Origin of the sequence: Desulfitobacterium metallireducens DSM 15288 (genome assembly GCF_000231405.2) — a bacterium.
Classification (GTDB): Bacteria; Bacillota; Desulfitobacteriia; order Desulfitobacteriales; family Desulfitobacteriaceae; genus Desulfitobacterium_A; species Desulfitobacterium_A metallireducens.
Window position 1 is genome coordinate 1208538 of the sequence record NZ_CP007032.1, and the last position, 230686, is coordinate 1439223.

A 230686-nucleotide genomic window follows, 5' to 3' on the forward strand; every position below is an offset into this window, starting at 1 on the left:
GTTCGGTGACTGCATCCCTCATTTGGCGTAAGAGGTCGATTGTCCGGCGAAATACGGAGATAATATCGCCTTCATCGAGATTGCAAAGCTGTTGAATCTCAATGAAGGAAAGCCCCTTGCTCCAAGAGTAGGTAATGATGGAAACACGAGGATCATAGCGCACAGTATCAACGCCACAGACCGATTGTATATAGTGCTCTAATTCCTGAATAGGGGTCCAGTCGAGAATAGGTAACTTCTGGAAAAAGTCATTTTTCCTCGATTCGAAGTCAATTGCGGATAACAAAGCATTGAGCTGGTTATCATCAAGAGTATCAAAGATATCGGAATAAATAAGTTCTGTAACCAGAAGTTCTTGAACATAGATATGTCGTGCACATTCTCCACGTGGGAGAAGCTCTTCTCCGCGAATATATCCCATTTGACGGAGATGGTTTAACTTAAACTGAAACTCAGAAAGGAAAGAGTGCTGATCAGGGAGGGATGACAGTTCCTTCTTAATTTCAGCTTCTCGTTGTTGAAGTTTTGTTAGGTTCTTGGTTTCTTGTTCACAGATGGAGAGCTTGGAAGTGGGACAATTTGGAGGTTTTACCTTAAGGAGTTTTTGCCATGTCCTAATCTTCCGTGCCATTTCTCGACCGTAAGCACGATTTTGACGACGGGGTCCAAGAGCTTGATAAGAGCGATTCAAACGTTCAAGTTCCTTCTTCTTAGGGTAATATTTCAGACAACAGGAGAACGTTCCAGCATGCTCACAGACGATTTTCTGAATATCTGTCAGTTGTTGTTTGATTTGCTCAAGTTCCGAAGTGAGATCATCGTTGGCCTGAACATAACTAAAAGCGGCAAAACTTTTGTGAAAATATAATCCGATTTGTTCTGGAGTTAATGTGGCTTGGAGATTTAAGACGGTATTGTAAGAGAGCTTAAACTGACTGGTCAAAGGTTCTAAACGTTTGATGTTGAATCGTGGCGGCGGACTTTTCTCCATATAGTTTAAATCGACCAAAGCAAAAGAATAGCCTCGCTCATCGATTCCACGGCGGCCAGCCCTTCCAGACATTTGAAAAAATTCGTGATTTGCCAATGCTCGGAAGTTGCGTCCATCAAATTTATTAAGAGAGTCAAAACAAACGGCTTTAACGGGATAATTAATGCCGACACTAAAGGTTTCTGTACAGTAAAGAACATGGATGAGGCGTTTTAAAAATAGCTCCTCAACAATTGCTTTTTGGGCAGGCAGAAGACCCGCATGATGAAAGGCAATTCCTTTACTGCATAAGCGTTTAAGTTGTCGGGTTGAGGCTGACCACTCTTCTTCAGGTCCAAATTGATGAAGAAATGAGGCTTCAACTTGAGCGCTCTCACTCGGTTTAAGATAATTAGCAATAGCGGCAAGCTCTCTTGCTTTGTCCGCACATTGTTTACGGCTAAATACAAAATAAAGGGTTGGCAGATATTTACGGTGAATCGTTCGGATTAAGTCCAAATGAGTGGTGGGCGAAAAAGGTGAACTTGCGGGATTCTTGCGTTCTTTCATCTTTTGACGGTAATAGCGCCATAATTGTTCATAAGTTACAAGCCCCGTATCCTTCGTATAGAAAAAGTAATCTAAAGGGACGATGCGATGTTGCTCTTCAATGAGCGAGACCTTTTCTTCTCGGATGGATTCAATCCACTGCACCAGTTGTTTGGCATTCGCAATTGTAGCACTCAGTCCGAGAATTTTCATATGTGCAGGGGCTAAGATAATCGATTCTTCCCAAACAGTTCCCCGCTCCTCATCATTAAGCCAATGAATTTCATCAAAGATAATATGAGTGACACGTTGCAGAGCAGGATCTTCAGTGATGACTTGATTACGAAAGATTTCTGTTGTCATAATAAGTAAAGGGGCATCAGGATTCATCACGACGTCACCGGTCATAATACCCACTTTTTCAGGCCCGAATAACTCTTTATAGTCCTTGAATTTTTGATTACTCAAGGCCTTAATTGGCGCAGTATAAATGACTTGTTGTTTCGCTTCGATGGCCTTATCGACGAGATAATCGGCAACCAACGTTTTTCCGGTTCCGGTTGGGGCAGCAACGATAACTGAGCGCCCTTCATCAATAGCGTCTAAAGCTTCAGCTTGAAAGCGATCTAAAGTTAAACCCCGGTAATTCCGATCTGACATAGGATCACTCATTTCTGTAGTTTTGAAATTGTGATTGTCTAATTTTAGCAAACTCCAATGGAAGACGCAAATGAGTGGTCTGAACTTTCGTTTTTAACCATATGATTTAATCAAGTAATATGCCCTAAAGGGGGAATTCGGGTGTGCTCCTTGCGCCTTGAGGTCGAACAAGCTATTGGACTTAAGTTTCAAATAATAAACGGGGAAGCGATGATTCGATTTGAAGAATCTATGGAAATTCCCCGCAGTGCAGATCTTTTAATGAAAGGGATGTATCAGAATCCGGATGAAGTTAAGCATGGGTTTCAAACTTTACAACAGGAGACGGCCAATCTACTAGAGATTCTTTTACCGCGGCGATCACGTTTTAGAGAATGGGTTGAGCAACTCCCTGATCACCCACGAGAAGCAGAAAATTTTCTCAAGGATACCTCTGAACAGTTGAAACGGCAAGACCAACGAATGTTACAAGTCGAAAAGGAACTACTCATAAAACTAGAAGATAGTGGTATGCAGGACCTGTTTCCCATTCCTGTGGGGGCATTTGCACTGATAGATACAAGTGAGCCTGCGGTTAAGCTTTACCTTCGTCCCTTAGGGCGTTTAGCAGAAATTCTCCAACTCAATCCAGAGCAACTTCGATATGTTGTTCGTCTCCACTATTTGGTTCTGTTACTTTTGATTGAGGGACTCGATCTGGATGGCCAAGTCTGCAAACGTAAAAATGATGAAAAAGTCCTTGTAAAATTGGCTTGCTTTTTTACGCTTAGACAGATTCAAGGTCAATCAGAGGCTGCTCATTGCTATAGTGAATGGGTAAAGTCTTGGGGAGGTATTGGCCTCGTGGAAGCTTTCCCTCAGCAGGACAGTATTGAAAAAATACGCGCCGCCATGATTTTTTGGCGGCGTCGAACAAGCTTAACGTGGGATGAAGCCTGGGAAAAAGTTAAGTCACTGGATTCCGAAGGATTCGCGGATTGTCGATTCTCTGAAGGGTTGCGTGAGCATAAATTCTACAACTAATAATTTATGGCCAGTCTGCGAGTTCTTGTGGCCTCAGAATTTCCAGACGCCCCTCTTTAATTTGCAGAATATCGAGCCTCTTCCAATTATTGATGGACCGATTAACCAGTTCCCGAGAGGTACCTATCATACTTGCCAAATCTTTATGTGTAAGTGTTCCGTCAACATAAATATGTTCTCCTGGATTTGGAGCAGGTCGTGCTAAGCGAAGAAGAAGTGCGGCAAGCATCCCTGCAGTTGAGCGACTGGTTAAAATTCGAATAAACTCTTGATTGAGGCGAAGCCTTTTACTTAACGTGCGAACAAGGGAAATCCCAAGTTGGGGATGCTTAACTAATAGGTCAGGGATCCCTTGATTCGAAAGAACAAGGACCTGACTTTCTTGAATTGCTTCAGCTGTCACGGGGTAAGGACCGGATTCTATCAATAAGATTTCGGCTAAACTATCATAGGGTCCACACCAGTCGAGAATTTGTTCAGTACCATCAGGTAAGGTTTTACTAAGCTTGATTTGCCCTGATACCACAAAATAAACGTGAGAACCGATTTCACCTTCCGCAAAAAGTATTTGACCTTTGCGATAACGTCTTACTTTAAATTGAGAATGCAGGGAGTTGAGGTCATCCTCGGTTAGAGTAGAAAAAAGAGAAAATTGCTTTAAACCTTGAGGGTCAAACACTTTGAAAAACCTCACTTTATATGGGGAAGATATCGATGATACAAAAAGAATCAAGATAACATATATTAAATATGGAAGATCAAAGATTTTATTGCGAAAATTTAAAGTTAGGGTGATCCGTTGTGCAAAACCTTGAAATCGAACTCATCTCAATCACTTCAGCGATTACCTCTTCGTTTCGGGTACTTTGCCTCGTGATAATCACTTTGCTAACCATGCTTATCGCTTTAAATGCAGATTAGGGTTGCGACTTAGGAATGTGAAGGGGTAATCTCTACTTGTTTGGCTGCCCTGGCCACAGCTGCAATAACCTTAGCTTGGTCAGGGCGTGATTGACTTTCCCATTGGGTTAGAATTTCTCCTTTTAAGGACACATAGTATTTGGCTGGAAGTTGATTTAATGTGAGTGCTAGAATATCGGCAAGGCAACGTTCACATGTACAGGGCAGGGAAACTTTGGTCATATATTCTTTAAGAGCTTGTTGGGCAACCGATTCCATGTGATTTTTTAATTCATACATAATTTTACCTCCACGTATATTCTTCCTAACTGTATAATAATTGTTAATGATTGTATGTACAAGGCCTTGAAAAATTTTAGCATTAAGCTTATCTTAATAAAGAGGATATGCTAAATTAAAAATTATCCCCAAAAGGAGGTTTTAAGTTGAGTCTACTTTCAGAAAAAGATGCTGCTGACATCCGAAAACTCTTTAACGAACAACTTGCTGAGCCTGTTATTTTACGTTTATTTGTTCAGGATAATACTAAACCCGGGGAATGTATGTATTGTAAAGAGACGGAGCAGTTGGCTCAGGAAATTACTAACTTAAGCGATAAAATTCGTTTCGAATTGCATCAATATCCTACTGAAGAAAATTATGTTAAGCAGTATGATGTTGAGCGAGTTCCCGCGCTTATCCTTGAAAGTTCAGCTGGACAGGACACGGGTGTACGCTTTTATGGTATTCCCTCAGGATATGAATTTGGAACATTGATTGAAGATATCGTAGACATTTCTACGGGCAAGACAAAGCTATCTCCTGATCTCATCAGTCAGGTGGAAAATGTGCAGAAAGATGTTACCATTAAAGTCTTTACAACCCCCACTTGACCGCATTGTCCCCGTGCCGTGCGCACGGCTCACCAATTGGCAATGATCAATCCTCATATTAAAGCCGAATGTATTGAGGCGACGGAGTTCCCCGACTTATCACAGAAATATAATGTTTATGGAGTGCCTAAGAGCATTATTGATGAAGACGTTCAATTCGAAGGTGCAGTGCCAGAAGCACTCTTCGTCCGTAATCTGATGAAAGCTGTTCAGTAAGAACAATCGAGTAGAAATTTTAACAAAAGTGAAATATAGGGCTGTCCTGATCATAAATTTTCAGGACAGCTCTCTTCATTTAAAGATCAAGCTCAGAAAAATCATCACTTCAATTTACTACTTACAGCTTGCCAAAAACGACGTGACTCATACCCCAAACGCCAAATTGCAATTCCGCGGAGACGATAATTTTTGACGAAGCTAAGGCGGATTTTTGCTGCTAATTCACTTTCAAACCAAACCGTATGACGAGTGCGTCCCTGCCAATAATAAAAGTAGGGCTCGACCGCCGGGTCATCCCATAGAATACGAGCATTGGTTTGCTGGACGAGTGTAGGTATGTCATTCATCGGAATCATTTTAGTGGGACCGTTGGACCAATCATAACCATAAGCCGGTATTCCGATGAGAATTTTATCATGAGGTATAAATTGAATCGCATAATCCAAAGCTTGAGTCATCCAAGGTAGGGAAGCAATCGAGCCTGCTTCACCTCCGGAATAATGTTCATCATAAGTCATAAGGGTTAGAACATCACAGGTCCGACCAATGGTAGCAAAATCATACCCAGGAGCCTCCCATTCCGAGCGTTTGGCTGGAATAGAAATGGTTAGTAGAAATCCTCTAGCATGGAGAGTCTCACGCAGAGATTCGAGAAACGTGTTATAGGCCACTCGATAAGCAGCTTCTATTCCTTCAAAGTCAATATGCACACCAGCTACGCCATTAGGGAGTAGATTAAGAAGGTTTTGCATACACCGTTCCTGAAGTGTTGAAGAAGATAGGACAGAACGCAAGGGTTGGGGATCGAAAATTTGCCCGTTAAAATTGTGAATGAGAACTAACGGTGAAACTCCGTAAGATGAACATTCTTGGATTAGAGTAGAGTTAAACTCGCCTTGTAATGAAGCATCCTCTCCTAATCGATAAGCAAAGTGGGCAATCGTATCAAGATGTGTATGGTAGCGACGAATCGATTCTAACGAACGCCGATCCTCAGGATAGTCTTCTGCCGTATACCCGAGAACCCAAAGACGTCTTTCTATTAATCGTTGTGCAGATGGGACCCAAACGGGTGGAGCCATGCAAATTCCTCCCCTTCAATGAAATAACCCTTTGCTATAAGATATGAAAGGAAAGAGCAGACCTTCCTTTTTTAAAATGGTAAAATTTACATAAAAGTATGTTGAATTTCACAAAATTAAAAGAATAATAGTTTGCTTTATAGAATTAGATTTGTTATACTAATATTAACTCATGAGGTTCCTTTGCAAAAATCTTGAAATCCTTAGTTTACCCTTATTTGGGTTGTCATGGATCGGGAGTTTGCGCAGAGATCAAACTGAGAAAAAACTACCCATAATAAGGAGGAAACCTTAAGTGTTTCAAGACAAAATTTTAACCTGCCGCGATTGTGGCCAAGAATTTACCTTTTCTGCAAGCGAACAAGAATTCTATGCTGAAAAAGGATTTGAGAATGAACCTGGTCGTTGCCCTTCATGCCGCCAAGCTCGTAAAGCTGCTAACAATGGTGGAAGAAGAAGCGGAGGCTTTGGAGCTCGTCCTCAACGTCAAATGTATCCAGCTACTTGCTCCAATTGTGGAGTTGAAACGGAAGTTCCGTTCCAACCTTCTGGCGAAAAACCAGTATATTGCCGCGATTGCTATCAATCAATGCGCCGTTATTAATTTTCAGCTTTGATGAAATATGTGAAAGAAAGATTAGAGAGTTCTCTGATCTTTCTTTTTTATATTGTTGAAAGAATATGATTTATTAGTTGGTATACGTACAACCAGCCGCTTTTACATTCGTTAAACAGGGTGTAAGCTGGGTTTTCTTTATATTGGGATTGACAGATTGTAAGGTAAACGATAAAGTATAGCTGAGAAGAATTATCAGTTAAATTTTACCCATGTAATGAGAATGATTATCAATAAGGAGGCGTCTTTATGGACTATTCACTAAACCTGCTCCAACCTGGGGAAAAGGCACATATCCGGTCTGTTCTGGATAAGGGAGCGTTGCGACGCCGCATGATGGATATGGGGTTAGTACCTGGAGCTGAAGTAGAAGTGATCCGATTGGCTCCTTGGGGTGGGCCCATGCAAATTCGTGTAAAGGGATATTATTTAGCAATGCGTCTTTCAGAGTGTGCTAAGATTCTCATCGATCATAATTGAGAATAATTTGCAGAATTTGACAAAGCAGATTGTGCGTTTTGAGAAACATTCAAAATATTATGCTAAAGTAGGGAAGGGGAAAATCCGATGGAAAGTCTGAAAATCGCCCTTGTCGGTAATCCAAATGTCGGCAAAAGTACGGTTTTCAATTATTTGACGGGCTTAAATCAACAGGTGGGTAATTGGACAGGTAAAACGGTTGAACGTAAAGCAGGCTATTTTAAGGTGAAGGACCAGACCGTTGAATTAGTGGACCTTCCAGGGACGTATAGCTTGACAGCATATTCTCAAGAGGAAATCGTAACGCGTGAATATATCCTCAATGAAAAACCGGATGTCGTTGTGGCAATGCTCGATGCCTCAAATATTGAACGAAACCTATACTTACTTTTACAAATTCTCGAATTAACGACTAATGTTGTAATTGGTCTTAATATGATGGACTTAGCTGTAACATCAGGGATTACCATTTCAGCCCCCAAATTGAGCCAGACTCTTAATCTTCCCGTGATTGAGGTTATAGCGACTAAAGGCAAGGGAATTAAGGAGCTCTTACAGGAGGCTATCAACCTAAGCCATCTGCCTGAAGCTCCTCAACCTGTGGTCATGAAATATCCAGAGGAGCTGGAAGCGAAGATAAAGGCGATAGAAGCTGAACTGCCGGAGAGTGGAGAATTCCCTCGACGCTGGCTTGCTCTTAAATTTATGGAGGATGATCAGGCGCTTAAGAAAACACCTCCTGAATCGGTAAGAAAATTGTTAACAGAGTGGAATATTTCGGGATGGAATGAGGCCAAACTGGAAATGGCGATCACGGATGCAAAATATCAATTCATTGGTTCGCTTATGCCAGACTTTGTTAGGTATAATCAAGATAAGGGTGAAAATTGGACTCAAAGGTTAGATCGCTGGGCTTTGTCACCTATCTGGGGGTATCCGATCCTTCTCGCAATTTTGGTTATCGTATTTTGGTTCTCTTTTGTAGCAAGTGCTCCTTTTGGTGACCTTATCTCGCGTTTTATGGGTTGGGTAGCGGGAGCTCTTGTTGCTCTATTGCAAATGGTTGGAGCACCCCAATCTCTTCAAAGTTTAATTCGGGATGGGATATTTGCAGGGGTAGGCGCGGTGTTCGCTTTTGTTCCGCAAATTGGGATGTTTTTTATCTTTTACTCTATTTTGCAGGATAGTGGCTACTTAGCAAGAGCGGCTTTTCTCGGGGACCGATTTATGCAAGCAATGGGGCTTCATGGAAAATCCTTTTTCTCTTTCGTATCGAGTTATGGATGTAATGTTCCGGGAATCATGGCGACGCGGACGTTGGAAAATCCAAAGGATCGACTAATAACGATCCTTCTTAATCCTTTAATTCCATGTGTTCCTCGCTTAGGAGTTATGAGCGCGGTCGTAGCAGCATTTTTCCCCGGAGGAAGGGGAGCCTTAGTGATGGTGAGCCTTTTAGGATTAAGTCTCCTTTTAATCATTTTTTCATCTTTTCTCTTTCGAAAGACAGTTATCCAAATAGAAAAATCTGCCTTTGTTATGGAATTACCCCTTTATCACCGGCCAACGATTCGCAATGTGTTGCTTCCAGCCTGGCAGAAAACCTTTAACTTTATGAAGAGAGCATGGACTTTTATCTTAGTCGCTTCCATTATTATTTGGTTTTTAAGTTCTTTTCCTACGGGTGTCTCTATGGAACAAACTTGGGCAGGAAAACTTGGAAGTGCCTTGGCTGTTATAGGCAGTCCGCTGGGATTTGATTGGCGGATTATGGTTGCGATATTGTTTGGTTTTACAGCGAAGGAAACAACGTTGTCCACGTTGGGAATTTTATATGGTGTTACAGCGGATTCTCCTCAATCAATCGCTCAGGCCATGACGGGGGCCATGACCCCGTTAGTTGCTTTTACGTTTTTAGTGGTTTATATGATTTATATTCCTTGTTTAGCTACTGTTGTAACAATGCATAAAGAAATCGGGAGTTTGCGATGGACAGGTTTCGGAGTCGTTTATAATCTGCTTTTGAGCTTTGGGGCAGGTTGGCTGGTTTTACAATTGGGACATGTTTTAGGGTTTTAAAATATGTGTATTTAACGTCCGGAGGTAAAATAATATGTTGAGTGAAGTTTTAAAGATAATGGACCAAGAACGCTCAATCGCTGTTACGGAAATCGCTGAGAAGTTGGGTTGGACGCTCCAACGCGTTGATAATACAATAGCTCAACTGGAAAACATGGGATATATTCAAAAAAGAGAAATCATATCTTCCTCGTGCGGAATGGGAGGCTGTTCGGGCTGTTCCTGTTATAAGGGAACAGATTGTCAGAGGTGTCAATTGATATCTGAGGATCTCTATTCCTGGGTAATTACGGACAGGGGAAAAAGCGCGCTTCACTAATTCCTGAGATACCATGGACAATAAATCACTAATCCTTTACAATCAACTCTAGGTGACAAGTGAAAGCGAGGATCAAATAAATGGATTTTTCCGGAAAAGATAAAGCGACCTATGTACAAGAAACGTTTAATTCGATCGCCAAACGCTACGATTTGATGAACACACTGATGAGTTTTGGATTAGATAAGGGGTGGCGGCGGAAGGCAGTACGTACTGTTGAAGCCAAATCTGGCATGCATATGCTAGATGTCTGCTGTGGAACGGGACAGCTATCGATAGAAATTGCTGGAGCGATAGGAGCGTCAGGTAAGGTAACAGGCTTGGATTTTTCTGAAAACATGTTAGAAAGAGCCCAAGAAAATATATATTCCTCACCCTTTCAATCCGTAATTACGTTGATGCAGGGAGATGCTATGCAACTGCCATTTCCTGATAATACGTTTGATGGAGCAACGGTTGGCTGGGGACTCAGAAATTTGCCAAACCTTGAACAAGGAGTTAAAGAAATGTACCGCGTGGTTAAGCCCGGTTCTATGGTTGTCTCGTTAGATATGGCCAAACCGACGCTACCCGTCTTTAAGCAGGGATATTGGTTTTACTTTGATAAGCTTGTACCGTGGATGGGGAAAATATGGGCTGGTAAAGCAAGGGCCTATCAATACCTTCACGATTCAGCTGTGGAATTTCCTCCTCAACAAGAGTTAGCACAAATTTTTACGCGTTGCGGTTTAGTGGAGACACGTTATCAAAATTTGTTGGGTGGCGTTGTCGCGATAGTAAGTGGAAGAAAAGCTTAAAGTACGAAATAAGATTTACAAAAATCAAAGGGGACCCAATAGTCCTCTTTTTTTGCGTTGTAGTGGATACTAAAAATTGTCGCTTATGAAACGAGGCTTTTTTCGATTAAACGAGTTTTCAATAAAATGCGGGTATATGTTAAAATATATTATCTAAGAAAGTGAAGGGAGACAAGTATATGTTTATAGATCTTAAAGTTGGATTAAAGGGTCGAGCCGAAAATGTGGTATATGAAGCAAATACGGCTAAAAGTATGAGAAGCGGGTCCTTAGACGTTTTTGCAACTCCCGCTCTAGTTGCCCTCATGGAAGCTGCAGCAGTTAATGCGTTACAATTTGAGGCTGGGGAATCTAGCGTGGGGACAGCTCTAGAGATTATCCATTCTGCAGCTACGCCTATCGGTATGAAGGTGTGGGCTGAGGCTGTTTTAGTTGAAGTGGATCGTCGGCGCTTGGTTTTTGAGATAGACGCATATGATGAAGTTGAAAAAATTGGATCAGGACGGCACGAAAGGTTTATCATTCAAGAAGACCGATTCCTTAGTAAGGCCAATCAGAAATCAGGGAACTTAAAAAATCAGTAAATGGTAAATTAGGAGTAATAAAATAGTGAGTTATTTAACGATTTTAGAGAAGGGGAATTGGGAACAGACGATTGATAAATCACGGTTTATCTCACTCGTGTTCCCTGTAAAAACTGTCGAAGAGGTCAATCTGGGCTTAGAGAAGGCTCGACAACTTTATCCTAATGCTCGACATTATGTTTATGCTTATCGCCTTTATGAAGGTAAGCTTGAAAAATCAACCGATGATGGTGAGCCACAAGGCACGGGTGGAAGACCTGTTTTAGATGTTTTGCAGTTTCGCGAGTTATGGGATGTATTAGTGGTTGTCATCCGCTACTTTGGAGGAATTCTTTTAGGGACAGGAGGGCTAACGCGAGCCTATGGTGGAACTGCACGGCAACTCTTAGACCAACTTGAGGTGAGTCGTTTAGTTTCACATACGATTTATGAAGTGGAAGCAGGGTATAATTGGTATGAGACTTTAAAATACCAGTATCGACTCAACAACTGGGTGACGGGAAGTGAGGATTTTTCTGCTACGGTTAAGGTTGAAGTATTCGTCCGTGATGAAGAAAGACAAAAATTCGAAGAGCGGTTAGCAGAATTTACAGAACGCGAAGTCGTTTGTCGTGAAAAAGGAAGCATATTACGTGCAGAGTCAGTTGGGTCTCGTTGTTAACGAGGCTCTTTTCTGTCTAGAGGTTAATTTCCAAAAGTTTAATGAAATTAGATTGCAGAACTTAAAGAAAATGAATACTTGCATTACCAATGGGTGGTGCTTTTTTGTTGGGCTAAGTTTTTTCTAGAGCATAGACTGAGTCTGGAATTGAGAAACTAGACCAATGGAAGGTGATAATTAGCGTGATAACTCTAGCACATTGGGTATTTCTCATTTTTGTTGTTTTTATCATATTGACACTATTTTGGAAAAATCCTCCTGTCTTATCGGCTGCTATTGGGTTATTTGTGGTCGGTTTTGCTTATTCTAGAAATCCTCTTGAATCTATTCAAATCTCTTTTCGAGCATTGAGTTTGGCGACGACTAATTTATTGTCAGTTATCCTGTTAATTGGGATTGTCGTAGCCTTAACACGTCTTCTAAAGGATACAGGGGCAGACCAAAGAATTGTGCAACCCTTATTACGTTTGAATCGACTGAGTACTGCTTACTGGTTAATCGGAATTGCAATGTGGATTTTAACCTTAATGATTTGGCCCACTCCGGCAATTACTTTATTAGGGGCAGTTGTTGTTCCCGCACTTAAGAAAGTTGGACTTAACCCGTTGGGGCTTGCTTTGAGTTTAACCCTTTTTGGAGAAGGATTGGGTTTATCCGGCGATTTTATTATTCAAGGAGCGCCGTCTTTATTGAGTAAATCGACAGGTATTCCTGTACCTGTTCTGATCAATGAATCTTTGCTCATTGTTTTAAGCAGTGGTTTACTGGCTGTCCTTACTGGGAGCTTACTCTTAAAATTCAAGTTGAAAGACGATAGCAGTCCATGTACTTTGAAAGATAAGAATCTAGAGCCCACGAAGGTCTTGGTAAAGGCGCGTATACGGCATTCTCCAAATATCATAAAGGGCTTAAATAGGGTAACGGAAGAGATAGACTTGAAAAAGTCTAGAATTCTAGGGCTAATCGCTATTTTTTGTTATGGCTTAACTGTCCTTTTTATGTTCTTCTTCAAAATCCGGGGGGATGCTGCAAGTGCATTAGTCGGGGGTACGACTCTACTAATTCTTTGTATAGGGGTTTTTATTCAGGAGCGCCGGAAAGCATTTACAAGCTTTGTAGGATATTTGAAAGATGGACTGCGCTTTTCAATTGGGATTTTTGTTCCGATTGTGGTCATGTCCAGTTTCTTTTTTTTAGGAACTAAAACAGGGTTTCAACAAATATTTCATAATGATGGACAGGGCTTTTTTAGCGATTTTGCTTATCGATTATCCGAATTTATCCCCTTAAATTCATGGTCGGTGGGTGGAATTATTGTGTTGGTGGCTATTCTGGGATCGATGGATGGATCCGGATTTTCCTCCTTACCTCTTGTGGGAGGAATTGCTATTGCCTTATCACAGGCTGCTCAGTTACCAGCAGTTCCTTTTGCAATTCTTGGTCAGATTATTGGAATTTGGACTGGAGCAGCGCTTATTCCTTGGGGCTTTAGCTCGGTAACATCGGCAATAACTGAAGTAGATTCAAGAACGTTATTCCGTTTGACGTTACCTTGTTATCTTGTGGCTATAATTACTGCATTTTTTTTGACAATGTTGAGGATTTAATGATGTTTGCTGACTTTTAGAAGGAATAATCAAAAGTCCTGTCGAATACATGAAAAGTTAATCAGAACAAGGAGGCGAGCAGGATTTTCCTGTATGGGTTAGTTGTTACGATTGTCAGCCTTCCATTTATCTTGGTATTTAGTTTTAAATCCTCAGTTTTTGGATTTAAGGCTTTTGAAGGGTTTATTGTTTCTTTATTAGTATGCTTAGATGCCCTAAGTTTTCCCTTCTTCTTAAGAGCAGGTCTCTTGATAGGTTGGATGATTATGACGGGAATTTGTCTATTGGTTCCGTTCTTGATCATGATCTTATATAAGCGGAAGAGAATTCAACGCACTCAAAAAATGCATATAAAAGATAAACCTTTGCCATCTTTAGCACTTGAACAATCGCCAGAAAAGAAAAACGAAATACCGTTTAAAAATGAAGAGCCCGAAAACGAGCCAGAGCCCGAAAACGAGCCAGAGCCCGAAAACGAGCCAGAGCCCGAAAACGAGCCAGAGCCCGAAAACGAGCCAGAGCCCGAAAACGAGCCAGAGCCCGAAAACGAGCCAGAGCCCGAAAACGAGCCAGAGCCCGAAAACGAGCCAGAGCCCGAAAACGAGCCAGAGCCCGAAAACGAGCCAGAGCCCGAAAACGAGCCAGAGCCCGAAAACGAGCCAGAGCCCGAAAACGAGCCAGAGCCCGAAAACGAGCCAGAGCCCGAAAACGAGCTAGAGCCTGAAATCGAACTAAAGACCGAAAAGATGTCTATGCTTTTAGTAGAGCCTTATCCACTTGAACCAATAGGTATCGATTATGCAACGTGTGAAATATTGGTGTCAAGTTTCGAAGAGCTCTTGGAAGAAGGGTTTAAGGCAAAAGAACGTGGAGCATCTCAGCAAGCAGCTCAATACTTCTATCTAGCCTTAAAAACTAAGCCTGAACCTGACCTTGCCTATTACTTGATTACGGATAGCTATGACCTATGGAAATCCGTAAATTTAGTTGATTTGGCAATCTTAAAGCTTGAACCTTTTATAAGGGACTTTCAAGATGGAGCCACAGAAGTGTGGCAAAAGCGTCTCGATACATGGCTTCTTGAAAATCAGATACAACTTAAAAAACGGATAGGAAAGGAATGATTTAATGAAAGCAAGTAAAGAAATTAAAGGATTGCGAATCATTAGCATAGCAGATGGAACACAAGTTGGAGTTATCAAAGATTTGATTTTAAATCCTAAAACGGGGAGTCTAGACTTTTTTATCATTGATCAGCCAGCTGACTATTTTGGAGCCAAGGTAATCCCTTTTAATGATATCGTCGGATTAGGTGAATTTGCTGTGACGATTCCAGACCCTCAGGTCATTCAAGATGTTTCTCAAAATCTTGAGGCACAAGAACTTTTGAAACAAGATGTAAATGTTATTGGAACAAAAGTTTTAACCAAAAAAGGAAGTTTAATCGGAGAAGTACAAGAATACCTTGTTGATGAAGAAAAGGGTAAAATTTCAGCTTGTATTTTCGTAACTCCTGATGGTAATACCAGAGAAGTCGCTGCGCAAGATATTATTACCTTCGGCAAAGAACTACTGATCATTGATGTTGTTTATACAGAAACTCTTGTAGGTGAGGCGGGGGTAGTTACAGATGGAGCTCAATCGATTACACAATCAATTGAAACCGTACCTTTCCTAACAGAGGAGATTCTTACAGAAACTCATCAAGAGAGCAGTACGGAGTTTAATCTTTTTGAACAGCGTCAGTTGCAGTACTTTATTGGAAAAACTGTAGATAAGAATATCGTTTTGGATAATGGAGAAACCCTTAATACTGGCGAACCAATGAGCGATGAGATTATACGCAAAATTACTTCACGCAACAAACTCATGGAAATCACGTCATACCTCCATAAAAATTAAGGCTTATGAAGAAACGAAAGTTTTATGTGGTTTTTGGGGTCTTATTTTTGCAAATTGTGACTTCAATTACATTGGCCACCTCAGTCACCTATGGCATGGACTATGCTAAAGCTCCTCAAGGTTTTCAAGTTTGGGGGATCGACTTATCAGGCCTAAATCAGGAAGAAGCGTATCAACGCCTCGAAGGAGAAATGCCCAGTGAGGTTTCTTATCAAGATTCGATGTATCCTCTCACGGTTACTCAGTCTCAAGAGGGTTTACGGGATTGGTTAAATAGTCAATTTGCCCCTGAAAGTAACTCTTGGTGGGTTAATGCTTTAAACAATCTGAAACGAATGGGGCCCAAACAATTATCTCCAGAGTTCCTAGATAGGAATGAAATATACCCTCAATTGGAGAATATGGCCCAGCAAATTAATCAGCAAGGAATGCCTGCAAGTATTCAGATGCAGACTGGACACTTTACGATTCAGAAAGGCTCACCTACAATTGTGATGGATGTTCCTGCTTCCTGGGAGAAACTTAACCAAAGCGGGGGTTCAAAGTCTGTACCGCTGGTTGTAAATTCCCAAGAGATTGCACCCAATGAAAAAGACTTGCAGAAAATTAAAGATAAAATAGGAGATTATACGACTTTTTTTGATTCAACAAATGGGCCGAGGACTAATAACGTTTTTTTAGCGGCTAAAGCATTAGACGGTCAGCTAATTAAGCCAGGTGGGGAGTTCTCCTTTAATCAGATTGTGGGGAAGCGGGATAAAGAAAAAGGCTACTTGCCAGCCTACACTTTTGTGGATCAAAAGGTTGTTTTGGATGATGGGGGCGGAATCTGTCAGGATTCTAGTACTCTTTATCATGCGGTGCGACAAGCTCAACTTCAAGTTTTGGAAAGAAATACTCATTCCTTACCGGTGACATATGTTCCAAAAGGACAGGATGCCACTGTGGCCTATGGGTTATTAGATTTTCGTTTTCGTAATACGACTCGAGGTTATGTTTACCTTGATGTACGCATGGGAAGCAATTGGCTTCGTATTCAGATTTATGGAGTTGCTGATGCGGAACACCCCGTTCTTGCTGAACCTGATGGCTATCCGATAAAACCAGAGTTTGATATGAAATGAGCCGCCTGTAGGCGGCTCATTTCATATCTGGTTAAAATTAACTTAAGATTTTAAGCTTATAGTAAGGAAAGAAACGTTTAAATTCTAAGGTAAATGATGTACCATTAGAAGTAATGGGAAGACATTAGGAAGGGGCTAACCGAGTGAGACAAGTCAGCGTAAATTCACTAAAAATCGGCGACGTCTTAGGAAAAACAATTTACTCAAGCAAAGGGAGAGTTCTTCTCGGTAAAGATGTCAAACTAACCCCCTTATACATTGGTAAATTAAAGGATATGGGAATATCTATTGTATATATTGAAGATGAACGCTTCGATGATGTTGTGCCAGAAGATGTGATTACGGAGCAACAACGATGGGAAGCTATGGAGCTTATCGAGAAAAGTTCTCAAGCGGTTCGACTTGGGAAAGACATGAATGGTTTTGAATTAAAAAGTATTGTTAGTAAGATTGTTGAAGAAATTATGTTTAAAAAAGATATTCTAGTGAGTCTCATGGACATTCGGAGTCGGGATAACCAAATGTTTGCTCATGCAGTCAATGTTTGTGTCCTTTCTACTGTCCTGGGTAAGGCGATGCTTTTAGATAAGGAGAAGTTGGAAACACTAGCGATTGGAGCTTTGCTTCACGATGTTGGCAAAATGCAACTTGAGCCAGAATTAGTCTGTAAAAATGAAGACTTAACTTCTAAGGAACTTGAACGCCTCAAAATGCATACAAGTTTAGGCTTTGACGATTTAAGAAAACGTAAAGAATTTAGCATAGTTGTAGCACATATTGCTTTTCAGCATCATGAAAATCTCAATGGCACGGGTTATCCGAGGCAACTCAAAGATGCAGAAATTCATCCTTTAGCTCAAATTGTAGGGCTAACCAATCTGTTTGATAAGCTAACAACGGATAATAGTGGTTTAAAAAGGGTGATGCCCCATGAAGCGTGTGAAATTTTAATGGGGCTCGCCGGCAAAGTTTTCCCTCTAGAGTTGGTGCGCGTATTTTTAAAAAATATAGCGGTTTATCCAACAGGTGTTATGGTTCGCCTTAACACAGGAGAGATTGGTGTGGTAGTTGATCAGAATCTCAGTATGCCAGCTCGCCCGGTGGTTCGTGTCTTTGAAGATATGGAGCGTAATTCGAGTAAGGGAAAAGAATATAACATGATTGAGCATCGCACGATCTTTATTGATGAGGTGCTGAGCTAGCTTTGGATTGAGCTTCTGAACAAAAGGGTTGAAGTGGACAAAGCAGGCACTCAGGACGTTTAGCATGGCACATTCTTCGTCCGTGCCAAATCAGAAGATGATGCGCAAGACTCCACTTTTTCCGAGAAATCAAGCTTTTTAATTGGTCCTCGACGAGATCGGGATTCTTTCCTGTGGCAAGACCCAAACGGTTTGAGACACGTAATACATGCGTATCTACGGCTAAAGCGGGGATACCAAAGGCATTGCTGAGGACTACATTTGCCGTCTTTCGGCCCACACCAGGGAGCTCCGTTAATTCCTCAAAGTTTCTCGGTACATCTCCCTGATGTTTTTCGACTAAGATTCTGCAGGTGGCTAAGATATTTTTGGCTTTATTATGATAGAGCCCAATTTCTTTGATGCTCTGTTCGAGTTCCTCTTGGGTGAGTCGAAGAAGTTTTTGCGGGGTTGTGTATTGTTGAAAAAGACGTTCTGTAATTTGGTTCACTTTTCGATCGGTGGCCTGGGCACTCAAAATCGTAGCTATGAGTAGTTGAAATGGATTAGAAAAATTGAGCTCGCAGTGAGCATCTGGATACATTTCTTCTAATAACTTAAAGATAGTTTGGGATGGGGCTTGCTGATTATTTTTCAAAGGAAGGCTCCTCCTTTTTTACTCTATTTTTGGATGTGGAATCAAATGAATCAAACGCTTTAATTATATCACAGACTCATGGGTACAATTGTTATAGGTGTTAAGAGGAATTGGTTCAAGAAAGGCGAATAAGAATTTAATTTGCCTTGTGTTGTTAGAGACCGAAAGGAGTGAAATTATGAAATATGTACGATTCTTTTATGAGGAAAAAATTCAGTTCGGCATATTGGATGAGGGGATAATAACTGTTATAGACCGCTCATTCCTTGAAAAAGGGAATCTTCCTACAGGCACCACGTTGAGTTTAAAGGAAGTTCAATTATTAGCTCCGGTTCAACCGAGCAAAGTAATCTGTATCGGGTTAAACTACGCCAAGCACATTGCAGAATTTGGAGGGAGTAAGCCTGAAGACCCTATTATTTTTATTAAACCAAGCACATCGGTGATTGGGCCGGAGGAAGAAATTGTTGCGCCAGCGATGAGTCAGCAAGTCGATCATGAAGCGGAATTAGCTGTGGTTATCGGTAAAACGGCAAAAGATATCAAGGAAGACCAGGCTTATGATTACATTTTTGGGTATACTTGTGGGAATGATGTTACAGCTCGTGATCTACAGCGGATTGACGGACAATGGACAAGAGGGAAGGGTTTCGATACGTTCTGCCCACTTGGGCCATGGATCGTAACCGATCTTGATCCCAGTCATTTGGATATCCGTGCTATCCTCAATGGCAAAGTGAAGCAATCTTCAAATACACAATATTTTCTTAACCCTATTGCTAAGCTGGTGAGTTTTATCTCCCAAGTGATGACGCTGCTACCAGGAGATGTCATAATGACGGGTACTCCAGAAGGGGTGAGCCCGATGAAACCAGGAGACGAAATTGTGGTTCGGGTTGAAGGCATTGGAGAATTGCGAAATCGTATTCGGTAAAGTAGGAGGATGATTTCCCGCGAGGGAATTAAAGATGGGTTACTGGGTATATATTGTTAGATGTGCAGATCAGACGCTTTATTCAGGTTCGACGACTGACCTAAAACGAAGGCTACATGAGCATAATATGGGTAAGGGCGCCAAATACACCCGAAGCCGTACGCCGGTCCAATTAATGCGAGCCTGGCTGGTTGATTCATGGAGTCAAGCGCTTCGTCTTGAGGCGGGGGTAAAAAAGTGCCCTCGAACGTTTAAAGAAGAGCTTATACGAGATCCTCAAACGGTTAAAGTGTGGGCGGAACAAATGGGTTATGATTTTTCAATTGAAGTCGCTAAAACGGAAGATTGAAGGGAGGTTTTAAGATGCCGATAGTACAAATTGATCTTTTAGAAGGGCGTACTTATGAACAAAAAAAGGCTATGGTTGAAAAAATTACGGAAGTTCTCATGGAAACAGCAGAAGCAAAGCGGGAAAGTATTTCAATTATTATTCGAGATATGCCGAGAGAAAATTATGCTCATGCCGGTCAGCTCGCGAGTGAGAAGAAATAAGCAAGCGTCATATTAAAAAATACTAGAGGTTGTTACACTGTGAAATAAGCGTTCATTGTGCAACAACCTCTTCATTTAGTAGTTTATGACTTAATAGGAATAGATTCCCCCACCAATAAATTCGCGTAGAAGAGAGTTAAAGGGGACCTTGGAAATATCTAATGGATTAAAATGAGAGAGTAACCTCAGTAAATGGACGGCAGTCGAGTAATGAGGATGTTCTTGGGGAACGGTAATAAGTAAAGGTTCAGCATAGGGGCGAAGGGCATTTAACTCAAAAAGTAGGCTAGAATCAAACATGACATCCGCTTCCTCCTGATAAGGAAAAATATTTGTGTTTTCGCCGCGTCGGACGCTTGCCCATTGGAGAAGCGTGTTTTCGGGAGAAATTCCTCGAAATTTATCATCGCGGACCAGTCTTCGAATTAAGCGGACCTCGGTTGTTGGGATTCGATTGTAGGAATCAATATTAAGTTGAAAAAGTGCGCTCACGTAGATGCGAAAAAGATGGTTACGATCAAGTGAAGAGAGGAGTCGCGGGTTGAGGCCGTGAATCCCTTCCATAACAAGAATTTCATCAGCTGAGAGTTTCATTTTTTGGACATATGGCTTTCTCCTTCCGCTTTCAAAGTCGTAAATTGGACATTCGATATCTCCTCCTTGAATTAAAGCCTGAAGATGACGATTAAGCAAGGGGAGATCAAGCGCTTCTAATGCTTCGAAATCAGGGTGTCCGTCTGCATCCTTAGGCGTATCTTCGCGATCACAAAAATAGTTATCAAGGGATAAGGCAACAGGACGTAAGCCGTTGACTCTGAGTTGAGTTGAAAGTCGTTGGGCAAAGGTCGTTTTTCCAGACGAAGAAGGACCTGAGATAAGGATAATTCTGACATTCTTGCGTTGCTCTAAAATACGGTCGGCAATGAGGGAAACTTTCTTTTCATGAAGAGCTTCCGCAAGACAAATTAATTCTTGAGAGTGGTGTTCTTGAATGATTCGGTTAACATCTTCAACTTCAGCAAGATGAAGATTCTCACCCCAACGTTGAGTTTCACGGAAGGTCGCTGTTAATTTTTCAGGAGGAATGAAGGGGGAGAGAGTTTCGGGTTGGTTCGGGTTTGAAAAGAGAAGAATAAATCCCGGAGGATAATGGATAAGACGGAAAGGATAGATTGGACCGCTCCGGGGGAGGGGAGGAAAAAGGGATTTTATCTTTTTCTCATTGACTTTACAATGGAAAAAACTATCTCCTTCTAATTGGAATGCTAAGGATTGATCTGATTTGACCCAGGTCTTAAGATGTTCTTCAATGTGATTGACCTCACGAACCGATACAAGAGAATTTTCAAATTCACAATAGATGCCATCTGAAATCGAGTAAGCAATTTTTAACTGTTCTTGAGGAAATAGTTCTTCGCAGCTATAGATAAGCCCCAAAATCAGGGTCTGACGGTACTGACGATGAGAACTTTCAAGAAGGTTCATGAATAACTCCTCCTTAGATAAGAAATGATTAACGAATAAGTGAGTTATACTGTATAATTGTATCTTATAGAAGGATAAGTGTCTCTTGGGGGCGAATAACATTAAATTATTATGGCTAGGAGGGAAACGCGTGTATATAAGTACGAGAGGAAATTCACCGGAACGATCCGGAAAAGAAGTCATTGCCCTAGGAATGGTTCCAAACGGAGGGTTATTCGTTCCGAAACATATTCCTGAAATTGATTGGAGAGAGCTCGAAACTTTAAACTACCCAGATTTAGCCCGAAGTATACTTAAACTTTATCTTCCTGAATTTTCAGATCGTACTTTAGATCAAGCCGTCAATGTCTATCGTTCTGAGCTTTTCAGTTCCGAAAATCCAGCCCCTTTGGTGCAAGTTGGGAATATGGGTGTTTTGGAATTATGGCATGGCCCAACTTCGGCCTTTAAGGATATGGCTTTACAAGTTCTTCCCCATTTATTGAAAGAGAGTATCCAGTCTATTGCTCAATTTAATAAGGTCTTGATTTTAGTGGCGACCTCAGGAGATACAGGTAAAGCGGCTTTAGAAGGCTTTCGGAATGTTCCAGGGATTGAGATTGCGGTTTTCTATCCTGAGAATGGAGTAAGCGCTGTTCAAGAGCGTCAGATGACGACGACTGAAGGTGAAAACACCTACATTATCGCTGTTAAAGGGAACTTTGATGAGTGTCAGTCGAAAGTGAAGGAAATCTTCGGCTCAAAAGAGATTAAAGGTGATTTTCTAAAAGGAAAATATACTTTTTCTTCAGCAAACTCCATTAATTGGGGACGACTTTTGCCGCAAATCGTATATTATTTTTGGGCTTATGCTCAGGCCGTCGCTAAGGCGCAAATAAAAGCTGGAGAATTTATAAATGTCGTTGTACCTACCGGAAATTTCGGTAACATCTTAGCTGCCTATTATGCTAAAGAGATGGGGTTACCGATTAAGGAATTAATTTGCGCTTCGAATCAGAATAACGTTCTTACGGAGTTTTTCCAAACTGGAGTCTATGACCGGCAACGGCCGTTCTATTTAACATCCTCCCCTTCGATGGATATTCTCATTTCCAGTAATTTTGAACGTTTTCTTTATGAAATGAGTAATCGGGATGAAGAAAAAGTAAAAACTTGGTTTGGAGAACTTCAATCTAAAGGAAAATTTGGAGTCGATCTTCAGACCTTAGCTAAGGCCAGAGATTATGTTAAAGCTGGTTGGGCGAGCGAAGCTGAGGTAAAAGACATGATTCAGAAGGTTTATACTGAACAGTCTTATGTCTTGGATCCACATACAGCTGTTGCAGTAAGAGTTTATCAAAAGTATATGGAGTGTACGGGAGATTCTACTTATACGATTATTGCTTCAACAGCCAGCCCCTTTAAATTTGCGGGGACCGTTCTCCAAAGTATCATATCAGAACAAATCACCGAAAATGAGTGGGAAAACCTGGCACAACTCAGTGCTCTAACGGGTTGGACTATTCCGATGGGGCTTCAAGGGTTGGAAAAAAAGACAGTTCGAAAAGTGGAGAAAACAACTCCCTCAGAGATTCCTCATTTGCTGAGACAACTTTTTCTCTAAAATCAACTGATGAATTTCATATTTATTAAACAAGGAAGTGATGTTCACTTCCTTGTTTTTACTCAGCTCTATAAATGCTTTGTCAAACATCAAGAGCATGGGGAAGTTAGTGCGGGAGGAAGTGCCTTTGGGTAGGAGCCTAAAAGCTTAGTCGAGACATTTTTTTCACGGAGTGACCATAGGGCTTCTTGAATGATGGGGGAAAAAACGTAACCATCAATATCAATGAAAAAAACGTATTCTCCTAATTTCTTTTTAGAGGGACGAGACTCAATTCGGCTCATGTTGATGTTGCGAGTTGCAAATTCCAAAAGAATCTGGGATAGAGAGCCGGCGACGTTGGGGGCGATAATGAGTAAGGAAGTCTTATCTTCTGCACTCATTTCAGGACTCATTTCTGCTAAAGAATGGGTAACGAAGATAAACCGGGTTGCATTAAGCATGGCATCCTGGATTCGCTCTTCTTGACAATGAAGCGAATATAGTTCGGCAGCTCGGTGAGTTCCAATAGCCGCCCAGTTTTCTTGAGTAGAAGAGACTTTCTGAGCAGCTTGGGCAGTACTGAGAGAAACGATTTGTTCGGCCTGAGGAAGATGCGTTTCTAAGAAATCTCGACATTGCCCGAGAGCTTGTTCATGGGAATACACCCGTTCAATTTGGCTCAACTCCAAGGGCTTGGGAGTTAATAAACATTGCTCAATGGGGTGAATGAACTCCTTAAATATATAAATATTTTCAGTTTGCCCTAACGTATCCATTGTGGCTCCCACTTGCCCTTCCGTCGAGTTTTCAAGCGGAACAAAGCCATAATCAATTTCGTGGCGATCACAAGCGGAAAGAAGTTTGGGGATTGTACTGAAGGGGATGGGATCAGGACGATTTTCCTTCCAGTCTTCCTGTTGAGACATAAAAAGTTGAAGGGCCTCTTCTGAAAAACTTCCCTTGGGACCAAGAAAACCAATGCTGCTCATATTTAAACCTCCTAAGCTGACTATATATGATAAGATAATAGAAAAAGGCTTAGCGCCCTAAAGGGACGAGCTAAGCCTCGTGGTACCACCCTCATTGCCAGTTCAATATAATGAACCGACCACTTGAATCTCCTGACTAATTAGGAATACCTGATAACGGGGGTATCCGGCGTTCCCTACTACACGTTCAAGAACGCAACTCCTGAGTGAATTTCCGTTCCAGTAAGCACCAAGGCTTTCAGTCTATGGCCTAGGTTCCCTGAGGGTCTGGGTTACGTATACTCTCATTCATCGTTATTAACACGCAAGATTTTAAATGATTATATCAGGAAAATTTTGAATAGGGAAGGAATTTTTATAATTTTCTTCGAACAATAAGAATGAACTTGCAGAATTAGGATCGACACGCTAAAATAATGATTGGAAGGTTGGGGAACCTTCCTGGGAGATAGGTGGACGAGGTGGCAGAAACAGGCAGTGGTACGTACGCTGCCTGTTTCACTTTATATATTTATATATATTTATATATTTTTTTCTATAAAAGGAGTGAACGTATGGCGATTGAGATAGAACGCAAATATTTAGTGCACCAGGAGTTACTTCCTCGCTTAGAAGATGGAACGAGAATGATTCAGGGATATATATCTATGCAGCCGTCTATCCGCTTTCGTGTTATCGAGCAGGATGTGATTATTACTATTAAAAATTTACAGAAGGATGGAAGTCGCTTCGAATTTGAAACGATTAAACGTGAAGTGAGCTTGGCTGAGCAGGAACAGCTGTTTGAGTTAGCCCTTTTCCCAAGCATTGAAAAGGTTCGCTATCGTCATCCTTACCTAGGACTAGTGTGGGAAATTGATGTCTATCAAAGAGAAAATTTAGGGCTAATTACTGCAGATGTGGAATTGCCGAGTTTTGATTATAATATAAAATTTCCACGCTGGATCAATGCTCAACGAGAAATTACGCAGGATTCGCAATATTTCAATGTCAATCTTGGACAAAAACCTTATACGAAATGGAGGAGTACAGACGAATAAATTGCTAAATTTTCCTGCTCCTGTGTATAATAATTCAGAAAACATTTTAAGGAGGGTTATCTGTGGAACATGCAAAATTGAAATCCAGATCGGAAATTCCTGATGAATACAAATGGCGTCTTGAAGATATTTTTCCTAGTGATCAAGCGTGGGAAGAGGAATTCGTGAAAGTGGAAAAAAGCCTGGAACAAGCCTCTCAATTTCAGGGTAAATTAGGAGGGAGTGCGGACCAGTTAATCGCTTGTTTTGAATGGATGGATGGAGTTGGATCAGATCTAGAAGAAATCTATACATATGCCCGCATGAGACGAGATGAGGATAACCGAGAAGCTCTCTATCAGGGAATGACCGACCGGGCAGGAGCACTCTCAGTTAAGTTGGGTAGTGCATTAGCCTTCGTGGTTCCTGAACTATTGGCGATTCCGGAGAAAAGGCTAGCGGAATTTAGCAAGACTAACCCTAAGTTAGAAATTTACGATCATGCTTTAGAAGACATTTTGCGCAAACGGCAACATGTTTTAAGTACAGCTGAAGAAAAGATATTAGCAGAAGCAGGCGAAATGGCAGAAGCGCCGAGTATGATTTTTGGAATGGCTAATAATGCCGATCTCAAATTCCCATCAATTAAGGATGAGAAAGGGCAAGAAGTCGAGCTAACTAAAGGAAATTACTCGCAATTTATGGAAAGCTCTGACCGCATCGTTCGAAAAGAGGCTTTTGAAACGCTGTATCACACCTATCAAAAGCAAATCAATACGTGGGCGGCGACCACAAATGCCAATGTCAAAGCAGATGCTTTTTTTGCTAAAGTTCGAAAGTATCCCTCGGCAATTGAATCATCTTTGGATGATGATCGGGTTCCGCTCACTGTGTATGATGCTTTAATTAAGACGGTTCGTGAATATCTACCGGAAATGTATCGTTATATGCGTCTCCGTAAAAAAATGCTGGGACTTGATGAACTTCATATGTACGATATATACGTTCCGATCGTCCCAGAGGTAAAAATGGAGATTCCTTATCCAGAAGCACTGAAAATGGTTCGTGAAGGCCTTAAACCCTTGGGAGAAATCTATCTCAAGATATTGAATGAAGGGTTTGATTCGCATTGGGTCGATATTTATGAGAATCAGGGTAAAACGAGTGGAGCCTATTCTTGGGGAACGTATCGCTCTCATCCCTATGTTTTACTAAACCATCAGGATACATTAGATTCCATGTTTACCATCGCTCATGAGATGGGACATTCCCTGCATACCTATTTATCAAATCAAACTCAACCGCATCTTTATGCCGGTTATAAAATATTTGTCGCTGAGGTTGCTTCAACTTTAAATGAAGCTCTTGTTATGGAACATCTCCTAAAGACGACAGAAGATCCTAAGGTGCTCGCTTATCTGCTCAATCATTACTTAGAACAATTCAGGGGGACGATCTTTAGGCAAACGATGTTTGCTGAGTTTGAACAGAATACCCATGCTTGGGTAGAGCATGGCGAAGCGTTGACGGCAGATCTCTTGTCGCAACAATACCTGAAATTGAATCAGGAGTATTACGGTCCAGACGTGGTTTCTGATTCGGAGATTGCTTTAGAATGGACAAGAATCCCGCATTTCTATAATTCGTTCTATGTTTATAAATATGCAACAGGTTTCTCTGCAGCAACTGCCCTTGCTCGTAAAATTCTTCAAGAAGGTGAACCGGCAGTAAAACGTTATCTATCTTTTCTCTCGAGTGGAAGCTCAGATTATCCGATTGAACTTTTGCGCAAAGCAGGGGTAGATATGGAAACGCCGGGTCCCGTGAAAGAGGCCTTGGAAGTCTTTAAGGGGTTGGTAGATCGTTTGGAAAAAGTTCTTGAGGAATAATTTCAGGAAAGTTTGAGAGAACCTTGACAAACGATATAAGATGGACGAATATTAATGTGCAGATACCCCTTGGGGGAATATGTGCCTGGAAGAAAGGATGGATGAACAATGAGTGAAGCGTGTAGTTCATGTTCAGCTGCTGGAAGCTGTACAACCGGTAGTTGTTCCACTGAACCTCAATTAACTGAAGCGCAAAAAGCCAGCAAGATTGGTAAAATAATTGCGGTTATGAGTGGTAAAGGTGGAGTCGGAAAATCGTCGGTGACGAGTATGTTAGCCGTAAGTTTAATGCGGCAAGGTTATAAAGTCGGCATCTTGGATGCGGATATAACCGGACCGAGCATTCCTAAAATCTTTGGAATTACGGAAAAGGCCAATGTTAATAAAATTGGCGTGACTGCCCCTGTAAGTAAGGGCGGGATTAAAGTGATGTCCTTGAACTTAATGCTTGAGAATGAGGACGATCCAGTTATCTGGAGAGGTTCAATTATTACTCAATTAGTTCAACAATTTTGGACGGATGTGGTGTGGGGAGAACTTGATTATTTATTAATTGACCTGCCCCCAGGGACAGGAGATGTCCCGATTACAATCTTCCAAAGTCTTCCTGTTAATGGGGTAGTTATGGTTACAAGTCCTCAGCAATTGGCGGGTATGATCGTTCGGAAAGCGATTAAAATGGCTAAAAAGTATGAGACAACTTTCTACGGATTAGTTGAAAATATGGCTTACGTCTCTTGCCCAGACTGTAATACGAAAATTGAGATTTTCGGTGCACCTAAGGGTGAAGAAGAAGCGAGTAAGAATGAAATCCCGTATTTAGGACAGTTGCCTATTGATCCTGTACTCTCCAGCATGTCTGATCTTGGTAAAATTGAAGATTATCAAACCGATAACTTTGATAAGATTGTCAAGAAAATGCTTGAAGAAGTGGCTAAAGATAATACTCATGCTAAGTCTGAGGATGCAGCTCAGTAAGGAGAAACGGAAAATTGAACAGTTAGGGCTTGCGTTTTGACGCAGGTCCTTTTTTCCCAAAGCGGAGAAATAAGAAGTGAGGTGAAATGGCTTTGTCAGTAGTGTTAGAATCAACCATACGAAATATCGATTTAGCGCCTCAAGGTCAACTTAAAATTGAATGGGTTCAAGGGCATATGCCGGTTTTAAATCAATTACGTAAAGAATTTGAACAGGAACTTCCCTTTAAAGGAAAAAGAGTCGTTGTTTGCTTACATTTAGAGGCTAAAACAGCTTACTTAGCTAAAGTCATTCAAGCCGGGGGTGCAGAAGTTACGGTAGTTGCCAGTAACCCTCTATCTACTCAGGATGATGTTGTTGCTGCCTTAGTTAAGGGAGGAATTGGGGCTCATGCATGGCATGGAGCAACGGCGGAGGAATACCATCAACATATTCATCAAGCGCTAGATTTTAAACCGGATTACATCATTGATGATGGCGGAGATCTTGTTTCAACTATCCATCGGGAAAGAAGAGAACTCATTTCTCAGGTCAAAGGTGGAGCTGAGGAAACCACGACGGGTATTCTTCGACTCAAAGCGATGGAACAAAATGGAGAACTTGGATTCCCAATGATTGCAGTCAATGATGCTCAAATGAAATATTTGTTTGATAATCGTTATGGCACGGGTCAGTCAGTTTGGGATGGCATTATGAGAACTACCAATCTCGTCGTTGCGGGTAAAACTGTCGTCGTAGCGGGGTATGGCTGGTGCGGTAAAGGTGTAGCTATGCGGGCCAAAGGTCTTGGCGCTCGTGTTATTGTTTGCGAAGTGGACGCTATTAAGGCTAATGAGGCTTGGATGGATGGCTTTCAAGTTATGCCAATGATCGAAGCCGCAACTCGAGGAGATTTCTTTGTCACAGTGACTGGAGATAAAGATGTTATTCGCGGTGAGCACTTTGAGGTCATGAAGAATGGCGCGATCCTTGCTAATGCTGGTCATTTTGATGTTGAAGTTAACAAAGATGATTTGAAGGCGTTAGCTAGCGAGACCCGTATTGTTCGCCCAAATATTGAGGAGTTTAAACTCGCTGATGGGAGAAAGCTTTTCTTGCTTGCTGAAGGACGGCTTGTGAACCTGGCGGCTGGGGATGGTCATCCTGCAGAAGTTATGGACATGACATTTGCTCTCCAGGCTCTGTCTTTGTATGCTTTAGCAACACAAGCTGAACCCTTGCCCGTAAAAGTGTATCCCGTCCCTCATGAAGCAGATCTACGTGTTGCTTGTCTTAAACTTGAAGCATTAGGTCTCCAAATTGATGATTTAAGTGAGGAACAGAAATCTTATTTATCCAACTGGGTTCATGGTTAAGCTTAAACGTCATGCTGGCGGGTTATACTAGGATTATCTTGAAGAGAAAGGTCGGATAATCCATTGTTTAAAACCTTATGGCGTTTATTGGTTGTTGTTGTTTTTATCTTACTTATAAAAAATACATTTACTTCTCAAACTCAAGCGTATATTATTTGGCCGGAAAATTCGAATTTCGTCGAACAAGTAAAATTTCAAATGAATCGACTTCAAGAAAATGCCCAAGATTTACCGGCCAATGTTGAAATGGAAATTAAACGCTTGTGGAAGGATCTAAAACCAGGTAATGACGCTAAACTTGTTTAAAATGTCATCTTATACTAAAGAATCAGTTTGACATTGTGCAAAATTCCATGTATCATAAGTTCATATCCAAACTAATTAAAATGATTCTAAAAAAGGAGCGCGATTGAGTTATGGTTGGTATTACAGAAATCGCAGCCCAGAAGGTGAAAGAGGTTATTGCAAGTCAGAATAAAGATAATTCCTACTTGCGTCTCTATGTCGCTGGCTTTGGCTGAGGAGGGCCGAATTTCGGCATGACTCTGGATGAGTCAAAGAATGAAAATGATATTGTAGATGAAGGTTTTGGAGTCACGATCCTTACTGAGGATAAACTGACAGAATATCTTGAAGGTGCAGTTATCGATTATGTAGAGTCTCAGTATGGTGGTGGGTTCGAAATCAAAACGAATAATCCTGGTGGTGGCTGTGATTCGGGTTGCAGCAGTTGCGGGAGTTAATTCATTAAATAAAGAGCTTTTTAAGCTCTTTATTTATTTTGCTTATATGGTGTTTATATTAATCTTTTAGGGTATATCCGCAAATTTGGGGAATATTAGAGATTAGCAGATATTTAATCTTAGGTTAATATTTCTAAACGTATCGTCATGATTGCATTCATTTTTAGAGATTCTCTTGAGTATGAATAGATAGAGGCCAGTTTTAAAGTTTCATATAACCATGTAAAATAGATATAGTATTTATTATTCCTTTGGGCAATGGTGCGTTATTCTAGTGCACGAAATGGCAATCGAAGGCGGGCCTAAGAATCCGCCGAGGGCATACCGATGAAGTTCCTGGTGGTGGCTTACGACGCCCAGTCGAGGGTTGCTGCTGGGAGTTAAGGTTCAGGGGGATCCGCAATGGCATGCGGGCGCTACCCTTAACCGTGGAGGCCTAAGTACGTGGTTCCTTTAGGGGTTACGGCTTGGGGTATGAACCTGCATTAGGAAGGAACTTAGTGCAGCGTAGCCTGCCTTGAGGTGGAAAAGTTGGGAAGGTGAGAGGGACTTGGACTATGTTGGCCGATATAGTTCAGTCTGCCGGAAATTCTTTTCTGCAAAAGAGGCTAGATTGTTAAGGAGTGTCAAGGAAAACTTCTAGAACGATAATCAGTGAGGATTGAAGTGCGGTCTCAGTGGCGATCAAGTTCTGAGTGCTGGTAACACCTCAGGTTAAGAGAAAAGGGAAACCGCCTCAAGGGAAACCTGGGGATCTTAGCGGGAAAACCTACTTGACCTAAGCCGTAATATTTTTTCACTGATGTCCTAAAGCCCAAAGGCACACCTCTCTTATGAGAGGTGTTTTTGGTTTTTAACTTTAAATTACCATAAATTAGATGGAGGAATTTAAGGCTCTTTATCGAATAATAATAAAATAATCAGTTCTGCTGAATTCTGTAGGGTTAGATCACTTGTGAGCTGAGACTACAGAGCGGGGGATTTCCTATGGGGTGAATCGCAAGTGATTGCGTAGGGCTTTACACCTTGATGCCCGAATCCGTCAACTAACCTCGTAAGCAAAGAAAGGTGGATTCCGTTTAATGATTTCATCCTCACGTAAAGTGTGGGTGGGCAGTATGACTTTGTCCAGCGTACTGCTATTCAGTAGTTTAATGGGTGCACATTACCCTGCCCAGGCTGCTGAACCTACGACTAGTTTGAAGACAATAGTATTATCATCAAACTCTGTGTCTGGATATTCAGCTTCAGCAACACGCAACAAAATAATTGCTTCAGCGGGAAAAACTCAGACTAAACAGGCTGAGCCTACTCCAAAAGTCCAAGTTGCCGTAGCTGAAGACAGGAAGGCAGAAGTTGCAAAGACTGAAACGAAGAAAGAAACTGCAAGTAAGCCAAAGCAAGTTGCAAGTGCAACTAAACAACAAACACAAGTATCTCGGAGTAGCAGTACTGATTCTTCCAAATTGGTAAGTAACGCAATGAGCCTTATTGGTACCTCTTATGTATTTGGAGGAACAAGCCGGAGCGGTTTTGATTGTTCTGGTTATACCCAATATGTGTTTAAAGGGTCAGGAATAAGTTTGCCACGTACTTCTTACGCTCAATTTGGAGTAGGGTCTGCAGTTTCTCGCAATCAATTACAACCTGGAGACTTGGTGTTTTTCTCGACTTATGATCAGGGAGCTTCCCATGTTGGAATCTATGTCGGTGGAGGAAGTTTCGTTCATGCCTCAAACAGTGGAGTTAGAACCACAAGTTTATCGGAGAGTTACTATGCTTCCCGTTATATGGGAGCAAGAAGAGTCACAAACTAGTACAGAGGGCATAAAAAGAGAGTAGCAATTTTGCTACTCTCTTTTTATGCCTTTCTCAAAGCTGACTGGGAAGCCAGGGAACTGGTTTATAGCCAGAGCACTCCCCACCGGGCTCGGCAGATGTTAAATTATGAATATAAAAGTCGGTTTTAGTGCACTGCTGGGTTCGCTTAAAATAGCACTCACGGCACAGTTCCACACGATAATTAAGAATCACGTTTCTTTTCCTCCTGAAAGTGCTGATAGATGATTTCGGCAATCTGAGCGGGTAAGCCTGCTTTCTGGAGCTCTTCTAAACTGGCTGTACGAACCTTAGCCGTTGATTTAAAGTAGCGGAGAAGGGTTTGACGACGTTTGGGACCTACTCCAGGGATTCCATCTAATTCGGATAGGATCATATTTTTGGCGCGCTGTTGGCGATGGAAGGTAATCGCGAAACGGTGAACTTCATTTTGGATGCGCTCTAATAAATGAAAGGTAGGCGAATTCTTTTCAACTATAACAGGAAGTCCTTTTTCATTGAGCAAACCTGCTGTTTGGTGATGATCATTTTTTACCATACCCGCAATGGGGATATTTAACTGGAGGGAATGGAGAGCATCAAGAGCAGCACTAATTTGTCCTTTACCTCCATCGAGTAGTATCAGGTCCGGGAGGTGTGAGTTTTCTTGTTTAAGGCGGTTATAGCGGCGGGTTATAACTTGGCGCATTGCTGCGGTATCGTCCATATTGGCCATCGGATAAATTTTAAACTTACGGTAGTTATGGCGATTGGGCTTACCGTCCAAAAACTGAACCATGCCAGCAACGGTGTTTGTACCCGCAGTATTTGAAATATCGAAGGATTCAATGATACGGGGAGCAGAAAGATTTAACGATTTCCCCAAATCATCTAAAGCTTGCAGGTTCTCTTCGATATGTCGCACCTCAAGTGTAATTTGGTCATGCAACGTTTTTTTAGCATTTTCCATCGCCATATGCACTAAGTCGCGTTTCTGTCCTTTTTGGGGAGCTAGGATCGGAAAGAGCCGAGATAAGAGCGTAATATCAATTGGCGGAACAAGGATTTCCTGAGGAAGGGTGATCTTGTCTGTGTAAAATTGAGCTACGAAGGAAATGAAAGCTTCTTCTGGGTTTTCAAAGAAAGGAAAAATAAAGTTGTCTCGGGATAACAACTTGCCTTGACGGAGGTAGAAGACTTGAATACAGATTTGATCTTTAGTGACAGAATAACCTAAGACATCCCGATCCACAAAATCGTTGAGGGTAATATTTTGTTTTTCACCGACTTTTCGCAAATCGGCGATTAAATCGCGATATTCTTTAGCCCTTTCAAATTCTAAGGCCTCTGCAGCATCCTGCATCTTCTGTTCGAGTTGAGTAATTATTTTATGCTGATCTCCTTTTAAAAAAGAGGTTACTTCTTTACGCATTTGTTCATAAGCACTAGATTGAATGTCTTCAATACACGGACCAAGACATTGATGAAGATGATAATAAAGACAAGGCTTGGACGGAACATGACGACATTTGCGGAAGGGAAATAGTCGGTTTAGCAGACGAGAAGCTTCTTTAGCTGCAGTTGCATTGGGGTACGGCCCAAAGTATTTCCCGGATCCTTTTTTTACTTTTCGTGTCACCATAATTCGAGGGTGTAACTCTTCGGTTATAGCGATAAAGGGGTAAGATTTATCATCTCTTAAGAGAATATTATATTTCGGATTATATTTTTTGATAAGATTACATTCAAGGACAAGGGCTTCAACTTCAGATTCCGTGAGAATTGTTTCAAAATCAGCGATTTGGCTGATCATGAGTTGAGTTTTGCCATTATGAGAACCTGTAAAGTAGGAACGAACTCGATTTCGAAGAATTTTAGCTTTACCGACATAAATGATTTGTTCGGTTGCGTCTTTCATCAAATAGACTCCAGGTTTCTCAGGTAATAAACTTAATTTTTGGCGTAAAATCTCCATTATCTCCACACACCTCTCTATCATTCTAGTGGGTGAAGTGAACGGATGCAAGTTTTAGCCTCCCCCATATCATAACGGCGGAGGTTTATTCGTATATTATTAAGAGGACACTCTAAATTGATGGGGAGGGATGATTATGCCGAATTCCTGGGGACGTCCCCCGCGTAACGATATGTGGCAGGACATGCAGGCTTTGGCATTTTGGGTATTGATCATAGGTGTTGTGGGATTATTTATCTTTCCTAATTTTTTTAAAGATGTTTATTCTCGTATAACCGATCCAACCAAAGCAGTTACCACAGATACGGGTAATTTGACAAGTGATTTGAATAGTTACGGCTTAGAGCTAGATTCGAGCAATCTTACCCAGGATACCTCAAGCATACTTAATTCAGGATATTCTTCTAATGTGCTCACAGGACTATATGGGAATAAGAACGAGGTTTCGACGGGTTATTGGGTTATCTTTGTGTCTGATGGAGAATTCAACCAGCTTTCAGTAACGAATGAAACCTATACTTTTCTGACCAATTTGATTAGCAGAGATACCAAGGCTGACCTTAAAAATACAGTAATTCTTGCCGCGAATGGGCAAATACTTAAATTTACGGTGAGTGAGGAAGTTTATTCAATCATAACCAATATGGCCGTGATTGATACTCGAACAAAAACATGATGAGATGTAGATTTAGTCAAAGAGCAATTTTGCACCGGCAGCAAAGAGAATTAAGCCTAGAATTTGCCAAGGATTCCAGGGTAAGCGTTCAACTCCGAGCCAACCAAAATGGTCGATGATGATGGCCGCACCAACTTGTCCAATAATTATAGCTGTGGTCGCATTACACACGCCGATTTTAGGAATACTGAAAGCCACTAAGCCAATAATTAGAACACTGAGAACTCCGCCAAGATAAAGATACCATGGGATTGAAACCCAGTTATATTGAATGATAGGTACGCGAAAGACGAGAACAGTGATGAAGGCCACGATAACACCGATGAGATGAACTGCAAAAGTTGCGGCTAAGAGATGCGTTTTTTGCTGAAGCACGGAATTTAAGGAACCTTGAATGGCCATCGCTATTCCCGATACAGCTGCAATAAGAAAGGGAAATGATAAAAATTTTGCCATAAAAAACCTCCTGCTTAATTATTTGAATGGATGGACAAGTTCTCCAACTTCGACAAGAACTAGCTTGTATTCGTTTTCATCGGAAGGGGGAAAATGAAGATGTAAAACAATTAAAAAAAGAGGTGGCGTCTCGTGGATATTGATTATAATCTTGTGCAACGGGCCCAGATGCTACTCACTCTTGATCACCCTCTGAGTCAAGTTAAAGATATCCTGCTTCGTGAAGGATATCCTCAAGACCAAGTTACCGAACTTATTGAAGCCACAGAAGAGGTGCTCAATTACTTAGTTCCACCTGAATATGATGAAAATAAAGTGGGAATTGACATTCTACACCCTGGTGAAAAGGCTCAGGACAGGAAACCTTCTGTTGACATTCTGATTGATAAGACAAATGGGAGACTGAGCTTGTTGACTCCGCAGTATCAGGAAACGTGGCGAGTTGCCAATGAAGTAAGAAAGGCAATCAAAACACAAAGAGCAATTTATGGTAGTTATCTTCAGTAGAAGTGTAACGTTCATTCTCTGAAACTCGGCGGAAGCCGAGTTTTCTTTTATGGTTCTACTTTGTCACTAAGGTATATTATTTTCGTCTATGTTATAAATTATGTTATAATTTTGAGAGATTAGAGGTTTAAATGCACTGCGTGGATGCGGTGCATTTTTTCAAAGAAAGGGTGGATCCCGTGGAGTTCAAGTATTCCGTTTGCCCTCATGATTGTCCAGATACTTGTGCTTGGAAAATAGAACTCAGTCAAGGTCGAATTCAAAGAATTATGGGAGATCCTTTACACCCTGTGACGCAAGGGGTGATTTGTGAAAAGGCAAAATATTATGTAGAACGGATTTATGGATCTGATCGTGTTCTTTTTCCGATGAGGAGAAGTGGACCCAAAGGAAGTGGACAATTTGAGCGAATCTCGTGGGAAGAGGCTATGAATGAGATTACGCAGAGATGGCAAACCTTGATTGATAAACACGGAGCAGAGTGCATTTTGCCCTATTCATATGCTGGGACAGAAGGAATCATTAATAAAGCCAGCATGGACCGTCGATTTTTTAATCGGCTGGCTTCAACTCAGCTTGAAAGAACGATTTGCTCAGCGGCAGGTAGCGCCGGGTACCAAATGGCCTATGGTGCGTCTCGAGGAGTTAACCCGCTTGAAACGGTAAAAGCACGCTTTCTGCTTTTTTGGGGGATCAATGTCCTGGAAACAAATTTGCACCAAGCCATGCTGGCGAATCGAGCCCGTCAAAACGGAGCGAAGATCGTAGTTATCGATATTCACCTAAATAAAACAGCCAAATGGGCGGACGAGTTCTATCAAATCCTTCCTGGATCAGATGGGGCCTTGGCACTGGGGTTAGCCCACGTAATCGTGCGCGATGGGGTACACGATTTAGCATGGATCGAGAAGTATATCCAAGGCTTTAAGGAATTCAATGAGGAAATTAAGAATTATCCACCTGAGCGTGTGGCGAAAATTACGGGTTTAACCGAGGTGGAGGTTGTTAAGTTAGCGCATGAATATGGTGAGGCGCATCCCAGTTTTATTCGAATCGGCAATGGCTTTCAGCATCATGAGAACGGGGGAATGTCGACTTGGGCGATTGCTTGTTTGCCTGCTCTTACAGGAGCCTGGAAGGATCAGGGAGGCGGTCTGCTTAAATTTAATTCGGGTTATTTTCCCTTGAACAAGGATGCGGTTGAACGTCCTGATCTCTTAAAATCCTCTCCTCGAGTCGTGAACATGAACCAATTAGGAAGGGCTTTGACGAACCTGAAGCCTTCAATTTATGCTCTTTATGTTTATAATAGTAATCCGGCTGCAGTAGCCCCTGAACAAAAATTAGTTTTGGAGGGACTAGCACGGGAAGACCTCTTTACGGTGGTTCATGAGCAAGTATGGACGGATACTGCCCGTTGGGCGGATCTCGTTTTACCTGCAACAACTCATGTTGAGCATGCAGATCTTTATGTAAGTTATTGGCATGGTATTTTACAATGGGCTGATCCAATTATTCCTCGTCAAGGGGAAAGTAAACCCAATATTGAAGTATTTCAAGAACTGGCTCAACGAATGGGATTTCAGGAGGCGTGTTTTCAGGAGACGACAGAGGATATCGCCCGCAGTGCCTTAATGACATCAGCTTTGCAGAAGCAAGGCATCGATTTAGAACGTTTAAAAGCTGAACGGTATATTCCGCTTGAAATGGAAGAACTTCCTTTTATCGACCATAAGCCAGGTACACCGAGTGGTAAGATTGAGTTATATTCTGAACGCGCTCAGGTGTTGGGACTGTCGCCGGTTCCTACCTATATTCCCCTTGTGGAAGGCCTAGAAACAGAAGACCTCGAACATCCTTTAATGTTAATTTCTCCGCCTCACCATCTTATTCTTAATTCGACCTTCGCCCAAATCGAGAGTGTTCAAAGTCGCTGGAGAGGCCCAGAACTGGAGATTCACCCTGAAGATGCGCTTGTTCGTGGTATTCATGAAGGAGACGAGGTTGAGGTATATAACGATCGCGGAAGTTGTCAACTCAAGGCAGTTGTTCGTAAAAGTGTTTTACGTGGTGTTGTTGTTACCCTCGGAGTATGGTGGCCACGGGATTACGAAAAAGGCATTGGAATCAATGCCTTAACGCCTAGCCGTCTGGCAGATATGGGAAATGGCGCAACCTTTTTCTCGAATAGAGTAGAAGTAAGGAAAGTATATGAATGATTTAACTCTTAAAAGCCAATTTTTTAAGGCCTTTCCGGCACTGGCCCATGCACCGTTTCGGTGGTTTTGGTGCGGACAAATTATATCGGTGATCGGAACGTGGACTCAAAATATTGGGCAAGCCTGGTTGGTTCTTGAATTGACCAATTCACCCTTTTTGCTCGGATTGGTATCAGCGATGCAATTTCTCCCCATGCTTTTATTGTCCTTACATGCAGGGGCTTGGATAGATCGAATCTCGAAACGTCACATCATTATCTTGACGCAAACCATCTTAATGATTTTGGCTTTTGCCTTAGCGCTATTGGTAGGTACAGGGCTGATTCGGTACTGGATGTTACTCATTTTAGCTTTGATCCTAGGGGTAGCGAATACGGTAGATGTCCCAGCTCGTCAATCCTTTGTCATTGAACTTGCGGGTAGAGAAGATCTAACGAATGCCATTGCTTTGAATTCGGCTATTTTTAACGGTGGCAGGATAGTTGGTCCAGCCATTGCAGGAATCATCATGGGGGCTTGGGGGCCAATGTGGTGTTTTATTATTAATGGGATAAGTTTCATTGGAGTTATTGGCATTTTGAGATTTCTTCCCTCCATTCCCCAGAAAACTAAATCTGTTTCCAAACAGGGGAAAGTTTGGCCGGAAATTAAAGAAGGGTTGTCTTATATCCATAAGACGCCTACGATTTTGCTATGTATTGCGCTTTTGGGCTTTATGAGCGCAATAGCGATGAATACAAATGTACTCGTTCCTATTTTAGCTAAAATGAAGCTAAATCAGCAGGCGTTAGGGTATGGGTTGTTAATGAGTGCAATGGGATTTGGAGCACTTGTTGGCGCGTTAACAGTTGCAGTTAGAAGCGGGAGTAAGCCAAGGTGGGGAACTCTATATACAGGGGCAACTGGATTAGCCGTTTCTTCCATTTTACTCGGACTTCAGTCCAACTATGGGGCGGCAGTGATCATGCTGGTTTTCATGGGCTGGTCGATGATTACGTTCTCGGCCTCAGTCAATTCGATGATCCAATTAACCGTCGCGGATGAATTTCGAGGTAGGGTGATGAGTGTTTATTCTCTTGTCTTCGGAGGAATGACCCCTTTTGGAAGTTTATATGCAGGGACTCTAGCTCATATCTGGGGAGCGGGAGTTACATTTATCGTTAGTGGAATTCTATCGTTGTTATTTCTGGTCGGAATCGGCTTCCAATTAAAACGCCATAAGGGGGAATTAAGGTGATTATTGGAGTGCTCTCGGACACTCATCTTAGGACAGGACAGACTCTTCCTACGCGAGTATGGGAGGAATTATCTAAAGTCGATCTTATAATTCACGCGGGTGATATACTAAATTCAGAAGTACTAATGGATCTTTCAAGTCTTGCCCCCGTTGAGGCTGTGCGCGGGAATTGCGATGGCTGTGAGTTGGCTAAGCTACCTGAACAAAGAATTCTGATTTGTGAGGGGAAAAGGATAGGTTTGACTCACGGTGCATTTGGCCCAGGAAAAACAACGCCAGAACGCGCTTTTAGAGCGTTTGATAAGAGTGAAGTTGATATAATTGTCTTTGGACATAGTCATACTCCATATTTGCAGTGGCAAGAAGGAATCTTGCTATTTAACCCAGGCTCGGCGACAGATAAGCGCCGAGAACTTAAATATTCCATGGGGTTATTGAAAATCGAGAGCATCGGAATTGAGGCTAAGCATCTCTATTTTTAACATATAAACATTGAGGGTGGCTAAGATGAAATATCGCAGAAACAAAGTAAAAAGGGAACATGGAATCATCCAAGATGCGCTTAATTGGTTGGAGGAGCTAGGGCAATGTCCTGAAGTCACGGATATTATTCCTGGGGTAATCGAGGTAAGTCGTTCACCTGAACGGTGTATCGTCTATAAATATCCGACTCAGACGGGATGTAAATTACTTTTGAAGAGTAATGGCTCAATTCAGGAAGCCTTCGTCGTTACAAAAGAGCCAGAGATCGTCAGGGAGTGGGTCGAGCGTCATTTTCCTCCTACGATTGAGAAAGTCGAACAAGTAAGACCGGAGCATCACGCTCAAAGTGAAATTAAATCATCGGGGAACCCGCTGAAGGACAAGTTGAACACGAGGAGACCTTATTCAGATAAAGCAACTAAATCTTCAAAAAACCGTCGCCCAGGTAATGCAGAAACCTTAAAGCTTGGAAATGTTGATCCACTGAACTTGGGGCAACTTCTTAATTCAAACACACGTCAAGCTTTACGCGCGTTACAAAAGGATTTATGTGATTCCTCAAAATTTCAACGCAAAAAGACATAAGCAAAATCGCTTATGTCTCTTTTATTTAAGTAGATTGTATTTTAGTTATTGCGCTTAGGACTCTGCAATTTTCTGGATTTTAAGTGAAAGTTGTCTACGTGCTAAAGTTTCAGCCACTAGTTCGCTGTTACCGAGCGTAACCCCATTGAGTCGCCACTCGCGAAAAGTTTGCCAATATTGTTGCTCAGAAATGCGCCGGGTTAATCGTTCGGATTCTTCATCATAAGGCCAGAAAACATCAACCCACATTGTGCCTTTATTACTGAGTACGAGAACAAAATGGACAAGTTCAGGACTGGGAGAGTCAACATCTCGCATGAGAATATGAGAACGGCCACTTGGGAAATCCGTTCGATTGTAAATCAGCTTCATCACGATCCTCCTTTTAGCGTGCTCGTGAGTCTCTTACCATTCTAGTATAGCATGTGGGGAATTAAAAGACGATTCCAGAAAATAGGGTAAGATCTTCTTTGCCTATCTTATGCTTATGATTTCAAAAGGTTAAAAAAGAGTATGGAAGATTAAAAGCTGGGATAAAATAAAGGAAACGTACAACTGATGAACAAGGGGGTTTAAGAATGCTTTCAGTCGTTCATACATTTAATGGCCCAGATCATGACCGACTTCTAGCCGATATCCGAGTAGGCCTAAATACAATTGAAGGTGTTGAGGGATTCAAATTTGCTTCCATCAACGAACAAACCAATACCGATGATATTTTAGTTTTTTCAAAGTGGGAAGACAGAAGTTCTTTTGAAAACTGGGCAAATACAATAGGAGAAAATAAAGCCTTTAAGCAAGCAACCCCTCAAATGTTCGAAGTGATTGAAGAGAAGTATTAGAATCTAAGGGAGAATTCGCAGTCAGCGAATCTCCCTTTTAATGTACTATCTTAATAAGGAGCGAAAAGAAACGAAAAAGATCGAAAAGAGTAAAGCAATTTATTAGAAAATTAAAAAAATAAAGGGGATTTCTCTAACAATATCATTTATAATATAAGTAGACGGAAGTTGATTATAGGGGGGCCAGCATCATGAGATTTCCATTACCGATCTACAATCCTGTGAAGGAATGCAATTCCTGTATTCAGCAGGAGGAAAAAGAGGTCTCGGCACATATTTTAGCCTATCAAGTTGCAAATCAACTTATCAAAAACCATTCAGGTACGATGACTATGGATTCTAACACATTAGTAATAAACTTAAGGTCCTTGGAGGAACCACTCACGATTAATTTACACTCAGGCCAACTTAGTTATCAATCCTTAGGTGTTCCTTTGCAGCAACATTATGCTTCAGGAAAGAGGTTAACTCAAATCGTGAGTGAGATTCAGGACTATCTTGCCATACCTGAAGCAAACCAGACTTCGGATTATGAACTTTATAGTTTATTGACAAAACTGGTTGAAATCTACCACGCCCGGTGTGGGCTGCAGATTATTACGCTGGATAATTCTGAAGAGAAGACCACTTGGGAATTGCGCTTAACAGATCAGGGCCCCGCAGGGTGGATTTACAGCGATGGAACCGCGAAAAATCGTTTTGGAGAGGTCCTTGAACTAAAGAATTGGGAACACCTACGGCCTGAGAAGATGGCCGCCTATGTATTCGGGTTTAATCGTTATTGTTCGAACTATCCTAGTCCACTCAAGGAATCTTTATCAAATTAATAATTCTATCCTTTAAAGGCATAATGGATTAAAAATAAATTCAGCTGGAGGTTTAATCGTTCCAGCTGAATTTTAGTTTCTAAACTGTAATTATTTACTTTTGAAATTAGAAATCCTCAGAAGTTGAAGTACGGAGCATGTTCATGAATTCATCAAAAGTAGGCTTTAGATTTGAGTCAGGTATCCCCTGTAAAGTTTGAGTTTCGTTAAGAATAACGCGTCCTTGATGAGGGCCTTCTACTTCTATTTCGATGGAATCCAGATTAAAATCTTGAACTCGCCCGTCGATGTTTAGATTAAAAACGCGACTTTGGGGAAATTGAGCTTTGAGTAATACCGTACTGTTAGCAAGGGCAGATTCATTTGGAGGATTTTCTGATGTTCTTAAATCACTAAGAATAAAGGTGGTTTCCATAAGAAGATTTTGTACGACGACTTTATTCGAATTCCATTTCAGTTGAACTGGAATGTTTTGTACTTGACCTTTGGGCGAGATTACGACGATCGAATAATTATCATCTTGAGTTAAGCCTGGTTTACTTGCACATCCAGAAATAAAGAGGAGAAGAAGTAGCAAGAGAGCAAACCAACGATAAAATTTATGAGTTCGACTCAAAGGAGTTACCTTCTTCCTTAGAAGTATAAATTTACACAGTTCGTCCTATTAATTCGTGATAAATTTGCGGATTCCTCTTTCAATAATTTATTTTCTCTCTTGAGTTGCAAGTTTTCAGGACGGGAACAAGTCTTGCGTTGATTCTGAAAGGGAAACTGTGTACAATGACAAGAGGAAAGGGGAAGGAATATGCACACGGGAAAAATTGTCGCCTTAGACCTCGTAACGACCGGGTTAAATATAGAACAGGATGAAATCATTGAATATGCTGCCTGGTGTATTGAAGATGGCAAAGATCCTGTGCTTCAACATTTCTTAATTAAACCCTCTCATACTGTGCCTGATAAAATTTTAAAATTTACTGGAATTTCTGATCTTGAGCTTCAGCAGGGCTTAAATTTGCAAGAGCAGAGGGAGGAAATTCTTCAATTTTTACAAGGTGCGACCCTTGTAGGACATAATGTTCGTTTTGACCTTGATTTTTTGGAGCGTCAGCTTGGAATATCGTTAAATCAAACGGTTTGGGATACTTATATAATTGCCCAAATTTTCTTCCCTAGCATGCACTACTATCGACTCGCCGATCTAGTGAAGAAGCTTAACCTGGAAATCGATGATTCGTTTCATCGAGCCCAAACGGATGCTTGGGCTAGTTGGAAGCTACTTGAAGCATGTTGGAAGAAAGGGATGAAATTTGATCTTGGTTTTTATACGCGGTCACTTCCGGTATTAGAAGGGCTCAATGAGCACAGCTTTTTTAAAGCATTGGAACAAGAAATCGGACGTAAATTTCCGAGCCGGTTTATTCGGAATGGTTTGGCTTTAGCAGTATCTTTGGAGGGAGAGGGCCTTTTTTTCGAAGAACAGTCTTCAGACGGTGTACCTGATTCAGGGGACTGGATTAAATCCTGTTTTGCACCTAAAGGTCTATTAGAAAAGAAGCTTCCGGGCTATGAGAGTCGTCACGGTCAAATTAAGATGGCTCAGGCTGCCACAGAGGCCCTACAAGGAGCACATCATCTCGTTGTTGAAGCTGGAACGGGGACGGGTAAATCCTATGCCTATCTGATTCCCGCTTTGTGGTGGGCTCGGAAAACAGGTAAAAAAGTTGTTGTAGCAACCCATACCATCCCCTTACAGGAGCAACTTTATCAAAAAGATTTGCCCGTTTTAACAGATATCTTACCCTTCAAATTTCGGGGCGCTTTGCTTAAAGGGAAGGGAAACTATCTCTGCTTGAAAAAGTGGCTAACTTTTCAATCCTATCCTGCAGAATTGTCAAATCAGGAACGTTTTGTGTTAGCCAGTATTTTAGTTTGGTTAAGTGAGACACAAACGGGAGATTGGCAGGAAATTGCGCAGGTTTACGGAGTTTCCCGTGTCTGGTCTTATATTAGTGCCGAGAATGAAAGTTGTGTTCCCCAAAAATGTCCGGAATCGGGGAATTGTTTCATGCTGAGAGCACGTAGGAAGGCTGAAGAGGCAAATGTAGTTGTTATTAATCATTCTTTGTTACTTGCTGATGTCAAAGCAGATCATAATGTTCTCCCCGAATATCACGAGTTAGTTATCGATGAAGCTCACCATCTTCATCAAGCCGCTTTAGAACAACTGGGACAAGAAGTGAGTCGTGAAAAGTTGCTGAGGATCTTGGAACAAGTTTTTCGTTCAGTGGGTTCAAGCCTTTATGGTGGGATAAAATCGAAACAGGGGTTCTGGATCCAGATTATGCCGATGGATGTTTGGGAAAATTTTCAGAAGAAGTGGTCAGAATTACCTGAGGCCTGCGCTTCAATTTCGGAACAGGCGGAAGAACTCTTTGTATGGCTTGGACAAGTTCTTGGACAGGGACAACTGTCCCAGCGTTTGACACCCAAATCTCGTCAAGAAGCGTGGTGGAGTTACTTTTCGACCCAGATTGAAAATATGATAGGACGGTTGAATAGGCTAAGACAAGTTCTCAATTCAATGTCGCAAGTGCTAAGTGGTTTGGATATTGATGAATTAACTGAACTTGGTTATGAAATTTCAACACGTATCCGAGCTATCGAAGATCTTCAACAGTGCTTTGAACTTCTTCTTCAAATTGATGACCCTGCACGAGTAAGTTGGATAGAGGCCAATGGACAGAGAGTGTACCTCAAAACTTCTCCCGTCGATGTCAGTGATCTGCTTCATGAAAAGCTCTTTGAACAATTGGATTCAGCAATATTAACCTCTGCAACGATTAGTATTGCTGGCTCTTTTACTCACTATCTTGCTGAGGTGGGCTTGCCCCAGAAAACTATTGCTTTGGATGTTCATTCTCCTTTTAATTATGATCAGCAAATGCAATTTCTAATTGTTAAAGATCTCGTAAATAGTAGCGTTCCAGGATTGTTCAAAATAGATGAAGTAATTCAGTTCATAGCTGATGTAGGCCTTCGGATGAAGGGACGAACATTAGTTTTGTTAACGTCTCATCAATTATTACATCAAATCGAGGTTCCTTTAAAAACTATTTTGGAGCCAGCAGGGATTGAGGTCTTAGCTCAAGGCAAGAATAGAAGCAGAGCTTCAATTCTTGCTGAATTTATGGAGAATCCCAAGTCAATCTTGCTCGGTGCTAATAGCTTTTGGGAGGGAATTGATATCCCGGGTGAAGGCTTATCATGTGTCTTGTTGCTAAAACTTCCTTTCTGGGCTCCAAGTATGCCACTCATTGCTGCTCGGTCTGAATATTTAGAGCAAAAAGGAAAAAATTCATTTCAAGATTTTTTACTTCCTGAAGCAGTTTTGCGATTTAAACAAGGTTTTGGACGTCTCATTCGTTCAAAAACAGATCGGGGATTTGTTATTCTTTTAGATTCAAGGATAATAGAGAAGAGATATGGCAAAGTATTTCTCACTTCGTTACCGCTGCAGACTCATATTCGGGATGACCATGAACAAATACTAACCCGAATCGAACAGTGGATCAAATCTGAATAACCGATCAAAGAGCTTTTATAAATCTCAGAAAGGTGATAAACTAGAGGAAATATAAAGAGGGAGGTCATATTTTAGGTGAAACAGTATCCCGTTTCGCGTGATGGGTGGTCATATATTGCGGTCCTCGCTCTACTAACGATTTTAGCTTATTGGCTTAAGCCAGGATTAGCAATTTTATCGGGGATATTGCTCTTATTTGTATTATATTTTTTTAGAAATCCGGAACGAAAGATTTCTAGCGATCCATTGACTTTAGTTTCTCCAGCGGACGGGGCTGTAATGGATGTTGAGCGCGTTTTTGAAGAACGTGTTCTTAAAGGTGAGAGCATCCGCATCCGTATTTTTCTGAGTCTTTTAAATGTTCATGTTAACCGGTCGCCGATGGAGGGAAAAGTTGTTTATCGTGCTTATCGAGAAGGAAAAATGCTCCCTGCTTTCAAAAGCCATGCCTCAGAGTTGAATGAGAAGAGCTTTATCGGAATTAAAAATGAACATCTGCATATTTTAGTCACGCAGGTTACCGGGTTTATGGCTCGACGAATTGTGTGTTGGGCAAAAGAGGGAGATACGTTACAAAAGGGTGAACGTTTTGGACTAATCAAGTTTGGGTCTTGTACAGAAATCTTTCTTCCACCGGATGTAGAGGTTCTTGTAAGTACGGGGGATAAAGTCCGGGGCGGAGAGACCATTATTGGGAGAGTGATTTCTGATGAATAATAACCCTATTAATATTCGAGTAATACCTAGTCTATTTACTTTAGCTAACCTTCTTTTTGGTTTTCTGGCTTTAGCATTAACTATGGATGGTAAATTTAAGCTGGCTGCAGGACTAATCATTCTTTCCACTTTAATGGATAGTATGGATGGAAAAGTAGCCCGTAAACTGTCGGTGAGCTCTGATTTCGGTTATGAACTTGATTCTTTAAGTGATCTTGTTTCCTTTGGGGTAGCACCTGCTATTTTAACCTATAGAGCGTTATTACAAGACCAACTTGGATACTGGGGATTGGCACTTGCGGCAATTTTTGCGCTTTGTGGAGCAGTACGCTTAGCCCGTTTTAACGTTCTTCATATTAGTAATTATTTTGTAGGTGTGCCCATCACGTTTGCAGGAGGGTTTATGGCCTTAATTCTCTTGTTCCATAGCATGCTGCCATGGCCTATTTATGCCATCTGCCTAGCTATTCTTGCTTTCTTAATGGTATCTACTTTTAAGGTTCCTAAGCCTGGAGTATAGAATTAAATTTAAATTGTTATATGTCTCTTCTAGCAAGCTCCGGATCACTTTATTGGTTTGGAGCTTGCTATTTTAGAGAGAATCTTTTCACCCCTTAACTTCTTAGGGCATATAGTAAGGCACAAAGGAGTTGCAAGCATAGGGGGATTGTTCAATGGAAAATAATCAACAGGTGAATTGGGCGAACATTGGATTACGTATGGTACAGGGTTTAACAACAACGATTGATGCAGTCCGTCAGTTAGATGCTCAGGAAGCATCCTTAGTCATGCGGCTACTGGGTAAAACTTGTTCCAAAATGATGAAAGAGGGAGTAGGACATCAATTCGGAATTGCCTTGATTGAAACAAGTGCTCAATTGGCGATGAAGGAAGTACTTGTGGTTGAGGATGTTTTGAAAATTATTAGTTCAATTATTGGTCGACTCTATTTTATGGCGAGTACAGAGGAAGAAAAACAATTGGTTGCCCAACTTGAAGAAGCAGTTAAGAATTACCAAATTATATAATAACGCATAGTAACTTTGTTCAGCATAAACTAGGATGACAGGGTTAGAAAAGAGGTGAGCGCTATGAAGGTTTATTATGTAAGATTACCCGAATTCGTTCTGAATTTCCTGCGTAAAGTTTTTAATTAAATTTCTCTTTATAATTTAAATTTTTTACTTACGAGATAGCATGAAATCAACTTTCCCTCCTATAAATATAATAAAGACAAGCAAGGAGGGTGAGTATGCGTCATAGTCGTTATCTCTGGTTGTTGATGATTATCATGAGTTGTTTGGTAGTTATGATTGCTTGGAAGACTCCACAAGCGGTGGTTAGTGCAATGGCCCAACCTCAATTTGCGGATACTCCACGTGTTGCAGTTCAGCGGTTTTGGGATTGCCTGGATACCCGACAATTGGAGATGGCTGATCAGTTATTGCTTAGTCAAGATCTATCACCACTTGGAGAGTATGAGGTTGAGAAATGGAAGGAGCTCGTTGAAAGGGATCCTTTCCTATCTATGAAAAAACTTGAGTTTCTAAGTTCTTCATCTCAAGAAGACATAATAATTCGGGTTTCCTGGGCTTCTCCTTTGCGTGAAAATTTATCAGCAACTTATGCAATCAAAACTCAATCCACGCCTGAAGGGTGGAAAATCACTCAAATTAAAAAGATTACGCCGCAATCCATGGCAATCCAATTTAACTAAGTTATTTTATGTCATTAAACGCGCAGGGCGCGTTATTTTTTTATAAAATGCTACAACGAATTTAGCGAGTTAATCTAGGTTATATAAGCTTTTCTTTGTTGCGGTGTATATTTGATTTGCGAATAGCTCACAATGAACACAGGTTCGATAAGAACCGGAGAAATAGTGTTCAGAAAAACACACAAGAATGTGTTACATGTCACATCTCTAGCTGATAATGTATGTTACACTTAGCTCGAATTAGAAAAGGGGGTCATCCTAATGGCTGAAAACAAGCAAGATAATCTTGAATTAGAATGTGAACATTGTGGGACGACGAGTGAGCTTACTCCAGTAGTAACCTATGTGTACCAAGGTGAAGAAAAACATATCTGCACACATTGTCTGCCGATGCTTATTCATGGTTGAGAGGTGTAACGAATGAAATTTACTTTAGATATGAAACTTAAAGATATTATGGCAGCAAACCCTAAAACAGTAGATGCAATGCAAGAAATGGGGCTTCACTGTCTCGGTTGTCCATTTTCTGTTAATGAAAGTCTTCAAAATGCGGCCCAAATGCACAATCTGGATCCAGAGAATCTTCTTGAAAAAATTAATTCAGTTGAACAAGGTGAAATGTCTGCTCAAGCGGTAGCTAATGCTCAGCCTGTAGGGGCAATATTGCAAGCCGATAAACAAACGTATGCAATAGCACCTCATATCCCCGCGGGGGTTGCTTCACCAGATGTTTTACGCAAAATAGCGGATGTTGCAGAAAAATATAATGCGCCAGCAATTAAGGTAACTTCTGCACAGAGAATTGCTATTGTAGGCTTAAAGCCTGAAGATGTACCCAAAGCTTGGGAGGACTTGGGGATGGACCCTGGTCATGCCGTAGGACTTTGCGTACGTAGTGTCAAAGTTTGTCCAGGATCAGTTTTTTGCAAGCGCGGTCTACAGGAGACGTTAGGAATTGGGATGGAGTTGGATAAACGTTACCATGGAATGGTATTGCCTTCTAAATTTAAGATTGGGGTAGCCGGTTGTCCTAATAAGTGCACAGATTCAGCCAATGTTGACCTTGGATTAATGGGGACGAGCAAAGGATATCATTTATATGTTGGTGGCAATGGTGGGGTAAAACCGCGTCAAGGGAATCTTCTGCTCGAAAATCTCCAACCGGATCAATTAATTCCTGTAGTAGATTCTGTTATCAATTATTACAAGGAAACAGCGAAACAAAATGAAAGATTAGGACGACTTATTGATCGTATCGGAATTGATGAACTACGAGAAAGAGTTAATCAAACGCTAAGTGCATAGAGCAAATGAATAAAAAATAAGCAGATGGATTATCCATCTGCTTATTTTTTTCTGGCTTTGGGGTAAATGAAGAAACTTATTCGACATGAATAGCATCGACAGGACAGCCTTCGGCTGCTTCTTGTGCAGAAGCTTCAACCTCACTGGGGACAGGGGTTACATAAGCAGTCGCCAATCCATCGTCTTCCATTTTAAAAACCTCTGGGCAAATTGAGGGACAAGCGCCGCAACCAATACAGGTATCTTTATCCACTGAAGCATTCATTGAGTAAACCTCCTTATTTCATAATCATGATTATTCTATCCGAGCCTAGAAAGGTTATACCTAATCAGCATAAATATGTTAGGATGAGATGAAGAGAGTCAATTACGGAGTTAAAGGGGAAAGAGAATTATGCAAGATTTAGGAATTACGATTCGTATAGCCAATAATTTGGACTTAAAACAAATAACAGAAATTTATAATTGGGCTGTTGAAAATACAGTGGCGACCTTTGATTTGGAGAACCGCACGGAAGAAAAAGCAAATGAATGGTTCCTTGTTCATCAGAACTCTTATTATCCGCTCGTGGTCGCGGAAAAAGAGGGAAAAATCTTAGGATGGGCCAGCATCTCTCCCTTTCATCCCCGTCCGGCTTATAAGGCGAGCGGAGAATTCTCAATCTATATTGCACCAAGATCTCAGGGTTTGGGAATAGGGAAAAGACTCCTCGAGGCCCTATGCCAAATGGCGGAACAATTGGGTTATCATACACTTTTAGGGTTGATTACGGGGACCAATGAGGTGAGTCTGGCACTTGCTGGTAAACTCGGGTTCGAGGAGACGGGTCGTTATCGAGAAGTTGGACAGAAGTTCGGACAAGTTCTTGACGTGGTTGTGGTTCAAAAAGTTTTTTAAAAGCTTTCTTCATAATCCTGCTTTAATTCATGGTTATTCTTAAAAAAAATAGTGCTCTTGAAATATATGGATAAAAATGAAATAAAATAACGATCGAAATAAATTACAGAAAATACCAAAAATACGCATTTCCCTAGAGAAATTCATTATACGTCACTAGACTTAAGTTTTACTTATTTTTTACGATTTCGACATTTCTGATAACGTATAATAAAGTCGCCGGGTAGATAAAAAGACATGACGATTATTTAGACAATAGTGTCCGGTAAAAAAAATAAGGCGGGATGATGACTAAATGGGGAATAAGACTAAAATCGTTGTCGCGGATGATAATCGTAATTTATGTCAAATGCTACAAGACTATCTCCAGAGCCAAGAAGATCTTCAAGTTGTTGGGCTTGCATATAATGGAGTCGAGGCTTGGGACATGATCCAAGCTCAGGAGCCTGACTTAGTGATTCTGGATCTTGTCATGCCGAGTTTAGATGGGTTGGGTGTCCTTGAACGAATTAATGCGAGAAGTGCTACGCCAAGACCGAAAGTAATCATGTTGACTGCTTTTGGACAAGAATCATTGACTCATCAAGCAATGATGTTAGGCGTTGACTATTTCATCCTGAAACCGTTTGATTTAGAAATCTTGGGTAAGCGTATTCGGAGCTTAACGCAAGATGGAGCTGTAAACCAGGCCTCTATTCCTTCGTCCGTATCTTCGGTTACAAATGCAGGCAGTCGTGTGAATCTTGGTGCTGAAGTAACTTCTATGATGCATCAAATTGGAATTCCAGCTCATGTTAAAGGATATCAATATATACGAGATGCGATTCTGATGGTAGTAGAAGATGTTTCTTTGTTGGGAGCAGTCACAAAAGAACTTTATCCGGCGATTGCTAAAAAATATGATACGGCTCCAAGCAGGGTGGAACGCGGAATTCGACATGCAATTGAGCTTGCGTGGGAACGGGGCCATACTGAAACACTGAAACGAATTTTCGGATATTCCATGAATATCGAACGCCAAAAACCCACCAACTCTGAATTTGTTGCCTTGCTTGCCGATAAGTTAAGAGTAATGACGAAAGTTAGCTAAACCTCTCATACTCATCGTTTAATTGTTAGCATAGTGAAAAAAACTACATAGTGCTACCAATTTATGTTCTCTAAATCCTTTCTATCAGATCTATATAGGTCTGATAGAAAGGATTTTTTTTTAAAAGAATGTCCTACTCGATTTTATTGATCAAAAAAATTTGTTTGAGTAAAAGGGTTTCAAAAAGATCTATCGAATAAGAAAAAAGTATAAAATCCGAGATGAGAATTTAAATAAATTTGAAACAGGAGTAATCGTTGGACGATGAGGGATATCTGTATTTTAAGTAGTCTAGAAAAAGTAAAATCGATCTGTGACCCATTACGGATTGAAATCTTGAAACTGTTAATCAAAAAGAGCATGACCTCAAAACAAATTGCCGACCACGTTAAACAATCTGCTTCGAAAATTCATTATCATGTCAAAGAATTGGAAAAACACGAGATAATCATGCTTGACTATACTTTAGAGAAGAGCGGAATCCTGGAGAAATATTATCGAGCAGTTGCAAACAATTATTATATTGATCAATCCCTAGGAGATTATTTCGAGAAGAATGAAACAAAGTCGGTCAAATTTGTTACCCAGGATATTCTTTCTTGGCGGAGAATTCATCGGCTTAAGGTTGATACAGAAGCATTAGCTCGTAAAATAGTGAAAGATTGCTTAAAAATACAGTCTAAGGAAGTTGTTGGATTACTGGGCGGAATCAATCAAATGGATTTGGTTGAACCACTAGCAATTGAAATTCAAAGAGCTGGAGCTTACCCTTTATTATGTGTAGAGACGACAAAAATGAAGGCTAAAATGCTTGAGGAAATGGAACCTTTACTTATTCAAGAACATTTTCAGCATCTCGGAGAAACTTTACGCCCTGTAACGACATTAATCATGCTTGAGCATATTGTGAATCCTGCTTTGGCTAAGGGCATATCGCGTGAACGCGTTGAAGTTTATCGTAAGGCCTGGGTCAATGTACGAAATGAACTTTTTGACCGAAAAGTAAAATGGGCGTTTTTTGGATATCCGACCCAAGCACTTGCTGAAGAAATGAACATTGATTTTATCCAACTTCATGACATGTTTTGGAAGGGAATTGATGTTAACTATAATGAGCTTGAATACTCGGCTCAGTATGTAGCAAGAGTCCTTGCTGAGGGAAAGAAAATTAGGATTCAATCGGAACAAGGGACTGATTTGGAAATCTCTATAGTAGGACGACTCCCGCTAATTGATGATGGGCTTATTTCAGATGATGATATCAAAAATGGAGATACTGTTATTAATTTACCTAGCGGCGAAGTTTATATTGCTCCAGTGGAGGAATCTGTTAACGGTTTAGCCTTCTTTAATCTTGTTCATTATCAAGGAGAAGCGATTGAGGGAGTACGGCTTGAGTTCAAAAAAGGCAAAGTGATAAGGTTTTCTGCAGAAAAGAACGAATCTAAACTAAGAGAATTTTTTGACTCAGAAGATGAAGGCCGTCGCTGTCTGGGAGTGTTGGGAATTGGTCTAAATCCTTGGATCAAGGATATCGTTGGCTATCCGGTATATGATACGAAACAATTTGGAAGTATTAATTTGGCGCTCGGTGAAAATAAGATATTTGGTGGACAAAATAGTGCTTCAATTATGTGGCCAATGGTTATGAATCAGGTCAGTTTATGGGTTGATGAGATTCCTTTGATAGAAAACGAAGAGATCATTCAAAAAGACAAAATAAATTGTAAGCAAAAAATTGATCAGTAAAATAAATTTTAATGGACAAATGTTTTTTTTACGTGTACACTTAAAGCTATAATTTTACATAAAATAGGTAATGCTGAGATTTAGTCAACATTACTTGAAACGAGCTTAGAGGAGGTGAGAAGATAAAGCGAAAGGGACAAGTATTATCAACTACAATAAAAACAAATTGGGGAGGAAAGAAAGGAATGTTCAAAAGCAAAAAGTTAGCAACCCTAACATCGGTACTACTCGTAATAGGTTTACTTGTAACGGGATGTGGTACGAGCAATAATCAAGCGGCTGCCCCGCAAGAGATGAAAATGAGTTGGAATCCTGGTGCTGAACCCAAAACATTGGATCCTCAAATGTCCAACGGTATACCTGAGGCCATCATGGAAATGGCACTTTTCGAAGGAATAACTCGATTAGATCAAAACAATCAACCTCAAAACGCCTTAGCAGAAGATATTAAGGTTTCTGATGATGGACTGAAGTATACCATTAAACTTAAAGATAGCAAATTTAGTAACGGAGATCCTGTAACAGCAAATGATTTCAAGGCATCATGGATGCATGCCTTGAATCCTGAGGCAGCTGCAGAGTATGCTTATCAATTGTTCTACATTAAAAACGGTGAGGCTTATAATGCTAAAAAAGTCAAGGCTGAAGATGTAGGAATCAAGGTTGTGGATGATAAAAATCTCGAAATTACCCTTGAAAATCCGACTCCTTACTTTAAGGCTCTTCTCGCTTTCCCAACTTATTACCCGGTTGATGAAAAAGTTGTTAAAGCAACCAAGGATTGGAATACCAAAGCTGAAACCTTTGTAGGTAATGGACCTTATAAGATGCAATCTTGGAGCCATAATGATAAAATGGTTCTTGTGAAAAATGATAATTATTGGGATATCAAAAGTGTAAAAATCACAGAGCTGACCTTTAACCTAGTTGAAGATGCAAAAGCAGCCTTAACTGCTTTTGAAGCTGGGCAACTCGATGGAACAGACAATATTCCTGTTTCTGATATAGAGCGTTTACGTACTGCAGGAGTATTAAAAACTTCTCCTTACCTTGGTACCTATTACTATCGTTTTAATGTTACCAAGAAACCTTTTAATGATGTCAAAGTTCGTCAAGCATTAGCTTTGGCCATTGACCGTAAAAGCTTGATTGACAATGTCCTTAAAGGTGGTCAAACTCCAGCATATGCTTTCACACCAGGAGGTATTCCTGATGCACAAGCAGGGAAGGAATTCCGTACAGTTGGCGGTGACTATTTCAAAGAGGATCTTGCTAAGGCGAAACAACTGTTAGCTGAAGCAGGGTATCCAGATGGTAAGGGTTTCCCGGAAGTTAGTATTCTTTATAATACCAATGGTAATCACAACGTACTAGCCCAAGCAATCCAAGACATGTGGTCCAAAAACTTGGGAATTAAAGTAACTCTAACAGGGCAAGAATGGAAAGTTTATCAACAGTCTGAGCAATCTTTACAATACGATATTGCACGTGCAGGCTGGATTGGCGATTATATTGATCCAATGACCTTCATGGATATGATGGTAACCGATGGTGGAAATAACCAAACGGGCTTCAGCAATGCAGCCTATGATAAGGCTATTGATATAGCTAAAAAATCAGGTGACCCAACGGTTCGTATGCAATCTATGCATGATGCCGAAAAGATTCTTATGAACGAAATGCCTGTGATGCCTATTTACTTCTATACGAACAACTTTGTTTCGAAGGATAACGTCAAAGGTTTATTACAGTCGCCGTTAGGATTTATTGACTTTAAAACTGCGTATTTAGAAAAAAAATAATATCGAATAACAAACCACATTACAGCCTAGAGTTTCTTGAAGGGGCGGGTTTCAATACTTGCCCCTTCCTTATGTGATTAATAAGGGCTATTACCAAAGGAGGAAGCTTATGGTACGCTATTTAATTGGACGTATTTTATCTGCAATTTTTGTAATATGGCTAGTGCTTACCTTAACGTTTTCTTTGATGCATGCCATTCCAGGGGGGCCCTTTTCTTCAGAAAAGGTTCTCCCGTCTGCGGTTATGGCCAACATTAATGAACGTTATCACTTAAATGATCCCTTGAGCAAACAGTATTTTGACTATATTAACAACATGGCCCATTTTAATTTCGGACCTACTTTCCGCTATGAAGGTCGTACCGTTAATGACCTGTTCCATGATGGATTGCCAAAGACACTCGCTGTCGGTTTAACTGCCACAGTTATGGCTTTAGTGGGAGGAACCTTACTGGGAGTTGTTTCGGCACTAAAACAAAATAGATGGCCTGATTATCTTGCCACGATTTTTGCAACAATTGGGGTTTCTGTACCAAGTTTTGTTATTGCAACCTTCCTGCAATTCTACGTAGGGTATAAAACTCATCTTTTTCCACCGATTGGCTGGGGTGAGCCCATTAATTTAGTTTTACCTGCTTTAGCACTGAGTGCTTACCCCATTGCGCAAATTACGCGCTTAACCCGTTCTAGTATGCTTGATGTCTTAAATCAAGACTATATTCGAACGGCACGTGCGAAAGGAATGCCAGGATATGTCATCGTTTTTCGGCACGCTTTGAGGAATGCTTTACTACCTGTAATCACTTTCTTGGGACCCTTTTTTGCCTATATTTTAACGGGTAACTTTGTAGTTGAATATGTATTCAATATTCCTGGTATTGGTCAATTCTTCGTTACGGGTATTAATAATCGGGATTATCCCGTCATTCTAGGGACAACCGTCTTATTTGCAACCCTGTTAGTTTTGTGTAATCTAATAGTTGATATTGTTTATACGTTGGTAGATCCTCGCATCAAATTAACTTCCAAGAAGGGGGCGTAAGAATGAGCTTACCGGCTGATGCCTTTTCACCATTAAAACAAAGCTTGAAGACTGATGTCATTAACCGGCCAAGCACAACCCTCTGGCAGGACGCTTGGCGGAGATTTAAAATGAACCCATTAGCCATGACTGGGTTAGTTATCCTCGTTCTATTTGTGCTTATGGCTATAATCGGTCCTTTATTCTCCAAATATGACTATTATACAAATGACTTAATGTCGGCACGTCTTAATCCGAGTTGGGCACATCCTTTTGGGACTGATGAGCTGGGACGTGATATTTTAACAAGGGTCATGTATGGAACACGGATTTCTCTCATTATCGGGTTTGGGTCAGTCCTTATTAATCTCACGATTGGGATCTTTTATGGGGGGATTTCAGGTTACTTTGGCGGACGAATTGATAATTTTATGCAGCGTGTGATCGATGTAATCTATAGTGTCCCTGATCTTCTCTATGTAATCTTGCTTATGGTTACATTAGGAGGAGGCTTACAAAATATTTTCATCGTTATGGGCTTGGTCAACTGGGTGCCAATGGCTCGTACAATACGTGGTCAGATCTTAGCGTTACGTGAGCAGGAGTTTGTGTTAGCTGCACGAGCCTTGGGTGCAGATACCAAAAGGCTGCTAACAAAGCATCTTTTGCCCAATAGTATTGGCCAAATCATCGTAATTGCAGCACTGCAGGTTCCATCAGCTATTTTCCTGGAAGCCTTTTTAAGCTTTATTGGTTTAGGAGTTCAAGCTCCCGATGTTAGTTTAGGAATTATGGCAGCTGAGGGAAGAATGAACATCCCTTCATTCCCTTTTGCGTTAATTTTTCCAGCGATGAGCATTGCTATTTTGATGCTGGCATTTAACTTTGTAGGGGACGGTTTGCGTGATGCATTCGATCCCAAAATGCGGAAGTAAAGGAGGACGTGAAATTGAAGCATCTATTAGAAGTCGATCACTTAAGCACCTCCTTCTTCACCTATGCAGGAGAAGTTAAAGCGGTATCTGATGTGAGTTTTTATGTAGATGAAGGGGAAGCCATTGGAATTGTGGGTGAGTCTGGTAGTGGAAAATCTGTAACCGTTCAGTCCGTTATGAAGCTTATTCCAAATCCACCTGGAAAGATAGTTAATGGCGAGATTCTTTTCCAGGGGAAGGATTTAGCGAAAGCTAGTGAAAAAGAAATGCAGAGCATTCGGGGCAAAGCCATGGGAATGATTTTTCAGGATCCAATGACTTCTTTAAACCCTGTTTTAACTATCGGTATGCAAATGACTGAAGTCCTTAAGCGCCACGAAGGTTTATCAAATTCTGAAGCGATGCAACGAGCAGAAAAATACCTTGAAATGGTCGGCATACCCAACCCTACGGCACGTCTTAAGCAGTACCCGCATGAATTTTCGGGCGGTATGCGTCAAAGGGTAATGATTGCTATGGCTTTGCTATGTAATCCGAAGTTATTGATCGCGGACGAGCCAACGACTGCATTGGATGTAACGATACAAGCTCAAATCTTAGAGCTGATGAAAGATCTTAAAACTAAAATCAATACTTCTATTATATTAATTACTCATGATTTGGGCGTTGTAGCTGGACTTTGTACGCGGATTGTAGTTATGTATGGTGGTCGCGTCGTTGAGACAGGTACGGTTTATGACATCTTCCAAAATCCTAAACATCCTTATACATGGGGACTCTTAAAAAGTGTTCCGCGGCTAGATTCTGAAAGTAAGTCTAAGTTAGTCCCGATTCCGGGAACCCCGCCGGATCTACTGAATCCTCCAAAAGGATGCGGCTTTGCAGCGAGATGCCCTTATGCCATGAATGTTTGCCTTAATCAAAAACCTGAGCAAACAAAACTTAGTGAACTTCATCAAGCATCATGTTGGCTTCTTCATCCTGATGCTCCAAAAGTCGAAGACTATAAACCAAGTAAAGGAGGGGTTAAGGGGTGAACCAAGAGGTAATTCTTAAAGTAGATAATCTCGTGAAAGAATTTCCCATCGCGAGTGGATTGTTTTCACGTGAGAATAAAGCGGTTCACGCTGTTAATGGTATCTCTTTTCAACTTCATAAAGGAGAAACGCTTGGATTAGTTGGAGAAAGTGGTTGCGGAAAATCAACAGCTGGGCGAACCATTATCCGTCTCTATGAAGCAACTTCTGGTAAAGTGATTTATAATGGTAGAAATATTTATGAATTGAATTCTAAAGAAATGATGTCGGTTCGCCGGGACATTCAAATGATTTTCCAAGACCCTTATGCTTCTTTAGATGCAAGAATGACGGTCGGGGATATTATCGGCGAGGCCTTGGATATTCATAAACTTGCTACAGGCCAAGCTCGTACTGACCGAATTTATAATTTACTTGAAACTGTAGGTTTAAATGCTGAGCATGCAAATCGTTTTCCTCATGAGTTTTCGGGGGGACAACGCCAGAGAATTGGAATCGCTCGCGCGTTGGCAGTGAACCCTAAAGTCATTATTTGTGATGAACCAATTTCAGCTCTTGATGTATCGATTCAAGCGCAAATTGTAAACATGTTAGAAGAATTACAGGAAAAAATGGGCTTGACCTATCTCTTCATTGCGCATGATCTTTCGATGGTTAAGCATATTTCTCATCGAATCGCTGTAATGTATCTTGGAAAGATTGTGGAATTAACGACCAGTTTTGATCTGTACAAGAATCCCTTGCATCCCTATACTCAAGCTTTACTATCAGCGATCCCAATTCCTGATCCTGAGATTGAGCTCAATCGTCATCGAATTGTTTTGCAAGGGAATGTACCGAATCCTATTAACCCTCCTTCGGGATGTTATTTCCGTACTCGTTGTCCTTATGCAGAAGCTCATTGTGCTGAAAAAATGCCAGAACTGCGGGATGCCGGGAACGGACATCTTGTTGCGTGTCATCGTGTAAAGTAACGTTTACAATAGTAGGTATTGTATAAACAATACCGGATACTTTTTTCTATAGTATCCGGTATTGTTTTATATAAATATAACTGGGAATCCTCAAGGCAAAGTGATATTCTTGTAAGGTAACATTAAAGAACTACATTGGAGAAGGTGGAGTTAGTATGATCGCCGAGGAGTCTAGACAGGGTAAGTTGATTATTATTGAAGCAGGTGATGGTAGCGGTAAAGCTACCCAAACTCTGAAACTATTCGAACGGTTACAGCAGGAGCACCTTCCCGTGAAAAAAGTAGAATTTCCGAACTATGATAGTCCTTCATCCGCGCTCGTCAAGATGTATTTAGAGGGGAATTTCGGGCGGGACCCTAATGCTGTTAATCCTTATGTTGCTTCCACGTTCTACACTGTGGATCGTTTTGCATCCTTTAAGACAGAATGGGAGATGTTTTATCGTGAGGGCGGAATTATTCTTGCTGATCGTTACACAACCTCAAATATGGTTCATCAGGCCGCAAAAATTTCAGATCGGATACAACGTAGTCAATATTTAGATTGGCTCAAAGAATTTGAATACAAAATTTTTGAACTTCCTGAGCCTGATTTAGTGATTTTTCTGGACATGCCTCCACAATTTAGCTTGAAACTCATTGAAATTCGTAGTGCAAAATCTTTGACACCAAAAGATATTCATGAAAAATCACCGGAATATTTGAGGAAGTCCTATGGGAATGCCCTTGAAATTGCAAATATCGAAAACTGGACAAAAATTAATTGTATCAACGAGAATCAGACGATAAAATCGGTAGGGGAGATTCATCAGGAAGTCTATGAAGTAGTAAAAGCACTTTTAGACTAGTGCAGAGATCCGTTAGAAATAAGTTTCCCTTGACAAACATGTTTGATTTTAGTAGAGTAATAGGGCAGTCTTATTTCAAGCGCTCGTAGCTCAGTGGATAGAGTGACGGTTTCCGAGGCCGGAGGTCGCAGGTTCAAATCCTGCCGGGCGCACCATATGATAGTTCACCCCTGCTTTTGACGCAGGTTTTTTTTATTTGTATAATTGGTTTGTTTGACATTGTGAGATGTCTATAATTTCTCAAACTTATCTCTTTCATGTTAAGGATGGGATGCGATGAAGATTAATTTCGATAATCTCTTTTGGAGCAAGTTTCCCTGGATGATATTTAAAAGAGGCCTAGGGATAGTTTTGGGAGCAGTCATAGTTGCATTAAGTATTAATTCTCTAATTATCCCCAATCAGATCGCAGATGGTGGCGTGACCGGTATAGCTATTATTCTCCATTATCTTTTTAATTGGCCAATTAGTATAATGGTACTCCTATTGAATATTCCCTTATTTATGATGGGTTGGAAAATGGTTGGTCGCTCCTTTCTCATGTATAGTATTTTCGGTGTAGGCGCCCTATCCTTAGCCTTAGACCTGACAGGAAACATTCCTAGTCTGACTAATGATTCCCTTCTAGCCTCAATTTTTGGCGGGGTTATTTCGGGAATAGGGATGGGCGTGATTTTCCGCTCAAGGGGTTCACTTGGAGGAACGGATATTTTAGCCGTCTTTTTTAGTCGGACAACTCCTTTCAGTGTGGGACAAATTTTGCTCGCAATTGATGCGGTGATCTTCTTCCTCACGGCAATTCTTCTACGTCCGGAAATGGCGATGTATGCAGTGATTTATATGTTTATCGCGACGAAAGTCATCGATCTAGTTCAAGAAGGGATGAGCCATTTTAAAAGTGTAATGGTTATTACTACTCAGCCTCAAGAGATCGCCGAGGACATCATGGCTAAGTTAGATAGGGGAGTGACCTTTTTTAAAGCTACGGGTGCTTTTTCCAGAGAAGACAAACAAGTCGTTTATTGTGTTATTTCTAGAACACAGTTATCTCAAATCAAAGAGATTATACATACACGGGATGATGAGGCGTTTTTAGCTATTTCAGAGGTTCCAGAAGTCGTAGGGGAAGGCTTTTCCTCGTGGAAAGGACATTGATAGCAGGATTAAAGAGGGTTATCAAAGAGGGTGGAAGTAAAGATGTCAAGACGAAAGAGGAAGCGAAATAGCAGGGTTAAGGGAATATTTTTTTTAGGAATTGTGGCTTTAGCAATCCTATTAGCACAACCAATTTTTCATTTGTTCCAAATACGTTCCGCTCAAGACCGTTTTGATATGAGTAAGACTGCCAGTGAGATCGCTTGGGTGAAAGAAAAGGCTCCTTGGTTAGTAAAAATTCCGCTCGTCGAGGATAGTGCTCTTTGGTTGTCCTTAAATCAAGGAGAAAAGGTAACAGACCAACAACTCCTAAAACATGATGATGACAAGTATCGCTTTTGGTTGCTTCAGCTCAAATTGCAACAATCACAGTTTACAGAGGCCAATCAAATTTTGCCAACAATTTCATCTTCTACGACTCAGTCTTTGAGTCAAGGCTTAATCGATATGGCTCAAGGTAACTATGATGTGGCTTATGAGCAGCTTAATGCTACATCAGATCTTAAGTTAACGAAAGAAGAAAAAGTATTAAAAAGACTAACTTTAAGTCGTAGTTTACTGGGGCGGGGAGATCAATTGGAGGCAAAAAAAGAATGGGAAAAAGCTAAGTCTTTAGCGCCTGAACATCCTTTAGTGCTTGAGGAAGAATTTGATTTAGCCTTAATCAATGCTGATTGGAAAGAAGCAGAACATCTCTCTGCCGAAATGGAACAGTGGTCTAAGTATGATCAGAACTTTGATTTCCAGGTGAAGAAGGCGCTCCTTTATTTGGCGTTAGGAGAAACTACACAATGGGAAAACGTTTTAACAACGCTGAATCAAACTAGCAAGGGCAAGTTCTATCAGATGTATTTGTTAGGCGTACAGAAATACCAAGAGGGAGAATGGAAAACAGCTCAAACCATGCTCATGGAATCATTGAATGGTGAGCTTTCCACGGCTATCCGTAATGATGCAAATCAGGCTTTGAAACAGGTTAGCGAGCGATTAAATGCGGATGTGGCCCTTCAGAAATATCAATGATTATAAGATAAGGGGCCGCACACTGTGAACAATGAGTTCATGATGTAACTGCCCCTTTGGTTTGTAGTTATTGCGGTACGGGTACTTTTTCCTGGGGCGCGAGATTACTTTCGGGAGGCCAGGTGGTTTTGGCATTTTTCAATAAGTCACTGATCGGAACGAGCTTATAATTTTTGCCTTGCAATCGATCGATGACTACCGGGAGTGCTTTAATTGTATCGGGAGCGGAGTCAGAAGCATGAAACAGAATGATATCTCCTGGTTGGGCACCATGACCATTACGGATTCCATTCATCACGTTGTTAATGACTGCCTCAGGACCCGGGCGTTTCCAGTCTAAGGAATCGACGCTCCATTGGATCACACGATACCCGAGCTTTTGAGAAACGCTAATCACCTTATTATCATAGGCACCGTTAGGCGGTCTAAGTAAGGAGATCTTTTGCCCAGATATCCTCTCTAGGACTTCTTGGGAGGTAAGAATCTCTTTTTGTAACTCAGTTGGACTGAGCGTGTTTAAATCAACATGACGATTTCCGTGGGAGGCAATTTCATGCCCTTCAGCCACCATTCTCTTGACGAGATCTTCATGCTTACTTGCCCAAGGGCTGGATAAAAAGAAGGTTGCATGAATTCCTTTTTGCTTAAGAATATCCAAAATAGGCTCTGCTGTTTGTTCACCCCAGCTGATATCGAAGGTGAGTCCGATTTCTTGAGTGGTACTCTGTGCTGAATAGATAGGTTTTAGTTTTTCTGAGAAGACCGAAATAACATTATCACGATAGGTAACTAAAACGACGAGAAAGATGCCCCAAAGGATCAAATTTCTCCAGGATGGCTTTTTGAAAATAACAAAATGCATCCTTATCCCTCCTTTGTTTAATAGATATTCAGAAGGGATAATGAACATGAAAAGAAAAAAGAAAGCATCGATGAGCGATGCTTTCTTATGTTTTTAACGACTAAAGCGCGAGGCAAAAATAAAATTCCAGAGATCAAAACGAAAGAGGAGTTTCAGAAGAAAATGTAGCAGAAAAAATCCGACGATAATAGATACGGCAATTCTAATTAAGAAAAAGGTGATTGTAAAAACCCAGCTGAACACATGACTGAGTACTATGGCCGAGAAATAAAGGGCAAAAATTAAAAGGACAATCTTAAATGCTGTTATCCAAAGGTTGGAAGACGGAGCAGGACGATATGAGTTCACTTACCAACACCCCCTTCTTTTATCAGATTAGCATATTTCGACTTGAGTGTCTAGATTTTGATTTAAATCGTGTACAAGCTTCTTTTCGCGCCAAAATCTACTTTCCCGCATATGATGGATAAAGAAAAATTACTTTAGATGGAGTAACGATCCCATCTGAAGTCTGGTTGCCCTTATCCCCGAGAGGATATGTCAGCAAGGTTGCGGAGCAGCCAAGCTTCATATATCCAGGGACTTAGCGCCACTTATCTACATTAAGGAGCCTGAGACTTAGTGGCGGTTAGTCATCGGGTTGAGCGCGGAGGGGATGTTATGAATGATGATATTTTAAGGGATTGGCGAAGTCTAATGGAAAAAGGAACTGTTTTTTTAGGACAAGGTGATTATCCTAAAGCTGAGAAATATTACCTGAGAAGTTTAAAGTTAGCTAAACGTTTAGCTATACCTGTAATTTCTGCATTCAATCTCCGATTACTTTCAACATCACGAATTAAACAGGGAAAGGTTGCACTTGCCGAACGAGGATTTAAGGAAGCGCTTAAAATATGTCAACAGCTTCAAAATTATAAAGGAATGTCAGAAGCAATGGCTGGTTTAGCCAGTGTCGCTGAAGCCCAGGATAAGATGGAGGAGGCAGCTACTTGGTATGAACAAGCTATCCAAGTGTACCCGCTGAATTCACCTCGTCTACGCTTAAGTATGTTATTTAGTGACCTTGGGCAAGTGTATTCAGAGCAGGAGAACTGGGACAAGGCTCAATATACTTTTCGGAAAGCCCGTGAGTTATGTCATATCTATGGTTACCGCAAAGGAGAAGGGGAACTGAGTATTCTTCTGGCAGAAGTTTTATACCGTCAAAACAAAATTCAGTTAGCTCGTAAAGACTTGCTCCAGTCGTGTAAAATATTCTCTGAAGAAAAAGATGAGGAGTCCCTCGTTAACGCTATCCAATATTTGGCGTTTATAAATTTTGAAGAAGAGAACTTCGCTCAGGCCCGAGAAGATTGGCAAAGGGTGGTTGTTTTATATTTAAGACTTGCGCAGTGGGAGAATGTTTCAGAAAGTACATATTTTTTGGCAAAAATCTTAGAGGAATTAAGGGATTTTACAGAGGCTGTTTATTACCTCAAATTGTCTATTGAGGTATATAAACATGAGGATTTGGGGTTGGGGCTTCGCTATCAAAATTTGGGTCAGCTTCAAGCGATGCAGAAGGATTATCAAGCGGCGTGTGCGAATTTAAAAAAAGCGGCAGAGCTGTTTGAAAAGTATGGGGAGGAGCAAAAGTTGGGCGAAGCCTATGAAAAAATAGCCTTGTGTCTAGAACAGTTAGGAGAGATTCAAGAGTCACAGGAGTATCACGTGAAGTCTAAAGTGTCTCATGAAAGTCATCAGTTGATTTCCTTTAGTACGAATCAACGTTTGGCCGAGTATTTTGAAAATCGTCGAAGTTACTTAAATGCTCTTCAATATTATTGGCAGTCTTTAAAAATAGCGCAGGAACTAGGAATTGAAACGATAAAAATTGAACAAGCCATTCAACGAATATCGAAGAAGGTCCGAAAAAGGAATAAATATAGTGACAGGAATTGGAACAACATTTAGAAACAAGTCTAGGAATAAGAGATATTTTCATGTAAAATAAGGAAAGAGGGATAAGGGAGGGGGCTTGAGCATGAGCCAAGATGATTTTCTGGTGCTTGAGTGTTTAGATGATATTTATCTTGCTTTAGAGAAATCACTGAAAAAGATTCAGCCTGTACGCTCGATTCACCGGCTTCAATTGGAACAATGGTCGGAAGAAATTCGCAATCACAGGAGAATTTTTGAGGAAATTTCACTCCCCGCTCGGCTCGTCGTTGAACATTTAATGAGTATCCAACTTATAGCTGGCCAGGTTGGCTTGGAAACGGGTCAACTAAGTCAAGGCTTTTCAAGTATTCGAGGCATAAATATTGAACAATTTGGGATAATCAAAATAAAGTTAGGTGAATTAGAAGTCACTTGGCGAGACGAAGATTATTCTTACTATTTCTATCCAGATAAAGTTGAATTAAGAGCGAGGGATGAAAAATCAGGAGTAAAACTCTTTTTTTCTATTGCTTTTACAAGACAAGCTGTTGAAAAATATCCAGAACTGTTGCTGTCCCCTAAGATCGCCTATATTCATCCTCAACTTGAAAAATGGTTAAAGAAGGTGGAATAAATGGTGAAGCTTGACCAAGGTTTAGTTCAAATTTATACTGGACCTAGTAAAGGGAAAACTACAGCAGCTTTAGGATTAGCTGTCCGAGCTGTGGGACACGGTTTTCATGTTTTTATCCTTCAGTTTATGAAAGGGATCACCAATTATGGAGAACTTACTGGCATCCAACGTTTAGCTCCTGAATGTTGCTTAGAACACTTTGGAACGGGTAAGTGGGTACATAAAGGAATGATCACACAAGAAGATATTATAGAAGCTCAGAAAGCCTTTAATCGTGCCCGTGAGATTATGTACTCGGGTCAATGGGATATTCTAATTTTGGATGAAATTATCAATGCAATTTGGTTCGGTCTCCTCTCAGAAGATTTAGTTTTGGAGTTACTCGAGGGAAAACCACCTCAAGTTGAATTGATCTTGACGGGGAGAAATGCGTCTCAACGTTTGATGGATAAAGCACAATTGGTGACTGAGATGGTGCAAATCAAACATCCCTTTGAACAGGGTATTAGTGCACGTAAGGGAATTGAATACTAAGTATTCATGGACTGGATAAGGAGTGATTATTAATGGGCCAGACAAAAGAAGATGTCTTACGAGAAGCCAGCGAAAAAGGCGTCAAATTTATACGCCTTCAATTTACTGATATTTTTGGAGTTTTAAAAAATGTAGCAATTACGATTGAACAATTGGAGAAAGCCTTAGATGGAGAACTTATGTTTGATGGGTCCTCAATTGAAGGGTTTGCACGGATTGAAGAGTCAGATATGTATTTGTATCCCGATCCGAATACTTTTCTTGTTTTTCCTTGGCGTTCGACAGATGGTGGAGTAGCTCGCCTCATTTGTGATGTCTATAATTCGGATGGAACACCCTTTGAAGGTTGCCCTCGATGTACATTGAAACGGGTAATTGCTGAGGCTCAGGAAATGGGATATGTTTGGAATGTCGGTCCAGAATTAGAGTTTTTTTTATTCCAAACAGATGCAGAGGGAAGACCAACGACGATTACCCAAGATAAGGCTGGTTATTTTGATATGGCGCCTATTGATCGTGGAGAAGAAGCACGGCGAGATATGGTTTTAGCCTTAGAGTATATGGGATTCGAAATTGAAGCGTCACATCATGAAGTTGCACCAGGTCAACATGAGATTGATTTTAAGTATTCGAATGCGCTTGATATCGCTGATAAGATTGCCACTTTCCGTTTAGTGGTACGGACGATCGCTCAGAGACATGGCTTACATGCCACGTTTATGCCTAAACCTATTTTGGGGATCGCTGGGTCTGGGATGCACACTAACCAATCGCTGTTTAAGGATGGGCGGAATGCATTTTATGCTCAAGAAGGAAATATGCAATTATCAGAGGAAGCTTTTCACTATATTGCAGGGTTACTGAAACATGCGCGTTCTTTTGCTGCCATTACTAATCCGACTATTAACTCCTACAAAAGGTTAGTCCCTGGTTACGAAGCACCCTGTTATATAGCTTGGTCGGGAAGAAATCGGAGTCCTCTGATTCGAATTCCTGGGAAACGGGGGTCTTCAACCCGGATTGAATTAAGGAGCCCTGATCCTTCGTGTAATCCGTATCTCGCCTTAGCAGTACAACTTAAAGCGGGCCTTGATGGAATTAAGAATCGAATGAACCCACCAGCCTCAGTCGATCTTAATATCTATGAACTGAATGCTGAACAACGAAGTGCTCATGGTATTGAATCCTTACCCGAGAGCCTTCTCGAGGCTTTACAAGAGCTTTCCAAGGATTCTGTGATCCAGGCTGCGCTAGGTCCACATATTTATAGTCGGTTCATTGAAGCGAAAAAGAAAGAATGGGATCGTTACAATGTCACCGTTCATTCATGGGAAATTGAGGAATACCTCCAAATGTATTAAAAATTGAGGAGTCTGTTTGTTGCAGACTCCTCAATAATAATCCGTAATATTTTGAATTTTTCCAACTTTCCGCTAGACTTATTTGACAAGGTATGCTATCATAACATTAAGTTAGAACTAAAATTCACTTTCACATAAGGGTGGTGACGAAATGTTAGCAATGACGCAAGAGCACAATTCAACTTCATTGCGAAAAACAATCCGTTTTCAGGTGGGAGATCGAGTAATGACTAGTAACTGCCGCCTAGGTACAGTTGTTCGAGTTGATAAAGATGAATTTGGAGAGTATATTGTCGTTCGTCTCGATATTTTGGCAGGAGAATTTGCCTATGAGTATGGAGATCTGGAAAAATTGTGAATGAAAGTTGAACATTTAAACGTGAGATAGAAAACCTTTTGGAAGAGATTCTAAAAGGTTTTTTACTTTTCATATGAATAAACACTAGAACAAAGGAATTCTAAAATTCGGTGCGCCATGTCTCATCTTTTAATCCGAGCATATACTTTAATAATCTGCTGATTAAAGTGTGCTGAGAAAAGGAGGGCGACTATATGGAAGTTTTAGAGTGGTTAAAAAATTATAGGGATAAAGAAGCGGCGTTAACGTGGAAGGGTACTTTGGCTGATTACTTGGAATTGGTGACACAGAACCCCCATTTGGGAATGCACTCCCATGCTCGAATTTATGACATGATTAGCCAGGCTGGAGTTGAAGAAGTCAATGGTCAAAAAAGTTATTCCTTTTTTAACAAAGAGCTTTATGGTTTGGATAAAACGCTTGAACGACTTGTTGAAGAGTACTTTCACTCTGCAGCGAAAAGAATGGATGTCCGCAAACGGATCCTCCTTTTGATGGGACCTGTAAGTGGAGGTAAATCGACGATTGTTACTTTGCTCAAAAGAGGGTTAGAGGATTTCACGCGTACTGACCAAGGGGCAGTTTACGCAATTGATGGCTGCCCGATGCATGAAGATCCGCTACATCTTTTACCACTTCCTTTACGTGAAGAATTTAATCAACGCTATGGAATCAAAATTGAAGGGAATCTTTGCCCGGTTTGTCGGCTTCGCGTTGAAGAAGAATTTAAAGGACAAGTCGAAAACATGCCTGTCAAGCGAATTGTCTTCTCTGAAGAAGAGCGGGTTGGGATCGGAACCTTTACTCCTTCTGATCCTAAATCTCAGGATATTGCAGATTTAACGGGAAGTATGGACTTTTCGACGATTACGGAGTACGGTTCTGAATCCGATCCGAGGGCTTACCGTTTTGACGGAGAACTGAATAAAGCGAATCGTGGGTTGATGGAGTTCCAGGAGATGCTCAAAAGCGACGAGAAGTTCTTGTGGAATTTACTCAGCTTATCTCAGGAGGGGAATTTCAAGGCTGGCCGATTCGCTTTAATTTCTGCTGATGAGCTTGTAATCGCCCATACCAATGAAAATGAGTATAAATCGTTTATCGCCAATAAGAAGAATGAGGCTCTCCAATCCCGAATCATCGTCATTCCAGTTTCTTATAACTTAAAGGTGAGCGCTGAGGTCAAGATCTACGAAAAGCTGATTAGGCAAAGTGATTTGCATGAGGTTCATCTTGCGCCACATTGTTTATGGACGGCTTCGGTCTTCAGCATTCTTTCACGTCTTAAGCTCTCGAAGAAACAAGGAATGGATCTTGTTAAGAAAATGCGTCTTTATGATGGAGAAGATGTCGAAGGGTTCAATCAAAAAGATATTAAGGATTTACTCAACGAGGGTGAAGAACAAGGAGAAGGCATGAGCGGCGTAGATCCGCGTTATGTCATTAATCGTATTTCGACAGCCTTGATTCGGGATCACAAATCATGCATCAATGCCTTGGACATTTTACGGGCCTTAAAAGATGGACTTTCGCAACATACTTCGATTACCAAGGAAGAACGTGAGAATCTCACGAATTTCATTGCCCAAGCGCGTAAAGAATACGATGAAGTCGCTAAAAAGGAAGTCCAAAAAGCTTTTGTATATGCTTATGAAGAATCTGCGAAGTCTCTCTTCAATAACTATTTGGATAATGTTGAAGCCTATTGCAATTCAAGCAAACTGTTTGATCCGATGACGGGGGAAGAACTTGATCCTGATGAGCAATTGATGCGGAGCATTGAGGAGCAAATCGGAGTTTCAGAAAATGCTAAAAAATCGTTCCGGGAGGAAATTTTAATCCGAATTTCCATCAACGCACGTAAAGGAAAAGTGTTTCAATATACGTCTCATGAGCGGTTAAAAGAGGCCATCGAAAAGAAGCTATTTGCAGATTTGAAAGATATTATTAAGGTAACGACGTCCGTTTCTCATCCTGATCAGGAGCAGCTTCGTCGGATCAATGATGTCACCGATCGTTTGATACAGCAACATGAATATTGCCCTGTTTGTGCTAACGAAATTGTGAAGTATGTTGGCTCTCTCCTCAACCGTTAGAGAGAAGGATGAGATGTTATGAGTGATGAGATCATTGTCAACCAGGATGACTGGAGCTTACATCGTAAAGGGTATTTTGACCAAAGCCGGCACAAAGAAAAAGTACGCGAGGCGATTAAGCAGCAACTCGGAGATCTGATTATTGACGAAAGTATTATTCTTAGTGATGGAAAAAAGACGACGAAAATTCCTATGCGTTCTCTAGAGGAATTTCGGTTCCGGTATGATTTTAATAAGAAAAACCATACCGGTCAGTCTGATAAAAAGATGTCGCCGGGTGATATTTTAGGCCGTGAGCAATCAAAGAAATCAGGTGCGGGTAAGGGCTCGGGAGCAGGAGAAGAGCCGGGAATGGATATATATGAAGCAGAGATTTCTTATGATGACTTGGCAGCGATCCTGTTTGAAGAATTAGCACTGCCTAATCTTGATGACAAAAAGCGTCCGTTGATTGCTCATGATAAACCTGAGTTTAATGATATTCGCAAAAAAGGTCTGATGTCCAATATTGATAAGAAACGGACTCTCATTGAAAGCATTAAACGTCAAGCCTTAAAAGGTAAAACGGAGAACTTGCGGATTACTCCGGACGACTTGCGCTTTAAAACCTGGGAGACCCATCCTAATTTCGAGACAAATGCGGTTATCTTTGCCATGATGGATACGTCTGGATCAATGGGACAATTCGAAAAGTATATTTCCCGTACGTTCTTCTTTTGGATGGTTCGATTTTTGCGTCAAAAATATGAGAATGTCGAGATGCGATTTTTGGCTCACCATACCGAAGCAAAGGAAGTCAGTGAAGAAGAATTTTTCACACGCGGAGAAAGTGGAGGTACACGTTGTTCCTCAGTTTATCAATTGGCGTTGGAAATGATTGAGCGTGAATATCCCCCAGAGCACTATAATATTTATCCTGTTCATTTTACAGATGGAGATAATATTGGTTCTGATAACGCAAGAGCATTGAACCTTATGCAAAAACTTGTTGAGGTGAGCCAAGTTGTAGGATATGGAGAAATTTTACGCACTCATTATTCAAGTACATTAATGTCGACTTTAAAACGAATTACGGATCCAAAACTTAGACTTGTGACGATCCGTGACCGAAATGAAGTCTATGGAGCACTGAAAATGGTTTTTTCCGAAGGCTAATCATCAATGAGGATAGGGAGAATCGGCCTTTAAAGGGGCTTCAAATCGGGGGTGGGTCATGGATCACGAAATAAGGGAGTTGGGAGTATATGCCCAGAAAATCGCGGTGGTCGCGAGAGATTTAGGCTTGGATTTTTATCCAGTACATTTTGAAGTTTGTCCAGCTGAGACCCTTTATACCTTTGGGGCTTATGGTATGCCTGTTCGGTTTACGCACTGGAGTTTCGGTAAATCTTTCTATCGTTTAAAAATGCAGTATGATCTGAATTTAAGCCGAATCTATGAACTTGTTATCAATTCCAATCCATCTTATGCTTTTTTACTTGAAGGAAATAGTTTGGTTCAGAATAAACTTGTGATCGGTCATGTTTATGCTCATGTCGATTTTTTTAAACATAATCATTACTTCCAACGTACGCCACAGGATATGGTGGAGAGAATGGGAGCCCATGCCGAACAAATTCGTAAATATGAGCTTATTCATGGTCGCGAGAAGGTTGAACAGGTTTTAGATGCCGTATTATCGATTCAAGAACATGTGGACTTTCGTGCTCATTTAGCACAAAGAAAAGAGAAAGATTCAAGGGTTCCCTCGAAAAAATATCTCAACTCTCTATATGAAGATCTTTGGGAAGAAGAAAGCCCTCAAGAAAATTTAGAAAATAAACGTGAGCATGAAGATTTATTATTGTTTATTATGGAGCATTCTTCCATATTAGAGGAATGGGAACGCGATATTATAAGTATGATTCGTGAGGAGTCGCTCTATTTCTTCCCTCAAATTGAGACCAAAATCATTAATGAGGGATGGGCCACATTTTGGCACTCACGGATCATGCATGAACTGGACTTATCAGACGAAGAAGTGATGGATTTTGCAATGATGCATAGTCAAGTGGTACAACCGTCACGATTATCCCTCAACCCCTATTATTTGGGAGTAAAGATATGGGAAGAGCTTGCTGAAAAAAATGATATGGAGTATTTATTTGATGTTAGAGAGACGGAAAATGACGTTTCATTTATCCGAAATCATCTCGATCGTGAATTGATCGATAAATTAAATCTCTTTAATTTTAGGAAAATAGGTGCTCATTGGCAGGTTACGGATACGGATTGGGAAAAGGTTCGGGATAACCTTGTTCAACAATTAGTAAACGGGGGACATCCCAAAATCGTGGTTACCGACGGAGATTATGAAGGTAAACGCATACTCTATCTTCGACATGCACATGAAGGGATGGATCTCGATATCGTTTATCTGGAAAAGACCCTCCTCCTCGTGCAAAAACTCTGGGGAAGAATTGCCGTGTTGGAGACGGTGATCGATGGTAAAAAGGTTCTTTTTGAATGCCAAAATGGGTCAGTTTCTCGTAAACATCTTTCACGTCAAGCAAATGAGTAACTTAGGGTCGTGTAACATCTCCCCGTCGAGTTATAAGTCGACTAAGCCTTGAGTTTCGAACTCAACTCTAAGCCAAGTCTCCTATATCGTACATCCATTTACTTAGCGCTCCAGGGCAAGTGTACAGGTTCTGAGGAAACTCTGCCTGGACAGCGACTTCAGCGGGGCAGAGCACATGGACGTGCTCTGCCGCCAAGTGAGCCAGGGATGGCGATTTTGGCGGCGATGTGTGCCACGGAGGGCAAAACACGAGACGCCCTCTCTAAAAGTTAAGTTTATGGCTTGGTTTGGTCGGCGAACGCCTCGCCTGAATGGATAATAAACCTACAAAAGGCTGCTACACTGTGAAACTAAGAGATTCATTGTGCAACAGCCCGTTTTATTTTAGCGAAAAATAGAAAGAGGGAGCAGTTTGGAAAATATATTTTCACAATTGGGTCAATTCGTAGTAAACTTGATTTCGAGTATGGGATATTTCGGTGTGTTTTTGGCAATGGCTATTGAAAGTGCGTGTATTCCTTTACCCAGTGAGATTATCCTACCTTTTACAGGGTATATGGTTTATACAGGCCATTTTCAATTTTGGCCAGCAACAATTGCGGCTACTACGGGCAATCTTTTTGGCGGCTTAGTAGCTTATTTTGTCGGAGTATGGGGAGGACGCCCTTTCATCAAACGGTATGGCCATTTCATTTTTATTAAAGAAAAGGAACTCGCTTGGACCGATCGACTATTTCGGAGGCATGGAGAAGTAACTGTTCTTTTGGGACGTATACTACCTGTTGTCCGGACGTTTATTTCTTTACCTGCGGGTATTGCCAGAATGAATCCTGTAAAAGTGGTCATTTATACTATACTGGGTGCTTTCCCTTGGTGTATGCTATTAATTATGGTTGGGGAAAAACTAGGAGAAAATTGGAATGCATTAAAACCCTTGTTTCATCGCGTTGATCTCGTCGTGGGAGTGCTCATCTTGGCAGGTGTCTTGTATTGGTTGAGCCACCGGAAGCGCCGTAGACGCTAACGAACGAATCAAGAGCGACATTAAGATAAAAAAAATTAATCAGAGGGGACGTAGTATATGTACGGGCTGGAGCAATATTTGCTGAGTATGATCTATCATTATCGTTATTGGGGACTTTTTACGGTCCTCTCCTTTGGGATGATTGGAGTTCCCGTACCGGATGAGTTTATTATGGCCTTTAGTGGCTTTCAAACATCGATCGGCCATATGAATTTTGTAAAGACTTTATTCTTTGCTTCTTTAGGTAGTTTTGTCGGCATGAATTTAAGCTATTGGATTGGCCGAAGTTTAGGAATTCCCTTTTTACATCGAATTGCGCCTTTTCTACATATGAATGAAAATAAGATTAGAAGAGCAGAAGGTTGGTTTCAAAGATTTGGAGATCGGCTTATTGTTATTGGTTATTTCTTTCCTGGATTTCGGCATTTTGTGGCCTACTTTTCAGGGATGAGCGAGCTGAATTATGCTCGTTATACCATCTTATCGGGAATAGGCGCTTTACTTTGGTCTACAACTTTTATAACCCTGGGCAACCTTCTAGGAACTCATTGGCAAGGTATTATTGCTTTACTTCACCGCTACTTATCTCGTGGGGGGATTATACTGGCTCTTTTTGTGGGTATTATCTATCTTTATACGAGTAATCGGAATAAAGCAAAGACGCATGAAGAATAAGTTAAATTTTTTAGAAAAGTGGTAAAAGAAGGGGAAAGTGGTTATAATCAAATTGAATTAGATTGAGGAGGGATTGTTTTGGCAAGTCAGGACGTTAATGCAAAGAATCCAATTGTAACGATTGAAATGGAAAATGGACAAAAAATTAAGATTGAACTTTATCCGGAAATTGCCCCGGAAACCGTTAAGAATTTTATCTCACTAGTTAGCAAAGGATTCTATGATGGGGTTATTTTTCATCGCGTAATCCCTGGTTTTATGATCCAAGGTGGGGATCCTTCAGGTAATGGTACTGGTGGACCAGGTTATAGTATTAAAGGTGAGTTCACAGCAAATGGCTTTGAAAATAACCTCAAGCATGATCGGGGTGTAATTTCAATGGCTAGGACAGCTAATCCTAATTCGGCGGGTTCACAATTTTTCCTTATGGTTGCGAATTCTCCTCACCTTGATGGGCAATATGCATCCTTTGGAAAAGTGATTGAAGGAATGGAAGAAGTCGATCGAATCGTGAATGTGAAGCGCGATTATCGAGACAAGCCTAATGAGGACCAACGGATGAGTAAGGTTACGGTCGAAGAATAGCTTATCAAATTCGAAAAAGTACTTAAAAGAAGGGATTAAGCCCCTTCTTTTTGGTATATTTAAGAGTATGGAAGAACATGTCTTAAAGTGAAAATGGTCCATCAGGAGGAATTATATGTTGGATCTAATGCGTATTTTTGTACAGGTTGTTGAGGAAGGAAGTTATACTTTAGTTGCTCGTCACCTGGGAGTGAGCCAGCCCGCTATTTCTAATCATATGCGTTCCTTAGAAGAGAAACTTGAAGTAAAAGTTTTCCAAAGGCAGGGTAAAGGTTTTGTCCTGACGCAGGAGGGTGAGGTGTTTTACCGACACTCCAAGCGTATTTTGGAAGAGTGGAATCAGCTTAAGAACAATCTCGAAGAAACTCGAATAGAGGAGAGTGGCAAAGTCCATATTGGTGCCTCGCATATTCCTGGTGAATATCTATTGCCATATAACTTAGCGGTGTTTCAAAAGGACTATCAGAAAATTAGTTTTAAGTTAAGTATAGGGGATAGTTTAGAAATGGCCGATAAAGTGTTTTCCCAAGACATTGACTTTGCGGTGGTTGGGTCTAATTTTAATACCGATAAATTAAATTCTGTTTTCTGGAGGCAGGATCAGATTAAACTGGTCGTCGCTGTGGATCATCCGTTGAATCAGCTTGAAGTGATTCATGCCCAGGATCTTCAAGATTATGCAATGGTTCTGCGTGAGAGCGGGTCAGGTCACCGTTGTGCGCTTGAAGAGGGTTTACTTAACTTAAACTTGCATCTTGAGGATTTTAAGATCAGTTTAGAAGCAGGCAGTACGGAAACCGTTAAGAATGCTATTCGAGCAGGTCTGGATTACTCCTTTATCTCGACGAATGCCTTGCAATCGTATGATAATGCCTTAGTGGCAAGAGATGTCGAGGGGTTGGAAATAAAAAGAGGGTTTTATATTATCACTCGTCGTGATAAGCACTTAAGTAAGCCTGCTCGGCTTTGCTATGAGTTCTTAAAATAATTGAGGGAGGAGTTCAGTATTGGAACTATTAATCTCTCATTTTAACCGTTTAGCTGCGGATACGTTGCAAAACTATGATTTGGAAAAGGCCCAGCCGGTAACCCTAATTTATGGTCCTCCAGGTGTTGGCAAGACAGAGTTGCTGAGAAAAGTGTATCATCAGCATAAAAATTCTCAGGTTTTGTTAATTGATGCACTGACGTTTAGCCAGAAGTATGTGTTGGCTGTTCAGGAGGGTTCTCTTAATGAGTTTCGTATCTACCTGAGAAACCTTAAACTTATCATATTGGATCGATTTGAAGCACTCAAGGGAAAAAAGCATACTTTGGAGGAATTTCTTCATACTCTCGATGACTTGGTCAGTCAGGACGGAAAAATTCTGGTAAGCTTCCAAGGAGAGCCACAAGAGTTAAGCTTTATGAGTATCAAATTATCGTCCCGTTTATTGGGAGGAATGACGCTCCCTATTTTTACTCCTTCTCACGATGAATTAGCCGATTTTGCGAATCGTTACGCTCGTTCTCATTTTTTGAATTTACCGGAAGAAGTCCTGCAGAGTATTGCTGACCAAACTTCAAATTTAAGTGAAGTTCAGAAAATGATTCAAGATTTTAGAGTGTTTTCTAGAAATAACGTAGAAAATAAGACGGATGAATTTAATAAGAGTTATTGGGGAGATTTCTTAAAAGCCCAAAAAGATAGAAACGAAGTGGAATTAACACCCGATAATATCCTTCGTATCATTAGTGAGCTAACGGGTGTTTTGTCCCAGGATATTAAGGGTAATTCCCGCGCTAAAGATTTGCTGACAGCACGTAAGTTTGCAGTTTATGCCATTCGAAAACTTAATGGTTGGTCTTATCCGGAACTAGGAGAATATTTTCAGAAGGCGCATAGTGTAATGATAAAGTCATATCGTCAATTTGAGCAAATGATGAAAGAAGATCCGGATTGGAGAAATAAGTTCGAAATTTTACGAACGTATTTTATTCAAGATAAGGGGTGATTTCTTGAAGAACGAAGTTCAGAGCATTGCTGTCTTGACGAGCGGAGGAGATGCTCCAGGGATGAATGCAGCGATTAGAGCAGTGGTTCGAAAGGGAATCTATCATGGTCTCAAGGTGTTCGGAATCGAGAGAGGGTATGAGGGACTGATTCATGGCATGTTTCGTGAGATGAATCTAGGTACAGTCGCCGATATTGTGCATCGTGGGGGAACCATGTTAATGACGGCACGTTCTCAGGAAATGCTTACGCCAGAAGGACAGAAAAAAGCGGCTGAACAATTGCACCATAGAGGGATTGATGCTTTGGTTGTGATTGGTGGTGATGGCTCTTTTCGGGGCGCACAAACGTTATCAGTTCAAAGTATTCCCGTGATTGGGATCCCTGCAACGATCGACAACGATATTCCTGGAACGGAGTTAACGATTGGCTTTGATACAGCTGTAAATACGGTCATTGAGTCTGTGAGTAAAATTCGAGATACGGCGACTTCTCACGAGCGAACCTTCCTTGTTGAAGTGATGGGAAGAAAATCTGGAAGTATCGCACTTCAGGCAGGACTGGCCTGTGGAGCGGAATCAATTATTGTACCAGAAATTGAAGCTGACTTGGATGAGGTAAGCTCCAAGCTCTTACGAGGCCATCAGCGCGGAAAAAACCATAGTATTATCCTTGTTGCTGAAGGAGCCGGTAGCGCTTATAAAATCGGGGAGGAGCTTCGGCTCAGGACAGGGTTTGATACACGAGTGACTATTCTCGGGCATATTCAGCGTGGAGGGAATCCGACGGCTCTTGATGTGGTCACGGCTTCAGAAATGGGAGCCTGTGCGGTTGATCTATTACGGGCAGGAAAAAGTGATCAAATGACGGCTCGAATTCATCAGCAGGTGATTGGATTACCCCTGGAAGTTGCATATGGACCCGGTAAACCTTTTAATCAATCTTTATATGACTTGGCTAATCAGCTCGCAATTTAACGAGAAAATGAGAAGCATAACGAAATTAAAGCGTGCCCCATACAAAGATGGCACGTTTATTATTTTAAGAAGGAATTTGGTTGGATTAGGTCGAATTCATGCTTCTAAGAGGTGAGACGCTTGAAGCGTATTTTTGCCCTAGATATAGGTACAAGAATGGTTATGGGCTTAGTTATGGTTAAAGAAGAAGAAGGATACAAAATCTTAGCAAGTGCCCAAACAGAGCACAGGCAAAGAGCCATGTATGATGGCCAGGTGCATGATATCGAAGAAGTAGCTCGTGCTGTACTAAGAGTTAAAGTAGAGTTGGAACAGAAAATCAATGAACCTTTGCAGTCTGTGTCCGTTGCTGCAGCTGGAAGGGCGCTAAAAACAGTCGTCACATCGTATGAACGGCGTGAGTTCTTTCCGGTGGTCTGGGAGCGGGAAGATGTTGTAAGTCTTGAAATGGAAGCTGTTCAAAAAGCACTTCGTGAAATCGATGGTCTTGAAGAAATGGGAGCCTATCACTGTGTAGGCTATTCAACGATTGAAAACCTTTTAGAAGGACAAAAGATTTCAAACTTGGTTGGGCAGCGTGGCAAGATTGCCGAAATTAAAGTGATTACGACTTTTCTACCAAGGACAGTTGTTGATGGCTTGTTAGCAGTTATTCAGCAAGCAGGGCTTCGAATGGAGAGCTTGACTCTAGAGCCGATTGCCGCGGGTCAGGCTGCAATTCCGCCGGATATGCGCCGTATGAACTTAGCTTTAGTGGATATCGGTGCGGGTACGGCGGATATCGCACTCACGAAGCAGGGAACGTTTTATGCCTATGGTATGGTACCCATGGCTGGGGATGAAGTTACTGAACAACTCTGTCAAACGTATTTGCTAGATTTTCAGATGGGGGAGATCCTAAAACGAAACTTAGATGATAGTGAGAAATTAAATTTCATAAATTTCTTAGGTGAAAAAACAGAGCTCTCAAAATGTGAAATTTTAGAATGTATTTCTCCTGTTGTTCAAGAACTAGCGGACAAAATTGTTGCCGAAATAATGCGATTGAATGAGACTGTTCCCCAAGCTGTTATTTTGATTGGGGGAGGAAGTTTAACTCCACTGTTACGTGAAATGATAGCAGAGAAGATCAAGCTGCCTTTAGGACGTGTTGGAATACAGATTCGCGAAAGAATCGGGCGAGTTTTGGGGGAGCAAGGGGCTAAGGGGCCAGACGTTATTACGCCGATTGGGATCGGAATTTCGGCTTTAGAGGAGCTTGGACTTCGTTATTATGAAGTGGGAGTAAATAAAACACCGGTATCGATTTTAGAGCTTCAACAGACCACTATGGCTGACGCCTTGTTATCTGCAGGAATATCCCCTAAAACGCTCTTAGGGAGACCCGGAGTGGCCTTAACCTTTGAAGTCAATGGTGAAGTTAAACTCGTGAAGGGTACTTTGGGAGAAAATGCGCAGTATTTTGTCAACGAGCAACGCGTTAGCTTGGATTCTGTGATAGCTCCTAATGATCAGATTACATTTGTTCCAGGAGTTTCAGGAGAAGCGGCTCATGTTCGTTTAGAAGACGTTTTTCCGGATGATCAAGTAAAATATATTAGTGTTAATGAAGAACCCTTTCTCTTCACACCTCATTTTTATGTTGATGGACAAGATCTTTCTGCTGATTGTGAAATTTTCGATGGGTGGAAAATTGAATATCATCCAAATCAAACCTTGACCGATCTTTTAAAGGAATTGAAAGTTCCTCCCGAAAATTCATGGCTAGTCCATTATAAAGTCAGTGGCCAGGAGCAAGAATATCGGGCAGAGCGAGAAATCTTAGTCAATGGCCAGCTAGTTGAGGAAGATTGCCGGATTCAAGCGCAGGATAAAATCGAAATTCGAGAACCTAAGCTTAAAATTGCGGATTTAAAACTACAGGCGAGTCCGATGGCTTTTCAAATTAACGGTGAAGAAATAGCGTATCCGCCACAGATTCTTAGAGTCTTTTCGCGTGGACAAATCTTAGAGCTTGAGGATCTTGTGACAGAAGGAATGGCGATTCGGGTTGAGGGATATGAGCATTCTCCGATACTTTCGGATATTCTACCTTATATTACCATACCCGAACCGCTTGGAGCGGGGGAAACGCTAACAATTCGCGTGAATGGGCTTCCCGGCGAATTTACTACCTTGCTGCAAAGGGGAGACCGGATTGAGATTGGATGGAGTATCCCATAAAATACCGATTTTTAATCGTGCCTAGTTTTATCTTTTGGATTTTCAGTGTATAGTGTATAATAAAGTGAGCATATAAAGAAAATATAAAAAAACCCCATCAATGATGGGGAAGGGGCCTATGGCCCGTGTGGAAAAGGGTAGAGGAGTGTTTAAAATTAGTATAGACGCTAAAATATCTCTTGTCAGAACTTTTCCGCCAACAGTATATTTTTCCCGCTGAGTGGTTGATTTAGTAGTCTTGACATTCTTAAAATTGTCCATAGAATAGAATAGGAGGTGTCTTTATGAGCATATTTCATTGGATTGTCGGCCTAGGTGCCCTTGGTGTCTTCTTTTTTACAGGTTATATGGATCATTGGTGTGCTAAATCAAAGTCTTCAAATTACTACGAAGAAAAGAAAACTCCAACAGGAAAAGGATTCAGAGCGGCGAACATTCCCGATTCGTCAGAATATGATCAGTTCTATTCCGGTTTAAATGTACGATAAGAGAGCTGAAATACTAAAAGGCTTGATGAAATATCAAGCCTTTTAGTTATTGGTACATAAAAAGGAATTAGCGGGAGGGTATTATGCATCAATATTGGTTTTTCATTGGAGATTTCCCAATTCGAGCTTACGGAACTCTATTTGCATTAGCTTTCATATTAGGGGTAGGAGTAACGGTCTATTTTGCGAAGGTCGAGGGAAAACAGGACTGGATCGACCCTTTTTTGGATTTAGCTCCATTGCTCTTAATTGGTGGAATCATCGGCGCTCGGATTTGGCAAGTCTTTTTCTTTGAGTGGGGTTACTACAGTAAAAATCCTCAAGAAATTCTTGCAGTTTGGCATGGGGGGTTATCGATTCAAGGTGGAGTTGTAGGCGCGCTTTTAATTGGGGGCTGGTATGCTTGGAAAAAGAAGCTTCCCTTTTGGGAATTAGCAGATTTAGCTGCACCCGGACTTATTTTAGCTCAAAGCATTGGGCGTGATGCGAACTTAATGAATGGGGATGCTTTTGGCGGGCCGACTGGAGGCGACTTTGGGATTATCTATCCCGCAGGTACAATCGCGAGAGAAACCTTCGGAATGCAACCGCTTTGGCCGGCAGAGGTATGGGAAGGACAGTTTGATATTATTCTTTTTGCCCTTTTACTCATCCTAAAAACAAGAACGAAGAAATGGCCTTCCGGTTTTATCTTCCTCGTTTACGTTGCTGGATATAATGCGGTTCGCTTCTTTTTAGAGAACCTTCGGGGAGACAGTACTCGTTATCTTTTTAATTGGACGGCTGCACATTGGAGTAGTGCTCTCACGGTTGCTTTGGCGCTAATTCTTATCGCATGGCGGTTTAAAGTAAGTAAGACCCAATCTATAGATCAACGGGATAAGGGCCTTGAAACTGAAGAAAAAGTTAAGATCGAATAGGAATAGGATTAATCAGCAAAACTTCTATAAGGGTCACACTTTTAATTAAAGTGAGACCCTTATTCGTGGTATTAGTTCTATAGACAAACGTGAATTTTCAGCCTTTAGTGAGTACTCCGGGAACCCGCTCGAGTGAACAAAAGTCCTCTTCGTCGGTGGTCAAAATGAGTTGGATCATTTCTAGATTTCTGTTTTGCTTTTCTCTTGGAGAAAGAGGTCCCGGATGAGAGGAATCAAGGCGTTTCATCAGAGCGGAGTTTACGCTTATTTTAAGAAGTTCTTGGGTGCCTGCAAAATGAAACCAGTAAATGGGTTGGTGCGTATCTTCAATCATGAGTGCTTTTCGACCGATTGTCGCTTTATTAATAATCTGGAAGGCGTCTAAGGCACAAGAGCGAGACTCAGCCTTAATTAAAAGTTCGGAGTCTGATGTTGGGCGGATTCCCATTTCTTTTTGAGCGAGGACAGCAACACGGTATCCTATCGCGATTCCTGGACAGGTATGTCCATGAAAATCAGTCACTTGCTCCCAGGGAGTTTTTTCTACACACATAACTTTTCCTCCTCAATTTCCACTTATACCTTATTTTAGCGCTTTATGTATGAAAATTAAAGAGTTATCAAAAGTTGTGCGTATCTCCTGGCCTACCGTTTAAGAATTGCCCCAATGACTCCTCCAATAGCACTCCATACGAGGGAGATTACTGTTTTCTCACCAATCCCTAGCCAAGCAGGAGAACTGGAAATGAGGATAGCCGATACAAGAAGTAAGAAAAGGATAAAGCCTACGCCTACTGCAAGACCGTAGTAAAGTCCTTTAGTTCCGGACTGATAAGAAGTTAAAGCTGCGCCGAAGAAGACACTAATTCCATAAATAATACGGAGTGATAATTCGGATTCAGGTATTCGTGTAAAAGTAAGAATGAGGCTGAAAAGTAGGGAGAGAATTAAGGCAAAGAGGGCTGAGATTAAGATTCCCTTAACGACAAGACTCAGTTTAAAGGACTTAGGCATATTAGCATTCCTCCTTTGGCTAGTAGAATTTATGCTCAAAGTTCGGAGAGTATTCTTTATCTGTCTATTCTGATTTGTGGTATAATAATCCAAAACTTTATTGTTTGTGACGGAGGAAGATATAAGATGAGAAAGACTGTACCTTATTTTTTTCAAATGAAAGCTGAACAGGAAAGAATAGCTATGTTAACCGCTTATGATTACCCAATGGCACATTGGGCGGAAGAAGCAAATGTAGACATGATCCTAGTCGGTGATTCCTTAGGAATGGTTGTTCTTGGTTATGACTCGACCGTTCCCGTAACGATGGCAGATATGATTCACCATACGAAAGCAGTACGTCGGGGAGCACCTGAGACCTTTGTCGTCGTTGATATGCCCTTCATGAGTTATCCTACTGTCGATATAGCCTTAAGCAATGCTGGCCGGTTAATTCAAGAAGGAGGCGCTGATGCAGTTAAGTTAGAAGGTGGAGAGAGCTATGCCCCTATAATTAAAGCGATAACACAGGCAGGAATACCTGTAGTGGGGCATATTGGTTTAACACCGCAAACAGCCACCCAGCTTGGGGGATTCAAAGTTCAAGGCCGCGATTTTGAGACTGCAAAGCAATTGATGTGTGACGCACATGCCTTAGAGGAAGCAGGGGTTATGGGAATTACTTTAGAAGCAATACCAGCAGAAGTTGCTAAAAGAATTACACAAGAAGTTACAGTTCCCACAATCGGTATAGGTGCAGGTAAAGAATGTGATGGACAAGTTCTTGTGATTCATGACATGCTGGGGATGTTCGACCGCTTCAAACCTAAATTCGTTAAGACCTATGCGGATATAAAATCCATAGCTGTTGATGGCATCCGTCAATATGTAACAGAGGTTAAGGGACAAAGCTTCCCTGGAAGTGAACATGAATTCTCAATGTCAAAAGAAGTTGTAGAGAAGCTTTACGGCCAAGAGCAAAATTAAATATGAATTATATCTGTGAAATTTGTTTATAATAGAAAAATCGAAAAATAATATTCCCTGTACGAATAAATTTTCTTAGGGGATGAGGCTTCTGAAATTAAGCGAGAAAACGCATGAAAAATTCATTCGCTTTTTTGAAAAAATGTCTAAGTTTCATGAAGGTCAAGAGTTTGAATTAGCTTACTCCGAAATTCAGCGTGAAACAGGGACAGCGAGTACTACTCTAAAACGGGCTCTTCAAACTCTAGAAGCTGAAGGATGGCTTGAAATTAAGCCTGGTCGTAATACCCGCTATGGACGATTTCAAGTTGTTTTAGTCCAAAAGTCAATTGAGAATGTTCAAGATGCTGAACTTCCGGTTATGTCAGAAGTGACTCCACCAGAATCACTTCCTAATCCTCAGGAGGAGATTCGTGATTTATACTATCAAGTGGAAAATTTAAGGCGGAGAATTCGTACACAAGAAATGACAATTGCTTTACTCCAGGAACGTTTAGCAGAGGTTGAGGATAAACTATATAAAAGATAAAATTACCACTCATTTTAACAAGAAATTTTTAATTAATCGTGCTATAATATCAACAGAACCTGCGTTGTTCGTAAGATTTTCTTGGTTTTGATCCTATTTATGTTTAGGGAACCGGAATGATCCGTTCAGTACGTCAAGCCCTTTTAGAGGGACGGCGGAAAGGCTGATCCAGGTACCCACCTGCGAGAGCAGGGTCAGAAACCTGGAGTTTTACGGCAAGGCGGGGATGGTAGGGAGTTTATCCCTACCATTTTTAACATTTAGATAAAAAGTCGCTTTTTGGCCTTGTACTAACTTATAAATTTTTGAGGATGAGAGTGAGAATAGGGTATGACAAGGGTAATTTTAACTCGACATGGAGAAACCCAATGGAATCTTGAAGGTCGTGTTCAAGGAGCAATGGATTCACCCTTAACAGATAAGGGAATTTGGCAAGCTCAAGTTTTAGCGAATCGTTTACATGACGAAGGTATATCTGTTATCTATTCTAGTGATTTGCCTAGAGCAATAGCGACGGCTGATGAAATTCGTAAGATGTTAAATTTACCTGAAGTTGTTATAGAAACGGCGATGCGGGAGTTATCTTTTGGAGATTGGGAAGGGCAAGAATGGACAGACCTGAGACAATCTTACCCAGAGCTTTTTGAACTTTGGGAACAGAGCCCTGATCAAGTTCGGATTCCTAGGGGAGAAAGTATGCAACAGGTTACTGAGCGAGCCTGGAGCTTTTTTTCTAACTTACCGACCAAACATCCTGAGCAAACCATATGTATTGTTACTCATGGAATGACCCTCCAACTTCTGGTTAAAAAAGCTCTAGGAATCGGCATTGAGGATTGGATAAACGTACCTTGGCAGTATAATACGGCTGTTAATATTTTGGATCTTACACCAGAGGGGAAAGTTATCCCCGTATTAATTGCCGATCATAAGCATTTGGAAATTGAAAAATGATTTGGCTTCATATGTAAATCAAAGATTAAAGCCGATAAAGAATTATGAATATATTCTTTATCGGCTTTATTTTTGTATAATGTAAACAGGGACAGTCTTTATCCTATGATGTTTAGCTAGTACTGTTACTTTGCCAATCCGCGTCAAACTTCTGGACCAATTTTTCAGTTGCTAAAGGAGACGGAACAGTGATGGACATTTCATGGTTAATCACAAAAGTATAATGCGTCCATCCAGCGCTTGAGAAGATAAAACTCTTTCCGTCAAAAATGCCCACATTGACACCCAGGGGTTGATTGTCCTTCTTCTGATAGAAACGAACTTGAACTCCTGCTGTCTTTAATTTTTCTAAAACACCAGGGGTTGATTTTGCATTTTCATCAAGTATAACTCGAACATCAAGTCCTTTAGAAGCAGCGTCGATAAGGGATTGTAGTGTGTCTTGATCCGTGAGTTCTGTTAGTTCAGCCCAAATACTATGCTCACTCGAGGTAATTTGTGCAGAGATCTGTTGCTTGATATTCGCATTTGTAGCAGGAGTAATATTATCATCGTTAAGCGTGGTTGTTTTAGGAACATCAAGAGTCAAAGTCGTCGTAAATTCCCAGTCTCGATTATAGACATTGGCTAATTTCCAGGCTGATTTACCATTAAGGATTATGGCCATGTTAGCAGCATTCCAGCTCTCACTATCCCAATAGTTTGAGTAAATAATGGCTTGGCTAGAATCAACAATGAGGAGTTTTAAACGATTATACTGGCCTTTGCGCGCAGGGTAGAATTGAGCAGAAACTTGATTGTTTTTAAATTCGGTTAAGGTTGCTTTATTGGAAGAGTGAAATTGATCCATTAAAACACGAACGTCAAGTCCGCTTTTGGATTTAGCAATCAGTAACTGGGACAGCCTTTGATCAGTAAATAAGCCCTGTTCCACATAAATTGTTTTTTTAGCATTTGTTATTAAATCTACAGTTTGGTTATAAATTACATCATTTGTCAATAGAACCGAATCCGCTGACAAATTTGAAACAGGCACATCCTTCTTTTTTAATAGCTGATGGTAATCAAAAGAGCACCCGGTAAGTATTAGAGGAATACATATAAAAACTAGAAAGATATTCCTGAATTTCCTAAACATATTTATTTTATCCTTTTCTTTTCTAAGGTATTGTTGACAACATTATATCATAGAACTTAAGTATTTAAAAAATTGGTCTATTCGTTGAGCGCCGTTCATAAAAATTGGCAAGTGCAGTAAAGAAAAGGAGAACGAACGGATGAGGGGAATGAAGATCATCATCTTATTCTGGATCACGCTTTTTTTTCTGTTGACTGGAAATTCTGCTACTGAGGCTCAACCTCAACCTCAGCCACAGCAGCAAGAACTAAGATTCTCTGCAGAAAAGGCCTACGAACATGCCCAGTATTTAACTGATAAAATTGGTCCGCGACCGGCTGGAAGTAAGGGAGAAGAAAAAGCGGCCCAATATATTTATTATATTCTTGAACAAGCGGGATGGAAGGTTAAAGAACAACCATTCAGTAAAGTTGTTGTTCAACACAATCCACTTGAACCTGAAAATAATCTGCAAGTGATTAATAGCCGGAATATTATTGCAGAACTCCCAGGACAAAATCCAGAGACTGTGATTTTAGGAGCGCATTATGATTCTGCTGATACTTCAGCTCCTGGAGCATTGGATAATGCCTCTGGGGTAGGAGTTCTCTTGGAAGTGGCTAAGGTTTTAGCAAGTAGCTCACAGCAAGAATCATATCAGTTGATCTTTTTTGGGGCAGAAGAAGCAGGCTTGGTGGGGTCCGAGTATTTTGTTACACAAGCTGACCTTTCAGCTGTTCGTTGGATGGTAAATTTAGATATGGTAGGAACCCCTTTGGAAATTGATGTAGCCGGGAAAACTTCTGCTCCTCCTGAGCTAGTTAAACAGGTAGCCAACGTTGTTAAAAATGAAAGCATCCCTTTTCATCTGAGCCGAGATTTCTTGGTGATGACTCGGGAAGGAAGTCAAGGGGGCAACAGTGATTTCAGCCCATTTTTAGATCGTGGAATTCCGGCAGTTGGGTTCGGAATTTCAGGGCGGCCTAATGGCTTTTATCATCGTCCTGAAGATCTAATGGGGGGAGTATCTCTACAGGAAATAGATCAAATTGGACAGCTCATTCTCGTGATGCTCAAATCTGTTCATCCCTCGTCGATAGGTTCTCAAACGTGGGATACTTCTTATCTAACATTCCAACTGGGTTCCCAGGTCTTCATTTTATCCTCCTTGGGGTTACGCATCCTCTTTCTCCTTGTTTTCTTCTTCACAGGCTACCTCTTTATCCGGCTTTTCAGGGGTAAATATCGAACAAATTCGAGTGCCTGGATTAAGTATTTCATAGGGGCTTTAACGATGACTGCTCTATCGCTAGTTGTAGTGGGTCTCAGCGGTGTTGGTGAGCTCTTATGGCAAAAGCTAAAAGGAGTGGAAATTCTGTGGTATGCTCATCCAGATCTATTTATACTATCTCGACTGATATTCATTCTGTGTCTTGTTTTTTTGGCAGTCGGGATTATTAGAAAGATTCCCTTCGCTCAATCTAGTAATTTTTATTGGTTAGTGGCAACAGGAAGCATGCTTTTGGTCACGACCTTTTTAGCTCTTTATCGGCTCGATTTGGCTTTTCCTTTCTTGTTTTGGTTATTATGTTTAGACCTCCTTTACTTATGGCCGAATATAATTTTGGCTTTAGGAGCACCTTATTTTATATATCATATCCATTGGGAGCTTCTAAATTCCCAACAATGGGTTAGTTTTTATGAAATAGCTCATCGTTATGTGCTAATTTTTATACTTCTTTATGCAGGATTATTATTGCCTGTTCTCTTTTCAGTCCTGTTTTGCGTGTTAAGAAAACCCAAATTTATAAAGCCAATTTTAAAAGCAACTCGGCTTCCGATAATAATTTTCCTCGTTGCCGACTTACTTTTCCTCGGCTTAGTTCCCAGTTATTCACAGACCTACCCTCAGATTCTTCGTATTCAAAAGGAATGGACAGGAAATGAAACGGCTCAGTATCATATGAGTTCATCTGATTTTATTCCAAATGACCTTGCTAAAGAACTAGGCCAAGTTCACAGCAAAAATATCTATTTTCCGGCACAAGGGGATAAACCTCCCATGAACTTAGAAGGGGTAATCCAGGATAAAGGAGGTCGTTCTTTTAGTTTAACGTTGAAGATGAACTACGTTCGCGAACCCTACAGGGTGAAAATTAAAATTCGAAGTCCTCATTCTTTCCGAATAACTCAGATCGATGATTTTTTGCCGATGAGCAAACTCCCTCGTAAAGTAAAATTAGAGGGTATAGAAAAATCGGGTCAGTATGAACTTATCCTTGAGCGAACTCCGCCACATAAGTCTATACTTCAAGCATCAATAGAAGGAGAAGGCAAGATTCAAGTTACGGTTGAAGTGATTTTCGCTGATTTGAAACCCAGTTTAACGTTAGAAAAACACAATTTGTCAATCGATTATTTAGAAAGCTATCGCTCAGAATTTGAATTTTAACTGGAAAATTTTCCGTCAGTATAGATTAAGAAAGAGAACAAAAAATAAGATTAGAGGAGGTTGATACAAATGTACAAGAAAATAGCTGTTGAAGAAGGACTTTCCAATGTTGTTCAAGCTTTACACGCATCGGGATTTCATACGACTTCTCTGGAAGAGGATGACTTAAAGAATGTCCGCGCTGTTGTTGTCAAGGGTGATGGTACGGATATTTTAGCATCCCCAGTAAATCTGCATGTACCGATCGTGAACGCTTCAGGAAGAAGTGCTGAGGAAGTTGTCGAAGTTTTAAGGGATAGGCTGTCCTAGTTTTTTCAAGTTAACGGCGTGTATTTAAACAACACGCCGTTTTTAATGGTTACATATGTGACGGATTGGATATGATTACCATATATTACGATAGAGACTTCTTTATCGTTTGAATTGTTTGGAAATCAGTCTGCTAGTCAATAGCTTTCTTATGAAAGGAGAGATCAGAATGGGTTTTGGGTTCATTCCTTTCGGTCTTGGCCTCGGTGTAGGTTTTGGCCTAGGAGCTTTAACTTCTCCAGGTAGATATCCTTACCCTTATCCAGGATATTATGGGTATGGATATCCCCCTATGCCGTATGGAGGGTATTCTTATCGTTATCCTTATGGTTATTAGTAAAAAAGAGAAGAATAGCATAAAACAGTTAAGAAAAGGGAAGCAGAGGCTTCCCTTTCCTTAAGGTTCAGAGTATATTTGATAAGGAAACTTATATCATCGAAAGCGAGGATCAGACTTGAGCGAGGTAAAGGTGTACTTAACCCAGAATAGACGTAAACGATTAGAACAAGGGCATCCTTGGATCTATAAAAGTGAGATAGCTAAAATAGAGGGCGAGCCAAGCGATGAACAGGATTGTGTGGATGTTTTAAACCATGCAGGGTATTTTTTAGCGCAGGGCTTATATAACCCAAATTCACAAATCGCTGTTCGTATTCTATCGTATCATCCTGAAGAGATTAATCCTGCCTGGTTTTATGAAAGAGTAAATAAGGCTTGGCAAAGGAGAAAATGGTTATTGCCTGATGTAACCTCCTGCCGTGTTATTTATGGCGAAGCTGATTTTTTACCAGGTGTTATTGTCGATAAATATGAAGATGTTTTAGTGGTGCAAATCGTATTCCGTGGAATGGATCTGCGGAGAGAGTGGTTGTTTCAAGCGCTGAGAGACGTATTTCAGCCCCTGGGAATATATGAACGGAGCGATGTCGCGGTTCGTGAACTCGAGGGTTTAGAACAACGCACAGGCTTTGTCGGTGAACCGTTCGATACGGTCGTTACAGTAGAAGAGAATGGAATTAAACTTACGGTAGATGTTGCTGAAGGTCAAAAGACTGGGTACTTCTTCGATCAGCGTGAAAATCGTGCTTCGTTGCAACCCTTAATGAAGGGATGGGGAGAGCGGAGAGGAGTTCAGATTAAGGAGTTCGTCCCTTATGATAAAAAAGGGAAGGAAATTAAAAATCCTTTCTGGGATGGAGCAGAAGTTCTCGATTGTTTTTCGCATACAGGCTCCTTTATGCTTCATGCATGTCACTATGGGGCTAAAAAAGTAACCTGTGTTGATATCTCCGAACGGGCGATAGAGATGGCTCACCATAATGCCTTGCAAAATGGTTTCTTGCACCGGACAGATTTTGTCGAGGCCAATGTTTTCGATTATTTAAGAGAGCAGGTAAAGGAAGAAAAATCATGGGATATCGTAATTCTTGATCCTCCTGCATTCGCTAAGAGCCGCAAGACCTTACCCGGGGCTATACGCGGTTATAAAGAAATTAACCTTCAAGGTTTAAAACTTGTGAGACCCGGAGGAATTTTGGTGACCGCCTCTTGTTCTTATCATCTGAGCGAAGAGGATTTCATGAATATGATTTCTAAGGCAGCGGTCGATGCTAAAAAAGTCCTCCGCCTTATTGAATTCCGCAGAGCAGGAAAGGATCATCCGATCTTGTTAGGAAGTCCAGAGACAAATTATTTGAAATTCGCAATTTTTGAAGTTTTTGATCGTTCGTAATTATCAGAATGAAGCAAATATCTTTGCAAAAAAGAATGTGAGGAATATAATAAAGATAACTTGAGATTTGAGGAGGTAGGAATATGGCAGATGAACAATATGAGATTATTTGTGATCGGCTACGGGATAATTCCTATAAATTAACTCCTCAGCGTCAAACCATTTTAAGGACTTTCTTAGACAATGCGGATCGACATTTGAGTGCGGAAGATGTATATTCACTCGTTAAGCACGAATATCCCGATATGGGATTGGCAACCGTGTATCGTACGTTAGACTTATTGGCTGAGCTGGGGATCTTGCAAAAGAATGATTTCGGTGATGGTCGTAGTCGCTATGAATTTGCGCGTAAGGATTTACATCATCATCACCATTTGATTTGTTTAAATTGCGGGGAAGTTTCAGAGTTTGATGACGATCTCTTGGAATCGTTAGAAGCTGTAATATTAAAACGAAATCATTTTAAAGTTGTCGATCATAATCTCAAATTTCTTGGATATTGCCGGAAATGTCAAAGCACGTTGGAATAGACGTGCTTTTTTGCTGGAATTAAGCGCAATTTAAATAAAGGGAATATATACCAAAAGGCGAATCTCTTTTACTATAATATGGTAAAGGAGCGACGCCCTATGTTTCCTCTAACAACCCCTCGGAAAGTTTCTTGGCAAAGAAAATCTTCCTGGATCACTCGATTCGAAAATTGGAGTCTGAATTTTTCTGGGAACTTGGAAAAGGCAATCAGAAATTGGCTACAGCTCCTTGAGAATGAATCCAGTCGACCTCAACTTCAAATTGTCGAAAATCTTATTGATCATGCTGTCTTTCAAGAAGCTAGGGATTATCTCGAAAAATTCATCGGTCAAGATGATAGTCAAGATGCTGAGCTTTATTATTTGCAAGCTCGTTGCTTTGTTGCTCAAGGTCTGTTAAATGAAGCGGCAGACGGGATTAAGAAGGCTTTAGATAGGGAGCCGTACAATGCTGCTTTTTTAGAACTTCAAGCCGATATCGTATTAGAGCAAGGAGATTGGGAAGCGGCTATTGAAGTTTTGAATAAGGCGATTCGGACTAATCCTCAAAATACGGATATGCTTTTCCGGCTGGGTACTATCTATACATTCCATGGAGATCACCTTGAAGCTTTACGTTGTTATCAAGGATGCTGTGAAATAAAACCTCGACGAGCAGAATATTGGGAAATGAAAGCGGAGAGTCATCTGCAATTAAAGCAGATGGCGCAAGCAGCAGTCAGTTTTGATCGAGCACTTCGTTATGGTGTTAATCCGGATATTGTTGCTCGTTTAGCCTATTGCTATGTACAACTAAATGAGTTAAAGAAAGGCATTCATTATTTCAAAATGGTGTTGAAGTATGAACCCGATCATTATGATACGCTTTGTAATTTAGCGGCTGTTTATCAAAATATGGGTCAGTCTCTAGACGCTTTACATTTTCAAGAAAAAGCGTATTCTCTCTGTAAAAGTGATCCTATTTTGCTGAACAATATGGCCTACACATTGGTTCAACTAGGTAGGTCGCGTAAGGCAACGGAATATTATCATGAGGCATTAAAACTCACTCAGGAAAATCCGTTAATTCTTTATAATTTGGCAGTGTGTCATGCTCAAAAAGGGAATTGGGAAGCGGGTATAGGTACTTTGGAGCTTTTACTTCAAATTGAGCCAGAACATACTGAAGGATGGGCCTTACTTGGCAATATTTATGAACAGCGTTCAGAATATGAGCAGGCTATTGACTGTTTCAACCGAGCTTTGAAATTAGCTTAAATCAGCTTACTTTTGGAGTGCTTTTCTTCTTTAATTTTGGTAGTGAAGGAAAGCACTTTGTTTTTGCGCGCTAATCGTTTCCTTTTCCTGTCGGAAATGATAAAATAGAATACGTAAGCTTGAAATAATAAAAAGAAAATAAAGATAATTCAAAAAGTTTTAAAAGTGCGAGGTGAGACGATCTTGGGTTTTGATATTGATAAAATTGAACAAGCTGTCTCTATGATTCTGGAGGCAATAGGTGAGGATCCAGAACGAGAAGGGTTACGTGATACGCCGAAACGTGTAGCTCGTATGTATGCTGAAGTTTTCGCAGGATTACACGAGGATCCCAGCCAACATTTAAAAGTTCAATTTTCAGAAGACCACGAAGAGATGGTTCTTGTGAAAGATATTCCTGTATATTCTATGTGTGAACACCATCTTGTTCCGTTTTACGGTAAAGCGCATGTCGCTTATATTCCACGAAAAGGAAAAGTGACAGGACTTTCGAAATTAGCAAGAGTCGTTGAGGGATTTGCAAAACGACCGCAACTGCAAGAACGACTAACCTCCCAGATTGCCGATTCAATTATGAATATGCTAGAACCAAGAGGTGTTTTAGTTGTCATCGAAGCTGAGCATATGTGTATGACCATGCGGGGAGTTAAAAAACCAGGTTCGAGCACCATTACTTCGGCAGTTCGGGGGATATTCAAAACAAGTCCAGTCACGCGTTCAGAAGCTTTTTCTTTAATTGAACATAAATAGGATATACTAGGGTTAGCTAACGTCTGAGAAGAGGGAAATTAATGGAACAAGAAAAAGGGAAACTAGAATTAGTTGCGACACAACGGATTCAGGCCCATCCAGAAATGTATAAGGTTGTGGATTTTCTCAACAAAAATTTAAAAGAACATCATTTAATGTTTGGATTAACCAAGAAAGAAGAAAGTATGGTCATTTCCATCTATGAAGTTGAATAACGATGCAACAATGAGGTCGAAAATGCATATTTTACTGACTAATGATGATGGCCTTTTTGCTAAAGGATTGCAAACCCTTTGGCAGGTTTTGGCTGAGGATGATTCCTTTGAGATATCTGCAGTTGCACCAGAAAGTCAGAAATCGGCAACAGGGCACTCAATCACTCTTGCAGAGCCGATTTTCGTCACGGAATATCAAAAGAAGGGCCAAAAAGGGTTTGCAGTCCGTGGCAATCCTGCTGACTGTGTGAAACTTGCGCTTCAAGGAGAGATCATAGCGAGACCTGATCTTGTTATTTCAGGAATCAATAATGGGCCCAATCTCGGAACTGATGTTTTTTATTCAGGAACGGTTTCAGCTGCGATGGAAGGTGTTTTATTAGGTGTTCCTGCGATAGCCGTGTCATTGGCAAGTTTTGCCGAAGATAATTTCGAAGATGCGGCACATTTTGTTCGTCATTTTTTAAGCCAAAAGAACTTCACTGAGGTTGGACTTCTTAATATTAATATTCCAGCTCTTCCGAAGAAAGATTGGAAGGGAATTAAATATACGAAGTTAGGTAAGGCTGTTTATCAAAATGTCTTTGAGCATCGCTTAGACCCCCGTGGTCGGTCATATTTCTGGCAAGCTGGTTCTTTGTCGCCAGAAACCGATCCGGAAACTGATCTTTATGCTATTCAAAAAGAATATGTCTCGATAACGCCGATGCATTCTGATCTTACAGATTATCGTAAACTCAACAATATGACTTAAAAGAAGAAGGAGTACTGTTTTACAGTACTCCTTCCTTCGCTTCAGTTTTATAAACCGCTTTTGAGGCTTTCTTCAGCTCTTCGAATCATGGCTTTGACCATGCTCCCACCAATTCGCCCTCCAACATGTCCGCATTCTCTGGAGGTCATGTTAGCCCAACCTTGAGATTGTATTTTCTCGGTTAGACCTAATTCAGAAGCTACCTCGTATTTGAATTCGTCCAAAACAGATTGGGGCAAAATGCCAGAATTTTGATTTTTACGACTCATTTTATGAAGCACTTCCTTTCCTCTGTTTTTTGGAACATTTTTATTTTAACCAAAAGCGGTTCTATTATGGTACAAAAAATCTGGGGATTTTGATGCTAAATGTTATTGGAGGAAGATGTCATGATTATTGGAGTATTTTTGTTTTACTTCCTACTCTTTATATTTGTTTTTTCTTCTCCAGAAAAATGGAAGCAAAAAGATAAGCGCCTTAATCGTCTTTTTGTTTTTCCCGCACTTGTTGCATTACTTATGACTTTACTTACAGTAGTAAAAGTCTTTTTCATTTATAAGATTTTTATCCTTCTTTTTGCAGGATTTACACTTCTGTTAGGTTACTGGCAATGGGGGAATCAGTTTAAAAACTGGTGGAATCATTAGGAAGAAATATATTTACCTATCCAGGGTAATCTCCGCAGATCCGCAAGTGTTATTCCGCCATTCAAAAGCAGGATGGTTAAATAACAGCCTAAGCCTAAGAAAATTTGAATTAAAATAATCCAAGGTTGGGTAAAAATACTTAACAACCGAAAGAGGAACATCATGGCAATTCCTGCGCTGAGGGGTTGGAGGAGAAAACGGGGCATGTCTATCATCATTCCTGTATATCGAATGAGAGCGCCAAGATTTAGAAGAGCCATGATGATGTATCCGACGACATAGGCCGCAGCTGTGCCATTCAGTCCCCACGTGGCTTGCGCAGTTAAGTAATATAGAATCGGAATGCGAAGCAGAGCAGAGATAATGGAATGAAATACGGGGAGATAAAATTTACCAAGTCCCTGAAGAATGCCTGTGGTGGTCTGTTGGAGATAAGAAAAGATTCCTCCTAAGGCAAGAATCCTAAGGATGGGAGCGACACTTGCACTCTTGAAGAATGCGGTTAAAGGGATCGCAAAATAAAAGAGAATGAGCAAACAGGGAATACCGATAAGGATCGTTAAACGGATGGCCTCAGAACTCCGTGCTTTAACGACTTGGTATTGATTGCGAGCGGAGGCTTCAGAAATCGCAGGGACCAATGAAGTCGCTAAGGCGAAAGTAAACACGCTAGGAAAGGAGAATAAGGTAAAGGCTGCTCCTCCGAGTTGTCCAAATAATGTTGTGGCTTCACGAGCTGTGTATCCTGCGATCTGTAAGCGCTGGGGGATAAGCATCGCATCGAGCGAGGATAATCCTGTGGAGATGAGGCGTCCTGCGGTAACTGGAGAAGATAAAGTAAAAAGCTCTTTGAGAATATGAACCGAATGGGTCGGGGGTTCAGATTTCGAGAGTTTTATTTTTTTTACCCGATATAGAATAGAAATAATGATTAGCCCCATCAATTCCCCGGCCAGCATACCAAGGGCTAAGCCAGCGGCAGCCCATTCTGCACCACGGGGAGATAGAAATAAGGCTGACGAAAAACCGACACCGACGCGAACGATTTGTTCACAGATCTGGCTTAGTGCTGTTGGCATCATGTTTTGGACTCCTTGGAAATAGCCGCGAAACGCTGAAGAAATTGAAACGATAAAAATTGCAGGGGTACAGACAAGAAAGACTCTCAAAACGCGAGGGTCAGGGAAGAGTCGGTGAGCAAGATAGGGAGAAAGATAATAAAGGGACAATGCCACGATTCCGCCCGATATCGTTAAAAAGGTAAGAGCTAACCGAAAAATGTGTTGGGCCCGGGCTACTCGGTTCAGAGAGAGAGCCTCTGAAATCATTTTTGAAACGGCAATGGGAATTCCGGCAGTGGTGAGAACAAGCGCCATCATGTAAACAGGAAAGACCATATTGAATAATCCATAGGCCTCTCCACCGATATGGGTCATGATGAGATATTGGTAAACAAAACCTAAAATACGGTTAAGGAGATTGGCGGCAAACAAAATTGCTGCACCATAGACGAAAGTGCGTTTGACCATTTATTCCCTCCATTTTTTGGGCCTGACTATGTATAAATTTATGCCTGGAAAGGAAAATCCATGACAAGAGAAAATTCTTGCAAAGGAAAGAGCGCAAACAGGATTTTAAGATAAAGATGGAGAAATACTCTTTACAATTATCCATAGATAACGGATATTTTGGTAAAGATTAGGGCATTCTATTTTAGAATTGGAGGCGTCTATATGTGGCAACTCATCCGGAATGCCCAGATTTATACACCAGAACCTAGTGAGGCGCATGATCTTCTTATCGTGGGTGAACAGGTAGCCGCGATCGGAAATAATTTGAGTCTTCCTCCTTATGTGGAGGGGCAAGTTTTCGACCTGCAGGGTCAATGGATTGTACCCGGTTTCATCGATGCGCATGTCCATATCTGTGGAGGAGGAGGAGAGGCTGGTCCAAATTCGAGGACACCAGAGATTCAACTTTCACAATTAACTCAAGCCGGTATTACAACGGTTGTGGGTTGTTTAGGTACAGATGCAATTTCCCGCTCAATGGAGGAACTCTTAGTTAAAGCACGAGCTCTAGAAGAAGAAGGATTAACCACATTTGTGTACAGTGGGGCTTATCAAGCGGACTGTACTTTGCTTGCTAATTTGCGCATGGATTTAGTGCTAATTGATAAAGTAATTGGTGCTGGCGAGATCGCGATCTCTGATCACCGTTCTGCTCAACCTCAACTCGCTGATCTTGAACGTCTAGCAGCAGAAACCCGTGTCGGGGGAATGCTTGGTGGTAAGGCAGGCGTTGTCCATCTTCATCTTGGCGAAGGTAAAAGAGGGATTGAACCCATTCGACAAATTGTTGAAGAAACAGAAATTCCGATTATCCAATTTATGCCGACTCATATGAACAGGACTTATTCCTTATTGGAACAAGGGTTAGAACTCCTAAAAGCGGGTGGGAATATAGATTTAACTGCAGGTTGCGATGATTTTCCGGAGGAACTTCAGGTTCCTCATGTCTTATATCTCTTGTCTGAGCGTAAACTATTAAATGATCGTGTGACCGTAACTTCTGATGGAAATGGAAGCATGCCTCAATATAATGACCACGGAGAGCTAGTCGGGATGGGAATTGGTTCAGTTCGTGTCTTGTGGAGAGATATTCGTGAAGCAGTGCAACGTTATAATCTTTCATTGGAAGTTGCCTTACGAGCCATAACTTCGAATCCAGCTCTTGTCTTGAAACTTCCCCGAAAAGGTTTGATTCGTCCAGGCTTTGATGCAGATTTAGTCGTTTTAGACCCTAATCTCGAGATACAGCACGTTTGGGCGAGAGGAAAACTTATGGTTCAAAATAATAACCCTATCGTCTTTGGTCGTTATGAAAAAGCATTAAGCGAAAACTATCAAAATCTTAAAATCACTGAGTCTATCCAGGGTTAAACTCATTTATCTTCAGACGGAATAAACTCCTAAGATCAGGAAGAAAAAGGGAAACCTTTTCTGAATAAAATGTCAAGGAGATGATTGTCTTGAAGGATTATGAAACGCTTAATTTGCGGAATGTGTGTCTGGTTGGCCATGGTGGTTCAGGAAAAACGTCTTTAACTGAAGCTTTTTTGTTTAACTCAGGCTCTATATCCCGAATGGGAAAAGTTATGGAAGGCAATACGACTTCGGATTTTTTGCCTGAAGAAATTAAACATAAGGTTTCAATCAGTACAAGTCACGTTCCGGTGGAATGGCAAAAAATTAAGATTAACGTTCTGGATACCCCAGGGTACTCCGATTTTTTTGGTGAAGTTAAATCTGCTCTTCGGGTTGTCGAGAGCGGGGTGCTTGTTCTTTGCGGTGTTTCAGGGATTGAAGTGCAAACAGAAATCCTGATGGACTTAATGGAAGAACAAAAGCTACCCCGTCTTCTTTTTATCAATAAACTTGAGCGTGAAAATGCGAATTACTCGAAAGTAATTGAACAATTAAGAGAAAAATTTCCTCAGACACATTTTGCATCTTTGCAAATTCCAATTGGGCAGGAAGGTGAAATTCAAGGGGTCATCGATATCGTTGAACAGAAAGCGTATTACTATGAAAATAATGCGAGCGGAAAGTATACAGTAAAGGACGTTCCTGTCGAATATCAAGATGAAATGGAGCAGTTAAGGGAAGGATTAGCTGAAGCCGTTGCAGAGGCAGATGATGATATCCTTACAAAATATTTAGACGGTCAGTCTTTAAATGATGAAGAACTGCAGAGGGCGCTAAAGGGTGCCTTTGCGCAAAACCTGGTCGTCCCAATTTTAGCGGGATCAGCTGTTAAGAATATTGGAATATTCAACCTTCTTAACTTCTTTGCTAAGATTGCTCCTGCACCCCAAGTGCAAGATGAAAGGTGTGCTTTGGTTTTTAAGACGCTTGCTGATCCCTATGTTGGAAAGATGAACTTTTTACGTGTTTATGGAGGCAATTTTAAGACCGATCAGTTGATCTATAACGCCACACGAAATACTGAAGAAAAATTAGGGAATCCCTTTTTGCTTAAAGGAAAAAATCAGGAACCCGTTTCGCTCATCGCAGCGGGAGATATTGCTGTTGTTGCTAAACTTCAAGACTTAGGAACAGGAGATACACTCTGTTCGAGGGAAAATCCAGTACAACTGCGCGGGATAGACTTCCCAGAGCCTCGTCTTGCCGTCACGATCGAACCGAAAAGTAAAGGGGATGAGGATAAAGTAGGGAGTGCCCTAACTCGTTTAGCTGAAGAAGATCCAACGATGCGTACGGAAAAAAACATTGAAACAAAGGAACTTTTGTTATTTGGTATAGGAGAGATGCACCTTGAAATTCTCCTGGAGAAATTGCAACGTAAATTTGGCGTAACCGTCAAGACTCGCGTGCCTAAAGTAGCTTATCGGGAAACCATTCGGAAGCCAATCAAAGTGGAGGGTAAACATAAAAAACAAAGTGGTGGCCATGGTCAATACGGACATGTGTGGTTAACCCTTGAACCGTTAACTGACGGTGAGTTTGTCTTTGCAGAAGAAGTATTTGGTGGCTCTGTACCAAAACAATATTTTCCAGCCGTAGAAAAAGGAATCCGAGAAGCGATGACCGAGGGGAGCTTGGCAGGATTTCCTGTTACAGGTTTAAAGGCGATTCTTAATGATGGCTCCTACCATAGCGTCGACTCTTCAGAAATGGCTTTTAAACTGGCAGCCACCATAGCCTTCAAAAAGGGGACGGAATTAGCACACCCTGTGCTATTGGAACCCATTGCAGAGGTCGAAGTAAGCGTCCCTGAAGTGTTTATGGGGGACGTTATTGGCGATTTAAATAGTAAAAGGGGAAGGGTACTTGGAATGGAAGCTGATGGCAAGTACCAAAGGATTCGTGCCCATGTTCCTCAATCAGAAATGATGCGATATGCGATTGACCTCAAATCCTTAACCCAGGGAAGAGGAAGTTTCACTATTGAATTTCTTAAATATGAAGAAGTTCCCCCGAAAATCAGTGAATCAATTATTAGTCAGCTTAAGACAGCTTCAGGACAAATGAGATAGAACAGAAAGATTTATAAAAAAGAAGCTCTTGTCATCATAATGAGGCAAGAGCTTCTTTTTAAATTCCTTGCTAAAGCATAAATATTAAAATTAATCCCATAATACAGAAAATTTTAATTTTAAGAAAGGACAATAATCTGTATGTGGCGAATATTCGAATAATTAGATATAGTCATTAATGAATTTTTCATAGATAGAGAATTTGGAGGGGTTAAGGTGTCTCAAAAAGTCCGTGTAGGAATTATCGGTGCAGGAAAAGGAGGAACCTCAGTTTATAAAATGTTGCGAGCGATTGAGAATGTTGAAATTGTAATAGTTTGCGATATTCGGGTCAATGCACCTGGAATTGTGCTCGCTTGTCAGGACGGAATTAAGGCCAGTAAAACCATTGAAGAGTTTTGTCAACAAGATATGGATGTTATTATCGAAGCAACAGGCTTACCTGAGGTACAACAAAAGATAGAGCATTTGAAAGCAACTCATACCTCTGTTATGGAAGCTGAAGGAGCCAATTTGATGATGCATCTAATTGAGGAGAAGGTGAAGTTTTCTGAAATAAAACATTTTCAGGAAAGTCGACTCAATGAAATCACCACAAGCACGTTCACGTTTGATGATATCATCGGATGTCATCCTGATTTTGAACGTTCTGTAACTTTGGCAAGAAAAGCCGCTAAAAGCAATTCTACGGTATTGATTCTTGGAGAAAGTGGGACGGGAAAAGAACTTTTCGCTCATGCCATCCACAGTGCCAGTCAAAGAAGTGAGAAATCTTTCATCAAGGTTAATTGTGCAGCAAACCCAGTAACCTTACTGGAAAGTGAACTCTTCGGACATGAAAAAGGAGCATTTAATGAAGCTCTCAAGATAAAAATAGGTAAAATGGAGTTGGCTAACGAAGGAACGATCTTCCTTGACGAAATTGGGGATATGAATCTCTATTTACAATCTAAGTTATTAAGAGTCCTTCAAGATATGGAGTTCGAACGCCTTGGAGGAATGCAGACCATTAAAGTTGATGTGCGTGTGATTGCTGCGACTAATCGTAATTTACGAGAAATGGTTAGACAAGGTGAGTTCCGCGAAGATCTATTCTATCGTTTGAATGTGGTGGAATTGCGCTTGCCCCCCCTACGTAAACATAAAGAAGATGTTCTTGCCTATGCCCAATCCTATATTATGAAATTTAATCATAAGTTTGGCAAACGAGTTGTGGGTATGAATACGCAGGCTGAGCAAATCCTATTGAACTATCCTTGGCCAGGGAATGTACGAGAACTCCAGAATGTGATTGAACGAGCCATGGTTATTGTTGATGGAGATATTATTACACCGAAACAACTATCGAATTTAGTAGAAAACGGTATGGGAGATAGCTCAGAGAAAAATATAGGGGAACTCATGCCTTTAGATGTACTGGAAAAGAAGATGATTCGTTTAGCTTTGCAACGTTATGGTGAGTCTGTTGAAGGGAAAAAGAAAGCGGCCCAAAGCTTAAATATTTCCTTAGCGACATTATATAACAAACTGAAGACTCTTTAATCGTCTTAAAGATGTAATTGCTTAGTTTCAATAGAGTAATAAGCATATGCCCTCCGAATTTTCCGTTAAGAAATATTATTCGACAAAACTTCCTATGGAAACGACTTACTTCTTTGCAGTACAATAGAATTCGTTAGTCATAGGAAAGGATGTCGAGTTACGGTGAATTCTCAAATTGCAGACTTATGCCGCTTAATTGAGGAAGTGCGTGAGGAACTAATTCAATTAGGTGCGAACAAACCCTTTACAGATCCAGAAGTTGTAAAGATTAGCCAAGAGTTAGATCAATTGCTGAATGAATATGAATTTCTGAGGCATGACGATAGATACGAATTTGAGCGTAAATGGGCTTGAAACAGACACATCTTTCACAAATATTTCACACCGTCTTAAGGTAACATTCAGGTATCTACGGAAAAATTGGGCTACAATAATCTTGCTTTTAAATATTCAAATCTTCCTTCTCATACCCCACCGAAAAGGTGGGGCTATTTTTTATATCGTAGATTTCTTGTTTCCTTACCGCTGTTATCACATTACAAAATATTGTCGACTCTATCATGTAATATAAAGATAAAGAGATAAGAAATGAAAATTTTGTAATGAATAATAAAGGAGCGTGAATCTTAATGATAAGGAAATGGCGTATTTGGCTTAGTAAACGTGCTGCTGCTGAGCGCAAACAGCAGAACTGGGAGCTATATTTTAAGAATCAAATAAAGATATAAGAAGTTTCAGCATATTTTCAGGTAACAATCAGGCCTATTTCAGATGAGGGATGTATATTAAGGTAATGAAAATTCTTTTTCATTCAAATTCCCTTTCTATTTTATAAAACCCGAGGATTAAATTACTCGGGTCCTTTTTATCAAACTATACCATTAACTAATAATTAACAAATGTCCTCATAATAAAAACAAAAAACACTGCAAATACTTGCAGTGTTTGTCTTTTCATGGCAGGGGATGCAGGAGTTGAACCCACACTAACGGTTTTGGAGACCGCTGTTCTACCATTAAACTAATCCCCTAAAATTCTAAATAAAATAGCGACAATTGCAATTATACTAGAGCAATATTATTATGTCAATAATATTTATAGGTATTTATATTTTTTCGTTTTGAAAGGATTTTATAATGAAAGGAAGAATAGCCTTATATTATATTAAAATAGAAAACAGATGTCGGAGAGGGGAAGCTATATGTTTATTGACTTGCATGTTCATACTGAGGAGTCTGATGGGGCACTTTCTGTAGAAGAAGTGCTGAAATTGGCCTCGGAACGTGGGATAGAAGCTCTCTCATTGACAGATCATGAAACGACACATGGAGTAGAACTAGCTCAGCATTACATAGATAAATTCAAATTGAAGGTTGTTCCTGGGGTAGAGCTGGTCACGGCTTTTAAAGATATCGAAGTCCATTTGCTTGGATATTTTGGGGAGACCTGTCTCAATAATTTGCAACTTCAGGATCGTTTGAAAGAATTACGATTGCAAAGGACGGCGCTTGCTTATGATATGGTTAAGCAACTACAACGGGAAGGGTTATCTTTAAAGTGGAGTGAGGTGGAGAAAGTCGCCAATCCGGAAGGTACAGTGAGCAAAGGTCACATTATGCACGCCATTCATAATCATTTTGAAAAATCAGAAGAAATACCCTGGCGTGTGATATCTGCCCTTTTTCAACCTGGTGGTGCTGTATATTTACCTTTTTTAGAGCATTCCTTTGCGGAAGCAGTTGACTTAATTTATGCTTGTGGCGGAATGCCTGTACTTGCCCATCCAGGGCTACTTAATAATTTGAGAATCGTAAATGAACTTCTGTCCCAACGTCCGATCGGCTTAGAAGTTTATTATGGATACTGGGAAAAAAGAGAAACTTTGATCAGAGAATTTGAAGCCTTAGGAGGAGAAAAGGCTATTCTCATTACGGGAGGCAGTGATTTTCACGGCCCTTTTAGTCAAGTGACTTTAGGTCAAATCGATGTTCCTTATGAATGTCTTGAAATTCTTGAAAAAGGGATAAAATCAGCCTTCTAGACAAAAACTAAAGTCAGTTTTTGACTGGAGGGACGAATATGCAAAAAATGAGATCTGAAAAGGAAGTTTTCCAAGACATAAAACAATTAATCCAAACTCACTTTGGAGAAAGTGGCCAAGGTCTTCATGTTGATGTAAAGGGGGATAAAGTTACCCTTTGGGGAACGGTAGATGCCTTGTCTGAGAAAGATTTCATAGGGCAGCGGATTGGTCGGGTTGACGGAGTTAGAGAGATTGATAACTCCTTAACCGTGGCTAACGATGGCAATGTTAGTGATAAAGATATTGAGAAACAAGTTTCCGAGAGATTTACCCAGTCCAATTATGAGGACATTACTCACCTTGGCTGTCGGGTGAGTCAGGGAATAGTCACCTTATTGGGTCATGTCGAAACGCAAAGTACCGAGCGGTTGGCCAAAAGAATTGCTTCTCAGGTCAGGGGAGTTAAGGAGATTCGGAGTGAGATTCAATTTCTTGAGAAGGCGGTCGATGATGCAACGTTGGTTAATCGAGTTGAGAATGCCTTTGTTGCCTCACCTTGGGTCGATGCACATGAAATTAAAACGACAGCTCGTAATGGATTGATTACTATTACAGGAATGGTCGATACTCAAGAAGCTATTGAATGGGCAGTCGAAACGGCTTACCAAGTTCCAGGAGTAAAAGCGGTTATGAGCGAACTCTTTGCTCGTCATCGTTCTCAGGGTGAAGATTTACAGATGACGGAGCAATTGGTAAGGAAACTAGGTCAACATGGACTAACGAGTCAGCAAGTTCGAGCCTTTGTTCAAGATGGAATCGCTTTTTTTAGTGGCGAGGTATATTCTGATGAAGACCGCCGATGGGCGGAATCAATGGTCCATCATGTTTCCGGAATTCATGGAATGAATAGTTCCATTAAAGTAGCATCACATAGTATTAAGTAAGTAAATTCTTGATTAACAAAGCCCAACCTTATTTCAAGGTTGGGCTTTGTTAAAGTATATGTAAAATTTTCTGTGGCAAAAAATTAACAAACAATATAGAAGCGATGTGTTATAATAAATTCGTTCGGTTTATTCTTCATGGAGGTGATGAGGTACGGATCCAATAACTCACGGCTTGATCGGGGCAGCTTTGAGCACCTTTTCCGGGCATCCGATACAGATTACTGATCCAGTATTTTTAGGGTGTACCTTAGGCGCAATGTTACCTGATTTAGATATAGTCACTTATTTTAAGGGAAGACTCAATTATTTAATGAAACATCGTGGAGCAAGCCATTCTCTCTTGGCTTTAAGCGGAATGGCTCTAGGACTGGGAAGCCTTATTTATGCAATGTATCCTACGACTTCTTGGGGTACCATTGTTTTTTGGACTTTGATTGGGACATTGTCTCATGGTTTAAGTGATCTATTAAACTCCTATGGAGCAGAGTTATTCTGGCCTTTCTTTCGCAAGAAACTAACCGTTGACATGATCATTGTCACCGATCCCGTTGTTCTCGGATTTTTCATATTATCTCTTGTGATCTCTATACTCCACCCCACAATGGCGATGCATTCGTCCTTAACGGCATTCCTTCTAAGTATAGGGTATCTTTTCTATCGAGAATCGTATCGTATAAAAACACGAGATAAGCTGATGCAGCGATATAAAATTACGGATAAAACGCGGATCAAGGTTTTGCCGGCCATGTATAAACCTTTTAATTGGTCCTTTTTACTCTTTGAAGAAACAGAAGTTCGATTTGGTATAGTGCTTGGAGAAAAAGCTCGGATTTTGAAGAACTTACCCCGTTGCGATCACAGTGATCCTTCGATTGCTAATGCAATGGAGGGTGGATTAGCAGAGATTTTTACTCAATTTACCCCATATTATCATGTCCTTCTTAAAGAAGAAGATGATCAGCTTAAAGTCGAATTTCTCGACCTTCGCTATTGGGATAGAGAAGATTTTCTTTATACAGGAGAGGTTTTAATGCTTCCTGATGGTCAAATTGCTGAAGAAACCTTTTATTCCTTTAAAAGCAGAAATTCAGCCGGAATTGTCCTTGAATATTAATTGAAAATTCTAAGATGATGCCAGAACCTCTGTAATCAGAGGTTCTATTTCTGTCATCGATGGCTGAGTCTATTGACTTCAAATTCGACATCAACCATAATTAAATCTAGTGTGGAGGTGGGATTGTGCCAAAAAAACAGAAGAGCTTTCGGGTAATGTGGCAGGTTGTTGCAGTCCTGACTGGAATTTTGGGATTTTTCGGGATACTCGGGGAACTTGAGATGACGGGGATTGGTCGCGCTATTTATGCCGGATTAAAAGCAGTCTTTGGGGGCATTACGTGGGGAGTCCCTTTAATCTTTTTGCTAGTGACGATTGTCATTGAAGTAAAGCTAGAGAAGGCTACCCAATTGCGGATCGGAAAGAGTATTTCCCGCTTTTTACTCAAAAATGAAAATACGAATAGTAAGAAAAGAAAGCCTGCGCAAGCGCGAAAAAGCAAAAAGTCAATCTCTTTACAAGAAGAAAAGAAGGGAATCCCTCTTCCTCAAGGAAAATTAGTAAGCCTTCAAGGTTTTAATGATTACTTTGCATCAGATGAAGGCCCAGAAATCGAAAGTGCGGCGACAAAAGAGCCTTTGACTGAACTAGGCCGAGATTTTACGACTTATTTTCAGGAGGGTCAGGAGTTCTCATTCCAGCCGTTAGGAACCCAATTTACGACGGTTCAGCCACTCAAAGGGTTTCCTAGCTATTTTGAACATGTCCAATCAGAATATGAAAAAGAATCGAAAATATCGAGTGTAATACCGGAAAAACGAGATTGGCTAAGTGTTTTAAAGGAAGATTCCGAAAAGAGGGTTCCGGGTCAAATCGCGCAGCTAGCTCAGTATCAGCCTCAAATAGAGTCTTTGAAGGTTGAAGTACCAATTCAGAAAGAAACGGTCCAGGTGAAAGAACTTTCAACAGCTAATTATTCTGAAGATGTGCCCACAGTCTCATACATAGAGGCTAAAACCATGGAAACTCAAGATCCAGATTGCCAACTTTTTAACATTAAAGAGAACTTAGTAGAAAGCACACCTGATTTAGATATAAGTTTACCTAGTATAGAGGTGAATGAAGAATTTATAGAAATTGATGATAATGAAGTTGATGCCTCTAAAATAGAGTCAGGGGAAGAGATAATTACGGAAGTTCCTGATGAGGTCGAAGTTGTTGAAAAGTCTCAAATTGAAAGACAGAAATCTTGGTCTTTACCAAAGTTTGAGATCCTTGATCCTCTTCTTAATATCCCCGTGGTCTATGATACTGAGACACAAAAAAAACTTGAACAAGTTCTTGCCGATTTCGGAGTTCAGGCCAAAGTTATTCGTGTAACCCGTGGCCCGGTTATTACGCGTTTTGAATTAGCCCCTGCACCGGGTGTTAAGATTAGCCGAATTGTCCATCTAGCTGATGATATTGCTCTGGGATTAGCTGCTCGAGATGTCCGAATTGAGGCCCCTATTCCAGGAAAAGCTGCGATCGGGATTGAGGTACCCAATAAACAACCTCGTCCCGTGCCTTTCAAAGAGGTACTTGAAACCTCAACGTTCAAGGAAAATCCTTCTAAACTTAAGACTGCACTCGGAAAGGATATTTCGAATCAGCCGGTCATTGCTGACTTAGCTAAAATGCCCCATGTTCTTATTGCAGGGGCTACGGGATCAGGAAAAAGTGTTTGCATTACAACAATCATTAACTCCATCTTATTCAATGCTCAACCCAATGAAGTAAAATTCTTAATGGTTGATCCCAAAATGGTCGAGCTCAGTATTTATAATGGAATTCCCCATTTACTCGCGCCAGTGGTAACAGATCCGAAAAAAGCTGCCGCCGCACTTAAATGGATTGTTAAAGAAATGGAAACACGGTATGAACTTTTCGCTGCAGCTGGAGTAAGGGACATCGGACGTTATAATCGTCAGAAAGCGGGTCTAGATAAAGTTGCTTCTGCGCTCCCTTGGATAGTCGTAATTATCGATGAGCTAGCTGATTTAATGATAGTCGCGGCAAATGATGTTGAAGAAGCTATCTGCCGTTTAGCTCAAATGGCCAGAGCAGCAGGGATCCATTTGGTCATCGCGACCCAACGCCCTTCCGTTGATGTTATTACTGGAGTAATTAAAGCGAATATCCCGAGTCGCATTTCCTTTGCGGTCAGTTCACAGATTGATTCAAGGACAATTCTTGATGCAACCGGTGCAGAAAAACTATTGGGTCGTGGCGATATGCTTTATTCACCTCAAGGGCAAAATAAACCGATTCGTGTTCAGGGCTGTTTTGTTTCTGATGATGAGGTGCAGAGAACTATTGATTATTGGAAGTCTCAAGGTAAACCGGAATACCTTGCTCCCGAAGGATTTTTTAATGAGACGGAAACGAAAATGGAAAATGCTGGACCGGATGATGAGTTGTTTATTGACGCTGGCCGAATGATTATGAACACAGGCATGGCATCTGTTTCCTTTCTTCAACGTAAATTTAAGCTGGGATATGCAAGAGCTGCTCGTTTAATTGATCTCTTAGAAGATAACGGAGTTGTTGGAGGGTATGAGGGAAGTAAGCCCCGACAGATTTTAATGACAAAAGAAGAGTTTGAGGAACGATTTGGTTGATCGAGTAAGCGGTTGTATAAGAACTCAATGTGTTACACATACTAAGAGAAATAAATCCCTTGAATTGGGTAAACAGGGAGGAAATTTCTGATGGATAAGCTTAAGTGTAACGCGGTCAACTGTCTATACAATTACAATACCCTTTGCAGTGCAGGAGAAATCAAAGTCCAAGGTGAACGTGCATTGGGTAGTGGTTCTACGTTTTGTGGAACCTTCAATTCACGGAGCTTAGGGAATTATGTATCTTCAATTGGGAATATGAATTATGGTGGCGCCGCAAAACAAATGTTTAGCAATACGACAATGGAACCTCAGGTCGTTTGTGATGCAGTGAACTGTACTTATAATAACGATCAAATCTGTAATGCCGATGCCATACAAATTCAAAATGAAGTCTCAACAACTGCGGAACAAACAGAGTGTCAAACCTTCTATCCGCGCTGATCTCTGCTCCTATTAGATTTTCAATCCGTGAATTCTTAAAATAGAGCACACTATGAGTCGTTAACATCGATTCTTGGTGTGTTCTATTTTTATGCTTTAGAGGATTAAATGAGCAGATGTCGAAAATTTTATAAGTTAGATATACATTTGCATGAATGCCATATTCTCGCAGATTATACATACTAATGATTAGAAAGAAGAAAATTTTCTTTTAATAGAGGAGGGATGAACAACTGTCTTCACATATTAAGGCCTTTTGGCTGATTTCATTCCTGTTTACAGCAATTTTTAGTTTTTTATACCTGTGGTTCACGCTTTTTCCTGGCGAAATAGATCCTTTAGCCCTTCAAATTTTTGGTTTTGAACAAGTTCAGAGGGGAAAATCCTATAGTCTCATTCCTCGCCTTTGCTATATTTTAAGCTTTTTACTCCAAATTTCTTGTTTGGGGTGGTTGATTTTTTCAGGAAGAATTCGCGGACTTGTCCGTGATGCCATGAAAATTTCTGGAGGGCGAGAGTGGGTTAGTATTCTGTTGATTATTATTAGAACGTGGTTTTTGCTCAAACTCCTAAGTTTTCCCTTTAGTATATATAGTCAATATTTCTGGCAACATCAGTGGGGCTTTTCTAATCAGAGCTTAGGGGCCTGGATCTTGGATGATTTTAAAACTTCACTCTTAGATGTCGGATTAACAGTCCTTGGGGGAATGATTCTTTTTGGATTGTTTAGGCATTGGCCCCGAGCATGGTGGGCTGTGGGAGGATCTTTTTTTGCAGCTTGGTTGGTTTTTCAATCTCTGCTTTGGCCAATTTTAGTTGCACCGCTCTTCAATCATTTTAGCAAAGTAGAAAATCTCCAAATTGTGAATATGGTCAACGAACTTGCTGAAAGGGCGGGGTTAAATATAAATCAGCTTTTGGTCATGGACGCAAGTCAAAGGACAACCAAAGCGAATGCTTATTTTACTGGGGTGGGTAGTACTCAAAGAATTGTCCTTTATGACACTTTGCTAAAAGATTATGATCTAGGCGAAATCAAAGCGGTTATTGCCCATGAAATGGCTCATTGGAAATATGGACATATCCTAAAAGGATTACTCTTAGGCATCTTAGGGAGTTTCTTACTTTGGCGGCTTGCCTTTTGGGTCTTAAATTCAATGTTTCCTTCGAGAAAGTATTCGCCTGAGGTCTGGACGATTTTATTGTTCTTCCTTTTAATCATGAGCTTTCTAAGTAATCCACTTCAGAATTATGTTTCTCGGCAAATGGAAACTGAAGCGGATATCTTGGCGGTTCAACTGACGAAAGATGTTTCCTCAACCGTTCGTTTACAAAGCAATCTTGCTACGCGTAATCTTTCGGATGTATCTCCGCCACCGTTTATCACGTGGTTTAGTTACACTCATCCTTCGGCAGTAACGCGAATAGAGACGATTCAGGAGCTTTCACAGAAATAAGATTTTTATATTCTTTTATTGTTGATCCCTTTGGAGTATGATTAGTCTAATTCACATTTTACGGGTTATTTAAGCCTCGAATTATTACTAGAGAGTGAGAGGAAGAGAGAAAATGGCAAAGTTCTTAGTGGTGGATTTTGAATTTTCTGTACCAAGGGCATATGGTAAGCCAAGAGCCTGGTTTCCAGAAATAATTGAGGTTGGAGCGGTGCTGTCGGATTCTCTAGGCAATCCGACAGACCAAACCTATAGCGCTTTTGTCAAACCTAGAATTTGGACACGCTTGGCTGAGGAAAGCTATGCGATAACAGGAATACGTCAAGCAGATATAGATGGGGGCGTTGACATTGAGGCCTCTTTAAATATCCTGCAAAAAATGTCCCCTGACAAGGATACGTGGTTAGTCGCCTGGGGAGATGCTGATCGAAAAGTCCTCGGTAACGTCTGTGAAAAATATAGTTTGGACTATCCTTTTGCTTGGGACAACTATTTAGATCTGGCCGAGGAATATAAAATTTTTTGTAAGTTAGATAGAAAAGCATCCTTAAAACGGGCGATTGAGGAAAATGAAATTCCGCAAATCGGGATTCTTCATTCAGCTTTAGATGATGCAATCAATGCTGCCCAGGTTATGGCATGGATGATGAAGAACGGCTGGGTGATGGGAAGTCTAGAGGCTACTAAAGATGCGGAGACCAAGGCTGCGGTTACGCATACGAGAAGTAAGGAAAACCGTTTGGTTTGAATAAATTAAAGGGTGTTGACAAAGTCTAATGCTAGAAAGACATGCAACTAGGAGAGTGAGCTATGGGCAAAGTCATTATTGTTGAAGGTAAAACAGACCGTGAGCAACTCTTGAAAGTATTAGACGAACCGGTAGAATTCCTCTGTAGTAATGGTACATTGAGTTATGAGAAACTGGAAGAATGGGCTGAGTGGTTAGAAAGCTCAGAAATTTATATTTTTGTGGATGCAGATGATCCTGGGAATAAGTTGCGAAAACGAATTAACCAAGAGCTGCCTGAGGTTCACCATCTTTATACGCATAAAGTGTATCGCGAAATTGCCACAACTCCTATTGATGTATTGACCGAGATTTTAGAACATGCTCATTTTGACGTAAAGGTTATAGAATAATAATTAGCTTTTTTAGAAAATAAGTATAGAGACAGCCCAGAGGACTCGGTATAAGCCGAGTTCTTTTTCGATTCCAAAAAGAGAGAAGTGCTATTCGTACTTTAAAGGAGATTATCGAAAAAAATAGAAATTATAACGAAGATTAAATGAAGGGATGAATGCTTTGGAAAATGATTCGGTTTGTGGAAAGACAAAAATGGATTGGGTCAAGGAATTTCCCTTACTTAATTCAATGATATTAGGTGATGAAGTCTTTTGGGTTAATCCCCATTATACCGATAAGAAAGTCAATCAGGTTCCTTTAGGTCAAAAAGAAATTGATGATGCTGAAGCACGTTTACTGCGATTTGCTCCGTACTTGGCTAAGGCCTTTCCTGTTACAAAAGCACAAAAAGGGTTGATTGAATCACCTTTGGTTTTCATATTACAAATGCAGAAGTTTCTTGAAGATTGGTTTATGGTTAATATTCCGGGGAAACTTTTAGTTAAAGAAGATAATCTTTTGCCGATAGCGGGTTCAATTAAGGCAAGAGGGGGAATATATGAAGTCCTAAAGCATTCGGAAGATTTAGCACTTGAAAATCAACTTCTGGCGATGCAAGATGATTATTCGGTGTTAAGTTCATCTTATTTCAAGGAGTTTTTTGCCCACTATTCTATCGCTGTTGGATCAACCGGAAATCTGGGCCTTAGCATTGGGATAATGAGTTCTAAATTGGGCTATCAGGTATGCGTTCATATGTCTGCCGATGCAAAACAATGGAAAAAAGACATGCTCAGAAGTCAAGGGGTGCAAGTTCTCGAATATGATTCGGATTATAGCCGGGCTGTTGAAGAAGGACGGAAAATCGCTCAAGGCGACCCTAACTGCTATTTCATCGATGATGAGAATTCAGAGGATCTCTTTTTAGGGTATGCAGTCGCTGCCAGCGGTCTGAAAGAGCAACTTGAGGATATGAATGTAAGTGTAGACAAAGATCATCCCCTCTTTGTCTATCTACCCTGTGGCGTAGGAGGAGGACCGGGGGGCATTGCTTTCGGCCTAAAACTTATTTTCGGTGAATATGTCCATTGCTTTTTTGCTGAACCAACCCATTCACCCTGTATGCTTCTGGGCCTATTAACGGGTCTTCATAATCAAGCTGCAGTCCAAGATTTTGGGATTGATAATCAAACTGAGGCCGATGGGTTAGCTGTGGGGCGTCCTTCAGGTTTCGTCAGTAGAATTATGAAAAACAGGTTAAGCGGTAGCTATACTGTGCAAGATGATGTGCTATATATTTTATTAAGTGCTCTGAATGAGAGTGAACACGTCCAGCTTGAACCTTCGGCGCTTGCAGGAATGGTCGGGCCGGTCAGACTGATGCAAACAAAGCTTGGACAAGATTATCTTTCGACACATAACTTAATGGGGAAAATGAAGAATGCTACCCATATCGTATGGGCGACAGGTGGAAGTTTGGTGCCTCGTGAGATTATGGCTGAATATATCGAAAAGGGTAATCGATTAACGCAGCAGAATAAAAATCATTAACTAGTATATGGTGGAGAGGGACGGGTTAGAAGGAGAACATGAGAGTATCAGTACGCGAACTGGTCGAATTCGTACTTCGATCAGGGGATTTACAATCGACAGCGAATGGTCCGTCCCGAACACTAGAAGGAATTAAAGCGCATCAGTTTATTCAGAAGGCTTATGGCCAAGAATACCAACCCGAAGTCAGCTTAAGTTATGTTTATGAACAGGATGATAGGAAACTTGAAATTCATGGTCGTGCCGATGGAATCATTCAAAAAGAATCAGGTATTTGCATTGACGAGATCAAGTCTACGACTCGAAACTTTGAGCAATGGGAGGAATCCTTCAGCGATATCCACTGGGCACAGGTGAAATGCTATGCCTATATCTATGCTTTTCAGGTTGGGTTAAAGTCGATTGAGGTTCAACTGACTTATTATCAGCTCAATTCTGGTGAGAGCCAAATTTTTACTCGTTCATATTCGATCGAGGATCTCGAGGACTTTTTTATAAAAGTAGTTGATAGTTATCTTCAATGGGCGAAGAAAATAGAATCCTGGACCGAAGCTCGGGATTTGAGTATACGCAGTTTAGAGTTCCCGTATCCTTCCTACCGTTCAGGACAACGCAAACTCGTCATTGCAGTTTATAAAACGATTGAGCAGGGGAAAAAATTGTTTGCTCAAGCACCAACTGGAATTGGGAAAACGATAGCGACTTTATTCCCTGCGCTAAAATCCCTAGCCGAAGGGTTAACGAGCGAGCTTTTTTATTTGACAGCTAAAACGATGACCCGAACAGTAGCAGAAAAAGCCCTCAGTGATCTGCAAGAACAAGGATTGAGGATTAAAAGGCTCACATTAACTGCAAAAGATAAGATCTGTTTTTTACCGGATAGCACGTGTGATCCGGAGGAATGTCCTTATGCTCGGGGCTATTATGATCGGGTGCGGTTGGCTGTGGAAGAGATTTTTAATGAGGATTCCTGGAATCGGGCAATGATCGAAAATTATAGTCGCAATCATTCAGTGTGCCCTTTTGAGTTCTCTTTGGATTTGACTAATTGGGCTGATGTCGTCATATGTGATTATAATTATGTTTTTGATCCTCGTGTCTACTTGCGCAGGCTTTTTCTCGAAGGAGGAGATTATCTCTTCTTGGTTGATGAAGCCCATAACCTTGTAGAGCGCGCACGTGAAATGTTTTCTGCTGAAATTGTGAAGGAGCCCTTCTTAAAGTTAAAAAGGGAAGTTCAAACTGAATTTCCTTTGTTGGGTAAGAAATTGCAGAAAGTGAATGCTCAATTGGGAAAGCTAAAGAAGGAACGGGCCGAGGATTTTCAAAAGGATCCCCCCACTGGGCTTTATTCGAGTTTGCAACAATTTATTAAAGTGGCAGAAAGTTTTTTGCGGGAAGAGAAGTCTGTACCTTGGAAAGATGAATTTTTAGACCTTTATTTTAAAACCTTAGGATTCTTAAGAACGGCTGAATATTACGATGAGCGTTATAACACACTCTATAAACAAGGACAGGAAGGCTTCTCGGTCAAACTATATTGTCTTGATCCCTCGCTTCTTCTGGCTGAATCCTTCAAAAGAGGACGTGCCGCTATCCTTTTTTCGGCAACTTTAAGTCCAATTGAGTATTTTATGAAAATATTAGGGGGAGAAGAGTCTTCTTATAAACTGAAACTGGGTTCGCCCTTTCCTCAGCAAAACCTCTGTTTAATGATTCATGAGGGGATATCCACCCGCTATAGTCAACGGGATATGAGTTATGACCAACTTGCAGAAGCTATAGCCATAGTTGTGAAGTCAAAGATAGGTAACTATTTAATATTTTTTCCGTCATATGTCTATCTGCAGCATGTCTATGAGCGGTTTGAGTTGAATAATCCGGAAATTCATACCATAGTTCAAACGTCTGGAATGACTGAAGAAGAGAGGGAAGTCTTTCTCGATCAATTTCAAGAAGATCCAGAACGGACATTCGTGGGTTTTTCTCTCTTAGGTGGAATTTTTGGAGAAGGTATCGATCTTACGGGAAGCCGGCTTTCCGGAGCGGTAATTGTGGGTGTAGGTTTGCCTCAAATTTGCTTGGAACGAGATTTGATTCGTGACTATTTTCAAACGAGGTTGAAGCGTGGCTTTGAATATGCCTATATGTATCCCGGTCTAAACAAGGTTCTGCAGGCGGTTGGACGCGTGATACGCACTGAGCAAGACAGGGGAGTAGTCCTGCTTGTGGATGATCGCTTTGCACGATCAAGTTATCAGAAATTATTTCCACCTGAGTGGCAACCCTTGCGGTATATCTCTAATCTTCAAACTATCGAAGAGCAGAGTCGTGTCTTTTGGAACGAGAGTTGACAAAAAATATATGAATTGATGTTTGGAGGAGAAAAAGTGCTTCTTTCAGGTTTTTCACGATTATCGGTGCCGTGTGAACGGTTTCGAGTGACCTATCAACTTCAGGGTACAGAGGATGAGGTTTATGATAGGGCTAAGGATATTTGCTTGGAGCAGACTGTAGAATTCCCGGAGGAATTTATTCCTGAAGGGTTAATTAAGGAACATATTGTGGGTCAGATCGAATCCTTTGAATCCTATGAGGATAATCGCTTTCTTGTGGTGATTAGCTATGCGATCGACTCAGCAGCAAATGAACTTACTCAACTGTTCAATGTTATTTTCGGAAATATAAGCATTAAGCCGGGTATACGGGTTGAGCATATCGAACTTCCCGATGCTTTATTGAAGAATTTTAAAGGACCTCGTTTTGGCAGAGAAGGGTTAAGGGAATTGCTCGGTGTTAAAAAACGTCCCTTAATTTTTACAGCGCTAAAACCGATGGGGCTTACCTCACAGGAACTGGCCGAACTAGCCTATCAATTTGCTTTGGGCGGGATCGACATTATTAAAGATGATCACGGGCTGTCCAACCAATCTTTTTCGCCCTATGAAGAACGGGTAAGTTTATGTTCGGAAGCGGTGAAAAAGGCAAATCAGGAAACGGGATACCATTCAATCTATGTTACAAATATTACTGGTCCCGTTCAAGAGGTTAAGAAAAGGGCAATCACGGCAAAAGAGAGGGGTGCTGGCGGAGTTTTGATTTCACCAGGCTTAATTGGGTTTGATATGATGCGAGAAATCGCCGAAGATGATCAAATTGCTTTACCTGTAATCAGTCATCCCGCATTCCTGGGCAGCTATGTAATGGGTACGAGTGGCCTTTCCCACCATACCTTATTTGGACAAATGGTTCGTTTAGCGGGTGCTGATGGAACGATCTATCCGAATTTCGGTGGACGATTTTCTTTTTCACGTTCAGAGTGTGAGAATATTGTTCAGGGCACGGAGATTCCGATGGGTAACCTAAAACCGATTTTTCCCTGTCCAGCTGGAGGAATGAGCTTAGCGAGTGTCCCAGAATCCCTTAAAGTGTATGGAAATGAAGTAGCGTTCCTGATTGGTGGCGGACTTTTTAAACAAGGTCCTGATTTAATTGCGAACAGTCGTTATTTTCGTGAGCTTGCCGAGAGACTTAGCGAATAATGGTTGTAAAGGAATAAGAGTACTAAAAATGACATCCGATTCGGAGGTGGTTAAAGCTCCGGATTGGATGCCGTTTATTATTTTCTTTATAAGGTGTTATTACTCGTTTAGTACCTTATGAAGTCTGCTACTTCGGGATTCTGGCGCAATAGGTTGATATCTTCCTTAGTGGGGCGAAGGGGACGATCACGATCGACATTAACAAGGCAAAGAAAACCAAAGGTTGAGCCTTTGGTCGCTCGAAATTGATGCCATGTCTGGGCAGGAATGGTCACAACATCTTTTTCCCGTACAGGATAGATTTTGTCTCCTAAGAGCACTTCACCCTCCCCTCTAAAAATAATCACCAGATGAGCATGCTGATGATGCTCTAAAGTAGAGTGTCCATTAGGAGCGATCTCAAAATAGCGCAGCTGGCAAGGAACATCTTCTAATCCTTCACATAAAACGCGTCGGGTAATGCTTTTAAAATGAGTTTCCTCTTCCTTATAGTTAAGGATAGGAGTGTTTTCCCACTCGTAATTTTCAAAACGTTTAATTGACATACTTTTGCTCCTTACTTCATGCATTATTCAGCAAAAAGTGCAGTGGAAAGATATCTTTCACCATTATCGGGTAAAAGGACAACAATGGTTTTCCCTTCATTTTCTGGACGATTGGCTAACTCTGCAGCTGCCCATAGCGCAGCTCCAGAGGAAATCCCGACGAGTAAGCCTTCCATTTTGGGGAGCTCTCTACCGATTGCAAAGGCATCTTCATTTTTCACTTTAATAACTTCTTCATAAATGGAGGCATTGAGGGTATCTGGAACAAAGCCAGCACCTATCCCTTGAATTTTATGGGAGCCGGATTTGCCTTCTGACAGTACGGGTGAGTCAAAGGGTTCAACGGCAACGATCTTGATATTGGGGTTTTTGGCTTTTAAAAATTCGCCGACGCCGGTAATCGTTCCACCAGTACCAATACCAGCTACGAAAATATCGACTTTTCCGTCTGTGTCGTCCCAAATCTCTGGGCCTGTTGTTGCTTTATGGGTAGCAGGATTGGCAGGGTTTTCAAACTGCCCGGGGATATAGGAGTTGGGGGTTTCTTTGGCAAGTTCTTCGGCCTTAGCGATAGAACCTTTCATGCCCTTCGAAGCTTCAGTAAGCACAAGCTCAGCCCCATAGGCTTTTAAAAGATTACGACGTTCGATACTCATGGATTCAGGCATGGTGAGAATGATACGATAGCCTCTTGCTGAGGCGACCGAAGCAAGACCAATACCGGTGTTGCCACTAGTCGGTTCAATGATGACAGAATTCGAATTTAATAACCCTTTTGCTTCGGCATCATCAATCATTGCCTTCGCAATTCGATCTTTTACGCTGCCGGCTGGATTGAAATACTCAAGTTTAGCTAAGATAGTTGCTTTTAATTGATGCTTTTTCTCGAAGTTTGATAACTCTAGTAGCGGAGTTTTACCAATGAGATCAGTTAGACTTTTATAAATTTTTGACATAGTGATCCTCCATTCAATATATAAGTTTGTAATTTTGATTTCCTACAATTCTTATATGTTTAATATGATGATTAAATCGTAACGCGAATTAATTTTTTTGTCAATAGCAATATGCCCCAACTCTTTATTTTCAACACGTTTGACAAAGAGAGGTATTAATATTACGATATATTATACCGATAAGAATGCTAGAGTTTGGAGTGGTATATCTTTGAAGATATCGACAAAAGGTAGATATGGGTTGAGAGCTTTGCTTGATTTAGCAGTTAACTCCGATGGAGAACATGTTGCTTTGTCGAATATTGCAGAGCGCCAAGGCATTTCTGAGAACTACCTTGAACAGGTTTTCTCTTCGCTTCGAAAAGCAGGAATAATTAAGAGCGTTAAAGGAGCTCAAGGAGGATATATCCTCGCTGAAAAGCCTAATAATATTAGAGTCGGTAGAATCCTTCGAGTTTTAGAAGGCGATTTATCGGTTGTTCAAGATGACGATGATCATCCTCATGATTATTATGAGAGTATCCAATACTGCCTACAATTACAGGTCTGGGATAAGATGTCTGAGAGTATCAATAATTTCGTGGATTCGATAACGCTTGAGGATCTTGTTCAAGATTATAAAGTGTTGAATAATGAGATCGGTGATATGTACTATATCTAATAAGATTCGATATTTGAGGCTAAGAGTGGCTCGTACCTAAAAGAGGTACGAGCTACTTTTATTAGTGTGCTAATGGCATTTATTACTAAAAGATAATATTATCAAACTTATTTGCGAGAAGCTCAATCTCATCTAACACAAGGTTGAAGTTATGGTTTTGGTTTCGCATCAACCGGTTCCTCCATTTTGTAAAGTAAGTTTTCAAATGATATTTCTCGATCAGGCCAGGGGCGTTTTGGATGAGGTATTGTTCAAGCTCGTTAACTTCCCACAAAGCATTGTCTATATCATCTTTGCAGATGAGATCGTAAATGATACGAAGTCCGTTAGAAATGGTCTCCAATGACGATTCCTCCACACTTGATTTTTATAATCTAATATATAGCTTTATTTAAAATTTAGCTAGTCCTATTTGAATTTAAATCAAAGAGAAGCCAAATGAGGTTGCACAAATGCTTCCACTGTTGATTTAGGCACAATTGCTCTTAAAGTAGCTTTGTCGAAAGCGAAAATTACTTCAGGACAAATTGAAGATATTGTAGTTGGGCAGAGCAACCAGGATGGCTGAAAGATAAATACAATTTGTTAAAATAACAAAAAACGGACATCGTTTAAGTGATGTCCGTAAACTAGTAGTATTTGTAGTATTTAGGATTCAGGGATAGGGTTTTTATAGTAATTAAAGATTCCATGGAAGATCGCAGCTGCCACATTTTTTTGGAAGGTAGGGTTTTGTAAGCGAGCCTCTTCGTAGGGGTTGGAGATAAAGGCTGTTTCAAGTAAAATTGCAGGCATGTTAGTATTGCCTAAGACATAAAGTGGAGCTTGCTTAACTTCACGGTTCTGGGTTTCAATTATGTCGATGAAGGCGTTTTGAACACTGTTTGCAAGATGCAGGCTCTCATTACTTTTGGGATTGCGAGAATCGTAAAAAGTAGATGTGCCATGCACCTCAGGTTTGCCGAAGGAATCATTGTGGATACTTACAAATAAATCGACATTGTTGTTATTCGCGAGATCGACACGGGCTTGTAGATCATTGAGCTCTGAGTAATCATTGACAATAGAAACGTCCTTATCACGAGTTAGAAGGACCTTTGCACCGGCTTTTTCTAAAACATCCTTTAAGGCAAGGGCTATTGCCAAATTATTATCTTTTTCATACGTTTGGTTTGGCCCAATCGCCCCGGAATCTGGCCCACCATGACCGGGATCGACGAGAATTTTTTTACCGTTTAAGGTGTTGGTAGAGAATCCTTTAAAAGGATCAATGAGAACTTCTTTCGAGGGATCATATGTTACAACAGGGATTTGAGGGGGGGGAGTGACAGTACCGCCCCGAGAAGGAAGTTCAGGTTTCTTGATTCCTGTGGGTAGTGGGGGGAAGTCTTTAAGATTGGAAGGATATTCAGAAGATGCGTTTCCTTCGATAATATTCCGAGTTTGCGCACTAATAACACCTGGGCCGCCCAGAATGAGTACAGTGCCGTTAATAGCTAAATCAACATCTGCAGGGTTTGCTGAAGCAATTTTTACATAAGTAGCAGAAACCCAACCTGTGGTCGATTGATAGGTTGTTTTATACCACTCATTTTCTTGGGCGATAAGGTCAATCGTTTCACCTTGAGGGATGGTGAGCAGAATTGAACCGGTTGGCGAGGGATTATCTCTGAGCCTTAAGCCTCCATTCGCAGTAATCTGCCCAATTTTCAGAGAGGTATCGGCTGAGGAAACATTCTCTTGAGTAGGGGGTTCAACCTGCATATGTTCCCGCATTAGCGCGTAAACCGAAGGAGGAATATCATCTTTTTCCGAAAGGAGCAAAGGCGCTTTGTATTTTGAGGCTAAGACTGTGCCTGCGACGGCATCAGGAAAGGTCAGACCTGAAGCTAAAAATAAGTTATTTGAAGTATATGAGCTCTGCATCGCAGAAACAATTTTAGCATTGGTTTCATAACGATCTTGACCGCCCAGACGCGTTTCGAGTGCAAAGTTGTTTTGGGCTAAATCCTCGGAGGAAATAACCCCTTCGCCCCCGATGACGACTAAGTGATGGGGTTGAGTCTCCTGGTAATAGTCGATGACAGAGTGAGGAAGGGTGCTAGAGGTTAAAACAATCGGGATTTGTTTAATGCCAGCGTAGCTTGCAGCAGATAGAGCATCAGGGAAGTCATCTCCATTAGCGAGAATTAAAGAATCGCTATTTAAACGTTTTGCTAGGAGAATCGAGGTTTCGTAACGATCCGCTCCACCAATTCTTTCAATTTGATCCGATGTCAAACCAAGTTTAGTCAAGTCCTTCTCAATCGAGTTCTTTAAAACCCCGGTTCCTCCAAGCAAAATCACCTTTTGAGGGTCTAAACGCTGGATTTCTTCGACGACTCGGGGATCAATCGTGTCTCCATGGGTGAGCAGAATAGGAGCATTTATGCTTACAGCAAAAGGAGTAGAGGCAATCGAATCAGCGTAATCGGAGTATTCACACAAAATAACCGTTTCCGCGCTTTGCCAGCCTTTATTTGAAATGTCAATAGCCGTTTCGACTCTGTCCTCTCCAGCTAATCGCTCGATTGGGTAAGCTAAAGGGCTTGCTTGTACAAATAAGGGCGTACTTAGAACCACTGCGAGTGAAGTGATTATTGAAATAACAATCTTTTTCAGAAGACCCAATCCTTTCATATATGTATTTCTATGTCGATTATACCAAAAGATTTAAGTTTTGGGACAGACAAAACTCAAAAAATGGCAAAATTAACAAAGTTCCTAGCTTTGCGGGGGCCGTTAAAAGTAAACTCTCCTTTATAGTTATTGTGAATAACGGATATTCCAGGGTTATGCAGGAGAATTTAGAACAAACTAAGAATAACTATAGTTTAATGTGGAGGAGGAATAATTGATGTCATTGTTATATAGAATCCTAGGATTTGCTGCCTTCCTTGTTATTCTTGCTTCAACCGCAACTTTTGCCTTTGGCCTCCTCGTTGTTGGTGTTGTAGTGCTCAGCGGAGTGGGGTTATACCGTTATTACCGTTTGAAAAAGAATTTTAAAAATGGCAAAATAAGATCAAAATCAAAGGGGTATTCCTCAGGTGAAATCATTGATATGCCAGTGGAGGAAAGAAATGAAAGAAAACGGGTATAAAGAAGAATCTCCCCTTTATAAAAGGTTTATATGTCGAAGTCAAGGGCAATAGCGTAATCATTCATGGCAGGGACTTTAGAGAGAGGACTTGGGTCTTTAGTCAAGGGATTACGAACTGAAAAGGAAGAAGGTTTTCTAGATGAATATTGTTGTTGTCGGGGCAGGAGCTGTCGGGGGATACTTTGGTGCGAAAATGGCTAGAGTGGGGATCCCTGTAACTTTCTTAGTCCGAGAGAAACGATATCAACAAATCAAGGAGCGAGGACTTCACGTTAACAGTGTTCATGGGGATTTTACTATTGAACCTCTTTGTGTCCGCTCTCCAAAAGAAGTTGAAAATCCTGGTTTAGTCATACTTGCGGTGAAGAACTACCATCTTGAGGGGACGCTTGGTAATCTTGCTACCTTTGTTGAGCGGGGGGCTAAAATATTGCCACTGCTGAATGGTGTTCAACATATGGATCAACTGATTTCCGTCTTCGGGCGTGAGTCAATTTTAGGAGGGCTTTGTTATATTGAGTCCACCCTCAATGCATCAGGAGATATTCTGCAAAAGAGCGTCATTCAAGATATTATCTTTGGTTCTTTAACTGAACAGGATTCCATGTTTCTGCATGAGATTGAAACGTTATTTATGAAAAGCGGAGTAAACGTGAAGCTTAGTTATGAGATACTCACTGAGATGTGGTCTAAATATATTTTCTTAGTAATGCTAAGTGGGATGACCTCAGCGACCCGCAACCCGATCGGCGTTTCGCAGAATGATCCAGTTACATTCGCTTTTTTGAAAGACCTCGTTGAAGAGCTCATAACTGTGGCCAGAATGATGAAGATTGAGCTCCCTGATGATTTTTCTAAACAAATGATTACCCGAATTATAAATACAGCCCCTGCAATGACCTCGTCAATGCATCGCGACTTAGAAAAGGGCCTTCCACTTGAATTAGATAGTCTGCATGGAGCAATTCTTGAAATGGCTATACAACAGAAAATTGAAACTCCCTGTATCCGAGCTATCTATGCCTTGCTTCATCCGTTTCTCCAAGGAAAAAACTAATCTGTAATTATGGAATTAGCTATTTGTTTTAAATAAGTGTTTCTTAGAAAAGGAGTTACAATGATGAAATTTAAAGAGTATGATTACTCACGACCTAATATTTCCGAAGTACAAACCGCATTTGGCACTTTGCTGGAACAGTTCCAACACGCCTCTAGTGTTCAACAGCAAAATCAAATCATGGTCGAAATAAACCAACTTCGTGAGAAGTTTGACTCGATGTTTGAACTTGTTCAAATCCGTCATTCTGTGGATACTACGGATTCGTTTTATGAAAAAGAACAAGAATATTTCGATGAAATCACCCCTCTTTATGAAGAATTGATATCGGAGTTCTATCGTGCTTTGGTAAATTCTCACTTTCGGGAGGATTTAGAAGAGAAATGGGGAAAACAGCTTTTCCGGATTGCAGAGTTAACCCTTAAGACGTTTAAACCGGAAATAATTGAGGATTTACAGCTCGAAAATAAACTCGAGAGTGAGTACATGAAACTTATTGCCTCGGCTAGAATCCCGTTCGAAGGAGAAGAACGAAATCTTTCGGGCCTGGGAATGTTCCTTCAGTCTACAGATCGAGAAATGCGGAAGAAAGCTAATAAGGCTAAATATTCTTTCTTTACCCAAAATGAGGAGAAGCTCGATGCAATTTTTGATCAACTTGTAAAAGTAAGGACTGGGATTGCTCAAAAACTTGGCTACGCTAGTTATGTGGAACTTGGATATGCGCGTATGCTTCGTTCTGATTATAATCCTGAGATGGTTGCCCAATTTCGCAAGCAGGTTGAGGAAGAAATCGTTCCTGTCGCAACTAAATTTCGTGAGCGCCAAAAATCTCGCTTAGGCCTAGATCGACTGATGTATTATGATGAAAAACTTACTTTTCCAGATGGCAATGCCATTCCTCAGGGAGACCCTGAGTGGATTATTGCGAACGGGCGGCGGATGTATAGTGAGCTTTCTTCAGAAACCGATGAGTTTTTTAACTACATGCTCGAACATGAATTGCTCGATCTGGTCACCCATAAAGGAAAGGCAGGGGGAGGGTATTGTACCTACATCAGCCAGTACCAATCTCCGTTTATCTTTTCTAACTTTAATGGAACTTCGGGTGATGTTGATGTTTTAACCCACGAAGCGGGTCATGCTTTTCAAGTGTATTCTAGCCGAAATTTTGCAGTGCCTGAATATCATTGGCCTACTTATGAGTCCTGCGAGATCCATTCGATGAGTATGGAGTTTTTTGCATGGCCTTGGATGGAGCTCTTTTTCAAGGATAAAGCAGATAAGTATCGATTCACCCATTTGAGCGAGGCACTTCTCTTTATTCCCTATGGAGTAACGGTTGATGAATTCCAGCATTTTGTTTACTCTCATCCCGAGGCGACTTCAGAAGAACGAAAAAAGGCTTGGCGCGAAATCGAGAAGAAATATCTTCCGCATAGAATTTACGGAGATAACGAATATTTGGAGCAAGGCGGATTTTGGCATCAACAGGGACATATTTTCAGTTCTCCTTTTTATTATATTGATTATACTTTGGCTCAAATCTGTGCTTTCCAATTTTGGAAAAAGGCACGAGAAAATCGCACTCAAGCATGGGCTGACTATTTTAAGATCTGTCAAGTCGGAGGGAGTTTATCCTTCCTCGAGCTAGTGGAACAGGCAAATCTTATTTCCCCTTTTAAAGAGGGCTGTATTCATTCGGTCATTGGAATCATTGGAGAATGGTTAGAGAAGGCTCAAGAATAGAGGTTGAGTATGAATATTCAAAGTCTCAACATAGCCAATAATTTACTGAACTTTAATAACAATGAGCTACGCGAAGGTCAGCGCTTTTTTATCGAGGTCCTTCGTGTAGACCCGTCTGGACAAGGGGTAATCAATATTAAGGGGAATCTTCTCAACGCACTTTTAGAAACCACGGCCCAGCCGGGCGATAAATTTTGGGCTGTAGTCAAGACGGTTGGGACTCAGGAACTCGTACTCGCAAGAGAAATCAAAACATCTGGTTCAAGTGGTGATATCTTACTTTCGACAGCCCAAGGTTCATTAAAGGGAAGTCAAGTACTTGCGGGGTTTGCCGGTCTTAGCCCAGAATTAGCAAAAGCTCTGAATACAGCGAAAAATATCCAATGGAATACGCTCCTCAATGGAAATATCGGAATGAGTCAGGAACAACTGACTCAACAAGCAGGGGAAGTCGGACTGACACCGCAAGCCGCTCAAACTCCTCAAATAGCACTACAACACCCTTTGGAAGCACACCTTGTTAAGCCTGCATCAAGTTTAGTTGAACCGTCCTTTTCGAACGTAACGGAAAAGCTTTTGTCTATTTTCCCGCAATGGGCTGAGTTAAACGGAGATAATGGACTAGAGCATATTCGGGACTTTTTAAACAAGTTGGGAGTAGGTTATGAACGCAAACTTGCTGAACTTCTTTTGGCTAAAAACAAACCGCCTGAGGAGGAAATAGCTAAGCTCAAGGATATGATTAAAGCTCAACTTCTTCTAGAATCTAAAGATCAAGACGATTCTTCAACAAACTCAAAAATACAGGGCCTCCTAGAGAAAATAACGGGGCAACAATTGTTCTTAGGCGATATAAGTAATTCATATGCGTGGTTAATCCTTCCTTTGAAGGAGGAACAAGGTTTTCAAGAGGCTAAAATCGCTCTGCAGGGTGATCGACAGAAGAAGGGATTGGATCAAACTCACTGCCGAATTGGAGTTTATTTGGAGACTTTGGCCTTAGGTAAAATCGGTGTCGATGCATACCTTGCTGAAAATACGTTGAACATGAGAATACTGAGTACAAATCCTCAAGAAATTTCTGAATTTATTCAGGAGGTTAAAGAGGAAACGATTGCGCGCTTTGCTCACTTAGGGTTAAGATTAACGGGTATTGATGTAACCTCTTGGGAATCCAACTCTGAATTCAAAAGCTTTGTTTCGGGAGAACCTCGACAGGGGGTTGATATTTATGCCTGACGCTACGCCACCTAAGAAGGCTGTCGCACTAAGTTATGAAGGTTCTGGAGCACCAAAAGTAATTGCTCGGGGAACAGGAGAATTAGCTAAAAAAATCATTGAAGTTGCTCAAACAGAGGGCATCCCTATTCAAAAGAATGAAGCTTTGGTAGAGGCATTAGTTCACATTGACCTGAACCGCGAAATCCCGCCCCAACTCTATGTGGCTGTCGCCGAGATTTTAGCTCTAGTATATAAATTAGACAGTCATTCGCAACAAAAATTGAAGAAAACATAAGCTTTTGGAGGTGAATTAGCGTGAAGAAACAAGCTGTTGTGATTAGTGTCAAAGACAATGTGGCAACTGTAGTAGATGAATTCAAAGCGGGTACCCCAATTCACTTTTTTTTAGGAGATCAAGAACAATCTGTACAACTTCTTCAGGATATTCCGCTTGGACATAAGATTGCTATTCGTGAGATTTCTAAAGGGGAAGAAATTATTAAATATGGCGAAACCATTGGTGGGGCAACGGTAAATATTAAAGTGGGTGAGCATGTTCATGTTCACAATATAGAGAGTTTGCGCGGCCGTGGAGATAAAGAAGATCAAGAGCGACAGAAGTGAGGGCTTTTCATATGAATATTTTAGGTTACCGTCGTCCAGATGGACGAGTCGGGATTCGTAATCATATCGTCATAATTCCAACGTCAGTCTGTGCTAGTACGGTTGCTGCCAATATTGCAGCCCAAATTCCGGGTGCAGTCGCTATTGCTAATCAACATGGATGTTGCCAAATCGGAGCAGATCACGAACAAACAATGCGCACATTAATCGGTCTAGGAAAAAACCCAAACGTAGCAGCTGTGCTCGTGATCGGACTTGGCTGTGAAGGTATGCCGATCCGCGAGATCGCTGCTGAGATTGCCTCCACAGCGAAACCTGTAGAGATGATTATCATCCAGGAGGTTGGAGGAACCCTCAAAGCGACGGCTGAAGGTCTCCGTAAAGCGGGAGAGCTCGCGCGCAAAGTCGCGCATCTTCAGCCAGAAAAGATGGATATGAGTGAACTTGTGCTAGCCATCGAATGTGGTGGCTCTGATTACACTTCCGGTCTAGCTTCGAATCCAGCTTGTGGGGTTGCATCTGATTTATTGGTTGCCGCTGGTGGAACATCAATGCTTTCAGAAACGACCGAATTTATTGGCGCGGAACACATTCTGGCACGTCGTTGCAAAACGTTAGAAATCGGAGAAAAATTAATCCATTATGTTCAGGCTTGCGAAGAGAGTGCGAAACCTATGAAAGTTGATCTACGGGGTAGTCAGCCCACCCCTGGAAATATTGAAGGTGGAATTAGTTCTATTGAAGAAAAATCATTAGGGTGTATACACAAAGCAGGACATGCGCCTATCCAAGATGTTTTAGCCTATGGTGAGGCTCCTTCTGGCAAAGGTCTTTATGTCATGGATTCTCCGGGACAGGATGTCGAGTCGATCACAGGAATGGTTGCAGGTGGCGCAACTGTTGTGATCTTTACTACCGGACGCGGAACTCCAACGGGTTGTCCTATTGCACCTGTCGTTAAAATAACCGGGAATTTCCACACGTACAAAATGATGGAAGATAACATGGATATTGATGCTTCCACAATTATCTCAGGTGAAGAAACGATCGATCAAGTCGGCCAACGGATTTTGGAATTTGTGGTTGAAGTTGCTAACGGTCAGATGCCAAAGGCGGAAAGTTTAGGCCATAGGGAATTTGGAATCTATAAAATTGCTCCAACGTACTAAGGGAACGGGTATAACAGTATATTTATAAATTACGATGTCTTAAAAAAGAACAATCCTTCTCAATTGAAGGACTTTGTTCTTTTTTTCTTTTCTAATTAATCGTTAATTTTATGTTAGGCCTCTTTTTAGTGACACAGTTCGACACCTTGGACAATGTATAATGTGTAAGGAAAATAATCTTATATAGAAGAAACGTTTTTACAAACTGGAGGACATATTATGCGACTTCGCTCTAAGCTTTTTATCGGTTTCGGATTTGTGCTTATCCTAATGGCCTTAAGTGTTTCGCTTTCAATATTCATGTTGAGGGACCAAAATAAAAGCATTAACGAACTTGTCTTAGTTCGTTATGATAAAGTGAGCTTAACAGAAGAAGTTGAAACTGAACGGACGAATACGGCTAAGCGTATTCGAGATTTGCTCTTAGATCCCTCAATAGTAACGCCCGAAGAAATTAAGCTCATAGAGGATTCCCGTCTCAGATCGAACCAAACCATCCAAGAATTACTGAATACAGTAGATGATAATCAAAGGAAGGAATTGCTTACAGAACTGCAGCGAGTCAATCTTATCTATGGAGAAGATATTAAAGATGTCCTTAACCTCCTTGTAGCGGGTAAAAGAGAGGAAGCAACACACTTATTCCTTACTCCGGAACAGAATCAAGTCAGATCAGATATTCAGGAGAAAAGCATTGCATTTCAAAATCTTGAACATACAGAAATGCATGATCTACTCTCACAATCTACCCAGACCTATAAAATGACAATTGTTTTGATGCTCCTCTTTCTAGTTTTGGCTCTAGTATTAGGTATGGTAGTTAGTCGATGGGCTATGCAAGGGGTTAGCCTTAGTATCCGTAGCCTATCGGAAGGGATTACTCGTGTACGTGATCAAAATGGGCACATTCTTCGAATTGAAGATATCCCCCAAAATGAACTTGAACCGATCGGATTGGCCTATAACAGACTAGTGGATTCTATTGAACAACATACTCAACAAGAAGAGATCTATAAACAAACGTTACAAGACACAGCCTTGCTCGAAACCAAAGTAAGCGAAATTATAATTTTATTTCAAGGAATAAGCGATTTAACGACAATGGCGAACCTTTTTTTGAACAAGATAAGTCCTATTATCAATGCGCAATTGGGCATTCTGTATCTTAGAAAAGGGGAACGTGATAATGGATATGGAATAGGCGCAGGACACTTTTTTAGTCCGCTAGCGTCTTATGCCTGTGATCTAGACCTTTTGAAAGAACAAACTATTCAATTCGACGGAGGGCTTGTCCGACAATGTGCTCAGGATCGTCAAAAAGTATTGCTTTCCAATATTCCTGAAGATTATATTAAAATTCACTCTGGGTTAGGAGAAGCCCTGCCTCGAAATATTCTTCTTCTGCCGATTGAATTTGAGGGAGAAGTACTAGCAGTTCTGGAGTTTGCGTCTTTCCATATCTTTTCTATATTTGAGCAAAAGCTACTCGAACGTATCACAGGAATCCTTGGAATTGCTCTTCATAGTGTCGCTCAACAGATGCAAGTGAAGAGGCTTCTCGAACAATCCCAAACGTTAACCGAAGAATTGCAGGTTCAGTCTGAAGAACTGCAATTACAGCATGAAGAGCTTAGAAGTACCAATGAGCAACTGGAAAAACAGAATAGAGAGTCGGAGGTTAAAACTCGGGAAATTGAGAAAGTATCGCAATTCAAGTCTGAATTCTTGGCAAATATGTCACATGAATTAAGGACGCCCCTTAATAGTATGTTAATCCTTGCTCAGACTTTGGCTGATAATAAATATGGAAATTTAACGATAAAGCAAGTGGAATATGCATCTACCATTCATTCTGCAGGAAAGGATTTACTCGACTTAATTAATGATATTTTGGATTTATCTAAAGTGGAATCTGGAAAAATGAATATTGTATTCAGTGAAGTGAGTTTGAATGAATTGCAGAAGGAGATGGAGTGTCAGTTTTCTCCTGTAGCACATCAAAAAGGGCTATCCTTTGAAATTAAAATCTCACCTGACCTTCCTCAAATATTTACTACGGATAAGCAACACGTTCTGCAGATTCTTAAAAATCTTCTATCCAATGCCTTTAAGTTTACGGATAAGGGTCATATTGAACTCAAATTTTATCAACCCTCTGAAAAAAGGATATTACGGGAGGAATTAAGAGGAACCTCGGTACTTGCGCTTTCTGTTACCGATACAGGAATGGGTATCCCGAAAGAGATGCAGGAGCCAATATTTGAAGTCTTTCGTCAAGTCGATGGAACCATGAGCCGAAAGTATGGGGGTACCGGCTTGGGATTATCCATTAGCCGTGAGTTAGCTCATTTATTAGGCGGGACGATTAAGCTACAAAGTGAAGTCGGAAAAGGAAGCATTTTTACCCTTTACATCCCTATTGCAGTGTCAACGCAACTTCAAAAGGAGATTCCTGTTTTAGATCAGGTTGCCACTTCTACCGAACCACTTCTAGAAGATTCCGAAACAATGGTTCCGAATTCGGTCTCACTCGAGGGGAAAACAATTTTGATTGTGGATGATGATATGCGCAATATTTTTGCCTTGACCTCTCTCCTGGAATCCAACAATATGAATGCCCTTTTTGCTGAAAATGGTCGAGACGCACTTGAAGTGCTTTCCAATCATGCAGAGATTGACTTGATACTCATGGATATCATGATGCCTGAAATGGATGGGTATGAGACAATGCGGGTCATCCGTCAGAATGAAGAATACATAACTTTGCCCATCATCGCTCTCACGGCAAAAGTTATGAAAAATGACCGGGAGAAGTGCCTGGAAGCAGGAGCCTCAGATTATATTCAAAAACCGGTTAATGCAGAACAACTCATTTCTCTGATGCGAGTATGGCTCTATGAGAGGGGGGCTTAAGATTAGTAAACCTTCAAATAATGAGCTTGAAACCCTCGAAATTGAACTTCTATTAGAAGGAATTTATCGTTATTACGGTTACGATTTTCGGAACTATACTGCTCCTTACCTCCAACGTCGAGTGAAACACCGGTTACAGGTTGAGAACTTACCGAGTATATCAAGATTGCAAGAACTAGTGCTACATGATCCTCGTATGATGAGAAAACTATTTGGAGATTTTACAATTAATGTTACAGAAATGTTCCGCGATCCCGATTTTTTCCTTTCTTTAAGAATTAACGTAATCCCTACCCTAAAGAAGTTAACGCGTATCCGAATCTGGCAGGCTGGATGTTCTACAGGTGAGGAATCTTATTCATTAGCGATTCTTCTGCGTGAAGAAGGGCTCGCAAGTAAAGTTAAGATTTATGCTACAGATATAAATGAGGCGACGCTTGAAGAAGCCAAAAAAGGATCTTTTCCCATTGCCTCTATGCAAAAATGCACTCGAAACTATATTGAGGCCGGGGGAAAGAACGCTTTTTCTAAATATTACATGGTAGATGGTGAACATGTAATTTTTGATCCCACACTTGCAGAGTCGATCATCTTTGCCCAACATGATTTAGTAAATGACCAATCATTTAATGAATTTGACTTGATTCTTTGCCGGAATGTAATGATTTATTTTAATAAACAACTTCAGAAACAGGTTCATAGACTGCTGCTTGAAAGCCTGAAGACCTCAGGGTTTCTAGGACTTGGAAATAAAGAAGCGCTTATCTTATCAGCCCAGATTCCATGTTACGAGCCCGTAGATTTAAAAGCTAAAATCTTTCGGAAGATAATATAGAAAAGAGGCAGATTGTCGTACTGTGAGTATACGCAAAGCAGAAAAAAGCCAAGTCAATATTTTACTAGTCGATGATCATCCGGAAAATCTAATGGCTTTAGAGGCTGTCCTGTCATCCGCTGAATATCAGGTGATCAAAGCAACCTCTGGTGAGGAAGCCTTAAAATGGGTTTTAAAAGAAGAGTTCGCAGTTATTCTGCTAGATGTTCAAATGCCAAATTTAGATGGTTTTGAGACAGCTCGTTTAATTAAACGGAGAAAAAAGTCGAAGGATATCCCCATTATTTTTATTACTGCACTCAGTCAAGCCTCAGAACATGTTCAGAAAGGATATTCTTCGGGCGGAATTGACTATATTTTCAAGCCTTTTGAACCGGCTGTCTTGATTAAGAAAGTTGAGGGTTTTATAAAGATTTATCAGACCCAAGCCCGAATTAAAACTCAAAGTCATCTCTTACAGCAGCATGCCACTGAACTTGAAGATCTTAACCAAGAACTTAAATCTACCACCGCCGCTTTAAGAAAGGCAGAAGCATTAGCCCGAGCTATTTATGATGTATCAGTTGATACTATTTTAGCCATTGATTCGCAAAGACGTATTGTCAATGCGAATTCAGCAACCAAAGCAATATTTGGTTATCAGTCTAGTGAAATTATCGGTAAAGAGGCTTCTCAACTTATTCCTGAACTAGAGCAGTCCCTTGCAGCAGATAATACTAAGCTACTGTGTACGATAGGGTTACCTAAAAAGGGAAAGCCCATCCCTATTGAAATTTCGTTAGGAAAGGCCATTTTAGATGATCAATACCTAATCGTTTGCTCTATTCGAGATATCACAGAACGTCAGGAAATCGAGAAAGCGCGCAATGAACAATATGAACTATTAGAAAAACTTGTTCAGGAACGAACCTTGGAACTATGTGCATCTAACGAAAAACTTCAACTTTCTGAGCAACTTTTTCACAAAACGTTTGAGTTCAGCCCTAACTTAATGGTAATTCAATCCATGAAGGATGGCCGTTTGGTTGATGTTAATGAAAGTTGGGAGAATATCACGGGATATCGGCTTGAAGAGGTTGAAAATCTCAATCCAGAAATGTTTAAATTTATAGAAGGTAATGCTATTATGTTATTTCCTCAGGAAGAATTACTTCGTAATGTTCGTATAACTTATGAGACAAAGTCGGGCATGATACGGGATGGTCTCTTATCAACTGAGGTTCTAAAATTAAAAGGGGAGAGATGCTTGCTTTGGGTGGTCACTGATATTACAGAGCGTTTACACCTTGAGAAGGAAATGGCTCGTTTAGATCGTCTTGATTTGATTGGTGAAATGGCTGCTGGGATTGCCCATGAAATTAGAAATCCGATGACCACAGTCCGTGGTTTTTTACAAATGATGAAGGCACGTCCACAGCATAACGAAAATCAAGAATACTTTGAATTGATGATGAGTGAACTCGATCGAGCGAACTCTATCATTACGGAATTTCTTACGCTTTCGAAAAACCAGGCTGTAGAATTAAAGATGGATGATATTAATGTTCTTCTTAAAACCCTTTTTCCTTTAATTCAAGCGGATGCCTTCAATCATATGAATGACGTTCGGATGGAGCTTGAGGAGATCCCGAATCTAATGCTTGATCAACGAGAAATTCGCCAGATGATTCTTAACTTAGCCCGGAATGGGATTGATGCGATGCGACCTGGAGGAATTCTCAGTTTGCGGACCTTTTGTGTGGATAATGAAGTTGTCTTGGAGGTACAGGATCAGGGATCTGGTATAGAGTCTGACGTTCTTGAGAAATTGGGCAATCCTTTCTTTACGACAAAAGAGAATGGAACAGGATTAGGTCTTGCCGTTTGCTTCAGGATTGCCGAAAAACATAAAGCTCGGATTTCAATTAAGACCTCTTCTCAGGGAACTACTTTTGATGTGCATTTCCCTACCTAAAAAAGCTCAGCTGAGGCTGAGCTTTTTTAATGATCAGAAATAAAATTTAGGGGTTAACAATGTTATAATCTAGCTATGTTTAATGGTTATGAGGTGTTAAATTATGAGCGATGTTTTTAACTCACGTCAGATAATTCATGTCGATATGGATGCTTTCTATGCCTCAGTGGAGCAACGAGATGATCCTTCTCTTCAGGGACGTCCAGTTGTTGTCGGGGGTAAGCCAGATAGACGTGGTGTTGTTTCAGCAGCTTCCTATGAAGCGCGCCAGGCAGGAATTCATTCAGCAATGCCCTTAACAGAAGCTTATCGTCGTTGCCCTAAGGCAGTTTTTTTACCGGTTAATGGAAAAAAATATTGGCAGGTATCACAGGAAATACGCGACGTTTTTCTGACGTATACTCCTTTGGTGGAACCTATATCCATTGATGAGGCTTTTTTAGATGTTACTGATTCAATACGATTGTTTGGTTCGGCATCAGAAATCGCTCGAGAGATTAAAGAACGTATTAAGAACGAAATCAATCTCATTGCTTCTATTGGTGTTGCAAGTAATAAATTTTTAGCAAAAATTTCTTCAGACTTGGAGAAACCCAATGGATTTGTTGTGGTGAATCCTGATAGAGTGCAAGAGTTTCTTGACCCTTTGTCCGTTGAGCGGATCTGGGGAGTGGGAGATAAAATGGCGGAGCGTCTTCATGGTTTAAATATTCACACCATATGTGAGTTAAGGCAGATTGAACAAGATTATCTCACTCATATCTTTGGTACTTGGGGTAATCAGATCTATGCTTTGGCACGAGGTATTGATGATCGACCTGTAGTAAGTGAGAAAGAAGCAAAATCAATCGGGCGAGAAACAACTTTCGATGATGACCTTGCCGACCGTGAAGTATTAGGAACTATTTTACTCGAGCTTGCTTGTGATATCGCTCAAAGCCTTCGCAAAGAGCAAATGAAAGGGAAAACGGTTACCCTTAAAGTTCGCTATTCTGATTTTCGTACAATTTCTCGCTCCCACACATTAAACAAAGCGACTAATCTGGAAGACATTATCTATCAAGAAGCATGTCAACTTCTCCAGGAAGTATCATTAAAACAAGCTATTCGCTTAATTGGGATAACTCTTCATCATCTAATACGTCAGGATGAAGTACAGCTCGCTCTTTTTGATGAACCTGAAAAAAAACGTGAAAGGTTAGTCAAAGTGATTGATTCTATAAAAGAAAAATATGGAGATAGCAGTATTACACGAGCGCGATTGCTGCACTGAGAAGAGAAAACTAAATGGTCTTTTTCCAGACAACTCCACAAGGATTTTTAGGCTTTCTGTCGAAATAGTTTTTAATCATTATCGACGGACATGGAGTGAATAATCTTAGGAAGTGGAGTTATTAAGGATGAAGAAAATACTCACATCGATACTTTGCCTCAGCTTAATGGGAACAACTTTACAAGTCTATCCCGTTCAAGCGAGTAATTTGCAAGACCAGCTGCAACAATATGAGTCTCAGTATAATCAGTTAAATACACAATTAGCAGGACAGAAGCAAGAGACATCTAGTGCATCCGCTCAGGCGTCAGCCCTTCAACAATCGATCCAAACTTTAAATGAAAGTATCTCTGCTTATCAAAAGGAATTAAATATAGAACAAAAAAATTTAAAAGCCCTTGAGAATAAACAAAAAGAACTTGAAACCGAACGTGAAAATCATGTCGAAGCTTTAGGACAATACATACGAACAAGCTATGAAGAAGGAGCATCAAGTTATCTCCAAGTTCTTTTTCAGGCGAGTAGTTTAACTGATTTTTTAACTCGTCTGGAAGATGTATCGACGATCATTAATACTTATAGTAAACTGCAACTGGATCTAACACAGATCAATCAAGATTTATCGACACAAGAAGCTCAAATTAAAGAAAAAAGCGGTTCACTTCAAGATCTGCTTCAAGCGAAAACCCAGAGTCAGCAGACTGTTCAAGTGGCTCTCGATAAGCAAAAAACACTTGTTGCTCAATTGAGCGCACAGGAAAAATCAACCTATCGGGCAAGATTGAATGCTAAATCGAATGTGGATCGAGTTCAGCAGTTAATCGCTCAGCAAGAGTTAGAGGCACGTTTAGCCGCCCAAAGCCCAATCTCAGATGGAGGGACCAGCTCTACTGGAAGCTCGAGTGGATCTGAGCCAGTTGCTGTATCTGGGGGGGCTCAGTCCATTCTTAGTTACGCTTCACAGTTTTTGGGTACGCCTTATGTTTGGGGCGGAACAAGTCCAAGTGGCTTTGATTGTTCCGGTTTTACGCAATATGTTTTCCACCATGCGGGTATTAACTTGTCTCGGACTTCTCAGTCTCAATATAACCAGGGAACCGCAGTTTCTCGTTCAAACTTGCAACCAGGAGATCTCGTTTTCTTTACAACGTATGGTTCAGGTGCCACTCATGTGGGAATCTATGCCGGAAATAATACGATGATTGATTCTTCGAACGGTGGAGTAACCTACGAGAATATGAATAATTCTTATTGGTCACCTCGCTATCTTGGAGCTCGTCGCATAATAAGTTAGAGATTGTCCGACACAACTTACCATATAATGGAAGTAATAGACACCTTTTTCCAAGGATTTTTGAATCCGAATGAGGAACTCTTCATTACTTGAATTCAAAAACCTTGAAAGGGGTGTATGAGGATGTTTCGAAAGAATGCGAGTGAAATCCTCGGGATGAATCGTCGTATTGGGTTATTGCGGGAAAGGTATAAGAAGATAAGCACTCCACATGAAGCACGCTTTCTCCTTCATCAGACTATTGAGTTCTTAATTTCCGTTGACAAGATTGTGCTTCAAAATTTCATTCTTGACTTAAGGCAGAATGCGACAGATTTAAAATTTAAACATTATCGTGCACGTTGCCAATATATCCTGATTCCACCTGAAGATGCTTTGACATTTTGGATTAATCACGTCTTGGGACATTGCCCAGAGGGATCACGCTTTGCATATTTTGAAGGGGAAATTCTTGAATTGCTAAAGATATTGGAAACGGTCCGGATTAAGGAAGATCAACCTTTTCTTTCCCTTCATAAAGAAATTTCTGTAGCCTTTAAGATTTTCAAAGACAATTACCCAGGATTTTTAGCAGGTCTTACAAGAGAACCCCTTCTAATTCCTGTTATGGATTTTAGCCTTCAAGGTGAAGCAGTAGTGGGTTGTCCACAACATCATTGCTTTGCGCTTTTTGCATCTTCAACTGATATGGAGCATTCACTAGTCACTATTCTCCAGTCCTTAGTTCATATCTTCCATTATTATTTGACTGAGGATTTTGAAGTACTCCCTCCAGGTTTTGATAATTTGCAAGGTGAGCTTTCAGAGGAATCTATAGCTTTACAAGCTCTGAATGCAGAGTCCTTTACCGAAACAATTACGGCTTCCCTCCTCTATGATACAGAATATATGTCACTTGTCGCATATATGGAATTTAGTCATCAACAACATGAAGCGATCAAACAATATTTAATGTGGTTGCAAAACATGTTTTTTAATGGACTTGGAGAAAATGTAAAAAAGTTGATAGAGGAGCATCATCAGAAACTTCACGCATGATCCTTATCACGGCCTGATTAGTATAATCAGACCGTTTTTTATCTAGTTCTTGGTAATTTTCTAAGGGGCTTCAGTTAAGAAAAACAGAAACTCCTGCTAATTCAGCAGGAGTTTCTGTTTTTCTACGGCTAATAGTGTTTTTTTTCCGTACCCATGAGGAGAACAAAACGATATAATCAAATATGAATTACCAATAAAACCCATTTAGCATAATCTGCCCTCTCATTAATAAACATGTTAGTACGTTAATTTTTTAGTAACGTTAATGATCTTCGCAAAATTAAGAGGGGGAGTCTGCTTGTTTTTCGATAAAGAGAGTTTTAAGCAAGCCTACTTAGAGAAATTCGCTGAAGCGGAAGGAAAAACACTCGATGAAGGGACTTCCTGGGATAAGTATCATGCGCTCGTCCTTCTGCTTAAGGAAAAGGTGAGTTTATGCCGTGCTTTGACCAATGAGGCCTATTCCCGCGAAAAAGAAAAACAAGTGTATTACTTTTCAATGGAGTTTTTGATTGGAAAGCTTCTGCCATTCTATTTAGTCAACATGGAAATTTTAAATTTAGTCAGAGAAGGGTTAGCAGATCTTAACATCAATCTCGATGAGCTGTTAGCACAAGAAAGTGATGCTGGCTTAGGAAATGGTGGGTTAGGGCGGTTAGCAGCATGTTTTCTCGATTCCATGTCTTTCAAGGGAATTAAGGGCCATGGGAACGGTATCCATTATAAATATGGATTATTCGAGCAAAAGATAATCAATGGTTTTCAAGCTGAAATCGCAGATAACTGGCTTAAAAATGGATATCCTTGGGAAATGCGTAAACCGGATAAATCGGTTGTTGTTCGCTTCAAGGGGGAGGTGCGAATGGAATCGCTTAAAGGGAAATTAACCTTCGTCCAAGAGAATTATGAACCCATCTTGGCTGTTCCTTATGATATACCGGTTTTTAGTTATCGAAATCCATTTTACATCAATAACTTACGTCTCTGGAGTGCAGAGCCGATGGCTGCAGGTTTAGATTTGGATTTATTTAATAGGGGCGAATTTAAACAAGCCCAGAGCTATAAATCGGAAGTTGAAGCTATTTCTTCGATTCTATATCCTGAGGATAGTCACATTGCAGGGCGAGAGCTGCGTTTAAAGCAGGAGTACTTCTTCGTAGCAGCAGGCCTAGGGTCAATTTTACAGAGTTATAAAAAGGGAAATACGTTACTTTTAGATTTTGCGCAGTGGGTAGCTATTCATATCAATGATACCCATGCAGCACTCTGCATTCCTGAGTTAATGCGACTGCTAATAGATGAAGAAGGCTTGGGCTGGGATGAAGCTTGGAAGATAACGGTAGAGTCGACAAGCTATACGAATCATACTATTATGCCTGAAGCTCTTGAAAAATGGTCAGTTGAAATGATTCAATCCCTTCTCCCTCGAATTTATATGATTATCGAAGAAATCGATCGCCGTTTCCGTGAAGAACATATTCTTAACTTTCCAGAAGATCCAGAACTCCCTGCTTTTGCAGGAGTGATTCGTCATGGGCAGGTTCATATGGCTCATCTGGCGATTATCGGAAGTCATTCCATTAACGGAGTCGCGAAACTTCATTCCCGTTTACTCACAGAACAGGTCTTTCCTCAATTTAATAGGATTTACTCGAAACGCTTTAATAACAAAACGAATGGGGTAAGTCACCGACGTTTTCTTTATGCCGCAAATCCTGGATTATCCCATCTCATAACAGAGGCGATTGGCCCCCATTGGAAAAGGGATGCAGAAGAACTCCAAAAACTTGAAGTTTTTCTTAATGATCAGAGCTTTCTTGAACAATTGGCAAAAGTCAAATTGAATAATAAACTTCGCCTTATCAAGCATGTTAAGGAAAAACAGGGGATAGTTCTTGACCCTTCTTCTTTGTTCGATGTCCAAGTGAAGCGAATTCATGCCTATAAGAGACAACTTTTAAATGTCTTTAAAATTATGAATCTCTATAACCAGTTAAAAGCGAATCCCAATTATTTTATAGAACCCCAAACTTTTATTTTTGGGGGAAAAGCTGCACCTGGTTACCATTATGCAAAGACCTTGATCAAACTGATTAACACCCTTGCTCAGAAAATCAATACAGACAAAGACGTGAATGAAATAATTAAGCTTGTCTTTCTTGAGAATTTTAATGTTTCTTTAGCAGAATTGATCTATCCGGCTGCCGATATCAGTGAACAAATTTCGACAGCGGGCAGAGAAGCCTCGGGGACGGGAAATATGAAATTCATGATGAATGGAGCACTGACATTAGGGACCTTGGATGGCGCCAATATAGAGATCCGCGAAGCGGTCGGAGAGGAAAATATTTTTATTTTCGGGCTCAAGGCTGAAGAAGTTCTTCATTATGCTTATCAAGGCAGTTATAAAGCGTGGGATGAGTATCTGCAGAATCCTGATTTAAAACGGATTCTAGATCAACTGGTTTGTGGTTACTTTCAAGAGGTTGGTGGAGAATTTATTACGATTCATGATTCACTTCTCCACTATAATGATGAGTTTTTTGTACTTAAGGATTTTTGCTCCTATTACGAAACCTATCAGAAAATACTTAACCTCTACATTCAGAAAAAAGAGTGGTCGCGATCTACCCTTGTTAATATCGCACGATCAGGGTGCTTTTCCAGTGACAGGACGGTAAGCGAATATGCTGAGAAAATATGGAACATCCGGTGTCGCTAAAAGAATGATTTATGGACAAGCGAATATATAGGATAGTAGAGGGAAGTGTGATTATGCTAAAAAAAGAGTGTGTCGCTATGTTATTAGCTGGGGGGCAGGGGAGCCGGTTAGGCTGCCTAACCCGGAATATCGCTAAACCTGCCGTTTCTTTTGGGGGAAAATATCGAATTATTGATTTTAGCCTGAGTAATTGTTCGCATTCGAACATCGACACGGTAGGGGTAGTGACCCAATATAAGCCTTTTATTCTCAATTCCTATATTGGTACAGGTTCAGCCTGGGATCTTGATCGAGCTTTTGGCGGAGTCAATATTCTTCCACCCTATATGGGTGAAACTGAGGGTAGTTGGTATAAGGGAACTGCTAATGCGATTTATCAAAATATCGATTTTATCAATCACTATGACCCTGAGTATGTGCTCATAATTTCAGGTGATCACATTTATAAAATGAACTATGTTACACTTTTAGAATTTCATAAGGAAAAGGAGGCAGAGGTGACCATCTCGACACTAGAAGTTCCATGGAAAGAAGCCACACGTTTTGGAATTATGAGTGTGGACGAAGATTATAAAATCACAAAGTTCCAGGAAAAACCATATCAGCCGGAAAGTAATCTGGCCTCAATGGGAGTTTATCTTTTTAACTGGTCAGTCTTGAAAGAAGCACTCATTGAAGATGAAATGGATGAGGATTCTGAACATGACTTTGGAAAGAATGTTATTCCTATGTTACTTAATCAAGGAAGAAAACTCTACGCCTATTCTTTTCAAGGGTATTGGAAGGATGTGGGAACGATAGAAAGCTATTACCAGGCGAGCATGGAGTCGTTACGTTCTCAAGAGTCAGTTAACCTTTTTGACCCTGAATTTAGAATTTTATCCAATGATACGGTTCAAACTCCGCATTATGTGGGGGTAGATGCGAAGATCGAAAACAGTCTGATTTGTAATGGTTGCATTGTATTGGGAAAGGTCAGCAATTCAATCTTGGCGCCAGGGGTTTATGTCGGTGAAGCATCTGAAGTTAAGGATAGTATTGTTCTTCCTCACGCTAAAATCGACGCAAATACGTATATAGAAAAAGCCATTATCGGCGAAAAGACTGAAATTCAGAGCCACTGCTTGATTCGGCCTGTGGGTAAATATAGCTCAGCCCATTCAGGCATAACTGTTGTACAGGATCATGATATTGTCCCCCAAGGTACAGTCCTCGAGGCAGGAGGGCTATGCCGTTAAGATTTCATCATTACGTGTGCAGAAAGGGAAGAGAGAAGATGAGGAGTGTTATTGGCATCATTTTTGGAAATACCCGTTCCGATTTACTTCAAGGCTTGACTCAGGAGCGGCCGATTGCAGCTGTTCCTTTTGGCGGAAAATTTCGGCTCCTCGATTTCGCTTTATCTAGTCTCGTCAATTCAGGAATTCGAACGGTAGGGTTAATTACTCCCCAACATTACCGGTCTGTACTTGATCATACAGGTGCCGGTAAAGATTGGTACCTGGACCGTAAATCTGGCGGACTATTCGTATTACCTGGAGCTAATCATGGCTTAATCAGTGAGCAATCCCAATTTTTGATTAAGGATATCGCCCTTAACATTGAATTTTTGGAAAAGGATGTTTCTGAAAATGTTGTAATCACGAACTGTAACCAAGTTTATAATATCAATTATCGAGATGCTATTAACTTTCACGAGAAAAAGCAAGCCGATATTACAATGCTTTATAAAAAGTCAGACCAATCTAGTGATCTTGAGGGAAGAATGGTCTTAGCTTTGGATGAGGGGCAAACCGTCCAAGCTTTGGTGGAGAAAGAAGGAAAAGAGGATCCCGCGAGTATTCAGCCCTATTTCATAGATATGTTTATCATTCGTCGTAAACTATTATTAGAGTTAATCAGAGGCTATAAGCCCATTGATACGATCGATCTCCAAGAAGCTATTAGGGATAACATAAACTTACTCAAAGTTTATGCATTTCGAACCAACGCCTATATTGGTAGGATCCGCTCCATTGCGGATTATTTTAATCGAAATATGGATCTCTTGAATCCAGAGATCAGCGAAGAGCTCCTACAGAGCAAGAATCGCCTTTATACTAAAGTTCGTGATAAACCTCCAACCTTCTACAGTTCAAGTGCTAATGTTCGAGATTCTCTACTGACATGTGAATGTTTACTCGATGGAGAAGTTGAGCATTCAATCTTATCCCGAGGAGTGGTGGTTAAACCCGGTGCTAAAGTTAAAAATAGTATTCTTATGCAGAAATGTGTTATCGCTGAGAATGCAGTTCTTGAAAATGTAATTCTTGATAAATTCGTGGAAGTCAAAGAGGGGAATGTCCTAAAGGGAAGTCGAAATAATCCCTTGGTTATTTCTAAAAAGTCGATGATTTAGGCATCAGTCCTTGGGAAGGATTAACTTTGAAGAGGATTTCTCAGAATCACACAGAACAATTATATACAGGTTTATGTAGAATATTGGCTCAATCATCACGCATCTATAGAAAGAGACAGATAAGGAAGGGTGGACAAATTGACCGAATCATTTTGGCAAAAATTCAAGAACAGTTTTTACGCATATTCTGATTTGAATCTAATGCTTGATATTAGCCATATGACGATCTCAGAAAATTTCTTTAGTCAAATGGCTCCTCAAATGGAGAAGATATACGCTCAAATTGATTTATTGGAAAAAGGCGCAATTGCGAATCCGGATGAAAACCGAAGGGTAGGACATTACTGGTTAAGAAATCCCGAATTAGCTCCAGACATGGAGATAGCGCAAGCCATTCAAGAAAATATAGAAAATATAAAGGTATTTACGCAACAAATTCATAGCGGAAAAATTCGTCCTGAAAACGGGGGCATCTTTAAAAATATTCTGCTTATTGGAGTCGGAGGTTCTTGTTTAGGGCCTCAGTTTGTCTCAGAAGCACTTGGAACTAATAAAGATCAAATGGTGTTATACTTTATTGATAATACTGACCCTGATGGGATGGATCAGATTTTTACACGGTTAGAACCTGAGCTCGATTCTACCCTCTGTATTGTAATATCTAAAAGTGGCGGAACGCTCGAAACGAGAAATGGAATGCTCGAAGCCAAAAACCGCTATCACATAAAATCTTTAGATTTTTCGAAACATGCAGTAAGTATTACGCAAGTAGGAAGTAAGCTATATCAAACGTCTCAATCCGAAAGATGGCTTCGGTCATTTCCCATGTGGGATTGGGTGGGGGGTAGAACTTCTGTCCTCTCAGCAGTAGGGCTCGTCGGGCTCGCATTGCAGGGGATTGATATTGATTCTTTGCTGGCTGGTGCTCGGCTCTGTGATGAAAAAACGCGAGGTGTTATAACTTCACAAAATCCAGCGTCTCTTCTCGCCTTAATGTGGTATAAGGCCACCGAAGGCAAGGGGGGCAAGCAAATGGTGATGCTTCCATATAAGGATCGACTTGTACTTTTCTCGAAATACTTACAGCAACTTATCATGGAGTCTTTAGGAAAAGAGAAAGACCTCGAAGGACGCATTGTACATCAAGGTCTAGCCGTTTTCGGAAATAAAGGTTCGACAGACCAGCATTCTTATGTTCAGCAACTCCTCGAGGGTTCAGATAATTTTTTCGTCACGTTTATCGAAGTGTTGAGGGATCGAGTTCAACTCTCCCCAATCCTCGCTGATAATAGCACAAGCGGAGATTATCTTCAGGCTTCTCTACTCGGAACACGCGCAGCCTTGACGATGAAAGGTCGTGAATCGATCACGATCACGATTTCTGACGTTACGCCGTTCTCAATTGGAATGCTCATCAGCCTTTTTGAACGGGCTGTCAGTATCTATGCTCTCTTAGTGAATGTCAACGCCTATCATCAGCCTGCTGTGGAAATGGGAAAAACATGTACGGGAGAAGCTATTACGCTTAAGAATTGTGTCCTCGCTTTCTTGCGTGCGCACCGCAATCAGAAATTTACGGTGGAGGAATTGGTTGAACAATTAGACTGTCCGAATACTGAAGAACTTATTTTTAAGCTATTAGTTCATTTACGATCGAATCCCGATCATTCGGTTAAGCTTAAGAAGCATGAGAATATCTTTGATGATCAGTATTATGTAGAATAAATATATTCAAGCAGGTGTCCAGCACTAAGAGTGTGATTATGTAGCTTTCAGGTCTTTAATCTCGTTGAAGAATCGCATATCGAGCGGCTCCATAGAGAGCCGTTTTTTCGTCTAGAATGACATAGACGGGGATACTTTCGAGTAACTCGCAAAATCTACCTTTATCATAAAACGCGTTGAGAAACCTTCCCTCATGTAACTGCGGGAGCAGCTTAGGTACAATTCCGCCTCCAAGATAAATTCCACCGAACGCTAAACTTCTGAGGGCTAAATTGCCTGCTTCTGCTCCTAGAATTTCAAGGAAAAGGTTAAGAGCATGTTCACATACTGGACAGCTTTTAGCAATTGCTTTTTGAGTAATTACTTCTGGAGAGAGTAGGGAAGAAGTTTGATCATCTTTGCCCGCTTCATTCAGGAAGAAACGATAAAGGCGTGTAAGTCCCGGCCCGGACAGGATTCTTTCATTGCTTACATGTCCGAATTCGAGATGAAGAAAACGCCATAAGCGCACCTCTAACTCACTTCGGGGAGCGAAATCACCATGTGCCCCTTCGGTGGGCATTACGTATTGTTCTTCTATGATAAGGGATTCCCCTAAGCCTGTTCCTGGAGCAAGGATTGCTCGATTAAAAGAGGGTAAATGTGTGTAGGAACAAGCTGATTTTTTTGTGGTAAGACAGTCAAGTTGCGATGGCTTCAGTGACAGAAGCCCATAACCAAGTGCAACGAGATCATTACAAAAACTCAGACGTGTTTCAATATTTATGGATTTTTGAACGCGCTCTAAATCTATCGTTTTGCCAAGATTGGTTAACTGACAGTGATTGTCTTGGATAGGCCCAGCAAAACTCAAACAGCCTGACTCTATCTCCTCTGGGCTTACGCCTGCATTCTTTAAAAAATCATATATTACAGGTACTAAATCTTGCCAGCCTGTGCTGGCTTGTTTTTTTTGTCTTACCAGACAAAGCTCGGATCCGCTTTGTTCAAATATACCAAGCCGTGTATTCGTACCTCCAATATCGCCAGCTAAAATCATGGGATTTCTCAACTCCTTGTCTTCTTTGTTTAATACCATAAACTTACTGCTTAATTTGTCATTTTTGCGTTATAATAGATGGTATTCTTACATTCAAAGGAGATGCTCCATGTTTATCGTTATTGCATATCTCGCCGCAAATGTTTTATCCAATATATCTGTAGCGTATTTTGGACCCATTTCAACCCCGATCAATGCCTTTCTGTTGATCGCTTTTGATCTTGTTTCGCGTGATGCTTTACATGAGCGATGGCATCATAAAAATCTTAAGCTCAAAATGATACTCCTCATTGGGACAGGTGCAATCTTATCCTATTTAGTGAATAGGGGAGCGGGACAAATTGCTATTGCGTCGTTTGTCGCCTTTCTACTTACAGGATTAGCGGATACCTTAGTTTATCATTTTCTAAGGGATGAACCCAAGCTAATTAAAGTAAATGGATCTAATCTTGTATCTGCAGCAGTCGATTCAATAGCCTTTCCAACGCTTGCTTTTGGCAGTTTTATCCCTTGGGTTATTTTGGGGCAATTTTTAGCAAAAGCTTTGGGAGGATATATTTGGTCTTTAGTTCTTTTTCATGGGAATAATAATGGGAAGAAGGGGGAAGCAACAGCATGAAAAAAGCCGTTATTTTACTTTCTGGAGGATTAGATAGCACTACATGTATGAGTGTAGCTCATCAAGAAGGTTATGAGCTTTATCCAATCTCTTTTAACTACGGACAAAGACACCAAAGAGAACTTGAGAGTGCCAAAGCAGTGGCATCTTTTTATCGGGTTAAGGAGCACCGTATTTTTGAGATCGATTATGTAGGAGGAAGCGCTCTGACGGATCCTTCGATATCCGTACCTGCATATCAAGAAGCAGAGGGAATCCCAGTAACTTATGTTCCAGCTCGCAATATTCTTTTCTTAAGTTATGCTCTAGGATATGCCGAGGTTCTTGGTGCTGAAGCCATATTCATTGGGGTGAGTTCAATTGATTACAGCGGTTATCCAGATTGCCGTCCTGAGTTTATCGAAGCTTTCCAACAAGTTGTTAAGGTAGGAACGAAAGCAGGTGTTGATGGAAAAGCGATGACTATTAGAACACCTCTTATTCAACTTTCAAAAGCGGCTACAATCCAGTTGGCAATGGCGAATGGCGCGCCTCTGCACCTGACGACAAGTTGCTATCAGGGAGGGGAAAAGGCGTGTGGGATCTGCGATAGCTGTACTTTACGTCTTAAAGGGTTTAAAGAAGCTGGATTAGTTGATCCTATTCCGTATGAGACTTTTTCCGTTTGAGACACTCCTGTAGCTTTTTGTAATGGGCGAGAAACAGTAAACTCCGCTCTCATTTCCGGTAATGAGGCGGAGTTTACTATCGCGTAATCAGTTGAAAAAATATTATAGTGCTGATTTATAAATATTATAGACATCTTCAGTAGTGAGCGGTCGGAATTCACCGATCGTTCCTTTTTTTGTTGCAGCTTTGGCCATAACTTTTAAATTTTCTTCGCCAATATTTACATCGCGAAGCGTTGATGGTAGACCTAAAGAAACGAAGAATTCTCTCGTTTTCGTGATGGCTTGTTGAGCGATGATATAGGGATCTTCATTAGGTTTTAAACCCCAAACATTGATTCCGTAATCTTTAAATTGTTCAACTGTAGCATCATTTAAAACATATTCCATCCAGTATGGGGTCAAAATCGCAAGGCCTTCACCATGGGTAATATCATAATAGGCACTTAATTCGTGCTCCATAGGATGGCAACTCCAATTTCTTTCCTTCCCATAACTTAAGAGCCCATTGATAGCTAGGCTGGAAGACCACATTAAGTTAGCTCTTGCTTCATAATTTTCAGGATCTTCTAAGGCAATTGGAGCATATTGGATACAGGTCTTTAAAATTCCCTCTGCCAACCGACTTTGCAGATAGGCCCCCTTAACCACCGTAAAATAATTTTCGATAGTATGGCTCATAATATCCGCTGTTCCAGCAGCAGTCTGTTTTTTAGGGACGCTATAGGTATAGGTTGGGTCAAGAATTGAAAATTTAGGGACCAGGACAGCGTTGCCTAGACCTATTTTCTGATGAGCTTCCAGGTTGCTAATCACTGAGAAATTATCCATTTCTGAACCAGTGGCAGAGAGTGTTAGAATGGAGCCAAGAGGTAGTGTTTTTTCACATTTTGCTTTGCCAATCATTAAATTCCAGGGGTCTGACTCATAATAGAAGCCTGCTGCGATAAGTTTAGCGCAATCAATTGAGCTTCCGCCCCCTACGGCGAGAACAAAGTCGAGGTTATTATCTCGACAAATTTTAATACCTTGTCGAACGCTCTCAATTCGGGGATTGGGATCAATCCCGCCTAATTCAAAGAGCGAAAGATCATTAGTTTTTAATATTTCAAGCACTTTGTCATAGAGTCCTATGCGTTTAATGCTTCCGCCGCCATAAACGAGAAGAACGCGTGAACCTCCAAAAATTCGAATTTGTTCGGACAAGACGTTTATCTGATCTTTACCAAAAAAGATTTGAGTTGGAGTAGAATAATTAAAATTTCGCATGTCTTACGCTCCTTTCTGTTATCTTTTATTGTAGACTGAGGGGTTTGCTTTCGCAAGATTTATCAGTTCTGAATGAATCATTGATGTTCAAAAAGGATGATAATATACAGCGTTCATTAAAGGAAATACGATGTGATTTAGAGAATTGGAAGATTAGAAAGAGGTGTCTTAATTTATGCAGCATTTAATGGCCAGTGATTGTCGTCTTTATTCTTATCCTCCAGAAAAAATATATGAGGTACTCTCTGATATCCCAGGATATGCTAAATGGTGGCCATGGGGAGTTAGAGTTAAGAAAATTGAGCAAAGTTTAGATAGAATCGGAGATAAAATTGAAGTCTGGGCTTCTGGTGGCTGGTTCAGATGTTCAGTAAACGACCTGCGGCCCAATGAACGGGTTGAAATTGTATATTATGCTGGTGTTGTTCTAGGGGAAACGTATTGGACAATTACGCCCCAAGAGGATGGAAGCACAAGGGTTTGCTATACGATCGATGTAGAGCTAAATGGTTTGCTCCCGAAACTTATGGGGGTTGTTATTGATTTTTCAGCGATTCATTCTTTCCAATTTAAGAGAGTACTCGCGTGTTTAGATAATTATCTTCGGAGAACGAATTAAGTATGCAATAGAATCGGGAGAGTTAAAGACATGAAAAAGAACCATTTTTGCGCAGGACTACCGCAAGTCAGTGAATTGTGTTTTGCTGTAGCGCCAATGGGATCTCTGATGTCAAAAGTTTCAGAGGAAGAAGGGGCCCAGCTTATTTTAGCAGGGCTAGAACAAGGGATAAACTTTCTTGACACGACAGACCAGATTTATCGGCCCTATTCTCGAATAAAACGTGCACTAGACCAATTTTCAGGAGATGTTGTTTTAGCTGTTCACTCCACATCTCCTAATCAAAAAGAAATGTTAAAAGCAATTGAGGAAGCACGAATGGCTCTAGATCGAGATTATATTGATCTTATGATTCTACATATCAATAAGAGTACTGCAAGCTTATTGAAGGATAAAGCGGGAGTTTTTGAAGGTCTCCTTGATGCTAAGTCCAAGGGTTGGATTCGGGCAATTGGATTGTCGACTCATTCTGTTAAGCTTCTGCAACAAGCTGTCGAGGTCGAATTTATCGATGTACTCAACCCAGTTATCAATCTCCTCGGTCTAGGCATATTTGAAGGTCAACTTTTAGATATGTTGCAGGTAATTCAGAATGGGCATGCATCAGGTAAAGGGGTCTATGCGATGAAGCCTTTAGGCGGAGGACGTTTAGCCACTAATCCTCGTGAAAGTTTCAATTTTGTGAGAAGAATATCTGAGATTAGCTCCTTAGCGACTGGCATGTTAACCTTGGAGGAGTTGCAGCTGAACCTGGAGATTTTTAATGATATTCCTACTTTTAAAAATGAAGCTCCAATCAAATTGACTTTTCCGAGAAACAGAACTTTAAAGCGATTTTCGAAATTTTGTAAGGGGTGTGGTATTTGCATCAACAACTGCCCAGCAAATGCTATAACCCTTAATGAAGGAAAGGCGCACGTTGATGAAGAAAAATGTATTTTCTGCGGTTATTGTGCTTCTGTTTGTCCACAATTTGCTTTGCGTCTGGACTGAATTGTAAAGTAAGAGCTTAGGAAATAACAAAAGATGAGACCCTTACCTGATTACCCAGGAGGATCTCATCTTTTATGCGTTAATAGCTTCTTGAGTACTAATGACTTTATTTAATAAATTTACGGCTTGCTCTTGGGTGATTCCTTTAACTTGAACGACTTCACTTGCTAAAATTTGCCGAGCCGTATTCAGCATATTTGCATCATCCATACCCAACTTATTTTTGTTACGTTTGCTTTTTCGTGTTAAATCTCGGATGATTTCAGTGATCTTAAAGATATCACCGCTCTTGATTCTCTCTTTATTGATTTCATTGCAGGAGCGTTTATTATCATAGATAACTGGATCTGTATTTCCAGTATTGAAATCCCGAAGGGCACCGTCAATTGTTTCGGGTTCAACAACCTCGCGAATATTAAGATTCGAGGTTTTTTGAGTAGGAACCATAACTTTCATGTTAATATGAGGTATATTTAAGATATAGTAGAGCTGGCTTTGGCCAAGGACTTCTTTCTCTTCAATCGCCTCAATAATTCCGGCTCCATACATGGGATAAAGAATCTTGTCGCCAACGTGAAACATTGACCCACCTCCTAAGCAACTATACTTATAGTATACCACATATTTTGCGTTTTTACAAAACTTATATATTACTACGATGAATGTCGTGTGTCAATAAAAATAATTCGTTGAAAATACAACTATAAAAAGAAATTTAAAGAAGGCTAGACAAGCAATTATCAGAAATTATAATGCAAAAAACTGCGTTGTTACATACTTAATTAATTCGTATGTTCTTACGGAAATTAGACTGTTCAGTCTTCATGTCAGCGAGTTGAGCAAAATGAAAATCCGTAGCTTCTTCCATTCCCATAGTTTCAACAAGACGATTACGTCTCTCAAGTATTTCGTAGAGGCGATGACACTTAAAAACACTGCGCTTCATCATCTTTTTAACTTTCCTCAAGTCCGCACAACAGTCGCATTTTTCAGGACAATCCTCAACATCGCTTAAGGTACCCGCAATTATGTGGGGTCGATATTGTCCTTTCTCTGTTTGAAAGCCTCGTACTTTTATTTTAATATAATGATAATTAACACTCATAATTGTCCTCCTTTAATAAGAATTAGTGTTTCCAGCCTTTATCTTTATGATGCGGATCACTTTTGTAATATGGTGCGGAAAGGAGCCTCAGAGACTTGAATATCCAAATTTTCGGTACGAAGAAATGTTTTGATACCAAAAAAGCCGAACGCTACTTCAAAGAAAGAAAGATTAAATATCAATTCATTGATCTCAATGAAAAAGCATTAAGCAAGGGTGAATTAGACAGCATAAAACGGTCCATTTCCTTAAACGATTTATTTAATAAAGCGGGGAAGGTATACAAAGCGCTAAATCTTGAGTTTATTCGTTCAAGTAGCACACGTGAAGAACTTTTACTCAATAACCCCGGGCTATATACAACACCGATTGTTCGTAATGGACAGAAAGCGACAATTGGTTACCACCCAGAGATTTGGAAAGAATGGGAGTGATTCCAGACGTAATTTATGATATAATGGGTTATTGTTGTAAAATAAAGTGATTAAAGGAACGATTTAAAAGAATGATTAGTACAAGTGGATTAACGTTAAGGTTTGGAAAGCGTGCCTTGTTTGAAGATGTCAATGTTAAATTTACGCCAGGCAACTGTTATGGCTTAATCGGTGCCAATGGAGCAGGAAAATCAACCTTCTTAAAAATTCTTTCAGGGGAAATTGAGCCCTCCAAAGGAGAAATTGTCATAACCCCCGGAGAACGGGTTGCAGTCCTTAAACAAGACCATTTTGAATTCGAACAGTATAAAGTGTTAGACACTGTCATTATGGGGCATACACGACTCTATCAGATCAGGGAAGAAAAGGATGCCCTCTATGCTAAACCGGATTTTTCTGATGCAGATGGTGTTCGAGCTGCAGAACTCGAAGGGGAATTCGCAGATCTGAACGGTTGGCAAGCAGAAGCTGAGGCAGCTGAACTCTTGATGGGACTGGGAATCACTAAAGATCTTCACGAGAAATTGATGGAAGAACTCGACGCAAGTTTAAAAGTTCGTGTTCTTTTGGCTCAGGCTCTTTTTGGCAATCCTAATATTTTGTTACTCGATGAGCCCACCAACCACTTGGATCTTCAATCGATCAATTGGTTGGAAAATTTTCTCTTGGATTTTGAAAGCACTGTTATCGTGGTTTCTCATGATCGTCACTTTTTAAATAAAGTGTGTACACATATCGCCGATATTGACTTTGGAAAGGTCCAAATGTACGTGGGGAACTATGATTTTTGGTATGAATCCAGTCAATTGGCATTAAAACTGATGAAGGATGCCAATAAGAAAAAAGAAGATAAAATTGCGGATTTGCAAAAATTTATTCAAAGGTTTAGTTCGAATGCCTCTAAGGCTAAGCAAGCAACTTCTCGTAAGAAACTCTTGGAAAAATTGACTATAGAGGATATAAAGCCGTCTTCCCGTAAGTATCCTTATATTGCATTTACACCTGACCGTGAAGCAGGTAATCAACTTTTGGCGGTCGAGCATTTAACGGCAACTGTTTCGGGAGAAAAGGTTTTCGAAAATCTTTCCTTTATTGTTAATAAAGGGGATAAAATTGCCTTCGTGGGGCCGAATAGCATTGCCAAAACAACTTTGTTCCAAATTCTTATGGGGGAAATTGAACCTGATGAGGGATCGTTTAGCTGGGGTGTAACGACTTCGCAGGCCTATCTGCCGAATGACAACTCGGAGTATTTCGAGACTGATCTTAATCTTGTTGATTGGCTGAGACAATTCTCTAAGGATCAAGATGAATCCTTCGTTCGCGGCTTTCTTGGGCGGATGCTCTTTTCGGGAGATGAAACCCAGAAACCAGCAAATGTCCTCTCAGGTGGGGAAAAAGTGCGGTGTATGCTTTCTCGCATGATGCTCAGCGGTGCGAATGTTCTCCTTCTCGATGAGCCGACTAATCACTTGGACTTAGAATCTATCACAGCACTTAATGATGGACTAACTCATTTTAGTGGTACGATGCTCTTTGTTTCTCAAGACCATCAGTTCGTTGAAACCATTGCTAATCGGATTATGGAAATCACACCTAATGGTCTCGTGGATCGTCAGATGTCGTATGATGATTATTTGGAAAATGAAACTGTACAAGAGTTATTGAAAACAATGTATGAATAAATCACGAAAGTGGGTCACAGAAATGTGGCCTGTTTTTTTGTTTTTCCTTAAAAGTGATACAATAATGGTTACAAGATTATAGAATTGTAAACGCTCCGAAATTTCCTAATAATCTTTTGCGAGATTAGCGCGGCATCCAAGTAACCCTTTTAACAGACTTTGAGAATCTTTGATTATTTTATTTAAATAGAAAGATAACAAGAGAACGGGAAAGGGAGAACTATGAAGATTTCGTGCAGTTCAAAACATGAAATTTGGAATATACCAGAGTCCGGGGAAGCTCTACTCGCGGGATATTGGAGCCCTGAAAAAGGGCTGGTTTTACAAAAGAGCTGGGTTAGATGGCAGGAAGGCAAAATTACATTACTTGAAGCCGCTGATATTTCATATCCCTTTTTTTGTACCTCTGATAATGTTTTTACTTGGGATTCCTATTATCTAATGCCAGGTTGGTTAGATGCTCATGTTCACCTTGCTTTGGATAGTCTCGACTTTTATCAATGTTTAGACAACTGGAGCCGGCCTGAGCTGATTGGGATGAATATTCAGAACTACTTACGACATTATCTTGAACAAGGGATCGTCGCCATACGAGATGGGGGGGATCTTCCTGGATTTGCTTGGCAGGCTAAACAAAAGGTGGATTCGGGTGAATGGATTGGGCCTAAAATTTTATCCGTTCGCGAAGCTGTGCAGCGTAAAGGGAAGTACGGGCGTTTTCTAGGGCGCGGCTTTAATAAGATACAAGAATGGCGAGACCTACAAGAGGTTTTTTTTGCTCAAGGTTTGGATCAGCTAAAAATAGTGGTTACAGGCCTTATAAAATTCGATACTTACGGGGTAGTCGGGCCCATACAGTGGAGAGTTGAAGAACTCAAGGAACTCGTAAAGAGTGCCCATGATCGGGGAATTCCGGTAATGGCTCATGCAAGTGGGAATGAGGGTATCTCTGTAGCTATTGAAGCGGGTGTTGATTCAATCGAGCATGGTTATTATCTCACAACAGAGCAACTCAAGCGTATGCATGCAAAGGGAATTGCTTGGGTACCTACTGTTGCCCCTATTGGAAATATCCTGAAATACGATTCGGATCGTTATTCTAAGCAGGAGAAATCGGTCTTAACCCGAATACTGCAGGGTCACTTGGCTAAGATTCAAGAAGCCTATCAATTTAAGGTTTCACTCGGGGTGGGGACCGATGCAGGAGCTTTTCTCGTTCCTCATGGTGATGCTTTTTTTGACGAACTTGATTGGTTTAAAGAGGCGGGACTGCCCAAGGACGAAATTATTAGACGGGCTAGCCAGGGAAATGCTTATATCTTTGGTTGGCCCGACTTCGGGACCCTCAAAGTCGGAAGCGCGATGAATCGACTCCAACTGACAAGTGATCCGTATGATGTCACAGATCGTATTCATATTTGAAATAAATCGATGACACGAACGAATAGAGGCTATTGGATTATGTGAACCAATAGCCTCTATTTATTGCTTATTCGCTTTTCTTAATGCAAGCCTTATTTCGGAGCAAGGGTCCCAATTTAGATATCCATCTTAAAATCATGTTGTAATGGCGTTGTATAATCAACTCGCAGTTCTCGTAAAACATTTTCCCCGTCTCGTTGTTCAACAACGTAGTAGCAAATACCAACTTCTAAATTGGGAAGTTGTTTCTTGAACTTGCTTAAATATGCAATAGGAAATTCTAAATAATTGTAGTTGTTATCTTTCCTATAGTTTTTTAAACCTGATTTTCGGAGGAAGGCTAATACTGGGGCTATATCCTGTCCAAAAACCTTTGCTGATTTAAGAAAATAGTCTTTTTCGGACATGATGCAATACGTGTAGGTGTTTCGAAACGGATTATTTTGGTTATAGATCTGCCCACTATATTTGTTCTCCAAGGAGCAATAATGCACTCCAAGTTTCAATTGCTTTTCCTGCGCAAATTTTAATAAGTGCAAACAATTTTCCTCGCTACCAGCAATGGGTAAGCCTCCAGCATACCAATAATTATAGAGAACCCGGTACTGGGTCGGTTTAATTTGGTAACCCCGTTTGGCGAATTCCTGGGTATTATTCAATGGAAAACAAAGTTCCAAAAGGTTAATACCGTTAAAGCCAATGGAGTCTAAAGTCATTAGTAAGTCTTTCATTTGTTCTAAATCGTTTGGCATTACAGGCATCTCTACCATAACGTGGGGGATGTACGCCTTGCTTAGTCTTATTTTTTCCAGGATAACATTTTGTTCTTCTATAGAGTCATCCGTCTTGATGCTGAATCGAATTTCATCGAGACCTACATTTTTTAATACTTGTAAATATTCTTCATCAAGAAAGGCTCCGCAGGTATAAAGACGGGTATAGGCTTTAGGATAGAGTGTTTTTGCGTGACGAAAGAAGGCTTCGGTTTCTTTTTTATATAAAAGAGGTTCGCCACCGGTTAGCGCGATGTCTTTATAGACAATCCCTTTTTCATGTAGCTTATTTAATTCTTCAATGAGGTTATTTTGATGATGCAAAAAATATTCGTAATTTTGCTGGTTTGGATTAAAACAAAAGTAGCAATTTCGTGGGCAATTTAGGGAAATGAAAAAGGTGATGGTCCCAACTCCTTTACGGCAAGCGATACAAGAAGGAGATACCCATCCTTGAGTAAGACTTTTATAATCATTGGAGATTTTCAGGCCATGTTCGGTCATTTCTATCACTTTATCATCATAGACGTTTAAGAAAGAATGATCAGAAATGGGTAAACCGAAGGCAGCGATCTGATGATGGAAATCTTGATGAATATTATTATATATTTGTGCGTAATTCCTATATGTTGGATTTTGAATTTGATCGATATTATCTGAAGTGATTGCTCTAAGCATATAATCCTCCATTATTTCGCTGGATTTTAATCTCTTTTTTACCGTATTGATGTTCTTGCTTTAATTAGAAGCGTAAACAAGCTTTGCATAACCTATCGCGGGAAGTCGCATCGTGCATACTAAAAAAAATTATAAGCATATAATGTTGAAAAATGCAACATAAACAGGTAATTTGATTTTTATATGTCTTAAGATTTTTTTTTCATTGATCCCCAAGCAATTAAAGCAAAAATCACCATACTCATTCCGCCCCAACATACCCCTTGCCATCCCCAGGCGCTCCAAAGATAGACCCCAAGAGCTGAACCTAGTGCTCCACCGCCAAAATAGGTAACCATATATACTGTATTCAATCGATTTTTAGCATTAGGGAGGAGTGAATAGACTTGGGTCTGATTAGCAATCTGAGCACTCTGAACACCTAAATCCAAAAGAATAATCCCTAGAATTAAGCCCCACAGGTGTTGTCCAAAAAAGCCTAATATCATAAAGGAAAAAAGAGTGATTCCAGCCGCACCTCCGGCAACAAATCGAGGGGTGTTTTTGTCTGCAAGTCGACCTGCGAAAGGAGCTATTGAAGCTCCAACGACTCCAACTAGTCCGAATAGGCCGGCAATCTCGCTTCCATAAGAGTAGGGTGGGTGTTTAAGGAAAAAGACTAATGTCGTCCAGAATAGGCTAAACGCTCCGAAAAGCATTCCTCCCATAAAGGACGTTTTTCGGAGTATGGGTTGTATTAAAATGAGTTGCCCGAGTGAACGCATTACCTGTGGATAGGTAATTTGAGAATTTTCCGGGTCGCATTTGGGAAGATAAGTCCTGAGAAGGAGTAATAAAATAATCATGAAGCCAGCAGCAATTAGGTACATTGCTCTCCATCCCCAGAAGTGCCCGATGATGCCACTGACGAAACGTGCAAGTAAAATTCCCAAGAAAAGTCCGCTCATGATGAGTCCGACGACTCGGCCCTGTTCCTTAGGTTTTGCTAATTGTGCTGCCAAGGGAACGATGAGTTGAGGTACAACTGTTGTTAACCCAACAGCGAAACTTGCAAGCTCCAATATTGTAATATTAGGGGCAAAGGCCATTGCGAGTAAGGCGAGAATTACTGCTCCAAGTAAACTTGTGATTAATTTTCTGCGTTCCCGCAAATCTCCGAGTGGAATAAAGAAAAACATGCCTAAGGCATATCCTATTTGAGTGAGCATTGAGATATTTCCAATACGGCTTGGTGAAACCTGAAAGGCTTGGGCCATATCGACGAGTAAGGGTTGATTATAGTAAAGATTGGCTACCGAGGCTCCTGCACCAATGGCCATAACCCTGATTAAGACCGTCGTAAGCTCGAAAGAAGAAGAATTTTCTAAGGAATCCTGTTTAAGTGGCTGATTCATTATATAACTCCTATTTGTATTAGTAATCTTATTTTAGCTTTACGACTAAGAAGTTACAACTTCAATCTGATCCAGTTGAAAACATTCGCTTTGAAACAATAAAGGTTTTATTAAATTCTTCAGTAAGATATTTACAGATAGTTATAATACACATATGATAGATACAGATAGGTTGCGAAAATAGTCTCAAATCTAACCTTAGAATTTAATAAGTTCATACTTAAAAATTTTGAAGTGAGAGGAGTGAAAGAGATGGAGCCAGGATTTGTATCAACCCTGTTTATATTAGGAATTATCCTACTATTTTTGGAAATCTTTATTCCTGGCGGAATTCTGGGCGGTCTAGGTATTGTGTTATTTTCAATCGGGATCTTTCTCATTGTAGATTCCGCTCTACAGGCAATCCTATATATCGGGGGAATGTTGCTCGCTCTAGGAATCTTAATCCTTTTAAGTTTTCGTTTTCCGCGAACACGTAAATTTTGGAAGAAATTTTCTTTGGGCACCCGTCAAATGAAAGAAGCAGGTTATGTCGCGCCAGAACCCAGTTATGAGCATTTTCTTGGAAAGAGAGGAGTAGCGCTCAGTCAACTCCGTCCAGCCGGAGTTGCAGAGGTCGAGGGAGAACGTCTCGATGTTGTAACTGAAGGAGGGTTTATCTCACAAGGCACAAAAATTAAAGTAATTGAAGTTGAAGGAACCCGCATCATAGTACGAGAGGAATAATATAAAGAGAGAAAGTGGAGGTGAAGCCCTTTACTGGGCGCAATATATGGCAGCTACGCTTATGTCATTCATTCTATTAGCAATAGTTCTACTAATTGTCGGTATGTTGTTTACATTTATTCCAGTCGGACTCTGGATATCAGCTTTAGCGGCTGGAGTTAACGTAGGGATTTTTACTTTGGTTGGGATGAGACTACGGAGAGTCATTCCTTCAAAAATTGTCAACCCGCTTATCAAAGCTCATAAGGCAGGCATCAATATTACAACTGAAAAGTTAGAAGCACACTATTTAGCGGGCGGAAATGTGGATAAAGTAGTTAATGCTTTGATCGCAGCGGAGCGTGCAGCTATACCCTTGCAATTTGAGAGAGCCGCCGCCATTGACCTTGCCGGTCGTGATGTCTTGCAAGCAGTCCAAATGTCCGTCAATCCAAAAGTTATTGAAACTCCGATTGTCTCCGCAGTGGCCCAAAATGGTATCGAACTGAAAGTAAAAGCTCGAGTTACTGTGCGCGCCAATATTGATCGTCTCGTCGGTGGAGCAGGAGAAGAGACGATTATCGCCCGGGTAGGAGAGGGTATTGTTACAAGCATCGGTTCGTCATATTCGCATAAAGCTGTCCTGGAAAATCCAGATATGGTTTCTCGTACCGTTTTAGAAAAGGGACTCGACTCAGGAACCGCCTTTGAAATTCTCTCTATTGATATTGCCGATGTCGATGTTGGTAAAAACATTGGTGCCCAACTTCAGACGGATCAGGCTGAAGCTGATAAACGTATTGCTCAAGCCAAAGCAGAAGAGCGTCGTGCCATGGCCGTTGCACGAGAACAAGAAATGAAAGCCTCCGTTCAAGAAATGAGAGCAAAAGTCGTCGAGGCAGAAGCCGAGGTTCCGCTTGCGTTGGCAACCGCCTTAAGAGAGGGTAAACTGGGGGTTATGGACTATTACAATATGCAAAATATAATGGCGGATACCTCGATGAGAGATACGATAGCCCGTACGGGTAAGGCTGAGTCCGGTGATCCCAGCCCGAAAAAATAATAGGGGGGGACACCCATGGAAAATATATTTTCCTGGATACCCATCATCATTGCTATCCTTGTAGCACTATCTTCGGCCAGTGAGAAAATCAAAGGAAAACCAGGCTCAAAATCGCTTACCCCATCTCTTCCTTGGGTTAAGGGCCTTGAACCTCGCGAATTTGAACTTCCCAAATGGCTCACTCAGGCAATACCTGGAATAGAAACCCTTTTGACTACAAATGAAAGAATCGAAGAGTATCCTTATGAAAAGACAGTTATTAATGACAGGACGATGGGTCTTGAAGGGACCATTGGAATTGAAGGAACTGCTGGAGATGAGGGAACATTAGGAATCGAGGGAGCAATTGGAGTCGAGGGAAACTCGGGTGTTGAGGGGACATCTGGAACAGAAGGTGCTTCCGGACAAGAGGATACGGCTGAAGCCAAACCCCTTAGCACTCTTAAAAGATCCTTACAAGCTGGAGGTAAATCAATAACTAACATCCCGAATAATGAAGACTTAATTAATGCAGTGGTATGGGCAGAAATTCTCAACAAGCCAAAAGCATTAAGGGCAAGGAGGTAAGTAAATATTTTCTCATTGGAATAATGTGAAGGAGCAAGAATTCCACTTCAGAAGAAGGAGAAACTCTTGCTCTTTTTATGTTACTTGCCTATTTTGTATTTGGAGTTCATCAGTTCATTGAACTGATCCCTAATTTTCTGTGTTCATCAATTTAAGCTTAAAGCCTTTGTCGGTCTTTTGAATTCTTCCTGATTTGAGTAAGCTCCCGATCGCGCGTTTAAATTCAGATTTACTCATGTGAAACATCATTTCAATTTCCGCAGGACTTGCTTTTTCACTTAAGGGAAAGTTTCCGTCATTTTCTTGCATCACTTTAAGAAGAAGCTGGGCATCGATACTCATTTGCTGATAAGAAAGTCTGCGCGTTGAGAGATCTAGCTTACCGTCTTCCCGAACCCGAATGACACGGGATTGAACTCGATCTCCTGCGTGTAGCTCGGTGAAATTCTCAGTGTTCGGAATAAGTCCCTTATACAGGTTATCCACGGCTACAAAGGCACCAAATTCAGATTGGATCTGATATACCGTCCCTGTGACGACATCATTTTTTTGATAAGGCGCATCCGAGCTTAGAAATTGAGTGATCTCCGTTGTACAACAGAGCCTACCACTTTTGTCTATATAGACTGAAACTAAATAACTTTTTCCGACCTCAAGCGGATACTTCTGCTCACTAAACGGTAAAAACAAACCGCGCTCTAGGCCGAACTCCAAAAACGCTCCAATTTTTGTTTTGGCAGTAACGGTTAAATAGGCGAGCTCCCCAACTTGGGCAAGTGGGGTCCTCGTTGTGGCAATCAGCCGATTTTCTGAGTCCCGGTAAATGAAAACGTCTAGAAAATCGCCCGCTTTAGCTTCCGCTGGGCGTTGCTTTTCCGGCAACAATACATTATCCTTACGATCTCCAGTTTCAGCATCGAGATAAGCCCCAATGGGAACGAGATTAGATATTCTAAGTCTATTAAACTTTCCAATCTGAATGATATGAATTCCTCCTAGTATTTAACGGTTAACTAATCTCTAATATACCATTAATTATAGCATAAGGTCTTATTCTCTGCCATTTTTACTTCTTTCCTACTTTTTATAGATAAAAAGATTTGAAGAGTTGGCAATCGAAACGATAGAGAGTTATAATCTTGTGGTGGTACTTAAAGTTTCTTAGATTCAATAAGTAACTAATAACCGACTATAATACTTAAACTTATCTAATTTATGAGGAGGATTATATATGGCGAAATTACTTCAGCCTATACAAGCGGGCCAACTAACCTTATCTAATCGTTTAGTTATGCCACCGATGGCTACGGCCAAAGCTGAAGCTGATGGTCAAGTGAGTCAAGCAATACTTGACTATTATGCCGAAAAATCAGCCGGCGGTCATCTCTCATTAATCATTATTGAGCATAGTTTTATTAAACCCGAGGGCAAGGCTAGCCATAACCAGCTTTCTGTTGCAGACGATCAAATGATAGAGGGATTAACAAAGCTAGCTCAAGTTATTCAAAAAAATGGTTCTAAAGCAATGATGCAACTCGCTCATGCCGGAAGTCAAACTGCCAGAGAAATTACTGGCTTTACACCAGCTGCTCCTTCTGCAGTTCTTAACTTGCGTAAAGGAGAGGAACTGCCTCATGAGTTGACTCATGAAGAAATATTTGAGCTTGTCAAAGCCTTTAAACATGCAGCTCGCAGGGCAAAGATTGCTGGTTTTGACGGAGTAGAAATTCATTCAGCTCATGGTTACCTTCTGAACCAGTTTTTATCACCACTCTCAAATAAGCGGACTGATGAATACGGCGGAACTCTTTTAAATCGTATTCGACTTCATCTTCAAGTGATTGAAGCCATTCGTTCCGAAGTTGGGCCCGATTATCCGGTCTTCATAAGGATTGGTGCATCTGACTTCATGGTAGGAGGAACAACTCTAGAAGACAGCCAAATTGCAGCTCGTGAATTTGAAAAGGCTGGAGTTAATGGAATTGATATTTCTGGAGGATTCTGTGGTTTCACTTTACCAGGCATAACATCACAAGGCTATTTCTCAGAACTCTCTGAAGGAATTAAACAAGTGGTTTCGGTTCCAGTTATTCTTACGGGTGGCATTATTGAAATAGAGGTAGCAGAGCAACTTCTCAATGAAGGTAAAGCCGATCTTATTGGAGTAGGTCGAGCTCTTTTGCGAAATTCCAAATGGGCTGAGGAAGGGATTATTAAACTACAAAGAGAAGGCTAAAGAGATTTATGATTAGAAGCGGCAATCTTTTTTCCGGAAAAGGGAGTAAAGAATTGCTGCTTTTATTTTATCAAGTTGCCGAGCCTTGGAGCTGTTAAGTGAACGGATGTGGGGGCATAGAGTCGACTTATCCTCGAAGGGGAAGGGGAGAAGCTACATGCCCCGGATTAAGGGTAAACTCCAGAGAATTGTGTTATAATAAACTTTATTCCTAATTTTCTTGGAGCGATTCAAAGGAGTCTTTTTGATGTTACGTCTCGAAATGACAGATCGACAAATGCGGAACCTAGCGAGCTACCCAATGGCTTATCAACTCGGGGTTGCATATTATCAAGCCGGGAAAGTAGGTCCACTAGAATATAATCCAGCGGAACGAAAAGTTAAGGCCTTCGTTGCTGGAACTTCTCGATATCTCATTCAGCTTCAGCTCACACCTGAGGGCGGACTGGGCAGTTATCAGTGCAGTTGTCCTGCCTATAGTAATCATTCGGGTGCCTGTAAGCATATTATTGCTGTCCTGAAAAGCACTCAGACTAACTTACCCTTGATATTCCAGAAAAAGGCGAACAGTAGTTCAACTCAGGAGTTTTTAACGTTTTTTGAAAATCATACTCAGGACCCCTTTAAGGAAGAACTCAACCTCGAGGTTGAACTTGACCTTTTTGTTGTTCCGAGACATCGGGTCGCAGCAGACTTTTCCTTAAAAGTAGGCTTGGAACGACTGTATGTGGTTAAAGATGTCGGAATGTTTTTGAACTCTCTTTATAAAGGGAAAACGTTGGAATTCGGAAAACAGTTTACCCTTGAACCCCATCGCCAAACCTTTAAAGAGCAAGACCGTCCAATAATTAACTTTTTACTCGATATGTATGAACAGAATCTGGCCTGGTCAGATATGTTAAATACCTACGCTGGATCGGCCTTTAATAGCAAAAAGTTAGTTTCTTTAAAAGGAGTCTATTTTAAGAAGTTTCTAGACGCTTTAGGGGATAAACCCTTTAATCTATATCAAGAATCTGCACCTATCTCAGAAACTCAAATTTTTCGTCAAGCGCTTCCTTTAGAATTGTCTCTAAATTCCGAAGCCGAAAATCTTGCTTTGACGTTCGAAGCTGACGAACTTCCTATTCAATTACTTCCCGATGCAAGTTATTTCCTATACGAACAGAAGATTTACCAAGTGTCACCTGCTCAACAGGAAATTCTTCCGTCTGTGCTCAAGGCACTACACAAAGAATACTCTTCAACTTTGATCCTACCTTCTAATAGCAAAGAATTTTTTATCTCAGAAGCATTACCTTCGCTTGAAAAAATGGGTAAAGTTTCAATTGCACCTAGACTGGCTGAAAAGTTCAGGCGTGAGGACCTTGTGACCCAGATTTATTTTGAACGGGGAAACAATGATGGAATAGCGGCTCGCGTCGAGTTCCATTATGGGAAAAACTCCATCAATCCCTTTGCACCGGTAGGAGGAAGCCATACCCTTAAGGATTCCCAAGAGGTGATTTTAATCCGTGCTGTTGAAGAGGAGCGCAAAGTTTTAAACTTGTTCGAACTTGCAGAATTCAGTGTTAATCAAGGAAAAATTCATCTTGAGAATGAGCAAAAGATCTTCGAATTTGTCACAGAATACCTTCCTCAACTCCAAAACATTGCTGAAGTCTATTACGCCGAGGATTTTAAAATGAGTATTCATAGTTCTGTTTCGCTTTCAGGCGGTGTTCGTTTGGATGAAAAAATGGATCTTCTCGAAATATCTTTCCATTATAGTAATATCGATGAAGCTGAATTAGCGGATATCTTTCAGGCAATAAATGTTAAGAGAAAGTACTACCGTCTTAAAGATGGATCCTTTCTCAATTTGCACCAGCCTGAATTAGAGACAGTGGCTCGCCTTGTCGATTATTTGGATCTCACAGCAGAAGATCTAGAACAGAACGTACTTCAGCTTCCGAAATATCGGGCTCTCTATATCGACAATTATCTGCGTCAGGCCAATTTACCAGGTATTCAACGTAACAAGGCGTTTAAGCAACTGGTCCAAAGTATCCTTGAACCTCATGATGGGGAGTTCGAAATTCCATCTTCTCTAGAAGGTGTGCTCAGGGACTATCAGAAAACAGGATTTCAGTGGTTAAAAACCCTAGCTTTCTATAGCCTAGGTGGAATTCTAGCGGATGATATGGGGCTTGGAAAGACCTTACAAGTTTTGGCCTTCATTCTCTCTGAAAAGACAACGGCTACACACCCTGCGCTTGTAGTTGCTCCAACCTCATTGATCTATAATTGGCAGGAAGAAGCTCTTAAATTTGCGCCAGAATTGAATGTTCTTGTTATTGATGGCCCGCCCCAGGTAAGACAATCTTTATTAACAGACCTCAAGTGTTGGGACCTTGTGGTAACCTCTTATCCGCTCCTGCGACGTGATACAGAGATCTATAGCCATCTTGAATTTTCTTATTGTTTTCTGGATGAAGCACAACATATTAAAAATCCGCAAACGATCAATGCAAAATCAGTTCAACAGCTCCAGGCCAAAGGGTATTTTGCTTTAACCGGGACTCCAATCGAAAATTCGCTTTCGGAACTTTGGTCTATTTTTCAATTCATTATGCCAGGGTATCTTTTGTCTCAGCCTGATTTTCGAAAGAAATATGAAATTCCCATCGTCAAAGGAGACGATTCTGAACCTTTAATAGAGCTCAGCCGGCACGTCACTCCTTTTATCCTGCGCAGATTGAAAAAGGACGTTCTCTTAGAGCTTCCTGAAAAGATTGAAACCCGGATGAGCGCTCAGATGACTGAAGAACAAACAAAAATTTATCTTGCCTTTCTTCAGGACGCTAAAAAGAATATCGCTCAAGAAATCGCCACTGTCGGCTTCGAAAGAAGTCACATTAAGATTCTCGCCGCGCTGACCCGACTTCGTCAGATCTGTTGCCATCCTGCGATGTTCGTCGAGGATTACACAGGGGGTAGCGGTAAGATGCAACTGTTTGAGGAAGTCATTGCCAATGCCCTTGACAGTGGACATCGCATTTTAGTCTTTTCCCAATTTACGACCATGCTCGATATCATTCAAAAACATCTGACCCATGAGAAGATCGAATATTTTTATTTGAGTGGTTCAACCAAAGCCTCAGATCGGATGCGAATGGTTCAGTTATTCAATAATGGTGTAGGTCAGATTTTTCTTATTTCACTTAAGGCGGGTGGAACAGGGCTTAACTTGACAGGCGCAGATATGGTCATCCATTTTGATCCCTGGTGGAACCCTGCGGTTGAAGATCAGGCTACTGACCGAGCTCACCGGATCGGTCAAAAAAATGCAGTGCAGGTTATTAAACTTGTTACCCAAGGAACGATTGAAGAGAAAGTTTTGGCTTTGCAGGAGAAGAAGAAGGAACTCATTCAAGCGGTTATACAGCCGGGTGAAACGCTGCTTTCCAAGTTTACCGAGAAAGAGCTTGTTGAACTGTTTGATCTGAATGATATTTAGGTGAGGTATATAAATGCGAAAAAGAGATTTTATTCTATTTCTATTGGCCAGTGCACTTTTGGGTATAAGCCAAAGTATAGATAATTCTTTTATTAATAATTTTTTTAACGATACTTTTCATTTATCTGTTACCCAACGGACGATGCTTGAAATTCCTCGCGAGTTTCCAGGGTTCGCTGTGGTTTTTGTCTCGACAATTCTGTTCTTTTTAGGAGATGTCCGATTGGCAGCACTGGCAAACGTTTTAGCCGCCTTCGGTATGTTCGGATTAGGTTATTTTTCTTCAGGCATGGGCTTGATGGTTGCATGGCTTCTTCTCTACAGCCTTGGACAACATCTTTTCATTCCATTGTCGAATAGTATTGCGATGAGCCTTGCGGACGAAGGGAATATGGGGAAAAGGCTCGGCCAAATAAATGCTGCAAATACATTGGCATTTCTGCTTGCCAATCTCAGCTTTGCTTTAATTTTCAAAGTAGTCGCAGTCAATTACCGCGTTGTCTTTTTAGTGGGTGCACTTGCATTTTTTGCCGCGTCGTTGCTGATCCTTAAGATGACTCCGCATTCTCCTCAAAATGTGCACAAGGGCTTCAAAATCCTTATTCGGAAAGAATATAGGCTTTTTTATGGGCTCAATGTGTTATTTGGCGCACGCAAGCAGATCTTTATCACCTTTGCTCCCTGGGTACTTATACAAGTCTTTAATCAAGGAGTAAGCACGTTTGCGTTGCTAGGTTTTATCATCGCGGGTATAAGTATCTTCTTTAAACCTTTTGTTGGCTATCTTATTGATAAATATGGGGAACGGTTTGTCCTTGCAGGCGAGGCATTCTGCCTTATTTTCGTTTGCCTGGGATATGCTTTTTCCCAGCGCTTTTTTATTGGAATTGGGCATGGTGAATTTACGATTTACTTGATTAGTGCCTGTTTTGTTTTTGATCAAATGATTATGGCTGCCGGCATGGCACGAGCAACTTATTTGAAAAAAATTGCGTTAAATTCTGAAGATGTTTCGCCAACCCTGTCCATGGGAACGACGGTTGACCATGTGCTTTCTATGATTGTTCCGTGGATTGGTGGGTTTATCTGGACACGTTTTGGTTATGAATATGTATTTCTCGGGGGAGCCATTATCGCTTGCTTTAATTTACTGGCTACAAGCAGAATACAAATTCCTAAGCACGACAGCGTATCCAGATCTTTAGCGCAGTAAGGTCTGTCTACATTCTAAAATAAAGGGAAATTTTCAGTTTCTGACGAATAATTCCTTTGGTATTCTGCGTTTTTCCAAACAGGATGCTAAAGGAGTTGTTTCTTTATGATAGAAAAAGCCTTAAAAACTTTAGAACATTATTTTGGATATTCCCAATTTCGAACAGGGCAAAAAGAAGTCATTACGAGTTTGCTTTCAGGAAAAGATACTGTAGCAATTATGCCAACTGGAGCAGGGAAGTCACTAGCCTATCAGATCCCTGCGCTTTTATTTGACGGGGTAACCCTTGTCATTTCACCCCTCATATCTTTGATGAAAGATCAGGTTGATGCACTCCAGGAATATGGCGTCCCAGCCACTTATATTAATAGCTCACTTTCTATGCGAGAAACTATATCTCATATTGAACAAACAAAACGCGGAGAATTTAAATTGCTGTATATTGCTCCCGAACGTTTGGAAACGGAAAGTTTTCTCACTTTGCTTGAAACCTTAGAGATTTCGTTTATTGCGATTGATGAGGCGCATTGTGTTTCCCAATGGGGTCATGATTTCCGCCCTAGCTATATTCGCATTGGACAATTTCTACATCATCTTCAGGTTCGTCCGTTGGTGGGTGCTTTTACTGCTACTGCAACCGAAGAAGTCAAGGAAGATATTATAAATCAATTAAAACTTCAAAACCCACAAGTTTTTGTAACGGGTTTTGACCGCCCCAACCTTACCTTTTCAACTCTCCAAGGGGAAAATCGCAAAACTTACCTCTTAGATTATGTTAGAGCTCATGCTGATGAGTCCGGAATTATCTACGCTTCCACACGTAAAAAAGTCGATGCAATACAAACTTTTTTGAGCGGAAAGGGGTTCCCTGTCGGAAAATATCATGCAGGAATGAGTGATAAAGATCGCCAAAAGAGTCAGGAAGATTTTCTCTATGATAAAACACCTATTATCGTAGCAACTAATGCTTTTGGAATGGGCATTGATAAATCAAATGTACGTTATGTTATTCATTACAATATGCCTAAGAATATGGAAGCGTATTATCAGGAAGCGGGCAGGGCTGGGCGTGATGGCGAACCGGCCGAATGTATTCTCCTTTTTTCTCCGCAGGATGTGGTACTTCAAAGGCATATGATTGAGCAAACAACGTTTCAACCTGAACGAAGGGAAAATGAACATAAGAAGCTTCAGGATATGGTCGATTACTGTCATACGACACGATGTTTACGTAAGACGATTCTGGAATATTTTGGAGAAACAAATGTTCCTGAAGAATGTGGTAGATGTGGTAATTGCTTGGATGATCGTGAAACGGTGGATATTACTGTTGAAGCGCAAAAGATTTTTTCGTGTATTGTCCGGATGCGCGAACGTTTTGGCATGAACCTCATTGCCGAAGTTCTTAAAGGTTCGCGGAATAAAAAGGTCCTTGAACTCCAATTTGATCGACTCTCAACATACGGAATTATGAGTGACAAATCACTTCAAGAAATCAAAGATCGCATTAATTATTTGATGACCGAAAACTATTTGCGCTTATCGACTGGAGAGTATCCAATCGTGAAACTTGAACCCAAAAGTATACCCGTTCTCAAAGGGGAAGTGAAGGTTTCTCAAAAGTTATCACGCAGGGTTGAAAAAGCCAGCACTGATCTGCAAAGTTTGTTTGAACGGCTTCGCTTACTTCGTCATAACCTAGCATCGAGAGAAAACCTGCCTCCCTATATGGTCTTCTCTGATAGCACACTTCGTGAAATGGCTGAGAATCTTCCAATCGATCTTGCCGGTTTTATCCGAATTGGTGGAGTAGGGGAAAAGAAGCTTGAAAAATATGGAGCAGAATTTATCGAAGAGATAAGTGCTTATCTTTTAGAGAAACAGGCAATGGCTGGGGACCAAGTGCAGGAATTACATGATGTTGTTCAACAGACAAATTCAAATCAAGAGCGGATATCTCATAATTTAGAACCCGTTACTCATCCTTCTGTGAAAATCCCCAGCTATATCCAAACTCTTGAGCTCCTTCAACAGGGAAAAACACTGGAGGAAATCGCTGTCTTAAGAAAATTAACGATATCAACTGTTCAGGATCATCTTATTCGTTGCCATGAGGAAGGCCATACTATTCCTTGGGAAGTACTTATCCCTCCCGATCAGGAAGAGCTTATCCTCGAAGCAATAAACCAAGTAGGTAGGGACAAGTTACGTCCTATCAAAGACACCTTACCTAAAGAAGTCGATTGGTTAGCGATTAAGGCCGTACTAGCCAAGCACAAAGCATAACAATCTAGAGTAAGAAGTAACATAGCGTAGAGGGAAAGTAAAAGGGTTGATCCGATGAGAAGAATGACACGCTATCTCTTGGTAATTTCCTTTGATGGACTATCGAGTCTTGACTTTGATTACCTGATAACTCTTCCCAATTTTAAAGAGTTTCTTGAGAAAGCCTCTTACGCTCGAAAAGTATATAGTGTTTATCCCAGCTTAACTTATCCTGCGCATGCAACAATCGTTACAGGAAGATATCCGAAGAATCATGGAATCATCAATAACACTCTTTTTCAGCCTCAACGGGAATTTCCCGATTGGTATTGGCAACGGAAATATCTTAAGGGTGAAACTCTTTATGACGAAGCACTTAAAAAGGGAATGAAAGTCGCGGGCCTTCTTTGGCCAGTTACTGGAAAATCAAGCATTACCTATAATATGCCGGAGGTGCTTGCGAATCGTTCTTGGCAAAATCAGATTCTCGTTTCTTTGCTTAATGGAAGCCCTCTTTATCAATGGACACTTAATCAGAAATTTGGTCACTTAAGAAATGGGGTCAAGCAACCTGATCTTGATCACTTTACCCATCAATCCTTAATTTATACCCTCCGAGAAAAGAAACCAGAGCTTACCTTAGTCCACTATACTGACTTGGATTCGATGCGGCATTATCATGGGTTCAACTCTACAGAAGCACAGGAAGCCTTAAAGAGGCATGACCAAAGATTAGGAGATATTCTTCTAACTTTACGAGAGATGCAGATTGAAAAAGAAAGTACGATTGCCGTTCTCGGAGATCATAGCAGTCTTGATGAAGATCAGGTGATTAAACTCAATGTTCTTCTTAAGGAGAACGGATACCTAGAGTTTGATGCGAAAGGAAGACTTAATAACTACCGAGCGATTGTTAAAAGTTGCGATGGGTCGGCTTATGTATACTTCAATCCCAAATATCCAAAGAACCCGAGGGAAGTGAAGAAGCTTCTCCGTCTTCTCGAAGGATTTAAACAAGAAACGGGAGCTATAGAGGGAATTTACTCGAGCGCAGATGCGATTCACTGGGGTGCTGATCCCCAATGTGCATTTCTTTTAGAAGCGAGCTTGGGGTATTATTTTATCGATCAGCTTAATGGACCTGTCCTTGAAAAGATTAAGCCAGAAGATGTTGGTGGACTGCATCATCGAACCAAAGCCGCACACGGGTACTCCCCTTTCAAAGAGGGTTATACCACAGTTTTTATAGCTCGAGGGCAAGGAATTAGAGAAGGGGTAGTACTTCCGGAGATGAGTTTAATTGATGAAGGCCCTACTCTTGCTCGACTTCTTGGCTTTATTCTTCCTAAAGCAGATGGGCGTGTTCTTGATGAAATACTTGAACTTTGATTAAAAACTTTGATGTAAATAAAAGCCGTTGCCTTAGTCTTATAGATTGGGCATCGGCTTTGTTACCCTATATCCGGTATCGTTTTTCTCCATTTTTAAGAGCATCCAAGATTAAGCCTTCCCAGCCGTAAGAATATCGTGAACATTAACTATAATTTTTTAAGGAACACACTATATTTATACTTATATGCTAAGCCACCTTTCAAAGATAGCCTTGTTCATGAGCCGACGTGCTAGCTGATACTTCTCAAACCATTCATCCGATAATCTTTCATCACCATAGACTCTCCAGCCTTGGGTTTTTACAAACGGAAGAGGAGCGAGCCCCATGAAGCCTAAAACATCTTTTAAGGGATATCCAAGAAAAAGGCCAACTTCGTGTGGGAAATTCCGAAACCGTATTTTTTCAATAAGCTGTTCAAGATAGTCCTCTAGCGAAGAGGATGGGGGATAGTTTATTTGTTGTAAAAATTCTTGACTGATCGGATTGATTAGCCTTCGAGCTAAAACTTTCTTGTTATAAAAAAGGATTTGTTGGTATTGTTTTATTTTACGTACTTCGAAAACCTCTATATCTGGGATTTGGGTCAGCCTCATTCGAAACTCCCCCCAGGAAACTTTGTGAAGTTCGATATTCAAGAGTTCTGCAGGCTTCTGGGAGAGGAGCATGGGAGCTAAGCATTCAAGAATATAGCGTAGGTTCTCGCCCAGCGTCAATTCATTAAAGCGATTTTGACTAACAAACTCTAAAATAGCAATAATATCACTTTGGTTTATTATTTTTTGAACTCGGTTATCATTCTCTGGAATTAGGCTTTCTAATAAGATTGTTTTCAAAGTCCTTGCTCCTCTGCTCCTAAGTAAGGCTCTTTTAATCGTAGCCTACCTTTAGGGTTCTCTTATTAATCCAGGATTATGATGTCAGAGGTATGAATAATGCGTGAGGACCTGAATTGGAGATGATACTTTAAACTTTTAAATGATGTAATTTCAGATAATTTAAGATTTTTTCCCTTTCACTTGTTTGGGCATAGATCAAGGGTTGTACTTCTTCATCGACGACTCCTGCCCATTTCATAAAGAGGGATTGTTGATAGGATTGATTTAAGACTGGATCAGCATAGCTTAAGTGAATAACAAGGTACTGAGGATTAATATCTTTGTCGATGAGTGATATATCTTGGTTATCTAACTGGATCATCAGGCGGGTCGTCGTCTCACGTGGAATATCGTTAATTAAAGCATACTCGTCTACATGTACGGGTTTTAAATTCAAGCTTTGATCGAAAACATAGGTATTACTGACTAATGTAGAAGCTGCATGTTTACCCACGTTTGTAAATTCAAACTCGAACATTACTTTTTTTTGAAGGACGACTTGAGGAGAATTCTTCACACTAAAATAGGGACGATCGGCTTGGCGTTGGGTCTGCCAGGAAGTAATTGTAATATAGGCTGTGATCAAGGACACGATTGCAAAAATCACAGTAGAGAAAGTAACAATAGTCGTCGACCAATCCCATTCTTTTTTAGAAGGCATGCGGATCCCTCATTTGCAACGTTTCTAATATATTTATGAAGACTTTTATAAATATATTAGAATATTTTGAGGGTATATTTGGCTGGATTTTTATGAGTTCTGAATTTTTCGTGACCTACACTGGCAATTAACGCGTGATGAAAGTGTACTATGAAATTATTGAGAAAAAGAATACTCATGAAGTACAAATTCAGGGGGGATCAATTGGTACAAACCCGTCCCGCTGATGGGAACTGCGGGCTGATTGTAACGACAAGAGATAAAGCTCGGGAGTTGAGTACCGATAAAAACGTCAAGTTCAGATCCTATCCTATGGTTATGCTCGTGCTGAAAAGGCCTCATATGGCAGCGGCGATAGTGCCCGCTTTACAAATGGCGATTGAGATTCTATAGCAATAGTAAAGCTTAATAAAAGAACTCCGCATCCCTCGTGATGCGGAGTTCTTTTATTCAAAGGCAAAATTGCCATTTCTGAAGATCGGAATCTGTTGTCCGGTTTCCGTCACACCTGTAATCTCTAAATCAGCGGTTCCAATCATAAAATCTTCGTGGAGCAAGGAATCATTGACTCCAGCCTTTTCAAGTTCTTTGGCGTTTAGGGTAGCTGCTCCTTCAAGGCAAATGGGGTATGCTTTTCCAATGGCTAAATGACAAGACGCATTTTCATCGAAAAGGGTATTATAAAATAAAATTTTTGAGTTAGAGATCGGGGAGTCGTAAGGAACAAGTGCGACTTCACCTAAATAGTGAGAGCCTTCATCGGTTTCAATTAGATTTTTTAAGGCCTCATATCCTTTTTCTGCGCTAAAATCCACGATACGACCCTCTTTAAAGGTAAAAGAAAAATCATCAATGAGGGTTCCATTATAATTTAAGGGCATGGAGCTGAAGACTTTGCCATTAACGCCTGTTTTCTTCGGAAGTGTAAAAACTTCTTCGGTGGGCATGTTGGCAACGAATTCTACACCGTCGGGCGTGAATTCTGACCCTCCAAGCCAAAGATGTCCTTCGGGTAGTTCTATAGTTAAATTAGTTCCCAAGGAATTTTGGTAATGCAGAGATTTTATGTCTTGAGCATTTAAATAATTCATTCGGTTTTTTAAGTTATTTTTGTGGTTTTCCCAAGCTTTGAGTGGGTCTGATTGATCGACACGTACGGTTTTTAAAATTGCATCCCATAACTTTTCAATTCCCTTAGCCTCGTCATACTGTGGAAAAACCTTTTTGGCCCATGAAGCCGTTGGAACCGAAATTACGCACCAGACATTTTTATTGCTCATTAAATGTTCGCGATATTCCTTTAATGCGTTACTTCCGGTCTTTTGGGCTTTCATCAGACGTGCTGGGTCGACATCTTTCATCAGTTCCGGATCATTAGCAGAGATACTCAAGAATGCAGCGCCCTGCTGAAGATAACCCATATACATATCTTTCTGCCAGTCTGGAAATTCGTCGAACACTTCTTCGGGAGCATAAATGTAACGGATTTTGGAGAAGAGCTCATCTTTCCAGTTAATGATGACATCTCTTGCCCCTTCACGATAAGCTGCCTCAGCGATTTCCCGAGTAATCGGTGCACATTCGATCGGAGAGTTAATGAATAAGGTTTGATCCTTTCTGAGATTAAGTCCAACCTGAAGAATTAAACGGGCATATTTCTCTAGAGTGCTTAGATCCATATAAAAATCTCCTTTATTAAAGAAATTTAGTAGTGTCAGTATATCATTGATTTTAATGAAATACGAATTCGTCTAACATGGCTAATGCATAAATCTTTAGAATTATTGTCTTCATAAGCAGGAGTTTACTCCCCAAAAGTCGAAATTTAATTACTAATCTAAAAACTTTAGAATATGACAATTTAGAAGATGATGGGTGAATGAGTAGTGAACAATGGAGTGTGATTTTGATGGACGGATTTACCTCAATTACCTTGTCATCATATGACTGGAAGCAGTGTATTACAACTGATATCTTACGATTTCAATATAATACGTCACTGAGAGAAGCTGTGGATATTTTCCTTTCTCATCATCTTAGTCAAGCCCCAGTCGTCGATGAGGAGGGACGCTTGATTGGTATTCTCGATAGTTTAAGCCTTCTTAAAGGATTAAATTTATTAGAAAATAGCAATCATGCAGTGACAACTTTAATTAACGAGTTTATCCAACAACCGCAATTAGTCATTTATTTAGAGGGTAACTTTGGGCAAAATGTCAATCGAGTTATCGAAAGCCAAACTTCTGCACTAGTAATTGATAGTGATGGAAAATTTAAGGGCGAAATGAAGTATACTCAAGTGATGCAAACCTTAAATGTGCTTTATGAAGAACTTGAATGCTTTGTTTCTAAGGTTATTGAATTACCCTACAATGGGATTATTGCTATTAATTCAAGTGGAACGACCATTTTCTATAATCATTCGGCAGAACGGATTTTGGGTTTTCCTGCCCAGGATATGATTGGTAAATCAATTACCCAGTTATTACCGGATTCATTTACCTATAAAGTTTTGAAAAATGGTGAAGCACAGCGGGGAGTACCTCTTACGTATGGAGATATTAGCGTTCATGCTGATTTCACACCTATTATTGTTGCAGATAAGCTCCTTGGCGCAGTTGCCATTTTTAAGGATGTGACTGAGCTTCAAGAAGTTACAGGTCGTTTAAGTACTAATGAAAAACTCATGGCAACTTTGGAGGCAATCGTAGAAAATACCTACGAGGGGATCATCGTTATTAATAATCAGGAAAGAATAGAAATTATTAACCAGTTCTTTCTAGACGAAATGGGAATGAAAGCAGAGGATGTAATAGGTAAAAAAATTAATGAGATTAGCCCCGAAAGCCAATTACCTAATACCCTTAAATCTGGCGAAGTTCAATTCGGAGAACATATGAATATTGGTGAAAAAGATTTTTTAATCATGAGAGCACCTGTAGAACGAGATGGTAAAATTGTGGGTGCGCTAGGTAAAACACTTTTTAAAAACATGGAAGTTGCTAAAATATTTGCCAAAAAGGTTATGCGCCTTGAAGGAGACGTAGCTTATTATAAACATGAATTACGCCGCTTTCACTCTTCACAGTATGCATTTAGCGATATCATAGGGAATAGTCCACGTATGCAAGCTGCAAAGACCTTGGCTAAACGTGCAGCCCGTACAAATTCAACCATTCTTTTATTGGGGGAGAGTGGGACAGGTAAAGAAGTCTTTGCTCATGCTATCCATGAAACCAGTATGCGCAAAAATGGACCTTTAATTCAAATTAATTGTGCTGCTGTACCGGAAAATTTATTGGAATCTGAATTGTTCGGTTATGCTGAAGGAGCATTTACAGGAGCACGCAAGGGTGGAAAACCTGGGAAATTCGAACTTGCTGATAAAGGGACAATCTTTCTCGATGAAATTGGAGATATGCCGTTATCGATGCAGGCTAAGCTTTTACGGGTTTTGCAGGAAAGAGAAGTTGAACGCGTCGGAGGTACACAACCCTTAAAGATTGATGTGCGAGTCATTGCGGCTACAAATCGTGATCTTTACCAAATGGTTATCGACCATAAATTTCGACTCGACCTTTATTATCGACTCAATGTTATCAATATCGAACTTCCGCCATTACGTGATAGGGAGGAAGATTTTGAGTATATTACAAATTCAATCTTGCAAAAATTAAATCACCGTCTCGGTTCTTTTATCGAAGGCGTAACCCCTGAAGCTTTCGAATATTTACGAACTTATGACTGGCCAGGAAATATTCGTGAATTAGAGAATATTTTAGAACGGGCTATTATAACTTGTGATGAATTGTGGGTCCAGTCTTGGCATCTTTCATTACCCCTTCGAAACAGTACAGATAGACTTTTAGACAGCGAGGGTGTGGATAATAATACTCAGCAGAATAATTATCAGAATAATCAATTCACGACTTTAGAGGAAGGCTTAAATGAAGCCGAACGTAACATGATACATTTAGCACTTCAAAGATCCCATGGTAATAAGATGCAAGCTGCTCGTTTACTAGGAATTCATCGTTCAGCACTTTATAAAAAGATGTCGAAACATCGTCTTACACAGACTTAAATCGCAATTTTAAAAAAGACAGTGTCTACAGATAGAGACACTGTCTTTTTTCGGAGACGATTTCATCAGTTTAAATATATGTCTTAGTTATCATTACTTTTAAGTATTTCGAGTTCAAAAAGTGTCTCTTATTTGAGACGGCATTGTTTCGAATTTTCTGAGATATATTTGCCTTCTACGACATTAAATTATTAATTATTAACGATTGAGGCTTGCTTTATTACAGGACTCTTAAAAATATTTTAGTTTATACTAAAGGATGCTAATCCCGCTCATAATCATAACTTTGAAGACATGGAATTATTTAATAAACTGATTTTACTTTTAAAAGGAGATCCGTTTTTGATATTATAATATTTTAATTTGATGATTAACTTTATAAAATGAAGATTGTGGCATGACTATTGCAATAAATATCTGACAATTGAAACTCTTCTCAAAACTTTGTAAAAGGAGGCACAAAGTATTATCAGATTGTGATTTTAAATTTCTAAATTATGGTAATGAGGGTTTCGCAAAGATAAAAAGAGCGAATCCTTATAATTTACATTTAAGAATATATAAGGAGGAGAAAACATTGAAAACAATTATGGTTATCGGAGCCGGTCAAATGGGTGCCGGAATCGCACAAGTTGCAGCACAAGCAGGATATGATGTTATTCTTAACGACATTAAAGAGGATTTTGTTACCCGAGGACTTCAAGGAATCGAGAAAAACTTAAATCGCAGTGTAGAAAAGGGCCGCATGAGTGCTGAAGATAAAGCAGCAATCTTAGGTCGTTTTCGTAAAAGTACCTCTTACCAAGATGCAGCTGATGCTGATCTTGTTATTGAAGCAGCTGTTGAAAAAATGTCGATTAAAGGTGAAATTTTTAAAACGCTCGACTCGGTCTGCCCAGAGCATACGATTTTAGCTACTAACACCTCATCTCTGCCGATCACGCAAGTTGCTGCTGTTACGAAACGTCCTGATAGAGTAATTGGCATGCATTTCTTTAATCCTGTTCCTGTTATGAAGCTAGTTGAAGTTATTCGTGGCTTAGAAACAAGCGATGAAGTTTATAATACAATCGAAAAATTAAGCCGTGAGTTGGGTAAAACTCCTGTTGAAGTTAAAGATGCCCCTGGTTTTGTTGCTAACCGGATCTTAATCCCAATGATCAACGAAGCGGTTTGGATTTTAAATGAAGGAATTGCAAAACCTGAAGATATTGATGAAGTGATGAAACTTGGCGCTAATCAGCCGATGGGGCCTCTTGCATTGGGAGATCTCATTGGGTTGGACACTGTACTTGCAATTTGCAATGTGCTGCATGAAGGCTTGGGAGACAAATATCGTCCCTGCCCACTGCTTCGTAAGTATGTAGATGCGGGTCGTCTTGGACGTAAAACTGGACGAGGATTTTTCACCTATTAAAGCCTTCTCGACTAGTTGTTTTTCCCATTAACTTAAGGTACCCCATAAATTATATATATATATAAATAAATAATTGGAGGAATGAAAGATGAATTTCAATCTAACTGAAGACCACATCATGATGCGTAAAATGGTGCGCGATTTTGCTGAAAACGTATGTGCCAAAGGACTCGAAGAACGGGATGAGAAAGAAGAATGGTCTCGCGAGATTTGGAACCAACTTGCTGAACTTGGTTTAGCTGGAATTACATTTCCTGAAGAATACGGCGGTGCCGGTGCTGACTATATCTCCTATGCAATTGCAGTTGAAGAACTTTCCCGTGTAGATGCTTCAGTAGGGGTTACCCTTTCCGCACATGCTAGCTTAGGTTCTAATCCAATCAATATGTTTGGTACTGACGAACAAAAGAAAAAGTTCTTGACTCCGCTTGCTGAAGGAACAAAACTTGGCGCTTTCGGTTTAACCGAACCTATGGCAGGATCAGATGCTTCTGGAACAAAGACGACTGCTGTTCGTGTTGGCGATGAGTATATTTTGAATGGCTCTAAAATCTTCATCACTAATGGTAAAGAAGCAGATGTTTATAATGTTTATGCACAAATGGATAAGAGCAAAGGAAACAAAGGAATTGCAGCTTTCATCGTTGAAAAAGGAACTCCTGGTTTCACCTTTGGTAAAAAAGAGAAGAAGATGGGAATTCGTTCTTCTGCTACCTATGAACTTGTCTTTGAAGATTGCCATATTCCTGCAACCAACCTCCTCGGTAAAGAAGGAGAAGGTTTCAAAATCGCTATGCAAACCTTAGATTATGGCCGCATCGGTATTGCTTCCCAAGCTTTAGGAATCGCACAAGGCGCTTATGAAGCAGCTGTAAAATATACCAAGGAAAGAGTACAGTTTGGCAAGCCGATTTCTGAATTACAAAATACGCAGTTCAAACTAGCTGATATGGCTACTCAAATTGAAGCTGCTCGTCTGCTCGTATATCAAGCTGCCTTCATTGCTTCAGAACACAAAATTTCTGTTTCTAAAGCTGCTGCTATGGCAAAACTGTTCGCAGCTGAAACGGCTATGGCTGTTACAACTCAATCAGTTCAACTTCATGGTGGTTATGGATATACCCGTGACTATCCTGTTGAACGCATGATGAGAGATGCTAAGATTACAGAAATCTATGAAGGTACAAGTGAAATTCAACGTGTAGTTATCGCCAGCAAGATTCTCAAAGAATTCTAAGAAACTTTGAGGTAAAACCTAAAGGTGTTGGCTCATATCATTAGCTTGGGAGGTAAGCCTGTGAATATTGTCGTATGTATGAAACAAACATTTGATACAGAAGCTAAAATTGTTCTTAACGCTGAAGGAAAAGTTAATTCTGACGGTGTTACGCTGGTTATCAATCCTTTAGACGAATATGCAATCGAAGAAGGACTTCGCCTGAAAGAAAAATTGGGCGGTGAAGTTACGATCCTCACATTAGGTGGAGATCAGGCTACAGCAGCTATTCGTACTGCTTTAGCAATGGGTGCAGATAAAGCGGTTCTTATCAATGACCCTGCGCTTGGTGAAGTTGATGAAGGAGTTGCAACTGAAGTCCTGTCGGCTGCTGCAAAAACATTATCAAGCGATATTATCCTTGCTGGGGTAATGGATACAGATAATGGTTCTGCTCAAGTTGCGGTTCGAATTGCTGAAAAACTAGGGATCCCCTCGGTCAGCGCAGTTACCAAACTAGATATCAACGCCGATAAAGCTGAAGCAGTTCGGGTTATCGATGGTGGTACAGCAACTCTTGAGGTTCCACTTCCTGTGATGGTCACTGTAGTCCAAGGAATTAACGAACCACGGTATCCTTCAGTAGCCGGAATTATGAAAGCAAAGAAGAAACCTCTCACGACGATGACATTGAGTGACTTGGGAGTCAATGCTTCTGATTTGACCGTTCACAATAAAGTCACTAAACTTACTTTGCCCATCCCACGTAAAGGAGGAAGAATAATTCCTGGGGAGGTTGCTGAGGCTACCCTAGAATTAGCACGCTTACTACATGAGGAAGCTAAAATCCTCTAAAAATGAGATGAATAGGTAAAGGAGCGAGTGAAGTTATGCCAAAGGGTATATGGATTTTAGTAGAACAAGCAAAGGGACAAATTCGCAAAGTCTCTTTAGAGATTTTGAGTCAAGGCCGTAAAATTGCGGATCAAACGGGAGAACCACTTGTCGCAGTTATCGCAGGAGAAGGCATTGCCAACCTTGCTAAAGAGGTTGCTGAGTATGGAGCAGATCAAGTTTATCTCCTTGACTCGCCTCAATTGGCACAGTATACAACAGGTGCTTATACCTCAGCACTGAACAAACTTATCAGAGAGAAAGAACCTAAAGCGTTTTTGCTTGGATTTACTGGTCTCGGTAAAGATTTAGCTCCACGTTTAGCGCAACGCTTAGGCGTCGGTCTTGCTTCAGACGTAACCGACATCGAAGTTGATCCGGAAAAGTTTCTTGTGTTTAAACGCCCAGTCTATACGGGTAATGCGTTTGCATTTGTTGAAACAACAAGTATTCCCGCTTTTGCGACTGTACGGGCGAAATCTTTCGTTATTGCAGAGCCTGATGCTTCTCGTCAAGCAGAAGTTATTCAAGCTGAAGTCAGTATTGATCCTTCAGATCTGAAAGCAATTTTGAAAGAAGTAGCTATTGCAGCATCTAGTCGTCCTGCACTTACTGAGGCTGAGTTTATTGTTTCAGGTGGTCGTGGGATGAAAGGCCCTGAGAATTTTGCTATTCTTGAAGAATTGGCAGACGTCGTTGGTGGAGCTGTTGGTGCTTCTAGAGCTGCAGTCGATGCAGAGTGGATAGACAACCAATTCCAAGTCGGACAGACAGGAAGTATCGTTGCTCCCACACTTTATATTGCTTGTGGAATTAGTGGTGCTATTCAGCACTTAGCAGGTATGGGGGCTTCGAAATTCATCGTTGCCATTAACAAAGACCCAGAAGCTAACATTTTTACTGTAGCTGATTATGGGATCGTTGGTGACCTTTTTGAGGTAGTCCCCCTCCTTACTCAAGAATTCAAAAAATTAGTTAATAGCTAATAAATTATCTTTAAACTCGCACGGGGAACCAAGGCAACTCACCAGCCAGGTTTGATCTGAAGTAAGATTAAACGGGAGTTTATCCTTGTTCTCCGCGCGAGAATCCATTTCAGCCCCTTTTTTCTGCTAAGTTAAGAGTGGATTAGGATTTTGATTTAAATAAAGAAGAGGAGGAGAAGGGTATATGCCTACAAGGGAGCTTTATTGGAACATCCATGGACATTGGTTAGTATATCCCGTTTTTATTATTGCCGTAGCCTTTTTAATCTATGGTTATAGACAACGCTATCATCTCTGGAAGCTAGGACAGCCTGAGAATCGCTGGAAAGATGTTGGAACAGGAATTAAGGATCTCCTTGTTTATGGCTTATTTCACAAACGAATACTAAAAGATGCATATCCAGGAATCATGCATTTCTTTATTTTATGGGGCTTTATATTTTTAGCTTTTGCGACAGCAATGTTGACACTACAAGCTGACTTTGGAATTAATATCTTCCATGGCCCACTTTATGTCTTCGTTAAGCTGACCGCAAACTTATTTGGTTTATTAGCCGTTGTGGGTGTGCTAATGGCGATATGGCGGCGTTACATCACCAAATCAGATCGTTTGGATAATAAAAAAGGTGCAGGGGACGGAATCGTTCTCGCTCTTATTTTGGCTATCCTTCTTACCGGTTTTGTGATTCAAGGCGTTCGTATGGCTGCCACCAATGATCCTTGGGCTTATTATGGTTTCGTGGGATATTGGATTGCTCCCCTGTTTAGCGGGCTGAGTGCTGAAGCTCTTAGTACCTTGCATCAAATTCTATGGTGGACTCACCTTGTGTTAGCGATGAGCTTTATTGGTTATTTCCCCTATTCAAAGCTAACCCACATTTTATTGGCTCCAGCCAATCAATTTTTGAGAAAACGTGGACCTATTGGAATCCCGGAAAAAATTGATTTTGAAGATGAAAGTCTCGAGACTTTTGGAAAAAGTAAACTACGCGAATTTTCTTGGAAAACGCTCTTTAATACAGATGCTTGCATTCGCTGTGGAAGATGTCAAGACAATTGCCCAGCGTATTTAAGCGGTAAACATCTTAATCCTAAAAAAGTCATCCAAGATATGCATGACTATATGGAAGAAGTGGGTGAAGCGTATGATAAATACGCTAAGGCTCACCCCGCAGTTGCCACAGCTAGTGCAACGCAGGGATCAGATGAAGTTGCGGCTACTGTAGAAGCTCCTTCTGAAGAAGAACTCGGGCTCCGTAATCTAATCGGGGATGTTATTCCTGAAGAAGACCTTTGGGCCTGTACTACTTGTCGTTCCTGCGAACAACAATGCCCAATCTTTGTCGAGCACGTGGATAAGACCGTTGATATGCGTCGTAATTTGGTTCTTATGGAAAGTCGCTTCCCAGCGGAGGCACAACTTGCCTTTAAGAACATGGAAAACAACGGTAATCCGTGGGGCATTGGCTGGACTAAACGAGCTGAGCACATGACGAGCTTAGGCGTTCCTACATTGGAAGAAAATCCAGAACCCGAAATTCTTTATTGGCCAGGTTGCTCCGGAGCTTTCGATGCACGGAACCAAAAAGTTTCTACAGCCTTCGTAAAACTCCTGAAGAAAGCCAATGTTAACTTCTCCATCATTGGTAATGATGAAAAATGCTGTGGCGATTCTGCCCGTCGTTTAGGAAACGAGTATCTGTTCTTCTCGCTCGCATCAGAAAACATTGAGGTCATGAATGGTTACGGCGTTAAGAAGATTGTGACTCAGTGTCCGCACTGCTTCAATGTTTTGAAACAAGATTATCCTGAGTTTGGTGGTAATTATGAAGTCATTCATCACACCCAATATCTGAATGATTTAGTGAAATCAGGGCGTCTTAAACTTAATAAAGTAGGTAATAATCCAACGATTACCTACCATGATTCCTGCTATTTAGGACGTTACCATCAAATTTATGACGAACCCCGTGAATTGTTAAAAGCTGCAGGATTTACAACGCTGGAAATGTCTCATCATCATGAGAAGAGTTTCTGCTGTGGCGCAGGGGGAGGTCGGATGTGGTTAGAAGAACATGAAGGACAGCGTATCAACGAAATGCGTACAGATGAAGCGCTGGCAATCCAAGCTGACTATGTAGGAACAGCTTGTCCGTTCTGTTTAACCATGATCAATGATGGAATTGCCTCACGTGAAGCTGAAGAAAAAGTCAAGGCACAAGATATCGCTGAAATTCTGGCGCAAGGAATTTAATATTAGTTATCTTTTAAAATATTTAATATCGAAAAGTGAGGGTATAAACATGAAAGATGTTGTTATTGTAAGTGCTGTAAGAACGCCTGTCGGCACATTTAATGGGAAATTGAGTAAACTTACAGGAGCACAACTTGGGGCGGTTGTTATTAAAGAAGCTGTTTCTAGAGCCGGCATTAAACCAGAGCAAGTTGATGAAGTAATCATGGGAAATGTATTAAGTGCCGCTATGGGACAAAACCCTGCTCGTCAGGCAGCTGTTAATGCAGGTATGCCGATTGAGGTTCCGGCTTGGACGGTAAGCAAAGTTTGCGGATCTGGATTAAAAGCGGTTGTCTGTGCTGCTCAAGCGATTATTTCAGGAGATGCTGATGTTATCGTTGCTGGTGGTATGGAAAGCATGTCTTCAGCTGCTTTTGCATTACCTAAAGCTCGCACAGGCTATCGTATGGGCAATGACACTTTAGTTGATACGATGATCAACGATGGACTGACTGATGCGTTCCATAATATTCATATGGGCATCACAGCTGAGAATATCTCTGAAAAATTCGGAATTACTCGTGAACAACAAGACGAACTTTCTGTACGCAGCCAAAATAGAGCAGAAGTCGCTATTAAGTCTGGAAGATTTAATGATGAAATCGTTCCAGTTTCGATTCCTCAAAGAAAAGGTGATCCGATCGTTATTGATCAAGATGAATTCCCCCGTTTCGGTACAACGCCTGAGTCACTTGCTAAATTGAAACCAGCTTTTAAAAAAGATGGAACAGTTACTGCAGGAAATGCGTCTGGAATTAATGATGGAGCAGCCGCTTTCGTCGTAATGTCCAAAGAAAAAGCCGATGAATTAGGTTTAACTGTACTTGCTAAAATTACCTCTTGGGCTTCTGCTGGTGTAGATCCTTTGATCATGGGAACTGGTCCTATTCCGGCTTCTCGTAAAGCAATGAAGAAAGCTGGGCTTAAAATCGAAGATATAGATCTTGTGGAAGCAAATGAAGCTTTTGCAGCTCAAGCTCAAGAAGTGACCAATGAGTTGGGTCTCGATATTGAGAAAACGAATGTTAATGGCGGAGCAATTGCTATTGGTCACCCTGTTGGAGCATCCGGTGCACGTATTTTGGTAACTTTAGTCCATGAAATGGGAAAACGCGATGCTCATCGTGGACTTGCTACCCTTTGCATCGGCGGCGGGCAAGGTATTGCTATGATCGTCGAGAGATAGTACCAAGCAAAAATTGAGGAGGCAGGGTTTAAATGGAGTTTGAAAATCTAATCCTCGAATATCAAGAGCATATCGCTATTTTGAAAATTAATCGACCCAAAGCCTTAAATGCATTAAACAGTGCAACTTTAAAAGAGCTTTCTCAAGCCTTTACGCAACTCGCTGACAATGCGAACGTTCGCGTGGTTCTTCTTACAGGTAGCGGTGAAAAAGCATTTGTTGCTGGAGCAGACATCGCTGAAATGAGCGATATGAATCCCCAACAAGCACGGCGATTTAGCCAAATGGGACATAATGTTATGGATCAAATTGAGAATTTACCTCAACCCGTCATTGCAGTAGTGAATGGATTTGCTCTGGGCGGAGGTACAGAACTCGCAATGGCATGTGATTTTCGTTTAGCGGGAGAGAAAGCGAAATTTGGTCAACCTGAAGTAACATTAGGACTTCTTGCAGGATTCGGCGGAACTCAACGCTTAGCGCGATTAGTGGGAAGTGGGAGAGCAAGTGAAATACTGTTTACTGGGGATAATTTGGACGCACAAGAAGCGTACCGGATTGGCCTTGTAAATCGCGTTTATGCGCAAGAGGATCTTATGGATCAAGCAGAAAAACTAGCGCAAAAGATAGCTTCTCGAGCACCTATTGGTGTTCAGTTGACGAAGACGGCTATTCAAAAAGGACAGAACATGGATATCGTAGCCGGTCAAGCTTTTGAAGCTGAAGTTTTTGGAGAGGTTTTCAGTACTCAGGATCAAAAAGATGGGTGTTCCGCTTTTCTTGAAAAACGAAAAGCAGATTTTCAAGGGAAATAATGTTTTATTTGCTTGTATAATATCTCATATAAATGGAATACAAAGAATAGAGGGAGATTTAAAAACTCCCTCTATTTTTTTTGCGTTTTATGTATGTGCTGGCATTCAAGTTTATCTTTCATTATGATATAATAAGAAAATAGAGAACAATTTTAAAGTGAGAACGATTATAATGAAGAAACTTTAATGATAAAGGAGATTTCGCATGCCGATTCCAATTGGTGCGAGAGTTTTGAAAACAGGGATAGGAGTTACTATTGCACTGCTAATCTGTCAAGCTTTACAAATTGTCCCTGCTACTTTTGCGGCAATCACAGTAGTTGTGAATATGCTACCTTCGGTCAATAGAGCCTTAACGGATGCTTGGGCTCAAATTCGGGTCCATCTTCTGGGTGTTATTCTTGCAACCTTTTTGGGTATCTTTTACTGGAATAATCCCTTTGGGGTTGGGATAGCTGTCATTCTTATTATTATGGTCGCTAATCGTCTGGGGTGGGGAGGAACGATAACCCCAGGTATTGTTTCGATCATTTTTATTCTCGATGCTCCCCCTGAACAATTCTTAATGCATGCAGGAACCCGTTCCATTAGCATCTTTATTGGGCTTGGTGTTGCATTAATCACGAATCGTGTATTGGCACCGCCACGGTATAAAAAGTCACTCTTAGAAAAGCTTCAATCCATATTCCTTGATTCCTCAGCATACTTTATTCAAAGTATGAGGGCTTTTGTTCAAGGAACGTATATGAAAGAATATGAAAAAACTAATGTTGAGGGTCTCGAAGCCCGAATAGAAGAAATCCTTGAAATGCATGAGCATGCCCGAGATGAATTCTTACCTGGAGAAAATGCTCATCTTGTTGAAAAGCTTATTGAGATTTGTCAGGGTTTTGTGGAACGTGGACAAAATATTGAAGAAATGACGTATCAACGCGTCAAACGTCGACTTTCTCCTGATTCCCCGCTTGAATTTCAAGAAATTGCTCCTGCCTTTCAAGAGCTTCTTAATGTTCTTCACATTGGTGATGATCAGTTGGAGGTTTTAACTCGCCAGATTTCTGAAAATCTATATAGACCACATACTAACATGATTAATAAGGGTGATAATATTGAGTACTGGGATCGATTTGATCAAGCCATGGCAGTTTGGCAGAGTGAAGTGAGCGGTGTTTTCTATTTACGTGCGATGATGGAAGTCGCAGTCGTCGCAACTGAGATGCGTTGGGCTGCTCGTCGGCTAAAACGGATCTATAATCTGGGAAGCTTTAAGAAGGCTTGAGATATTTCTGGATAATATAAAAAATCCTTGGGAGAATTAAACTTCCAGGGATTTCTTATGGTGCGCCACGCATGGCGATTAACTAGACGGTGAAAGTCCGTTATGGGGGTATGTAGCGACCAACCATTAGCTTAAGGCAAGGGTGTCCATCGTGAGGTGGAATCTGAAGGAAGCCGGCGGCAAAGCTCCGACCCGAGGAACACGAACAGTATCAGGCGCAAAACGTGGGGTAAGGCTGCCATTCAAGCTGAAGCCCAAAAGCTACACGGATACGTTAGCGTAAATGCTGCGGGTACATGGAACGAAAGTGAATCGTCTTACCGTGGGAGGCCTCACGGACAGGTGGAAACAGAGTAAGAAACCTGGTTGAAACAAGATTTATCGTGAGGAGTCAGCTGAAGCCATAGTACAGAGGTGGTCTAGACACCGACGGAAGGGTTGAACCAAAGGAGGTGTGGGTCAATGAAAGTTACTGAAAGTGGTAATTCAAAACACAGACAACTTCGATTCGAAGACTATCTGCAAAGGGTATCTGCGGAACAGAGAGAGTATGCGGAAGTGTGCGCGCCACCTAAGATGACTGAAACCGACAACACCAACACGAACAAGCAGACAGAAGGCTTGCTTAAGCAAATTCTTAGCGTCGAAAACCTAAACCGAGCTTACAAACAGGTGAAGAGAAATAAAGGCGCAGGTGGAATCGATGGTATGCAGGTGGATGAACTTCTACCCTTCCTGAAAGAGCACAAGAATGAACTTTTGCAATCCCTCTGGGACGGTAAATACCGTCCAAAACCCGTACGGAGGGTAGAGATACCCAAAGAGAACGGAAAGACTAGAAAACTGGGAATACCAACAGTCGTAGACCGGTTAATCCAACAAGCGATTACTCAAGTCCTGAGCCCCATCTTTGAAGAGCAGTTCTCAAACAACAGTTTTGGATTCCGACCGAACCGCAGTGCTCATGATGCACTGTTGAAATGCCAGGGTCATATTACAGAAGGATACAAATATGTAGTAGACATGGACTTAGAGAAATACTTTGATACGGTCAACCAGAGCAAACTGATTCAAATTCTGTCTGAGACAATAAAAGACGGGCGAGTCATCTCACTCATCCACAAATTCCTAAGAGCAGGAGTTATGGTGGATGGTTTGTTTGAGGAAAGCCCCGAGGGCGTACCGCAAGGCGGACCCCTTAGTCCCTTACTTGGAAACATTATGCTCAATGAATGTGACCACGAGTTGGAAAAGCGAGGGCATAGATTTGTGCGTTATGCAGACGATATGATGATTTTTTGCAAAAGCAAGAAAGCAGCAAAGCGTGCGCTTGACCATATACTTCCGTTCATCGAAGGGAAGTTATTTCTCAAGGTAAACAGGGAGAAAACTAAGATCTCGCACGTAAACTATGTAAAGTATTTGGGATATAGCTTTTACATCTACAGAGGATTTGGGCGACTGAGAATCCATCCTAAAAGCATCCAGAAACTCAAAGATAAAATCCGAGAAGTGACTGGACGGAGCAACGGGATGGGAATCGAAGAACGGAGAACAAAACTCAACCAGATAGTGCGAGGCTGGACGAACTACTTTAAACTGGCCGACGCTAGAAATCTACTTAAGACACTGGATGAGTGGCTAAGAAGTCGCATACGGATGGTTACCTGGAAGCGATGGAAGAGAACCCGAACGCGATTTGAAAACCTCAAGAAAGTAGGTATACAAGAGGAACAAGCGTGGATGTGGGCAAACACAAGAAAAGGCTATTGGCGTACTGCCCATAGCCCGATTTTGACAAAAGCCTTATCCAATAAGCGTTTCGAACGGATTGGATATCTCAGTTTTAGTTATTCTGCGAAGTAACGCGTAAACTTTGGAAGCGCCGTATACCGAACGGTACGTACGGTGCTGTGGGAGGTCGGCTGACCAAATAATGGTCAGCCTCCTACCCGATTTCAATCATAAATGCTAATGAAAGACTGTCCAGAGTCCATAAAACATTATTCCATTGATAAAAAGGAGAAGGGGGACACCAATTCTAAATTTTGAATGCTTTGTTTTATGATGAAAAATGTTCATTCCAAGAAAGACTCCTAAGGCTCCTCCGAGCAAAGCCACACCTAGAAGTCTCGCTTCAGAAATTCGCCAGAGGCCTTTCTTAGCACGATTCTTATCCGTGCCCATAAGTAAACATGTAACTAGATTCCATATGAGGAGCACTATGTTGAAAGTTTGCATTGATTAATCTTCTTTCGAAAAAGCGACAAAAGAGGAGATCAGAATAGAATTTCCTGTGGCAAAATAGGCTATACGCAGAGCCTCGGCAATTTCTTGATCAGATGCCCCAATTGCACGTGCTTGTTGAGCTAGAGAGGAAACGCCTTGGTCTGCTCCATGAGCAGCATCAAGAGCTAAAGCAATCAGCGTTTTGGTTTTCGGATCGAGTGCTCCATTCCCCATAGATAGTCCCATAATCTTTTCTATAGCTTGAGCAAATTCTGGATCATTTTGTTCTAGTGCTTTCAAAAAAGGGGGTAAAGGCATAATAAACTCCTCCAATTCATAGATTTCTAATTTAAAGATAACAAGCTGTACGTATTTAGTCAAAGGGAGTATGAAAATTAAGACGAAGGGAAATCTAATATGAATAGGAAAGGGGGATTTCTTGTGTCAAAACCAAAAGGAAAAGATAAGATTATTGATGTCCAAAGGAAAAAAACGATAATACATTATGATAAAATTCCTCCCTTTGATACCGCGTATAACGATACAATTGGTAAATCCGATTCCAAGGAACGTACTTAGTTTCTAGGTGACTTTATCTAATCATCAATTCTCTATTTCAGTATAGTAACTCTCAAGGCCTTGAGTAGAACCTCAAGGCCTATTCTTAATCTAAAAGCATAAAGCTTATCGTTTGATCGAATAAGTTCATAAACAATTTATCATACCTTATCAGTTAGAATTTATACCCAATATAGGTTATTTATCTTAAATATGATAGTATGAAACTAGAGGCTAGAGTTCAATTTACGTGAAAAGTAATACATAAAGAGGAAGGGTCTTATTGATTGTTATCGCTATTTTAATTATTATCCTTCTTTATGGGGGAATAAACTATTGGATCGGGATTCGAGCTTGGCAAGGGCTTTTTAGATATTTCCCTCATGCCATCAAGTACCGTCCTTTGTACTGGTCCATTTATATTCTTATTGTATTTTCCTATATTATCGGTCGTTTTATTCAAGACTATCTTTCCGCCAATATCAATCGTTTTATAGCTTACCTTGGTGCCTATTGGCTAGCAACGATGTTCTATGCTGTTTTGTTTCTTTTTCTTTTTGAAGTCATAAAAAGAGTGAACCAATTCGTCCAAGTTATTCCGGCTAAAATTGTAAGGCAACCCATTTTTCAGATGGCCTTTAGTATACTATTCATTGTCAGTGTTAGCGGAATATTGGTATATGGAACTTGGAACGCGCAAAATCCAAGAATACAGCACTATGATCTTCAGATGGATAAAAGTGCCTCTAATTTGAAAACTCTTCATGTTGTAATGGTTTCCGATATTCATCTTGGTACCATGAATCAGAATAAATTGTTAAACGGTCTCATTACGCGGGTTAAGGCTCTTGAACCCGATATGATCGTTTTTGTTGGGGATACCTTTGATGAAAATGTTGAAGTCTTTGTCGAGCAGAAGATGGCCATTCCTTTACAGTCTTTAAGAGCCCCTTATGGAATCTATGCTGTTCTTGGGAACCATGAATACATAAGCAATCATCCTGAAGAGGCGATTCATTATCTCGAAGAAGCCGGAATTAAAGTGCTCCGTGACGAAACGGTCGAAATCGCGGGTAGTTTTAAATTAGTCGGCCGAGATGATCTTAATGGATCACGTTTTAGCGGTCAAAAACGAGCTGATTTAATAACACTACTTCAAGATAGCAATCGTCAACTTCCTGTTATTGTCTTAGATCATCAGCCCTCCCATTTAGAGGAACCAGAACAAGCGGGAGTTGATCTTCAACTGTCCGGACATACGCACCGGGGTCAAATTTGGCCTGCTGAATGGATAACTGGGCGAATTTTTGAAAAAGATTGGGGACTTTTAGAAAAAGGTCCTTTCCATTTGATTGTCTCGGATGGGTATGGGACGTGGGGACCTCCTATTCGCATTGGTAATCATCCTGAAATCGTAGATTTGCAAATTCAGTTTAAACCCTAAAAAGCACGTTGAACCTTAAAGAATGCTTCGAACGGATGAAAGGATTTTTTATGCGTTTGTTTTTAGATTTACTTTGGTTTTTTAAACAAGAAAAGAAGAGTTACCTAATAGGGATATCTATTCTGATCCTAGTTGCTATCATCAACCTTTATCCGCCGTATGTGGTGGGTAAAATCGTTGATGAAATCAGTTCCCAAACGCTTACTCTGGAGTTGCTTTGGCCCTGGATGGTTTCGCTATTCATCAGTGGGGTGCTTGTCTATGTCCTGCGTTATGTGTGGCGATTGATGATCTTCGGGGCTGCCATTCGTTTGAGCCGTTTACTCCGTAATCGGCTTTTTGAGCATTTTACTCGTATGTCACCAGGCTTCTATCACAAACACCGCACGGGAGATTTAATGGCTCATGCCACGAATGACATTCAAGCCATTGAGATGACAGCAGGTCAGGGTGTCCTAACGTTAGTGGATTCACTGGTGACTGGAGGGTCGGTCATTTTTTCGATGTCCTATTTTTTAAGTTGGAAACTCACTGTGATTACTCTTTCACTGATGCCTATAATGGCTTGTGCTACTAGTCATTACGGAACAATTCTTCATGAGCGTTTCTACAAAGCTCAAGAGGCTTTTAGCAGTTTAAATGATAAAGTTCAAGAAAATATCTCTGGTGCTCGCGTCGTTAAAGCATTCGGACAGCAAAAAGCAGAAATTCGCGCTTTCCGCGACCTATCCTCAGAGGTGGTTGTTAAAAATATGGCTGTTGCTAAAGTCGATTCTTTATTTGATCCTACCATTATGCTCATTGTGGGTTTTTCCTATTTTCTTGCCATAGCTTTTGGATCCAAAGATGTCATTCAGGATCGACTTACCCTTGGACAACTTACTCAGTTCACGTTATACCTTGGCCAGTTTATTTGGCCAATGCTTGCGTTTGGCTGGCTTTTTAATATCGTTGAAAGAGGAAGGGCCTCCTATGATCGAGTTAGCATTTTGCTCAAAATTGAACCCGCAGTTAAAGACATTGAACGCTTAGATGATCAGGTTGCCACAAGTAATCTAATTTCCAGTGGAAATCTAATCGTCTCGATTCGATCGTTCCATTATTCAGAGCAAAAACAACCCGCACTTCAAGATATCCATTTCACTCTTCCAAAAGGGAAGACTCTGGGTATTGCGGGGAAAACAGGGGGCGGGAAAACGACACTTTTCCGCTTACTCATGCGTGAGTTCGATGGCATTAACGGTACGATTCAAATCGGAGAAAAACGGATTGCGGAAATTCCGCTTTTATCTCTGCGTTCTACATTAGGTTATGTCCCGCAAGAGCATTTTCTCTTTTCGACAACTCTTGCAGAAAATATAGGCTTTGGGAGACCTGGCTCTAGCTTGGAAGAGATCAAGGAAGCAGCATTGCTCGCTTGTATCCATGAAGATATTGAACGGTTCAAGGAAGGATATGCAACGCTTGTGGGCGATCGCGGGGTAACGCTATCGGGCGGTCAGAAGCAAAGAGTATCGATCGCTCGTGCTCTTTTACTTGATCCTGAAATCTTGATTCTCGACGATTCTTTGTCTGCGGTTGATGCTCGAACAGAAAAAACGATACTTGAATCTTTACGTAAGAATCGTCTGGGTAAAACCACTCTTATTTCAGCTCATCGTTTAAGTGCGATTGAACATGCCGATATGATCCTTATTTTACAAGAGGGGAAAATATTGGAGCAGGGAACTCACAGCGACCTTCTTCAATATAATGGGTGGTATGCTCAGACTTATCGTGCTCAGCAACTTGAAAGTCAGATCGAGGAAGGAGAGATATCAAATGGCGATTGATACCTTATCTGAACCTCAAAAAGATCATGATGTTCGTTCTCTTGTGAATCAACGCTCCGTTCTTATGCGTTTACTTCGTTACTTGAGACCCCATATTAAACCCTTAATCTACGCCTTTAGTATCCTCTTGTGTGCAACGGCAGCCGATGTGGCTGGTCCTGTTCTCATCAGAATTTTTATAGATGATTTTTTAGCTCCTCGTATCTTTGACATCACTGCCCTCATTATGTTAGGAGGGGGCTACCTGGGACTGGTTCTTCTCTCAGCAGTGCTTCATTACCGACAACTTGTTGCTTTTAACCAAATTGCGCTGAAAATCATTCAGACCCTACGCGTTGAAGTATTCAGCAAAGTTCAGTTCTTGGGCCTTCGTTTTTTTGACTTTACCCCAGGAGGTGCGCTGGTTTCTCGTATCACCAATGACACTGAAGCGATTAAAGAGCTCTATCTGGGTGTGCTCTCGACTTATGTACAAAATATTGTTTTCCTGTGTGGTATTTTCATTGCAATGTTTGTCCTCGATGTCCGCTTGGCCACTCTCTGTTTGATTTTCCTCCCCTTGATTTTACTCTTGATGCAAATCTATCGAATTTTTAGTTCGCGAGTCTATCGTGTACTTCGAAAACAACTTAGCCAGCTTAATGCTAAACTCAACGAAACCTTACAAGGGATGAACATCGTTCAAGCGATGAATCAGGAAAAACGCTTTCGTCATGAGTTTAGTAAAATCAATGAGAGTTACTATCAGTCTGCGCTCCTAAATATAAAACTTGATTCTGTCTTAATGCGACCCGCGGTTGACGTCCTCTATACATTGGCCTTTATTATCGTCCTGAGCTACTTTGGACTTCAGTCTCTAACTGGTCCGGTTGAAATCGGGATCATCTATGCCTTCATCAATTACTTGGACCGTTTTTTTGAGCCGGTTAATATGATGATGATGCGCCTTTCCCAGTTGCAACAGGCGATAGTTGCAGCTGAGCGGGTTTTTGGGTTGATGGATGATGTTCATCTTGCGCCAGGGCAGAAACCGGATATTGCTCAGTATGAAAAGTCGCCTAAGACCTCAGAATGTAGACCTAAAATTGAAGAAGGGAAAATTGAATTCCATAACGTTAGCTTTTCTTATGACGGAGTGACAGAAGTTCTTAAAAACATCACTTTTACTGTTGAACCAGGACAGACGGTAGCTCTTGTCGGGCATACTGGGAGCGGGAAGAGTACAATCTCCAATCTTCTCATGCGTTTTTATCCTCTCAACCAAGGAGAAATACGGATTGATGGTATTCCTCTGATGGACTATTCGGAGGAAGAAATTCGTTTAAAAATCGGCCTTGTTGCCCAAGATCCGTTCCTTTTCGCTGGAGATGTGGCTCAGAACATTCGTCTCGAGCGCCCGGAAATTACGCCAGAAGATGTGCGTGCAGCGGCGCATTTTGTCCAGGCTGATGAATTTATTGGAAGGCTTCCTCTAGGCTATGATGAACCTGTCGGTGAACGGGGAGCGACCTTCTCCAGTGGACAACGCCAGCTTCTTTGCTTCGCCCGGACCATGGCAGGCAACCCCAAAATATTAATTCTTGATGAAGCAACAGCCAATGTTGATACTGAGACAGAATTAGGAATTCAAACGGCTTTAAACAAAATGCGTCTGGGGCGTACCACTGTGGCGATCGCGCATCGACTTTCGACGATACAAGACGCGGATTTAATCCTCGTCCTTCATCGTGGGCAAATCGTTGAAAGAGGAAATCATAACGAGCTTTTAGGTTTGAAAGGACTTTATTATAAAATGTTCTTACTTCAACAGTGAGTAGCTCAAGTTACCACTACAAATCGAAGGTGTTAATCGATAAATGGTACCATCCTAAAGATATCTTGATCAATAAGATGGGTTCCACAATTGCAACGTATGCCGGCAAAGAGGGAATCATAGTTGCGTTTTAACTATTGTTTTATTTGAGAGATTGATCCCTTTACATGCTAAGTTCTCTAGGCATTCTTGAAGATATTCAGGATCATGCTCTGGATAAACACAAGCGTTCGACTCCTTTTCAACCTTGCCTATTCGTTCCTTACTCAAGATATCCGTTTCGAGATGAGAACAATTTTTCCCACGGTATTTTGGTTGAAGCCAGAGGGGCTCTACTTGATACCCCCTCTTTTCCATCTCTTTTATTACTTCCATGTGATAATGATAGAGTTTTAGGTAGGAATGTTTAAATACATAATCAACGGTCGCATGTTTTTTTCCCCAACCCTTTCCTCTAAGGGCACAACATTCACGATGCTGGCCTAAGAGTTGCTGACGGGGGAGATAGGGAAGCAAGGCTTCGTGCCACAGACGCATTCAAATCACATCCTAACTCTTATATTTTTATTCATATTCAGAAATCTTGTCTCATACGCTTTAGTAAAACGTTCACCAGAAAGTGGGAGGGTGCGATGACTAAAGAAGATGAGATTTTAGATTTTTTAGAGGCGCGTATGTTTGCCCCTATTCTTAATTCTCCAGCCACGTCTGAACGGTTTAAAAAAGCGACACGAGGCTTAAGACTTCGCCTTAAGCAACGTGATGCGCAGGGAATGGTTCAGTATTTCTGGAACACCGTCGTCGACGCCAATGCTAAACATGCAAACTATGGACGGATGTGTCAAAATGAGAAAATTCTCGAGTTTGAAGAAGTTGTTAATGATTTCCGCGTGAAATTTAAAGAACTTTGATAACGAAAATAGTGAAAATAAAGTCTCGCTTCGATGTAAAGCGAGACTTTTACTTTATATTATCTTAGACGAAAACAACGTTTCTTACAAACTTAATAAGGTTCATTGGGAATAAGCACCCACGCTACAAGATAAGCCAATACACCAGCTCCTGCTCCAAAAACTGCGATAATCATCACTAAGCGAATCAATGTAGGATCTAAATCAAGATATTCTCCTAAACCAGCACATACCCCACCTATCATTTTATTTTGCCGTGACCGATAAAGTCTTTTCATTCTGTTCGCCTCCTTACCTATAACTACGTATTACAGTCTAAAATGTTTCAACGTGACTTATTGACGTATAAATTTTCTGCCTTAACACAAAACTATAAATATTATAATAAGGAGGTGCTTTCATGCCAGTACAACTCAGTCAAAAGGAAAGAATGTTGCTTCAGGATCAACAGCATCATGAACAATTATGTGTTCAGAAATACAACAAATATGCAAATGAAACGCAATGTTCCGAGCTTAAACAGTTGTTTCAAACTCATTCTTCTCATGAACAGCAACATTATAACACAATCTCTCAAATCTTGAGCGGACAGATTCCTAATATGAATCAAGGACAACAAAATCAAGCCATGCAAGCACAGCAAAAAATGAATACCATGCAATCCCAAGCTGGAAGCACAGGTTATAATCAAAATGATGCCTCCTTGGCTAATGATATGCTAACCACGGAAAAGTACATATCGGGGACGTATGATACTGCGATATTTGAATGTCGTGATACCAATATTCGTCAGGCCTTAAACCATATTCAAAAAGATGAACAACAACATGGGGAAGACTTATACAATTACATGCAAGCTCACGGTATGTATAATACGCAATCTTAAATTGCGATCAATATTGAACTAAAATCAGAGGCGACTAGGAAAATTACCTGGTCGCTTTTCCGCTATCTTCTCGAGAAATTTTGTTCCGCGTATTCTCAACATTACAACTCTCTGCTATAATATTCACTATGTAAAACCTTGTTTCATAGTACATAACAAACTAGTATAGACGGGAGTTGAGGAACTTGTCACAACTATGGGATTTATTCATTGCTTTTTTTAGAGCAAGTAACCTCGCTTTTGGTGGTGGACCAGCAATTATTCCGCTAGTACAAGCAGAAGTATTAAACCACTATCAATGGATGACACCTGCTCAATTTTCGGATGGGCTAGCTATTGCTACATCTTTACCCGGTCCAATTGCAACACTTCTAGCTGGTTATGTTGGATATCATGTTTCAGGCTGGCTAGGTGTACTGGCAGCTTTACTTGGAACGATCGGTTTGACCACCATTGCAGTTATTTTATTAACGGGTTTCTTAATGAAACATATGAATTCGCCTGTTCTTAAAGGAATGCTCAAAGGGGTACGTCCAGTAGTAGCGGTGCTCGTCGCTAAAACTGCCTTTGATATGGGGTCGAATGTCTCGCTCAACATTTATAGTCTTTTAATTGCCCTTTTTACAGTATTTGCACTTTTTAAATTGAAACTTCATCCTGGGATTATTATCGTCCTATCGATGCTTTTTGGGATTGTGGTATTTTAGGAGGTACTCTAAACATGTCGAAAGACGTCTGGAATCTTATGATCGCCTTTACTCGAGCTTCAAACCTGGGATTTGGAGGCGGTCCTGCAGTTATTCCTTTAATTCAAAAAGAAGTCGTAGGTCGTTATCAGTGGATGACAGAGGAAGAATTTGCTGATGCTCTAGCTGTTGGAAACTCGCTTCCAGGACCGATCGCGACGAAAATGGCGAGTTATATTGGATATCGTGTTGCTGGCTGGGTAGGGGTTTTAGCAACTCTTACCGGAACGGTTCTTCCCACCTTACTGATTACGATTTTCTTAGGAGATTTGCTCATTCGGTATTCAGATACGCCTGCCTTGAGTGCTGCACTAACGGCAGTTAAACCAGTCGTTGTGATTTTGATCGCTCAATCGGCCTATGACCTTGGTAAAAAAGCATTCCCTCAAAATTCACAGGTTGCATGGATTATAGCCATTGTGGCACTCTTATTGATGTTCTTAACACCGATACATCCAGGTTTTTTGATTATAATTGCGATGGTGATTGGATATTTTACGTGGGGAAGAGAGAAGAAACTGAACTCTATTAAAAAATAAGCATGTTCCAATAGAAGATCAGTTAAGCGATAGCTCGTAATGAAGCTATCGCTTTTTGTTTATACTAGCACTATGATTTAATGTCTTGTAGTGGAGGTGTTGAGACTATTGATTTGGGTTTTGATCCTTGTGCTTCTGCCAGCTCTTGGGAACTTATGCGCACAGGTGATTATCTTATTGGAGCATCGCAATCAGAAGAAAATGGTGTCCTGGTTGGCTATCTTTGCCCTTTGGCCGTTTATTGGTGGAGTTCTCTATTTCATCTTTGGTTATTCTGAACAACAGCAAAAACTGTTTAAGCGAAAGCATCTTCCACGAAGTCTTTTGAAGGAAATTTCTCAAAAACAAACTTCGTTGTTCCCGGATCAGAGTATTTACTTCCAAGAGTACGCAGAAGCAAATAAACGCTTAGCTCGTTTGGTTCTACAAAGTGGGAAAGCGCCTCTAACTCGAGCCAACGATATCCGCGTTTTGACGAACGGAAAGGAGAAGTTTGGGGCCCTATTCAAGGACTTAGCAAATGCTCAGGAACATATCCATCTTGAATATTATATATTTCGTGATGATGATATTGGTACTCAGCTTAAAAAAATACTGATGGATAAAGCCCAGTCGGGAGTTGAAGTGCGTGTTATTATTGATGCACTAGGCAGTTATAGTTTATCCACTTCCTTTATTGAAGAAATGCGAAGTAAGGGTGTTCAGGTTAGTTTATTCTTCCCGCTGAAATTCCCCCAACTTCTCAGGACAATTAATTATCGAAATCATCGCAAATGCGTTGTGATTGACGGAAAGATCGGTTACCTCGGCGGTCTAAACATTGGAGATGAATATTTGTCCCGGGATCCCAAAATTGGCTTTTGGCGAGATACCCATTTACGCCTTGAAGGAGAATGCGTACAAACGATGCAAGCAACCTTCTTAAATGATTGGTATTTCTTAACCCAGCAGGAACTCTATGATCGTCGCTTTTATCCCAAACCTCAAATCAAAGGAGGATTTTTAACACAAATTCTTGCTGGCGGTCCAGACTCTCAGCAAGAACCCATGAAAGAGCTCTTTTTTACAATTCTAATGACTGCGCAAAAAGAAATTCTTATAACAACACCCTATTTCATTCCAGATGAGAGTATGATAATGGCTCTGAAATCGGCTGCACTTAGTGGATTGAATGTAATTTTGTTGGTTCAAGGAAAACCCGATCATCAGCTTTCTTACCTGGCTTCAGCAACATATTTTGAAGAATTATTAAAAGCAGGGGTCCAGATTTATCGTTATCAAAAGGGAATTATACATAGCAAAGTTCTTATCGTTGACCGAAAGGTGAGCATCGTTGGATCTGCAAACTTTGATATTCGAAGTTTTCAGATTGATTTTGAGCTTAGCGCCCTCATTTATAGTTCAGAAATTGCAAAGCGATTAAATTCTGACTTTCAGAAGGATCTACATGATAGTCAATTGATCCATTATGAAGAATTTAAGCAACGCAGTATTTGGTTAAAAATGAAAGAAGCGAATGCGAGCCTCCTTTCGCCTTTACTCTAACATGCGTTGCCTTATCTTGAACTCTAGCTGATCATATTTGGTGTCTATCGTTTCCATAGGTCAAAACGTTGTAAATAATTTCGTTAAGGGATTCCTTAAAAGTACCTGATTCCCTCTGTGCTTAGAAGGGAATTGGGTACTTTTACGTTCCCAATCACTTATTACCAATGTTGAAAGTATTTCCATTCGCGTCTATACTATAATAAAAATGATAGCTAAAAGGAACTCCGTGTTATATGAAATGACAGGAACCTTAAGCATATTCTCTAGGAATAGGGGGAAAAAATAACATGCAATTATGGCATAACCTAAAAAAGGTTGGGCCTCTTCTAGGGATTGTTTTGGGGGCAACCCTTGCGGCCTATAGCGTTCAAGGGTTTATTGTCCATGCTGGCTTGGGGGGAGGTGGAATTGGAGGTATTGCTCTAATTTTATTCTATACCCTAGGTCTTCCAATCGGCTTAATGACGTTTCTCATGAATATTCCTCTTTTTTTCTTAGGTTGGAGAGAAGTAAGCCGTCAATTTGTGATAAAAACGCTTATCGGCTTAGTTATTTATTCTATAGCACTTGACTTGTTAAAAGGAATTCGCCCCTTACCCTTTGAGGATATTTTTTTAGGCGCTCTTTACGGTGGAGTTTTAGGTGGTATAGGTTCTGGCATTGTCTTTCGCTTGGGCGGAAGTTTGGGTGGAACTGATATCATCGCAAAAGTTATACAGCGTCGATTTGGCTGGGCCATGGGCACCACGATGCTCTTCTTCAATGCGTTTATCCTCTTGATATCCTGGGCCTTTCTCGGGCCTAAAATTGCTTTATATTCTTTAGTATCAATGTTTACCTTCAGCCGTACGGTAGATGCCATACAAGGTGGAATTCCGGCAAAATCAGTAACGATAATTTCAAATAATTCAGATATGCTGGTCAGCCGTATTCACCATGAGGTTGGCAGAGGGGCAACCTTCTTGCAGGGTCGTGGAAGTTTTTCAGCTGAAGAAAAAAATGTGATTATTTGTGTTGTGAGTATGCCTGAAATTGGTCATCTTAAGCGTGTTATTCGAGAAGTTGATCCGCACGCCTTTTTGATCATCCAGGACGCAAGTGAAGTTGTGGGTCAAGGATGGGCTGTAGAATAGAATGAGGAAACTAAAGAATTACAACCCATGCCCTGTCGCGAATTTGAGGATAATCCCTTTGAATTTACAAATTGGGATTACATGCCTTTGATTGATTCAAATTAGAAATCAATAAATATTGAGAGCCCTGTAGGGCTTTTTATTTTTAGTATTATTGCATGATATAATATTAACCAACTCAATTATTTATAATTTTGTATCTCAAATTATTATGAAAGGAATCAGTTATGGAAGAGAGTATAAAACTTAGTGTCGAAAATATATCACTCAGTCTTAAGGAGAAACACCGCGATCTTACACTCTTAGAGCATGTGAGCCTTAAAATTCGCGAAGGTCGCGTACATGCCTTACTAGGTCCGTCTGGGAGTGGAAAAAGCACTTTGCTCTATACACTTAATCGTTTACGGGAAATCAGTGAAGGCAAGATTTATCTAGACGAGACAGAAACACGTCTTATTGATGTTCTTGAGCTGCGCAGGCGAGTAGGATTAGTTATGCAAAAAGCGATCTTTTTCCCAGGAACGGTAAGTGATAATATTCTCTATGGTGCTCATATCCAAGGTAAGGAACTTCCAGACCCAGGTCATTATCTTGAGTTAGTTGGTCTGAATATTGATTTTGCAAACCGTGACCCCAATACTTTATCAGGAGGGCAACAGCAACGCGTTTCGATTGCACGTGCACTAGCAAATGACCCTGAAGTTCTTTTATTGGATGAACCCACTTCTGCGCTTGATGCTCAAGCGAGCGAGCATTTAGAAGAAGTGGTTACCCAACTTTGCCAAGAATGTCAATTAACCGTTGTCTGGGTTACCCACGATCTCCAACAGGCTCAAAGGGTAGCCCAGGATGTTACACTTCTTTATCGCGGCCATATGCTTGAGCAAGGAGAAGCTCGTCAATTTTTTGTCCAGCCTTCAACAGAAGAAGGCAAAGCTTATTTAGAAGGGCGATTGGGGGGGGCAGAATGAGTTATTTAGCATTAACCCTTTCTTTAGGATTTGTGGGATTAGCCGCAATCGTTTCACGCCATCAGGAATTAGGTTTAGAGAAGGATCTTGCTGTTGGCGTTATTCGATCATTCGTTCAGTTGACAATTGTCGGTTATCTTCTATCCTACGTATTCGCTTCCCATAACAATGTGTATATCTTTTTAATGGTTTTAGTCATGATTTTCGTTGCTGCTCGTAATGCGGCCAATCGAGGTAAGGGAATCCCACAGGCACAAACGATAGTTCTTATTGGAATTGCTCTTAGTGAAGGAATTACGCTTCTTCTTCTTCTGGGTTTAAAAATTATCCCAGCGACTGCGCAATATATCATTCCTTTAAGCGGTATGATCGTCGGAAATAGTATGGTGGCAGCAGGTGTAACCTTGAATCGCTTAAGCTCCGAATTTAAGTTGCGCAGGGGAGAGGTTGAATTGGCACTTTCGCTTGGGGCTACCCCGAAACAAGCTGCTTTGCCAGCTATTCAATCTGCTGTGAAAGCAGGCCTGATTCCAACAGTCGATTCAATGAAAACAGTAGGATTGGTTCAACTACCAGGTATGATGACAGGCCAAATTTTAGCCGGGGCTGATCCAGTTCAAGCTGTACGATATCAAATCATGGTTATGTTCATGATTTCCGGAGCCTCAGCTATCACCAGTTTAATTGTCGTCTTATTGGGTTATACGCGTTATTTCACTCCTCATGCGCAACTTGTGCTTGGAGATTCGTAAACGTAGATATATTTTTTTGCACGGTATAGTTGAGCTTGTTTTATGAATAAGTATAAGCATAGACAGAAAGGAAGAGATAACCTGTGATGCTTTAATTTTAAACTCAAGAAGAGGGGTGTTCCTATTTTGCAAAAGGTCTATGTTGTTGATTCTAGCGTTTTACTTCACGATCCTAATGCGATTTACGAATTTGAAGATAACGAAATAGTTATTCCCTATGTCGTGTTAGAAGAACTTGAAAGTAAAAAACGGATAGCTGATAATGTTGGGATGTCAGCCCGTGAAATTATCCGTCAACTTGACAGTTTAAGACTAACTGGACCACTTGCGAGTGGCGTAAAATTAAAGAGTGGTGGAGTTCTAAGAATTGAGCTTAATCATTCTTCGCCAGAAGTGCTCCCTCTTTTTTATGATCCGAGCCTAGCAGATAACCGGATTTTAACGGTCTCATTGAATCTAACTCGTGAAGAAAAAAGACCCGTTGTTTTGGTGACTAAAGATATTGCTATGCGAGTAAAAGCGGATGCTGTTGGTGTCAAAACACAGGATTATTATAATGATAAGGTTGTTCTCCCCCCGATTGCAGATGAAATCTTTACCGTAGCTTTAAACGATGAAAATGTGAATTTCCTATATCGTTTAGGAAAAATTTCTGCTCCCTTGACTTTACCATCAAATGCATGTGTCAAAGGAATTCTCCCGGATGATAGTATTTTACCGTTGATGAGTTCACCAAGTGGACAGGAACTTTACTATAACCCCCCGAGTAGGCTGGGAACCTGGGACATCATGCCTAAGAATATTGAGCAAACGTGGGCCTTGCAACTCTTGAATAATCCATCAGTTAGCCTTGTTAATTTAATGGGCCCGGCCGGAACGGGTAAAACCCTTCTCGCTTTAGCAAGTGGACTTGAGCAAACTCTTCATTCTGAAATGTATTCACGTCTTCTTTGTGCCCGTCCGATTGTGCCCTTTGGCAAAGATATCGGCTTTTTGCCCGGTGAAAAAGAGGATAAAGTCAGACCCTATATGCAACCGATTTATGATAACTTAGAGTTATTGCTTCGCCCCAAAAAGGAAAAAGATCGCGAAAAAAACTCGGATTCTATTGTTGACAGTGCTATTGACTTATTAAAGAAAAAACATCAACTAGAGATCGAGGTTCTCACTTATATTCGTGGTCGGAGCATTCCAAATCAATTTATGATCATTGACGAGGCCCAGAATCTATCTGTCCATGAAATAAAGACGATAATTACGCGTGCTGGTGAAGGTACAAAAATCGTGCTGTGTGGTGATCCAGATCAAATTGACCATCCGTATCTCGATAAAGAAAGCAATGGGGTAGCTCATTTGACGCTACGCTTAAAAGGTAAACCTTTTTATGCGCAAGTTAGGTTAACCCAAGGAGAGAGAAGTGAACTGGCAAGTTATGCCGCAGAACTCCTCTAATTCGATATCCAGAAATTCTATCTAAATCCGGTTGAATTCTAGAATTTTACGCTACAAGCTTCCGCTTAAAAAGCAGAAGCTTGTAGTGATTTGTTGATTCTACTATTCTTTACAATTTTTTATCCGCCTTATCTCTTATAATGAAGGAATGAAGAAAGTAATAAAACAAACTCACATGATATAATGAGCATACGGGAAGGAGAGTACCTTGTGAGTATACAATTTATTTTTGGCCGTGCTGGTACGGGTAAAAGCACATATTGTTTGGAAGAAATCGCCAAGGAAATTAAAAGAGATCCGTTAGGAGCCCCTCTCGTGCTTCTTGTACCCGAACAAGCGACCCATCAGATGGAAATGCGTTTGGCTAAAATTCCTGAATTGGGCGGGATTCTACGTGCTCAAGTTTTGAGCTTTCGCCGTTTAGGTTGGCGCATTTTTTCCGAGACGGGTGGAGGGCAAAAAACAATACTTGGAGAAATGGGTAAGCGCATGCTATTAAGACGTTTGCTCTTACAATATAAACCTCAGCTTCAAATTTTCGCTCGTTCAGCGACTCGACCGGGAATGGCCGATTTACTCGCGCAAATGATACGAGAATTTAAGATTTACCGTGTGACACCCAAAGATCTGCGTAGTATTTTAGATTTAAATTCAAGTCTTACTCAAAAGCTACAGGAACTCGCTTTACTTTATGATGGATTTAATCAAGCCCTGGGGTGTAATATCCTCGATCCTGATGATGAACTAGAAATTGTTGCACTAAAGATTCCATCTTCACCTAGCCTTCAGAATTCAACGGTATGGATTGATGGATTTAAAGGTTTCACGCCTCAGGAACTTTATGTGGTTGAATATATACTTAGAACGGTGCAAGACGTTATCATCACTTTACCTCTCGATCCGGTGTTCATTCATCGACAAGCTTCCTATTCTTTCACTCCTGATGAGGGGATTTTTAAGCATGGAGAGGAGTTCTTCTCTGGACCGTGGCGAACTTACCAAAGTCTTATACGTGTTGCGCGCGAGACATCAACTCCAATCCTAGACCCTATTTTTTTGGAGAAAACTCACCGTTTTCGCAACCCTAAGCTTAGTTTTCTCGAAAAGCATTACTTCACTTATCCAACCCTATCTTACCCTGAGAATGGGGAAGAGATCGCGGATGAAGGGTTTCAAGGGATCCGTCTATTCTCTGCAGTGAATAGACGGGAGGAAGTCCATGGAGTTGCTCGTGAATTACGCCGTCTCGCTCGTGAAGAAGGACTGCGCTGGTTGAACATGGCTGTTGTGACTCGGGATCTCTCGGTTTATCAGGAAACGATTCAGCACGTTTTTAACGAATATGACCTTCCTTTTTTCTTAGACAGCAAGCGTCCTATTCTACACCATCCTCTTCTTGAACTTCTCATGTCAGCACTTGAAGTCGCACAGAAGGATTGGGCCTATGAACCTCTTTTTAGGTCTCTTAAAACTGGTTTTTTCTCCTTAGCTCAAGATTCCTTGGATCGCTTAGAAAACTATTGTTTAGCGTACGGAATTCGAGGAGAGGCCTGGACCGCTGGAAAGGAATGGAACTATAAGTCCCGTTGGCGGGCAGGGGATCAAAAAGACCAATTGCTGGCTGATAAAGAAAATGAAATATGCATTAATGATGCCCGTCAAATCGTGTTATCTTCACTCCAGTCTTTTGTGGAAGCGGTGACATCGTTTGAGCCACTTCCTTCCGATGATTTAAAAAGGATTAGCGTCCGCACAGTGACTGAAGCTCTCTATAATCTTCTCATTCATCTTAATGTTCCAGAGTCTTTAGATCATTGGGCTGAAGAGGCTCGTGATTCGGGTAACCTCGCTGAAGCACGACTTCAGGAACAAATTTGGGATGCCGTTATCGAAGTTCTAGATGAAATGATCACAGGTTTGGGTGAAGAATCTTTGGAACTTCAGGACTATGCCTTAATTCTGTCCTCTGGGTTGGAAAATCTGAAGCTGGGTTTAATTCCCCCAGGTCTAGACCAGATTTTAGTGGGCTCCTTAGATCGCTCACGAAATCCTGAGATTCGTGTTCTTTTTCTGTTAGGTGCCAATGAGGGCATTCTTCCAGCACGGCCTGCATCTGATGGAGTCCTCGACAGTGACGAGAGAGAACAACTTGAACAGTTAGGAATGAGTCTAGCACCAAAAGGAAAAGCACAACTTTATGAAGAACAATTTTTTATTTATACAGGCTTAACTCTGGCCAGAGATCGCTTGTATGTGAGTTATCCGTTAACAGATGAAGAAGGGAAAGGTCTTACTATTTCACCAGTGGTTACCCGTCTACGAACCTTATTTTCTGAACTTCATGAACAGTATATTGGCAATTTAGATAATGATCTAGAACAGCTTAGCCATCCACAGCCTCTATTACCTGCTTATGCCACTCAACTTTTACAGTTGAGGCAGCATAAGGCATTATCTCCGATGTGGCAGGCTGTTCAAGAGTGGTACAAAAATGCGTCTGGATACCAATGGCAAGTTAAGCTCCTCGAAGCAGGAGTTTTAGCTGAAAACTATGAAGAAAAGCTTTCTAATCGTTTGGCACGTCGACTTTATGGTAAACGTCTTCTGGCTAGTGTTTCACGACTAGAAGAGTTCGCTCGTTGTCCTTTTGCCCATTATTCGAAATACGGGTTGAAGCTTAAAGAGCGCCCGATCTATCAACTGGCTAGCCCAGATATGGGACGATTTTTCCATGCTGTTTTACGCGATTTTGCGGAAAAAGTTCAACATGAAAAATTGGACTGGGGAGCGATGTCAAAGGAAGATTCCTGGAATATCGTCAGTGAACTTGCTGAAATTATTGCGCCACGGCTCCAAAATGAAATTCTTCTCAGCAACGCTCGGTATCGATATCTAAAGCATAAGTTGAAAAGAACTGTGCATCATGCTGTCCGTGTCTTAGGAGAACATGCACAAAAGGGAAGTTTTGTTCCTATTCAGCTCGAAGTTCCTTTTGGCCCAGATAAAGTTCTTCCAGGGATTGAGGTCCCTCTTCAAGACGGAAATTCTCTCTTGCTTCGAGGGCAGATAGATCGAGTAGACGCCGCCGTCTTAGACGGAAAAGTGTATTTACGTATTTTGGATTATAAATCACGACAAAAGCATGTGAGTTTAGACCACATTTACTATGGACTGGATTTGCAACTTCTGGCATATCTTGATGCAGCCTTACAAGGAGCCGAGGTTTTACTCGAAACACTCCCCTCTAAACAGGTTGAATCATCTGAACAGATTGAGTCCTCCAATCCGCAATCTCTAGAAATGTTACCAGTTAGTCCTGCTGGTTTTCTTTACTTTCCTGTTATTGAGCCCCAACTGGACTCGAAAACACTACTCAGCACGGAAGAGGTTGAAGCAAAACGGATTACAGCCGTTAAGGTCAAAGGCTTTCTCTTGGCAAATCGCCAAGTATTAGAGGCTATGGACCAAACATTAAGCACTGGACAATCCGACTTGCTTGGAATCAAACTGACTAAAACAATGGAATTCCGTAAAAATGCGAATGTCTTGACGAATGACCAATTTTCACTTCTTCGGGAGCATTTGCATACTTACCTCCAGAATTCCGGTGAGGAGATCTTGTCAGGTAATATCGCAATTTCGCCTTATCGCCAAGGGAAAGAAAATGCGTGCCAGTATTGTGAGTTTAAACCCGTTTGTCATTTTGATTCTTTTTTACCTGAAAATCAATATCGTGATTTACGTGCATTAAGTGACCCTGAAGTTTGGGATATTATGGATTTGAATTCGAAGATAACTATTACTGAAACGACAACTCACTCCCCAGAATTGAATTGGTTAGGTGATGATTTTAGCGAAAAGGTAGATGAGAAACATGAGTGAACCGAAATGGACGGTTGAGCAACAGGCTGCTATTGAGCTCAAAGGACAACTCTTGGTTGCTGCAGCCGCTGGTTCTGGAAAAACAGCCGTTTTGGTGGAACGTTTGATTCGGCGCATCATCGACCCTAAAGCAGGAGTGGATGTGGATCAGTTTCTCGTGCTTACCTTTACTAAAGCGGCCGCGAATGAAATGCATGAAAGAATCGGTAAAGCCTTAGAGGATGCTTTATTCAAGGAGACCGATTCAGCTGAGGTTGAACACCTCCTGCATCAGCGCGCGCTTCTCAACCGCGCTAGTATCACAACGATTCATTCTTTTTGTATGGAGCTTCTTCGTCAGAATTTTTATCGTCTTGAGCTCGACCCTGCCTTCAGAGTCGCTGATCAAGCTGAGGCCGATCTCTTACGTCAAGATATCGTTGAAGATCTTTTTGAAGCGCTATATGACGAGGAGAGTGCACCTTTCCAAGCTTTGGTTGAAGCTTTCGGGTCTGATCGCGATGACCAACCTTTAATGGAAATCGTTTTAAAACTCTATGAATTTTCCACGAGTCAAGTTGATCCTCATAACTGGTTAGAAAACCTGGCTTTTGCCTATAATTGGAGAAGTACGGACGAGCTAATTCAAAGTCCCTGGGGAGAGTCTGTCCGGCAAGGTGTTAAAGACAAAGTTGAAGAAAGCATTGCATTATTGGAACGTGCGTATCAGATCAGCATACAACCTGGAGGACCGAAGCACTACGCGAGTTGCCTACTGGAAGATCTTGATCGCTTACAACATCTCAGCAAAACATTAAAAGAAGGAATTTGGGGTGAAATCGAAGTTCAATTCCAAGAATCCTCAAAATTTCCAAAGCTTCCAGCAGGTTCTCGTAAGAAAAAAGAAACGGGCATTGACGCCGAAGAACTTTCACTTTCTGAAGAGTTTCAGACCGCTCTACGGGAAGAAGCAAAAAAAGCGCGAGATAATGTGAAAAAGAAACTCGATAAGCTCAGCAAAGATTTATTTCAGTTTCCACTGGAGGAACAACTTCCTCGACTGCAGAAGATGGGGGAGCTCATCGAGACATTAGCCACTGTTGTTCAAGAATTTGCGCAGCAATATGGTCGTGCAAAACGTCAACGAAATATTGTCGATTTTTCTGATCTTGAACATTTTGCTTTAAGGTTGTTGGAAGAACAGGGAGAAGATGAAGAAGATGAGACTTCGACTTCAGTTGCACGGGCTTTACAAAAACGTTTTGCTGAGGTTATGGTTGACGAATACCAGGATATAAATCCTGTCCAAGAAAGAATTCTGCAGCTCGTCTCTCGGCAGGAAGGACCGTCTCCCAATCTATTCATGGTGGGTGATGTCAAACAGAGTATTTATCGTTTTCGCATGGCCGATCCTAGCTTATTTTTGGAAAAATATATGGAATTACCCCATTGGACGTCAGAACTAACCCCTTCTCAAGAGCAAAAGTTAGTGATTGATCTGAATCGGAATTTTCGAAGCCGCCAGGAAGTGATTGACGGAGTCAATTACCTATTTCGTCAGATTATGACGTCAGGAGCAGGTGAAATTCCATATGATGATCAAGCTGCTTTATGCTATGGCGCGAATTTCATCAGTGGACATGCTGAGATTAAAACTGCAGAGGGTCCGATTGAGGTTCACCTATTTGATCCTAAAACTTTAAAACAGACGACGAAGGAGACTCTCTCTGCAAATTTAGACCAGGATCAAATCCAAGAGCAAACCCAAGACATAAGTCAAGGGGAGAGTGAAATGGATGAGGGTAATGAAGAGAAGGAATATTCGCAAGAAGATATGACTCTCGAAGATCTTGAATCAGCGCGTTTGGAAGCGCGTTTAGTTGCCAACCGGATTCAACAGATTATTCAGGGGCGTGAATTTCAAATCTATGATAAAAATCTTCAAGATTTTCGCGCCACCCAATATTCTGACATTGTCATTTTGATGCGTTCCTTCTCAGCGATTGCTCCACTTTATGTAGAAGAATTTCAGGCTTTGGGAATTCCGGTTTATGCTGAAACGAGCAGTGGTTACTTCGGAGCGAGCGAAGTCGAAACGATGCTTTCTCTTCTTAAAATTATAGATAATCCCCGTTTAGATATTCCTTTGGCTGCGGTTCTTCGCTCTCCTTTTGTAGGTATGAATGGAACAGAATTGGGAAAAATGCGTTCCGTATTGCCTCAAGGTGATTTTTATGAATCTTTTGTCCTGGTTTATTCGGCAGCCCTAGAACTGGAACGAATGAAGCAGGAACAACACGATGCAGAACAGCAAGAACAGGAAAATCCCTTTATCTCAGAGATTCCAGACGTGCTTGAAGAATATGCAAAATCTTGGCCTCAACTTTTAACGCAAGCTTATCAGGTTCTTAATGAATCACCGAACCTTAAGAATAAAGTGCTCTACTTTTATCGCAAACTCCAAGTTTATCGTCAGATGGCCAGACAGATGTCCTTAGCCGACTTATTATGGGAAATTTATGAGGATACAGGATATTTGGCGTATGTCGGAACCTTACCCAGCGGTCCCCAACGTCAGGCGAATCTGCGTGCGCTCTATGATCGTGCATGCCGTTTTGAAGCAACTAATTACCGAGGCCTTTTTCGTTTTCTCCGTTTCCTTGACCGTTTTCAAGGACAGGGTAAAGATTTAGGAAGCGCACGAGCTTTGGGGGAAAATGAAGATGTAGTACGCTTGATTACCGTTCACGCGAGCAAGGGATTGGAATTTCCCGTTGTTTTCTTCGTAGGGCTAGGGAAGAAATTCAATACCCGCAGTCTAAGCGGCAATCTCTTACTTCATTCAACTCTTGGGGTCGGAATTCCGTTGATAGATTTTGAGAATCGTGTTCGTTATCCATCTTTTATTCAAACGGGTATAAAGGAACGACTTTGGCAGGAGTCTTTGGCTGAGGAGCTCCGCATTCTTTATGTTGCATTAACCCGAGCTAAAGAAAGGTTATTTCTTTATGGCAGTCTTTCCAAAATACCTGAGATAATTAAACAATGGCAAAGTTTAGCATCCTGCATTACTCCTGCGTTCCCAGATGGTCAACTACGCAGTGCTCGCTCTTTCATGGATTGGATAGGTCCCGCACTGGCACGTCATCCACAGAATTTTTTTGATGAATCGGTTAAGCCTGAACTCCTCGATAGTTCCTCTCAGTGGTTAGTCCAAGTTCATGAACATCTTGTGATCCCTTCAGCTGAGAAGAGGGAAGGGCAAGAGCAAGAGCAAGGGGAATATTCCTCAGAAAACGAAACTGAATTCGTGGCGGAGCGTTCTTTAGAGGAATGGTTTCAATTGGTTGATGAACGATTGAATTATCATTATGCTTATCCAGAAGCTGTTCATCAGGCAGCTAAGACCAGTGTTAGCGAGTTAAAACGCCGTTTTGCTTGGCATAAAGATGATTTGGCAGATACACCTGTAGAAAAAAGACTTTCCCAAGAGTACACACGACCTAAATTCCTTCAAATCAGCAAGAAATTAACCCCAGCAGAACGTGGAACTGCTTTTCATGCGGTCATGGAGCATTTGCCCTTACAGGATTGGTCAAAAAATTGGTCTGCTTTTTCGGGTGAAGAGCAAGAAATTCATATTGGAATTCTTTTTCAATCTCTGCTTAAACGAGAAATTCTTACCCTGGAGCAAGTAGAGACCCTTTCTATAAAGCAGATCGCAAATTACATCAATTCGCCATTAGGCATGCGCCTTCTTACGGCCAAGGAAGTTCGCCGAGAAGTTCCGTTTACCTTAACACTTTTTCTGGATACTCCCACAGAATGTCCTGAAGAGGCAGACAGAGGATGCGAGGGAATCCTCGTTCAAGGGGTAATTGACGCACTTGTTCTTTCTTCTGATCGGAAAAGTGCAGAGATCGTAGATTATAAAACGGATCAGATTAAATTCATGGAGACTCCTGAAAAAACACTGGTAGAACGCTATGCATTGCAACTTTCTATATATTCTTTAGCCGTTGAACGACTCCTTCAGATCCGAGTCGACCAAGCAACCCTTTACTCGGTCGATCTTAGTTGTGAGATACCCATACCCGAAAAAGAGATCCGGGCACAACAAGAAAAGCTAAAAAAAACCCCCATAGATTTATCGTAATAAATCTATGGGGGAGAGGTGAGCAGTTAAAAGGTACCTGCTAAAATCATGCGGTCATTATTCATATGCACGCCACTTGCTTTTTCAAACATCTCTAGTAAGCGGTTCATGCTCATATTATTGCGGTCTGTGCCCTTTAGATCGAGTATAATCCTTCCATCATGCATCATAATTGTACGATTACCCACCGCTAACGCTTGTTCGAGATTGTGAGTAATCATCAATGTGGTTAAATGCGACTGTTCAGTAACTGAACAGGTCAAATCTAATACTTTCTCAGCTGTTTTCGGATCGAGGGCAGCGGTGTGTTCATCTAGAAGCAGAAGTTGAGGCTTTTTGAGAGTAGCCATTAACAAGGTCAACGCTTGCCGTTGACCGCCGGAAAGAAGACGAACTTTCGTCGTTAACCGTCCTTCCAAGCCTAAACCAAGCTTCTTTAGTTCTTCTTGAAAAAATTCGCGTTCTTTGTTTTTAAGTGCCCAGCGTAAATGACGAGGCTCACCACGCTTTAAAGCCATAATCAGGTTTTCCTCTATGGTCATGGAAGCAGCTGTTCCTGACATAGGATCTTGGAAGACTCGGCTGACTAGTTCAGCTCTTTTAAACGAGGGTAATTTAGTGACATCCTTACCATCTAGAATAATTTGACCCTGATCGGGAGGAAAGGTACCTGCTATAGCATTCATCAGTGTTGATTTCCCCGCTCCATTAGAGCCAATCACGGTAACAAAATCTCCCGGTTCTAGGTGCAATTGCACGCCGTCTAATGCCTTTTTTTCATTAATTGTTCCTAGGTTAAACACTTTAGTCAAATTACTTACTGTTAGCATAATGGGTCTCCTTTCCACGTCCAGCACGACTCAATGCAGAAACCTTAAATTTCATATTGGGCGCAGCTAAAGCAATAATGACAATAAAGGCTGTAATCATCTTTAAGTCGGTCGGGGCAAGCCCTAATTGTAATGCAATTGCGATAATAATCCTGTAAATTACTCCGCCGCAGATAACAGCAATCAGTGTGCGTCCGAGGGTAGAGGTACCGATGAGAACCTCACCAATAATCAAGGAGGCTAGACCAGCTACGATCATCCCAATACCCATCCCGGCATCAGCAAATTGCTGATTTTGTGCTATAAAACTTCCGGAGAGAGCAACGAGACCATTTGATAAAGCAAGTCCCAGCAATTTCATACCATTCGTATTAACACCTAAGCTACGGATCATCAACTCATTATCCCCAGTAGCTCGCATAGCCAAACCTAACTCTGTTTTTAAAAATAAATAGAAGACAACACCCAGCACTACGATTGTAAGAAGGGCTAATACGAGTACGCCATATGATTCCATATTAGGAAGGTTTTTAAAATCTGAAAAGATTGTATGCCCTTTGAGTAGAGATACATTGGCGCGTCCCATAACCCGCAGATTGACGGAGTAGAGCGCTGTCATCGTCAAAATACCTGTAAGAAGGGGAGAGATCTTGAAGCGAGTGTGGAGAAAGCCGGTGAAAAGTCCAGCTAAACACCCCGCTACAAAGGCAACGGCAGTTGCTAACCAGGGGTTAGTGCCGTTAACTATTAAGATTGCTACAGTGGCTCCACCAAGTGTAAAGCTACCTTCAACCGTAAGATCTGCATAATCGAGAATCCGGAAAGTTAGATAAACTCCCAGAACCATGATGGCATACATCAAACCCTGTTCGATTGTACCCATTGCAATTTGGGAATACATGTTTACACACCTCAATTTCTTCTTTTGGAAGAATTTTGATATTCGTGTTGGTATACTCGAATATCTTTTCATATCTTTAATTGATACGTTTATCTTCTATATTTTTATTTCTTTATTTGTAAATTCTTAGCCTTGAATTCAGTTCTCTACTTATTTTAAGATGGCTTTTTGTTGTAAATCGGCGGGCAATTTAATTCCCAGAAGTTCTAAGGTCGCTTTATTGAAAACAGTATCAAACTCTTTTTGACTTTCAATTGGCATATTTGCAGGTTTTTGACCTTTTAATATTTTAAGTGCCATATCACCTGTTTGTGCTCCTAATTTCTTGTAATTGATACCGATTGTTCCCAAACCGCCTTTATCAACAACACTGCTTTCTCCTGAAATTAGGGCGATTTTATTCTTATTAGCAACTTGAATTACGGAATCTGCAGCTGAAACAACAGTATTATCAGTAGGAATATAAATCGCATCTACTTTTCCTACAAGGGATTGAGCCGCTTGTAAAACATCTGCAGTAGTGGCTACTGTTGCTTTAACAAGTTCTAAGCCTGCATCTTTGGCAACGCCCTCAGCCATTTTAACTTGCACTTGTGAGTTATCTTCGCCCGCATTATAAATAACTCCGACCTTTTTAGCATTTGGAACGACAGTTTTAAGAAGATCAAACTGTTCCTTTAATGGATTCATGTCGGTGGTGCCGGTTATATTCTTGCCGGGTTTCTCCATACTATCGGCTAAACCTGCTGCTACTGGATCAGTTACTGCTGTGATCAAAATGGGAATATCCTGACTGGCACGTGCCATGGATTGAGCTGATGGAGTCGCAATTGCGAGAACGAGATCAAGTTTCTCTGTTGCAAATTTCTGTGTAATATTTGATAGAATGGATTGATCTCCTTGAGCACTTTGATATTCAACCGTTAGATTCTTACCTTCTTCGTAGCCATTGGACTTTAAGGTTTCTAAAAATCCTTCACGGGCTGCATCAAGCGCTGGGTGTTCCATAATTTGAACAATCCCGACCTTAATTGCTTTTTGACTAGACGTATTACCGGTTTGCGTACTTGGTGCAGGCTGGGATGCACCGCATCCAGCTAAGCCTAATGCCATCACGAGTGAGAGTCCTACCGCTAAAACCTTTTTCATCTAAAGTACCTCCTCAATTTCGGTAATACGTTAAAAAAGGGTATAAAAAATACACCTCCGCAGGAAGTGCACCTCTCCAGTCCCATTCCTACTGTACTACCATACTACAATTTATTTATTTATTTTATGTTATAGTTTTCGCAAATGATTGTCAATATGATTTAATTAAATAATTTTTCTTTTTTCTCCCTGGTACATACTCACATTTCCTAGTAAACCATATATTGTTAACAAAAAGATTATCAATATTTAAATGAAACTACTGAAATGTTGAGATAACAGGACGTGAAGGAGGAAATTTTATGAATATGCCAATGCAACCTATGACCGGTACTGCAGGTATGATGGGAACCCCAGGAATGGGTATGACACCTGGAACAATGGGAGCTGCTCCCGGAATGTATGCCCCAGCTTTTCCCCAAGCGGGTTACGTCAACCTTGATCCAGACTATGCACCTGGTGCTGTAACTCTTGATGTAGGTAATCCTTGCTGCTATCCATATCATGGTATGGAGATGCACCATGAGATGCACCATTGTACACCTGAGCAGCTTCCAACCCCAACACCAGAAGTTTATGTTGTTAAAAAGGGAGATAGTGTATACAAAATTGCAAAACGCTATGGAACAACGATGAGAGCGATCATACTTGCCAATAATCTCTCAAATCCTGATCTTATTTATCCTGGGCAGGTCTTATATATCCCTGGCGTCTAATCTTATGCATTGACTCTTTCCCAGGGAATATCTGAAAACAACAGCTGAACCTTTGAGGTTCAGCCGTTGTTTTCTTTTACAAAACTCACAAATGTGTATATACTGTATATAATTATAATGTACAGTATATACACATAAAATTATAGGCGTATTTTTTAAAACAAATAACCCTTGCTTATTGGCTTATTAAAAGGAAGGAGGATAAGGAATTGAAAATTCTCATCTCAAACTCTTCGTCAGACCCGATTTATCAACAGATATTTAATCAGATTCAGCAAGCTATTTTTAAAGGTGAATTAAAGGAAGGTGAAGCCCTGCCCTCAATCCGTAATCTCGCGAAGGAACTTCAGATTAGCGTTATTACAACGAAACGCGCTTATGACGACTTGGAACAAGATCATTTTATTGAAACTGTTCCAGGAAAAGGTTCTTTTATTGGCATACAAAACAAGGAGCTTATGCGCGAAAAGCATCTTCGAATTCTCAAAGATCAGCTAATAGAAGGAATTCAGACGGCTAAACTCTTGGGGATACATTTAGATGAACTCCAGAAAATGCTGACATTGCTTTATAAGGAGGAGTGAAAATGGATAAAATTTTGAAGTCCATGACTTAACGAAGCATTAGTCTGATTGTTCTCTTGCTCATGTTAATTTTCTTAGGTATGTCTTTTCTTCAATCCCTTCGTTTTATAATCGTTAGGAGTTCTGAAATTATTTGGAATGCAATTGTACATGAGTTTAGAAAGTTCTAAAGCCTTATATATTACAGGCAGCTTCTGCGAGGAAGCTGCCTGTAATACTGTATATTTTTCTAAATCTGTGAACTTGTTTTAATAGGGATAACACGTAAACAACTATTTTACAGCTGGCTCACCCTTGATAGAATGGATTAGTTCAAGAGCATTTTTTACAGTCGCATCCTCACCATCCATCACAAGCGTGATTGCTCCTTCAGAACCATTCACGCCACCGGAAGCAATGCATTTGGCATGAACAGGGAAGAGGGCCTCTAAAGCTGTTATTTCGGTAACCACGGTTGCACCAAACATAGGTATTAACCCTATCTTATCACCAATGGCTTCATCCGGACGATGCCCAGACATAAACTCGACTGCTTCACGAACATCCGGAACGAGCTTTTCTAAGCCAATGGGTACAATGAGCTCTATCCCACGGACATACAATGTGCCTTCTGCTGCCCCAATGGTTCCTCCTGTGAGATTAGAAGCTGCAACAGCTGCTAACCCTGTATGATCCACAGCATTTCCACCTTTAATAAAAAGGTCCCCAGGTTCTAATTTTGTAAGGTATTCTTTCCAATGAACATCAGATCTGAGTGCTTTACCTTTCGAAATGATAAATGGATGAATTTGTTTTTTTTCTGCACTGACCCCAGTTTTACCCTCACTAATGATACCTACTGTATAGGTACTTTTCTCATCTATCCGTATCCCTAAGATTTCTTCCGCTAGGAAAGCATTCGTCGTTCCTCCCGCAAGAATGATGGTGTGTTCAGCTAATGCTTTTTGCATAGCAGGCAGAGCTTTAACTCCTTTTGCAATCAAACGTTTTGACTCACTTGAAGTAAGTGTGATTTGTGCTCGCATTAAATTCCTCCTCCTTATACCATAGGCTTTTTCCAAGGAATCTTTCCTTATTCATATTCTAAAGCGAATTGAATGAAAGGTCAAAATGTTCGCCAAAAACTACCAGATGAACCGTATATAAAAGTCATTGACAGGTAACGTCTTGGCTGGCATAATAGAGTCATAGATAAGACTTAATATTTAGTTAGCTTTCCCGCAAAGCTCCAATATGCCAGATTGTGTATAAGTCAAACTTAAATCACCAAAGTAGGTTTCGAATTTTGTTCCTTCGTAAGATCGCATTCGAGTCTGATCAATCGTTTACCGACATTGGAACATTTTATTCTGTGGGATTGTAATTGGGAATCTAATTCAGTGGATATCTTTGTCAAGTACCGTTTATAGCTTTCGGTTTTCTTAGAGCTTTGCGGGAATTATATTAAAAACGTCTGGCCGCTTGAACGTAATAGTTTAAGCGGTCTTTCTTTTAGCAATAAATATAAAAATGATCCAAATTAGGGATTTTTTAGTAACAATTTATTTCTGATAACATAATTTATATTAGGTAAATTCAATAAACTAAGATTTAAATCACAGGAGGGAAATATTATGGCACTTGGTGGAGTAGTTGTTGACGGATGTGGACCAAACTTCTTACCAGGCATTGCAGTAGTCGTTGTGATTATCCTTCTGCTTATCGCGATGGGAATCGTCTTCTAATTTCGCATAAGGTCAGACTAAAAATAGAGAGGGAGGATCATTATGTACGGATATGCATGTGGCGTACCTTTGGGCGGTTGCGTAGGAGTTGGGATTATTGCGATTGCGATTCTCATCCTTATTGCTCTCGGCGTAATCTTCTAAAAATGGTTTAAAACTAAATTGAACAGGAGGGCGTCCTGAATACAGGGCGCTCTCTTTTTATACATATAAATTTTGCACATGAATAAAAAAGGACATCCTATAACATCCTAACTTTGGTCTTATTAACATAAGTATTAAACAGATAAGCAATCAATATTGAAATTAAGATAGGAGAATAGGCATGAATTCAAATATTCTCGCTTTAAAAAGTTTAGAAAAGCTTCTTTTGGCCCAAGGCTTTCTCTACTGTCAAGTAACAGGACAAAGGATTATGTCTGATGAGGAGTTAGCCCTCATAACTATAGGCAACGATTCAGGTCAAATTCTAAGTCTGCCTGTACATAAAACTTATTCTAAAGAACTCCTGCAAAACGAATTGAGCACATTTTCACTAGGACTTCCTTCCTTAGAGGATCTAGAAGAGGATGAAGTACTCTATTAGAGGTGGGTGCTAGTAGGAGCTTATACAATAAATATATTAAAAAAGGCGTAAAGAACGCCTTTTTTCTACTTCTATACACAATAATCAAATGTCTTTGTAATAGGTTCTGATTTTCTTATTCTCTTTCTAATGATCAATAATCCAATATACATTTCCTTTTTAATCGAGTACTCTCTTGGATATGACTAGTGCTAAAGTCCCTTGAAAGCAAGGACTTAGATAAAAAAATATAAGCCTTCTCGATTCGACTAATATGACCAATGCTTCATGTTAAATTAAATCGAGAGATATATAATAAAGTCAGAAACGAACATTCTAAATAGTTAAAACTATGATGAAGGGATAGTGTTTTCTATGAAAAACAAATTGATGGGTATTTTAAAAGATGACGCAGGACAAGCCATGACAGAATATGGATTAATTATTGCATTAGTTGCTGTGGTAGTGATTGTAGCACTTGGAGCTATAGGAACAAATCTAAATACTAAATTCTTAGGAATAGGAACAGAGTTAGCCAAATAGCTAAACCTGATCCATATCAAATGGTTTAAATTTTAAAATACCATCTACGACCCTACTGTATTTCAGTAGGGTCGTTTCCAAAAGGGGGACGCTACATGGGGCTTACTGAAGTGGTCTTAGGTTTCACATTGAGTATTGCAGCTTTTACAGATTGGCGGGAACATCGAATCCATAATAAGCTTCTTGGCCCAGCCTTCTTGGTTGCTATATTTTTACAAACCTTCTTTAATGGTTGGGCAGGTTTGAAAGAAAGCACGATCGGAGCATTGGTTGGATTTGGTATCTTACTGATTCCCTATTTATTTGGTGGAATGGGAGCGGGTGATGTTAAATTGCTTGCTGTCATTGGAGCTTTTGGTGGCGCACATTTTGTTATCACCAGTTTCCTCTATGGAGCGATTATTGGGGGAGTTATTTCAGTGGCATTGCTTGTTCGCCATGGAGCACTTGGAGCTACACTGAAACGATTTCTTTTGTTATTTCCATTACTATCTAAACCTGAATATCTTAGTGAGGATATGCGGAATGCTCGTAAAGAGAAATTCCCTTATGGCATCGCTATTGTATTGGGTACTGCACTTGAAATGTTTATACCTTTTCCAGGAGGATTTTAGAAATGAAACTTCACAAAGAGGAACAGGGGCAGGCCTTGGTTGAAATGGCACTTGTATTGCCTCTTCTGTTATTACTTCTCTTTGGGATAATTGAAATGGGTCGGGTAGGATACGCCTATATCACGGTTAGTAATGCTGCCCGATCCGCTGCTCGAGTCGCTACTACTGGAGGAATGGATCTGGATATTCAAAATGCTGCAATAATTGCTGCCCCCTCTTTAAATGAAGCAGAACTGACGACAGTAATCACCCCGACGCAGGCTAACCGCCAATCAGGACAAAGTGTCCAAGTCCAAGTCTCCTATCCGGTACACCTCATAGTCCCTCTGATTAGCGATATCCTTCCGAATCCTTTTGTAGTCAATTCAACTCTAAGCATGCGTGTAGAATAGAATGGGGGAGAACGAATGGCTATATGGACTCAATTTATGTTTTTATATATGAAGTTAGCACGGTCGCATGTACCGGAGCCTGAGATAAACTCGTCTGAACGGGGAAGTATAGTCATTCTTGTTGCTTTAGGGATGACTGTCTTATTAGGAAGTTGCGCAATGGTGGCCGACATCGGGCTGCTCTATGTACAAAAGGCCCGACTTCAAAATGCGGTTGATTCGGCAGCATTGGCTGGAGTTCAGGAACTCCCAGGTGATACAAATCGCGCTAATCAAGTAGCTGAGGATTATGCCTCGCAAAATGGTGTTAATAATATCACGACGCGTATTGAAGCTAATAATTTTGAAATAGCTGTTGCAGGTCAAAAAACGGTCCCTACTTCTTTCGCAAAATTATGGGGAATTAACGAAGAACAAATATCCGCTAATTCAGCGGCAATGATGGTCCCTCCCAGTTCATTATCTGGAGCGGTCCCTTTAAGCATACAAGAACAGGACTTCCAATATGGGGCTCTCTATACCTTAAAAACAGGATCAGGGAATCAGATTACGGGGGAAATTGGAGGTCAATATTATGGCTGGTTTGGTCCCTTGGATCTTACCGGAGGTGGTGCTAGTGATTATGAAGCGAGCTTGACCAATAATTACCAAGGAAGTTTAAGTATTGGCCAGTTTATTAACACCGAAAACGGTAATATGAGCGGGCCAACAAAACGTGCAGTTGAGACTCGTCTTGCTAGTGATACGAGAGTGCCCCCTAATACCTTTGATAACCATGATCGTAATGCTCCGGAGATTATTTACGTGCCGATTGTAAAGTTCGCTAATTCTGATCTGAATGCAGTATATCAAGTCCAAATTACCGGATTTGCTGCGTTTTTCCTCGAAGGTGTATCAGGAAATGGTACTGACTCAATCATTACGGGTCGTTTCATAAAAACTTTAATCACCAGTGGAAAGACTGGGGGAACTCTGGCCGAGCTTCTTAAACAAGAAGAAGATATGAAAAGCGGAACCTCTGGTATAGATTATGGCCTCTATGCACCCAAACTCGTTGCGAATTAGGAGTGAACATAAATATGCATCGAAAAGGTTTTTTACTACTTGCTTTGATCTGTGGTCTTATTGCGTCGGGCTCAATTTATGTTTTCTTAAGTGGGACGCGATCAGGTCCTCAGGAAACTTTAAAGTCACTAGTGATTACTAAAAGTAGTATTCCGGCACGTTCAATCATCAAAGCGGAGCAGCTCACGACAAAGGAAATTCCGAGTCAGGCATATCCAGTGGGTGGTGCTTCTTCCATTGAAAGCGTGGTTGGCTCTGTTGCCTTAGTTAATTTAACAGCAGGTGATTCTATTGTTAATTCTGTCATACAACACTCTACAAGTAATGTCACAAATTATTCAGGGTCCATTGCACTTACCGTTCCTGACGGTAAAAGAGCGGTAGCCATTCCGATTGGGCTTGTGAGTGGGGTAGGGTTTATGGTTAAACCCGGAGATCATGTGGATATTCTCGTAACGATGGATATTAAAGAACCCCCTGGAAACGGTCAAACCTATACTAGTTTAGTTGCTCAAGACGTACTGGTCTTAAGTAACGGGGAAAGCTCATCTTCTGATAAAACAAAGGTAGAAGTGAAATCCTATACTCTTGCCCTCACCGTACCTCAAGCAATGGCTGTAACCTTAGGGAGTGAAAAAGGAAGTATCCGTTTATTATTAAGAAATCCAGTCAATACCGATCAGCGCTCTGATACACCTTTTACAGCAAACAAATATCTCGATCCAAATTACTTCACTCTTTATAAATAAAGGAGGACTATGAATGAAGCGTATAGGGGTCCTCATTGTTGATGATATCAGTGATACCCGAGAAAGTGTAAGACGTCTTCTCCAATTTGAGACAGATATTGAAGTCATCGGGGAAGCGGGCGCAGGCTCTGAAGCTCTGCGCCTAGCGGAAAGCTTACATCCCGACATTGTACTTATGGATATCAATATGCCAGACATGGATGGAATTCGAGCAACTGAATTTCTTTCCTTGCGCGTTCCTGATTGTGCAGTAATTATAATGTCAGTTCAAGAGGAGCAAGACTATCTCCGACGCGCAATGATGGCAGGAGCTCGCGAATATATTGTCAAGCCTTTCACAGGGAGTGAATTGTCGAGTACTATTGCCAGAGTCTATGAAATTGAGAGCCGTAAACGCGAGGCTCTCGGGAAACAGCTAGAGGCGCCGATAGTTACTCCGGAGAAAACCCGAAAAGGTCAGATTATTTCCTTCTTCAGCACAAAGGGAGGAGTCGGTAAAACGAGCTTAGCAACAAACTTAGCCGTCGAGCTAGCTCGCTCAGGAAAGTATAGAGTACTTCTGATTGATTTGAACTTACAATTTGGGGATGTTTGTGCCTTTTTGAATTTAGCTCCTAAACGTAGTATTGCCGATTTAGCTCAGTCGGGTTCTCTTCAATATAGTGAAATTCAGTCCTTTTTATTGACCCATTCTACAGGAATCCAAGTGCTTGCGGCACCTACTCGTCCCGAATATGCCGATTTTGTTAGCGTCGAACAGGTTGAACAAATTCTTCAAGAAGTTAAATCCCATTTTGATTTTATTATTTGTGATACGGTGAGTCGTTTCGATGAATTTAGTATGCTTAGTCTTGATCTTGCAGAAACAATCTTTCTTATTGTCGGTATGGACGTCCCCGCACTTAAAAATGCTAAGCTAAGTTTAGAAACTTTGGAAGGTCTTCATTATATGGACAAAATCAGAGTCGTTCTCAATCGCTCCGGTAAAGAAATGGGACTTGATCTGAAAAATGTGGAAAAAGCATTGAATATCAAAGTCGATTTTGCAATACCGAGCGATGGTAAATCAGTACTTACTGCGCTTAATCAGGGTATTCCTTTTGTTAATTCCCATCCACAAAGCAAAGTAACAGAGGGAATCCGAATCATTGCACAGACTTTAACCCGCCAATCCTCTCAGGCAAATGATAACGCCACTCCAATTGAAAATAATTGTAAAGGTTTTTGCCGAATACGCCGCGCATTTGGCCTATAGGAGGATTAAACCATGTCGTTACTTAAACGTTTAGAAAAGGAAAAAATTATTGTCGAAGATCCTGTTCAAGAATTGAGAACGAATCGTCCTGTACAACTGCTTGATCCGTGGAAAGATTTTAAAAACCAGGTTCATCATGAAGTTATTCAAGCTTTGGACACCCCAGAAACTGAAAACTTGGAGGTTGAAACTCTTCGCCCGATTGTTGAAGAGATTTTTGAAAAGAAGATAGAGCTTCAAGGCATTACCATCTCTCGGAGTGATCGTCAACGGCTTATTCAACAAATTTTGGATGAGATTCTTGGATTTGGTCCAATTACACCACTTTTGAATGATCCTGAAGTTAATGAAATTATGGTTAACGGTCCCAGTCAGATTTATGTTGAACGTAAAGGAAAATTAGAACTCGCTCCAATCACCTTTTATGATGACCAGCATGTACTCCATATTATCGAAAAGATTGTCGCACCACTCGGTCGGAGAATTGATGAAAGCCAACCTATGGTAGATGCCCGTTTACCTGATGGTTCGCGGGTTAATGCTATTATTCCGCCCCTGGCTCTCAATGGACCAACATTAACCATTCGAAAATTTGCTAAAGACCCTTTCAAAGTTGAAGATTTGATTCGCTTTGGTACTTTGAACCAAGAGATGGCTCTATTTATTGAGGCCTGTGTTACTTCGCGACTCAATATTATTGTTTCTGGAGGAACAGGGTCTGGTAAAACGACGACGTTAGGAGTGCTGTCAGGGTATATTCCAGAAGATGAGCGAATTATTACTATCGAAGATGCGGCAGAATTGCAACTTCGGCAAGCTCATGTCGTAACCTTGGAAACACGTCCCCCTAACATTGAGGGTAAAGGGGCAATTACGATTCGTGATCTTGTTCGAAACTCTTTGCGGATGCGACCCGAGCGGATTATCGTTGGCGAGGTAAGAAGCGGTGAAGCCCTGGATATGCTTCAGGCTATGAATACGGGGCATGACGGCTCACTTACCACGGGACATGCTAATACTCCACGGGACATGCTGTCTCGTCTCGAGACCATGGTTCTAATGGCGGGGATGGAACTACCTGTACGTGCTATCAGGGAACAGATCTCCAGCGCTATTGATGTTATCGTACAGCAAAGCCGTTTGCGGGATGGCAGCCGCCGCATTACCCATATTACTGAAGTTCTTGGAATGGAGGGAGATGTCATTGTTCTCCAGGATATTTTCCGCTTTGAGCAAACGGGTGTCGACAAACAAGGCAAAGTCCAAGGCTATTTCCGTGCAACCGGTATTCGTCCTCATTTTATGGAAAAATTATTAGTAGCAGGACAGGCTCTGCCGGAGAATCTTTTCAGTAATGAATAAATGTCATGAGGAGGAAGCTACATGCCCATTTTTCCACTTAATGTATCCCTCTGGGTTGCAGCAGTTTCCATCTTTTTAACCATTTATCTTTTGATTCTAGCTTTTAGTTATCGAAATGAAACACTTGAAGAACGCTTGAAACGTTTTACCGCCTTACGGACAACCAACAATTCAACTGTTACCAAAGAAAAAACATTGAAAGACTTACTTACTCATCTAGGGGAATTTACCCCAAAGCGTTGGCGAGCAAAGCTTGATCGTGAACTCATGCAAGGAGATATTCCTCTTCGTGGAGGTGAATTTCTTGTTCTCCAGGAATTATTAGCCCTATTATTATTTTTAGTTTCTATTTTACTGACGCATTTGCTTAGTATTAGTCTTCTTTTTTTAGTCTTAGGAGGATTCTTTCCACGTTTATATTTAATGAACGCGCAAAAGAAAAAAAGAAAACAGTTTGATAATCAACTTGCGGATTCACTCCTTATTTTGGCTAATTCCCTACGAGCTGGATTTAGTTTACTTCAGGCCATGGAAATGGTGAGTCAGGAAATGCCTAACCCAATTTCTGGTGAGTTTAAAATAACCCTTCGTGAAATGACATATGGTACTTCGACAGAAACAGCACTTAGCAATCTGGCTGAACGAGTGGGCAGTGATGATCTCGATCTTCTTGTCACTGCAGTGTTGATTCAACGACAGGTTGGTGGAAATCTTGCTGAAGTATTGGTTAATATACATTCCACTATCGCTGATCGAATCCGTATCCAGCAAGAAATAAAAACCTTAACTGCACAAGGACGAATGTCTGGCTATGTAATTGGTGCCCTGCCCTTTGGTATAGCTGGAATCCTTAGCGTAATTAATCCGAGTTATTTGAAACTCCTGTTTACAACATCTTTAGGCTTAGCTCTGCTTGCCACGGGCTTGATTTCTCAATTCATTGGTTTTCTCATTATCCGTAAAATTATCGCAGTTGAAGCGTAACCTTTTAACGCAATCTAATAAAGGGAAGGGTGTGAGACTGTGTTTGAATCCCTAATCATTCTCGGGACCTTCGGTTTTGTTTTCTTCACGATTCTCGCACTCTTTGCTGGAGAACGTGTAAAAAAGCCACAGGAACGAATTATGCACGTGCTTGGCAGAGAAGAGCAAAGCGAAGCGTTTCCGCCTCTAAAAGAGCGAGTCCGTTTAATGATTCTAAAGCTTACAGTGTTTTTTCCATATCGCCGTTCTAAAGATCCAAAAGGACAAAATAGCCGGGATACCAATTCAAGCGGCTCAAGAGATAAAGAAGATGGGGAGAACGTTAAGGGTCTGCAATATGGATTGGGCTTGTTGCTTGGCTTAGTTATTTTAGTCCTTTCGATTCTCCTTCGGACCAGTACAATCATGCGTCTAGGAGGCTTTGTCCTGGGTTTCTTGATTGGATATTTATTTCCTAAAAGTTGGTCAAATGCCCAAATGAAGAAGAAACAGCTCGAGATCGAAAGATCTTTACCCGATGTTCTTGATCTTTTAACCGTTAGTGTGGAAGCAGGACTCGGCTTTGATGCGGCCTTGTTAAAGGTGGTTGAAAAGCAAAAAGGGGCCTTAGCTGAAGAATTTTTAAAAGTCCTTCAGGAAATAAAAATGGGGCGCCCACGTCGGGACGCCCTTAGAGATTTGAGTAAACGTAATCCGATTGAAGATTTGAGTAATGTTGTAGCTTCTTTGGTGCAAGCAGACCAACTGGGGATTCCCATCGCAGGAGTTCTTCGCAACCAGTCTAAACAAATTCGTCAGAAGCATCGGCAGAGAGCGGAAGAAAAAGCCCAAAAAGCTCCCGTTAAGATGATGATCCCCCTTGTTTTTTTCGTTTTCCCGAGCGTATTTATCATCATTCTTGGACCGGCCGTAATTCAGATTATTGATATGTTTTCAAAGCAATAATTCGAATTGACCTAAACGATTAATCATAAATTTAAAATGGAATAGAAGTCAATTTATAAAAGAAAGAAGGGAGAGGTTAGGTCATGACTACAGTCAGTCTCGAAAATTTTCGCACAGGTGAGACAATTGCCTCTTCCGTAATGTATGCTGATTCGTTTTGGCCTCGCTTACGTGGATTGCTTGGACGATCCCCCTTAAAGCCATATGAAGGATTATGGCTGATCCCTTGTCAGCAAGTTCATATGTTCGGGATGAAGTATTCTTTATCCATTTGGTTTATTAACTCCCGGGGAGAAGTTTGTTATATTCTTGATCAGTTAAAGCCAGGTAAGATTTCTCCACACATCAAGGAAGCGTCCTCAATTCTTGAACTTCCTGTAGGATGGGCTCAGAAAACGGGGACGCGAGTAGGAGATGTTTTAATTCAGTCGGTTAATCATTAAAAAACTGTTTGAATACCGTACTCATGGCGAGATGATCCTTTACTCCGCCCAATTCTCGTATAGAGTGCATGCCTAGAAGTGGATTTCCTACATCAACCGAGCGAATATCCAGGTGCGTTGTTGAAATTGGACCGATAGTTGAGCCTCCTCGTTCATCAGAGCGATTAACAAAGAGTTGGACGGGTACTTTAGCTTCTTCACAGATTCCATGGAAAATAGAAGTACTCTCACCATCTGAGGTGTAGCTTAAATTTGCACTGAGCTTAATTACGGGGCCTCCATTCAAAACAGGCCTATTCACTGGGTCATGCTTCTCCACTACATTGGGGTGTAGAGCATGGGCCATATCCGCGGAAACCATGAAGGATTGCGCAAGTGCTTGATAGTATTCTTCGCGGTTTTTCCCGAGAGCCAGCATAATCCGTTCTAATACGGAAGCAAGCAGAGGAGAGGCAGCACCTTGTTTCGAGGTGCTGCCGACCTCCTCATTATCAAAACAGGCTAATATAGGAGTCGTTTCATTACTCTCTGTTTGGGCTAGTGCCCAGGTCCCGGCATGAACCATTGCTAAATCATCAAGGCGACTGCTTGAAATGAATTCTTGGTTCAGTCCGATAATACTTCCGTTTTCATTTTCATAAAGAACAATATCAAAATCAATAATGTTCTCTGGAGAAACCTGTAATAGCTTTGAAAAATAATTAATGAGAACGTTTTCCTTTCCTAGAGCTTCTCCCTGCATGCCTAAAAGTGGAAGAAGGTCTTTTTGTTTATTTAGTGCAACTCCCTCATTTACTTTACGATTCATATGAATCGCAAGATTCGGAATGGTGAGCAGGGGGCTAGGACTTTGAAAAAGTAAACTTTGCGGATGATAAGGAGATTTTCCTTTAAGTACGACCCGTCCAGCCAAAGCAAGGGGACGATCAAGCCAGGTGTTTAAAATCGGTCCTCCGTAAGTTTCAACATTGAGCTTAAGATATTTTCCCTCAACCGAAATAATGGGCGAAGGTTTTAGACGAAAGGTAGGACTGTCCGTATGTGTACCGAGAATATGAAAGCCCGATTTTTCGGGTGTTGACTCACCCAGGATGAAAGCAATTAAAGCTGAGCCATTTCGGCTTACAAAATACTTTCCTTTTGGAAGGAGTGCCCACTTTTCCTCGAACGTTAATTCCGTGAATCCTAAAGGGATCAATTGTTCCTTTACGCTTCGAACCGCGTGAAAAGGGGAAGGACTGGTTTTGATAAACTTCAACAGATCTTCGGCATGTTTAATTTCGTCTTTAGAAATTAGAATTGGGCTAAGCATAAATATTACACTCCTTTTCAATCAATAAACGCTTCATGGTTCATCATAATTCTATTTTTACGGTGAGTCAAAACGGCTTTTATTTAAATATAAAGGAATTTTAAACATTTTTAGGCATTATCAGAAAATCCTTCTTGATGCAGGAAAAAATGTTAAGGAAAGCGAAGGTGGATTAAAGAAGCAATGGGTAATTAAAAACAGGTAAATAAATTTGAAATGAATTTCTTAAGGAGAATCTATAGATGGTTGAGTTAACGACTCTTGAGGGCTCTGATTTATCGCTTTTAACGGAAACTTGGAATCGGTGCTGGCAAGGTTATTTTTACGAAATGTTTTTTAATGAAGAGAATCTAAGAATTTGGATCGAGCATGGGCAGATTAAGCTTAACCATTCAATTGCTCTGAGAGAGCATGGAAAGATAGTAGGTTTCACCTTTCTGAGTCAAACGGATTATGAGGGTTGGATCGCCGGAACTGCCATTGATCCACAATATCGGGGTAGAGGACTTTTTGCGCCCATGCTTCAAGCTCAAATCAATTTAGCTAGATCTATTGGGTTGAGAAGGATCTATCTTGAGGTACTCTCCCGAAATTATGCCCAATATACTTATAAATCTCAAGGTTTTCGTTTTGTTCGCGATCTTCATCTTTATCGTTTAACGCCGGGCACAATTAAATTAGATCATGCCCGAAGCCCATACATCAATTTTCAAAGTGTTGACCTATCTGCTTATTTTTTGACCCGGAAAAAAGCAGGTTTTATTCCCTCATGGCAAAGGCGCGCTCATTATCTCAAACGCTACACTTCGATCAACGCTTGGCTCAATTCACAAGAGACCGCTGGAATGTTATATGGAGGTGTGGAAGGAAAAACTCTACTTGATGCCTGGGCTGCCTACGACGATGCTGCCCAAGAATTGCTCTCGTTTCTCAATGAACATAATTATGGAGAATTCTCACTGAACAATCAACCTCAGGATTCTGTAATGCGCATGTTAACCTTTGCGGGAATTCATCCGACAGATCTCTTATATGAGATGATCTGTGAATTTGATCGCTAGAGTCTCGTAACTTAAACATTCAAACAAATTCAACACAAGAAATATTATAAGAATAAAATAAAAATAAATTTAAATTTGAATTAAATTCTAGAATGCTTGATTTTCAAAGCCAATAATGTTATACTATTTAAGAGTGAATGAACCAATTATTTACAGTTAGAGAGGAGGAAATATATGAGTGAAAATGAAAAAATCATGATTGAAGCAATTCTTGCTTCTGTTGGACTAGAGCCAATTAGAGTTCATGAGTCGGGAAAACCCAAAAAAATCTCCTAGAAAGGATCTGGTAACGTGCCATTAACCCAGGCCAATACAAATGAGCGATTCTTCAGAGAGTAAAACGAGTTCCTAACATCTACGTTATGGAACTCGTTTTTATTTTTATATTATGCATTATTTATGCTGTCCCTTCATATCTTAGGGGTTACAGGGAAAATGTTACCGTCTCATCTTCGATTTATGATATACTACGATTAATAATTTTCTTCGTAGAAAGGGATGGCAGGATGTTTACTCAAGACAATGCAACTCCAAAACACAAGATTGCAATAGTTACGGATAGTGCTTGTGACCTTAACCCTGATATTATTCAGCAATATGGGATTCAAGTTTTACCCTTACATATTATTTATAATGATCGTGAATATAGAGATCGTGTCGATATTTCACCTCAAGAAGTTTATGACCACTTAGAAGAAGAAGTCCCGAAAACATCGTTACCCTCTCCGGCTGAGATTTATGAACTTTTTAATCGGTTACATGATCAAAACTTTACACACGTTTTAGCAATTCATCTCTCCAGTGGTCTAAGTGGAACCTACCAAACAGTATCTACAATTGCTGAGGAATTTAAGGATATGGTTATTGAGGTTGTCGATTCCAAAACTCTCTCCTTTGGTCTTGGCTTTTCTGTTCTAGAGGCGGCTAGAGAGATTCAACGCTCCTTTAATTTTGAAAAGGTTAAGACTGTGGCTAAAGAAGTCGTCGAGAATATGAAAGCCTACTATGTCGTCTCAACTTTGGAATACCTGAAAAAAGGAGGGCGTATTGGCTATGTTGCGGGTACGCTTGGAGAGTTACTTCATATTAAGCCGATAATCTCGATCAATTCGGAAGGTAAATATTTTACAGTAGCTAAAGTGCGGGGACGAGAACAATCTCTTCGTAAGTTAGGTAGTATCCTGAAAGAACATGTCTGCGATACAATTTCGAACGTAGCTATTGTTCATGGTGGAGCTGAAAAAGAGGCAAGGGATCTTGAAAAAGCAGCTTTGGAACATCCGAATATTCAAGAAGTATTCTTCGGTCAAATCAGTCCAGCACTCGGAGTGCACACAGGACCAGGTTTAGTTGGAGTTCTGGTCTATCCGGTCGTAGGTTGAGCGTGTAGATAATTACCAGTCTATTAGTCCACTTAAAGAAGTGAAATATTTTTTAGTTTCATAACGAAGGAGTAACAAGATGATTCAGGAACGCTATAAACTTTGGTCTGAACATTCCTATTTTGATCTTGAAACACGTGAAGAACTGAGGGCATTAACGGATCTTTTAGAGATTGAAGACCGTTTTTATATGGATCTTGAATTTGGAACAGGTGGATTGCGCGGTATTTTAGCAGCAGGTACGAATCGGATGAATATTTATGTCATACGCAAAGCGACCCAGGGTCTAGCGGATACAATTCGCGAATATGGCAAAGTGGGGATGGCTAAAGGAGTGGTCATTGCTTATGATTCGAGGCGCTTTTCTTTTCGCTTTGCCCAAGAAGCGGCCTTGATTCTCGCTAAGAATGGCATAAAGGTTTATCTCTTTGACGCTTTACGACCGACTCCTGAACTTTCGTTTGCCGTCCGTTATCTGCAAGCTCAAGCAGGAATTGTAATCACGGCTAGTCACAATCCTAAGGAATACAATGGGTATAAAGTTTATTGGGAGGATGGGGGACAGGTTCCACCTGCTCAAGCCGATCGAATCTCCGAGCATATTTCAGCTCGCGAAAGTTGGGTGGATTTAGAACCCCTATTAGAAGAAGACGCGCGGGCTCAAGGTTTGTTGATTACGGTTGGGGAAGAAATTGATCAAGCTTATCTCTCTCAAGTTAAAGATTTGTCTCTCTATCCTGAACTTGCTCAAGAAGAAGGCTCAACACTTAAAATCGTTTATTCACCATTACACGGAGCTGGAAATGTCCTCGTCCGAAGGGTACTAAACGAACTGGGGTATACCTCTGTTTTTGTCGTTCCTGAGCAGGAAAAGCCGGATCAGAATTTTTCCACAGTGCCATATCCTAACCCTGAAATTCCGTCGACCTTCGATTTAGCACGACACTATGGAGAACAACAACAGGCTGATTTGCTTTTAGCGACTGACCCCGATTCAGATCGATTAGGCGTTGTTATTCGTAATCAAAAGGGGAAATATGAGCAATTAACCGGTAACCAAATTGGTGTTCTCTTGGCCTATTACCTCATCAGCCAGAAGAAGGCTTTAGGCATTCTCTCTCCTAAAGCGACTCTTATTAAGACTATCGCTTCAACTGACTTAGCCGATGCATTAGCCTTAGACCTTGGAGTCCAAGTTGAGAATGTTCTGACTGGCTTTAAATTTATTGCTGAAAAGGAAAAAGAGTTGGAAGAAAAAGGTCAGGGTGATTTCCAATTTGGTTTTGAGGAAAGTTACGGCTTTTTAGCTGGACATTTCGTCCGGGATAAAGATGGCGTCATTGCAGCCATGTTGGTTGCAGAAGCTGCGCTTTATTATAAGCAAAAAGAGCAGTTCACCTTACTACAGGTCCTCGATAAAATCTATCAGAAGTATGGCTATTATCATGAAGCTCAAACTTCAATTACCTTAAAGGGTAAAGAAGGCAAAGCAGAAATGGAACAAATTATGGCTGGCTTACGGCAGTCTGAGATTCATTCCTTTGCAGGTATTCCCCTTGAGCGAATTGACGACTATGAGTTACGAATAGGTAAGCGATTAAGTGGAGATGTTCCAGACAAAACGTATGTTTTAACGTTACCTCAGTCAAAAGTGCTTCGCTATGCCTTTACCGGGGGTGGCTTTGTCATGGTTCGCCCTTCTGGAACCGAACCTAAAATAAAATTTTACTTCTCTATTCGTGGAACTCAGCCTAAAACAGTAGAGAAGACCCTTGTTCAAGTAAGAGAAGATCTCTTGGCAAAGGTTAGTCAGATTCTAGGAAAATCGCTAAATCATTAATTTAGTTTATTGTGATTTTTAAAAATGAATATGTATTGAGTATCTTGAGTAAAACATCTAATTGGTGTTTTACTTTTTTTATGATCAATTAATGTTAATTAAATATCTGACCTTTATTGACCTTCATGTTTCAAAATACTATAATGAAGTTAATCGATAATATTTAAATGAAAAAAGGAGGGATGACTTATGGATTTTAAAGATTATTATTCTATTCTTGGGGTACCTAAAGATGCTGATGATAAAACCATTAAAAAAGCATACCAGAAGCTGGCGAAAAAATATCATCCAGATGTCAACCCTGGTAATAAAGAGGCCGAGGAAAAGTTTAAAGAAGTAACAGAAGCTTATCAAGCGATTGTTGATCCAGAAAAACGGCGTAAATATGAAGATGTGCGCCAAAACTACGAATCATGGCAAAAAAATGGGGGCCAAGGTAATTATGACTGGACTCGTTGGCAATCACAACCAGACCAAGAAAGTTATTCACGGACAATGAGCCCCGAGGAATTTGCTGAGATGTTTGGAGATCTAGGCTGGGGTGGAAACTCTTCCAGTTCGGGCGGCGGTTTCTCAGATTTCTTTTCAACCCTTTTTGGTATGGGCGATATAGAGCAGGGTACAAGACGTGGACACCACGCAGGTTTTGCGACTACTCAAGCGGCGGGGCGGGATCGAGAACTCGAAGTCAGCATTTCACTGGAAGAAGCGTATCACGGAACAACACGTGTAATCGATACTGGAGGAAAACGCATTCAGGCGAAAATTCCTCAAGGAGTTCGCACAGGATCAAAAGTCCGTCTTGCGGGGCAAGGAAATGTAGGATTAGGAGCTGGAGCGAAGGGCGATCTTTATCTTATTATAAATGTTAAAAATCACCCAACTTATTCAAGGGATGGAAATGATTTAATAACAAAGAGGCCGATTGAATTTTACCAGGCAATACTCGGTGGCGAAATCAAGGTCAAGACGTTAAATGGAGATGTCACGCTCAAAGTACCCCCTTACACCCAAGGTGATACTAAATTTAGGCTAAAGGGCAAAGGAATGCCTCATCTTGAAAATCCCAAGCAGTATGGTGATCTTTATGTCAAAACTCGACTAACTCTCCCGGCTAATCTAAGTGAGAAAGAAATTTCAGAACTCAGAGATTTAGCTGTTAGATATCAGCATCTCTAGTAGAAAGGTTGTGATTGATTTATGGCTTTTGATACCAACCGTTTCACTCAGAAGTCACAAGAAGCGATTATTAATGCGCAAAATATGGCAGAACGTAATGGCAATAGTGAAGTTGAGCCAGAGCATCTTCTATTAGCTTTATTGGAACAAGAAGACGGGGTTGTCTCCCAAGTTCTCACAAAGCTTAAGCTTGCCGTGGGAGCTTTGGAACAAAAAACGCGTGAGACAATCAACCGCTTTCCACGGATAAGTGGAGGGAACGTGCAATTAACGATATCTTCTCGTTTAAGAACTACCCTTGTCTCAGCCCATGATGAAATGGCTATCTTTAATGATGAGTATGTTAGTACTGAGCACATACTGTTAGCCCTACTAAGTCGAGCGGGTGGTGCAGTTGAGCAAATTCTTAAAGAAGCAGGTCTTACTCGTGAAAAACTCCTTCAAGCTTTACGTGAAGTACGAGGAACACAACGAGTGACAAGTCA

215 protein-coding genes, 2 tRNA genes, 1 other RNA gene, 2 pseudogenes, 1 riboswitch and 1 other annotated feature (2 of these 222 only partly in view) are annotated in these 230686 nt (G+C 40.8%); of the genes and pseudogenes, 176 read left to right on the plus strand and 44 right to left on the minus strand.

All coding sequences use genetic code 11. From position 1 onward, the window contains the following. On the minus strand, window positions 1-2179 hold the 5' portion of the coding sequence (locus DESME_RS05865; RefSeq protein ID WP_006715651.1) for a DEAD/DEAH box helicase. The gene continues 74 nt to the left of window position 1, outside the view; the window shows 2179 of its 2253 coding nt (coding positions 1-2179); its start codon is at window positions 2177-2179; its stop codon lies beyond the left edge, outside the window. Window positions 2180-2320: 141 nt separating this feature from the next. Here DESME_RS05865 and DESME_RS05870 point away from each other — a divergent pair, with 141 nt between their 5' ends. Further along, on the plus strand, window positions 2321-3202 hold the full coding sequence (locus DESME_RS05870; protein ID WP_006715650.1) for a hypothetical protein: 882 nt from the start codon (window positions 2321-2323) through the stop codon (window positions 3200-3202). A 4-nt stretch (window positions 3203-3206) separates the two neighbouring features. On the opposite strand, the gene DESME_RS05875 is transcribed toward DESME_RS05870, so the two are convergent. Next, window positions 3207-3881, minus strand: coding sequence for a Crp/Fnr family transcriptional regulator (locus DESME_RS05875; RefSeq protein WP_006715649.1), 675 nt, complete (start codon window positions 3879-3881; stop codon window positions 3207-3209). A 251-nt stretch (window positions 3882-4132) separates the two neighbouring features. Then, window positions 4133-4402 carry a late competence development ComFB family protein gene (locus DESME_RS05880; protein WP_006715648.1) on the minus strand — a complete coding sequence of 90 codons (270 nt, stop codon included), beginning with the start codon at window positions 4400-4402 and terminating at the stop codon, window positions 4133-4135. A gap of 146 nt (window positions 4403-4548) precedes the next feature. On the opposite strand from DESME_RS05880, the gene DESME_RS16190 reads away from it, so the two are divergent. Then, window positions 4549-4995 carry a thioredoxin family protein gene (locus DESME_RS16190; RefSeq protein ID WP_006715647.1) on the plus strand — a complete coding sequence of 149 codons (447 nt, stop codon included), beginning with the start codon at window positions 4549-4551 and terminating at the stop codon, window positions 4993-4995. 12 nt (window positions 4996-5007) lie between these two features. Then, window positions 5008-5211 (plus strand): annotated as a pseudogene (locus DESME_RS16195) (thioredoxin family protein); the annotation flags it as partial. Between the two features lie 104 nt (window positions 5212-5315). On the opposite strand, the gene DESME_RS05890 reads toward DESME_RS16195, so the two are convergent. Next, window positions 5316-6296: a glycosyl hydrolase family 18 protein gene (locus DESME_RS05890; RefSeq protein WP_006715646.1), complete on the minus strand. Its 981-nt coding sequence runs from the start codon at window positions 6294-6296 to the stop codon at window positions 5316-5318. Between the two features lie 295 nt (window positions 6297-6591). Between DESME_RS05890 and DESME_RS05895 the strand changes: the two genes are divergently transcribed. From DESME_RS05895 to DESME_RS05930, 8 genes are all read left to right on the plus strand, one after another. After that, window positions 6592-6900 carry a zinc-ribbon domain containing protein gene (locus DESME_RS05895; protein ID WP_006715645.1) on the plus strand — a complete coding sequence of 103 codons (309 nt, stop codon included), beginning with the start codon at window positions 6592-6594 and terminating at the stop codon, window positions 6898-6900. A gap of 261 nt (window positions 6901-7161) precedes the next feature. Further along, on the plus strand, window positions 7162-7392 hold the full coding sequence (locus tag DESME_RS05900; protein ID WP_006715644.1) for a FeoA family protein: 231 nt from the start codon (window positions 7162-7164) through the stop codon (window positions 7390-7392). 87 nt (window positions 7393-7479) lie between these two features. Then, complete coding sequence (gene feoB / locus DESME_RS05905; protein WP_006715643.1) at window positions 7480-9471, plus strand: ferrous iron transport protein B; 1992 nt, start codon at window positions 7480-7482, stop codon at window positions 9469-9471. Window positions 9472-9505: 34 nt separating this feature from the next. Continuing rightward, window positions 9506-9790 (plus strand): winged helix-turn-helix transcriptional regulator, encoded by a 285-nt coding sequence (locus DESME_RS05910; protein ID WP_006715642.1) that lies wholly within the window; start codon window positions 9506-9508, stop codon window positions 9788-9790. A gap of 80 nt (window positions 9791-9870) precedes the next feature. Next, window positions 9871-10587 (plus strand): demethylmenaquinone methyltransferase, encoded by a 717-nt coding sequence (locus DESME_RS05915; RefSeq protein ID WP_006715641.1) that lies wholly within the window; start codon window positions 9871-9873, stop codon window positions 10585-10587. Window positions 10588-10766: 179 nt separating this feature from the next. Next, window positions 10767-11171: a thioesterase family protein gene (locus tag DESME_RS05920; RefSeq protein WP_006715640.1), complete on the plus strand. Its 405-nt coding sequence runs from the start codon at window positions 10767-10769 to the stop codon at window positions 11169-11171. Between the two features lie 22 nt (window positions 11172-11193). Beyond that, window positions 11194-11832 (plus strand): YigZ family protein, encoded by a 639-nt coding sequence (locus DESME_RS05925; protein WP_025248689.1) that lies wholly within the window; start codon window positions 11194-11196, stop codon window positions 11830-11832. A gap of 233 nt (window positions 11833-12065) precedes the next feature. Beyond that, window positions 12066-13439, plus strand: a complete 1374-nt coding sequence (locus tag DESME_RS05930) for a citrate transporter (protein ID WP_242837424.1) — start codon at window positions 12066-12068, stop codon at window positions 13437-13439. A 61-nt stretch (window positions 13440-13500) separates the two neighbouring features. Here the strand turns inward: DESME_RS05930 and DESME_RS16040 are convergent, their stop codons facing one another. Continuing rightward, window positions 13501-13743: a hypothetical protein gene (locus DESME_RS16040; RefSeq protein WP_167998831.1), complete on the minus strand. Its 243-nt coding sequence runs from the start codon at window positions 13741-13743 to the stop codon at window positions 13501-13503. Between the two features lie 40 nt (window positions 13744-13783). Between DESME_RS16040 and DESME_RS16160 the strand changes: the two genes are divergently transcribed. From DESME_RS16160 to DESME_RS05950, 4 genes are all read left to right on the plus strand, one after another. After that, entirely contained in the window at window positions 13784-14563 is a 780-nt protein-coding gene (locus DESME_RS16160) for a hypothetical protein (RefSeq protein WP_179943935.1), read from the plus strand. A 4-nt stretch (window positions 14564-14567) separates the two neighbouring features. Further along, window positions 14568-15341 carry a PRC-barrel domain-containing protein gene (locus DESME_RS05940; RefSeq protein ID WP_006715636.1) on the plus strand — a complete coding sequence of 258 codons (774 nt, stop codon included), beginning with the start codon at window positions 14568-14570 and terminating at the stop codon, window positions 15339-15341. Between the two features lie 5 nt (window positions 15342-15346). Continuing rightward, window positions 15347-16465 (plus strand): VanW family protein, encoded by a 1119-nt coding sequence (locus DESME_RS05945; RefSeq protein ID WP_006715635.1) that lies wholly within the window; start codon window positions 15347-15349, stop codon window positions 16463-16465. A gap of 143 nt (window positions 16466-16608) precedes the next feature. Further along, window positions 16609-17667, plus strand: coding sequence for an HD-GYP domain-containing protein (locus DESME_RS05950; RefSeq protein WP_006715634.1), 1059 nt, complete (start codon window positions 16609-16611; stop codon window positions 17665-17667). Here the strand turns inward: DESME_RS05950 and nth are convergent. Then, window positions 17645-18304 carry an endonuclease III gene (nth, locus tag DESME_RS05955; RefSeq protein WP_006715633.1) on the minus strand — a complete coding sequence of 220 codons (660 nt, stop codon included), beginning with the start codon at window positions 18302-18304 and terminating at the stop codon, window positions 17645-17647. The genes DESME_RS05950 and nth overlap by 23 nt on opposite strands. Window positions 18305-18482: 178 nt before the next feature. Between nth and DESME_RS05960 the strand changes: the two genes are divergently transcribed. Genes DESME_RS05960 through DESME_RS05970 form a run of 3 tightly spaced genes read left to right on the plus strand, consistent with a single transcriptional unit; the run spans window position 18483 to window position 19790 of the window. Further along, the gene (locus tag DESME_RS05960) at window positions 18483-19238 is read left to right on the plus strand and encodes a fumarylacetoacetate hydrolase family protein (protein WP_006715632.1); all 756 of its coding nucleotides are present in this window, start codon (window positions 18483-18485) and stop codon (window positions 19236-19238) included. Between the two features lie 34 nt (window positions 19239-19272). Then, window positions 19273-19587, plus strand: coding sequence for a GIY-YIG nuclease family protein (locus DESME_RS05965; protein WP_006715631.1), 315 nt, complete (start codon window positions 19273-19275; stop codon window positions 19585-19587). A gap of 14 nt (window positions 19588-19601) precedes the next feature. Further along, on the plus strand, window positions 19602-19790 hold the full coding sequence (locus DESME_RS05970; protein ID WP_006715630.1) for a 4-oxalocrotonate tautomerase: 189 nt from the start codon (window positions 19602-19604) through the stop codon (window positions 19788-19790). Window positions 19791-19880: 90 nt separating this feature from the next. Here the strand turns inward: DESME_RS05970 and DESME_RS05975 are convergent, their stop codons facing one another. Continuing rightward, complete coding sequence (locus tag DESME_RS05975; protein ID WP_006715629.1) at window positions 19881-21275, minus strand: uridine kinase family protein; 1395 nt, start codon at window positions 21273-21275, stop codon at window positions 19881-19883. 130 nt (window positions 21276-21405) lie between these two features. On the opposite strand from DESME_RS05975, the gene thrC reads away from it, so the two are divergent. After that, a complete protein-coding gene (thrC, locus tag DESME_RS05980) occupies window positions 21406-22878 on the plus strand; it encodes a threonine synthase (RefSeq protein ID WP_006715628.1) in 1473 nt (490 codons plus the stop codon). Window positions 22879-22967: 89 nt separating this feature from the next. Here the strand turns inward: thrC and pheA are convergent, their stop codons facing one another. After that, complete coding sequence (gene pheA, locus DESME_RS05985) at window positions 22968-23849, minus strand: prephenate dehydratase (RefSeq protein ID WP_006715626.1); 882 nt, start codon at window positions 23847-23849, stop codon at window positions 22968-22970. A gap of 58 nt (window positions 23850-23907) precedes the next feature. Further along, window positions 23908-24150: a binding site (T-box leader), on the minus strand. 253 nt (window positions 24151-24403) lie between these two features. On the opposite strand from pheA, the gene DESME_RS05990 reads away from it, so the two are divergent. The 7 genes from DESME_RS05990 (at window position 24404) to DESME_RS06020 (ending at window position 31650) form a co-directional block, all read left to right on the plus strand. Next, the gene (locus DESME_RS05990) at window positions 24404-24889 is read left to right on the plus strand and encodes a CYTH domain-containing protein (RefSeq protein ID WP_025248691.1); all 486 of its coding nucleotides are present in this window, start codon (window positions 24404-24406) and stop codon (window positions 24887-24889) included. Between the two features lie 62 nt (window positions 24890-24951). Next, window positions 24952-26757 carry an oligoendopeptidase F gene (gene pepF / locus DESME_RS05995; RefSeq protein ID WP_006715624.1) on the plus strand — a complete coding sequence of 602 codons (1806 nt, stop codon included), beginning with the start codon at window positions 24952-24954 and terminating at the stop codon, window positions 26755-26757. A gap of 108 nt (window positions 26758-26865) precedes the next feature. Continuing rightward, entirely contained in the window at window positions 26866-27735 is an 870-nt protein-coding gene (locus DESME_RS06000) for an Mrp/NBP35 family ATP-binding protein (protein WP_006715623.1), read from the plus strand. Between the two features lie 86 nt (window positions 27736-27821). Beyond that, window positions 27822-29090: an adenosylhomocysteinase gene (locus DESME_RS06005; protein ID WP_041483961.1), complete on the plus strand. Its 1269-nt coding sequence runs from the start codon at window positions 27822-27824 to the stop codon at window positions 29088-29090. Window positions 29091-29153: 63 nt separating this feature from the next. Beyond that, window positions 29154-29396 (plus strand): hypothetical protein, encoded by a 243-nt coding sequence (locus tag DESME_RS06010; RefSeq protein WP_006715621.1) that lies wholly within the window; start codon window positions 29154-29156, stop codon window positions 29394-29396. 110 nt (window positions 29397-29506) lie between these two features. Next, window positions 29507-29833: a HesB/IscA family protein gene (locus DESME_RS15880; protein WP_156922761.1), complete on the plus strand. Its 327-nt coding sequence runs from the start codon at window positions 29507-29509 to the stop codon at window positions 29831-29833. A 948-nt stretch (window positions 29834-30781) separates the two neighbouring features. Continuing rightward, window positions 30782-30909, plus strand: a riboswitch (cyclic di-AMP (ydaO/yuaA leader). 6 nt (window positions 30910-30915) lie between these two features. Next, complete coding sequence (locus tag DESME_RS06020; protein WP_006715618.1) at window positions 30916-31650, plus strand: C40 family peptidase; 735 nt, start codon at window positions 30916-30918, stop codon at window positions 31648-31650. A gap of 206 nt (window positions 31651-31856) precedes the next feature. Here the strand turns inward: DESME_RS06020 and uvrC are convergent, their stop codons facing one another. Further along, a complete protein-coding gene (uvrC, locus tag DESME_RS06025; RefSeq protein ID WP_174377953.1) occupies window positions 31857-33677 on the minus strand; it encodes an excinuclease ABC subunit UvrC in 1821 nt (606 codons plus the stop codon). Window positions 33678-33762: 85 nt separating this feature from the next. Here uvrC and DESME_RS06030 point away from each other — a divergent pair, with 85 nt between their 5' ends. Next, entirely contained in the window at window positions 33763-34302 is a 540-nt protein-coding gene (locus tag DESME_RS06030) for a hypothetical protein (RefSeq protein ID WP_006715616.1), read from the plus strand. A gap of 12 nt (window positions 34303-34314) precedes the next feature. On the opposite strand, the gene DESME_RS06035 is transcribed toward DESME_RS06030, so the two are convergent. Continuing rightward, window positions 34315-34758, minus strand: coding sequence for a DMT family transporter (locus DESME_RS06035; protein WP_006715615.1), 444 nt, complete (start codon window positions 34756-34758; stop codon window positions 34315-34317). A gap of 132 nt (window positions 34759-34890) precedes the next feature. Between DESME_RS06035 and DESME_RS06040 the strand changes: the two genes are divergently transcribed. From DESME_RS06040 to DESME_RS15350, 5 genes are all read left to right on the plus strand, one after another. After that, entirely contained in the window at window positions 34891-35265 is a 375-nt protein-coding gene (locus DESME_RS06040; protein ID WP_006715614.1) for a hypothetical protein, read from the plus strand. A 179-nt stretch (window positions 35266-35444) separates the two neighbouring features. Next, window positions 35445-37484 carry a molybdopterin-containing oxidoreductase family protein gene (locus tag DESME_RS06045; RefSeq protein ID WP_202962889.1) on the plus strand — a complete coding sequence of 680 codons (2040 nt, stop codon included), beginning with the start codon at window positions 35445-35447 and terminating at the stop codon, window positions 37482-37484. Further along, window positions 37477-38721 carry an MFS transporter gene (locus tag DESME_RS06050; protein ID WP_006715612.1) on the plus strand — a complete coding sequence of 415 codons (1245 nt, stop codon included), beginning with the start codon at window positions 37477-37479 and terminating at the stop codon, window positions 38719-38721. Before DESME_RS06045 ends, DESME_RS06050 begins: the two co-directional genes overlap by 8 nt. Further along, complete coding sequence (locus DESME_RS06055) at window positions 38718-39203, plus strand: metallophosphoesterase family protein (RefSeq protein ID WP_006715611.1); 486 nt, start codon at window positions 38718-38720, stop codon at window positions 39201-39203. Before DESME_RS06050 ends, DESME_RS06055 begins: the two co-directional genes overlap by 4 nt. A gap of 25 nt (window positions 39204-39228) precedes the next feature. Then, window positions 39229-39789 carry a DUF2103 domain-containing protein gene (locus tag DESME_RS15350; protein WP_006715610.1) on the plus strand — a complete coding sequence of 187 codons (561 nt, stop codon included), beginning with the start codon at window positions 39229-39231 and terminating at the stop codon, window positions 39787-39789. A gap of 54 nt (window positions 39790-39843) precedes the next feature. Here the strand turns inward: DESME_RS15350 and DESME_RS06065 are convergent, their stop codons facing one another. Continuing rightward, complete coding sequence (locus DESME_RS06065; RefSeq protein ID WP_006715609.1) at window positions 39844-40161, minus strand: hypothetical protein; 318 nt, start codon at window positions 40159-40161, stop codon at window positions 39844-39846. Between the two features lie 206 nt (window positions 40162-40367). Between DESME_RS06065 and DESME_RS06070 the strand changes: the two genes are divergently transcribed. Both DESME_RS06070 and DESME_RS06075 read left to right on the plus strand, forming a co-directional pair. Continuing rightward, window positions 40368-40631 carry an antibiotic biosynthesis monooxygenase gene (locus tag DESME_RS06070; RefSeq protein WP_006715608.1) on the plus strand — a complete coding sequence of 88 codons (264 nt, stop codon included), beginning with the start codon at window positions 40368-40370 and terminating at the stop codon, window positions 40629-40631. A gap of 191 nt (window positions 40632-40822) precedes the next feature. Further along, the gene (locus DESME_RS06075; protein ID WP_006715607.1) at window positions 40823-41458 is read left to right on the plus strand and encodes a hypothetical protein; all 636 of its coding nucleotides are present in this window, start codon (window positions 40823-40825) and stop codon (window positions 41456-41458) included. A 106-nt stretch (window positions 41459-41564) separates the two neighbouring features. Here the strand turns inward: DESME_RS06075 and DESME_RS06080 are convergent, their stop codons facing one another. Next, window positions 41565-42074 (minus strand): hypothetical protein, encoded by a 510-nt coding sequence (locus DESME_RS06080; RefSeq protein ID WP_006715606.1) that lies wholly within the window; start codon window positions 42072-42074, stop codon window positions 41565-41567. A 189-nt stretch (window positions 42075-42263) separates the two neighbouring features. On the opposite strand from DESME_RS06080, the gene DESME_RS06085 reads away from it, so the two are divergent. From DESME_RS06085 to DESME_RS06110, 7 genes are all read left to right on the plus strand, one after another. Further along, window positions 42264-45044 carry a helicase C-terminal domain-containing protein gene (locus DESME_RS06085; protein ID WP_006715605.1) on the plus strand — a complete coding sequence of 927 codons (2781 nt, stop codon included), beginning with the start codon at window positions 42264-42266 and terminating at the stop codon, window positions 45042-45044. Between the two features lie 75 nt (window positions 45045-45119). Next, the gene (locus DESME_RS06090) at window positions 45120-45761 is read left to right on the plus strand and encodes a phosphatidylserine decarboxylase family protein (RefSeq protein ID WP_006715604.1); all 642 of its coding nucleotides are present in this window, start codon (window positions 45120-45122) and stop codon (window positions 45759-45761) included. Further along, a complete protein-coding gene (gene pssA, locus DESME_RS06095) occupies window positions 45754-46281 on the plus strand; it encodes a CDP-diacylglycerol--serine O-phosphatidyltransferase (protein ID WP_006715603.1) in 528 nt (175 codons plus the stop codon). The genes DESME_RS06090 and pssA overlap by 8 nt, the downstream gene beginning before the upstream one ends. 154 nt (window positions 46282-46435) lie before the next feature. After that, window positions 46436-46789 carry a hypothetical protein gene (locus tag DESME_RS06100; protein WP_006715602.1) on the plus strand — a complete coding sequence of 118 codons (354 nt, stop codon included), beginning with the start codon at window positions 46436-46438 and terminating at the stop codon, window positions 46787-46789. A gap of 224 nt (window positions 46790-47013) precedes the next feature. Then, the gene (locus DESME_RS06105) at window positions 47014-47478 is read left to right on the plus strand and encodes a hypothetical protein (RefSeq protein ID WP_006715601.1); all 465 of its coding nucleotides are present in this window, start codon (window positions 47014-47016) and stop codon (window positions 47476-47478) included. 261 nt (window positions 47479-47739) lie between these two features. Next, window positions 47740-47886: a hypothetical protein gene (locus DESME_RS16045; protein ID WP_006715600.1), complete on the plus strand. Its 147-nt coding sequence runs from the start codon at window positions 47740-47742 to the stop codon at window positions 47884-47886. Window positions 47887-47898: 12 nt separating this feature from the next. Next, entirely contained in the window at window positions 47899-48783 is an 885-nt protein-coding gene (locus tag DESME_RS06110; protein ID WP_006715599.1) for a DUF1858 domain-containing protein, read from the plus strand. A gap of 76 nt (window positions 48784-48859) precedes the next feature. Here DESME_RS06110 and DESME_RS06115 read toward each other — a convergent pair whose 3' ends face one another. Further along, window positions 48860-49048, minus strand: a complete 189-nt coding sequence (locus tag DESME_RS06115; protein WP_006715598.1) for a ferredoxin — start codon at window positions 49046-49048, stop codon at window positions 48860-48862. 129 nt (window positions 49049-49177) lie between these two features. Here DESME_RS06115 and DESME_RS06120 point away from each other — a divergent pair, with 129 nt between their 5' ends. The 12 genes from DESME_RS06120 to DESME_RS06175 all read left to right on the plus strand — a co-directional run bounded on the left by DESME_RS06120 (window position 49178) and on the right by DESME_RS06175 (window position 61315). Next, window positions 49178-49681: a GNAT family N-acetyltransferase gene (locus DESME_RS06120; RefSeq protein ID WP_006715597.1), complete on the plus strand. Its 504-nt coding sequence runs from the start codon at window positions 49178-49180 to the stop codon at window positions 49679-49681. A gap of 295 nt (window positions 49682-49976) precedes the next feature. Then, window positions 49977-50771: a sporulation transcription factor Spo0A gene (gene spo0A / locus DESME_RS06125; protein WP_006715596.1), complete on the plus strand. Its 795-nt coding sequence runs from the start codon at window positions 49977-49979 to the stop codon at window positions 50769-50771. Window positions 50772-51035: 264 nt separating this feature from the next. Then, window positions 51036-52520, plus strand: a complete 1485-nt coding sequence (locus tag DESME_RS06130; protein ID WP_006715595.1) for an aminopeptidase — start codon at window positions 51036-51038, stop codon at window positions 52518-52520. A gap of 185 nt (window positions 52521-52705) precedes the next feature. Beyond that, window positions 52706-54322 carry a peptide ABC transporter substrate-binding protein gene (locus tag DESME_RS06135; RefSeq protein ID WP_006715594.1) on the plus strand — a complete coding sequence of 539 codons (1617 nt, stop codon included), beginning with the start codon at window positions 52706-52708 and terminating at the stop codon, window positions 54320-54322. A gap of 109 nt (window positions 54323-54431) precedes the next feature. Continuing rightward, complete coding sequence (locus DESME_RS06140) at window positions 54432-55364, plus strand: ABC transporter permease (RefSeq protein WP_006715593.1); 933 nt, start codon at window positions 54432-54434, stop codon at window positions 55362-55364. Between the two features lie 2 nt (window positions 55365-55366). Next, complete coding sequence (locus tag DESME_RS06145) at window positions 55367-56278, plus strand: ABC transporter permease (protein ID WP_006715592.1); 912 nt, start codon at window positions 55367-55369, stop codon at window positions 56276-56278. 14 nt (window positions 56279-56292) lie between these two features. Beyond that, window positions 56293-57315 (plus strand): ABC transporter ATP-binding protein, encoded by a 1023-nt coding sequence (locus DESME_RS06150; protein ID WP_006715591.1) that lies wholly within the window; start codon window positions 56293-56295, stop codon window positions 57313-57315. Next, window positions 57312-58289, plus strand: coding sequence for an ABC transporter ATP-binding protein (locus DESME_RS06155; RefSeq protein ID WP_006715590.1), 978 nt, complete (start codon window positions 57312-57314; stop codon window positions 58287-58289). The genes DESME_RS06150 and DESME_RS06155 overlap by 4 nt, the downstream gene beginning before the upstream one ends. Window positions 58290-58444: 155 nt before the next feature. After that, window positions 58445-59137: a dTMP kinase gene (locus DESME_RS06160; protein ID WP_006715589.1), complete on the plus strand. Its 693-nt coding sequence runs from the start codon at window positions 58445-58447 to the stop codon at window positions 59135-59137. 79 nt (window positions 59138-59216) lie between these two features. After that, window positions 59217-59292: transfer RNA gene (locus DESME_RS06165), tRNA-Arg, on the plus strand. Between the two features lie 121 nt (window positions 59293-59413). Further along, entirely contained in the window at window positions 59414-60292 is an 879-nt protein-coding gene (locus DESME_RS06170) for a YitT family protein (protein ID WP_006715588.1), read from the plus strand. Between the two features lie 42 nt (window positions 60293-60334). After that, on the plus strand, window positions 60335-61315 hold the full coding sequence (locus tag DESME_RS06175; RefSeq protein WP_006715587.1) for a hypothetical protein: 981 nt from the start codon (window positions 60335-60337) through the stop codon (window positions 61313-61315). Window positions 61316-61382: 67 nt separating this feature from the next. Here DESME_RS06175 and DESME_RS06180 read toward each other — a convergent pair whose 3' ends face one another. Together DESME_RS06180 and DESME_RS06185 are read right to left on the minus strand one after the other, a co-directional pair. Beyond that, the gene (locus DESME_RS06180; protein WP_006715586.1) at window positions 61383-62177 is read right to left on the minus strand and encodes a polysaccharide deacetylase family protein; all 795 of its coding nucleotides are present in this window, start codon (window positions 62175-62177) and stop codon (window positions 61383-61385) included. A gap of 93 nt (window positions 62178-62270) precedes the next feature. Beyond that, window positions 62271-62525, minus strand: a complete 255-nt coding sequence (locus DESME_RS06185) for a hypothetical protein (RefSeq protein ID WP_006715585.1) — start codon at window positions 62523-62525, stop codon at window positions 62271-62273. Window positions 62526-62798: 273 nt separating this feature from the next. Here DESME_RS06185 and DESME_RS06190 point away from each other — a divergent pair, with 273 nt between their 5' ends. The 17 genes from DESME_RS06190 (at window position 62799) to lgt (ending at window position 80525) form a co-directional block, all read left to right on the plus strand. Continuing rightward, window positions 62799-64130, plus strand: coding sequence for a tetratricopeptide repeat protein (locus DESME_RS06190; RefSeq protein ID WP_006715584.1), 1332 nt, complete (start codon window positions 62799-62801; stop codon window positions 64128-64130). 70 nt (window positions 64131-64200) lie between these two features. Continuing rightward, window positions 64201-64731 carry a hypothetical protein gene (locus tag DESME_RS06195; protein WP_006715583.1) on the plus strand — a complete coding sequence of 177 codons (531 nt, stop codon included), beginning with the start codon at window positions 64201-64203 and terminating at the stop codon, window positions 64729-64731. Continuing rightward, the gene (gene cobO, locus DESME_RS06200) at window positions 64732-65265 is read left to right on the plus strand and encodes a cob(I)yrinic acid a,c-diamide adenosyltransferase (protein WP_006715582.1); all 534 of its coding nucleotides are present in this window, start codon (window positions 64732-64734) and stop codon (window positions 65263-65265) included. Between the two features lie 32 nt (window positions 65266-65297). Continuing rightward, window positions 65298-66626, plus strand: coding sequence for a type I glutamate--ammonia ligase (gene glnA, locus DESME_RS06205; RefSeq protein ID WP_006715581.1), 1329 nt, complete (start codon window positions 65298-65300; stop codon window positions 66624-66626). A 151-nt stretch (window positions 66627-66777) separates the two neighbouring features. Beyond that, on the plus strand, window positions 66778-66984 hold the full coding sequence (locus DESME_RS06210) for a hypothetical protein (RefSeq protein WP_006715580.1): 207 nt from the start codon (window positions 66778-66780) through the stop codon (window positions 66982-66984). A gap of 194 nt (window positions 66985-67178) precedes the next feature. Further along, the gene (locus DESME_RS06215) at window positions 67179-69080 is read left to right on the plus strand and encodes a PrkA family serine protein kinase (RefSeq protein WP_006715579.1); all 1902 of its coding nucleotides are present in this window, start codon (window positions 67179-67181) and stop codon (window positions 69078-69080) included. Window positions 69081-69098: 18 nt separating this feature from the next. Continuing rightward, window positions 69099-70235 carry a sporulation protein YhbH gene (gene yhbH / locus DESME_RS06220; protein ID WP_006715578.1) on the plus strand — a complete coding sequence of 379 codons (1137 nt, stop codon included), beginning with the start codon at window positions 69099-69101 and terminating at the stop codon, window positions 70233-70235. Between the two features lie 58 nt (window positions 70236-70293). Beyond that, the gene (locus DESME_RS06225) at window positions 70294-71640 is read left to right on the plus strand and encodes a SpoVR family protein (protein WP_006715577.1); all 1347 of its coding nucleotides are present in this window, start codon (window positions 70294-70296) and stop codon (window positions 71638-71640) included. A gap of 412 nt (window positions 71641-72052) precedes the next feature. Then, the gene (locus DESME_RS06230) at window positions 72053-72664 is read left to right on the plus strand and encodes a DedA family protein (protein ID WP_006715576.1); all 612 of its coding nucleotides are present in this window, start codon (window positions 72053-72055) and stop codon (window positions 72662-72664) included. Between the two features lie 57 nt (window positions 72665-72721). Next, complete coding sequence (locus DESME_RS06235) at window positions 72722-73339, plus strand: DedA family protein (RefSeq protein ID WP_006715575.1); 618 nt, start codon at window positions 72722-72724, stop codon at window positions 73337-73339. A gap of 126 nt (window positions 73340-73465) precedes the next feature. Then, the gene (locus tag DESME_RS06240) at window positions 73466-73924 is read left to right on the plus strand and encodes a peptidylprolyl isomerase (protein ID WP_051414013.1); all 459 of its coding nucleotides are present in this window, start codon (window positions 73466-73468) and stop codon (window positions 73922-73924) included. 115 nt (window positions 73925-74039) lie between these two features. Next, the gene (locus DESME_RS06245; protein WP_006715573.1) at window positions 74040-74912 is read left to right on the plus strand and encodes a LysR family transcriptional regulator; all 873 of its coding nucleotides are present in this window, start codon (window positions 74040-74042) and stop codon (window positions 74910-74912) included. 19 nt (window positions 74913-74931) lie between these two features. Beyond that, window positions 74932-75918 carry a DnaA ATPase domain-containing protein gene (locus DESME_RS06250; RefSeq protein ID WP_006715572.1) on the plus strand — a complete coding sequence of 329 codons (987 nt, stop codon included), beginning with the start codon at window positions 74932-74934 and terminating at the stop codon, window positions 75916-75918. 4 nt (window positions 75919-75922) lie between these two features. Next, window positions 75923-76894, plus strand: coding sequence for a 6-phosphofructokinase (pfkA, locus tag DESME_RS06255; protein WP_025248693.1), 972 nt, complete (start codon window positions 75923-75925; stop codon window positions 76892-76894). A gap of 120 nt (window positions 76895-77014) precedes the next feature. Next, a complete protein-coding gene (locus DESME_RS06260) occupies window positions 77015-79117 on the plus strand; it encodes a cell division protein FtsA (protein ID WP_006715570.1) in 2103 nt (700 codons plus the stop codon). 284 nt (window positions 79118-79401) lie between these two features. Then, complete coding sequence (locus DESME_RS06265) at window positions 79402-79605, plus strand: hypothetical protein (protein WP_006715569.1); 204 nt, start codon at window positions 79402-79404, stop codon at window positions 79603-79605. A gap of 83 nt (window positions 79606-79688) precedes the next feature. Further along, on the plus strand, window positions 79689-80525 hold the full coding sequence (gene lgt / locus DESME_RS06270; RefSeq protein WP_006715568.1) for a prolipoprotein diacylglyceryl transferase: 837 nt from the start codon (window positions 79689-79691) through the stop codon (window positions 80523-80525). 97 nt (window positions 80526-80622) lie between these two features. Here lgt and DESME_RS06275 read toward each other — a convergent pair whose 3' ends face one another. Then, window positions 80623-81078 carry a formylmethanofuran dehydrogenase subunit E family protein gene (locus tag DESME_RS06275; protein WP_006715567.1) on the minus strand — a complete coding sequence of 152 codons (456 nt, stop codon included), beginning with the start codon at window positions 81076-81078 and terminating at the stop codon, window positions 80623-80625. A 92-nt stretch (window positions 81079-81170) separates the two neighbouring features. After that, window positions 81171-81539 carry a TIGR04086 family membrane protein gene (locus DESME_RS06280; protein WP_006715566.1) on the minus strand — a complete coding sequence of 123 codons (369 nt, stop codon included), beginning with the start codon at window positions 81537-81539 and terminating at the stop codon, window positions 81171-81173. A gap of 126 nt (window positions 81540-81665) precedes the next feature. On the opposite strand from DESME_RS06280, the gene panB reads away from it, so the two are divergent. The 4 genes from panB to DESME_RS06295 all read left to right on the plus strand — a co-directional run bounded on the left by panB (window position 81666) and on the right by DESME_RS06295 (window position 83988). Then, a complete protein-coding gene (gene panB, locus DESME_RS06285; RefSeq protein ID WP_006715565.1) occupies window positions 81666-82505 on the plus strand; it encodes a 3-methyl-2-oxobutanoate hydroxymethyltransferase in 840 nt (279 codons plus the stop codon). A gap of 82 nt (window positions 82506-82587) precedes the next feature. Next, window positions 82588-83034 carry a helix-turn-helix domain-containing protein gene (locus DESME_RS06290; protein WP_006715564.1) on the plus strand — a complete coding sequence of 149 codons (447 nt, stop codon included), beginning with the start codon at window positions 82588-82590 and terminating at the stop codon, window positions 83032-83034. Between the two features lie 53 nt (window positions 83035-83087). Next, window positions 83088-83265, plus strand: a non-coding RNA gene (gene ssrS, locus DESME_RS15615) — 6S RNA. 99 nt (window positions 83266-83364) lie between these two features. Continuing rightward, window positions 83365-83988, plus strand: a complete 624-nt coding sequence (locus DESME_RS06295; RefSeq protein WP_006715563.1) for a histidine phosphatase family protein — start codon at window positions 83365-83367, stop codon at window positions 83986-83988. 112 nt (window positions 83989-84100) lie between these two features. On the opposite strand, the gene DESME_RS06300 is transcribed toward DESME_RS06295, so the two are convergent. Further along, window positions 84101-85009: a phospholipase D-like domain-containing protein gene (locus DESME_RS06300; RefSeq protein WP_242837425.1), complete on the minus strand. Its 909-nt coding sequence runs from the start codon at window positions 85007-85009 to the stop codon at window positions 84101-84103. Window positions 85010-85265: 256 nt separating this feature from the next. Between DESME_RS06300 and DESME_RS06305 the strand changes: the two genes are divergently transcribed. The 9 genes from DESME_RS06305 (at window position 85266) to surE (ending at window position 93105) form a co-directional block, all read left to right on the plus strand. Beyond that, window positions 85266-87557 (plus strand): M28 family metallopeptidase, encoded by a 2292-nt coding sequence (locus DESME_RS06305; protein WP_006715561.1) that lies wholly within the window; start codon window positions 85266-85268, stop codon window positions 87555-87557. Between the two features lie 69 nt (window positions 87558-87626). Then, window positions 87627-87866: a YkuS family protein gene (locus tag DESME_RS06310; protein WP_006715560.1), complete on the plus strand. Its 240-nt coding sequence runs from the start codon at window positions 87627-87629 to the stop codon at window positions 87864-87866. A gap of 151 nt (window positions 87867-88017) precedes the next feature. Continuing rightward, window positions 88018-88203, plus strand: coding sequence for a hypothetical protein (locus tag DESME_RS16050; protein ID WP_167998812.1), 186 nt, complete (start codon window positions 88018-88020; stop codon window positions 88201-88203). Window positions 88204-88321: 118 nt separating this feature from the next. Further along, window positions 88322-89599, plus strand: a complete 1278-nt coding sequence (locus tag DESME_RS06315; RefSeq protein WP_025248696.1) for a class I SAM-dependent rRNA methyltransferase — start codon at window positions 88322-88324, stop codon at window positions 89597-89599. Window positions 89600-89682: 83 nt separating this feature from the next. Then, window positions 89683-90129, plus strand: coding sequence for a Fur family transcriptional regulator (locus DESME_RS06320; RefSeq protein ID WP_006715557.1), 447 nt, complete (start codon window positions 89683-89685; stop codon window positions 90127-90129). 99 nt (window positions 90130-90228) lie between these two features. Then, window positions 90229-91386, plus strand: coding sequence for a tetratricopeptide repeat protein (locus DESME_RS06325; protein ID WP_006715556.1), 1158 nt, complete (start codon window positions 90229-90231; stop codon window positions 91384-91386). Window positions 91387-91569: 183 nt separating this feature from the next. Continuing rightward, entirely contained in the window at window positions 91570-92136 is a 567-nt protein-coding gene (gene folE, locus DESME_RS06330) for a GTP cyclohydrolase I FolE (RefSeq protein WP_006715555.1), read from the plus strand. Between the two features lie 41 nt (window positions 92137-92177). Beyond that, the gene (locus DESME_RS15620) at window positions 92178-92351 is read left to right on the plus strand and encodes a YpmA family protein (protein ID WP_006715554.1); all 174 of its coding nucleotides are present in this window, start codon (window positions 92178-92180) and stop codon (window positions 92349-92351) included. Window positions 92352-92373: 22 nt separating this feature from the next. Then, on the plus strand, window positions 92374-93105 hold the full coding sequence (gene surE / locus DESME_RS06335) for a 5'/3'-nucleotidase SurE (RefSeq protein ID WP_006715553.1): 732 nt from the start codon (window positions 92374-92376) through the stop codon (window positions 93103-93105). 47 nt (window positions 93106-93152) lie between these two features. Here surE and DESME_RS06340 read toward each other — a convergent pair whose 3' ends face one another. Beyond that, the gene (locus DESME_RS06340; protein ID WP_025248697.1) at window positions 93153-93374 is read right to left on the minus strand and encodes an alpha/beta-type small acid-soluble spore protein; all 222 of its coding nucleotides are present in this window, start codon (window positions 93372-93374) and stop codon (window positions 93153-93155) included. Window positions 93375-93494: 120 nt separating this feature from the next. Between DESME_RS06340 and DESME_RS06345 the strand changes: the two genes are divergently transcribed. After that, window positions 93495-93752, plus strand: coding sequence for a hypothetical protein (locus DESME_RS06345; protein ID WP_006715551.1), 258 nt, complete (start codon window positions 93495-93497; stop codon window positions 93750-93752). On the opposite strand, the gene DESME_RS06350 is transcribed toward DESME_RS06345, so the two are convergent. Next, window positions 93749-95281, minus strand: coding sequence for a putative polysaccharide biosynthesis protein (locus DESME_RS06350; protein ID WP_006715550.1), 1533 nt, complete (start codon window positions 95279-95281; stop codon window positions 93749-93751). The two genes, DESME_RS06345 and DESME_RS06350, sit on opposite strands and share 4 nt — an antisense overlap. Window positions 95282-95485: 204 nt before the next feature. On the opposite strand from DESME_RS06350, the gene iadA reads away from it, so the two are divergent. The 4 genes from iadA (at window position 95486) to DESME_RS06370 (ending at window position 100707) form a co-directional block, all read left to right on the plus strand. After that, on the plus strand, window positions 95486-96694 hold the full coding sequence (gene iadA, locus DESME_RS06355) for a beta-aspartyl-peptidase (protein WP_006715549.1): 1209 nt from the start codon (window positions 95486-95488) through the stop codon (window positions 96692-96694). Between the two features lie 89 nt (window positions 96695-96783). Next, window positions 96784-98811, plus strand: coding sequence for an elongation factor G (fusA, locus tag DESME_RS06360; RefSeq protein WP_006715548.1), 2028 nt, complete (start codon window positions 96784-96786; stop codon window positions 98809-98811). 216 nt (window positions 98812-99027) lie between these two features. Next, on the plus strand, window positions 99028-100353 hold the full coding sequence (locus DESME_RS06365) for a sigma-54 interaction domain-containing protein (protein ID WP_006715547.1): 1326 nt from the start codon (window positions 99028-99030) through the stop codon (window positions 100351-100353). A 162-nt stretch (window positions 100354-100515) separates the two neighbouring features. Beyond that, window positions 100516-100707, plus strand: coding sequence for an aspartyl-phosphate phosphatase Spo0E family protein (locus DESME_RS06370; RefSeq protein ID WP_006715546.1), 192 nt, complete (start codon window positions 100516-100518; stop codon window positions 100705-100707). A gap of 602 nt (window positions 100708-101309) precedes the next feature. Here DESME_RS06370 and DESME_RS06375 read toward each other — a convergent pair. Continuing rightward, window positions 101310-101383 (minus strand) — tRNA-Trp (locus DESME_RS06375). A 171-nt stretch (window positions 101384-101554) separates the two neighbouring features. On the opposite strand from DESME_RS06375, the gene DESME_RS06380 reads away from it, so the two are divergent. From DESME_RS06380 to DESME_RS06430, 11 genes are all read left to right on the plus strand, one after another. After that, window positions 101555-102394 (plus strand): PHP domain-containing protein, encoded by an 840-nt coding sequence (locus DESME_RS06380; protein ID WP_006715545.1) that lies wholly within the window; start codon window positions 101555-101557, stop codon window positions 102392-102394. A 38-nt stretch (window positions 102395-102432) separates the two neighbouring features. Next, window positions 102433-103320 (plus strand): BON domain-containing protein, encoded by an 888-nt coding sequence (locus DESME_RS06385; protein ID WP_006715544.1) that lies wholly within the window; start codon window positions 102433-102435, stop codon window positions 103318-103320. Window positions 103321-103483: 163 nt separating this feature from the next. Then, window positions 103484-104437, plus strand: coding sequence for a metal-dependent hydrolase (locus tag DESME_RS06390; RefSeq protein WP_041483963.1), 954 nt, complete (start codon window positions 103484-103486; stop codon window positions 104435-104437). A 125-nt stretch (window positions 104438-104562) separates the two neighbouring features. Continuing rightward, entirely contained in the window at window positions 104563-107037 is a 2475-nt protein-coding gene (locus DESME_RS06395) for a DNA translocase FtsK (RefSeq protein ID WP_006715542.1), read from the plus strand. Between the two features lie 90 nt (window positions 107038-107127). After that, a complete protein-coding gene (locus DESME_RS06400; RefSeq protein ID WP_006715541.1) occupies window positions 107128-107481 on the plus strand; it encodes a DUF1540 domain-containing protein in 354 nt (117 codons plus the stop codon). Between the two features lie 443 nt (window positions 107482-107924). Continuing rightward, entirely contained in the window at window positions 107925-108938 is a 1014-nt protein-coding gene (locus DESME_RS06405; protein ID WP_242837427.1) for a M48 family metallopeptidase, read from the plus strand. A gap of 112 nt (window positions 108939-109050) precedes the next feature. Beyond that, window positions 109051-109683, plus strand: a complete 633-nt coding sequence (gene kapD / locus DESME_RS06410) for a 3'-5' exonuclease KapD (RefSeq protein WP_006715539.1) — start codon at window positions 109051-109053, stop codon at window positions 109681-109683. A 62-nt stretch (window positions 109684-109745) separates the two neighbouring features. Then, window positions 109746-110075 carry a toprim domain-containing protein gene (locus tag DESME_RS06415; RefSeq protein ID WP_006715538.1) on the plus strand — a complete coding sequence of 110 codons (330 nt, stop codon included), beginning with the start codon at window positions 109746-109748 and terminating at the stop codon, window positions 110073-110075. Window positions 110076-110271: 196 nt separating this feature from the next. Then, window positions 110272-111609 (plus strand): D-serine ammonia-lyase, encoded by a 1338-nt coding sequence (gene dsdA / locus DESME_RS06420; protein ID WP_242837446.1) that lies wholly within the window; start codon window positions 110272-110274, stop codon window positions 111607-111609. Window positions 111610-111647: 38 nt separating this feature from the next. After that, window positions 111648-113963 (plus strand): ATP-dependent DNA helicase, encoded by a 2316-nt coding sequence (locus DESME_RS06425; protein WP_006715536.1) that lies wholly within the window; start codon window positions 111648-111650, stop codon window positions 113961-113963. Window positions 113964-113999: 36 nt separating this feature from the next. Then, entirely contained in the window at window positions 114000-115151 is a 1152-nt protein-coding gene (locus DESME_RS06430; RefSeq protein WP_006715535.1) for a RuBisCO large subunit C-terminal-like domain-containing protein, read from the plus strand. Window positions 115152-115258: 107 nt separating this feature from the next. Here DESME_RS06430 and DESME_RS06435 read toward each other — a convergent pair whose 3' ends face one another. Both DESME_RS06435 and cysK read right to left on the minus strand, forming a co-directional pair. Then, window positions 115259-115696 (minus strand): cupin domain-containing protein, encoded by a 438-nt coding sequence (locus tag DESME_RS06435; protein ID WP_006715534.1) that lies wholly within the window; start codon window positions 115694-115696, stop codon window positions 115259-115261. Window positions 115697-115719: 23 nt separating this feature from the next. Continuing rightward, window positions 115720-116652 carry a cysteine synthase A gene (gene cysK / locus DESME_RS06440; protein WP_006715533.1) on the minus strand — a complete coding sequence of 311 codons (933 nt, stop codon included), beginning with the start codon at window positions 116650-116652 and terminating at the stop codon, window positions 115720-115722. A gap of 211 nt (window positions 116653-116863) precedes the next feature. Here cysK and DESME_RS06445 point away from each other — a divergent pair, with 211 nt between their 5' ends. Next, a complete protein-coding gene (locus DESME_RS06445) occupies window positions 116864-117313 on the plus strand; it encodes an RrF2 family transcriptional regulator (protein ID WP_006715532.1) in 450 nt (149 codons plus the stop codon). A gap of 85 nt (window positions 117314-117398) precedes the next feature. Here DESME_RS06445 and DESME_RS06450 read toward each other — a convergent pair whose 3' ends face one another. Then, on the minus strand, window positions 117399-117656 hold the full coding sequence (locus DESME_RS06450; protein ID WP_006715531.1) for a hypothetical protein: 258 nt from the start codon (window positions 117654-117656) through the stop codon (window positions 117399-117401). Between the two features lie 305 nt (window positions 117657-117961). Then, a complete protein-coding gene (locus tag DESME_RS06455) occupies window positions 117962-119992 on the minus strand; it encodes an N-acetylmuramoyl-L-alanine amidase (protein WP_006715530.1) in 2031 nt (676 codons plus the stop codon). 217 nt (window positions 119993-120209) lie between these two features. Here DESME_RS06455 and DESME_RS06465 point away from each other — a divergent pair, with 217 nt between their 5' ends. The 17 genes from DESME_RS06465 (at window position 120210) to DESME_RS06545 (ending at window position 142427) form a co-directional block, all read left to right on the plus strand. Beyond that, window positions 120210-120455, plus strand: a complete 246-nt coding sequence (locus DESME_RS06465) for a hypothetical protein (RefSeq protein ID WP_006715529.1) — start codon at window positions 120210-120212, stop codon at window positions 120453-120455. Between the two features lie 139 nt (window positions 120456-120594). Beyond that, window positions 120595-121512 carry a ketopantoate reductase family protein gene (locus DESME_RS06470; protein ID WP_006715528.1) on the plus strand — a complete coding sequence of 306 codons (918 nt, stop codon included), beginning with the start codon at window positions 120595-120597 and terminating at the stop codon, window positions 121510-121512. Window positions 121513-121575: 63 nt separating this feature from the next. Then, window positions 121576-123261: a M3 family oligoendopeptidase gene (locus tag DESME_RS06475; RefSeq protein WP_006715527.1), complete on the plus strand. Its 1686-nt coding sequence runs from the start codon at window positions 121576-121578 to the stop codon at window positions 123259-123261. A gap of 9 nt (window positions 123262-123270) precedes the next feature. After that, window positions 123271-124500: a hypothetical protein gene (locus tag DESME_RS06480; protein ID WP_006715526.1), complete on the plus strand. Its 1230-nt coding sequence runs from the start codon at window positions 123271-123273 to the stop codon at window positions 124498-124500. Further along, window positions 124493-124777, plus strand: a complete 285-nt coding sequence (locus DESME_RS06485; protein ID WP_006715525.1) for an EscU/YscU/HrcU family type III secretion system export apparatus switch protein — start codon at window positions 124493-124495, stop codon at window positions 124775-124777. The genes DESME_RS06480 and DESME_RS06485 overlap by 8 nt, the downstream gene beginning before the upstream one ends. A gap of 20 nt (window positions 124778-124797) precedes the next feature. Then, entirely contained in the window at window positions 124798-125106 is a 309-nt protein-coding gene (locus DESME_RS06490) for a UxaA family hydrolase (protein WP_006715524.1), read from the plus strand. A gap of 11 nt (window positions 125107-125117) precedes the next feature. Next, window positions 125118-126275, plus strand: coding sequence for a UxaA family hydrolase (locus DESME_RS06495; protein WP_006715523.1), 1158 nt, complete (start codon window positions 125118-125120; stop codon window positions 126273-126275). Window positions 126276-126494: 219 nt separating this feature from the next. Then, window positions 126495-129188 carry a response regulator gene (locus DESME_RS06500; protein ID WP_006715522.1) on the plus strand — a complete coding sequence of 898 codons (2694 nt, stop codon included), beginning with the start codon at window positions 126495-126497 and terminating at the stop codon, window positions 129186-129188. After that, window positions 129172-130023: a CheR family methyltransferase gene (locus DESME_RS06505; RefSeq protein ID WP_006715521.1), complete on the plus strand. Its 852-nt coding sequence runs from the start codon at window positions 129172-129174 to the stop codon at window positions 130021-130023. The genes DESME_RS06500 and DESME_RS06505 overlap by 17 nt, the downstream gene beginning before the upstream one ends. Window positions 130024-130045: 22 nt before the next feature. After that, complete coding sequence (locus tag DESME_RS06510; RefSeq protein WP_006715520.1) at window positions 130046-131977, plus strand: response regulator; 1932 nt, start codon at window positions 130046-130048, stop codon at window positions 131975-131977. A 103-nt stretch (window positions 131978-132080) separates the two neighbouring features. Then, window positions 132081-133250, plus strand: a complete 1170-nt coding sequence (dinB, locus tag DESME_RS06515; RefSeq protein ID WP_006715519.1) for a DNA polymerase IV — start codon at window positions 132081-132083, stop codon at window positions 133248-133250. Between the two features lie 127 nt (window positions 133251-133377). Beyond that, on the plus strand, window positions 133378-134544 hold the full coding sequence (locus tag DESME_RS06520; protein ID WP_006715518.1) for a C40 family peptidase: 1167 nt from the start codon (window positions 133378-133380) through the stop codon (window positions 134542-134544). Between the two features lie 123 nt (window positions 134545-134667). Continuing rightward, entirely contained in the window at window positions 134668-135582 is a 915-nt protein-coding gene (locus DESME_RS06525; RefSeq protein ID WP_025248701.1) for a hypothetical protein, read from the plus strand. A 298-nt stretch (window positions 135583-135880) separates the two neighbouring features. Next, entirely contained in the window at window positions 135881-138304 is a 2424-nt protein-coding gene (locus DESME_RS06530) for a glycogen/starch/alpha-glucan phosphorylase (RefSeq protein ID WP_006715516.1), read from the plus strand. 53 nt (window positions 138305-138357) lie between these two features. Beyond that, a complete protein-coding gene (locus DESME_RS06535; RefSeq protein ID WP_025248702.1) occupies window positions 138358-139542 on the plus strand; it encodes a glucose-1-phosphate adenylyltransferase in 1185 nt (394 codons plus the stop codon). 38 nt (window positions 139543-139580) lie between these two features. Beyond that, window positions 139581-140702, plus strand: a complete 1122-nt coding sequence (glgD, locus tag DESME_RS06540) for a glucose-1-phosphate adenylyltransferase subunit GlgD (protein WP_006715514.1) — start codon at window positions 139581-139583, stop codon at window positions 140700-140702. A 138-nt stretch (window positions 140703-140840) separates the two neighbouring features. Beyond that, window positions 140841-142427, plus strand: a complete 1587-nt coding sequence (locus DESME_RS06545; protein ID WP_006715513.1) for a glucose-6-phosphate isomerase — start codon at window positions 140841-140843, stop codon at window positions 142425-142427. 55 nt (window positions 142428-142482) lie between these two features. Here the strand turns inward: DESME_RS06545 and glk are convergent, their stop codons facing one another. After that, entirely contained in the window at window positions 142483-143505 is a 1023-nt protein-coding gene (gene glk / locus DESME_RS06550; protein ID WP_025248703.1) for a glucokinase, read from the minus strand. A 70-nt stretch (window positions 143506-143575) separates the two neighbouring features. Between glk and DESME_RS06555 the strand changes: the two genes are divergently transcribed. Together DESME_RS06555 and queC are read left to right on the plus strand one after the other, a co-directional pair. Beyond that, on the plus strand, window positions 143576-144085 hold the full coding sequence (locus DESME_RS06555) for a VUT family protein (RefSeq protein ID WP_006715511.1): 510 nt from the start codon (window positions 143576-143578) through the stop codon (window positions 144083-144085). Continuing rightward, window positions 144082-144753 (plus strand): 7-cyano-7-deazaguanine synthase QueC, encoded by a 672-nt coding sequence (gene queC / locus DESME_RS06560; protein WP_006715510.1) that lies wholly within the window; start codon window positions 144082-144084, stop codon window positions 144751-144753. Before DESME_RS06555 ends, queC begins: the two co-directional genes overlap by 4 nt. Before the next feature lie 102 nt (window positions 144754-144855). On the opposite strand, the gene DESME_RS06565 is transcribed toward queC, so the two are convergent. Continuing rightward, window positions 144856-146022 (minus strand): iron-containing alcohol dehydrogenase, encoded by a 1167-nt coding sequence (locus tag DESME_RS06565; protein WP_006715509.1) that lies wholly within the window; start codon window positions 146020-146022, stop codon window positions 144856-144858. A gap of 175 nt (window positions 146023-146197) precedes the next feature. On the opposite strand from DESME_RS06565, the gene DESME_RS06570 reads away from it, so the two are divergent. After that, entirely contained in the window at window positions 146198-146641 is a 444-nt protein-coding gene (locus DESME_RS06570; protein ID WP_006715508.1) for a type II toxin-antitoxin system RatA family toxin, read from the plus strand. Between the two features lie 30 nt (window positions 146642-146671). Next, entirely contained in the window at window positions 146672-147634 is a 963-nt protein-coding gene (locus DESME_RS06575; protein WP_006715507.1) for an aldo/keto reductase, read from the plus strand. Window positions 147635-147706: 72 nt separating this feature from the next. Here DESME_RS06575 and DESME_RS06580 read toward each other — a convergent pair whose 3' ends face one another. Together DESME_RS06580 and DESME_RS06585 are read right to left on the minus strand one after the other, a co-directional pair. Continuing rightward, window positions 147707-148216 (minus strand): CarD family transcriptional regulator, encoded by a 510-nt coding sequence (locus DESME_RS06580; protein ID WP_006715506.1) that lies wholly within the window; start codon window positions 148214-148216, stop codon window positions 147707-147709. Between the two features lie 196 nt (window positions 148217-148412). After that, window positions 148413-148739, minus strand: a complete 327-nt coding sequence (locus tag DESME_RS06585; protein WP_006715505.1) for a hypothetical protein — start codon at window positions 148737-148739, stop codon at window positions 148413-148415. Window positions 148740-148834: 95 nt separating this feature from the next. On the opposite strand from DESME_RS06585, the gene DESME_RS06590 reads away from it, so the two are divergent. From DESME_RS06590 to DESME_RS06600, 3 genes are all read left to right on the plus strand, one after another. After that, window positions 148835-149173: an arsenate reductase family protein gene (locus tag DESME_RS06590; RefSeq protein WP_006715504.1), complete on the plus strand. Its 339-nt coding sequence runs from the start codon at window positions 148835-148837 to the stop codon at window positions 149171-149173. A 71-nt stretch (window positions 149174-149244) separates the two neighbouring features. Then, window positions 149245-150858 carry an ABC-F family ATP-binding cassette domain-containing protein gene (locus tag DESME_RS06595; RefSeq protein ID WP_006715503.1) on the plus strand — a complete coding sequence of 538 codons (1614 nt, stop codon included), beginning with the start codon at window positions 149245-149247 and terminating at the stop codon, window positions 150856-150858. 222 nt (window positions 150859-151080) lie between these two features. Next, window positions 151081-152280, plus strand: a complete 1200-nt coding sequence (locus DESME_RS06600) for an amidohydrolase family protein (RefSeq protein ID WP_006715502.1) — start codon at window positions 151081-151083, stop codon at window positions 152278-152280. Window positions 152281-152396: 116 nt separating this feature from the next. Here the strand turns inward: DESME_RS06600 and DESME_RS06605 are convergent, their stop codons facing one another. Together DESME_RS06605 and DESME_RS06610 are read right to left on the minus strand one after the other, a co-directional pair. Further along, window positions 152397-153731, minus strand: coding sequence for a radical SAM protein (locus DESME_RS06605; protein WP_006715501.1), 1335 nt, complete (start codon window positions 153729-153731; stop codon window positions 152397-152399). A 188-nt stretch (window positions 153732-153919) separates the two neighbouring features. Further along, window positions 153920-155125: an MFS transporter gene (locus tag DESME_RS06610; RefSeq protein WP_006715500.1), complete on the minus strand. Its 1206-nt coding sequence runs from the start codon at window positions 155123-155125 to the stop codon at window positions 153920-153922. A 252-nt stretch (window positions 155126-155377) separates the two neighbouring features. Here DESME_RS06610 and DESME_RS06615 point away from each other — a divergent pair, with 252 nt between their 5' ends. The 3 genes from DESME_RS06615 to DESME_RS06625 are packed head-to-tail and all read left to right on the plus strand — an operon-like array spanning window position 155378 to window position 157460. Further along, a complete protein-coding gene (locus DESME_RS06615) occupies window positions 155378-155851 on the plus strand; it encodes an NfeD family protein (protein ID WP_006715499.1) in 474 nt (157 codons plus the stop codon). A 46-nt stretch (window positions 155852-155897) separates the two neighbouring features. Beyond that, window positions 155898-156893: a flotillin-like protein FloA gene (gene floA, locus DESME_RS06620; RefSeq protein WP_006715498.1), complete on the plus strand. Its 996-nt coding sequence runs from the start codon at window positions 155898-155900 to the stop codon at window positions 156891-156893. 15 nt (window positions 156894-156908) lie between these two features. Next, entirely contained in the window at window positions 156909-157460 is a 552-nt protein-coding gene (locus tag DESME_RS06625) for a hypothetical protein (RefSeq protein WP_006715497.1), read from the plus strand. Between the two features lie 129 nt (window positions 157461-157589). Here DESME_RS06625 and DESME_RS06630 read toward each other — a convergent pair whose 3' ends face one another. Beyond that, window positions 157590-158444, minus strand: a complete 855-nt coding sequence (locus DESME_RS06630) for a CvfB family protein (RefSeq protein WP_025248704.1) — start codon at window positions 158442-158444, stop codon at window positions 157590-157592. A 247-nt stretch (window positions 158445-158691) separates the two neighbouring features. Between DESME_RS06630 and DESME_RS06635 the strand changes: the two genes are divergently transcribed. From DESME_RS06635 to DESME_RS06655, 5 genes are all read left to right on the plus strand, one after another. Beyond that, the gene (locus tag DESME_RS06635) at window positions 158692-159696 is read left to right on the plus strand and encodes an NADH:flavin oxidoreductase (protein WP_006715495.1); all 1005 of its coding nucleotides are present in this window, start codon (window positions 158692-158694) and stop codon (window positions 159694-159696) included. 247 nt (window positions 159697-159943) lie between these two features. Beyond that, window positions 159944-163195, plus strand: coding sequence for a DEAD/DEAH box helicase (locus DESME_RS06640; protein ID WP_006715494.1), 3252 nt, complete (start codon window positions 159944-159946; stop codon window positions 163193-163195). Window positions 163196-163208: 13 nt separating this feature from the next. Further along, the gene (locus DESME_RS06645) at window positions 163209-164408 is read left to right on the plus strand and encodes an MFS transporter (RefSeq protein WP_006715493.1); all 1200 of its coding nucleotides are present in this window, start codon (window positions 163209-163211) and stop codon (window positions 164406-164408) included. Between the two features lie 105 nt (window positions 164409-164513). After that, complete coding sequence (gene recQ / locus DESME_RS06650) at window positions 164514-166694, plus strand: DNA helicase RecQ (RefSeq protein WP_006715492.1); 2181 nt, start codon at window positions 164514-164516, stop codon at window positions 166692-166694. A 54-nt stretch (window positions 166695-166748) separates the two neighbouring features. Beyond that, complete coding sequence (locus DESME_RS06655) at window positions 166749-168062, plus strand: alkaline phosphatase family protein (protein ID WP_006715491.1); 1314 nt, start codon at window positions 166749-166751, stop codon at window positions 168060-168062. Between the two features lie 183 nt (window positions 168063-168245). Here the strand turns inward: DESME_RS06655 and DESME_RS06660 are convergent, their stop codons facing one another. Together DESME_RS06660 and DESME_RS06665 are read right to left on the minus strand one after the other, a co-directional pair. Then, the gene (locus tag DESME_RS06660; RefSeq protein ID WP_006715490.1) at window positions 168246-168899 is read right to left on the minus strand and encodes a DUF3793 family protein; all 654 of its coding nucleotides are present in this window, start codon (window positions 168897-168899) and stop codon (window positions 168246-168248) included. 130 nt (window positions 168900-169029) lie between these two features. After that, entirely contained in the window at window positions 169030-169602 is a 573-nt protein-coding gene (locus DESME_RS06665; protein WP_006715489.1) for a hypothetical protein, read from the minus strand. 210 nt (window positions 169603-169812) lie between these two features. On the opposite strand from DESME_RS06665, the pseudogene DESME_RS06670 reads away from it, so the two are divergent. Further along, a pseudogene (locus tag DESME_RS06670) lies at window positions 169813-169986 on the plus strand (thiolase family protein); the annotation flags it as partial. Window positions 169987-170048: 62 nt separating this feature from the next. Here the strand turns inward: DESME_RS06670 and DESME_RS06675 are convergent. Next, window positions 170049-171281 (minus strand): aminopeptidase, encoded by a 1233-nt coding sequence (locus tag DESME_RS06675; protein ID WP_006715487.1) that lies wholly within the window; start codon window positions 171279-171281, stop codon window positions 170049-170051. A 200-nt stretch (window positions 171282-171481) separates the two neighbouring features. Between DESME_RS06675 and DESME_RS06680 the strand changes: the two genes are divergently transcribed. The 10 genes from DESME_RS06680 (at window position 171482) to ltrA (ending at window position 185641) form a co-directional block, all read left to right on the plus strand. Then, the gene (locus DESME_RS06680; protein ID WP_242837428.1) at window positions 171482-173686 is read left to right on the plus strand and encodes a sigma 54-interacting transcriptional regulator; all 2205 of its coding nucleotides are present in this window, start codon (window positions 171482-171484) and stop codon (window positions 173684-173686) included. Window positions 173687-174263: 577 nt separating this feature from the next. Next, window positions 174264-175103, plus strand: coding sequence for a 3-hydroxybutyryl-CoA dehydrogenase (locus tag DESME_RS06685; protein ID WP_006715485.1), 840 nt, complete (start codon window positions 174264-174266; stop codon window positions 175101-175103). An 88-nt stretch (window positions 175104-175191) separates the two neighbouring features. Then, on the plus strand, window positions 175192-176340 hold the full coding sequence (locus tag DESME_RS06690) for an acyl-CoA dehydrogenase (protein ID WP_006715484.1): 1149 nt from the start codon (window positions 175192-175194) through the stop codon (window positions 176338-176340). A gap of 60 nt (window positions 176341-176400) precedes the next feature. Then, a complete protein-coding gene (locus DESME_RS06695) occupies window positions 176401-177174 on the plus strand; it encodes an electron transfer flavoprotein subunit beta/FixA family protein (RefSeq protein WP_025248705.1) in 774 nt (257 codons plus the stop codon). 35 nt (window positions 177175-177209) lie between these two features. Continuing rightward, window positions 177210-178199, plus strand: a complete 990-nt coding sequence (locus tag DESME_RS06700) for an electron transfer flavoprotein subunit alpha/FixB family protein (RefSeq protein WP_006715482.1) — start codon at window positions 177210-177212, stop codon at window positions 178197-178199. 184 nt (window positions 178200-178383) lie between these two features. Then, on the plus strand, window positions 178384-180453 hold the full coding sequence (locus tag DESME_RS06705; RefSeq protein ID WP_006715481.1) for a heterodisulfide reductase-related iron-sulfur binding cluster: 2070 nt from the start codon (window positions 178384-178386) through the stop codon (window positions 180451-180453). Window positions 180454-180502: 49 nt separating this feature from the next. Beyond that, entirely contained in the window at window positions 180503-181681 is a 1179-nt protein-coding gene (locus tag DESME_RS06710; RefSeq protein WP_006715480.1) for an acetyl-CoA C-acetyltransferase, read from the plus strand. A 32-nt stretch (window positions 181682-181713) separates the two neighbouring features. Next, window positions 181714-182496, plus strand: a complete 783-nt coding sequence (locus tag DESME_RS06715) for an enoyl-CoA hydratase-related protein (protein ID WP_006715479.1) — start codon at window positions 181714-181716, stop codon at window positions 182494-182496. A 205-nt stretch (window positions 182497-182701) separates the two neighbouring features. Next, window positions 182702-183775, plus strand: coding sequence for an FUSC family protein (locus DESME_RS06720; protein WP_006715477.1), 1074 nt, complete (start codon window positions 182702-182704; stop codon window positions 183773-183775). A gap of 462 nt (window positions 183776-184237) precedes the next feature. After that, the gene (gene ltrA / locus DESME_RS06725; RefSeq protein ID WP_006715476.1) at window positions 184238-185641 is read left to right on the plus strand and encodes a group II intron reverse transcriptase/maturase; all 1404 of its coding nucleotides are present in this window, start codon (window positions 184238-184240) and stop codon (window positions 185639-185641) included. Window positions 185642-185746: 105 nt separating this feature from the next. On the opposite strand, the gene DESME_RS06730 is transcribed toward ltrA, so the two are convergent. Both DESME_RS06730 and DESME_RS06735 read right to left on the minus strand, forming a co-directional pair. Further along, the gene (locus tag DESME_RS06730) at window positions 185747-186016 is read right to left on the minus strand and encodes a DUF1294 domain-containing protein (protein ID WP_025248707.1); all 270 of its coding nucleotides are present in this window, start codon (window positions 186014-186016) and stop codon (window positions 185747-185749) included. 3 nt (window positions 186017-186019) lie between these two features. Beyond that, complete coding sequence (locus DESME_RS06735; protein WP_006715475.1) at window positions 186020-186322, minus strand: carboxymuconolactone decarboxylase family protein; 303 nt, start codon at window positions 186320-186322, stop codon at window positions 186020-186022. A gap of 123 nt (window positions 186323-186445) precedes the next feature. Here DESME_RS06735 and DESME_RS16055 point away from each other — a divergent pair, with 123 nt between their 5' ends. The 4 genes from DESME_RS16055 (at window position 186446) to DESME_RS06750 (ending at window position 191651) form a co-directional block, all read left to right on the plus strand. Further along, on the plus strand, window positions 186446-186583 hold the full coding sequence (locus tag DESME_RS16055) for a hypothetical protein (RefSeq protein ID WP_006715474.1): 138 nt from the start codon (window positions 186446-186448) through the stop codon (window positions 186581-186583). Between the two features lie 262 nt (window positions 186584-186845). Beyond that, the gene (locus DESME_RS06740; protein WP_006715473.1) at window positions 186846-188006 is read left to right on the plus strand and encodes a metallophosphoesterase; all 1161 of its coding nucleotides are present in this window, start codon (window positions 186846-186848) and stop codon (window positions 188004-188006) included. 50 nt (window positions 188007-188056) lie between these two features. Beyond that, window positions 188057-189838, plus strand: a complete 1782-nt coding sequence (locus DESME_RS06745; RefSeq protein ID WP_006715472.1) for an ABC transporter transmembrane domain-containing protein — start codon at window positions 188057-188059, stop codon at window positions 189836-189838. 64 nt (window positions 189839-189902) lie between these two features. After that, complete coding sequence (locus DESME_RS06750) at window positions 189903-191651, plus strand: ABC transporter ATP-binding protein (RefSeq protein WP_041484135.1); 1749 nt, start codon at window positions 189903-189905, stop codon at window positions 191649-191651. 117 nt (window positions 191652-191768) lie between these two features. Here DESME_RS06750 and DESME_RS06755 read toward each other — a convergent pair whose 3' ends face one another. Then, the gene (locus DESME_RS06755; RefSeq protein ID WP_006715470.1) at window positions 191769-192188 is read right to left on the minus strand and encodes a TIGR02328 family protein; all 420 of its coding nucleotides are present in this window, start codon (window positions 192186-192188) and stop codon (window positions 191769-191771) included. 95 nt (window positions 192189-192283) lie between these two features. Here DESME_RS06755 and DESME_RS06760 point away from each other — a divergent pair, with 95 nt between their 5' ends. After that, window positions 192284-192562 carry a hypothetical protein gene (locus DESME_RS06760; RefSeq protein WP_006715469.1) on the plus strand — a complete coding sequence of 93 codons (279 nt, stop codon included), beginning with the start codon at window positions 192284-192286 and terminating at the stop codon, window positions 192560-192562. A 92-nt stretch (window positions 192563-192654) separates the two neighbouring features. Here DESME_RS06760 and DESME_RS06765 read toward each other — a convergent pair whose 3' ends face one another. Continuing rightward, window positions 192655-192840: a PspC domain-containing protein gene (locus DESME_RS06765; RefSeq protein WP_006715468.1), complete on the minus strand. Its 186-nt coding sequence runs from the start codon at window positions 192838-192840 to the stop codon at window positions 192655-192657. A 122-nt stretch (window positions 192841-192962) separates the two neighbouring features. On the opposite strand from DESME_RS06765, the gene DESME_RS06770 reads away from it, so the two are divergent. From DESME_RS06770 to DESME_RS06815, 10 genes are all read left to right on the plus strand, one after another. Continuing rightward, on the plus strand, window positions 192963-193448 hold the full coding sequence (locus DESME_RS06770) for a spore coat protein (RefSeq protein WP_006715467.1): 486 nt from the start codon (window positions 192963-192965) through the stop codon (window positions 193446-193448). Between the two features lie 185 nt (window positions 193449-193633). Beyond that, the gene (locus DESME_RS06775) at window positions 193634-194155 is read left to right on the plus strand and encodes a chromate transporter (protein WP_006715466.1); all 522 of its coding nucleotides are present in this window, start codon (window positions 193634-193636) and stop codon (window positions 194153-194155) included. Between the two features lie 14 nt (window positions 194156-194169). Further along, window positions 194170-194733: a chromate transporter gene (locus tag DESME_RS06780; RefSeq protein ID WP_006715465.1), complete on the plus strand. Its 564-nt coding sequence runs from the start codon at window positions 194170-194172 to the stop codon at window positions 194731-194733. Between the two features lie 108 nt (window positions 194734-194841). Then, window positions 194842-196278, plus strand: a complete 1437-nt coding sequence (gene cls, locus DESME_RS06785) for a cardiolipin synthase (RefSeq protein ID WP_006715464.1) — start codon at window positions 194842-194844, stop codon at window positions 196276-196278. A 290-nt stretch (window positions 196279-196568) separates the two neighbouring features. Further along, on the plus strand, window positions 196569-197414 hold the full coding sequence (locus DESME_RS06790; protein ID WP_006715463.1) for a YitT family protein: 846 nt from the start codon (window positions 196569-196571) through the stop codon (window positions 197412-197414). A gap of 227 nt (window positions 197415-197641) precedes the next feature. Beyond that, window positions 197642-198385 carry a phosphate ABC transporter ATP-binding protein gene (locus DESME_RS06795; RefSeq protein ID WP_006715462.1) on the plus strand — a complete coding sequence of 248 codons (744 nt, stop codon included), beginning with the start codon at window positions 197642-197644 and terminating at the stop codon, window positions 198383-198385. Beyond that, the gene (locus tag DESME_RS06800) at window positions 198382-199137 is read left to right on the plus strand and encodes an ABC transporter permease (RefSeq protein WP_006715461.1); all 756 of its coding nucleotides are present in this window, start codon (window positions 198382-198384) and stop codon (window positions 199135-199137) included. The genes DESME_RS06795 and DESME_RS06800 overlap by 4 nt, the downstream gene beginning before the upstream one ends. Before the next feature lie 126 nt (window positions 199138-199263). Further along, window positions 199264-200589 carry a PhoH family protein gene (locus DESME_RS06805; RefSeq protein WP_006715460.1) on the plus strand — a complete coding sequence of 442 codons (1326 nt, stop codon included), beginning with the start codon at window positions 199264-199266 and terminating at the stop codon, window positions 200587-200589. 216 nt (window positions 200590-200805) lie between these two features. Beyond that, window positions 200806-204471, plus strand: coding sequence for a helicase-exonuclease AddAB subunit AddB (addB, locus tag DESME_RS06810; protein ID WP_041484136.1), 3666 nt, complete (start codon window positions 200806-200808; stop codon window positions 204469-204471). Continuing rightward, window positions 204464-208606, plus strand: coding sequence for a UvrD-helicase domain-containing protein (locus DESME_RS06815; protein WP_006715458.1), 4143 nt, complete (start codon window positions 204464-204466; stop codon window positions 208604-208606). The genes addB and DESME_RS06815 overlap by 8 nt, the downstream gene beginning before the upstream one ends. A 26-nt stretch (window positions 208607-208632) precedes the next feature. Here DESME_RS06815 and DESME_RS06820 read toward each other — a convergent pair whose 3' ends face one another. The 3 genes from DESME_RS06820 to DESME_RS06830 all read right to left on the minus strand — a co-directional run bounded on the left by DESME_RS06820 (window position 208633) and on the right by DESME_RS06830 (window position 211486). Continuing rightward, window positions 208633-209436 carry an ABC transporter ATP-binding protein gene (locus DESME_RS06820; protein ID WP_006715457.1) on the minus strand — a complete coding sequence of 268 codons (804 nt, stop codon included), beginning with the start codon at window positions 209434-209436 and terminating at the stop codon, window positions 208633-208635. Then, window positions 209420-210337 carry an ABC transporter permease gene (locus DESME_RS06825; protein WP_006715456.1) on the minus strand — a complete coding sequence of 306 codons (918 nt, stop codon included), beginning with the start codon at window positions 210335-210337 and terminating at the stop codon, window positions 209420-209422. Before DESME_RS06825 ends, DESME_RS06820 begins: the two co-directional genes overlap by 17 nt. Window positions 210338-210487: 150 nt before the next feature. Then, entirely contained in the window at window positions 210488-211486 is a 999-nt protein-coding gene (locus DESME_RS06830) for an ABC transporter substrate-binding protein (protein WP_006715455.1), read from the minus strand. A 302-nt stretch (window positions 211487-211788) separates the two neighbouring features. Here DESME_RS06830 and DESME_RS06835 point away from each other — a divergent pair, with 302 nt between their 5' ends. Both DESME_RS06835 and DESME_RS06840 read left to right on the plus strand, forming a co-directional pair. Continuing rightward, complete coding sequence (locus DESME_RS06835) at window positions 211789-212202, plus strand: LysM peptidoglycan-binding domain-containing protein (protein WP_006715454.1); 414 nt, start codon at window positions 211789-211791, stop codon at window positions 212200-212202. A 209-nt stretch (window positions 212203-212411) separates the two neighbouring features. Then, on the plus strand, window positions 212412-212786 hold the full coding sequence (locus DESME_RS06840; RefSeq protein WP_006715453.1) for a GntR family transcriptional regulator: 375 nt from the start codon (window positions 212412-212414) through the stop codon (window positions 212784-212786). 272 nt (window positions 212787-213058) lie between these two features. Here DESME_RS06840 and DESME_RS06845 read toward each other — a convergent pair whose 3' ends face one another. After that, on the minus strand, window positions 213059-213811 hold the full coding sequence (locus DESME_RS06845; protein ID WP_006715452.1) for a hypothetical protein: 753 nt from the start codon (window positions 213809-213811) through the stop codon (window positions 213059-213061). A 1024-nt stretch (window positions 213812-214835) separates the two neighbouring features. Between DESME_RS06845 and DESME_RS06855 the strand changes: the two genes are divergently transcribed. The 11 genes from DESME_RS06855 to DESME_RS06905 all read left to right on the plus strand — a co-directional run bounded on the left by DESME_RS06855 (window position 214836) and on the right by DESME_RS06905 (window position 223427). Further along, window positions 214836-215096 carry a hypothetical protein gene (locus tag DESME_RS06855; RefSeq protein WP_006715449.1) on the plus strand — a complete coding sequence of 87 codons (261 nt, stop codon included), beginning with the start codon at window positions 214836-214838 and terminating at the stop codon, window positions 215094-215096. 354 nt (window positions 215097-215450) lie between these two features. After that, window positions 215451-215618, plus strand: coding sequence for a Flp family type IVb pilin (locus tag DESME_RS06860; protein WP_006715448.1), 168 nt, complete (start codon window positions 215451-215453; stop codon window positions 215616-215618). Between the two features lie 95 nt (window positions 215619-215713). Continuing rightward, window positions 215714-216232 carry an A24 family peptidase gene (locus DESME_RS06865; RefSeq protein WP_006715447.1) on the plus strand — a complete coding sequence of 173 codons (519 nt, stop codon included), beginning with the start codon at window positions 215714-215716 and terminating at the stop codon, window positions 216230-216232. 2 nt (window positions 216233-216234) lie between these two features. Then, a complete protein-coding gene (locus DESME_RS06870; RefSeq protein ID WP_006715446.1) occupies window positions 216235-216624 on the plus strand; it encodes a TadE/TadG family type IV pilus assembly protein in 390 nt (129 codons plus the stop codon). 15 nt (window positions 216625-216639) lie between these two features. Then, on the plus strand, window positions 216640-217689 hold the full coding sequence (locus tag DESME_RS06875) for a pilus assembly protein TadG-related protein (RefSeq protein ID WP_006715445.1): 1050 nt from the start codon (window positions 216640-216642) through the stop codon (window positions 217687-217689). Between the two features lie 14 nt (window positions 217690-217703). After that, entirely contained in the window at window positions 217704-218438 is a 735-nt protein-coding gene (gene cpaB, locus DESME_RS06880) for a Flp pilus assembly protein CpaB (RefSeq protein WP_006715444.1), read from the plus strand. A 13-nt stretch (window positions 218439-218451) separates the two neighbouring features. Further along, the gene (locus DESME_RS06885) at window positions 218452-219693 is read left to right on the plus strand and encodes a response regulator (RefSeq protein WP_006715443.1); all 1242 of its coding nucleotides are present in this window, start codon (window positions 218452-218454) and stop codon (window positions 219691-219693) included. A 12-nt stretch (window positions 219694-219705) separates the two neighbouring features. After that, window positions 219706-221055, plus strand: a complete 1350-nt coding sequence (locus tag DESME_RS06890) for a TadA family conjugal transfer-associated ATPase (protein WP_006715442.1) — start codon at window positions 219706-219708, stop codon at window positions 221053-221055. Window positions 221056-221076: 21 nt separating this feature from the next. Next, window positions 221077-222039: a type II secretion system F family protein gene (locus DESME_RS06895; RefSeq protein WP_006715441.1), complete on the plus strand. Its 963-nt coding sequence runs from the start codon at window positions 221077-221079 to the stop codon at window positions 222037-222039. Window positions 222040-222078: 39 nt separating this feature from the next. Then, window positions 222079-222984 carry a type II secretion system F family protein gene (locus tag DESME_RS06900; RefSeq protein ID WP_006715440.1) on the plus strand — a complete coding sequence of 302 codons (906 nt, stop codon included), beginning with the start codon at window positions 222079-222081 and terminating at the stop codon, window positions 222982-222984. Window positions 222985-223067: 83 nt separating this feature from the next. Then, the gene (locus tag DESME_RS06905; RefSeq protein ID WP_006715439.1) at window positions 223068-223427 is read left to right on the plus strand and encodes a DUF192 domain-containing protein; all 360 of its coding nucleotides are present in this window, start codon (window positions 223068-223070) and stop codon (window positions 223425-223427) included. On the opposite strand, the gene DESME_RS06910 is transcribed toward DESME_RS06905, so the two are convergent. After that, complete coding sequence (locus DESME_RS06910) at window positions 223417-224739, minus strand: M18 family aminopeptidase (RefSeq protein WP_006715438.1); 1323 nt, start codon at window positions 224737-224739, stop codon at window positions 223417-223419. The genes DESME_RS06905 and DESME_RS06910 overlap by 11 nt on opposite strands. 242 nt (window positions 224740-224981) lie before the next feature. On the opposite strand from DESME_RS06910, the gene DESME_RS06915 reads away from it, so the two are divergent. From DESME_RS06915 to clpB, 5 genes are all read left to right on the plus strand, one after another. Next, window positions 224982-225800: a GNAT family N-acetyltransferase gene (locus DESME_RS06915; RefSeq protein WP_006715437.1), complete on the plus strand. Its 819-nt coding sequence runs from the start codon at window positions 224982-224984 to the stop codon at window positions 225798-225800. A gap of 506 nt (window positions 225801-226306) precedes the next feature. Then, a complete protein-coding gene (locus DESME_RS06920) occupies window positions 226307-227182 on the plus strand; it encodes a DegV family protein (RefSeq protein WP_006715435.1) in 876 nt (291 codons plus the stop codon). Between the two features lie 79 nt (window positions 227183-227261). Continuing rightward, on the plus strand, window positions 227262-229022 hold the full coding sequence (locus DESME_RS06925) for a phospho-sugar mutase (RefSeq protein ID WP_006715434.1): 1761 nt from the start codon (window positions 227262-227264) through the stop codon (window positions 229020-229022). Window positions 229023-229211: 189 nt separating this feature from the next. Beyond that, window positions 229212-230201 carry a DnaJ C-terminal domain-containing protein gene (locus DESME_RS06930; protein WP_006715433.1) on the plus strand — a complete coding sequence of 330 codons (990 nt, stop codon included), beginning with the start codon at window positions 229212-229214 and terminating at the stop codon, window positions 230199-230201. Window positions 230202-230222: 21 nt separating this feature from the next. Continuing rightward, window positions 230223-230686, plus strand: the 5' portion of a protein-coding gene (clpB, locus tag DESME_RS06935; RefSeq protein WP_006715432.1) for an ATP-dependent chaperone ClpB. 2128 nt of this gene lie beyond the right edge of the window; 464 of the gene's 2592 nt are visible here — the first part of the coding sequence; its start codon is at window positions 230223-230225; its stop codon lies beyond the right edge, outside the window.

Bases quoted from the DNA above. Each gene is read 5' to 3' on its own strand.
- DESME_RS05880 (WP_006715648.1), bottom strand. From the start codon at position 4,402: ATGTATGAATTAAAAAATCACATGGAATCGGTTGCCCAACAAGCTCTT.
- DESME_RS05890 (WP_006715646.1), bottom strand. From the start codon at position 6,296: ATGGCTCCACCCGTTTGGGTCCCATCTGCACAACGATTAATAGAAAGA.
- DESME_RS05900 (WP_006715644.1), top strand. From the start codon at position 7,162: ATGGACTATTCACTAAACCTGCTCCAACCTGGGGAAAAGGCACATATC.
- feoB (WP_006715643.1), top strand. From the start codon at position 7,480: ATGGAAAGTCTGAAAATCGCCCTTGTCGGTAATCCAAATGTCGGCAAA.
- DESME_RS05910 (WP_006715642.1), top strand. From the start codon at position 9,506: ATGTTGAGTGAAGTTTTAAAGATAATGGACCAAGAACGCTCAATCGCT.
- DESME_RS05915 (WP_006715641.1), top strand. From the start codon at position 9,871: ATGGATTTTTCCGGAAAAGATAAAGCGACCTATGTACAAGAAACGTTT.
- DESME_RS05920 (WP_006715640.1), top strand. From the start codon at position 10,767: ATGTTTATAGATCTTAAAGTTGGATTAAAGGGTCGAGCCGAAAATGTG.
- DESME_RS16040 (WP_167998831.1), bottom strand. From the start codon at position 13,743: ATGATCAAGAACGGAACCAATAGACAAATTCCCGTCATAATCATCCAA.
- DESME_RS16160 (WP_179943935.1), top strand. From the start codon at position 13,784: ATGCATATAAAAGATAAACCTTTGCCATCTTTAGCACTTGAACAATCG.
- DESME_RS05940 (WP_006715636.1), top strand. From the start codon at position 14,568: ATGAAAGCAAGTAAAGAAATTAAAGGATTGCGAATCATTAGCATAGCA.
- DESME_RS05945 (WP_006715635.1), top strand. From the start codon at position 15,347: ATGAAGAAACGAAAGTTTTATGTGGTTTTTGGGGTCTTATTTTTGCAA.
- DESME_RS05960 (WP_006715632.1), top strand. From the start codon at position 18,483: ATGAAATATGTACGATTCTTTTATGAGGAAAAAATTCAGTTCGGCATA.
- DESME_RS05965 (WP_006715631.1), top strand. From the start codon at position 19,273: ATGGGTTACTGGGTATATATTGTTAGATGTGCAGATCAGACGCTTTAT.
- DESME_RS05970 (WP_006715630.1), top strand. From the start codon at position 19,602: ATGCCGATAGTACAAATTGATCTTTTAGAAGGGCGTACTTATGAACAA.
- DESME_RS05975 (WP_006715629.1), bottom strand. From the start codon at position 21,275: ATGAACCTTCTTGAAAGTTCTCATCGTCAGTACCGTCAGACCCTGATT.
- pheA (WP_006715626.1), bottom strand. From the start codon at position 23,849: ATGAGCAGCATTGGTTTTCTTGGTCCCAAGGGAAGTTTTTCAGAAGAG.
- DESME_RS05990 (WP_025248691.1), top strand. From the start codon at position 24,404: ATGGCGATTGAGATAGAACGCAAATATTTAGTGCACCAGGAGTTACTT.
- DESME_RS06000 (WP_006715623.1), top strand. From the start codon at position 26,866: ATGAGTGAAGCGTGTAGTTCATGTTCAGCTGCTGGAAGCTGTACAACC.
- DESME_RS06005 (WP_041483961.1), top strand. From the start codon at position 27,822: ATGGCTTTGTCAGTAGTGTTAGAATCAACCATACGAAATATCGATTTA.
- DESME_RS06020 (WP_006715618.1), top strand. From the start codon at position 30,916: ATGATTTCATCCTCACGTAAAGTGTGGGTGGGCAGTATGACTTTGTCC.
- DESME_RS06030 (WP_006715616.1), top strand. From the start codon at position 33,763: ATGCCGAATTCCTGGGGACGTCCCCCGCGTAACGATATGTGGCAGGAC.
- DESME_RS06035 (WP_006715615.1), bottom strand. From the start codon at position 34,758: ATGGCAAAATTTTTATCATTTCCCTTTCTTATTGCAGCTGTATCGGGA.
- DESME_RS06050 (WP_006715612.1), top strand. From the start codon at position 37,477: ATGAATGATTTAACTCTTAAAAGCCAATTTTTTAAGGCCTTTCCGGCA.
- DESME_RS15350 (WP_006715610.1), top strand. From the start codon at position 39,229: ATGAAATATCGCAGAAACAAAGTAAAAAGGGAACATGGAATCATCCAA.
- DESME_RS06065 (WP_006715609.1), bottom strand. From the start codon at position 40,161: ATGAAGCTGATTTACAATCGAACGGATTTCCCAAGTGGCCGTTCTCAT.
- DESME_RS06070 (WP_006715608.1), top strand. From the start codon at position 40,368: ATGCTTTCAGTCGTTCATACATTTAATGGCCCAGATCATGACCGACTT.
- DESME_RS06075 (WP_006715607.1), top strand. From the start codon at position 40,823: ATGAGATTTCCATTACCGATCTACAATCCTGTGAAGGAATGCAATTCC.
- DESME_RS06085 (WP_006715605.1), top strand. From the start codon at position 42,264: ATGCACACGGGAAAAATTGTCGCCTTAGACCTCGTAACGACCGGGTTA.
- pssA (WP_006715603.1), top strand. From the start codon at position 45,754: ATGAATAATAACCCTATTAATATTCGAGTAATACCTAGTCTATTTACT.
- DESME_RS06100 (WP_006715602.1), top strand. From the start codon at position 46,436: ATGGAAAATAATCAACAGGTGAATTGGGCGAACATTGGATTACGTATG.
- DESME_RS06105 (WP_006715601.1), top strand. From the start codon at position 47,014: ATGCGTCATAGTCGTTATCTCTGGTTGTTGATGATTATCATGAGTTGT.
- DESME_RS16045 (WP_006715600.1), top strand. From the start codon at position 47,740: ATGGCTGAAAACAAGCAAGATAATCTTGAATTAGAATGTGAACATTGT.
- DESME_RS06110 (WP_006715599.1), top strand. From the start codon at position 47,899: ATGAAATTTACTTTAGATATGAAACTTAAAGATATTATGGCAGCAAAC.
- DESME_RS06115 (WP_006715598.1), bottom strand. From the start codon at position 49,048: ATGAATGCTTCAGTGGATAAAGATACCTGTATTGGTTGCGGCGCTTGT.
- DESME_RS06120 (WP_006715597.1), top strand. From the start codon at position 49,178: ATGCAAGATTTAGGAATTACGATTCGTATAGCCAATAATTTGGACTTA.
- spo0A (WP_006715596.1), top strand. From the start codon at position 49,977: ATGGGGAATAAGACTAAAATCGTTGTCGCGGATGATAATCGTAATTTA.
- DESME_RS06130 (WP_006715595.1), top strand. From the start codon at position 51,036: ATGAGGGATATCTGTATTTTAAGTAGTCTAGAAAAAGTAAAATCGATC.
- DESME_RS06135 (WP_006715594.1), top strand. From the start codon at position 52,706: ATGTTCAAAAGCAAAAAGTTAGCAACCCTAACATCGGTACTACTCGTA.
- DESME_RS06140 (WP_006715593.1), top strand. From the start codon at position 54,432: ATGGTACGCTATTTAATTGGACGTATTTTATCTGCAATTTTTGTAATA.
- DESME_RS06145 (WP_006715592.1), top strand. From the start codon at position 55,367: ATGAGCTTACCGGCTGATGCCTTTTCACCATTAAAACAAAGCTTGAAG.
- DESME_RS06160 (WP_006715589.1), top strand. From the start codon at position 58,445: ATGATCGCCGAGGAGTCTAGACAGGGTAAGTTGATTATTATTGAAGCA.
- DESME_RS06170 (WP_006715588.1), top strand. From the start codon at position 59,414: ATGAAGATTAATTTCGATAATCTCTTTTGGAGCAAGTTTCCCTGGATG.
- DESME_RS06175 (WP_006715587.1), top strand. From the start codon at position 60,335: ATGTCAAGACGAAAGAGGAAGCGAAATAGCAGGGTTAAGGGAATATTT.
- DESME_RS06180 (WP_006715586.1), bottom strand. From the start codon at position 62,177: ATGCATTTTGTTATTTTCAAAAAGCCATCCTGGAGAAATTTGATCCTT.
- DESME_RS06195 (WP_006715583.1), top strand. From the start codon at position 64,201: ATGAGCCAAGATGATTTTCTGGTGCTTGAGTGTTTAGATGATATTTAT.
- cobO (WP_006715582.1), top strand. From the start codon at position 64,732: ATGGTGAAGCTTGACCAAGGTTTAGTTCAAATTTATACTGGACCTAGT.
- glnA (WP_006715581.1), top strand. From the start codon at position 65,298: ATGGGCCAGACAAAAGAAGATGTCTTACGAGAAGCCAGCGAAAAAGGC.
- DESME_RS06210 (WP_006715580.1), top strand. From the start codon at position 66,778: ATGTTAGCAATGACGCAAGAGCACAATTCAACTTCATTGCGAAAAACA.
- DESME_RS06215 (WP_006715579.1), top strand. From the start codon at position 67,179: ATGGAAGTTTTAGAGTGGTTAAAAAATTATAGGGATAAAGAAGCGGCG.
- yhbH (WP_006715578.1), top strand. From the start codon at position 69,099: ATGAGTGATGAGATCATTGTCAACCAGGATGACTGGAGCTTACATCGT.
- DESME_RS06225 (WP_006715577.1), top strand. From the start codon at position 70,294: ATGGATCACGAAATAAGGGAGTTGGGAGTATATGCCCAGAAAATCGCG.
- DESME_RS06235 (WP_006715575.1), top strand. From the start codon at position 72,722: ATGTACGGGCTGGAGCAATATTTGCTGAGTATGATCTATCATTATCGT.
- DESME_RS06240 (WP_051414013.1), top strand. From the start codon at position 73,466: ATGGAAAATGGACAAAAAATTAAGATTGAACTTTATCCGGAAATTGCC.
- DESME_RS06245 (WP_006715573.1), top strand. From the start codon at position 74,040: ATGTTGGATCTAATGCGTATTTTTGTACAGGTTGTTGAGGAAGGAAGT.
- DESME_RS06265 (WP_006715569.1), top strand. From the start codon at position 79,402: ATGAGCATATTTCATTGGATTGTCGGCCTAGGTGCCCTTGGTGTCTTC.
- lgt (WP_006715568.1), top strand. From the start codon at position 79,689: ATGCATCAATATTGGTTTTTCATTGGAGATTTCCCAATTCGAGCTTAC.
- DESME_RS06275 (WP_006715567.1), bottom strand. From the start codon at position 81,078: ATGTGTGTAGAAAAAACTCCCTGGGAGCAAGTGACTGATTTTCATGGA.
- DESME_RS06280 (WP_006715566.1), bottom strand. From the start codon at position 81,539: ATGCCTAAGTCCTTTAAACTGAGTCTTGTCGTTAAGGGAATCTTAATC.
- panB (WP_006715565.1), top strand. From the start codon at position 81,666: ATGAGAAAGACTGTACCTTATTTTTTTCAAATGAAAGCTGAACAGGAA.
- DESME_RS06290 (WP_006715564.1), top strand. From the start codon at position 82,588: ATGAGGCTTCTGAAATTAAGCGAGAAAACGCATGAAAAATTCATTCGC.
- DESME_RS06295 (WP_006715563.1), top strand. From the start codon at position 83,365: ATGACAAGGGTAATTTTAACTCGACATGGAGAAACCCAATGGAATCTT.
- DESME_RS06305 (WP_006715561.1), top strand. From the start codon at position 85,266: ATGAGGGGAATGAAGATCATCATCTTATTCTGGATCACGCTTTTTTTT.
- DESME_RS06310 (WP_006715560.1), top strand. From the start codon at position 87,627: ATGTACAAGAAAATAGCTGTTGAAGAAGGACTTTCCAATGTTGTTCAA.
- DESME_RS16050 (WP_167998812.1), top strand. From the start codon at position 88,018: ATGAAAGGAGAGATCAGAATGGGTTTTGGGTTCATTCCTTTCGGTCTT.
- DESME_RS06320 (WP_006715557.1), top strand. From the start codon at position 89,683: ATGGCAGATGAACAATATGAGATTATTTGTGATCGGCTACGGGATAAT.
- DESME_RS06325 (WP_006715556.1), top strand. From the start codon at position 90,229: ATGTTTCCTCTAACAACCCCTCGGAAAGTTTCTTGGCAAAGAAAATCT.
- DESME_RS15620 (WP_006715554.1), top strand. From the start codon at position 92,178: ATGGAACAAGAAAAAGGGAAACTAGAATTAGTTGCGACACAACGGATT.
- surE (WP_006715553.1), top strand. From the start codon at position 92,374: ATGCATATTTTACTGACTAATGATGATGGCCTTTTTGCTAAAGGATTG.
- DESME_RS06340 (WP_025248697.1), bottom strand. From the start codon at position 93,374: ATGAGTCGTAAAAATCAAAATTCTGGCATTTTGCCCCAATCTGTTTTG.
- DESME_RS06345 (WP_006715551.1), top strand. From the start codon at position 93,495: ATGATTATTGGAGTATTTTTGTTTTACTTCCTACTCTTTATATTTGTT.
- DESME_RS06350 (WP_006715550.1), bottom strand. From the start codon at position 95,281: ATGGTCAAACGCACTTTCGTCTATGGTGCAGCAATTTTGTTTGCCGCC.
- iadA (WP_006715549.1), top strand. From the start codon at position 95,486: ATGTGGCAACTCATCCGGAATGCCCAGATTTATACACCAGAACCTAGT.
- DESME_RS06380 (WP_006715545.1), top strand. From the start codon at position 101,555: ATGTTTATTGACTTGCATGTTCATACTGAGGAGTCTGATGGGGCACTT.
- DESME_RS06385 (WP_006715544.1), top strand. From the start codon at position 102,433: ATGCAAAAAATGAGATCTGAAAAGGAAGTTTTCCAAGACATAAAACAA.
- DESME_RS06400 (WP_006715541.1), top strand. From the start codon at position 107,128: ATGGATAAGCTTAAGTGTAACGCGGTCAACTGTCTATACAATTACAAT.
- kapD (WP_006715539.1), top strand. From the start codon at position 109,051: ATGGCAAAGTTCTTAGTGGTGGATTTTGAATTTTCTGTACCAAGGGCA.
- DESME_RS06415 (WP_006715538.1), top strand. From the start codon at position 109,746: ATGGGCAAAGTCATTATTGTTGAAGGTAAAACAGACCGTGAGCAACTC.
- dsdA (WP_242837446.1), top strand. From the start codon at position 110,272: ATGGATTGGGTCAAGGAATTTCCCTTACTTAATTCAATGATATTAGGT.
- DESME_RS06425 (WP_006715536.1), top strand. From the start codon at position 111,648: ATGAGAGTATCAGTACGCGAACTGGTCGAATTCGTACTTCGATCAGGG.
- DESME_RS06435 (WP_006715534.1), bottom strand. From the start codon at position 115,696: ATGTCAATTAAACGTTTTGAAAATTACGAGTGGGAAAACACTCCTATC.
- cysK (WP_006715533.1), bottom strand. From the start codon at position 116,652: ATGTCAAAAATTTATAAAAGTCTAACTGATCTCATTGGTAAAACTCCG.
- DESME_RS06455 (WP_006715530.1), bottom strand. From the start codon at position 119,992: ATGAAAGGATTGGGTCTTCTGAAAAAGATTGTTATTTCAATAATCACT.
- DESME_RS06465 (WP_006715529.1), top strand. From the start codon at position 120,210: ATGTCATTGTTATATAGAATCCTAGGATTTGCTGCCTTCCTTGTTATT.
- DESME_RS06470 (WP_006715528.1), top strand. From the start codon at position 120,595: ATGAATATTGTTGTTGTCGGGGCAGGAGCTGTCGGGGGATACTTTGGT.
- DESME_RS06475 (WP_006715527.1), top strand. From the start codon at position 121,576: ATGAAATTTAAAGAGTATGATTACTCACGACCTAATATTTCCGAAGTA.
- DESME_RS06480 (WP_006715526.1), top strand. From the start codon at position 123,271: ATGAATATTCAAAGTCTCAACATAGCCAATAATTTACTGAACTTTAAT.
- DESME_RS06485 (WP_006715525.1), top strand. From the start codon at position 124,493: ATGCCTGACGCTACGCCACCTAAGAAGGCTGTCGCACTAAGTTATGAA.
- DESME_RS06495 (WP_006715523.1), top strand. From the start codon at position 125,118: ATGAATATTTTAGGTTACCGTCGTCCAGATGGACGAGTCGGGATTCGT.
- DESME_RS06500 (WP_006715522.1), top strand. From the start codon at position 126,495: ATGCGACTTCGCTCTAAGCTTTTTATCGGTTTCGGATTTGTGCTTATC.
- DESME_RS06505 (WP_006715521.1), top strand. From the start codon at position 129,172: ATGAGAGGGGGGCTTAAGATTAGTAAACCTTCAAATAATGAGCTTGAA.
- dinB (WP_006715519.1), top strand. From the start codon at position 132,081: ATGAGCGATGTTTTTAACTCACGTCAGATAATTCATGTCGATATGGAT.
- DESME_RS06520 (WP_006715518.1), top strand. From the start codon at position 133,378: ATGAAGAAAATACTCACATCGATACTTTGCCTCAGCTTAATGGGAACA.
- DESME_RS06525 (WP_025248701.1), top strand. From the start codon at position 134,668: ATGTTTCGAAAGAATGCGAGTGAAATCCTCGGGATGAATCGTCGTATT.
- DESME_RS06535 (WP_025248702.1), top strand. From the start codon at position 138,358: ATGCTAAAAAAAGAGTGTGTCGCTATGTTATTAGCTGGGGGGCAGGGG.
- glgD (WP_006715514.1), top strand. From the start codon at position 139,581: ATGAGGAGTGTTATTGGCATCATTTTTGGAAATACCCGTTCCGATTTA.
- glk (WP_025248703.1), bottom strand. From the start codon at position 143,505: ATGGTATTAAACAAAGAAGACAAGGAGTTGAGAAATCCCATGATTTTA.
- DESME_RS06555 (WP_006715511.1), top strand. From the start codon at position 143,576: ATGTTTATCGTTATTGCATATCTCGCCGCAAATGTTTTATCCAATATA.
- queC (WP_006715510.1), top strand. From the start codon at position 144,082: ATGAAAAAAGCCGTTATTTTACTTTCTGGAGGATTAGATAGCACTACA.
- DESME_RS06565 (WP_006715509.1), bottom strand. From the start codon at position 146,022: ATGCGAAATTTTAATTATTCTACTCCAACTCAAATCTTTTTTGGTAAA.
- DESME_RS06570 (WP_006715508.1), top strand. From the start codon at position 146,198: ATGCAGCATTTAATGGCCAGTGATTGTCGTCTTTATTCTTATCCTCCA.
- DESME_RS06575 (WP_006715507.1), top strand. From the start codon at position 146,672: ATGAAAAAGAACCATTTTTGCGCAGGACTACCGCAAGTCAGTGAATTG.
- DESME_RS06580 (WP_006715506.1), bottom strand. From the start codon at position 148,216: ATGTTTCACGTTGGCGACAAGATTCTTTATCCCATGTATGGAGCCGGA.
- DESME_RS06585 (WP_006715505.1), bottom strand. From the start codon at position 148,739: ATGAGTGTTAATTATCATTATATTAAAATAAAAGTACGAGGCTTTCAA.
- DESME_RS06595 (WP_006715503.1), top strand. From the start codon at position 149,245: ATGATTAGTACAAGTGGATTAACGTTAAGGTTTGGAAAGCGTGCCTTG.
- DESME_RS06600 (WP_006715502.1), top strand. From the start codon at position 151,081: ATGAAGATTTCGTGCAGTTCAAAACATGAAATTTGGAATATACCAGAG.
- DESME_RS06605 (WP_006715501.1), bottom strand. From the start codon at position 153,731: ATGCTTAGAGCAATCACTTCAGATAATATCGATCAAATTCAAAATCCA.
- DESME_RS06610 (WP_006715500.1), bottom strand. From the start codon at position 155,125: ATGAATCAGCCACTTAAACAGGATTCCTTAGAAAATTCTTCTTCTTTC.
- DESME_RS06615 (WP_006715499.1), top strand. From the start codon at position 155,378: ATGGAGCCAGGATTTGTATCAACCCTGTTTATATTAGGAATTATCCTA.
- floA (WP_006715498.1), top strand. From the start codon at position 155,898: ATGGCAGCTACGCTTATGTCATTCATTCTATTAGCAATAGTTCTACTA.
- DESME_RS06625 (WP_006715497.1), top strand. From the start codon at position 156,909: ATGGAAAATATATTTTCCTGGATACCCATCATCATTGCTATCCTTGTA.
- DESME_RS06635 (WP_006715495.1), top strand. From the start codon at position 158,692: ATGGCGAAATTACTTCAGCCTATACAAGCGGGCCAACTAACCTTATCT.
- DESME_RS06640 (WP_006715494.1), top strand. From the start codon at position 159,944: ATGTTACGTCTCGAAATGACAGATCGACAAATGCGGAACCTAGCGAGC.
- DESME_RS06645 (WP_006715493.1), top strand. From the start codon at position 163,209: ATGCGAAAAAGAGATTTTATTCTATTTCTATTGGCCAGTGCACTTTTG.
- recQ (WP_006715492.1), top strand. From the start codon at position 164,514: ATGATAGAAAAAGCCTTAAAAACTTTAGAACATTATTTTGGATATTCC.
- DESME_RS06655 (WP_006715491.1), top strand. From the start codon at position 166,749: ATGAGAAGAATGACACGCTATCTCTTGGTAATTTCCTTTGATGGACTA.
- DESME_RS06665 (WP_006715489.1), bottom strand. From the start codon at position 169,602: ATGCCTTCTAAAAAAGAATGGGATTGGTCGACGACTATTGTTACTTTC.
- DESME_RS06675 (WP_006715487.1), bottom strand. From the start codon at position 171,281: ATGGATCTAAGCACTCTAGAGAAATATGCCCGTTTAATTCTTCAGGTT.
- DESME_RS06680 (WP_242837428.1), top strand. From the start codon at position 171,482: ATGAGTAGTGAACAATGGAGTGTGATTTTGATGGACGGATTTACCTCA.
- DESME_RS06690 (WP_006715484.1), top strand. From the start codon at position 175,192: ATGAATTTCAATCTAACTGAAGACCACATCATGATGCGTAAAATGGTG.
- DESME_RS06700 (WP_006715482.1), top strand. From the start codon at position 177,210: ATGCCAAAGGGTATATGGATTTTAGTAGAACAAGCAAAGGGACAAATT.
- DESME_RS06705 (WP_006715481.1), top strand. From the start codon at position 178,384: ATGCCTACAAGGGAGCTTTATTGGAACATCCATGGACATTGGTTAGTA.
- DESME_RS06710 (WP_006715480.1), top strand. From the start codon at position 180,503: ATGAAAGATGTTGTTATTGTAAGTGCTGTAAGAACGCCTGTCGGCACA.
- DESME_RS06715 (WP_006715479.1), top strand. From the start codon at position 181,714: ATGGAGTTTGAAAATCTAATCCTCGAATATCAAGAGCATATCGCTATT.
- DESME_RS06720 (WP_006715477.1), top strand. From the start codon at position 182,702: ATGCCGATTCCAATTGGTGCGAGAGTTTTGAAAACAGGGATAGGAGTT.
- ltrA (WP_006715476.1), top strand. From the start codon at position 184,238: ATGAAAGTTACTGAAAGTGGTAATTCAAAACACAGACAACTTCGATTC.
- DESME_RS06730 (WP_025248707.1), bottom strand. From the start codon at position 186,016: ATGCAAACTTTCAACATAGTGCTCCTCATATGGAATCTAGTTACATGT.
- DESME_RS06735 (WP_006715475.1), bottom strand. From the start codon at position 186,322: ATGCCTTTACCCCCTTTTTTGAAAGCACTAGAACAAAATGATCCAGAA.
- DESME_RS06745 (WP_006715472.1), top strand. From the start codon at position 188,057: ATGCGTTTGTTTTTAGATTTACTTTGGTTTTTTAAACAAGAAAAGAAG.
- DESME_RS06750 (WP_041484135.1), top strand. From the start codon at position 189,903: ATGCGTTTACTTCGTTACTTGAGACCCCATATTAAACCCTTAATCTAC.
- DESME_RS06755 (WP_006715470.1), bottom strand. From the start codon at position 192,188: ATGCGTCTGTGGCACGAAGCCTTGCTTCCCTATCTCCCCCGTCAGCAA.
- DESME_RS06760 (WP_006715469.1), top strand. From the start codon at position 192,284: ATGACTAAAGAAGATGAGATTTTAGATTTTTTAGAGGCGCGTATGTTT.
- DESME_RS06765 (WP_006715468.1), bottom strand. From the start codon at position 192,840: ATGAAAAGACTTTATCGGTCACGGCAAAATAAAATGATAGGTGGGGTA.
- DESME_RS06770 (WP_006715467.1), top strand. From the start codon at position 192,963: ATGCCAGTACAACTCAGTCAAAAGGAAAGAATGTTGCTTCAGGATCAA.
- DESME_RS06780 (WP_006715465.1), top strand. From the start codon at position 194,170: ATGTCGAAAGACGTCTGGAATCTTATGATCGCCTTTACTCGAGCTTCA.
- DESME_RS06790 (WP_006715463.1), top strand. From the start codon at position 196,569: ATGCAATTATGGCATAACCTAAAAAAGGTTGGGCCTCTTCTAGGGATT.
- DESME_RS06795 (WP_006715462.1), top strand. From the start codon at position 197,642: ATGGAAGAGAGTATAAAACTTAGTGTCGAAAATATATCACTCAGTCTT.
- DESME_RS06800 (WP_006715461.1), top strand. From the start codon at position 198,382: ATGAGTTATTTAGCATTAACCCTTTCTTTAGGATTTGTGGGATTAGCC.
- DESME_RS06815 (WP_006715458.1), top strand. From the start codon at position 204,464: ATGAGTGAACCGAAATGGACGGTTGAGCAACAGGCTGCTATTGAGCTC.
- DESME_RS06820 (WP_006715457.1), bottom strand. From the start codon at position 209,436: ATGCTAACAGTAAGTAATTTGACTAAAGTGTTTAACCTAGGAACAATT.
- DESME_RS06825 (WP_006715456.1), bottom strand. From the start codon at position 210,337: ATGTATTCCCAAATTGCAATGGGTACAATCGAACAGGGTTTGATGTAT.
- DESME_RS06830 (WP_006715455.1), bottom strand. From the start codon at position 211,486: ATGAAAAAGGTTTTAGCGGTAGGACTCTCACTCGTGATGGCATTAGGC.
- DESME_RS06835 (WP_006715454.1), top strand. From the start codon at position 211,789: ATGAATATGCCAATGCAACCTATGACCGGTACTGCAGGTATGATGGGA.
- DESME_RS06845 (WP_006715452.1), bottom strand. From the start codon at position 213,811: ATGCGAGCACAAATCACACTTACTTCAAGTGAGTCAAAACGTTTGATT.
- DESME_RS06855 (WP_006715449.1), top strand. From the start codon at position 214,836: ATGAATTCAAATATTCTCGCTTTAAAAAGTTTAGAAAAGCTTCTTTTG.
- DESME_RS06860 (WP_006715448.1), top strand. From the start codon at position 215,451: ATGAAAAACAAATTGATGGGTATTTTAAAAGATGACGCAGGACAAGCC.
- DESME_RS06865 (WP_006715447.1), top strand. From the start codon at position 215,714: ATGGGGCTTACTGAAGTGGTCTTAGGTTTCACATTGAGTATTGCAGCT.
- DESME_RS06870 (WP_006715446.1), top strand. From the start codon at position 216,235: ATGAAACTTCACAAAGAGGAACAGGGGCAGGCCTTGGTTGAAATGGCA.
- DESME_RS06875 (WP_006715445.1), top strand. From the start codon at position 216,640: ATGGCTATATGGACTCAATTTATGTTTTTATATATGAAGTTAGCACGG.
- cpaB (WP_006715444.1), top strand. From the start codon at position 217,704: ATGCATCGAAAAGGTTTTTTACTACTTGCTTTGATCTGTGGTCTTATT.
- DESME_RS06885 (WP_006715443.1), top strand. From the start codon at position 218,452: ATGAAGCGTATAGGGGTCCTCATTGTTGATGATATCAGTGATACCCGA.
- DESME_RS06890 (WP_006715442.1), top strand. From the start codon at position 219,706: ATGTCGTTACTTAAACGTTTAGAAAAGGAAAAAATTATTGTCGAAGAT.
- DESME_RS06895 (WP_006715441.1), top strand. From the start codon at position 221,077: ATGCCCATTTTTCCACTTAATGTATCCCTCTGGGTTGCAGCAGTTTCC.
- DESME_RS06905 (WP_006715439.1), top strand. From the start codon at position 223,068: ATGACTACAGTCAGTCTCGAAAATTTTCGCACAGGTGAGACAATTGCC.
- DESME_RS06910 (WP_006715438.1), bottom strand. From the start codon at position 224,739: ATGCTTAGCCCAATTCTAATTTCTAAAGACGAAATTAAACATGCCGAA.
- DESME_RS06915 (WP_006715437.1), top strand. From the start codon at position 224,982: ATGGTTGAGTTAACGACTCTTGAGGGCTCTGATTTATCGCTTTTAACG.
- DESME_RS06920 (WP_006715435.1), top strand. From the start codon at position 226,307: ATGTTTACTCAAGACAATGCAACTCCAAAACACAAGATTGCAATAGTT.
- DESME_RS06925 (WP_006715434.1), top strand. From the start codon at position 227,262: ATGATTCAGGAACGCTATAAACTTTGGTCTGAACATTCCTATTTTGAT.
- DESME_RS06930 (WP_006715433.1), top strand. From the start codon at position 229,212: ATGGATTTTAAAGATTATTATTCTATTCTTGGGGTACCTAAAGATGCT.